The following is a 197442-nucleotide window of genomic DNA, read 5'->3' on the forward strand; positions in this document are numbered from 1 at the left end:
AATGATGAACCTTGATTTCGCTTTGGGCGAGACAGCAAACATGATCCGAGAAACATGTCGACGCTTTGCTGATGACAAAATATCCCCGATCGCTGCAGAAATAGATGCGTCAAATAAATTCCCGCGACACCTATGGCCTCTTATGGGAGATCTTGGGCTTCATGGAATTACTGTTTCTGAAGAAGACGGCGGTTTGGGGCTTGGCTATCTTGAACACGTTGTGGCGATGGAAGAAATTTCTCGGGCATCAGCTTCTGTTGGTCTTTCATACGGTGCGCACTCCAATTTATGCGTCAATCAAATCCGGCGTTGGGGTACAGATCAACAAAAAAAGAAGTATCTTCCTAAACTCATTTCTGGGGAACATGTCGGATCACTTGCCATGTCAGAAGCTGGTGCCGGGTCTGATGTATTAGGCATGGTCACAAAAGCTGAAAAAGTTGATGGTGGCTATCTTCTCAACGGAACAAAGTTCTGGATAACAAACGCCCCCGAAGCCGACACGCTCGTCGTCTACGCCCGCACAGACCCAAACAATAAAAATCAGGGTGTAACAACTTTTCTTATAGAGAAAGAATTTGAAGGTTTCTCAGTATCAAAAAAGCTGGACAAACTGGGAATGCGCGGATCTGACACCGCCGAGTTAGTATTTGAGGACTGCTTCGTACCCGAGAGCAATATAATGGGCGAAGTTCATGGCGGCGCAAAAGTCTTAATGAGCGGGTTGGACTATGAGCGGGTAGTCCTTTCTGCGGGCCCTTTAGGCATAATCCAAGCCTGTCTGGATGTGTGCATTCCTTACGTGAAAGACCGAAAACAATTTGGCAAACCCATTGGTAGCTTCCAGCTCGTACAAGCAAAAATAGCAGACATGTATGTCGCTCTAAATTCAGCACGGGCCTACACTTATGCTGTTGCACGTGCCTGTGATGCCGGACAAACAACACGTTTTGACGCAGCAGGTGCTATTCTTCTCGCCAGTGAAAACGCCGTTAAATCTTCTCTAGAGGCCATTCAGACTTTGGGCGGTGCAGGATATCTAAAAGAATGGCCCGTTGAACGCTTTTTAAGAGATGCAAAACTTTATGACATTGGTGCTGGAACGAACGAAATTCGGCGCTACCTCATAGCTCGGGAGTTGCTGGCTTAATGAGTGCTCCAACGCTTGAAACCAAACTAGACACCAGTTCGGAAACTTTCCGACAAAGACATGCATCAAATAAAGCTCTCAATGAAGAATTGAGAGAACGCATTGCTGAAATTGGGCTTGGTGGCCCAAAAAAATCCAGAGACAAACATGTTGCACGCGGAAAGCTCTTACCTCGAGAAAGGCTAAAGGTTTTATTAGACCCCGGCTCACCCTTTTTAGAAGTCAGTCAGCTTGCCGCCTATAATCTTTACGACAATGAAGTGCCTGGCGGCGGCATTATTTGCGGTATAGGCCGTGTGAGTGGTCGACAAGTCATGATCGTTATCAATGATGCTACCGTAAAAGGTGGCACATATTACCCCTTAACTGCAAAAAAACACCTTCGTGCTCAAGAAATAGCGGAAGAAAACCACTTGCCTTGTGTCTATCTGGTAGATTCTGGCGGCGCTAACTTGCCTCACCAAAGTGAAGTATTTCCAGACCGAGACCATTTTGGACGTGTCTTCTTCAATCAAGCCAATATGTCAGCAAAAGGCATCCCGCAAATAGCGTGTGTCATGGGAAGTTGCACAGCTGGTGGTGCATATGTGCCTGCTATGTGTGATGAATCTATCATTGTCCGCGATCAGGGCACCATCTTTTTAGCCGGTCCGCCGCTGGTCAAAGCTGCAACTGGCGAAGAAATCTCCGCTGAAGAATTGGGCGGTGCCGATACTCACGGACGCCAATCAGGACTTGTTGACCATATCGCTGATGATGATGAACACGCACTCACAATCGTACGTGACATTATCTCAACCCTTCCCCCACAAAAGCTTCCCGAGCTAAACATAATAGAACCGGAATCTCCACTATATGATGCAGATGAACTCTATGGTGTCATTCCACAAGATCTTAAAACGCCCTATGACGTCCGAGAAATAATAGCCCGCATCGTTGATGGAAGTAAGTTTAACGAATTTAAAGCCAACTTTGGGGAAACGCTTGTCACAGGCTTTGCCCACATATGGGGGATGCCAGTTGCTATCCTAGCAAATAATGGCGTGCTATTTTCAGAAAGTGCTCAAAAAGGTGCGCACTTCATTGAGTTAGCCTGTCAGCGTAAAATCCCTCTTCTTTTCTTACAAAACATTTCTGGCTTTATGGTAGGCGGAAAGTATGAAGCTGAAGGCATCGCAAAACACGGCGCAAAAATGGTAACCGCTGTTGCAACTGCCCAAGTCCCCAAGATTACAGTGCTAATCGGCGGAAGCTTTGGTGCAGGCAATTACGGCATGTGTGGCCGCGCCTATTCCCCCCGTTATCTTTTCACTTGGCCCAATAGCCGCATCAGCGTGATGGCAGGTGAACAAGCTGCAAGTGTCCTCGCAACTGTAAACCGTGACGCAACAAACTGGACACCTGAACAAACAGAAGCTTTTAAGCAGCCTATTCGAGACAAATATGAAGAAGAAGGAAACCCATTCTTTGCCACGGCGCGGTTATGGGATGATGGAATTATAGATCCAGCTCAGACACGTGATGTACTCGGTCTAGCCTTCGCATCAACTCTAAATGCGCCAATAGCCGATCATGCCCGCTTTGGCATGTTCAGGATGTGATGTCATGATCAAAAAGATACTGATAGCCAATCGCGGTGAAATTGCATGCCGGATTATGCGCACAGCTAAAGAAATGAATATTGCAACAGTTGCAGTATATTCTGATGCAGATGCAAAAGCGCTTCACACACAAATGGCGGATGAAGCTATTCACATTGGTCCTTCACCAGCAATTGAAAGCTATCTTGTTGGCGAAAAGATTATTGCAGCAGCAAAAAAAACTGGCGCTGATGCCATCCATCCAGGCTACGGCTTCTTGTCAGAGAATGCAGCTTTTGCTGATGCCGTCATAGATGCTGGTTTAATATGGATTGGCCCAAAATCATCTTCCATACAGGCTATGGGACTAAAGGATGCAGCCAAAACACTCATGGAGAAAGCCGGTGTTCCTTGTACGCCCGGTTACCTTGGCAAAGATCAATCTATAAAACGGCTTGAAAAAGAAGCTAAAACTATTGGTTACCCTGTCCTTATTAAAGCTGTCGCTGGCGGCGGTGGTAAGGGTATGCGTAAAGTAGACAATGCTAAGGACTTTGCTGAATCTCTCAAATCATGCCAACGCGAAGCAGCCTCTTCTTTTGGTGACGATCGCGTACTTTTAGAAAAATGGATCACTGCACCGCGTCACATTGAAGTACAAGTGTTTGGCGACAAACATGGGAATATTGTCCATTTGTTCGAGAGAGATTGCACGCTTCAACGCCGCCATCAAAAGGTAATTGAAGAAGCACCTGCTTTTGGCATGAACGAAGAAACGCGTGCACGGATATGTGAAACTGCAATTCTAGCGGCCAAAGCTGTAGACTATGAAGGTGCAGGCACAATTGAATTCATTGCAGATGCTTCTGGTGAACTAAACGCAGATAGCATCTGGTTTATGGAGATGAATACGCGGTTGCAGGTTGAGCACCCTGTTACAGAAGCCATTACAGGTATTGATCTGGTCGAATGGCAAATACGTGTCGCTTCAGGTGAACCAATCCCCGTTAAACAGGAAGATATCAGTATTAATGGTTGGGCTATGGAGGCGAGACTTTATTCCGAGAACCCCACGAACGGATTCTTACCATCCATAGGTAAAATAAACCTGCTAAACATGCCGTATGGTGTGCGTGTCGATACTGGGATTCAAGATGGAGTTGAAATCACTCCTTTTTATGATCCAATGGTCGCCAAGCTGATTGTACATGAAGAAAACCGCAAATTAGCTATGCATAGCCTAGCTGAAGCATGTGAAAACGTTTCGACCTACCCTGTGATCAACAATGCTGGATTTCTTTGTAATCTATTGAACCACAAAGCATTTGAAGCGGGCAGCTATACCACCGGATTCATTGATTCAAATTTAGAACCTCTTACAGCAAAGCCTCCCTTAAAGGTTGATAAACTAAAGGCCATATCATTTCTTCTAAGTGACGAAGATAAAGCCGGCCCATGGAATGGATTATTTGGTTTCAGAAATGGATCACAAGCTGATCTTTCAATGCGTATAAGCATTGATGGCGAGACCCATACTATAAGTGTAGACCCATATTGTGATGACTGCCCTTATTGGGAGCAAGTCTCAGGTGGTCTACTTTGTATTGATCAAGGGTGGCCCTACCTTGTGTCTTTGCCGCGCGGTAAAGCTAAATCCGGTGCTGGTGATTTATCAGATGGCCAGATTACATCTCCCATGCCTGGGAAAATACTTTCACTTTCAATAGCACTAGGTGATGAGGTCACGAAAGGCCAACCCCTTATCACGCTTGAAGCAATGAAAATGGAGCACAGCATGACCGCGCCATTTGATGGAAAAGTTATTTCTGTAAATGTGGAAGCTGACCAAAATGTTATGCAAGGCATGATATTGTTGGAAATCGTATCTCATCAAGATGAAGAGGTTTAATTCCTATGGCTGGCAAATATTTTGATGAGTGGACTATTGGTGACATTATCAAGCATGATTTACGTCGTACTGTAACTGACACTGACAACATCATGATGACTACGCTGACACACAATCCTCAGCCATTGCATTTAGACAAAGAATACGCAGAGAGCACAGAATTTGGCCAAATCGTCGTAAATGGCATTTTCACATTTGGCCTAATGGTTGGTATTTCTGTAGGTGACACAACTCTTGGAACACTCATCGCCAATCTAGGTTATGATAAAGTCGTTATGCCAAATCCTGTTTTTATCGGTGATACTTTGCGCGCAGAAACAGAAATCACGGAGATGAGAGTTAGCAAATCACGCCCCAATGCTGGTATCGTTACATTCACCCACCGTATGTATAATCAGCGAGATGAATTGGTTTGTCAGTGCTTACGAACGGCTCTATTGAAAAAGAGAGAAGCATGAAACTACGATCCCTTTTGTTTGTACCGGCAGACCGCCCTGACCGCTTTGAAAAAGCGATAAATTCATCTGCAGATGCCATTATCTTAGATATGGAAGATTCCGTTGTTCCATCTCACAAGCAAGAGGCACGCATTGCTGTTTCAGAATTTTTAAAGACACCGAAACCTAAGCCTATATTCGTCCGTATTAATCCCTTAACGACGCAATGGGCGGCACAGGATGTGTCTTGTCTACTTCCCTTCCCGCCTGCTGGAATAATTCTGCCCAAGGCTGAGGGAGCGCAATCTATTCTTACCCTAATCAAGCTTCTAAATGGAGTTATTATTCCTATCATTCCGATTACGACAGAGACCCCAACTGCCGTCTTTGAATTAGGCACCTATCGTGAAGTGTCGGAATATTTACTAGGCTTAACATGGGGAGCGGAAGACTTGCCAGCCTCCATTGGTGCATCAACCTCTAGACATGAAGACGGCAGCTATACTCCCCCCTATGAAATGCTTCGCAGTATGTCACTATTTTCTGCGCATGCTGCAGATGTTGCAGCAATAGATACAGTATATGTTGATATTAAAAACCAAGACGGCTTGGCAGCATATGCAGCGCGAAGTCGACGTGATGGCTTTTCAGGCATGATGGCAATTCACCCATCTCAAACTGACATTATCAATCAAGCATTTACGCCAACCGATATAGAAATTGCACAAGCACAATCTATTGTGGACGCTTTCAAAAGTGACCCCGACGCCGGAGCACTTCAGATCAATGGCAAAATGGTAGATGCACCGCATCTGGTTCAGGCTAAAAAAGTACTTGCGCGCCTAAAAAACTAAAAAAAATACCTTCTGGTTCTTCTCAGTTTTGACACTAAAGAACCAGAAGGCATAAATTTACTAATGGAAAATATCTAAGCTTCAGAAGCTCTTTTTACATCTGACCGATAAAAAATACCGGAGAACAGAAAGCAGATAATGCTCGCCGCGTTAAAAATGAGAATCCACCGCAGAGCTAATGTAAGTGGTGCCTCCACTCCCTGCGCAGCAAAATAATCACTTAAACTTCCTGCGATAAGTGGTCCGCCCCCAATGCCAATCAACGTAAGACAAAACAGAGTGAAAGCAGATGCAAATGATCGCATTTGCAAAGGCACAAGTTCTTGAGATGATGTATACGCGATGCTCGCATAAATTAGTCCGACGAAACACGGCACGATATTCCACATATAAGCGTGATTTACGGTTTCTGCACCGAGGAACATCCAAGCAAACGGCAGAGCAACCAACGAACATATTCCAATCATCCATGGACGCCAGCGAAGATCCTTAGCTGACAAGCGATCACACACATTTCCTAGAACAATAGCACCGAAACTCCCCACTACCCCGATAAGAAGTCCTAAAGGAAGTGCCACATCCATCACAGTCAAGTTATAGGAACGCTGCAAATGGCTTGAAATAAATGCCACATACGCATTCGCAGAAATACAAATCATCAAACATCCAAGCAACAACCAGATAAGTGATTTTTGCGTACCTATAAAGGCTAATGTTTCCTTCAAACTTGGCGCTTGCTCATGTTGCTCGCGCGCTTCCGAAAAGCCACGCTTTGGTTCTTTCATTGTAAAACGAACCAATAAAGCCAGTAACAATCCCGGCACACCCGCCACAAAGAAAGCTATTCGCCACCCGAAATGCGCGTAGACTTCAGCGGCCAGCACATACCCGATCATGATACCAAGTCCGATACCTGAAGTGTAAATACCCAAAGCCATTGCGCGCTGTTTAGGTGGGTACAGATCAGCGATAATACTTGTTGCCGGAGGTGTACCACCGGCCTCACCAACACCAACCCCCATGCGGGCAATGAGTAAATGCATAAAGTTCTGCGCAAACCCTGATACTGCAGTCATCGCGGACCAGACGGTTAGAGCTAATGCTATGATATTTCGGCGATTTCCTCTATCAGCCCACATAGCCACGGGAATTCCTAATGTCGCGTAAAAAGCAGCAAACGCAAGACCAGTCAGCAAACCAAGCTGACTGTCTTTCAGGTGGAGCTCTTGTTTGATCGGCTCAAGAAGCGTTACCAAAATCTGACGATCGACATGGTTGAAGGTGTAAACCAGCGTGAGAAGCCCTAAAACATAGGCACGCCCCTTAAAATTGGTTTGAGTTTCAGTACTTGGTTTGTTTAAGGAATCATTCATTGACCTAACTCCAGCTTTTTAAGAAAACTCTCAATTGTTTTCACACAGATAGGCTCATCCAATATTGGGGCGTGACCAACGTTTGAGACAGAGATTACATTCGCTCGACCGTGACGGTGAACCATTTTTACAGCCGTATCACTTGAGAAAAGATCAGAAATTTCGCCACGTACAACCAATAAAGGTCGTTTAAATGTAGAAGCGAACAAAGCCCAAGTTTGCATCTCTACTGAAATGTCAGCTTCTATATTTTTCAGGCTTTCTGCAATTGCCGGATCATAATCCAAAACAATTTTACCATCTTGATTTTCTTTGTGAGTTCGCTTGGCAAACTTCATCCAATCATCATGCCTGAAATTTGGAAAAGCTGAATGTTGAGATTTTTCAACTGCTAACGCAGCATCTTCCCATGAATCATGCTCAATGAAATTGCCCACATACCCTGCAATTCTCTCAAGTCCAGCTTGCTCAAGTTTTGGGCCCACATCGTTTAAAACGACTCCCAACAACTCTTGTGAAAGCATTTGGCTTAAAAGGAGCGACATCAATCCTCCCATCGAAGTCCCGATTAAGACCAACTTAGAAGGTTTTACGATCGCAAGCAGATCCAAGACATCTTGCACATAGACATCTAAACGATATTTCGAGGGATCTTGATCTCTATCAGATCGGCCACGTCCTCTCACGTCTATCGCGATATAGCGTCTATGATTCCCCAAACTTTGAATCATAGGTTCAAAATCTTTATGGTTCCGTGTTAACCCGTGAAGACATAGAACAGTTAAATCTGCATCTTCAGGTCCATAGCTTTTAGCAAAAAGATTTAGCCCATCTCGCGATTGGTAGATGATTTCACCATTCTTCATTGTTTCCTCGCCGTCTTTTTATATTTCAACAGATGTTGAACATGAAATGACTTAGGACACAATAGTTAGATCAAACATATGAAAATCTGGACATTTATAATCCGCGCCCTATTCTTGTCGGATGGTAAGCACGACTCAATCAAATACTACTACCGACGGCGATGGAATTAGCCGCCGTACTCGTATCCTCAACGCTGGTGAAATCCTTTTCTCTCAAAATGGGTTTGACGCCGTTACATTGCGAGAAATCGCTAAATTAGCAGAAGTAGATCTTGCTTTACCTAATTATTACTTTGGTCGTAAAACCAAAGTATTTGAAGCCGTTTTCAAACGTAGAGCGAAACTTCTCAATGATTGGCGCTTAGATGCGCTTCACAAAGCAGTTGCAGAAGCAGCGCCCAACCCGCCCTCTATCCGCTCAATCATGGAAGCTTATCTCAAGCCTGTCCTCACTGGTTCCCATATTAAAAAACCTGGCTGGAGAGAATATTACGCGCTTGTCGCATACGTGAATAACTCTTCTGAATGGGGTGGTAAGCTCATGTCAGAATTTTTTGACCCAATGGTTGGGACATTCCTAGAGCAACTAAGAGCGGCTTACCCTGAAGCATCTGAAGCAGATATGCTTTGGAGTTACCACTGTCTTTCCGGCGCGCTAACTTTAGCTTTCGCTCAAACTGGACGCTTGGATACTCTTTCAAACAACAAACTTCGTTCTACCGACCTGCAACAAGGCTATGAAACCATTTTAGAATTTTGCATAGCCGGTTTTGAAGCAAGTTGCGGAAGAAAATAAACGTCACAATTAGTATATTGTTACATAAAAAACGGCGACTGATTTCTCCGTCGCCGCTCTTTTAGTTTAATGATTTTAGAATATTAGAACTTATATCCTACCGACATAGTAAACGTCCGAGGGTTTCCATAAAATGCAGTTAAAGTCCCCTCTAATCCCAATGTTGGCGTGAAAGATCCGTCTGGCCCAATTGAAACAAAATTGTATCCAGCCACTTTGTATTCCTCATCAGTTAAGTTCTTACCATGCAGCCCTAAAGTCCATTGATCATTAGGTGCAGTCCACACAAGACTCAAATCATACAAAGTAAATGCTTCCTGATCCAAGAAAGGATTTGGTGCTTCGAACTGACTTGAATCCCCTTTGTATGAAATGGTGGTCGCAACATTCAAATCACCACCCCCAAGAGGCGTATTATATGTAAACACACCACTCGCAGACCAGTCGGGAGTATTCTGGAATACACGCTGATCAGACACATCAACTTCATTGAGGATATATTCGTCATATTGCGCGTCTATATACCCGGCGGTAACAGATGCATTTAAGAAGTCACCTGTCGTAAAGATATCATCAGCAACATGCGCCAAAGCTTCAAATTCTATCCCTGAAACAGTAGCAGCACCCGCATTCGTCGTCACACCTGTGAAAGTATCATTAATTCCATCATCATCAGTATCGACACCGATTGAACCAGGAATTTGAATATCAGTATAATCCATAAGGAATGCGGCAATATTTGTTGTTACCCTACCGTTTCCAAATGACGATTTCAGCCCCACTTCAAAACTATTTACAGATTCAGGGTCGAATGACATGAATTCATAAATTTCTTCAGCTGACACAACTGAATCTTGGTTTAAATCAGGCGCTGTTGATGTCTGACCACGTGGATCAAAACCTCCACCTTTAAAGCCCTTGGATGCAGACGCGTAGATATTGTGATCAGGTGTAGGCTTATAGCTAAGCGCTATACGCGGCGTAAATTCATCCCATTCATTTGAACCATTAAAGTCGGAAGATGTGGCGATGACGATACCATCACCATTGAAGAATTCAGAAAAACCACCAATATATGTTCGTCTCAAAACGGTAGAAGTACGTTCATCATGTGTAAAACGTCCTCCTACAGTTAAAGACAATTGTTCGGTGAAATCATAACTAAAGTCTGCGTATGCAGCCCATGTTTTTGTTTCAACTTCTCCAAATGTCTGAGCATTTAATCCCGGCAACGAAATCAACGCACCAGTATTTGCTAGCAACACATCAAACACAGTTGATGCATTTGCATCGAGATAATAAATCCCTGCAATTCCGTTTAATTTGTCACCAGTATAAGACAACTGCAACTCATTTGAAAGTTGATCATTTGCATAAATAGCTGGCACATCAAGATCAGCAGATTGCAGACTATCAAAATCAATTGGAGATGTCGTTTCATCTTCTCTATAAGCTAAAATGTTCTTGATAGTGATACTGTCGTTCAGATCCAATGTCGTAACAAAAGACCCACCATAAGCTTCCACTTCTTGCTGAACAACATTCAATCCAGCGCGTGTATCAAACACATCACCCAAAACTGGAGCACCCGATAACTGGCCAGGAATAAGTCTATGTCCTTGGCGTGCAACAGAATCATCTTTCGTATAATCACCTGACAGCTTGAAAGACAAACTTTCCGTTGCATCTAATTCCATCGACAAACGACCAGAAAGTACATCTTTGTTATAATTTTCAGCGCCAGTGATGACATTTTTCCCAAAACCGTCACGGTTTAATTTTGTGACAGCTGCACCGACGCGGAAAGAATCAGATATCGGAACCGAACCTTTAACTAACGCTTCAGCTTGTCCATACGTACCGTAAGCGCCACTCACTTCTAATTCTGGTTCATCTGAAAGGTCTTTTGTCACATATTTGACGGCACCACCGATCGTATTGCGACCATATAGGGTTCCTTGAGGTCCACGAAGCACCTCAATACGCTCAACGTCAAACACATCTAAAACAGCTCCCTGAGGTCTGTTCAGATATACATCATCCAAATATACCCCTACGCCGCTTTCAAAACCAGAAACAGGATCTTGCTGCCCCACACCGCGGATAAATGCCGTTAAAGTTGAGTTCGTACCACGTGATACTTCTAATGTGACATTTGGAGAAAGTTTCGAAACTTCCGTCATGTCTGCAACACCGAGATTTGCCAACGCATCCCCACTGATCGCTGTGACGGATACAGGAACATCTTGTAAGTTTTGTTCACGTCTCTGAGCTGTGACGACTATAGTATCATAAGTTTTTGCACTCTCTGTTACTTCATTATCAGTCTGAGCTAACGCAACGCCAGACAAAGCAGTTGTGCTTGCACCCAATAACATTGCTAACGCGAATGATTTTTTTGATCTGTTCATACCTATTCCTCCCAATGCGAGCCATTTTGACTTCTTCTAAACCAACAATTTTTCAACAAATGTTGATTTCAACACGCGTTGAAAGTATAGATAGGTTTATGACCTGTCAATTGGGTTCAGTATAATCTAACGAACCGCCAGATGTTCGGGTTTAAAAGCACAACAAGGGGAAGAAGAATGGCTAATAAAATTTATTCAGATGCTAATTCAGCACTGGATGGCCTCCTACAGGATAATATGACCATTGTATCGGGAGGTTTTGGGCTTTGTGGAATTCCCGAACTACTGATCAATGCGATCCAAAAGAATGGATCTAAAAACCTCACGGTCATTTCAAATAATGCTGGTGTCGATGGTTTTGGATTAGGGCTTCTCCTAGAAAACCGTCAAATCAAGAAAATGATTTCTTCTTATGTCGGTGAAAATAAAGAATTTGAACGCCAATATTTAAATGGTGAACTGGAATTGGAATTTAATCCACAAGGCACCCTAGCTGAGAGATGCAGAGCTGGTGGAGCTGGAATTGCAGGATTTTATACCAAAACGGGTGTGGGAACAGTTATTGCTGAGGGGAAAGAACACCGAGATTTTAATGGTCAGACCTACATTTTAGAAACAGGGCTAACGGGCGATATAGCCATTGTAAAAGCTTGGAAAGGCGATGCTCAGGGAAACCTTATCTACCGAAAAACTGCTATGAATTTCAATCCAGATATGGCTATGGCGAGTAAAATGACCATCGCAGAAGTAGAAGAAATTGTACCCGTCGGCTCCCTTGATCCTGCCCACATTCATACTCCGGGCGTATTCGTTCAACGCGTGATCCAAGGACATCATGAAAAACGAATCGAAAAAGTAACCACACGCACCAGAGAGGAGTCATAATTATGCCTTGGGACCGCAACCAGATGGCTGCCCGTGCAGCTCAAGAACTTGAAGACGGCTTTTATGTAAACCTTGGTATTGGTATTCCAACACTTGTTTCAAACTACATTCCAGAAGGCGTGGATGTTACGCTTCAATCGGAAAATGGCATGCTTGGAATGGGACCATTTCCTTTTGAAGGAGAAGAAGACGCCGACCTGATAAACGCTGGCAAGCAAACCATTACAGAACTCGATCGCACTAGCTTTTTTTCCTCTTCTACTTCATTTGCCATGATTAGAGGCGGACATATAAATCTTGCAATTCTCGGTGCTATGGAGGTTGCTGAAAATGGAGATCTCGCCAACTGGATGATTCCAGGCAAGCTTGTCAAAGGAATGGGTGGCGCAATGGATCTGGTTGCAGGCGTGCAGCGCATTATAGTCGTCATGGATCACACAAATAAGCGAGGAGAATCAAAACTTCTCCCTTCCTGTACCCTCCCTCTAACTGGAAAAGGCGTTGTTGATAGAATCATTACAGATTTAGGGGTATTTGACGTTGTTCCACATGGGCTAAAAATCGTGGAGTTGGCAACTAACGTTACGCTCGACGAAATCAAATCAAAAACTTTAGCTAATTTGGTGGAATGAACATGTCAAAACACCCACTTAGCGACTTTTTGGACCTTACAGGGAGAAATGTACTCGTTACCGGATCGACAAGTGGTATCGGTAAAGGGATTGCCATCGGTTTAGCCAATGCAGGGTGTAATGTAATGATCAATGGACTTGGGCTTCCCGAAGAAATTGAAACATTTAGGTTAGAACTGGAAAACACGTCAGGCAGAAAAATCATTTACTCAGACGCTGATCTTACAAATCCGTCAGAGATTGATAATATGTTTGACGTTTTTAAAGAAGCTTTCGGTGATATCCACGGCGTTATCAACAATGCTGGAATACAACACATTGCGCCAATAGAAGACTTTCCAACTGAAAAATGGGACCAGATACTTTCTCTCAATCTGAGTTCCATTTTTCATACTACTCGATTAGCTTTTTCAGAGATGAAAGCGCGTAATTGGGGCCGCATAATAAACATTTCTTCAGCGCATGGCTTGACTGCCTCTCCTTTTAAATCGGCATATGTAACTGCCAAACACGGAGTCATGGGCTTTACAAAGACAGCAGCATTGGAAGGTGCTGAATTTGGTATCCGAGTAAATGCTATCTGCCCAGGTTATGTCCACACCCCGTTAGTCGACAACCAAATTCAAGCGACAGCTAAAGCTAGAAATCTTGAAATCGATGAAGTGATTAAAACAGTGATGCTTGACCGACAACCAACCAAAGAATTTACAACTATCGAAGAAATAGCCCGAATGACGTGTTTCCTTATGTCCGATGCTGCAAATAGCATCACTGGTGCTGATATAAAAATGGAAGGCGGCTGGACGGCTCTGTAGTGCACTATACAATTACCATTTTGAATTAGATATTGAGCATCCAAAATGGACAACCGCCACTCTATTCCTAACGGATTTGTTCCAATTGTAGACCGGGGGCCTTTAGTTGATCTACTAGCCCCCTTTTATCGTTATCAGTCGAAAGATAATACATCCCCAAAAAAATTTGGCTTCATGCCGGAAAATCGACATACCAACAATTTGGGTTTTATGCACGGCGGTATGATCTCAACTCTACTAGACGTCTTTATGGCCCAAGCGTTATCCGAAATTTATGACCAAAAACTCGTAACCTTGACTCTAAAAATAGAATTTCATCACGTCATAATGATTGGCAAATGGGTGGAAGCAGAAGTTACACTAAATGAGGTTAGCGATAATCTGACAACAATCTCTGCTACTCTTAATTCTAGAAATCGCGTATGCGCCTCTGCAATAGGTAGTTTCAAACTGTTTAAACGTTGAAAAAGTCATCCCCAAAGTGCTTTTCTCAACATATTGATTGCAGTACAAATCAAAAGAATCCCAAAAATTTTTCTTAATCTCACGGCATCCAAACCATGAGCAATCCAAGCACCTATAGGCGCGAATGATGTTGTCATCAGCGCAATAAGTAGAAACCCCGGAAGGTTCAAATAACCGATAGATATTGGTGGGAGATTTTCAACATACCATCCATTGATGACATATCCAACAACAGCTGGAATACCAATTAAAGCTCCAAACCCTGCACTCGTACCAATTGCCTGATGTATAGAACGACCATAAAGAACCATTGTGGTCACACCAAATACACCTCCCCCAATTCCCATCAATGATGAACACAAACCAATAGTGATGGATATAAACCAAGCTATTGGTCCGCTAGGAATATCACTTGCTAGCTTCCAGCTCGGGCGCCCAAAGATAAGTTGTGCAGCAAGCAAAAAAGCAACAGCACCAAAAAATATAGTTAGCGCCCGACCAGAAAGGATTGCAGCTAAAAAACTACCTGCAAACGCTCCTAATATTATGAATGGACCCCACAATTTCAGAATATGCCAGTCAACAGCCCCTTTGGCATTGTGAGACAGCACAGATCTGATTGATGTTGCAATAATTGTAGCTAACGATGTTCCAACCGACACATGCATTGCTGTTTCAGCAAAACCTAGAGAGCTAAAGGTAAGATATAAAGCCGGCACTATAATAATGCCTCCACCTACTCCAAACATACCAGCAGCGATACCAGCGCCAGCACCTGCGAAAATCAAGGCAAATAGAAGAGGAATGTTCGTAAGGATCAATTCATCCATAATTACTTCTGACGTGTTGGAAATGGAGAGACAAAAAAACCGCTAATTACTTAGCGGTTTTTAGGGTTTTAAAGAAAAATCACATCAAGCAAACTGTTTTCTAAACTGTCGGAATGAAATCATACGTTCATTCTGTTCATCCCATAGTGCTAGTGGAACGCATTTGAAACTTTGCCATAATGTAAGGCGGTTTAAATCTTTTAAGTCCGGATGGTCTTTCAGAACTTTAGGTAATTTATAAAAAGGTATTTTGCTCGCCGCATGATGCACATGGTGAATACCTATATATCCAGTCAACCAACTTAAAGGCTGTGGCAAATCATAGTGAGAGCTACCTAATAAGGCCCCTTCAGTGTGATTCCACTTATTATTTCTAAACCAGAGAACATCTTCAAATTGGTGTTGAACATAAAACAACCAAACACCTAGAACTGCAGCAAAAAATACTGATGGTACAAACACAGCAAGCAATGGAGCCCACCCAAAATTGGATACAAGCAACCATGCAATCGCCGCAACCGCTATATTCGTTCCGATTGCACTCACCCACGGACGCCAGCCTTCTTTCATGATACCGGACGGTATTCTGTGCTCTAAAAAGAACATATAAACCGGACCGATAATGAATAATGTAATTGGATGACGATAAGCGCGGTATCCAAATTTCTGGAGAGAACTAAGCTCCTGATATTCTTCAACGGTTAGTGTATCAATCGCACCTAACCCACGTCGATCAAGGTTCCCAGAGGCTGCGTGATGAATCGCGTGCGTGCGCCTCCAAACATCATAAGGTGTTAATGTTAGAATACCGACACACCTACCAACCCAATTATTGATAGTTGGCGATTTAAAAAAAGCATGATGCCCACAATCGTGTTGGATCAGGAACATCCTAACAAGGAAAACACTTGCAGGAAGACACAAAAGGACAGCAAGCCAAATCATACCTGACACAGACGCCCAAAAAGCTCCTGCCCACAACAACGCAAGAGGAGTAATTGTAAGTAGAATCTCAAAAATAGAATGTGTCAGATCGGGTTTTTGGTAGGCTGAAAGTATCTTCCGCCATGCCGGCTGTTTTGTTTCAGTCGTCATACGGTCTCTATCTCTTACAGGCCGCGGCCATAACTCTAAACCATTCGCCAATAGTGTCGTTTTTGCCAACGCGCATGAAAACACTATCAGATGGTTCCCTCATGGAACCGTGAAGCCAATGTCTAATGTCCTCATTGCATCAGTCAAGTAGTGATCTTGTTTCCAGCAATATTTTAAACAGCAAGTATGAAAATATTACGTCTCACATCCTGCAAATTGTCGTTCTAATTTAACAAATTATTTGGACAAAAACACACCTTCAACCTGCATTTTCTCCGGCACGCAAACAAGCCAAATGTACAATATTGGCCAAACGCCCTCGACAATTGCCTTCGACAGGGTTGCGATAGCACGAATCATCAGGACTTAGATCCATTGCCACAGCGATATAAGCCAACAATTCTCCTGAATCCTTTCCGTATGGCACTAAATTCCCGTTCTGATCTCTATTGAAGTTTAATGAGACCCGGCGATTGATTTTAGTCATGGCATCATCGGCGGTGCATGCTGATGCAAACAAACTTCTTTCAATAGCTGCGTTCGTTACATTCTCTTGCTCTTGGGAACTGCGCAACAATACAGGCCATTTTGTATTCACATGATTGGCAAACGATTGCGTGACACTTCGGGTTGCTTCCCAGTTAATTGGTACGTTGCTCCCAGAATCAGCTATCCTCTTCAACTCAGCTGCTGAACGACGTGAAAACAGAGTTGCATCATGAAGCCCAGCAACAGAACACATTCTTCTATCACTCGTCGTCGTACATAGTGTTTTGACATCCTCAATTGCCTCTTGAGCAGAGGTATATGGATCACTCTGCCCTTCTTGTGGTGGCATTTCAATCAACAACACACGTGCTTCCATCTCAAGAAAACGACATCCAAGGGCATCTTCGGGGCGCGATGATGAAGATATATTTTCAGTCTTGGCAATCAGTTGATTGATGTCATCAATATTTTTTAGGACCGCTATACTTTGATCATCAAATTTGGAAATAGCGTCTTTGATATTTTCAAGAGAGACCAAATCTTTGCCATACTGACAGTGAGATTGCTTCACTGTGGCGTCTGTATAATTAGTATTTGAATTGCCTGATGTTTGAGTAGTTGCACACCCTGCACCCCACACAACCGATGCAGCAATAAACCCCTTCAAATAACTCAATGACATATGTGCCTCCCTGTTTTCTAAAATCGAAAATCTTTAGCTAGTTACTCCAACTATTCGTATCACCGGTTTCAGCCTTCAAAGCCTCGATGATATCGACAGCTTGAATTTCATCCACCGCTCCAACACCATTCTCAAGAATATGAGAGATAAAATACTTAAAAACAAAGAGCCACTCATCAGCGTTCATTGTTGTAGATGGATCGTCAGAAAGCGACATTGAGTTCAGCTTCTCAATAAACAACCCAACCTCTTGAATATGAGCCTTTTGGTCACCTGTCGTCTTTTTTTCAATAACACGCACAAGATTGGCATTAGCCGCTTTAATAGTAACTTTAAGAGCTTCTCTGAGTGTTTCACCAAAAAGAACACTGCCAGTGACACGACCTTCACTGTGCATCACATCTCCAGCTTTTCGTAAGACCTGCTGAATCAACTCTAATCCGACCTCATGCCCCATACTGTCTTCTGCATTCACAGAAAAAAGTACGCCAGGATTACGAGCGGCGGTCAATGTCATAACGGACACAACTGATCTCCAGTCATGTGCATTAAGCAATCCTAATTCGTCACTAGAAATAGCTTGAGCTGCAATACGTGCAATTTCCTTCACTTCGGAATTTGCAGACCGACCTGCCGCCATGTGCGGATGCGAAGCTATATGACCGGCCATAACTTTTACCAGATCAACAGCTTGCTCACGCGTAAACAATTGCTGAAGCACCTCACCGCGATTTCCTTTAGAGATACCAAGTTTCAAACCGCTCATTAGATCCGCAAACAAATGGCTATAAACATCCGCCCAAGCAGTATCCCAATCTTTGTTTCCGGCTTTACCTTGGATTCGCGTTGTTCCGTACTCGCCAACGACATCAAGCGCGGCACTCATTATTTCAGAACCAAAACCAGAATTAGCATCAAAAGGAGGCGGTGCCATGTCCTGCATGACAGTGACCATGTTTTGAAGAAGCTGTCTGGCCGAATTTGTTTCTAAAGAACGACCCCTCATAAACAGTTCTGGTCTTTTTGAAGCTGTTTTCAAAGTCGCCTCATATACCTTTAATGCACCGACCTCTGACAATGCATCCACTATATTAAATGCATCAGGGCGTATTGAAACAGCATCGCCTAGCACTGTGCGGGTAATTTCACCCATCAGTTTCTTGGTCCCAGCATCCCCTTTTAAAAAAGCGTCGGCATTATTGTTGATGGCCACTAGTGCACCATGAACCATTGGCCCTGACACAACTCGTGTTAGTTTTTCATGTGCAAGGAACTCTAATCCTTCGCTTGTTTCTACTTCAGCCTTAAGTGGCTCAATCATACCATGAATAACAGGTTGCCAACGCTCTTTGCTTGTCACTAATTCAGGATGTTGTGACACAGACACTAATGCGGAATGAACGAAGGTTTTAACAAGACGTTCGCCAAAACCTTGTTCGCCGCCGCCATCTAGTTTCACTCTATCAACTAAAACATCCAGACTTGGTATTAAGCCTTCCAATATGCCTTCCGCTTTTTTATCGAAACCAAGAACTTGCGGCTGACTCCCGATTACGTCCAATGCAACATCAGCCAGCTCCAACCCGAATCTAGCCCATCCGCTTGGTTTCGTACTTGTGAACCATTCTTTGTGTATATACTGAATGCGAGGGTCTAACGCGGTATTCCGAAGTATTTTACTATCAACAGCATCAGGTATTTCGTTTCTCAGAGCCTCGTATAAAAAATCCACACAAGACGCGACCTGAGACCTATGGCGCGCAGTTGGCTTTGCCAGCTCCATCGCATCACCTGATGCTAAGCTTTGCTCCGTAAACAACGAATCTAATTCACCGCCCAAACGGCAATGATGATGTAAATCTCGCCGGCGGTAGACATAATCAACCGCCATCCATTCTATTTCCTGACTGTCATGAACTGGAAACCTAGTCGTAAGAACAGAAAAATCTTGTGACAACAATTGATCTCTTCTGGCGTGTCTTGCTGCTTTACCAAGTTGAATCACACCAGAAACGGCCGTCATAAAAAGAGCTGGCGATAAAATCACAATATCACTCCTTACCCTCTATATTTTCGAAGACCATTATTCATTGTCACCGGCTTTGTTGGTCCTGGCCGAGTTGGCATCTCTCCAATAAATACGCCAGCTTTAGGCACTACGGGGGATGATTGGGGCAAAACTACAGGCTCAACATTTGCGGACTCAGTCGCGGTAGGTACGCCTACTTCTTTACCTGCTACTGTGAGAAATGCATCGGTAAGAAGATCAAGGTCTGGCTCACTACCTGGTGCAGCCAAAGAGCCTTTAACTTCTCGCGGTCGACGTACCTCACCTTCGGCCATTGGTGGCACTGGATCGGTTGCTCGCGCTCGTGAAGTACCACTAGCTGCTGACGCATTGCGAAGCGCAAAAGATGCCATCGCCCGAAACAGATTAAACCAGAAATTAGCACCAAGTCCGATCAAGCCTGCTGTAGCAATCATACCAAGCAACCACTGAGCGCCTTCTGGTGTCAAAATACGGGGTATTGCTTTACTATCGTATAGCCCAAACAAACTTACTGAATCAGCGAAACCTTTGACATCACAATTTGAGTTTTCAGGTACATCACAATAAGGAAAATAATTGCGCCCGACAGGAAAGCCTGCATTAGACAATATTCTAAAATCTGATGATATTGATGAAGCAAGCCCTGTCGAGGTGCCGTTTTGAGACTGAGCTAAAGTCGCTTGATTGATCTTTTGAGTGATAAAGCCATCCAACGCCTCTTCAGAATTAAACGTATTTAAAACACCGCTTAGTGCACCTTGGTTGGTCGCGAGATGAGAGTAGATTGCCAATGCATTCACATTCCCAAGAGACACAATCAACAAAGCGACGGCAGTTGTAAAAACTTTAGCACGAGAACCAAAAAATTCAGATTGCCCAGCACCATACCTATCAAACTCATACACTAATCTATTAAGTGACTGTTTTATCTGTGGACGACTCATGCCTGATAAGCGCTGTCCGTAGTCTGTCTGTGTAAGTTGTTCAACGAATTGCAGTTTTGAGAGGTTTTCAAATCGGCGCGTAAAAATGTTCAGAAATGGTATATTTGCGATCCACCACCAACGCCCTTTACCGCCGTACGCCGGGCTACGTGTCATTTGCTTAGCAAATTGATCCGCGCGCTTAGATGCACCACCTTGTAAACCTTGTGTTACATCAGGGTATTCAGGATCAAGCGGCATTACAACGCCATCATGCAAAGCCCGAAGCATTTCCTGCATTCCGCCACTTCGAAGAGCAAACACTTTGTGAATAGCTTCAACGACCACAGAAGCAATCGTGGACATAACTGCCATTATGCCAGCAAAGGCAAATAAAGCGAGAATCCAATTCATAATCTGTCCCCTCAGACGCACATTGAAAAGTCTTCAATTGACTAACTATAGACAAGCAACGCCTACTCACAAGAAGAATGTTCAGGCCCAAACGACTTATTCACCGAACTGAAAGGCAAATAACTCGCCCAATTGGTGTATCAATTTCCTAATAGGTGAAAAGAATTGCGATTTCAGCACAAATATGCGGCTAGTAAAGGGAATGTTTTACCTTTTTAAGCGCATAGCAGTGCGTATGATTGTATTTACTGTTTATCGCTTTTATTCGCAGTCATGCTCGGATTAAAATAAATACCACATCTCGTTCACTGCTTCTGAAAGATACCATGTCTATCCAAGCCAGCATCTATCACCTCACTCATTACAAATATGATCGTCCAGTAACACTTTCTCCTCAAGTGATCAGATTGAGACCCGCCCCACATTCTCGTACTCCAGTGATTTCACACTCACTGAAAGTGAGCCCCGGCGGGCATTTTGTGAACCATCAACAAGACCCATACGGGAACTGGCTTGCAAGATATGTATTTCCAGAACCTGTCCGTGAATTGAAAATTGAAGTCGATTTAGTCGCGGATATGAGCGTCTATAATCCTTTCGACTTTTTCGTCGATGAACTCGCTGAGACATGGCCTTTTAAGTACCCAGCTGAACTCAAGCATGACTTAAAAATATACACAAAAACAAAGAAACCCGGAAAACGATTACAATCATTCTTATTCAACTTCCTTGAAGAAGGTAAGAAGAAGGGTTTGCGGACAATCGACTTCATTGTCGAATTAAATTTAGCTGTAAACAAAGTTGTTGATTACGTTATTCGCATGGAACCTGGTGTTCAAACACCAGAAGAAACTTTAAAATTAGCCAGAGGGTCTTGTCGTGATTCATCTTGGCTATTGGTGCATGCGTTTAGAAACCTTGGATTTGCTGCAAGGTTTGTTTCTGGATATCTAATTCAGCTCAAACCTGACTTAAAGTCTCTCGATGGTCCTGCAGGAACTGACAAAGATTTTACTGATCTACATGCTTGGTGTGAAGTTTATTTGCCTGGTGCCGGCTGGGTAGGTCTTGACCCAACATCGGGTCTGCTAGCAGGTGAAAGCCACATTCCACTTGCTGCAACTCCTCACTATTCCAACGCTGCACCTATTGTCGGAATGGCCAGTGACGCAGAAGTCGAATTTGACTTCGATATGCAAGTTTCACGAACAGCAGAACACCCACGTATTACAAAACCATTTTCTGATGCATCATGGGATAAACTAGATGCATTAGGGCAACGCGTCGATGAGATTTTAAAGAGCGAAGATGTCCGCCTCACCATGGGGGGAGAACCAACTTTTGTATCTATAGATGATTTTGAATCAGATGAATGGAATACAGAAGCTGTAGGTCCAACAAAAAAAGTCTTAGCAGACCGTTTGATCCGCCGATTACGTGATCGTTTTGCACCCGGTGGATTCCTACACTATGGACAAGGCAAATGGTATCCAGGTGAAACCCTTCCGCGCTGGACATATTCCCTATATTGGCGCGGTGACGCAAAACCAATTTGGAAAAATGTAGACCTTATCGCAGCAGAAGATCAGGATACAGAAGCAACATCAAAAGATGCGGCAGACTTATTGGAAGTTATAGCTTCGAAGCTAGAGATCAGTCAGGATATGGTCGCACCGGCCTACGAAGATCCTGCAGAGTGGATCTTACGAGAAAACTCTCTCCCCGAAAACGTGACACCAGACAATTCAAAATTGGATGACGCTGAAGAGCGCGAACGAATTGCCCGCGTATTTGAGCGTGGTCTTACAAAACCTGCTGGATATGTTTTACCAGTGCAACGTTGGCAAGCAAAGAGTGCTGGTCGGAGATGGCGATCAGAAAAGTGGACGACGCGTCGAGGTAAAATATTTCTAACTCCGGGGGACAGCCCAGTCGGATACCGCCTACCTTTAAGTGCGTTACCTTACCTCAATAAAATAGAATACCCCTATACGTTCGAAGCTGATCCTACTGGTGTAAACGGCCCGCTTCCAGAATTTTCTGGACAAGCTCCTTATAACAATGAGTTAAATCCACGCCCTCAACCATTCCGTCAAAACACAGAAGAAATTAGGACCGAACAACAACAAGTCCAAGATGCGACCCTTATTCAGGCGACACACGTTAGAACTGCTCTGGCTGTGGAACCAAGAAATGGGCGTTTATGTGTATTCATGCCGCCAACTGAAACTGCGGCTGATTATCTTGAGCTAATCTCTATAACTGAACAAGCAGCCGAGGACTTGGAACTTCCAATTCACATAGAAGGGTATGCTCCTCCTTCAGACGCGCGATTAAACGTCATTCGAGTTGCGCCAGATCCAGGTGTCATAGAAGTCAACATCCACCCCGCTTCTAGTTGGGATGAATGCGTAGATATTACAACTGCAGTCTATGAAGAAGCACGGCAGACCCGTCTAGGCGCTGATAAGTTCATGACAGATGGGAAACACACCGGTACAGGTGGTGGAAACCACGTTGTTGTTGGAGGAGCAACACCTCTAGATAGCCCATTCCTACGTCGTCCTGACCTATTAAGAAGTCTTATTTTACACTGGCAACGTCACCCAAGCCTTTCTTATCTTTTTTCAGGCTTGTTTATTGGACCAACCAGCCAAGCCCCCCGTATTGACGAAGCTCGTCATGACAGCCTTTATGAACTTGAGATTGCCCTATCTCAAATCCCACATCCGGGCAAAGGAGAAGCGCCTCAGCCGTGGTTGGTGGACCGCCTCCTTCGGAATATTCTGATTGATGTAACAGGAAACACGCATCGTGCAGAGATCTGTATCGATAAACTTTATTCGCCGGACGGTCCAACCGGACGCTTAGGGTTAGTCGAATTCCGTGGTTTCGAGATGCCTCCAGAGCCTCGCATGAGTTTAGCTCAGCAACTTCTCATTAGAGCTCTAATTGCTCGTTTTTGGCGAAGCCCAATTGATGGCAATTTAAAACGTTGGGGTACAACACTCCACGATAAATTTATGCTTCCAGAAAATGTCTGGGCTGATTTCCTTGAGGTTCTAGAAGATCTTCGAATTCATGGGTTCGACATGGACCCCGAATGGTTCAAAGCGCAAGCTGAGTTCCGTTTCCCATTTTGTGGTGAAACTGAAGTCGAAGGTATGAAACTAGAAATTCGTCAGGCACTGGAACCGTGGCATGTTATGGGAGAAACAGGCGCAATCGGCGGAACTGTACGTTATACAGATAGCTCTGTAGAACGCGTTCAAGTAAAATTGACCGGAGCTGATCTTAGCAGATATCAAGTGACATGTAACAAACGCCAAGTACCTCTGAGCGTATCTCCGGATGGCAAATCAGCAATTGCCGGCGTACGTTTCAAAGCTTGGCAACCACCGCTTGCTTTACATCCAGTACGCCCCGTTGATGCACCACTTACATTTGACATTTATGACAAATGGTCTGGCCGTGCTATTGGTGGGTGCGTGTACCATGTCGCTCACCCTGGTGGTAGAAGCTATGACACCTTTCCAGTCAATGGCAATGAAGCTGAAGCACGGAGATTAGCACGTTTTCAGGAATTTGGTCATTCACCAAATAGCTATCACGTGTTAGGCGAGTCTCCTCACCCAGAGTTTCCTATGACTTTGGACCTCAGAAGGCCTGCTGGAATCTAAATTTGCCCAATAGCCAGACTAATCAAGATGTTTCATCTTGTGATTTGTTAAATTACTATACACCGCTTAGCGGTGTATTTGATGAAATGATGACAACGAATGGAGAGGTTCGCCCGATATGGCGTAACTTCATCAACCATTTGTGCTCTATTTCACCAGAAGAAATGAAACGAAAAACCCTACGCGGCAACCAATATCTGGATGATGCGGGGGTTTTTTATCGTCAATATGGTGAATCTGGTACGCAGGAACGCGACTGGCCGCTAAGCCATATTCCAGTTCTCGTTGCCGAAGGAGAATGGAAAAACATCTGTGAAGGCCTTTCTCAAAGAGCAGATCTATTAGAGGAGGTTCTAAATGATGTTTATGGAGACAACACTTTAGTTCGAGACGGTATTTTACCTCCCAATCTCATTGCATCTAACCCCGAATGGTTGCGTCCTATGGTTGGTTCAAAACCCCGCGGCGGACATCATCTCCATTTTTTAGCTTTTGAAATTGGGCGAGGCCCCGCTGGGAATTGGTGGGTGTTGGGTGATAGAGCTCAAGCGCCATCCGGAGCAGGCTTCGCACTTGAAAACCGCGTTGCTACTTCTCGTGTTTTCTCAGACTATTTTGAAACTGAAAATGTCGAACGACTTGCTGGTTTTTTCCGGGAATTTCGACAAGCTTTGATTAATCTTAGTGATAATTCTGATCACATTCTCGGTATTCTTACTCCCGGAAGAATGACTGATACATATTTTGAACACGCATATATTGCTCGGTATTTAGGTCTGACCCTATTAGAGGGAGAGGACATGACAGTTGAAAATGGCGAGGTCATGGTCCGTACCGTTCGTGGATTAAAACCAATTAGCGTGTTATGGCGTAGGCTCGATTCATTGTTTGCCGACCCGTTGGAATTAGACGAAAACTCACAACTGGGTACCGCAGGTTTAGCCGCTGCTGCTCGCAATGGAAAAGTAAGTCTGGTGAATGCGTTAGGCTCGGGAATTGTAGAAACCCGTGCACTACTTGCGTTTATGCCGAGAATATCGAAAAAATTACGCAATGAACCGTTAAAAATGCCCAATATCGCAACCTGGTGGTGCGGTCAGAAAGTCGAACGGCAGCACGTAAGCGCCAATGCAAAGAATATGCTTATCGGCTCAGCAATGACGACGAATTTGCCTTTTAGCCTCGACTTAAAAAAAGCTATTGGCGAATTAACAACAAACACATCTTCTTCAACACTTGAAAGTCTTCTAGAATCAGAAGGTGAACATTTAGTTGGGCAAGAAGCCGTAACATTATCCACAACTCCAGTTCTGCAAGACGGTAAATTGACCCCACGCCCAGTAACATTGCGTGTTTTTGCATGTCGGACAGTTGATGGTTGGCAATTTATGCCTGGGGGATACGCCCGCATAGGAAGAGACAACAACGCATCGGCCATCACCTTACAGCAAGGTGGATCCGTTTCAGACGTCTGGATCGTTACCGATCAAAAAGTTGAAAAAGAAAGCCTAATCGGAAATACGGGTTCTGCCAAACATCAAGAAAGAACTCGAAATCTACCTAGTCGGGCTGCTGACAATCTATTTTGGCTAGGCCGATATGCTGAACGTGCAGAAATTATGATGCGAATGCTACGCGCATATCATAGCCGTTTTGCAGAATATGCAGACCCAGAACGCCCTCTTCTAAAGCTTTTAGAAAACAACCTAACAACCGTTGGTGTGTCTGCACACTATGATCCTCTGACTAAAATAATAGAGGTAATCAATAGCGCGTTAAACTCTGCTGCTCAACTTAGGGACCGTTTTTCTGATGACGGTTGGTTGGCCCTAAAGAACCTTCTAAAAGAAACCAAGAGTATGCAAACGTCAGCACCTTCTAGTGGAGACGAGCTGGCACGATCAATGAATATTCTTATTCAAAAAATTACCGCTTTTTCTGGTTTGATCCATGAGAACATGTATCGTTTTACCGGATGGCGTTTTTTAAGCATTGGACGCTCTCTTGAAAGAGCATTGGAAACATCATCTCTTCTAATGAATTTTTCTCAGCCTGACATGCCAGCTGGCTCGCTTGATCTAGCGCTCGAGTTAGCTGATAGTTCAATGTCCCATCGCCACCTGTTCACGGTGGAAACTCAGCGAGACTCTGTCTTAAACCTTGTTGCATTGGATGAATTAAACCCGCGTTCCATCGCCTATCAGATGTTAGAGATAAAAAATCAAATCAGCTACCTTCCGAGTTCAGTTTTCGACTCCAAAGCTTCCAAACTTTCTAAAGTTGTAAAACAATCATATAGCGACGTTAAAGCGCTGAAACCTGAGACGATTGTGAACGAAGATTTTGCCGATTTAAAAACAAAAATAAGCTCAATATCTTCATTGCTAGCCCACGTTTATTTTAATTAGGCTGACTAAAATGCAGTATGAAATTTCGCTGAATATCGCATACAAATACGACTATCCAGCTGCGGGCGGACGTCACCTATTGCATATGGTTCCTAAATCCATCGAAGGCTGCCAGAACGTTGAATTTAACGAAATCATTATTGATCCAGTTCCAGATGAAATGGTTAAAAGCACAGATTTTTTCGGAAACCACACACTTCACATAGCATTTCAGGCACCACATAAATCACTTGTTTTCAAAGCAAAATCTCAAATTACGAGGGAGAGTATTGTTGTGCCCGCTGATACCAGCCCTCTCCTCAATCAAATGAAGGCAATACTTAAGGAAATAAGATCTCTATCTCCAGATTCGCCTCACCATTTTATTGGCCCCTCCCAACGAATAACATCGACCGAGTGTGTTCAAAATTACACTTTAGATCAAATTACTGCTGATATGAGTGTATTCACTATTGTGAAAACTATAAATCAGGCAATCAATCGAGATATGACTTTCGATTCCAGAGCAACGCAAGTTGACACGCCTTATGAACAATCCTTTGCCAATAGACACGGTGTCTGTCAGGATTTTTCTCATATCATGATAGCTTGCCTCCGAAGTCTGAATATTCCGGCAGCATACGTTTCGGGTTATCTACGAACTATTCCCCCAGAAGGAAAAGAACGTTTAGAAGGTGCAGATGCCATGCATGCATGGGTTCGCGCTTGGTTAGGCCCAGATATGGGCTGGCTTGAATTTGACCCAACAAACAATATCATCGTGAATGAAGACCATATTGTAATAGGATATGGGCGAGATTATTCCGATATCTCTCCAATCAAGGGCGTATTACGAGCTGAAGGATCACAAACAAGCTATCAAAGCGTAGACGTTAAGCCTTTATAGCCTATCTGCTTCCCTAAATTCCTGCATATAAAACAATAACGTCCTTTCCTGACGATTTGATTAGCACCAGGGATCAAACTCACAGTATTGAACAATGTCAGTGCTGCTTTACGCAAAAGATTGACTCTTATACAGTTATGCCTATGGTGCGCGACGATTGATACGGCTGCCAACGCAGCGCTTGCGGCATTCAAGCGCCGCTATGACAACCCAGCATGACTTCCTTCTTAGAAAACAATCCGGTTTTAAAATATGAAGCATGCGCAATTAAAAGGCCGATCGTAAAAAAACGATCGAACATGAAGACCATATGACATTTGATGATTTGGACTTAGATCCTCGCGTGCTTAGTGCTGTAAAGGAAACAGGCTACACTGAACCAACTCCTATTCAAGCACAAGCTATACCGGCCATTATCCAAGGTCGTGATGTAACTGGAATCGCGCAAACTGGAACAGGGAAAACCGCTGCATTTGTCCTACCGATGATCCATAAACTAGGACAAGGTCGAGCGAAAGCTAGAATGCCAAGAACCCTTATCCTAGAGCCCACTAGAGAACTTGCTGCGCAAGTTGCGGATAATTTTGAAAAATACGGCGTCAATCACAAGCTGAATATGGCCCTACTGATTGGCGGCGTATCCTTCGCGGATCAAGATAAAAAATTAACTGCTGGTGTTGATGTTCTGATAGCGACGCCAGGTCGCTTAATGGACCATTTCGAACGTGGCCGCTTGCTTATGACTGGTGTGCAAATGCTGGTTATTGATGAAGCAGACAGAATGCTCGATATGGGATTCATTCCAGACATTGAAAAAATATGTAAACTGCTACCTCCGCGTCGGCAAACTCTTTTGTTTTCAGCTACAATGCCTCCTGAAATAGCAAAGCTCACCAAACAATTTCAAAATGATCCAAAGCAGATTGAGGTCGCTCGCCCTGCTCAGACGGCTGAGCTTATTACACAACACGTTACAAAGTCCCCGAGCGACAAAGATGAAATCAAGCGCGGGATTTTACGGGCGATAATCGGCAGCTGCGAAGTTAAAAACGGCATTGTTTTTTGCAACAGGAAGAGAGAAGTCGACATCGTTGCAAAATCCTTGAATGCGCATGGTTTTGATGCAGCTCCAATCCATGGAGACCTATCTCAATCTTATCGGATGGAAACATTAGAAAAATTCAAAAATGGAGACCTAACGTTATTGGTCGCTTCTGATGTTGCTGCACGTGGTTTGGATATTCCTGATGTAGGGCATGTGTTTAACTATGCTCCTCCGCCAAACTCAGACGATTATGTACACAGAATTGGACGTACTGGGCGCGCAGGTCGCACAGGCGAAAGTTACACAATCGTATCACCACGTGATCAAAAGCTTTGGGATGCAGTTGTAAAACGGATCAGCAAGGACGTTGAAGAGTTCACTAATGACGCAATAAAAAAGTCTATTGAAGAAGTATCTTCAAGACCTGAGCGTAAACAGAACAATAAGAATGAAAACAAAAACTCGAAACGCCGCAATCGTCACACCAAAAAGCATGATGACACTCCGAATGTAGAAAAAGTTGAATCTACTTCTGTTGAACAGTCAGAAAATATGGCTTCTAAAAACGCAAATGATCGAGCTGACAAAAAGAAAAAAACGAACCGTCGCGGTCATGACGATTTAGGCCCTTCATTCAAAGGCATGGGAGATCACATTCCCGCTTTCTTGCTCCGTCCCGTGGATACAACATCGACTAGCTAGGTATAATTAATTCTGTCTGTACTTATTTAGCAAATTCATAGACAATTATTGTTCGGCGGTTAATCAATATTTACACTTATCAATCATTGTGGCTGGCAATAAGAGAAAAGCCTTGATTCTAGGGATCCGATCCAATGTATGAACAACTCACAGGACCCAATGGTGTAGAAACTGGTCATGCAGCCGTTGATAAAATCGGTGAATATAAACTGTGCGCAACGCCTCAAAACTACGAAATCTGGTTAAACTACATTCGAGGATGGGCTCCTGATTTAACTCGAGAGATTGATAAAAAACTCTCTAATGGACTCCCCATAACTGACATTGAATTAGAAAAACTACACAACCGTTTCTTTGGGGCCACCCAGCTTTCATCTCAAGTTATGGAGACAGGCACAAAAATTGCGAAAGAAATCGCAGATGCCGTTGAAGCTTTAAAGAGCGCAGGTAACACAACTGAAGAGTATGGCGTTACACTAGATAAAGCTGCCAAAACGCTTTCAAAATCAGATTTATCTACGGATGCACTTAACAGAATTGTTTCAGTGTTATCTGAATCAACGCTTGAAATGTCCGATATAAATCACAATTTGAACCGTCAACTCTTGAGATCGACTCGTGAAATAGAAATGCTGCGGACATCTCTTCAAGCAGCACGCGCAGAAGCACTAACAGACGGTCTCACAGGTGTTGCTAATCGCAAACAATTTGATGAAGTTCTACAAAGACGCATCAATGAAAGTTTGGAAAGCGGTTCAGATTTATGCCTCATCATATGCGATATCGATTTTTTTAAAAATTTCAATGACACGTGGGGCCATCAAACCGGTGACCAAGTTATTAGGTTTGTCGCGAATTCATTGGCGCAAAAAGCAGTAAACGAATCATTGGTGGCACGTTATGGTGGTGAAGAATTTGCTATCATTATGCCAAGAACAATTCTCGATACGGCTTTCGAGTTTGCTGAAAGTGTTCGCAAAACCATTGAATCTAAAAAATTAATTCGCAGATCCACGGGTGAACCTCTTGGCCAGGTAACAGTGTCTTTTGGCATCGCAAATTATCGCTCCGGTGAAGGCGCTTCAAACTTGATAGAACGGGCCGACCATTGCCTCTACCACTCAAAGCAAACTGGTAGAAACCGTATTACACTGGAAAGTGATCCTAGTTTATCCTAGGAGGGACTTGCTTACTCTCAGGGCGGATATGTCGCTACTTTCCTGATTAATCTAAAAAGTCCTCAAAAAAAAACCGACGTTTTGAAAACGCCGGTTCAGTAAAGAATAATTTGACCACGTCAGCTCTAGAGGGACTTAAAAGCCTTTTTGGTCGTGTTTCTATTTTATAATATTGGAATGAATTCTATTTGACTTCACAATTCACACTCTATTCATCAAACGATACAAAAAATAAAAATACTTATAAAACAACAGATTAAATCACTGCTTGTGTAAAATTTCCATCAAATTTTATTGAAATAAATCAACTTTGCCTAAACAACCCTAAAGGTAAATAAGTCATCTTACAGCTTCAGTACCTCTGAAGCGGGATGAATATCTATGGCTCGAAGTGAATTTTCAAATCAGCTCAAAATTTCAGTCATATGTGGTGACCACGACCGCTCACAAACCATTTGTAAAACCCTTGCAGATTTGCAGCTTGATGCACATTCTGGGGAATTTTCAAATATGGTCGATATTTTCCTTATCGACTTAACAACGTGCCGCCCTGCTCTCGTTGAAGAAGTTATTCAATACACGTGTGAAAGCCGCTTTTCCAGTAGTCTAATTGTAACTCTTGGCAAATTTCCTTGCGGTGCAGAAACACCTAAACGTGCAGATGTTCGATTGAGTTCAGACAACGCGTTAAAATTAGCCAGATCCCGCTTCCATTTTGCTCACCGTACTGCGGCTCGACGCGCAGAAATAGAGTTAAGACGCGAGAGTTACAAACGCTATGGTTGTAACTTTAATACCCAAGCGGAAGATAAGAATTATGACGTCCTCTACGTTGGTGAAGCTTCCACGCGTTTCATGTCCCTTAAAAATCACCTGGAAACACTTGGGGTCAACATCAAAGCAGCTTTCAGCGCATACACGGCTTTTGACTATCTACATGACCATAAATTTGCTGCTGTTTTGCTGGATGTAAGTGCTACATCAATTCGGCCTGATAATTTCTGTGCAATGGTCCAGCGCAGTTCTAACCTTGCAGAATTGCCGATACTCGCGCTTGGTAGGTCAGACTATATTCCTAGTGAGCACATCATTGAAAGTGCCGCAGATATTATTGATGACAACTCTTCGCTAGAGGCTATTTCAGACCAATTACTAGAATTAACTTCAAACCAAGCGCCGTCGGCAAAAGAATTCTTAGCACCTCAATCTAGCATTACTGATACGGAAACTGGCCTGTTCACCAGAAACTTCTTTGAAGATCATCTTGACCGTCAAATAGAGTGGTCACTTGACTTCAACCAACCACTTACTGTCCTAATTATAGATGTCTTAGGAGCAGATGATAAAGCTGATATCAGAGATTTAGCCTACACTGCCAGCGTTGTGCGCACATTATTGAGAGTGCAAGATGCACCAACTCGCTTAAATGACTCAACGCTCGCCATCTCTATGCCCGGCTCAACGAAACAAACTGCAAGTTATGCGGCACGGCGAATAGAAGGTGTTCTCGATGCAACTGCATTTGAAAGTGAACTCAACCAACCGGCCAGACAAGTTACCATTAGCTGGAAAGTAACAGAGTTAAATCCAGAGCAATCAGCCAACCAGCTATTATCCGATGCGCTATCAAATACGCAAAATGACAAAGGACACGCAGCTGCCTAAACGCTTCTCATTTTCTAATCTGAATCTTTCGCCGCACTGTCTAATTCTCTTAAAACACCTTTCACAGCCTTCAATCGATGTTCGGCATTTGGCCAAGTTCCGTTGATAACAAGCTTCATATCCGGCCGTAGCTTCATCATGCTTGGCCGTGTATGAACCCAAGCAATTAATTGTGCAGGATCTATCGGCGGTTTATCACGGAATGTAATGACTGCGCCTTTAGGGCCAGACGTGAGCTTGGAAATGCCAAGCTCTTTACACATATTTTTAACAGCAGTGACCTCAAGCAATTGCTTTGTTTCATCTGGAAGTTCACCAAATCGGTCAATCAATTCGGCTGCAAAGCTTTCACGCTCTTCCTCAGTTTCAAGATCAGACAAACGACGATACAACGATAAACGTTCAGTCAGATCAGCCACATAATAATCAGGGATAAGAACAGCAGCGCCAAGATCAATCATTGGTGACCAATCATCAGATGGTTCTACTTCACCTGTTTTAAGCGCATTTACAGCATCTTCCAGCATTTGTTGATACAGCTCAACACCCACCTCGCGCACATGTCCCGATTGTGCATCCCCCAGCAGGTTACCCCCGCCCCGCATATCTAGATCATGGCTAGCCAGCATGAAACCAGCGCCGAGACTATCAAGCGATTGTAACACTTTTAGGCGTTTTTCAGCTGTCTCTGAAAGCACCATGTCTTTTTTCGTCGTCATATAGGCATACGCACGAAGTTTAGAGCGCCCAACACGACCACGAAGTTGGTAAAGCTGAGCCAAACCAAATTTGTCAGCTCTATGGATAACGATAGTGTTGGCACGCGGAATATCTAAGCCAGATTCCACAATCGTTGTTGCAAGAAGAACATCGGCTTTACCATCATAAAAATCATTCATAATGTCTTCAAGTTGGCCCGATGCCATTTGTCCATGCGCAGACAAGAACGACACTTCTGGCACTTGCTCACGTAAGAAGCGCTCAAGAAATGGCAGATCAGACACACGCGGCGCAATAAAATATGATTGACCACCACGATAACGTTCTCTCAGTAAAGCTTCCCGCACAGTCACCGGATCAAACTCAACCGTATATGTACGCACTGATAATCGATCGATTGGCGGCGTGGCGATAATGGATAGATCACGAATACCTGTAAGCGCCAATTGCAACGTTCTAGGAATAGGCGTCGCAGAAAGAGTTAGCACATGAATGTCAGCCTTCATCTCCTTCATACGTTCTTTGTGCTTAACCCCAAAACGTTGTTCTTCGTCCACAACCAACAAGCCAAGACGCTTGAATTTCACCTGTTTTGAAATCACTGCATGTGTGCCTACAACAACATCCGCGTCGCCGCTTGCAAGCATTTCGCGTGTCGTGGTTTGCTCTTTTGCTGATACAAACCGCGAGAGTTGTCGCACTTTAATTGGCCAACCTTCAAACCTCTCTTTGAACGTTCTATAATGCTGGCGTGCTAATAGTGTTGTCGGCGCAATAATGGCCACCTGCATCCCGCTCATTGCCGCAACAAAAGCTGTACGGAGTGCGACTTCAGTTTTACCAAAACCTACATCCCCACAAACTAAGCGATCCATCGGCTTACCCGATGCTAAATCACTCAGACAATCTTCTATTGCATTGAGTTGATCATCCGTTTCTTCATATGGAAAACGTGCGCAAAATTCATCAAACAGACCATCTGCATCAGCAGTTTTCTCCGCTTTTCTCATTTCGCGTTCTGCGGCAATGCGAATAAGGTCGCCTGCCATTTCCATGATATTTTTCTTAGCTTTAGCTTTGCGAGACTGCCATCCCGCGCCGCCCAGCTTATCCATCGATCCTTCACCGGAATCTGCACCGTAACGGCTGATCAACTCTATGTTTTCAACAGGTAAAAGAATCTTATCGCCACCGGCATAAACTAGCTCTAAACAGTCATGCGGGGCTGATCCAACATCAACAGTCTGAAGACCCTCATACCGACCCACACCATGATCAATATGAACAATCATATCACCGGGAGACAAAGCGGCCGCTTCTGCAATATAACTCGCAGTTTTCCTCTTACGTTTGCGTGGTCTTGCCAGCTTATCACCCAGCATGTCTTGCTCGGCTATGACAGCTAAGTCAGAAAACGTAAAACCAGATTCCATGGACGTTTCAACGATGACAGGTGCATTTGCAGCTTTCGCTGCTGACCAATCTTCAGCGCTCCGCACCTCTGGCAATCCATGATCTGACAGAACAGTTTTCAAACGATCTGCTGATCCCGCTGACCAAGCTGCAAACACCACTTTTCGTTTATTGGCTAAATGTTCTTTTGCTAAACTCACTGCTGCATCAAAAACATTGGCTTCTGGATTGGACCGTTCAACCGCAAAATCTTTGCCTGCTCGAGCACCGACAAATAGAACATCCTTCTTTCCTGGATTTTCAGAAGGATGAAAACGAACCACCGCACCTGAAGATCGCGTTAATTCAAATTCGTCTTTGGAAAGATAAAGCTTGTCAGGAGCCAATACTTTCGCATCCATGACATCACCGCCAGCAGCATGAACGCGGGTTTCAAAATAATCTTTAGCTTGTGCAATCCTATCCAACCCTACTGTTTCAGCCTGATTATCAAACCCTAACAGCGCATCATTACCGGCATATTCTAAAAGCGTTTCCAGCTTTTCGTGAAAAAGAGGAAGCCACTGGTCTATACCCTGCCTGCGTATTTTAGCGCGTGCAGCTTCATAACTAGGGTCACCACCTGGTGGCCCAAAGCTCTCAAGATAATTTCGACGAAATAAAGTAAGCGCTTCATCTGTGAAGAAGATTTCACTGACTGGTGCGAAAGCTATTTCTTTAAGATCGTTTGTAGACCGTTGGCTTTCAGCATCAAAAGAGCGGATAGATTCAAGATTATCTCCAAAAAAATCCAACCTCACCGGCTCAATTCTATCCGGCGGATATATATCAACAATACCACCGCGAATGGCATATTCACCCGGCTCACGAACGATGTCGGTTCGCGTATAACCATTAATCGTCAAATAATCCTGTAGTGCTTGCTGATCAACATCAGCGCCTATCCCGGCTGCAAAACTAGCTTCTGCCATTTTGGTAACAGGTGCCACTCGCTGAACAAGCGCATGAGCGGTCGTGACGACAAGAATTTTCTCTTTAGGATCTCTGTGAGATAATCTTGCAAGCGCAGAACAGCGCATAGCCGAAATGTGCGCCGTTGGGCTAACGCGATCATAAGGCAGACAATCCCAAGCAGGAAAATTGATCATTGCCATATGTGGCTGGAAGAATTTTGCTATTGATAATACTTGCAGAGCTTGGCGTTCATCACGCGCAACATACACGCCAACGCCTTTGCGTTTATTGATAGCTTCAACAAACACACGCACGTCCGCTCCAAATGGAGATTCATACGCGTCGATGGGCGCTTTTAGCCCTGCAATCGTATCCCAAACTTTCATTATATTCGTGGTCTCTTTTTATGAACTGCTAAAGCAGTCCTTTCTCTTTCATATGAGTGGGTAAATCGAATGCTTTCAGCATATCCATGACTTTACCTTGCAGCATTTCAGGTTCCTGCTCGCGACCAATAATCCAGCCATAAACATCTTGGTCGTCAGTATCGAGAAGTCGCTCGAATTCATCCAGCGCTTTTTCATCCATTTCTTCGAGATGCTTACCTGCAAATTCACCCATCATCATGTCCATTTCTTTGAAACCACGATGGTTGGCTCTAAAGAGGAGTTTACGTCTGCGGGCGTCCATGTTCATCATCTCCTAAATTCGAATAAAGACACATAGGCATGTTTGAGTTAATTGTCAGGTCGTATGCGTCGCAATACCGTGAATTTATTTATGAGACCAGAAATCCTCTTTCCATTCTTTAAGGACCTCAAAAGCCTTCCTGGCATTGGTCCTAAAACTGCTCCACTCCTCCAAAGGCTGGTTGGCGGTGATACGGTCTTGAATCTATTGCTGCATTTGCCGCTTAACTGGATTGACAGAAGTGTCCGCGATTCATTCTTTGAAACAATTGTTGGTGAAATCGCAACAGTACGCGGTGTTGTTGATTCTGTCTTTGCTGGACAAGGTAATGCACCAACCCGTGTTCGCTTATTAGACGATACTGGTTTCTTGACGTTAGTTTTCTTTCGCGCGCAACCTGCTTGGTTGCAAAAACAGTTTCCAATGAATCAGGAAATGATCGTGTCTGGGCTGATCGAAGACTTTAACGGCCAGAGACAAATGGTACACCCTGATCATGTCTGCAATCCAGCAAAGGGAGAAGAACCACCCAAAGTAGAGCCGGTATATCGCCTGACTGCAGGTGTAACTTCCCGTCTGCTCCAAAAAGCTATTTCGGCGTCATTAGAAAACCTTCCTCAATTACCTGAGTGGATTGATCAAGCTTTCCTTGAACAAAAAAAATGGCCAAGTTTTATAGATGCGCTCAAGCAACTCCATCAACCTGAAACATTAGATCAACCAGCTCTAAATCTTGCACATGAACGGCTGGCATATGATGAAGCCCTTGCTCGTGAATTCGCACTGAATGAAATTCGCCTCAATCGCCAAAAAACACCAGCAACTCCCATCCCCCGACACACTCACGCAACAAATAACCTACTCGAAGCCCTCAAATTCTCACCAACGCGCGCACAATTGCGTGCATTTAATGACATCCAAACTGACCTCGCACGTGAGCTTCCAATGCGCCGTATGCTGCAAGGTGACGTTGGAACAGGGAAAACACTCGTGGCCGCGCTTGCCATTGCTCAGGCAGCTGCTTCAGGTCAATTTTCGGCTTTTATGTCACCCACTGAAGTCCTGGCCCGTCAACAAGCTACTGCCCTACAAAACTTTTTAAAACCAATCGGTTATCGCTGCGAAGCCCTTACTGGAAGAGATAGTAAAAAACGCCGAAAAGAACTATTAGATGCAGTTGCCGCTGGGGAAATACACTGTCTTTCAGGCACTCAAGCTTTATTCCAAACGGATGTTCAACTCCCAAATCTAGGCTTGGTAATCATCGATGAACAGCATCGTTTTGGCGTAGCAGACAGGCTAAAACTAACCGCCAAAGGCAATGCCCCTCACATGTTGATGATGAGTGCAACACCCATTCCCCGTTCCCTTGCCGCCGCAATCAATGGCGACCTAGACACTTGTATTTTGGATGAAAAACCTCAACAAAGGAAACCCATAACAACACGCGTTGCTTCTGAAGAACGCATTGAAGATGTCATGATTGCTGTTGCAAAAGCAGCAGACCGTGGCGAACGCGCTTTCTGGGTATGTCCTGCAATTGATTCTGAAACAGCAGAAGATGCGTCCGTGATTGCGCGTAAGGAGATACTTCAAAAATATGTAAAACACCCCGTTGCCCTTGTTCATGGCAAAATGCCACCAGCAGAAAAAGATGCAGCCTTAGATGCTTTTCGAACGGGCGAAGCAAGTGTCTTAGTCGCAACGACAGTGGTTGAAGTTGGTATCGACGTTCCTGAAGCAACCATCATGGTTATAGAGCATGCAGAAGGCTTTGGCCTTGCTCAACTCCATCAGCTTAGAGGCAGGGTTGGACGTGGAGATAAAAGCTCTTCTTGTTTACTTCTATACAAACCACCCTTATCTGAAAGCGGTCAAAAACGTTTGAACACTTTGCGAGAAACTGAAGATGGTTTTCTAATTGCTGAGGCTGATTTTCAACAACGAGGCCCCGGGGACCTTTTAGGGTTAAAACAATCAGGACTGCCAAACTTTAAAATTATAGACCTAACTCGTCACATTGAAATGTTCCAACTTGTTCGCAACGATGTGAAACAGCTACTTTCTGAAGGCCCAAATTCAAATCCTCCTCGGACACAAGCAATAAGTCTTTTAAATGAATTATTTAAAACCGATATCGCTATAAAGTACTGAAAATTAGTTCTTTTCAGACGGCACACCAACGTCTTCTGTGTTTATCTCATCTTCAGTCAACTTTAGCTTTTCATCACCTGCTATTGATGCCACTGGCGGTTTGTTTGCTTTTGAATTACCAACTTCTGGAACCACTAAACCTGCTGATATTATGAGCTTTGCACCCTCTTCAACAGACATGTCCAAAACAACAAGATCATCACGCCGGATGTAAATTAAGAATCCCGACGTCGGATTTGGCGTCGTTGGTACAAATACACCTACCATGCCCGGCATTTTTTTTGCCATATCGCCTCGAACAGATGCAGTTATGAAACCGACAGCCCATGCACCTTTTCGTGGGTATTCAAGCATCACCACTTCTTTGAAATTATCAGTCTGACTTGCTGCCAATGTTTCAAATATCTGTTTTATTGCAGTATAAATATTACGAACAAGCGGAACACGACCAATAAGCCCTTCACCTGCACCGACTAAGGAACGGCCAATCAAATTCGCCGCTATTATCCCGACAAACAACACACTAACAAAAACAACGATTACCCCCAGTCCAGGCAATGCAAACTGAGTGTAAGTTTCAGGGTTCCACTGATTGGGAATCAATGGTTTTACTTTGTCATCAATGAAAGTAATGACACCCCAAATTAGACCAACAGTAATCGCAATCGGGGCAGTTACGACAATTCCAGTAAAGAAGCGAGAGCGCAACCAAGCCAATGGACCAACTCGTTTTTTTGGATTTAGATGAAACAAATGTTCTTCTTGTTTTGTGGTGTTCTTTTTAGACTTATTGAACATTTTACGCGCTTTACCCTATCCATCTAAAAGAGGTGACTTAAACGAAAACCAAACTATGAACCTATATAAGAACTGCTTGTACAAGTTTCAAAAAGCGATCCCTATGCATTGGTTAAAACACCATAATTGCAGCCGAAATATAGCAATATTCAATTAAATGGACATTTCTTCGTATTTTTATATTTTTTTAATCTCAAATCACGTGCCGTCGATTGTGATAGCTACACAACTAGCATGGTTTAAATTACAATATATTGTATATATTTGAAGAATTAGAATATCCCACTTGAAGGATTGAGCTTTTGGTTAAAAATTTTACTGGTTTAAAATTCACAGCTCTCAAATCGTCAAATTCAAAATTTTTGATTATTCTAACACTGTTAGGCTTTCTTATTTTCTGTACGTTGCTCTATTTGATAATTTATATGAGTGGAGCCAATGCTCGCTTTTTAAAATCAATAGAGCCTATTTCGTCTTTCACTCTCCCCAAAAGCGCACGCCCTGATTATCTAGCTCCAAGATCATGGGCATTATATCCAGAAAAAAAGCCCGATGGAGCTTGGGAAACTCCTTGGGGCGTAGATGTTTTCTTTATTCACGGAACGACATCAGCCTCATCAGATGGATGGAATACCAATATTGACAATGTTGACTCAAAATTGCGTTTGCAATCTGAAATGCTTCCCAATTTTGCAGGGCCTTTTCAAAAATTTGCGCCAGTGTATGCCCCATTATATCGTCAGGTAACGCTTCACGGCGAGTACAATATCAATGAAAATTCTCAAAAAGCATTTAAACTGGCGTTTGATGACATCGACTCAGCTTTCCAAGTCTATATGGAGACAAGAAACCAAGGTAGAGCTATTATTCTTGTTGGTGTCGGGCAAGGTGGCCTATATGCAAGGCGATTATTAAAGAAGCATTTTCAAACAGATCAAATGCAAAACCGTTTAGTTGCAACCTATTTAATAGAATCGCCGACTTCTGAAAAATTGTACTCAAACAAAAATAGCCCTTTTGAAATATGCACTACTGATGAACAAACAGGATGCATCGCATCATGGAACACTATTAATGAAAATGATGTGGCGCGTACTAAGAATATACTTTCACGCGCGGTTTATTGGGATGAGGCAAATAATATCGTGCCAACAGGTGATGCAAAACTTATTTGTTTCAATCCAAGTATGGGAAATACAACGACTGAGTTAATTGGAGAAAAACTTCATAGAGGATCGGTAAATGCCAGCGAGCTTTTACAATTAGATGAAGCGGAAATAGTAGAAAATGCTATATCCAGCCAGTGTGTAAATGGTTTTCTAGTTGTAAGTCATACAAAAAATCAAAGTTTAAATAGGCCGTCAAATAGTTTGGCACGCATGTTGGCACCACCTTATAATTTATTCTATTCTGATCAGGCGCATGACGCTGCTAAACGCGCTCGAATAACCAGTGCTTGGCTGGATAAGTATGGAGCAAAACCCGCACCTCCTCTTCCGCCAATTGAACGCATTGAAATTGCACCTATTAATAAAATAGAGAAAATACTTGGCACAGAATAAGATAGCTTTTGTCGAATTCCGAAACTGTTAGGATACCTAACATCGTGCAGAATCCTAAACCATTGGAAATAGAATATGAATAAGCTCCCTCTTTCAGTCTTTATTATTGCAAGAGATGAAGCCGACCGTATTCTTCCTGTCATAAGATCTGTTATTGATTGGGTTGAAGAGGTTTTCGTCATAGACAGTGGTAGCACAGATGACACTGTAGAAGTGTCCCGTAATGCAGGTGCTGACGTCGTTTTTAATGAATGGGCGGGGTATGGTCCTCAAAAAGTTTTTGGGGAAACACTATGCTCTCAAAAGTGGCTATTAAATATTGATGCTGACGAAGAAGTTAGTGATAGCCTTCGCAGGGAAATCACTTCAATGTTTGAAGGTGGACAAGAACCACCTCTGGCTGCCTATCAAATTCCTATATTAATATGCTTTCCATTTGATAAGGGGCCGCGCCCATTTGCTCCTTCAAACGATCCGATTCGTCTCTACAATCGAGAAAAAGCAGGCTTTAAATCTGAATTAGTGCATGATTCAGTTGTTCTAAAACCAAATGAAGTCAGCGGAAAATTGAAACATCATATTAATCACCGTTGTTTCCGATCTCATCACCATGCAATTGAAAAAATCAATCGTTACAGTAGCATGCAGGCAGAAGACATGATTAAAAAAGGCCGAAAACCATCGGTTCTTAGACTTCTAACTGAACCTATGACAGCCTTCCTTAAATCAATGTTTCTTAGACGATATGTCCTTTTTGGGGTGAATGGCTTCACCGAAAGCGTAATCTATGCGTTTGCGCGATTCATTAGATTAGCAAAGGCACGTGAAGCATGGAAACAACATGAAGCCAATCAGTCGCCAAGAATGCACGATTAGCTTCTAAAAAGTAATGATAATGCTGCGGCATCTTTAGGAAAATTTCCCGCTTCCATACCAGACACCATAAGGCCTGAAACTGAAAGAACTAACCCCCAACACATAGTCGGAATCATGACAACAACAACAGCGACAACTGCTGATCTAATGAGCGTCGAACCAGCTCCACCCGGATCTTCTCCACCCGCGGCTTCCATGGCTCGAAGGATTTTCTCACCAAACACCATACACAAAACACCAATGGTCGGAAAAATTAACCCAAGCTCGTATTGTTTAAAATAAACCATTAAAGCAACAGAAAGAGCGCAACCTAAAACAATAAGTATAAATAATATCGCACCAGACCATAAAGCCCTAAACAACTGCTTCTCGAGCGTATGCATGTGCACTCTCCTTTGGTATCCAAAGAATATAGCACATGCTCGTAAATTTTCGTTTCAAATAATGTTAGGAAATTATGAGAGGCTGTTAAACATCAAAATCCAGTCCGATGGCTGAAAACCTCTCACGACTTTCAGCCCATTTTTCTGAAACTTTCACGCGTGTAAACAAATGGATCGGCGTTTCAAAGATTTCTTGAAGATCCTTCCGCGCTTGCTGACCAATGTCCTTTATCGCACGACCACCTTTCCCTAGTACAATCTTTCTGTGTCCTTCACGTGCAACATAGATAATCTGATCCACGCGAATGGAACCATCTTTGAAACGTTCCCAATTTTCTGTTTCAACGGTCATTTGATATGGTAATTCCTCATGCAAACGAAGCATAAGTTTTTCACGTGTTACTTCTGCAGCCAACAAACGGGAAGGCATATCTGCGGCCTGATCCTCCGGAAATAAAAAAGGACCGACGGGCATATTCCCTGCTATGTGATCCGCCAGTTGGCGGACGCCGCCGCCTCTTAGGCCGGAAATCATGAAGACATCTGAATACACACCTTCGTTGAATAATTCTTTTGAAATGGGTATGAGGTCTTCGCGATCAAATAGGTCTATTTTGTTCAGTGCAAGAATTGCTTTTCGTCCAGACGCCTTCAGATCATCAATGATACGCTGATCATCAATTATCGTTTTTTTGTCTGCACCCGTGACCTTATCGTCAATCTTATGAGAACGAGAACTTGCATCAACAAGGTGAATAATTTGATCTGCACCTTCAGCTCCATCCCAAGCAGATTTCACCATAGCACGATCTAAACGGTGCTTTGGCGCGAAAATTCCGGGGGTATCCACGAGGACAACTTGAGCATCACCGCGCATCATCACACCACGTACTTGAAACCGCGTTGTTTGCACTTTGTGCGTTACAATTGAAACCTTTGCCCCAACCAACCGGTTTACCAATGTGGACTTACCGGCATTAGGCGAACCGATAACGGCTACAAAGCCAGCTCTAGTTTCACGTGGTTTTTGAAGGCTAGCTTCAATATCTTCTTTTTCGTATTCTTCTGGCTTATCGCTCAAGAAGTTTCTCCAACATTATTTAACATTGCACTTGCAGCAGCTCTTTGAGCTTCCTGCTTAGAAGAGCCTTCACCTTTTGCAGGTCTGACACCTTCGACACGCACTTCAACAGTAAAAACAGGTGCATGATCAGGACCTGTACGATCAATATTCTCATAGTTAGGCGCCGGCCGCCCATCACCTTGCGCCCATTCTTGAAGGGCTGATTTAGGATCACGAGGTACATCCGTGAGCGTCTTAAAATACTCTTTCCAGTATTTTACAATAAAGCGTTCAGATGCTGCTAACCCAGCATCAAGATAGATAGCACCGATCAAAGCTTCAGTAACATTCGCAAGCAAAGACGGTTTTGCTGTACCACCAGCAGAACTCTCAGAGGCATCCAATATCAAATACTGCCCCAAATTAATTTCAGCAGCGATTTTCGCACATGTATCACGACTAACCAAAGCATTCAAACGCGGGGCTAATCCACCTTCCCGCTCTTTTTCAAAACGCGTAATAAGCTGACTAGCTGCCACGAGACCAAGCACTCGGTCCCCTAAAAACTCAAGCCGCTCATTACTCCAGTCCGCAGCCTCGCCCGGCACAGCACTCGTATGCGTAAAAGCGCGATCTAAAAGACTTACATCTTTGAACTTGATACCGGCAATTTCCTGTATCGTCGCTCTAGCATCATTGTTCAATCTAGGCGGCGTTGACCGACGTACTCGATCTCTATTTCGACGACGTTTGCCAGTATGGCTTGAATTCGGTCTCGGCATTTACGCCCCTTGCACAGCAATAGCTTCGATAATCACCATGGCTTGAGCGTAGGGATAATCGTCTGTTATTGTCAGATGAATATTCGCCTTCATACCGTCTGGTGTCAGCTTTTCAAGGTATAGTTTTGCACCGCCAGAAAGTTCGAGGGTCGGTGCACCATTTTCCTGACGGGTGACACCCATATCCTGCCACCCAACGCCATTGCGCCAAATACCACTACCAAGTGCCTTAGCGCACGCCTCTTTAGCAGCAAAACGTTTTGCATAAGTATCTGCACGCCGTTTGCGACCATCAGCTAATTCTCTCTCTTGTTTCGTGAACACACGCTGCGTAAAGCGATCACCAAACTTAGACAGCGATTTTTCAATTCGCCGTATGTCAGTCATATCCTGCCCAATGCCCAATATCATGCTCAGGCACGCGCCTCATCAATTAACTCGCGCATGTGGCGTACCGCTGTTTCAAGCCCAACAAATATCGCCTCTCCAATTAAGAAATGCCCAATATTAAATTCGGCAATCTCAGGAATTTTCGCGACGGGGCCAATAGTATCATAAGTTAGGCCATGCCCAGCGTGAACTTCAATACCCCGACGTTTACCTTCAGAAGCAGCAATTTTCAGGCGCTCAAGCTCAATTTCGGCTTCTTGTGTTTCACCCGCAAACACGTGTTCAACATATTTTCCGGTGTGCAACTCAATGACGGGCGCGCCAATTGCTTCGGACACCGCAACCTGAACTAGGTCTGGTTCTATAAAGAGAGATACTCGAGAACCATTATCATTGAGACGTCGCACAAAGGGTGCCACGGTGTTATGAAGCCGTGCAACATCCAAACCACCTTCAGTCGTGCGCTCTTCACGTTTTTCTGGTACCAAACAAACGGCATGAGGCTTGAAATCTAATGCAATTTTCAGCATCTCTTCAGTTGTGGCCATTTCGAGATTTATTGGAAGAGACATTGCGCCACTTACCGCTTCAAGATCACCATCGCGAATATGCCTGCGATCTTCTCTTAAATGTATAGTGATGCCATCTGCGCCCGCATCCCGAGCAGCTTTTGCAGCCCGAGCAGGATCAGGCCACGCCCCTCCACGCGCATTTCGGATGGTTGCAACATGGTCAATATTCACCCCCAAGCGCGCAAAAGGTAATGCCATCTATTTTAATCCTCGACTGCCTGGCTTTATTGCAGGAATTTTCATTAGCTCAGGTGGTAAATCATTTTCATCATAGTCTGGGAAATCTACCGCAGCTAAGGAAACGAGTGGCAAGCCAACATCGGCTTCCCCATTGGAGCGATCAACGACACATGCGCCCCCGATAACATCACCATCGAATAAATTTAGAGCGTCAAAGGTTTCACGCATTGAAAGGCCAGTTGTTACAATGTCTTCGACAACAACAACCCGTTCGCCTTTTTTAATATCGAAGCCACGACGCAATGTCATTTTACCATCTTGTCGTTCTGTAAAAATGGCACGACAACCAAGTGCGCGCGCTGTTTCATACCCCGGAATTAAGCCGCCAACGGCAGGACCACATACAACATCAATCTGGCCAAATTTTTCTGTCAGCTTTTTAGCTAATGCAGAGCACAGTGTTTCAGATGTTTTAGGATGAGAAAACACCAAAGCTTTTTGTAAGAACACAGGACTTCTGCGTCCTGAAGACAAAATAAAATGTCCTTCAAGTAACGCATCGACCTTGCGAAATTCATTTAATACTTCTTCTGTGTTCACTTGCTTTTTTCCTTGTCTGAATCATTTTTGACTTTGCTATCATGTTCCAGTGAGCCGCGAATACGATCAACGCTTTCAACAGCACTCAAAGCCCGAAGGGCTGCCAAAATTTGCGTCAATCTTCGCTTATCTTCAACTTCAACATCAAACTGAAAATCAAAGAAATCTTCATTCCGGTTTTTTATGGCGATATTGATTATATTACCATTTGCCTCTGAAATGGTCTTACAAACTGTTGCCAATGACCCACGCTGATTTGAAAGAGCAATAAGTATCCGGCTGACCGCAAAAAAATCTGTGGACGCTATCGGGCGCCAACTCAGATCCATCCAAACTTCTGGCTGACTATCAAAATCCATCAGTCTCTGACAATCAATCACATGAACATCGACACCCTTACCTGCTATTTGTACGCCAACAATACGATCTCCAGGCAAAGGTGAACAACATTCAGAAAGATGCAAAGCAACACCAGGTATCAATTTTTCACCTGATAACAATGACTCCGTTTCATCGTCGTCAATTGCATGACGCCCTTCAAGCATCTCACTTTCAATGTGTTCAGGAAAGGTTTTTGATAATATCTCTTTGAGGTCTATGAATCCACGTCCCAGCTCTTCAAGAAGTTCCTCTGTTGTTGCCATACCACTTTGGACAGCGATTTGCCTGAACTTAATGTCAATTGGATCAAGCCCAATACGGCGCAATCCTAAATTCAGCTTTTGCCGTCCAAGTTTTGTAAACTCTTCTTGCTCTTTATCTCGTGTCAAACGACGTATCGCAGAGCGAGCCCTTCCCGTTACAACAAGACTACGCCAATTCGCCGGTGGCTCGACTCGCGGGCCACGTATAATCTCGATTGTGTCGCCATTTTGAATCAATGTACGCAGCGGTCGCTCAATTCCATTGATGCGAACACCGACACATTCATCCCCAACGGCGGTATGCACCGTATAGGCAAAATCTAGGGGCATTGCGCCATCTGGCAACTTCACAAGACGCCCTCGCGGGGTAAACGCAAACACAGTATCTCGGAACATTTCCATTTTGGCATGCTCAAGAAATTCTTCTGGATCCGCACCATGCCCAAGCATATCAGCAAAGCTTAATAGACTATCTTCTGGATCTAGTCCTGCCTCACGAGCGCCATCCTTATCGAACCCGTAATTTTTGTTTTTATAGCGCCAATGAGCAGCGATTCCTCGCTCTGCGATTTCGTCCATTTGTTTTGTACGAATCTGCAACTCTACACGCCGATTTCCGGGTCCTTGAAAAGTTGTGTGTATGGATTGGTAGCCATTAGGCTTGGGAACGGAAATATAATCTTTAAATCGCCCAGATAGCGCAGCCCAATGCTGATGGGCAATACCCAAAGCGCGATAGCAATCTGCAACCGATGGCACAATTAATCGAAAAGCGAATATGTCACCTAAATCTTTGAATGAAATCGCTTTATTTTCAAGTTTACGCCAAATGCTATAGGGGCGCTTTAATCGTCCCCGAATATCGCCGCTTATCCCATTTACGCTCATTAGAACTTCAATGTCAGATTGGATGCGCTCAACATCTTCAACAGCATCCGCTGCCATTTCAGCCAATCGTCTTTCTATAGTTTCGCGTGCTTCTGGGTTTATGACCGCAAAGGCGATGTCTTCGAGCTCTCCAGCGAAAATAGATAACCCTGTTCGGCGTGCCAAAGGCGCATAAATATCTATCGTTTCTTGCGCAATGCGTATCCTGCTTTCAGGCTTTGGCATAAATTGAATCGTGCGCATATTGTGAAGTCTATCGGCGAGTTTGACGAGTAGAACACGTATATCTTTCGTCGTCGCTAATATGAATTTTTGAAAATTCTCTGCTTGTTTAGCAGCCCGGCTCGACGATTCTAATTGCGTGAGTTTCGTGACGCCATCTACTATTTCAGCGATGTCTTTGCTGAATAATTCTTCGATCTCTTCAAGCGTTACATCAGTATCTTCAACGGTATCATGGAGTAAGCCCGCGATAATGGTTGAATAATCTAGCTTAAGGTCGGTCAGAATTCCCGCGACAGACACAGGGTGAGCATAATACGGATCACCTGAGTGGCGTGTTTGCGCGCCGTGACGGACCATCGCAAATACATATGCACGATTGAGCGCGTCTTCATCCGCGTCTGGCTGGTATGCGAGAACGCGCTCTACTAATTCATACTGACGTAAAAAACGACGCCCTTTGCCTGTGGGTAGGCCAGGTTCGCGCAAGGCGGCATGGAGTTCTGACGTATCGTCAGCCATTTCGCCTCACTTTAGTATTTAGTAACGGTCTTCGCGTGCGTTCTCTAGCTCTGCTTGATACGCACGGATAACATCTTCTTCTGAACGCGTCGGCGCTGCTTGCAGAGCCAAACGATCTTCTTCTTTTTCAGCCTCTTCGTTAGGCCGAACTTCTTGAAGCTCAGAAACATAGCTTTCTTTGACTAGGTCAAGATCCACGCCGTCACCAGCAATCTCACGTAGAGACACAACAGGATCTTTATCGTCATCACGATCTACAGTCATTTCCGAACCAGCACGGATCATGCGAGCGCGGTGACCAGCCAACAAAACAAGCTGAAAGCGGTTAGGTACTTTTTCGATGCAATCTTCGACGGTGACGCGTGCCATATATATGTTCTCCTGCCAAACGAACTGGATAAGCCAGTTCTTAACCAGACTCAACCCATTAATCATCGGTATTTTCATATAAATGCGATCAATTCATGACTATTTCAATTATTTGATATCAAAACGGTCCGAATTTTCTGCACGGCCAATGTTTTTGAGCTTTATTGACCATATCTTCAATTGATACCTCTTTTAACGGATGATGCCAATCAGGTGCAATTTCCATCAACGGCGATAGGACAAATGATCGAGTATGCATACGTGGATGAGGCAAAATCAAATTACTCTCATCAGTTGAAATTTTGACCTGACGTCGAAAATCAATCAAATCTAAATCTAAAGTACGAGCACCATTTTTTTCTGTTCGAACCCTCCCATACTCATCCTCTATTTTAAGTAGCAAATGCATTAGTGCTTGCGCGTCATCGCAAATAAGGGCTAACTCGACCACAGCATTGAAAAATTCACCAAGATTAGGGTCTGGCCACGCGGGGGACACCCAAATACTAGATTTATGCAATGTTTTTATACCGGCACACTCAAGAGTGCGCAGGACAGATTGAAACAGGCCCGCACCTTCAAGCTGCTGTTCCTCATGATCAGTAAATGCGGAATTGCTTCCCAAGGCGACATATACGCCTCCCTGTCCGCGCCCATTTATAGTGTTGTCATTTGTACTAACCCGTGTTGTAGGGAGCAACATTTGTATGGCCTTTTATAAAGATGAGCGGATAGCCCTGTTTATTGACGGTGCAAACCTATACTCTGCCGCAAAAACACTAAACGTTGAACTAGATTACAGACGACTTTTGAGCGAATTTCGAAAAAAGGGCCGCCTACTACGAGCCTATTACTATACTGCTTTAATCGAAAATGAAGAATATTCGCCAATAAGGCCACTCGTCGACTGGCTACAATATAATGGCTATAATGTCGTCACCAAACCTGCCAAAGAATTTACTGACGCAGCCGGCCGTCGCCGCGTCAAAGGTGATATGGATGTTGAAATCGCAGTTGATATGCTCACATTGGCCGACAAACTTGATCATGCCATTTTGTTTTCTGGAGATGGCGATCTGACCGTTCTCGTAAAAGCTCTTCAAAACCGAGGACTACGCGTGTCTGTCGTCTCTTCCGTAAAAACACAGCCCCCCATGATCTCAGATGATTTAAGGCGCTCAGCAGACAATTTTATTGATCTAAGTGACTTAGTCAAAATAATTGGTCGTGAAAATGACGAATTGGAGGATGAGAAAGACTAGTTAACAATTTAGTCTAGACAATTCTTGTATACAAATCTGTTTGTAGGCCGCAATGAGACAACTAACAGAGGCTTCATGACTGAAAATTTTCCACCAGAAGCTCCTTCTGATTGTGACAGGTGTCCACGTCTCGTGGAGTATCTAGAAGAATACCGTGCAAAAGAACCTAACTGGTTTAACGCGCCTGTACCCTCTTTTGGACCATCAAACGCAAAATTGCTTATCGTCGGCTTAGCACCAGGTGTTACCGGAGCCAATCGGACAGCGCGTCCGTTCACGGGTGATTATGCTGGCGACTTGCTCTACGCAACAATTGAAAAATTCGGGTTTTCTAAAGGGAAATACGATTCTCGTTCAGATGATGGCCTAGAACTCGTAGACGCTATGATTACAAATGCGGTGCGCTGCGTCCCGCCTCAAAACAAACCTACCGGCCCAGAAATCAATAATTGCAGACCGTTTCTTGTTTCCAGAATGCAGCACCTACCACAACTGAAAGTCATATTGGCGCTTGGAAAAATCGCTCACGATTCAACAGTTAGAACGCTTGGTGGCAAATTATCGAATTACAAATTCGCCCATGCCGCTATCCATAAGCTTAACGGCCCCAATGGCGCACTAACAATGATAGATAGCTACCATTGCTCTCGCTATAATACGAATACGGGTCGCCTCACCACTGAAATGTTTGAAAACGTTTTTTCACTCATTCAATCCGAAATCCAAAAACAAAAAGCCGCACTTTGATTTTCAAAGTGCGGCTTTTATACCAAATTCAAACCAGACTTAACTTAGAAACTTTTCACGAGCGCATTGATCTGAATCAACTCACTCATCAGTTTTTCAAGTTCAGATAAAATAACCATATTTGGTCCATCTGAAGGTGCATTGTCCGGATCTTGGTGTGTTTCAAGGAAAACACCTGAAACACCAACAGCAACAGCAGCCTTAGCAATAACGGGAACATATTCACGTTGACCGCCAGTGGAACCACCTTTTCCACCCGGTTGTTGGACGGAGTGAGTGGCATCAATAACAACTGGTGCCATGGCTGCCATTTCAGGTAGGCCGCGCATATCAGTCACTAATGCATTATACCCAAAAGAGGAGCCACGTTCTGTAAGCAAGACATCCTTTGCCCCCATAGAGATCAGCTTGTTTACGACATTTTTCATGTCCCAAGGTGCGAGGAATTGGCCTTTTTTCACTTTTACAACAGCACCAGTCTCCGCTGCAGCTTGTAGCATATCTGTTTGACGGCAAAGAAATGCTGGTATCTGAAGAACATCAACAACCTTGGCCACTTTTTCACACTGATCCGGCAAGTGAACATCGGTCAGCATTGGCAATCCAGTTTTATCCTTAACTTCAGCAAAGATATCTAACGCTTCATCTAGCTCCATGCCGCGATAACCCGACATGCTCGTCCGGTTCGCTTTATCAAATGAAGTCTTATAAACGACTTGTGCGCCCAATTTGTCAGCTATTTCTAGAATTGCATTCGACATAAACAATGCATGTTCGCGGCTTTCTAAAGCACAAGGCCCAAGAAAAAATGTCAGAGGAGCATCCGGTCCAATTTTGATATTCCCACGCGGGCAAGCAATTTCGACGGTAGAATTTAGAGCTTTAACGCTCGATGTGTCGCTCACAGCAGACTCCTCAACTTATAAATTTCTAGGCGCTATGTATGCATTCTCACACCAAATGGAAAGCCAAACCATCATATTGATATCAGAAACGCCATAGTAAACGTTATTCATTTGCCTATCATAGGGTGTCATCCAGACTGTTTAAAAGGAATTCTTCTGTGAATATTTTCAGACTAGCAACGCCCGCCGATATTGACGGCTTAGCTGCTCTTACCAGCTCATTAGGGGCCGGCCTCACAACAGTTCCTCGTACGCCTGAAAAAATAGCTGCTTATATTGATGAAACTCAGCGCTTTCTATCTGGCGACGAATCCGCAAACCGGATTTTCTTCGTTGTCGAAATGGACGGAAAAGTCGTAGGAATGTCAGCGATATTGCCCAGGCTTGGTCGTGAACGCCCCTATTGTAGCTTTAAATTGAGCCGTCACACACGGCGCTCTACGACCCCGAGCTTAAAAACAGCACATGATAGCCTACAATTTTCAACAGAATTCGATGGTAACACAGCACTCGCTACTCTGTTCCTCTCAAAAGAAGTGCGTGGCGGCGGTGTTGGTAGATTGCTCTCATTAGGTAGGTTGGCATTCATAGATCAACACAGAGATTTTTTTTCCAAAACTTTGATGGCCGATATTCGAGGATGGCTTGACGAAAATGGTGAAGCGCCATTTTGGAATTTTATCGCATCAAAATTCATAGACCTTCCATTTAAAGAAGCAGATGAACTTAGCTCTGAAGATGGACGCTTTATAGCTGAATTGATTCCAAGTTTGCCGATTCTCTTAAACCTCCTGCCCCCTGAGACACAGGACTTCATTGGACGACCTCATCGTTTGTCGGGCAAAGCTATGGACTTGCTTATGAATGCAGGTTTCAAAAAAACAGACCTATGTGACGTGTTTGACGGTGGTCCTGCCATTGAATGCGAAATCTCAGACACATCTATCGCAAGAACAGCAGTTCGGACCCAAACTTTGGATGACGATGTAGAAGGCGATTATTCCATGCTGTTCTCTGGTCATAAAACCGACTTTAGAGCGACAATTGCAAAAGCAGACCTTCGAAACAATGTGGCTCCCCAAAGCGTTGCCAATGCTTTTGGACTATCTGAAACGGCAAAACTTTGGATCGCTGCAACACGCCATAGCGACCGACTTGCCGACCTTGCTAGTGCCAACAAATAAGGAATTGCCATGACTCATGAAATCAATATCGACGGACTTGTTGGCCCAACGCATAATTATGGCGGCATGTCAGTTGGAAATTTGGCTTCTAAATCCAACAAAGGCCAAATTTCAAACCCGCAAGGTGCAGCCCTACAAGGGCTAGGAAAGATGCGAAAGCTGATTGATTTGGGACTTACTCAAGCAGTTATGCCGCCGCAAGAACGCCCCTTCATGGCAGGTTTGCATAAGCTTGGTTTTAAAGGCTTTGATAATGACGTATTGCAGGCAGCTTATAAATCAAACCCAGTCCTAGTTAGTAATTACGCATCCGCTTCTTGTATGTGGACAGCCAATGCTGCGACCGTTTCGCCAAGTTGCGATACTGCGGATGGAAAGGTTCATTTCACACCCGCAAACCTTTCAGCAATGCCACATCGCAGTATTGAAGGACCGCAGGCTGAGAGCATTTTGCGCAAATTGTTTGCTGACGAAAGCGCGTTTTCGGTACATGAAGCATTACCCGCAAACACGCTCTTTGGTGATGAAGGTGCTGCCAATCATAACCGTCTATGTAAAACTCATGCCGATAAGGGCTTAGAAGTCTTTGTTTACGGACGCGAAGCGCTAAACAATAGCGAGAATGTCGCTAAATTCCCTGCCCGGCAAACATTGGAAGCGAGTCAGGCTGTTGCTCGTTTTCACGGGCTTAATGATGCAAACACGCTTTTTGTTCGTCAAAGCAATCGCGCCATTGATGCAGGCGCATTTCACAATGATGTAGTGTGTGTCGCTAATGGTCCGGTTTTACTGTTCCACGAGGCTGCTTTTGACGATTTAAGTGCTTTGCAGGACACTATTCGGCGCAAAGCGGAGCCTTTGGGTTTTGATCCGGTTTTTGTGACTGCAATGAACAAAGACTTTCCTATCGAAGATGCTATCCAATCTTATTTTTTCAATAGCCAATTAATTACCCTGCCAACTGGCAAAATGGCGCTGATTTTACCTGCTGATGCACAGGAGAATGCAGCATCGAAAAGCTTTGCCGATGCTTGTGTGGCGGGCGACATCCCGATTGAGCAGGCTATCTACATGGATTTACGCCAAAGCATGCGTAATGGCGGCGGTCCTGCATGTCTGCGTCTTCGGGTCCAGCTCACCGATGACGAGCTCGCTAAAATGCACCAGCCAGCCATTATGTCCCATTCAAAAATAGATCGCTTAGAGACCTGGGTAAAAACCCATTACCGCGATGCACTTGCGCCTGCTGATCTTGGCGACCCAAAACTGTTGAACGAAACGCGCGCTGCTTTGGATGAACTGACTCAGATCATGGATCTTGGGTCTATTTATGAATTCCAAAAGGCCGGAGCAAATTCATGACATTAACAAAAGAAGATATTTTCGCGTTGGCAAAGAAGACTTCTGAAGATGTCACGGCTTTAGATTTAATTCATTCACGACAAGACGCAATGATCGCAAAAACGGTTGAATGGGCTAAGATTAATACAGGCAGTTGGAACGCTGTTGGATTAGAAAGTTTCGCTCCCCTATTGGTGGAAGCTTTTGGCGAACTAGATGCCGTAGTAGAATCGCATAAAACGCCTGCCATCGAAAAGATAAACAACCAAGGCGACAAAACCTATTTCCAATCCGGGCCGGTTATCACAGTTACGTCTAGATCAGATGCACCTGTACAAGTGGTTATGACCGGACATTACGATACTGTTTTTCCTGAAGGCACATTTGAAGACATCAATGATATTGGTGATGGGAAGTTAAATGGTCCCGGCCTAGCCGATATGAAGGGTGGAATTGTTGTGATGCTTGAAGCGTTAAAGGCTTTTGAAGCAGGCCCACACAAGGACAAATTAGGCTATTCAATCACGCTTAGCCCTGATGAAGAGACTGGAAATTTTGCAAGTGCGCCCTTTATTGCGAAAGCAGCTAAGAATGCGCATATCGGCCTAACCTTTGAACCCGCTATGGAATCAGGCGCTATGTCTGGCGGCCGGAAAGGCTCTGCAATTTATGACATAGTCTTTAAAGGCCTTGCATCCCATGCTGGACGCGCACCAGAGGCTGGTCGCAGCGCTATACTTGCAGCCGCAGAATTTGCTTTAGGTGTTGAAAAACTTGATGCCGCAATGGATACGGTAACCTTCAATGTCGGCGCAATAGATGGCGGCAATGCCGTAAATATTGTGCCAGACAATGCGGTGCTAAGATTGGGAATACGCGCACCCGATCAAACACGTGCTGATCTAGCAGTACGCTCCCTTCAAACACTATTGAAGAAAGTTCTTAAACGCGACGGTATTTCAGCACAAATGATTGGCAGTTTCTATCGCCCACCTAAGCCACGAAATGCTGCGCAATCACGCCTTTTCGAAGTTGTAGATGCAACAGCAGGTGCACTTGGGCTGTCCCTCACATTTCAAGATACCGGCGGTGTCTGCGAAGGAAACAACGTCTTTCAAGCAGGCACACCCAATATTGATACACTTGGTGTTCGCGGCGGCAACATTCATTCGTCGGACGAATTTGTGGTTCTCGATAGCTTTGCTGAACGCGCAGGACTGACCACGCTCATCCTGAACCGGCTTGCAGATGGCCGAATAGACGCTGCACACATTAAATCGCTCATGGATTAAGGGCTAAGCCAATGACATTAGATACATATATAAATGGGGTCTGGAACCAAGGTAACGGATCTGCATTCGACAGCATATCACCATCAGATGGATCAGTTGTCGGCAAATACCATGCAGCGGATGCCGACCAAGTTAACAACGCTACAGCAGCGGCCCGCAAAGCATTCGATACTTGGTCATTAAAACCTCAAGCAGAGCGTGACACAGTCTTGAAAAATTACGCTATTGCACTAGGGAACCGCAAACAAGAAATAGCGGATGCAATTAGCCGTGATATGGGCAAACCTGCGTGGGAAGCCATCACGGAAGCTGGTGCAATGGTCGCCAAAATCGCAGGTTCAATTACTGCTCAAAATGATAGAGCTGGAAGTTGGACAAAAGAAGCTGATTTTGGAGCAATATCTCTGACACACCGCCCTTTTGGCGTTATGGCTGTCTTTGGTCCATTTAACTTCCCCGGTCACCTACCAAATGGTCACATCGTTCCGGCTCTCCTCGCTGGGAATACGATTGTTTTTAAACCTTCAGAACTTGCGCCCGGTGTTGCTAAAATCATGGTGGAAGCCTTTGAAGAAGCAGGATTACCAGCTGGATGTTTAAACGTTGTTCAAGGCGGACGAGACACAGGTCAGGCGCTTTTAAACGCAGACATTAATGGTTTGCTTTTCACGGGTTCACACCATACTGGAACGGCATTTCACAAGCATTTTGCAGGTCGACCAGATATTATGTTAGCGCTTGAAATGGGCGGCAATAACCCGCTTATCATTCACAAGACGGATGATATTGAAGCCGCCGCAGAAGTTGTCTTCCAGTCAGCATTCGTAACAACTGGCCAGCGCTGCACCTGTACACGACGCTTGATTCTGCCATCTGATAAGCAAGGTAATGAAATCCTTGCGGCGGTTATTGGTAAAATTGATGCAGTCAAAATTGGCCCATGGGATGGCAAAGATGTTTATCTTGGCCCTCTTGTATCTGCGCGCGCTGTTGAGCAAGCAATTGCTTTCCAGAATGAACGCGTTGAACTCGGCGGAAAACTCATCAAACCTCTTTCAGATATGGTTGAAGGCACAGGGATTGTGCGCCCCGGAATCATTGACATGACGAATGCTCAAACGCCGCCTGATGAGGAATTATTTGGTCCATTCCTGCAGGTTTATCGTGAAGATGATTTAGATGACGCGATCAAATTAGCAAATGCGACTCGCTTTGGATTATCAGCTGGCGTCGTGACGTCTGACGATAGTGTATGGGAATATGCTCAAGCGCGCCTGAGAGTGGGTATTTTAAACCGCAACCGTCCAACAACAGGTGCTTCCGGTGCTATGCCATTTGGTGGACCCGGCCTATCTGGCAACGCCCGTCCAAGTGCGTATTATGCAGCAGATTATTGTGCTTGGCCCCAAGCGCGCCAGATCGGTTAAATAGAACAAAAAGAAGGGCATCAACAACGCGTTGATGCCCTTTAAAAGGCACTCTATTGGAACCGTAAATTAATCTATGCAGCCAACAGGATTTAGCATTTTCAAGCATTTCTCTATCGAGTGATTTTGCTGCATTTCATACAGTGCAAAAGGGTCTTGCACTGTCGCGCCCAGATCTTCCTCAAACTGTGCTTGATTGGCATCCGACGCATAAAGTTTTTCGTCATTGGAAGACAGGTTTGATCTAAATATACCGGCTGCACTTACGGGAAGAAAGTCTTGATAGGTAATGGGTATAGCTTCAACCAGTCCGTCACTTATTAACGCCTCCAATGATTGACGCAGACCACCGCTATTTGCGTCGACTTTGCCTGCTTGCGTGAGTTGATAATAAAAATAAGCAAGTCCTTCTCTTCGCATGACGTCCCAATCATCTGGAAAGTCCTGAAACTCATCCTTTAGAATATCAAAATAGCTTTTGGATTCGGGTGTATCCGTCTGTGATGATTTGTTTTTTGCGTTTGCAAGGAGTTCATCATAAAGAGCACGGCCTTTGGCGGTAAGTGCTATACCGCGCTGTTCTATTTCTCCAAAGCGCGCAGTGTGTTGTCCGGTGATATCTTTATCATTTTCATCTACGAAACTAACTGCCTCGTTTAAAGCTTTGAATGCCGTTTGACGCAATAGAATTGGACACTTTCTTAAGGGCGGGCCTTCGATAGAATCTTTAGGGTTCAAACCTCTGAGTGGCATACGTCTTTGCGCTTCATCGATATCAAGAACACGCGGTGTCAGATGATTGATATGCGGGCCAGCAAAGCTCACAATATCAGCAATAAGCGGATGCTGATCTTTTAGTGATTTGTATGTTGAGACATCAACACATGCCTTTGAATGCCAACGGAAAGTTTCCAACAACTCAGAAACAAACTCCTCTGCTTGCGAGTGAGATAGGCCTGACTTTATTTCAGCCTGCTCAATAAGCTCGATAGCCCTATTCGTCACGATTTGACGTTTGGACAGAATATCACCAGCAATATTTCTTAGCTTCTCGTCTGCAATGTGGTCCAACCGCAATAGTGAGGTAAAAATACGAAACGGGTTTTTGGCGAGCGCTTCGGCTTTTATGGGACGAAATGCTGTTGAATGGACAGGTAGGCCCGCAACAGAGAGGTCATAATACCCCACTGGAAACATTCCCATCACCGCAAAAGCGCGGCGTAATATGTTTAATTCTTCTGGTTTTCCTACGCGGATAGCACCATGACGTTCAGCATTTAAGGTTGAGATACCGCCTTCTGCTTCTATTTTGTTTCTTACTTCAGAATTTTGAGCAATCGTTTCAGAATTGACGTCATCAACAATATCAACAAGGTCCGCATAGGCAGGGACTTCTTCGCGATACATTCTAGACATTGCAGCGGTAAAATTCTGACGGATATGATCTGAACTTACATGTGTTTGAACCATAGCTATTCATAAACCTTTTCGGTTTTGCTTATGCTGCCTCGCTCATCTCTTCGCAATCCGATATGCTTATGTTCATCTGGGCGTGTCCAGTATCGCACATTTGCACCGTCATTCTCTGTTAGGGCTGTTGCTGCTTGAACATTTAGTGAGACAGACGTTTCATCGCATTCAAACTCACCAATCACAGCCCTAAAGCTGGACAATTTGGTAGAGCTGACCATCATCAATTTTGGGTCAATTGGTATGCTCTTGATGTTCAATCTGACATTCCGACTTTCGCGGATGGTTGCAAGGTCTTCAAATGAGGCTGACATGATTGGTCCAGCGTCAAAAAGGTCGACAATTTCGGTTTGTGAGAAGCCTTCTTTCATCAAGAGATGATAAGCGCCCACACCGCTTTCATGTGGTTGACCTATAGCTTTATGCGCTTCAGGTGGAAGGTTTTCTATGACAATAGGAGCTGTCGGTATCACTGCTTTCATGCCTTCATCATCAGCATGGGTGATGAATTCATCTGCTTCTTCAAAAGTCTTTTGTAAACGCGCTTTATGGACGCTTGAATAAAATGGTGATTTTCCGCTCGCATCCTGATTACCGCGCAATTCGGCAATGATTGGACTGGAAAATACTTCCGGGGCTGTCCCTATCAACATATAACGTGATTTAGCCAAATATCTGCCCAATCCACCTTTACGGTGATCGGGATGCATGAAGAGAGACCCTACTTCCGTTGCACCGTCAAACGCGTGATCTGGGTCCAAATACAGAGCATTGCGAACATCTTTTGTCGGGTTTCCACGTCCATCTTTCATCACAAAATCGACAAATGGACGTTCAATACCGATTTTTGTTTTCACAGCGGCGCAACCAACAACTTTGCCCGTATTTACCTCTTCCATCACCAGTAGGAATTTCTGAGATTTCTTTACATCTGGGTTTGCGAAACTCTCCATGGAAGCGTCAATATAACGCTTTAAATATTCCATATTGGGCTGTAAACTTGTGAAACCGGGTCCAGAGATTTGAGCAAGCGCGAAAAAGCCTTCAAGATCTGATGGATCAATCGCCCGCACGACATATAATCCTGAGATAGATGACATGTTAAACCAACTCTTTCTCAGATTCCTGTGATTTCACGGATATCAGCGCTTTTCTCAATCGATTGATCGCTTCTTCGACATCTATTGATGATACATTCAGAGCGGGAGCGAGACGCACAACATTGTCACCGGCAACCCCGATTAAAAGCCCCAAATCACGCGTAGCATCGCGCACAGCAATGTTGGAAACTGCAAGTTTTGCTCCGATAAGAAGCCCCTTGCCGCGCACGTCTACAATTGAACCTGGAACCTCAGATTTAATAGCTTCAAAGCCATCACGGATCTGTTCGGAAACAGTTTCAACATGGCGAAGAAAATTGGGTTTGGAAATATGATCAAGAACGGCATGGCCGACAGCAACGGCTAAAGCATTGCCGCCATATGTTGTGCCATGTGTACCGGGCACCATATATTGCGCCACTTCTTCGGTTGAGAAAGTCATCCCTAGAGGAAAACCTCCCCCTACGCCTTTCGCGGTAGCCATCAAATCTGGTGTCGCATCTTGGGCCCATTCATGGGCAAATAGTTTACCTGTACGCCCAGCGCCGCATTGCACTTCATCATAGATTAATAATGCTCCAGCTTCCGTACAAAGTTTTCGCATCAATGTGAGGTCAGCAAGTGGAACAGGACGCAAGCCCCCCTCACCTTGAACAGGTTCAATTATAACAGCAGCTGTTTTGTCACTTAAGGCATTTTGAAATGCATTCATGTCTCCAAATGGTAATTTGGTATATCCCGGCAAAGCAGGACCAAAGCCTTTTAGATAATTTGGATTACCAGCAGCGTTTATCGTCGCATATGTGCGCCCATGAAAAGCACCATCAAAACCGATAATTTCGATTCGGTCCGGCTCACCTTTTTCAAAATGATAGCGTCTTGCCGCCTTCAATGCACATTCAACTGCCTCTGCACCCGAGTTTGCAAAGAAGATTCGGTCTGCAAAAGTAAGTGCACAATAACGGTCAGCAAGCTCAGATTGACCAGGTACATCGAACATATTAGACAAATGCCATAGTTTTTGTGCCTGATTTTCGAGCGATTTTATCAAATCGGGGTGAGCATGTCCCAAAGTGTTGACCGAAATACCAGAAATAAAGTCTAAATACTCCCGTCCTTCTGTATCCCAGAGACGGACACCCTCCCCACGTTCAAATTGAATTGCTGGCGGTGCATAAGTTGGAAATATGTGACTACGACGTTGCATAAACTTCTCCCGTTTGGACTAAGCAGAGCAAATTACAGCACCAAAAAACAGTATTCTTTTGTGCATATTGGGGTGGATTTTTATACTATTTAATGCTTTTAACATTCGCATTGCGAAATACGAGGATTCGAATGTCAATTACTGAAAAAGACGACCAGCTTATAAATGTCTTGCGAGAAAATGCACGAATGAGTGTTACAGATATAGCCTCCACCCTAGGTGTATCGAGATCTACTGCACAGAAACGATTAGAAAAAATTGAAGAAGCAGGCGTAATATCTTCTTATACAGTCGTGCTATCTGAAGCCTACCAAAAAGCACGTGTTCGCGCGCATATATCCGTCACGCTTGACGCTAAGAAAACTCACAGCGTCATTGCAAAGATCAAAGACAATACGTCTGTTGAAGAAATTCATTCAGTAAGTGGAGACTATGATCTCATCGTTATTGTGTCTTCTACAACCGTCGAAATGCTCGACAAAGCCATTGACGGCCTTATCGAGATTGATGGAGTCGAACGCACAAGTACAGCTGTCATCCTATCTACTAAGCTAAAACGCTAAAATGATAGCTTAATCTAGATTAAGAGCGTCTATTGCTTTTCGGGCGGCATCAGCAAGCTCGGGGCGGCAGATCAATAAATCAGGAAGATAAGTATCATCGCAATTATATTTGAATTCTGATCCATCCATGCGGCAGGTGTGCAATCCTGCTGCATTGGCAACAGCGATTGGCGCACAATTATCCCATTCATATTGCCCGCCAGAATGCAGATAAATGTCTGCTTCACCGCGCACAACAGCCATAGCTTTAGCACCAGCTGAGCCCATTGGAAGTAATTCAGCTCCCATTGCTTCGGCAACAGCTGTCGCTTCTTTACCGGGGCGAGAACGAGACACTAACATTTTGGGCGGGTTATTCATCGGTTTTAGCGGTGGTGGCTGATCAGAACGCAGAACTAAATCCATACCCGGCAAAGCAACAGCTCCGATTGACGGTTTCCCATCAATAGATAGTGCGACGTGCACCGCCCAATCAGTACGCCCTTCGCCATATTCGCGCGTGCCATCAACAGGGTCGATAATCCACACGCGCGACTTTTCAAGGCGTGATTTATCATCCTTACTTTCTTCAGACAGAACCGCATCATCTGGGCGCTGGTGCGCCAGAGCCTGCATCAAGAAAGCATTTGAGGTTTCATCCCCTGTTTTTCCCAATGCTTTTCCGTCAACTAGCCCAGACGCGCGAACTTCTAAAAGTATCTTTCCCGCAGCATCAGCAAGTTCTGCTGCTAATTGCGCATCGCTTAGTTCATTCATAATGCCATCAACTTTTCGACAATCAGATCAGCGGCTTCATCCGCAGACATTTCAACGGTGTTTACCCGAATTTCTGCGTTTGCAGGGGCCTCATAAGGACTATCAATACCCGTGAAGTTTTTCAGGTTTCCAGCGCGCGCCTTTTTATAAAGACCTTTCACATCACGCTGCTCCGCCACTTCAAGCGGTGTATCAACAAACACTTCGATAAATTCACCTTCAGTGAAAAGGTCACGCACCATTTGTCGTTCGGCTTGGAATGGCGAGATGAAAGCCGTCATGACGATCAAACCAGCATCCGTCATAAGTTTTGCGACCTCACCCACGCGGCGGATGTTTTCAACGCGGTCAGCATCAGTAAAGCCAAGGTCTCTATTTAGCCCATGGCGCACATTATCACCATCAAGCAAGAATGTGTGCTTACCAGCAGCAAACAGTTTTTTCTCGACAAGGTTTGCAATTGTTGATTTTCCAGAACCAGACAAACCTGTGAACCACAATAATCGCGCGGTTTGGTTTTTCTGGGCTGCATGAGCTTCACGATCAACATCTACAGCTTGCCAATGGATGTTCTGTGACCGACGCAACGCAAAATGGATCATACCTGCCGCAACAGTTGCATTCGTCATGCGATCAATAAGGATGAACCCACCCATATCAGGATTGTCGCTATAACTTTCAAACGTCACAGGTTTAGACGTTGATATGTTACACACACCGATAGAATTTAACTTTAGAGTTTTAGACGGCAACTGACCTGCGGTATTCACATTCACTTCGTATTTGGGTTCAGTGATTGTGGCAGATACGGTGTTTGAACCTATCTTTAAAAGATACGGACGTCCTGACAGCATTTCTTCTTCTGCCATCCAAACAATTGTTGCTTCAAATTGATCAGCAACTTCCGGCGGTGCATCAGAGGCAGCAATGATATCTCCCCTAGAACAATCAATCTCGTCTTGGAAGGTCAAAGTCACAGATTGACCGACACTTGCTACTTCAAGATCACCATCCATTGTTACAATGGACTTAATGGTAGATGTTTTACCCGATGGGAGTACCCGAATAGCATCACCCGGACGTACTGTTCCAGATGTTATCAACCCTGAAAAACCACGAAAATCCAAGTTTGGACGGTTTACCCATTGCACAGACATGCGGAAGTCGCGTTCTGCCATCAATGTATCATTGAGCGGTGCTTCTTCGAGGTGTGAGATAAGTGTCGGACCAGTATACCAAGGTGTTGCTACGCTTTTGTCGACAATGTTGTCACCAGCAAGGCCCGATATCGGGATCGCGGTAAAAGCAGACATACCAATTGAGTCAGCAAATATTTTGTAGTCCGCAACAATTTCGTTGAATCGCTCTTCCTTATAATCAACAAGGTCCATCTTATTGACGGCAAGTACGACATTTTTAATGCCCAATAAGTTCACAAGGTAGGAATGGCGTTTTGTTTGTGTGAGAACACCCTGACGCGCATCAATCAAAATAACAGCAAGATCAGCTGTTGACGCACCTGTCACCATATTGCGGGTGTATTGTTCATGTCCTGGTGTGTCAGCAACGATAAATTTGCGTTTTTCTGTTGCAAAAAAGCGGTAGGCCACATCAATAGTGATACCTTGCTCGCGCTCTGCTGCTAATCCATCAACAAGCAGTGCAAAATCTATTTCTTGTCCTTGTGTACCAACAGATTTTGAATCGTTTTCTAGGCTTGCCAACTGATCTTCAAAGATCATTTTTGAATCGTAAAGCAGACGACCGATAAGTGTAGATTTTCCATCATCCACTGATCCACATGTGATGAAGCGCAACATGGATTTATGCTGGTGCTTTAGAAGGTAGGCATCAATATCCTGCCCAATAAGGGCTTCGGCTTCATAAGCTTTATCGGCATGAGTATTTGTTGTTTCAGTGGTCATTTTAGAAATACCCTTCCTGCTTTTTCTTCTCCATAGACGCTGATTGATCATGGTCAATCGCGCGACCTTGTCTCTCAGAAGTCGTTGTCAGGAGCATTTCTTGAATGATTTCTGGAAGGGTTGCCGCTTCAGACTCGACCGCACCTGTAAGCGGGTAACAACCAAGCGTTCTAAATCGAATAGACTTCATCTCAGGCACTTCACCGTCTTTAAGCGGGAAACGTTCATCATCAACCATGAGAAGCATGCCATCGCGTTCGACGGTTGGACGCATAGCGGCTTTATAAAGGGGAACAATGTCGATGTTTTCTAGGTGGATGTACTGCCAGATATCTAATTCAGTCCAGTTGGATATTGGGAAAACACGAATGCTTTCATCTTTAGCTTTGCGCATATTATACTGTTTCCAAAGCTCTGGACGTTGGTTTTTCGGGTCCCATCTGTGATTAGCTGTTCTAAACGAAAAGATACGCTCTTTTGCGCGAGACTTTTCTTCATCACGACGTGCGCCACCAAAGGCTGCATCAAAACCGTATTTTGTGAGCGCCTGTTTTAGCCCTTCTGTCTTCCACATATCTGTGTGAAGTGAGCCATGGTCAAATGGATTAATCCCTTTTTCTTTGGCTTCGGGATTTTGGTAGACTATCAACTCCATCCCAGCGTCTTTTGCTGCTTTCTCTCGCAACTCATACATGGCTTTAAATTTCCATGTTGTATCTACATGCATCAATGGAAATGGTGGCGGAGAAGGATAAAATGCCTTTTTTGCAAGGTGCAGCATCACAGCGGAATCTTTACCCACTGAGTACAGCATCACCGGCTTTTCAGCCTCCGCTGCAACTTCACGCATGATGTGAATGCTTTCAGCTTCCAAACGCTGAAGGTGCGTTAGACGATCCTTGGAAATTTCGTTCTTCGACATTTATTCATCAATCTTCTTCGATTGCCACGCCTATCAATAAACAGGAGCAACTTTAATCTAGCTATTTGATGAAGAGATAATCAGTCGTCCAAAGTGACACAACTAGAATTACTTCTATTCCACTTATGTGTTATATTAGCGAAACTCAACTGATGTTCACCCCACCCAAAACTCAACTAATCTCTAATTGCAATATACAATTCCGTCAAAGTATTGGCCTTTGTTTCGATTGTTTTATTTTAAATAAAACAGAGACCAGAATAATAAATATCCTGATCAGAGAGTTTTAGTATAGAAATTCAGTTTTGAAGGGATTGTTATGCCTCTTCGCGCGTCATTGAAACAAAGACATCTTCTAGATCAGCCTCTTCTGTGGCGAGATCTTTAATACGTATTCCAGATTCTCGCATACGGTTTAATAGATCCATGACACGAGTCTCGTTTGCTCGATATGAAACAATCAGTGCTCCGTCTGGACGCATAGCAATATCCAAGTCTTTTAATGTTTCCGGTATTTCATCAATTGCCGTTTCTGGATGAACAATTAATTTTTTTCGATCCATGCGAGACAACAAAGTATCCGTACTCTCACACGCAATAACTTCTCCATGATTGATGATCGCAATCTGGTCACACATCTCTTGGGCTTCTTCAAGATAATGCGTGGTCAGGACAATTGTTGTCCCTTTTGCGTGTAATTCTTTTACATATTCCCATAATTGACGACGCAGTTCTACATCTACCCCAGCTGTAGGTTCATCAAGAATTAGTATTGGCGGCGTGTGCACCATTGCTTTTGCAACCATCAAACGACGCTTCATTCCGCCAGAAAGTTGACGTACATATGCATCTTTTTTGTCGCCAAGCCCTAGCGCCTCAAGAATTTCATCTGATCTACGCTCTTTTTCTGGCACACCGTAAAAACCAGCCATAAGCTCCATACTTTCACGGGGTGTAAAAAATGGGTCCATGTTGACTTCTTGGGGGACGACACCCAATGCAGACGCGACTTCACGAGGGTTCGTATCCAGATCATAATCCCATACTTTAACTTGCCCTTCGGATTTATTGACAAGTCCTGACATGATATTGATCAATGTTGATTTTCCAGCGCCGTTTGGCCCCAACAATCCAAAAATAGAGCCGCGCGGAATTTTAAGATCAATCCCCTTGAGCGCACGCTTTGCTTCCATCTTCCCTTTGGCTTCATATGTTTTTTGAAGCCCTGTCAATTCTATAGCGAAGTCTGGAAAAGTGTTTTGAGAATTCATGTTTGGCTCCACTAACTTAGGGCGCAGCTGTAAATAATACCTGCTATTGTTTGTCATACACGTAGGTGAGAAGATGCTTCGTTAAAAGGGGGACGGTTATGATAAGATTCATTCACACGAAATATGTAGCTAAAACTTGCCGAATAATCATGCTCAAATAGTTTTATTAAAAGAATTCAGAGCCGTTATGCCTTTTCCAACTACAAATAGCTTGCTAATTGCATCGTAGTGGAAAGACAGAATCTTTCAGATCGACCCAAGCGACGAGGAATCAACCATAAATGTCACGCAAGTATTTTGGAACTGATGGAATTCGTGGGCCTGCCAATAAAGGCACTATGACACCTGAAGTCGTGATGCGGCTGGGAATGGCGTCAGCAAGCTATTTTAAACAAGATAATGAGCGTCGCCACACCGTTGTTATAGGAAAAGATACTCGCTTATCAGGTTATATGATCGAACCAGCACTTACCGCTGGATTTACAGCCGCTGGAATGGACGTGGTGTTATTTGGACCATTGCCAACTCCTGGTGTTGCAATGCTTACACGATCTTTACGTGCAGATCTGGGCGTTATGATTTCAGCTTCTCACAACGCTTATCAAGACAATGGAATAAAACTATTTGGACCTGACGGTTTTAAGCTATCGGATGAAGCCGAACTTGAAATCGAATCGCTTATGGAACGCCCAATGGATGCAGACTTGGCTGCGTCTGCCAAACTGGGTAAAGCGAGCCGAATAGATGATGCACAATCTAGATATGTGGAAATCGTAAAAGCCACCTTCCCGCGCCGTCAGCGCTTGAACAAATTGCGCATTGTCGTCGATTGCGCACATGGGGCAGCTTATAAAGTCGCGCCTAAAGTTTTATACGAACTAGGCGCAGAAGTCGTTTCTTTGGGTGTTTCACCAAATGGATTTAACATCAATGAAGAATGCGGCTCAACTGATACGCGCGCGCTTTCTGAGGCAGTCTTAAAATACCGGGCTGACATAGGTATTGCACTTGATGGTGATGCTGATCGCGTCGTTTTATGCGATGAAAAAGGGATCATCATAGATGGTGATCAAGTTCTTGGTTTGATTGCTCAAAGCTGGAAAGAAGAAGGCAAGCTGTCCAAACCTGCGATATCAGCAACTGTCATGTCTAATCTTGGACTAGAAAACTTCCTAAAATCAATCGGCATTGAACTTCGTCGTACAAAAGTGGGAGACCGCTATGTTGTTCAGGATATGCGTGAAAACGGGGTAAACCTTGGAGGTGAGCAATCTGGTCACGTGGTGATGAGTGATTACGCAACAACTGGTGACGGTCTCGTCGCAGCTTTGCAAGTTCTTGCAGTTGTTTGCAAAACAGGAAAGCCAGTATCTGAAGTTGCTCATGTTTTCGATAAAGCACCACAACGCCTCGATAATATTCGCTATTCAGGCAAAGATCCGCTTACAACTAAAGCTGTTAAACAAGTGATGAAAGATGTTGAAGAAGAATTAGGCTCTAAAGGTCGTCTTGTTGTTCGCAAATCAGGAACGGAACCTCTCATTCGGGTCATGGCTGAAGCCGAAGAAGAATCCATGATGAATAAGGCGGTTGAAGATGTCGTTGCAGCGGTCAAACAAGCAATTGGATAACTGACAGAGTGAGTTTAGCATTGACGCAAAGCACAAACGCACTCTACCAAGAAGAAAAGTCAGCAACCCAAAAATCAGTTTTATCATGACACAAACACAAGACACAGATATTCAACACGAAATCATTGTTATCGATGGCCACAAGACCTCTTGTGATGGTGGTGGCGGAGCACTTGGTCATCCATTGGTCTGGTATGACATGGTCGAGGACGACATCGTCGAATGCAAATATTGCGACAGACGTTTTGTTCTTAAAGGTAGCGAGCAAGATCCAACTAAATAATAGTTGAAGACATATACGCAAAAAGGACGTTGATAAAATCAACGTCCTTTTTGTTATGCGGCTTTATTGAAGGCGCGTGACGTCAAATCCACCATCTTTTAACATTTGAACCACTGATTTGTCGCCAACAAGGTGAGCTGCTCCCACCGCTACGAAAAAGACGCCTTCTTCTTTTTCAACAACTCTATTCAACTCCACGACCCAATTTTGATTCCGTTTTTCAAGCATGACTTCCATCATTTCATCTGAAGCCATTGAAGGATCAGACATTACGATGTCATGAAGCCCAGCAACATCTCCAACGACCCACGCATTGTCCATTGCGATAATTGTTTTGCCTATATCGTCGATTTGGCGAACCGTCTCCATCAACATATTCACTTGAACACTTTGATCCAAGTTTGCCATGAAAGAGAGCTGCTCTTCTGCGGTTTCAAAATACCGCAACTCTTTTCCTGCAGCTTTTGCTTCTGGGTGCAAAACCTGTTCGACACCAGATTCAGGGTCCTGCCCCATTGATTCGATTGTTTGTAATGTGATCGCCATTGCAGCAAACCATGGGCGCATTTTAGCAATAGCTGCGCTTGGCAAATTTAGGGTTTTAATCGCTTCCACGATTTCATCACGTTCTGAGGATGACAAAATAGAAAATAGATCTTCACCGATGGGCATAAAACCCAATTTTGATATTGCTCTTACTAAGGCAGGGTCTTGCCCAGAGACATCCGCTTCAAAATACACAATATCGGCTTGGTCGAAAATTTCGTTGAATTTGGTATTACGCCAAACCAGACTTGGCGGCAAAACATGCACTGTTCCAAAAAGATAGACAGTCGTGTCTTCATCTCCAGTGCGCCAAATCGCTGGGCCTTGAGCTTCAGTCGCACCATCATTTAGCTCAACTTTTTCTGCTGAACATCCTGTGGGAAGAATAAACAATGCCAACGAAGCCAAGATACCTATTAGATTTTTATTCATTACCCAGTCTCCAACTTCTATTATCGAACGCGATGCGTAGCGCGCTTTTGGCAATGTCCACCACTAAATGGTTTTCCTACCTTGATGAATTTCCGACAAACAGCCTACTAGATAGGCATTTACCTAACTAATAACCAACTATTTCTTTTTGAATTTGACCGATTCAGCTTATAGGGTCAAAACTATTCCCGTATAAAGGGATAAGACGCACACTAGAACTTGCAAAAATGCTTAGTAATCGAGCCTATACAAATTAAAAACTTCATCTATAAGGTAAAAATGATAGCGCGATCATTTTGGTCTGTTTAGATAGAATTCTACCCGAATTAGTATTCTGATTGCGCCAAAATACCTTTGTCGAAACATGACATAGACTGATTTGAAGAGCGAGAAACCTGATGGCTGAATTCATTCCTGTAGATCCGTTTGATATAGTAATCTTCGGTGGAACCGGCGATCTATCCAAACGAAAACTAATTCCTGCACTATTTCATCGTTTCAAAGACAATCAAATTCCCGATGTTTGTAATATCGTGGGAACCGCTCGTAGTGAATGGACGCAAGATGAGTTTATTGCGTTTGCCCGTGAAGCTTGCCTCGAAGCCCAACAAGGCGAGTTAAACGACGAAAAATTCAACAATTTTGCAAAATTGCTTCACTACGTCCAAATCGACGCGACGGATCCTAAGTCAAACTGGGCAGACCTGAAAAAATGTGTTGCAAAAGATGATCGCCCTCGTGTTTTCTATCTAGCGATGGCTCCCCGTCTCTACACACCATTATGTAAAAACCTCGGCGATAAAGGTCTAGTGACCCCAACATCACGTGTGGTGCTGGAGAAACCCATTGGCCGCAATTTAGAAACAGCGCAAGAAATTAATGCTGGTGTTGGAAGCGTCTTTGAGGAAGACCAAATCTTCCGTATTGACCATTATCTCGGCAAAGAAACAGTTCAAAACCTTTTGGTGTTACGTTTTGCGAACATGCTGTTTGAACCGTTATGGAATAGAAACACAGTCGATAATGTTCAAATCACTGTTGCCGAATCTGTTGGGTTAGAAAGCCGTGCGGATTACTATGACAACTCCGGTGCGCTAAGAGACATGGTCCAAAACCATCTCTTGCAACTATTGTGTTTAACAGCAATGGAACCACCTAACTCACTTGACGCTGATGACGTGCGAACTGAAAAAATCAAAGTGTTGCGCGCGTTAAAATCATTTGATGCAGCTTCCGCGCGAGAATGCACTGTTCGCGCACAATACCGCGCGGGCACGATAAACGGCGCAACTGTTAAAGGGTATAAGGACGAACTTCCCGAAGAAAAGAAAAGCAGCCGGACCGAAACTTATGTCGCCCTAAAGACTGAGATTCAAAATTGGCGCTGGCAAGGCGTGCCTTTCTATCTGCGTACGGGAAAACGCTTACAATCTCGTCAGTCGGAAATCGTGATAAGATTTAAACCGGCTCCACATTCAATTTTCGGAATGCAAAGCGGTGCATCACCAAATAAACTAATTATCAGATTGCAGCCTGATGAAGGTGTTCACCTATTCTTGCAGATCAAGGAACCTGGTCCGGGTGGATTGCGCGTAAAATCTCTACCTCTCAACCTATCTTGGGCTGACAATTTCATGATACGCTATCCGGACGCTTATGAACGTCTATTGATGGATGTCGTGCGTGGAAATCTTGCGCTATTTATGCGGCGTGAAGAAGTTGAACAAGCTTGGGTGTGGGCAGATTCCCTACTCGCAGCTTGGGCTGACGATGATAGACCTATGGAAACTTACCCTGCGGGTAGTGATGGTCCCTCCACTGCAGACGTGTTGCTTGCAAAAGACAATCGATATTGGAAGCGCTTAGACTCCGCTGAATAGACATTCAACATAAAATCTAGGCCACAGATTTGGAGACAGTCCCATGGCAGTTTCACCGATAAATAAAACAATAGCCGACGTAACAGACCGGATTATCAAACGCTCTGAAAAATCGCGAGCATCCTATCTATCATTAATGGACAGTCAGCGACCGACAGCCTCGGCGAGATCTCGTTTAACCGACGGAAACCTCGCTCACGCATCTGCTGCTTGTCCCATACATGATAAAAACGCGATGTTGGGCGCTGAATGGCCCAATATTGGTATTGTGACAGCCTATAATGATATGCTCTCCGCTCACCAGCCTTATGAAAAATATCCAGATATTATTCGGGCAGCAGCCAGAAAAGTTGGTGCGACGGCGCAAGTTGCTGGTGGGGTGCCAGCAATGTGTGATGGTGTCACTCAGGGGCAAGACGGCATGGAATTGTCGCTTTTTTCACGTGACACCATAGCATTGAGCACTGCGGTGGCATTGAGCCACTCCACTTTCGATGCCGCATTATATCTTGGAATATGTGATAAAATTGTGCCGGGTCTGCTTATTGCAGCTGTACGATTTGGCTGGCTACCCGGTATATTCGTGCCTGCAGGGCCTATGCCTTCTGGTCTGCCCAATCCCGAGAAACAACGTATTCGTCAGCTATATGCAGCGGGCGAAGTCGGGCGAGACGCACTTTTAAAGGCGGAAAGCGAAAGTTATCACACTGCCGGAACATGTACATTCTACGGAACTGCAAATTCCAATCAAATGATGATGGAAATGATGGGCTTGCATATTCCTGGTGCTGCCTTTGTGCCTCCTGGTACAAATCTCCGTACTGCCCTGACGGAAGCAGCGACTCAACAAGCTGCAGCTATATCTCATATGAAAGGTGAAGCGGCATACACACCAATTAGCAAAGTCATCGACGAACGGTCAATTGTGAACGCGGTCGTTGGCTTGATGGCTACAGGTGGCTCTACCAATAATGCTTTGCACATTCCAGCTATCGCTCGGGCAGCAGGTATCCTGATAAATTGGTCTGACTTCCAAGATATAGCTGATGTCACACCACTTTTATGTAAAATATATCCCAATGGCCCTTCTGATGTGAACCATTTCCATGCTGCAGGCGGAATGGGTTTTGTTGTTCGTGAGCTTCTTGCTTCTGGCCTCGTTCATAATGATGTAACAACAGTTGCAGGTGATGGCGGCTTAGAGCGCTATTGTGAAGAACCAACTATGAATGGTGAAACGCTCACATGGAAAGCTGCACCTGAAGAAAGTTTAAACGAGGACGTTCTTCGTACAAAAGACAACCCTATGGCGAAAGATGGTGGTTTAAAACTCATAGATTGCCCTATCGGCCGCGGTATTATTAAAATTTCAGCAGTAAAAGAAGAAAATCGGAAAGTTTCAGCTCCAGCAGCTGTGTTCGATTCACAGCACGCCGTTAAAAATGCTTTTGAAAAAGGTGAACTACACCGTGATGTCGTCATTGTGGTGCGTTTTCAGGGACCGCAAGCGAATGGTATGCCTGAATTACACGGCCTCTCACCTATTCTGGGGCTTCTTCAAGATAAAGGCTTTAAAGTTGCCCTTATTACAGACGGTCGCATGTCTGGAGCTTCTGGGAAATTCCCAGCAATAATCCACATGGGACCTGAAGCTCTTGCAGGGGGACCAATAGCAAGCATCCAAGATGGTGATCTCATTTCGCTTGATGCAAATGCTGGGACATTAACAGTTCAACCCGACGACTTTCTCTCTCGTCCACGGACCACTAGAGAAAAAGATCCAGGTATTGGCCTTGGTAGAGAAATGTTTGCAGTTTTCCGCAACGTTGCTGAAGAAGCGGAAAAAGGTGGCGGCATTTTTGGTATAATGGACGCTTAAACAAGATGGGAAAAGTCGTGTCTGAGTATGTAGTTGTCGGCGATGTAGGTGGCACAAATGTGCGTTTTGCTGTTTCAAAAGACCCTCGTCGCTACGGAGGCCCAACAAAGATCGAGCACTTTTGGAAATCTCCCAATGTAAAATATGAGACTTTTTCAGACGCATTAGAAGCTTTTCTTGCAACAATAGACATCAAGCCCAAAAGAGCTGTTTTTGCGCTGGCCGGCCCTATTCGCAACAACACTGTGACTTTGACCAACCATTCTAGTTGGCAAGTTTGCGGAGAAGAACTTGCGAAGCAATTTGGAATGGATCAAGTAGACCTTCTCAATGATTTTGCTGCAATGGCTCGCTCCATCCCTGAATTAGGTTTAAATTCTGATGGACAAGGATTGAAAACAATCTGCGAAGGCATTTCGGCACCCGGAAGACCCATTATCGTCGCTGGGCCCGGAACAGGGTTTGGGTTTGCGACACTTATTCCAAATGAAAATAAAACATGGCAAGTTCTACGTGGTGAGGGAGGCCATCAAGCTTTCTCACCGACGACAGCGCTAGAAGCAGATGTCTATAAGAGGCTTTTAGAAAAGGCGTCCTATGTTTCTATCGAATCAGTGAGTGCCGGTGTCGGGTTTAATCAACTTTTAGAGACCATGTTCGAAGTTTTTGGACAGACTCCTGAGAAACTTTCCCCTGCGACAGCACATGAACGTGCGAAATTAGGTGATAAAGTATGTGATGCCGTTTGCAGGATGAGAGCAAACACCGTAATGACGGCATACGGAAATGCCGTTTTGGCTAATGGTGCAAAAGGTGGTGTTGTTGCTGCGGGCGGTGTAACGACTGCTCTGATCGACTACATCAGCGCGCCAGAAGCCTTATCGCGCTTTTTCGATCGTGGGCCTATGTCATCTTATATGACTGATGTTCCAATATATTTAATCACCAGCGCCGAAGCGCCATTGTTGGGCGCAGCAGCATACTAAACGGATTTTGATATGACATGTGATATTAAACCAGTCTTGGAAGCTCTTACCTCCGCCCCTGTTGTTCCAGTGTTAACAGTGTCAGATGTCAGACATGCTGCTCCTCTTGCTCAAGCACTTTATAAAGGTGGTGTAAAATTTGTTGAGGTCACTTTAAGAACAGAAGCGGCGCTTGAAGTCATTTCTGAAATGAAAGCTGCACAGCCTGAACTTATCGTTGGTGCTGGAACTATTTTAACGCCTGCCGATCTTGATGCCACATTAAAAGCTGGTTCTGAGTTTTCTGTTTCACCAGGTTGTACGCCTAAACTCGCAGCTGCACTTATTGAATCAGGCGTCCCTGCTTTCCCAGGTATAGCAACTGCGAGTGAAGCTCTTCAGAGAATGGAAGAAGGCTTTGAAGTCGTAAAATTCTTCCCAGCAGAAAAAATTGGTGGAGCGAGTGCACTAAAAGCATTGGTTGCCCCCCTTCAAAACTTGAAAGTCATGCCAACAGGCGGCGTTAGCCCAAGCAATATGATGACGTATCTTGCAATACCAAATGTAGTTGCCGTCGGCGGTGGCTGGTTGGTAAGTGATGCTGCTTTAGCAAACAATGATTGGGATGGAATTGAAGCCACTGCCCAAGAAGCCATGAAAATAGCCAACAACTAAACTTTTCCTAGGACATCCCAATGAGCCGTTTTGCCTCCCCGACAAGCCGCCGTGCAAAAATAGTCGCGACACTAGGTCCTGGAAGCTCCGCACCCGACACAATCCGCCTATTGGCTGAAACTGGTGTAGATATTTTCAGATTGAATTTTTCACACGGCGACCATGAAGGACATAAACGTAATTATGATTATGTTCGTCTGGCTCAGGAAAAAGTTGGCCGTCCTTTAGGCGTACTTGCAGATATGCAAGGTCCCAAAATTCGTGTTGGGAGCTTTCCTGAAGGATATATCCGTCTCAGCATGGATGAAGAAATCAAACTTGTTCCAGGCAAAAAGTCTGATGAAGAGAATGTGATCCCAGTTCCTCACCCTGAAATCCTCAAAGTGATGGAAGTGGGAGACCAAGTTCTAGTTGATGATGGGAAAATTGTTCTAACCGTCACGAAAGCTGGTGATACTCCATGGGTAAAATCTGACATACCTTGTAAAATTGGTGATAAAAAAGGGTTTACATTGTTAGGCAAAGCTCTGCCTGTTCCCGCACTGACCCCTAAAGATAAAGAAGACCTTGAGTTCGCTTGTAGTTTGGGTGCTGACTTCATCGCGCTTTCTTTTGTTCAAACCCGTTCAGACCTTGAAGAAGCTCGTGCTTTAATGAAGGGACGCGGTCGTTTGGTTGCAAAAGTTGAGAAACCTGCAGCTATTGAAAACCTTCATGACATTGTTGATGGTTCAGATGGTATTATGGTCGCCCGTGGGGATTTGGGAGTAGAATATCCGCCTGAAATGGTCCCTATTCTTCAACGTCGTATTGTTCGTGCATCTCGCGCAGCTGGAAAACCAGTTATCGTCGCCACGCACATGCTGGAATCTATGGTGGAATCAGCTTCACCAACGCGTGCAGAGGCCTCTGATGTTGCCACTGCTATCTACCAAGGTACTGATGCGATTATGTTATCATCTGAAACTGCGGTAGGTCGCCACCCTGCAACAGCCGTTGCGATTATGGACCGCATTGTAAAAACAGTCGAGAATGACCGTGAATACGAAAAATCGTCAAGTAGTTTTGCCCCAAGCAGTGACAGTGACTCTATGGATGCTGACTTTGTGGCGAATGCTGTTGAAGATATGGCTACTCATAATAATTGTGAAGCCGTTTTCATTTCTACAGCTCACTTCTCTATCATCTCAAGGTTCTCACGCGCACGCTTGAAAAAACGCCTAATTGCGCACACGCAAGACAAAACCAAACTTGGACACATGTCCCTGTTCTGGGGGGTAGAGCCGCTTTCTAGTGCCGGTACGATGAGTGATATTGATTTGATCACAACGGTAAAAGAGCAATTAGGACCGGATGTATCCGGCAAAATAGCATGTGCATTCCAAACCAAAGGGCTTGATGATAATCTTGCTTGGCGCCTTGAGGTCGTGAACGTTTAATTCAACAGAAAGCCATTTCGCCACATTGACCAATACACAAACGATTGATGCAAACACATCAAATTCCACACCTTTTCAGGAGTAGAGTGTTTGAAAGTATTGGTTATAGGTGGCGGAATAGCCGGATTGACGACAGCATTATGCTGCGCTGAACGCGGTATGCATGTTGTCATATTCGAACAGGCTTCAGAATTTAAAGAAGTTGGAGCGGGCCTTCAGCTAAGCCCTAACGGCACCCGCGTCCTATATAAGCTGGGGCTTCAAACACAGTTAGAAGATTTAGCATTTAGACCTAAATCGCTTGATATGAAGCTGGGCCATTCAGGTAAAAACGTTTTTTCAATTCCTCTAACTGACACTGAGACAAAGTACGGCTCACCCTATCTTCATATCCATAGAGCTGACCTTCTTTCAATCTTAGAAAAAGAAGTCAAAAATTCTTCCAAATGCGAAATTTATACTGACCACAAAGTCGTAGAGCTTGTCGAAAATGGGGAAAGCGCTTCAATCACCTGTTCCAACGGGGCCGTGTATAATGGAGATGTTGTAGTTGGTGCTGACGGTATTCATTCTATCGTTCGCGAACACATTGTAGGAAAAAACACCGCTCGTTTCACAGGTAATCTCGCTTGGAGGGCCGTCATTCCAACCAAAGATTTGCCCAAGGACTTAATTCCTCCGTCGGCTACCGTTTGGACTGGTGATAAACGACATGCTGTGACTTACTACCTAAGATCAGGTGAGCTTGTAAATTTTGTCGGAGTTGTTGAACAAGAAAGTTGGCAAAAAGAGAGCTGGACAGAACGCGGCAATCCGCAAGATTTAATTCAAGATTTCTCGAGCTTTGCTCCAGAAATACGAACACTCACCCAATCTATTGATTCATGTTTTAAATGGGCATTGCACGATCGAATGCCATTAAAAACTTGGACAAACGGTCGATTGGTCGTGTTAGGAGACGCTGCACACCCTATGCTTCCGTTCTTGGCGCAAGGCGCAGTTATGGGCATTGAAGATGCGGAAATTCTTGCCGCATGTTTAGAAAATTATTCTTGGTCTGAAGCCCTTAAAACTTTTGAGAAAATAAGAAAGCCGCGAACCAGCCGCGTCCAAGCGGGAGCCCGTGCGAATATGAACTTATTCCATCACGGCCAACCAATATCCCGATTAATTCATTACAAACCAATACAGATTGCTGCCCGATTATTCCCTAATTTTATAAACAACCGCCAAGACTGGCTATACAAATACAAAGCAGAAAACCCCAATTAGGAGATTAGAACTGTGTTAATTCTCGGCTAAAACACGAAAGCGATTGAACATCCGCTTTAGCAGTTGTACCGTGCCGATTAATGGGTTTTTAATAATTGTTGCAAATGGGACATCACCAACATGGTAATGACAATTCTGGTATTAGTTTGCGCAGTACTTTTGTTAGTATTGATCGGTCTCCTGATTTACCGAGCCTCCCGCACATTTGATGCAAACCCAAACCACACCTATGTGGTCCAATCTCAGGGCGAGATAGTCGGCGCGCTCAGGGAACCAGCGACACTGTGGGACCCGAAAATGTCAGTTTTACGAGACAAAGATGCTCCTGATATCACTTACCCTTCGCGCAAATCACAGACTGGTGAGTTTTTCACAAAATCTCTTGTAAATCGGCGTACGGGTCGAATTTCATTGACTGTAAACACGTGTACACCCAAGCCATTTAGAAGTTTAACGCTCGACCGTCACCAATTGGAAATAACAGCCAATGTTGTCTTTCGTCTGGACATTGAACGTATCCATATTTCCAGCCAATTAGATAATTTTGGTGCTACTTTTGCCAACCGCATTGAAAATCTATTTGATAACGAAATTACACGATGCAATGACGAAGATATTCGCGCGCAACAAACTCGTATTGAACAAGCTGTCACACAGTCCTTACGGGAAATCGAAGAAGAATCCAAAGATGGAAACATGCTAAACGGGATGCCGCTTGGTATAAAAATATACGAAGCCAATTTCTCTTTTGTTGAAGTTGATACAATGGCTGAGGCGCAAGCTGCGCAATCTGGGCCTGATGGTCGCCCTATTGGTCCGATTTGGATTGACCAACAACACATAGATAAACTTGCAGACACACTTGCGAATAGAGACCCAGAAGTCCGCAAAGCAGTCATGCGTATGATTGAACTTCAAACACGCCAAAATGTTGTTGAAATGCTGTGCAAATCTGGTGGTCTTGTGGCCTTCACAGCCAAAGAGCTAGGGCTGAACGATGTTCTAAGCGATGCCAAAGAAGAACGTGGTGGTGCAAATCGTATGACGGCACCTAACAAGACCAATGGTACGACTGCTCCAACACCTGATTTAGGCACTGATGCAGAAACAATTTCAACGGATGAATCAAGTGCATCACGGGAAGTCGTTGAACGTGATTATTACGGGCGTCCCATCCCCAAACAGTAAAAATTATGCGTTTCAGTGGAATATTGAAATTTGTTTTCATCATATTAATCGCGCACAACATATTGATGGAAAACGATTTTGCAGACCTCTACTGCAATTAATCATTAAAATTTAAAATTGATTCCGTCTTATTAAGATTACGAAAACTACCTGAGTTCATTCTGACCCCTAAATAGTTTTGGCTAAATCCAATCATATGGGGGATTGAAATGAAATCATACGAGGTCTTAGCACGGCGATACTGTGCTTTTCTGGGTGAAAACCCTGATGAAGAAATAGAAGGTCTTCCAGTATGGCGCATAGCGCTTGCAGACCTAGAAGCAGCTATCAATGCTCTGGAGACCTTCGGTGTCTCAGCCAGATCACCGATGAATGATCACGAAATTCTGATTCCAAATGATGGCTCAGGAAACAAACCGGCGCCTCGACCAAATGGTCCGAAACTACGTCGAGTAGCTTAGTATTTATGGATTTCACTCTATTTCATCATAGATGATTACATTTTAAACTGAACGAATGATGCTTGCTATTTGACGAACCATAGCACGATCTTGTTCCTTCGTACTTTCATCTAACTGATCATACTCGACAAGACAGTTATGCAGTCTTGCTTGATTGTTTCGAACTGGGTCATATTTCCAACCATTCAACAACCGATCAAACATCCACCGTTTGTGCTGCAATTGCGCTAGTTTTTCAATTTCATATACATTGTCCAAATCGAGAAAATTGGCAGCAGCTTCGGGCAAATCTGTGCATTTATAGGAATGCCCTCCCTCGCTCCCTTTTTCCAACCAAGCATTGAGATCAAACCCAGCTGCATCCAACGTTGCTCTAATGTGGCCAGCTACTCTCCGATTTGCAACGCGAAATTCTTCTTCTAATAAATCCCAGTCATTTGAAAGAACTTTGGCTTTATTGGTTTTGTTGAGCGTCTCTATATAGGTCTCATGAAATTTACGAGGTATCTCATCATAATCTGGCGTTAAAAGCTCAGTGCCATCCATCCCGTTTTCCCATGATCCAAAAGGAATGAGCGATAACTCGCTTAAAATATTGTGAGAATTGCCTGTGTCAGAGACATTCGCTTCCTGACCAAATTGGCCAGCACCCTGCCGCACTTTTTTCAATCCAGAACCTTCAGCTGAATTCACAAAAATCGGCGCATCAAACCATCCTTCTCGTTCTGCTCTGTCTTTAATTGCAACAGCGCTGACCAATGGGTGCTCTTCTTCCTCAAGTGCGATATAAACCGCACATGCAGGCATGTCTTTACATCTTTGGTTCAGATGCGCCTCTATCGTCGGAGACTTCAATGTGAGTTCACCTGCCATGAAAGCAAAGTCGACATAATCACTTAACCCTGGATGACGAGCCTTAAATGCCGCTGATTGTTTTTTGGCGTCTGGATCGATAATCGTTACAGCCATTCTGGCGGGCGCGTTGGATATCGACGTTATCAAAAACTCTCTCACCAATGCTTGCCCAAGGTACCCAAAGCCAACAATAATAATATGCTGCACATCGGATTGTTTTCGACGCGCTAAAAGATATGGTGGATGAGCAAGCATAACCTCTCGCGCCGCACCAGAGACAAAAGAGAATGGCTTTAGATGCGTTGCAGGATCAGCTTTGCCTATACGTTCCAAAAGCCATGGGTCTGTAATGTGCGCAAGAATTTCCGTGTTAGGATAGATGTGAGCAATCTTTTGCGCTTCTGACCAAGTTTCGACATCGCTGGACATCGCTACAATAACACGCCTTGCTCTACTGACTCCCGCTTTGACAAGATCAACTTCTAACCGGCCATCTGGCTTAAGCGTGTTGTGCCCAACATTACTATTTGTAATATGTGTGACTTTAACTTCTGCAAGAGTTGCATATTTTTCAGCGAGTTCATGATCTCCTAAAACGACATCATGATTTTTTCTCGCCCACATAAACAATCTTGATGCTTTGCCGCCGAGCGCAAAAATAAAAATTCTTCCAAACATCAATACAAAAGCAAATGAACCAAACAAGCGCGCTATTTGAAGCTTAGGAGGCATATCTTGAAGAGAAGTAGAAATATAAATATCTGACGCAAAAATAGACTTTACGCTCAATTGCACAGCTTCGATTATCGTTTGCCAGCTTCTGTCTTCATGGCTTCGCGGCACAAAGCCTCCACTACTCGGATCAAGCTGCCAATTCATCCACCCCAAATAACCACACACAATGGAAACTGAAGATACAATTACTAACAAAATCCAGTAAAGAAATGCAGACCGGTGAAGTCCAAGACTTTCAAATCGACGCAGAATAAATCTAACAAAAAGCATCACTATCCCAACGCGGATTTAAGATCGACTAAAATAAAACGAATTTATTCAGTATATCATACATATAGTCAGCACTCGTCTCTTCATCTTCAGAGTTTAGCTGAATCAATATATCGTCAAGACGAAAATATTCTCAAGGAGCTTTTATGGTCCAAGATTCCGAAGCTGAAATATTAGTCATTGCTCGTGTTATGCATGAAGCGGTGAGAGCTTTCCAAGCTGCGCACAACCAAGAAGCAATCCCTCATTGGAAAAAAGCTCCCAACTGGATGAAAATAGCTTCTGTTGAAGGGGCCCGATTTAGAATTGATAACCCAGATGCATCAGAATCCGCCCAGCATGATCAATGGATGCAAGAAAAAAAAGACAATGGATGGGTTTATGGGCCGATAAAGGACCAAACAGCCAAAACACATCCTTTATTGATACCTTATAAAGAACTTCCCCTAATAGAACGACAAAAAGACGCCCTAGTTGCAGGAATTATAACTGCTCTTACAAAAGCACTTTGAAGGGCTTTATCTATTTCGATTGGGAAGGATTTTGACTGCATGCTCTTTTAGCAAACTTATACTTGCCCAACTGACTAATCCTGCAGAAACTGGATAAGCGTAAGCCAAGAATGCTTCACCCCAGTGATGCCCCAAAACATTGCCAATAATTGTACCCATTGGTGTGCTGAGAGCTGCTGCGAAAATTGCAAGGGTCAAAGCTGGCAAGAGGCGTTTCAATAATGAAAAGCACAAGATAAATGTAATCAGTCCTTCTGGCAGTTCATGCAGCACCAATCCAATGCCAGCAAATATCCCGCCTTCATGACTATGCCCAAACGACACAACGTAAATCATTCCATCTAAAAAGGAATGAAGAGCAATCGCAATTATTGGTGTTAATGTCACATGCCCAATGTGCTGAGTGTCAACATGACCGACCTTATCCAAATACAAGCCCAACAAAAATCCTAGGCATATAAATAAAGAAGCCAAAATTCCAAATGAAAGAGACTCAGGCAAAAGATGAGTTATAGCAATTAGACCTAACAAAAAACCTGCTAATATTGCCCCTATATGACTAAAACGTTCAGCAATAGTTCTGTTGAATGCTGCCAGCATGATACCGAGAAAACAGATTATTCCAGCTAATATTGAAAATGATAAAGCTATGGGAATGTCGAATTTGTTCTCCAAGATATGCACGAGATTTTCCACGTATTGAACTGAGCCCTTTTTCTTTTACTGAACTGAATTGCGTCGTTTTGTGCCACCATAGATTTATGGCCTTAACACATTTAATCGTTATATAGTAACACTATACAAAATGAGCAATCCACAAATACCTCGCACCGTAATATTACGTTGAAAAGTTGTTATATTCCAAAGGCTATTTGCATGACGACATTAGATGAGGCGATCCGAATCACCGACTTAAAATTTGGCTGGAAAAACGATCAAACTACTCTCGCTATTCCTAGTCTAGTTATTGAAAAAGGAAGTCGTACATTCCTTAAGGGCGATAGCGGTAGTGGAAAATCAACTTTACTCGGGATTATTGCGGGCATTTTAATACCGCAATCTGGCTCAATTGAAGTTTTCCAAGAGAATATCGTGGATTATTCCTCCTCCAAACGAGATAAGTTTAGAGCAGAACAGATGGGAATAATTTTTCAAATGTTCAATTTACTTCCTTATCTTTCGATATGTGAAAATATCTGCCTCCCCTGTCGTTTTTCTAAATCCCGTGCCCGCACTGCTAAAATAGCGAATGGCACGATTGAAGAATCTGGCAAGGCCCTCCTCAATCAACTTGGGTTAGATCCTAATATATATTGGAGCCGGCCAGTCTCAGAACTCTCCGTCGGTCAACAACAAAGGGTTGCAGCTGCCCGTGCGCTTATTGGTGGGCCCAATCTGGTTATCGCGGACGAGCCAACTTCAGCACTTGATACAAAGAACCGAGATAGCTTTATAAATCTGTTATCGGAAATAACCACAACTCATAATTCAACATTGTTATTTGTGAGCCATGATGAAAGCTTAGCTAATCAGTTTGAACACATTATCGACCTCTCTCAAATCAATCAATTCTCGGGAGAGTTGATACAATGAACCGCACAACCATTCTAAATCTCGCTTGGAAAAGCATTCTAGCCCGAAAAACAACGGCATTACTCACAATCATAGCGGTCTCATTGAGCGTTGCACTTTTTGTAGGGGTCGAAAAATCAAGACATTCAGCTCGTGCTAGTTTTGAAAACACAATATCTGGAGTCGACGCTATAGTTGGCGGCAGAACAGGGCCAATCAATCTCTTGCTGTTTTCTGTTTTCAGAATTGGTGATGCCACAAGTCCAATGTCTTGGGATTCATATGAAGCTATTGCCCATAGGCCTGATGTCGCATGGGCAATTCCCATATCTCTTGGCGATAGTCACCGCGGCTACCGTGTGCTGGGCACATCTTTAGATTATTTTGAACACTACAAATATGGCAACAGCCAGAATCTCGCACTCAAAACTGGTGAAATTTTCAACCCACACAAACTTGATGTTGTCATAGGGGCAGATATTGCACGTCGTCTGGATTATGGTCTGGGTAAAAAAATCATTCTTTCGCATGGCATAGGTGATGTTTCATTCCATAATCATGATGAACACACCTTCACGGTCGTAGGGATTTTAGTGCCCACAGGAACACCGGTAGATAAAACAATTCATGTGAGCCTTGAAGCAATAGAGACGATGCACTCAGCGCCTGCTTCAGCTGACGCTACCCATGATGATAACGTAGAAAGCCGCGATGAGCACCACACTGAGCATGAGCATGAGCATGAGCATGAGCATGAGCATGAGCATGAGCATGAGCATGAGCATGAGCATGAGCATGAGCATGAGCATGAAGTGGAACACATACATGTTGAACCAGATACAATAAATGCAGCATTTATCGGGTTAAAATCGCGTGCTGCTGTCCTCAGGTTCAATCGCGAAGTCAATACATACCCAAATGAAGCACTTCTCTCCATTATTCCAGGAATGACACTCTCCTCTCTTTGGAGCATTGTCGGTTCAGCAGAAAAAGCGCTAAGCGCAATATCATTTTTCGTTGTCATTGTAGGGCTAGCGACTATCTTGATTACAATATTTACAAGCCTAAAAGAACGCCGCAGAGAAATGGCAATTCTGCGCGCTCTTGGTGCTGGTCCAGTCCATATATTTGCATTGATAATAACTGAAGCAATGCTCTTGGCTATTTGTGGAGCTGTTTTAGGCGTAGCCCTCATTCATTCTATTTTATTCTTTGTGGCCCCAATAATCGGTGCTCAATTTGGATTGACGTTAATTGGTATGCAGATCGGTGTGTTGGAATTTGCAACCATCATAATTGTAACATTACTATCGGCAGTTATGTCTTTATGGCCGGCAGCACGTGCCACACAGAACACTCTTGCAGACGGACTTACAATCAAGGTCTGAATCATGACATATTTAACAGCTACGTAATCAGCATTAATTGTAGAAAGTACACAAATGCGTTTTAATCATTTATTCGTTGCTGCACTTGCTTCTTGTTTATCAATTGGCGGTCAAGCTTTTGCACAATCGGCCTCAAATTCAGAACCCAGTGCAGAGCAAACTGAAATAGACCCGCTTGCTTACGTTTTACCAAAAGACAAAGACGAAACGTTTGAAATCGGCTGGGATGATCTTTTACCTCCCGGAGAAGCCGAGCGCACTGCTGCACAAATCCAAAATCAAATGCAATCGTTGTTTAATGTGACTGAAGGCGGCGAAAACGACGTTGCAATGCAATTTGGTACTCACAATACAGTGAAAATTTTGGACGGTCACAAAATCCGCATTCCCGGTTATACAGTTCCGTTTGAATTTGGAAAGAATGCCAAGATCAAGGAATTTCTACTTGTCCCTTATTATGGTGCTTGTTTGCACGCACCACCGCCTCCGCCTAATCAGACAATATACGTCAAAACAGACAAGCCGATAAAACTAAAAGACCTGCAACAAGCCGTCTGGATTGAAGGCTATGTCCATATTGATAGCACCTACACCGATTTGGCAGAAGCTGCATACACCGTTTCCCTCACGGATTTAGAAGTCTATGACAATTAACAGAACACGCGTATTTCAAAAAAAACTATAATCCCACCAAAATTGTTGGAATTCCTACTTGCTCTCCCCTAGCAAAACCCGCTAGGAGAGTATTCTTGATCGAGGAGAGGTGGCCGAGCGGCTGAAGGCGCTCCCCTGCTAAGGGAGTATGCGAGAGATCGTATCGAGGGTTCGAATCCCTTCCTCTCCTCCAGGTCATACACCAAAGATATGACAAGTTCGATCTCTCTCAATAAAATCCTCAAGACATAGTCAGATTAAACCACTCATTTTCGACTTTACCAGTTTTGGTAAGTTGGAACATGAAAACCTACATCTATAGATGCTTTGGAACCTCGCCAAAAATCATTATACTCGTGAACATATTGTACGTCTGATTTCCACTCTGATTAAGAAATGTGAAAAACTAATTAGATGAACGTAGCGTTGATATTACGCTTGAAACAATATCCCATCACACCTGTCTGATTTTGATTACTATACAATGTCGGATTGAAAAAAATTGCGGCAGCTGTTTTAACATTAATTGATGCAAAATTTTCACAACCACTACTTTATATCAGCTGCTAACATCTCAGTAACATTATATCTTCAATGAGATTGAAATGGCATTGCCAAGCACATTATATGATAAACTAATCGATATTCACACTGTATGTAAGCCAGTAGCGTCAGATCAGGAAATTTTACTGTATGTTGATCGTACGGTCCTGAACGAATACACAAGCCCGCAGGCCTTCACTGGAATAAGAAACGCGAGCCGAAGTGTTTATCGACCTAAAGCAGCACTCGCCGTTATCGATCATGTTAACTCCACCAACCCTAAAAGAACGACGACATCCTCTTTACAATCAGAGAATATTCAAATGTCTTATTTTGAAAAAAATTGCTCTGACTTCAATATTGAGTTATTTGATATTTATCATAAAAATCAGGGCATTGAACATGTAGTCATGCCAGAACTTGGTTTAGTTTTACCCGGTCTAATTATTGCTGCAGGCGATAGCCACACGACAACATATGGAGCCTTCGGTTCCATTGGGTTTGGTATAGGTACGTCTGATATTGAGCACTTATTGGCAACTCAAACTCTGCCGTACCAAAAACTTTTGAACATGAAAATAAACATAAGTGGGGAGTCACCAGCAGGAATATCCGCCAAAGATATTATCATGTCTATAGTCCGCAATATAGGAGCGGACGGAGCGCGGGGTTATGCTGTCGAATTCACAGGCCCTGCTATCACGAAAATGTCCATAGAAGGCCGTATGACCGTCTGCAACATGGCAGTTGAGTGCGGAGCAAGAGTCGCATTAATAGCACCAGATCATAAAGTATATGAATACCTAAAAGGTAAAACTCGCGCGCCACAAAACGAGCAAATGGATGAGGCAATACTTTATTGGCAAACTCTTCAAAGTTCACCTGATGCGATATTCGAAAAAACTATAGATATAAACATTAGAAACATCGAACCAATGGTTACTTGGGGAACTAGCCCAGATCAGGCTGTCCCCATTACGGGTTTCATCCCTAACCCGCAAAAAAGTAAAGATCCGGCAAACCAAAAAGCTATGGAACGCGCCTTAAAATATATGGGGCTTAAGCCAGGCACGAAGTTGACTGATATTACTATTGATTTTGCTTTTATCGGGTCCTGTACGAATGCACGAATTGAAGACCTTCGTGCTGCTGCCAATGTTCTAAAAGGCAGGAAAATTGCCCCACAAATACGCGCTATGGTCGTGCCTGGGTCCAGCCAAGTTCGACAAATTGCCGAACAAGAAGGCATAGATAAAATCTTTATTGATGCTGGATTTGAATGGCGACAATCTGGCTGCTCAATGTGTCTAGCAATGAATGACGACATCATTGCCCCCGGGAAACGGTGTGCCTCCAGTACAAATAGAAATTTTGAAGGAAGACAAGGTGTAGATAGCCGAACACATTTAATGAGTCCTGAAATGGTCGCCGCCGCCGCCATCTCAGGTCACCTATGTGATGTAAGAAATATGCAGCCTACACATGCCTTTTGAATCATTCCTCCAGCATACAGGCATAGTGGCTCCTATGCCTGCCCAAAATATTGATACAGATACCATTATGCCTAAAACCTTTCTCAAAGGAATAGACAGAGAAGGTTTAGCTGAAGGTGTTTTCTATAACTTGCGCCATGACAAATTCGGGAAAATTAATCCAGATTTTATATTGAACCAAAAGCAATGGATAAATTCAAAATTCTTGGTGACAGGTACAAATTTCGGCTGCGGCTCGAGTCGTGAACACGCCGTATGGGGGCTTCAACAATTTGGTATAAAGGCCATTTTCGCCTCATCATTTGCTGGCATATTCTTCGACAATTGCGCTAGAAATGGTTTGCTTGCTATCGAAATAAGCGAAGCCAATGTGAAAACATTGATGCATTGCGCAAACTCAGGTCGGCAACTCACAATAGACTTGAAAAGTCAGACAATCGAAACACCAGATACGACGATCAAGTTCGATATCAGCAACAAACGCAAACACATGCTTTTGAATGGATTTGACGCCATAGATATGACGCTTGAGCGAAAACATGAAATTGATGCTTTTCAAGCAAAATACCTTACTAAATTTAGCTGGCTGACCTGAAACACTCGAAGGAATTTAATATGAACACCCCCCCAAAAAAGGTCGTCATCACGCAAAAGTTTTTCGACAAAGCAGCAATAGAATATCTGCAGACACACAAGATAGAGGTAGTTTTGCCGAAGCTACCAATGGGTAAAACAGAAGCACAACTTGATAAAATAGATGTGCACAGTTTACTTGAAGGTGCCGGAGGTTGGATTGTTGGTCACGTTCACATTACGAGAGACGTGCTCGAGGGCCTCCCTGATTTAGCTATTATATCGCGACGCGGTGTAGGTTATGAAAAAGTGGATACTATAGCTGCAAAAGAATTGGGAAAAGTAGTCACCATTGCAGCAGGTGGAAATGATGCCTCTGTCGCCGACCAAGTCATCGGCATGATGATTTCTGTTGGACGTAGATTTCAGGAAGCGCAAAAATCAATGATCAAAGGTGAATGGGGCATACTTGTAGGAACGGAGCTTTTCCAAAAAAAAGTGGGGATTATTGGTTTTGGACGAACAGGTCGCAGTCTTGCCCAAAGGCTCAAAGGTTTTGAGGCACAAATATTAGTATCTTCACCAAGGCTAACGACACAAGACATCGAGGATTACAATTTATTGCAATCTGATCTTGATACCATCTTACGCGAGTCTGATTACATATCGATTCATGCCCCATTAACACGCGAAACTCATCATTTGATTGATGCAGAAGCATTGGGAAAAATGAAATCATCAGCAATATTAATAAATACTGGTCGAGGTGGATTGGTTGATGATAGTGCATTGCTTCACGCGTTAGAAAATAATCAAATCAGAGGTGCTGGTTTGGACGTGTACGAAAGTGAAAATGACCCATCCAAAAAAGCTATAACAAACTCCCTTTTATCGCTTCACAATGTTATCGCAGCACCACATGCTGGTGCGTCGACGGAAGAAGCCCTTCAACGCACCAATATGATCGCAGCTAAATGCGCAGTTGATGTCATATTAAATCGCAAACCTCCCAAACAATGTGTGATTGTTGATGGACGGAAACTGTAAGGATTTATCAGTTTCAAAATAGAAACTGAATATAGTCTCTACTATTGCAAAGATTTTAAAACCTTGCTCCATAGCCTTTCGGCCGCTGGCGATTGCCTAGCTGCAGCTCTCCACAATCGTATTTCGACAGGTATTTGTTGGTCAGATGCGCGAACCAACGAACCAGTTTCAAGATCATCAGCCACAATACTTAGGACAGTCCAAGCAATTCCTCGCCCCTGTCTGGCCATTGATGTCAACACACTCGCCAAATGAGATGTAAAAACAGGCTGTTTGCTAGGTATGTCGATATTATCATCAAGGACGCACGAAAGTATTTTTCCCAATCCAGATTCAGGAGAAAAGCTCAACAGCGGCAAATTCCGGGGTTCTACAGTTTCTTTCAATTTCAAAGAAACGACAGGCAATAAAATGTCCTCACCTAATTTTACTGATTTAAACCCTTGCCCCAATTGAAGGTTAGAATTTCCCTGATGATGGCAGAGTAAAAATTGAGACCTACCTTCTTGCATAAGTTTTTCACACGCTAACATATGGTCTGCAGTAAGTTTCAAAGTAGTCGAAGCTGGCTCATCCTTTTCTAACTTCCGCAACCAAGTTGGAAAAAACGTCAAAGATAGAGCATGCGTTGCGGCAAAGTGAACCGTTTCAATTGAAGCACGTTCAATTGCACATGCTTCATTGCGACCTGCTTCAAGAGACCTAATCACCTGCTCAGCTACAATTGTGAAACTCTCGCCAGAAGGCGTCAATTTCATGGTATGAGTATCGCGATTTACAAGAGAAGTACCGACCCATTCTTCAAGTGATCGAATACGCCTACTGAAGGCTGATTGTGTAATAAACCTGCGCTGTGCCGCTCGAGAAAAGCTACCTGCATCAGTAAGCTCCAGAAAATCCAACAACCATTCTGAATTCATTCAACCTCCTTGGCATGCTAGGGCTAAAGACATGATGCTCTATAAAGATCTATAACTAGTTGCGATTTAGTCAGAGGAAATGCAGCCAATCATACTAGATGCACTTCCGATTATCCGAACACTTCCTACCTAAAACGAGTACCAACTCGTAAAACTGTTCTAAAGTAGAATACTAAAAAGATATCCGGCCAAAAATAGAACTATCCCGCCTCCAATGCGTGATGAAATTTGCGCAAATGGATACAAGGCCATTCTTTTAGATGCACCCAACACTTCTAGATCTCCACTCCCACCTCTGTTAGCCATACATAGCCCTGCAGCGATCGCGGCTTCGATGGGGAAGAACTTAAATAATCTTGCACTTAGCCCTGCGCCAAGGCTGGCACCTATAACTATTGCTGCTGAAATAACGACATTTTGAATATTAAAGGCAGTAATAAGATCATTTAGGTCTGTCATCAAACCAACTGCAACCAATACCAAGACAATGAATGTTCTCATCCCCCATTCATTCACTAGCGCCAACGCGGAAACCAGGGACTTAGGCAGTAAATCCGAGACATTCAAGAAAACAAAAATCAAAACTGCCCAAGCAAAAAGGTGAACTTGTGGAAACAAAGAATATAACAACATCGCAAGTAACAACATTGCCACTGTAAAAAACAATGCACTGAGTGTACTCATTTCTTTGGTTGGTTCGGAGTTTTCTGTTGCGGGAGCTAACTCTTGAAAATTTTCATCGTCACTTAATTTGCCGTTTCCTGTCCAAGCTGGAAATGCTTGTCCGATTTTGTTCAGTACAGATGCCATCAATATAGCGACCATGTTTGCAATGGTTAAAACAGAAATTGCAAAACCATAATATTTTGCACCATTTTCTCCAGTAGCGTCAGCGTAAATTTCTGACATTGGTATCGCCCCTGCTCCATTACCTCCCCCCATAATTGGAAGCACATAATGGGTCACTATTCGTGCTGGCTCTACTTGAAAAAACCATCCGATAAGAACGCCAAGTACAACCGCACCAGAAATTGCAAAAAATATTACAGGCACCAATCCGACAACAGAGCGCATCAAAGATTTGCGATCAACTGAAAGTATCGTTCCCGCAACCAACCCAACTAGCAGGAAATACAAAAAGCGGTTGTCGATAACCGATGCTGTCAGAAACTCGCTTTCTTCTTTCGGTATAACACCAAAATGTACCAACACAGCACTCCCAAGGAATGCCATAATGAGTCCACCTCCCGCATACTCTTTCCAGATCGGTAATTTTTCACCAATCGAATATAGAACAAATCCGACAGACCACATAAGGGCAAACGCCCCAGGCAGACCTGCTTCCTGAATATGTCCAGAGATTAGAAAAATAGCGCTTAAGATAGCCATTATTCCAAAAGGAACGATAGCTATTCCAGCTAATTCAAACTCTACAATTTTCTTTATACTAGCGGTCAAAGTGTTATTCCCAAATTTCAAAAATCTATAGGCCATGGCCACAAGACGCAGTTGTAGCGAGAATGTATCTGGCAATTCATTTCTTTAACTGCGCTGCGCTATTCAATCGATTGAACATCGCCCAGCGCAATTAAATTAAATCACATTTTCATTCACGAAATTCAGACATACCAATCAGTATGTATAGCTGGCTGTGAGACCTATTTGCCGAGGTGCGCCATATTGAGCAAACAGGAATGGACCAAGGCCCACTTGATGAACTCGATATGTTTCATCGGTTAGGTTTCGTCCCCAAACCTGAATGGAGAAACTGGTATTTGGCTCATATGTAAAAAATGCATCTAAAAGAGTTCGAGCTTTACGTACTTCCAAGTCATTATTGCTATTATCATCGAAAATTTTGCTCTGATAATTTGCATCCAAACCGATTTTGAAAGCCCCCCAACTAAACTGGTCTGAGTTATAAGCGGCAGAAAATGAAGTTGCATGCTCCGGCGTACGACTAAGTCTATTGCCTGCTAAATCGTCGAAGACTTCAGTGCCATCAGCAAGAAATTCACTCGTTTCAATAAACTGATCAAACGTAGCATCCAGATAAGTATACAATAAGCTGAGTTCAATATTATCTGTCGCTAAAAGCCGGAACTCAGTCTCAATACCTTGAATCGTTGCATTTCCAGAATCTACAACAACGCGTGCACCACCTGAATTAGGAGTTGCATCATCAACAGATTGAATGGTTTGCAAGTCAGAGTAGTCTGAATAAAACATCGATACATTTGCACGCGCACGCCCATCAAAAAAATCTGATTTTACACCCAATTCATAATTCAAGACTTCCTCAGGAGCGACAGCATTTCGAGCAGTCGCAGCGTCAGGTTCTTCCTGAAAAGCACCAGACTTGAACCCAGTTGACACATGCCCGAACAAAAACAAATTATCACTTAATTGGTAATCGGACCCGATTTTCCATGTCCATTTTTGCTCGTCCGATATTCCAGGGTCGCCAAAAGTTGTATAATTATCACCCGGGGAAATAGCTTGGAAACGCTCTATCTCGTATTCTTTCGTTTCATCAGTGAACCTCAATCCCGCAGAAACATTCCATCGATCATTAATTGCAAAAGTGCCTTGACCGAAGATAGCCAGACTGTCTGTTTCATTCTTTGCTCTATATGTCTCGAGCGCGACAGGGATTAAAACGTCTGTTCCACGTAACCGATCAATTTCATCCTTCAGCACAAATACACCACCTACCCAGCTAAATGGTCCATCAATATTAGACGCCAATCGAAACTCAGCCGATAAAGAAGACGCGTCCTCCTGTTTTATGAGGCCAACTCCAGGAACGCCTAAAGCACCAGAAAATCCTGTTGCGGCATTACCAGCGACGTCGGTCCCATCTAAATCTTCTTCCGTGGTATTATCCAATGTCAAATATGAAACATACGTTGTAAGGTCAGCCCAGCCTAAAGCACCCGTATTTAACTCAAGCTTGCTACCCCAAGTTTCTCGCTTCAAAAAATTGTTGGAATCCGGATTTGCGTTCGTATCACTATCAACATCTTCATAATTAAATGGAAGCAAATTAAATCTAGCTGCTCCTTCAGAATCATCTTTCGTACCGGCTATGGAAAACAACAAGTCAGACGTTTCGCCTATATCAAACAAAGCATGGAAACGACCACTGAGACGATCTTCATCTTCAAGGGGCGCACCCGTATCAAAGTTTTTTCTGAACCCATTATTCTTCTTGGAACTTAAAGAAAGACGTGTCGCGACATGATTCCCTACAGGGGTATTTACAACAAAGTCAAAATCACGCTGACCAAACTCAGCAATGGTCGCTCTGGCTTTCAACTCGAACTCATCTTTAGGCTTGGCAGTAATAAAATGAATTGCTCCACCAACAACATTCTTCCCCCAGAGCGTGCCTTGCGGCCCTTTAAGCACTTCCAATCGTTCAAGATCAAACGCATCTACAGAAAGCATCGCCCCCCGGCCGATATAGACCCCATCAACAAACACAACAGAAGATGGGTCAGAGCCGGCTGACTGGTTCGAACTACCAATCCCCCTGATAAATGGCCGAGGTGTTGTTTTAGGAAATGCATCAATAGTCAACCCTGGCGTAGAATCAGACAATGCCTGAATATTATCTAAGCCTTTTTGATCAATCATTTCCCCCGAATAAGCAGTCACAGTTACAGGCACAGATTGCAATGTTTCTTCGCGCTTCTGAGACGTAACAGTCACTGTTGGTAGTGTTCGGATTTGTTGCTTTTGTGAAGCTTCTATTTCCTGAGCATTCCCAGGCAAAACTCCACCTAAAAACAGACTACTAAATGATATTCCTGCGAGTAATTTTGCCTTTGTGTTGGACATAATGTTTCCTCCCGATATTTTTTATTTGTTTTTTTCCACGCTATCAGAGAGCAAATGAGTTCTGGTGTATGAAATTTTACAAAATCTCAGAAAAATAAAAGGGAGGTACAGACGCTCATTGCAGCTTCGAATACATTAACCTATGCTTGGTCAATCAAAGAATTGAAATTCTATTCTACAATTTGTATTTATGTTTTTAGAATGATCTTTTGAAAACACTATTTCTATTAAATTTACATCGAATAGAAAAACAGATGCTTTGCACCAAACCACTCAATTTTGATGAGGTTTTCAAATCTAACGATTCAAACAAAAGCGCGAATTAAAATGCACATATCTACAAGACATAATTGGTTTGAAGAACTCTCTCCACCTGCAAAAGCCGAATTAACGAAACATATGAAACTCATTTCATTTGCAGCGGGAGCACGTATCTTTGATACGGGCGCTACGGCACCAAACATATATCAAGTTCAGACTGGGTATGTTAAATTATTCGCTGAACTTGAAGATGGTACAAATACTCTTTTAGCAATATATGTCCCAGGAAATATTTTTGGAGAGACACCTGTTATTTGTGGGCGTCCACTCAATCATACGACCATTGCCGCAACTGACGTTACGCTAAACCATATTCCCAAAGTTGATTTTGAAAGCTGTTTTAACCAATATGGTGAAGTTTCGAGAATTCTTTGCAAAAAACTAGCGTACATATTGTCCTACGCCATACATTTTAAAAAAGCAAAAGCTCTCTACCCTATTTCCACCCAAGTACCATTAGTCCTCAAAAATTTGGTTGAATGCAGCGGCACAAAACGAATAGGCAACTCCCAAGAGATAGATATTCCTATAACTATCGAAGAAATATCAAACTTTCTAGGCGTTACCCGGCAAACGGTTCAAAAAGAAATTACAACCTTAAAATCAGAAGGCATAATATCAAAAAATCTAGGTTTCTGGAAAATAGTAGATTTTCCAAAGCTTGCTGCTAAAGCTATAAAAACAGATGAGCCTAATTTGCAAATATTCTAGTTTATATTTCAAATTCAAGCCACTACATAGATCTTTGTTGAGTACTTAAACCTCAAATATGCTCCTCGACCATATCATGCAAATGAACTTCAGATTCTAATAAATCAAAATGTATATTTCGCATTTTGTATGATTTCATTCTTTAACAAAGCCACCTTCAAAAGCATAATCAGCGTCCATCTACAGCTTCAAAATGGATTTGCTGCCCAATGACATACAATTGCTCCAGAAGTGAAGAATTTGCTATAAAAGTAAAGTTCTCCACCATTGCAAACGTCTTTCCTCAAACAACACTTAGCAAGTCATTTTGCGAAGACATCGACCAACCCAATTTAAACTCTATTCAAAATTGGCGTTGAAAATAATGACAGCAAAAATTTGAAACTTGTAGCTTCTATCCCCGCGCAACTTTCAGATTTCACAAACCAATAATTGATGAATTGTGCCCTTATAACTGCGAAAGATTGTCCATAATTATGAGTATTTCCTCCACAAAGCCAATAAAAATCATTGTTCCATGCGGCTCTCTAGGTGCTGGTGTTCGCGAAGAAGAGATAGAATATGGACTAGCTAGAGGTGCACAAGCAATCGCTTCAGATGCTGGCTCGACTGACAGTGGTGCTGCTTATCTTGCTACAGGCAAATCAAAAAATAGCCGCGGAGCGGTAAAAAGAGATCTTACCATCTTGATGCGTGCGCATGCCAGAGCAGGAATTCCAGTCATTATTGGAACCTCAGGACAAGCAGGAGGAGATCTAAATGTCGATTGGACTCGAGACATATTACTTGAAATCGTAGAAGAACTAAAAATTTCTCCTAAAATCGCGCTCTTATATAGTGAACAATCTAAATTAGATATCAAAGCCTACAATTCTGACGGACGCATCAAGCCCCTCTCTCCTCTCGGGGAATTACAAAATAAAACAATTGATTCATGTGACCACATCGTCGCTCTGATGGGAGTTGAACCCTATATTGCTGCGCTGGAAGCAGGTGCTGATGTCATATTGGGAGGACGTTCAACTGATCCTGCCGTCCTTGCAAGTTTCCCTATTTGGAAAGGTGCAGGATGGGCACCCTCATGGCATGCAGGAAAAATTGGCGAATGTGGTGCACAATGCACTGAAAAAAGAGATGCTGCTGGCGTTCTACTAACAATAGGTCACGACAGCTTTGAAGTTGAGCCACTTTCAGTCGATAATTATTGCACACCTCAAAGTGTTGCCGCTCACATGTTATATGAAAATACAAACCCTTTTTTACTAACTGAGCCTGGCGGGGAACTTGATGTCAGTGATGCCAAATATGAAAAGATTCCTGACGGAAATGGTGTAAAAGTAACAGGAGCAAATTGGCACAAACGCCCCTATACAATGAAGCTTGAAGGGGCCGGAGGCGGAATGTTTCAAACAATAATGTTTGTGGGTATTCAGGATCCGGATGTTCTAATTGATGTTTCTGGGTTCCATGAAAGATTTGAAGAAGCACTCAATGCCAGAGCAAAACAATCTATTCCCAAGGAAGAGATCGATAATTTTCATATTTCCGTTCGAATGTATGGTTGGAATGCAATCGACGGTGCCCCTGTTCCGAAAGGTACTCCTCCTCCCCGGGAAATAGGTGCTATGTTCGTCTCCACAGCGAGGACACAAGAGTTAGCCAACTCTATTGCACATGCCTGTAACCCATATTTTTTCCATTTTCCTGCTGATATGAATAAAGAATTGCCCAGCTATGGTTTTGCATTTTCTCCAGCTGATATCCCTCGCGGTCAAATTTTTGAATTTAAGCTCAATCACGTTATTGAAGTAGAAGACCCATTACAACTTGTGAGAACAATTTGGACTAAAGAACTTATTTCAGCAAACACGATATAAAAATACAGGAACAATAGTATGACCCTTTTACGCGACGTTTGCGAACACATCCGATCAAAGCAAGCTGGCCCATTTTGGGTAACAATCGACATATGGTTTAACAGTCGTGAAAACTTTGAGCGCTTTAAAGACAGTTTGGGAATTGCCCCAGATGTGTTCGAAAAACTCTATAATACAGATAGAGAATCAGTAAAAAAAATTGAGGTCGCAGATTTCAATCTTGTTAAAATTTCATACCCTCGTGCAACCCCACAAGGCGGAATGATAGAAAGAGATTTGCATTCTGGACAACAATGTATGCGCCTCTTGAATCAAAAACTCGACTAACGAAATTTTCCTCAACTCGACAATGCACTGCAATGTTTGCTTTTATCAGCAACCAGCAGTGCATTTTTTCTAATACTAGGAAACTTTAAATTTCACGAAACATCAATCGGAATGAACCAGAAGCATTCGCAACTTCTGAATCAAAATCAGCGGACGAAAGTTGAACCGAGATCTATTGATCAGTCCAGTCCATATAAAACACATTCGCGTTGGCAGTTAAGCGACCATCCAGCCATTCACTTCTAAATGCAAGCTCATAATTCATCGCGAATTCTTGATCAAACGAGAAAGATCTAGCACGCACTAGGTTTGCCCCCTCCAGAACGATAAGCACGTTGCACGATGAAACTCGTCGAAATGTCCGAGTTCCAGTTCCATGTGACACCAGCTTTAGGCAAGAACGCTTCAAACTCTTGAGATGCGAAAGGCGGGTTACCAGAAGCTGCGTCTACCAAACTGAACAGATAGGCGGTTAATTGAGACACCACAAACCCCAGAGTTGGGTCGACGGTTGAATAAAAAGCGGCATCTGTAAGGTTTTCAGCACTTTCAACAGTAATGGTACTAGCAAAATCATTTGATATCTTTTCAACATTATAACGGACACCAAAGTGAACGGTTAGCTGATCTGACACACCATGGCGACCATCAGCAAAAAGTGCGGAACTCGTCGCAGCACGAGGGTCAGTCGTATCCGTTCCCAGCAAAATAGGGTCTGCAGGTCCGTATATTGAAAATACAGTGTCTGCGAAAGCAGCTGGCAACCCAAAACTACCATTCTCGGTTGGCGCTGTTAAAAGGTGAAAAAACCATTGACGTTGATCGATACGTCACATTGGATGAATGATATCGAAATTTGTGTATAAAAAATGTAACGAGTTTATACCCGAAATCCCCAGTCTGCAGCCCGCTGACCCTCACCCCATCATCATTCAGCCCAAAAGATCCGCCCCGTGCGGGATAAACACAGGGCGGATACTCTCAATTATAAAGCTTTAGAAGTTAACCCAAAGCTTCAAGTTGAATCGACGTGGTTGCCCAGGAAACAATGATAGGAAGTTTGCAGTGATAGTTTCCTGCTCGGTTAGGTTTGTACCGCGTAATTCCATACCCCACTCCCCTGTTTCATGGACATAACCGATCGAGAGATCGACATAATCCTCTGTTGGAGCACGGGATGTGTTCAATGTGGAGACGTAATATGGCTCATTGTGGCGATACGCCAATGTAGACCGAACATTACCACCCAAGGCCGGAACAGCTTGATCGTATGTTATTCCACCAGCAAGCTGGAAGTCAGGCGTACGAACAGGCTCGGTATCTAAGGTTACCTGTGAACTATCTGGCACACCCGGTGTTGTAAGAACAGAACTGTACTTCGCATCCATAATTGCGCCATTTAAGAAACCTGAAAAGTTATCGTTGAAGACATATGCTGTCTCAAATTCAAGTCCTTGCGCTTCAAGTGTTCCAGCATTACGCGCCAAGCTAACAATTGCACTCTCTCCAGGAAGAATCACACCAGATGTAATTTGAAGATCTTCTGTTTCAATAGAATATAAGTTTGCATTCACACGAAGTCGGCTATCAAAAAATTCACCCTTCGTACCTAGCTCATATGACCAAGTGATTTCTGGATCAAATGGCAACACACGGTTAGGAGATGGTGCATTTCCATTCCAACCACCTGATTTGAATCCATTCGTCGCAGAAGCATAGAACATAAGATCTTCTGTCGCTGTATAAGTCAACGCGATACGAGGAGTTACACGGTTCTCTTCAAGTTCTAAAGGAATTCCCTCAGCAACTAGATCCGCACTTGTGAACCCCATTCCATCAAACCGCGCTGAACCATGGAAATCGAGGTTCTTGCGTTCATATGTATAACGAGCTCCCAATGTGAGAGTAAGCTGATCCACAATGTCATAGTCACCTTGCAAATACACCGCCGATGTCTCCACATCGTGTGTAAATGTATTGGAGGACAGAGTCACATATCCTGTAGGATCTACGCTAGCGTTAGCAGAAAACCCGTTGGTATCATAATCTGTGGACTCATTTAGATAGTAGAAACCTGCAACATAGCGAAAGCGTCCACCAAACAGAGAATCATCCCATTTAATTTCAAGTGATTCTTGTTCGTTTTGTGTATCGTCCGCAAGAATATAGCCTGCGTATGGATTCATAGAACTTCCGCTGTAATTATTGATGTAAGCGGAATCAAAAGAACGACGCCCAAAGATTATATCGAGCGAACCTGTATCGGTTGCAGCGTATGAAACTTTACCACTCAAACCGATTGTTTCAGTCAACGCACAGTTGCCGGCCTCTTCGATTAGAAGGATATCCACAACATCCCCATCACAATCAGTTTGCGGTAAACCATTGTAAGTATCGTAAAAAACTGGAGTTGTCGTAGTTTGATATGTGGATGATGCTTCAGGCAAACCTACAACACCAAGATATGTTCCGGTATCAGAAAAATATTCCACCGCTAGATCGACAGTCAATTTGTCTGTAGGCAAAAGACGTACATCACCGCGCAAACCGAAATTCTCTGCACCATTTAACGTATCTCCGGTGGCTTTGTTGTCTAAAAAACCATCGTCAGTTAAGTAATATCCAGAAACTTTAGTTAGGACTGTGTCGGAGACCGGTGCATCTATTGTACCTTTCACCAAATAACGATCATATGAGCCTGCGGAAACTTCAAAATTTCCTCCAAACTCTTCGCCTGGTTTAGCCATTATTACGTTAACAGCACCACCTGTTGTATTGCGACCAAACAATGTTCCTTGAGGTCCACGCAAAACCTCCACACGCTCTGTATCTAGAAACGCATAATTATTTGCATTCTGACGAGCGATATAAATATCATCAACATAAGATCCCACTGGTGGATCGAACGTTGCAACTGATTGTGTATTACCCAAGCCTCGAATCCAATATGAATTAGCAGATGCAAGGCCAGCATTGTGAGATGCAATCATGGATGGAACATATTGTGCCAACTCCATAGTGTCATTCAAATTTAAATCCGCAATCAACGTTTCATCAAACGCTGTTACTGGAATAGGCACATCTTGAATACTCTCAGTTCTACGTTGTGATGTCACAACAATAGTACCTAGTCGAGCTTTCCCGTCCTCGACAACTTCCGTTTCGTCCACGTCTTGCGCTGACGCAACCCCGCCCGCAGCTAGTATTGTAATACTAGCAACAGTGCTCATAGCTATATTTTTGACGCTCAGTTTCATTCCCGCTACCTTCTTTGCTTAATTGCTCTTAGGCAAGCAAATCTCCCGCCCACCGACTTTAAATATTGATATAACATTATAACAATTTAAATGTCATAGAAATATAACAAATGACCAATATGAATCTGTCAAGTCGTTGTTGCATATATTTTGCTAAGAAACTTATGCTGACTAATTTTGCACCACTCCAATTTTCTAGAGTTAAACCTTCACACTATTTCATCAGCATGAGCTGCTTTTAATTTTGGATATTTACCAAGAAGCAAAAGCAAAGCACCACCTGAAACGACGGCCATTGCGCCTCCAACAAGTGAGAATGAGTAAGTTCCAATTGTATCGTAGAAATGACCATATACGACCGGTCCCAACCCGCCACCGAGCGCTATAATTGCGTAAAAGCTACCATAAATCAGACCATACTGACGCTGACCAAAATACCTATTAATTAAATAGGCAAGTAGATCAAACTCGAAACCAGCGCCAAAACCTATTCCAGCCACAGCTAAAGTTGCCATCATTGGGCTGACCTCAGAAAGAGACAGCACCCAACAACTTGCTGCAGGAATAAGTAGAATTAAAAAGGCACAGAGCGGAGCCCACACTCTATCAAGCATCCACCCCCCCATTAGCCGCCCAGCAATAACCGCTAAACCAAAACTTGCAGTTATCGCCCCTATCTGAGTCAACGCAAACCCATGAGTTCGCAGTATATTTTCTAAATTTGGGGTTGGCGCCGTGAGTGAGAATGCAATGAGTAGAAACGCACCTGCAAGCAACCAGAAATTCCGCTGCATTAACGCCTGCTTTAAAGTATATCCTTCGATATTTTCACGCTTCCCATTTTTGTCAAAATCCACCGACTGTATCTCATCTGGTTTCTTAAAGGACCTACGTTCTTTTAGAAAAAGAAGCACAACCGGCACACCAATCACTATCGGCAACAATCCAATTACAACAAATGCTGTCCGCCAACCAAAGCCTTCAATTAACCAAGCAGCAAATGGCTTAATAAGAAAACCTGTAATCCCTGTGCCAGCACTCGCCAGCCCAAGAGCTAACCCTTTGTGCTTATCAAACCAGCCATTCACAACATATGTCCAAGTCGCTGAGAGCGTACCCGCCCCTAGCACCGCCATCACAGCCCATTGAATATAGAAGATAGTCAAAGAACCCTTGTTTAGCGAAAGGCTCATAAAGCACAGACCGAAGCACAATAATGAAACTGAAGCCACCTTACGAGCGCCAAACAAATCGACAGCATATCCAGCAAATGGACTAACAATCATCACAACAATTGATTGAACAGCAATACTGCCCATCAATGAGGAAAAGCTCCAACCGAATTCAGATGAGAGCTCCGGAGCAAACATACCGATCGTGTAAAAAGGAATAGGACTAAGCCCGACCGAAACGCCGATCATTGCAGCAACTACAACGAGCCATGCTCGCATTTGATTTGAACCATCCGCAGAGGTTTGGGAAACTTTTTCAAAAATAATATCACCGTTGAGACTAGACGTACGACCTCATTTATCGCACCAATAGTTATATTCTTATACCATTTGGTCATCATGCAAAGCTTTTTTTGTTGACTTTATGAAATAGAGAGCACTCAAACATGAATGATCAATCCCCTAACACAAACGCACAAACGCTAGGCATTCAGCGTGCCTACGTCCGTTCAGGGACACAAAATGTGCATTACCGAACAACGGGATCAGGGCCAGCCGTCGTGATGCTGCACGATTCACCAAGGTCATCTCGACTACATACGCAAACTATGCGCGCATTAGCTAATCACTTCACTGTCTACGCATTAGATACACCCGGGTATGGTAATTCTGATCCACTACCCAAAAAGCAGCTTGCAATCTCAGACTTCGCGATAGCTCTTCATGATACCATACAGTCTTTGGGACTAGATGGTGCTCCAATTTACGCCACACACACTAGCGCAAAAATTGCTCTAGAATATGCTGCCAATCTAGCAAGCCATACTCATTTAATACTAGATGGCCTGTCGATTCCTAAAAGCCCAACGTCATCCGCATTTATAGACGCTTATATGCGCCCCTTTCAAAAGGATGACGCTGGTGGTTTTATTGCAAATGAATGGACGCACATTCGTGATATGCTTCGCTGGTTCCCCTGGTTTTCACCCTCCACACAAAACCGAATGCAGCTGGAAGTTAACGCAAACTGGATACAAGAATATACAATAGACCTATTTTCCGCAGGGCCACACTATTCCGACGCTTACGCTGCAGCGATGCGATACAACCCACTAGAAGCGCTAAGAAAAATTGAATCCCCAACAACGATAGGCGCACGCATCGATGATGTACTATTTGAAAGTTTGCAGCGCATTCCGAGAGAAGAAAACACCAACCTCGAAGTTGCCAAATTACCTGCTGATACTTCAGTCTGGCTAGATTGGATAATCAGCGAATTAAAAAAAGGCACCGTTACACCAAAAAAACAGCCAAGCAGCGTAAAAAAGACAGTCGGCAAAAGTGTCTATATCAACTCAGTAGCCGGTCAAATGCATATACATCAACTTGGAGAACATCCAACTGATACCATTCTTATACTAGACACGCCGACTTTAGTGCTTGGGCAGAGTTGGGCCGAGCAGTTGAAGGAAGACTTCCATATTCTTTTGCCTGAATTACCCGGTTTTGGAGAATCTGACCCTTTTACTTCTCCATCAGCAAACGCTTTCATAGATTCTCTTACTGACACTCTTGATGTGCTTGCAAAGGATAATGTTACAATCTTGGCGACTGGTTTATCTGCTCCACTTGCCATGAAGCTTGCAGAATGTTCTTCAGATAAAGTTTCTTCAGTTATAGTCGACGGCGGCATTTCCGTAGCAGCATTTCCTGAGCCAATTCATGCTACAGATTTTACACCTCATTTCGATTTCAACTACTCAGGGTCTCACTTGCATGAGATTTGGCACATGCTTAGAGACAGCCAGACAAATTGGCCTTGGAACAATCGCCAAAATACCAGCATAAGAAAACTTACCCCCCTAATTAAACACGAAAATCTGTATGATAGTTTCATGGGGATACTCAAACAACCAAAACACTATGCTGATGCGATCAATACTTGTAGAGAATTGGCGTATTCGCTGCCAAAGCTCCCCCATTCCAAGATGCTGTTTTTACATCTCGATAATGATCCAGCCTATATCGAAGTCGAAAAAATTGCGAGCACAATGCACAACGCAATTCTTCGAAAGCGTCCTCCATGCACGAAGGATGCAGCACTTATCGTGACTAATTTCCTTGAAAAATAAAAAATCTATATTGCCCTAAATGGAGCCTAAATTTATGTCCCAATCGGATGATCACATTTCTGAAACCGCCCCTCCTCCAAAGTTAAGGGCTGGTGCCTCGGATATTTCGTGGCCAAACCGCAGATATGCTTGGTATGTGGTTGCACTCCTTACATTAGCTTATGCTCTTGCTATTTTGGACAGGGTTTCAATTGCACTTTTGATTGAACCACTGGAAGCTTCATTACACATAACAGATACTCAATTTGGCTTGTTGCAAGGGTTAGCCTTTAGTTTGTTTTACAGCGTTCTAGGTTTACCTATTGGATTGCTCTGCGACAGAACAAAACGTACTCCCATTCTTACTGCAGCCCTTGCACTTTGGAGCCTCGCTACTATGGGGTGCTCGCTTGCAACAACCTTCGAAGAACTATTCTTCGCCCGTATTCTTGTGGGTGTCGGAGAAGCTGCCCTTGTACCTGCCGCGGCCTCTCTTATCGCAGATCTGTTTCCACCTTCAACCCGTCCTAAAGCATATGGTGTTTTCGTAACAGGGAGCTCTCTTGGTACAGCCGCAGCTTTTCTTTTCAGTGGATTATTTCTTCATCTATCACATGGATTAATCAATGACATACCTCACCTAGCAAGCAATTTTCAAAGCTGGCAACTTGTCTTCATAATGTGTGGTATGCCGGGGGTAGTTCTATCTCTTATCATGCTACTCACCATGCGCGAACCTAAACGCCAAGGTGTAGAAACGACTAAAACTGAATTTAGTTTTAAGCCAATTTTCAAACTCTTTTCAAAACAACCAGTTGCATTTGCCACTTTAATAGGCGGTACAGTGCTAAACCTTGTTTGTGTATATGCTATTATTGGCTGGCTTCCGGCAATGTTCATAAGAGTTCACAATTGGGAAGCCTCAACCGCTGGCCAAATACTTGGATTGGTCGGATTACCAATCAGCTTATTTGCAGCAGCTAACAGCGGCTGGGTAATTTCATGGTTAAATAGCAAAGGTCGAACAGACGCCCCAATGCTTGCTGCCGCCGCATGCGGGATTTCCATGCTGATTTTCGGTACAGCAACCAGTTTGGCTCCGACAGGCCTACTTGCTATCATCGCATATGCCTTGAACGCATTATTCGTAAATTGGAATATCTCTGCCGTCTATTCCGGCGTCTCTCAAATATCTCCTAATCAGCTTCGTGGACAGGTTATGGCTCTGCATACAATTGCATCAAGCCTAATCGCCATGACAGCAGGAAACTTCTTTGTCGGTTTCCTGACAGATACGTTTTTTACTTCACCTGAAGGTATTTCATACGCCCTTGCAATCGTCTTTTTTACGTGTGGAACTGGCTCCGCTATTCTACTCACATTGGGACGTCATGCTTTCGCAAAAGCTGTAGCTGCAAACGAAGAAAAAGTAACATCCAATGACTAATATCAAAACAGAAACTATCCAGCAAACACACCTTAGCGAAACAATAATGCAAGACTTAATTGCAGTGCTTGGCGAAAACGGATTACTAACAGATGATGCTAGTTGCACACTAAACTCATCTGATTTGCTAAACCAATCTGGACAATGCTCTGCCGTCATAAGACCTGCAAATAAAGAAGAGTTGTCTAATGCCGTCAGCATACTCTCAAAAGCCAATATAGCTATGGCCCCCCGAGGCGGTGGACTGACGTATGTTAATGGTTATACGATGCCTAAAAACGGCTTTGTTTCAGTGGATCTTGCGAGAATGGATCGCATCCTCGAAATAAACGAACGCGACCTCTACATAACCGTTGAACCTGGAGCAACTTGGAGACAAATCTACCTCGCATTAAAGCCGAAAGGATTGCGTTTGCCATTCTTTGGAACTTTTTCAGGACGGGGCGCTACAGTCGGTGGCGGATTATCTAATGGTGCTCTTTTTTTAGGCACCGCACGATATGGCTCAGCAGCAGAGATCGTACTCGGTATGCAAGTTGTGACGAGCGATGGCTGCCTACTTCGAACTGGACAACTAGCTGTCAAAAATGCAAAATCGCCTTTCTTCAGAACATTCGGGCCAGATATGACTGGAGTTTTTGTACATGATGCAGGTGCACTCGGAATAAAAGCGCAAGCCACCCTTCGTATGATACGAGAACCAGCCGTAACTGAATATCTTTCCTTTGGGTTTAAAGATAGAGCAGCAGCTGTAGAAGCTTTATCTGAAATTGGACGTAGTGAAGTTGCAGAAGAAGCTTATGTAATGGATCCCGACAAGACCAAAGCAGCTCTTTCAGCCGATACCGACCTTGTTCGTGATGCAAAAATGCTGGCAAAAGTTGTGCAACAAGAGAAGAACATTTTCCGTGGCATAAAAGCAGGTACGAAACTCGCAATATCTGGACGAAACATCGTTGAAGATGGATGTTTTTCCATGCACTTAGTACTGTCAGGTCGCAGTCGCCACGCAGTTGTACAAGATATGGAAATAGCGAGAAAAATCGCAGCGACCCTAAACGGTGAAGAATTGCCAGATTCTGTACCTCGTGCTGGTCGAGCCGACCTGTTTCCACCTTTGGACTCTGTTTTGGGACCAAATGCTGATCGTTGGATAGCGTTAAATGCAAAAATAGCTCACAGCGAAGCGCCAAGCCTCGTTGATGCTGTAGAAGCTTGCATTGATAAGAATATGAACGCCTTCAACCAACACGGTGTTGTTGTGTCAAGATTATTAACAGTGATAAGCAATCACGCTTTTAGTTACGAACCTGTCTTCAATTGGCAAGATTCATGGCTACCAATGCACCATGAAAAACTTAGCCCTGATGCCAAAAAGAAACTGACAGAGCCCAAACCAAACCCCAAAGCTAGAGAATTAGTCATGAATGTTCGTCAAGAAATAATTGATATATTCAGAGACTTTGGAGCTGCATCAAATCAAATTGGACGAACTTACCCCTATGCGGAAGTCCTTCATCCAGAACCCCTCAAATTACTACTCGATATTAAAGGGTCGGTTGATCCCCAAAATATTATGAACCCCGGTGCCTTAGGCATAAAGTAGAGAGTAGAAAATGAGTAGACCCCATATTGAATTTATTCAAACTCAAAATGTCGATTGGCAGTTAACAGTCGATGGAACATCTATTAAACTTCTAAATGCTGCACCGGGTAGTACTGATTCTACGTTATTGGTCAGGTATCCTCCCGGATACAACACTCCCTCTAGTATCAAAGATATGCCAGCTGAAGAGTATTTTGTACTCGAAGGAAGCCTTTTTATAGGGAATAGATTTTGTGAGCTTCATGCGTATGGTTTTCTACCCCAAAATGATCGTTCTCCAGCACGTTCTTCAGAAAAGGGCGCTACAGTCTTAATTTTCCGTCACGCTGAAAATGATCCTAATTGCCTATCAGATATTGCAGATCAGATCGAAATAGACACCCCCAAAATGCAATGGGATGTCTCAACATATGATCCGAAACTAAGCCACCTTCGCTTAGCACGAAAAGTGTTGCGCCTTGGTCCCAATGACAGCTGTCGTACTTTCTTGCTAGCGGGTATGCCCCATGGTGTACCAGATGATACAGAACTTCCAAGTGAGACACACGACCATTGTGAGGAAATGTTTATGATAGACGGCGGGATGTGGACGCCAGAAGGCTTAATGCATCCAGGTGCATACTTTTTCAGGCCTCCTCACATTGTCCACGGACCACATGTATCGGAGTTTGGATTTTTTCAAATTATGCGCTCACCTGGAGCAAATAAAATTGTAACCCATTGGTCAAAGGACAAACGGCCTCTGCCTATAGGGACCCCATACGCTCCCACTTTACCTGTTGGTTCTCCAAAAAATTGGGGACGACCATATAGTATGGGCTCCAAATTTTAAAGCCAGAGCATTCATTCTAAACCTTTTTTAAAGGGCCACCGACACGTGGCCCTTTATAATTTATTTCAAAGTATAACTTATGATCTCGTAAGTTCCACAAGTTCATACCATGTCATCATGTACCCATCGACTCCACCCTTTAGAAAAATAGCATCCTCATCTGCAGTAACCCAACAGTGATAATCTGGATGCGCCTCACCACTCAACGAAATCATACCACCACTTTCATCAGTAAAGCGGTAATGATAGGCATCAAAAGTTCCAGCTTTCACAGTTACTTCTTCTTGTCCCTCAAAGACCAGCTCCATATTCGCTTCAGCAATTAACGGCGGTGATGCACCACGATGATCTGATGAAGGAAGGAATGTTCTCAATTTATGTGTATGCGGGCCTTTAGATCTATCTACTTTCTTGGTAATATAAGCGTCACCGGCAATAGGGTGGGTTCCAAAGCCATCATAATACCCATTTGTTGGAACTTTCTGAGAAACACGACCGATAGATGGTCCGAAGCTTTCACACTCGATATGGTCGTCGAGCATTCGGAATAAACCTGCTCCCATAAATTCATCTCCAATCGTCAGACGCACAAAGCAGTCCATCGGATTGTCGTTTTCATCGACACTATATGTAATATCTCTCAAAACTGTTGGATCGGGATCTTCCAATTCACAACGAGCGCGTAGTGTTCTTTTTCCATCCTCATGCACAGTGAATGTAAAAAACTCTCTTCCCCGCTCTTCACCTTCTCTTCCCGGTTTGCGAGACGTATAGAGGATTTTTCCGTCTATTGTTCTGTGTTTCATAGAACACTCCTTTCATGTTAAAATTCAATTGTTACAAAGGTGTCGCGAGACCAAGATAGCTGGCCACTAAAACAAGTCCCCAAATCACCAACACCGCTGGTTGCGTCTGAGAAATAACATTTGCAATAGCTTGGTCGGAGTCGGGAGATGGACCGTCCATTTTCATTTCAGCAATAGCTGGACCTAAAGGCTTCAACATTCGCCGAACTATTAGCCCCATTAGAACACAGAGCGACAAGGCAATCATTTTGAAACCAATGAATATCGGAACATCTATAAATTTGATGAGACATGCCCCACCCGCAAGCAATAAGCCAATAAAAATCAAGTATCTGACTGCTAGATCAAGCTTGCGAAGAGATTCGCTCGGCCCTCCGTGACGTACGTGAAGCAACCAAGCTAGACCTAACCAAGCAAAAGCAAGAATCCACATCAACAGCATAAGTATCGGAGAAATAAATAACCAGGATTTTACTACTGCAAGAGTTAATCCTGTAGGGAGAGCAAGAATCAGTGCTGTCCGAGGGGCCATATCAATATCATTTAATATTTTTAGAGCCAACATTCTTTCAGAAACAGAACGTTTTGGATCAACAAGGAAACGCGAACCATAAAATGCCCCCAAGTCACCACCTAACCAATATACAGGTATCAAAATATGCAAAAGTGTAAGGAGCGCGATTTGCATTATACTTGCTCCTTTACAAGCTGAGGCAATTCACAACTAAAAAAATCCGTCATGACTTTTTTCCGTGTAGTCCCAAATTCATCCGCATCAAATCGAGGCAAAGCTTCAAAGCGTCCACCCTTTAATGCCTTTGCAACCTTCTGAGATGTCTCAAAAAGTGGATCATTTTCTCCCGCCAAAATAAGAGAAGGAACTGAGATAAGCGGTAGCCGTTCCCCAGCACCCCAACGAAAAGCAGCCCTGTAATTAAGGTGATAAGTTTCGCTAGCTTTTAGGACTTCAAGGACCCATGCCCTAATATCCTCAGCGCTCCCAAGCCCATTATCACGCCGTCCTACACGAGTTCGTTTATACCAAGGAAAAAAGAGATATTGATCACGACAGAACTGAAATATTTTGGATAAGTATGCTCCTTCAAGGTCAGCAGGAAAAGGAAACGCGTAATTTTCCATCAGATCGTCTAACTCTTCTGAAGTTAGCACCATCACCCCATCGATTATTAGGCGGTTGATTTTTTGAGGTGCAAGGATAGCAAGTTCAGCAGCTATAGTTCCGCCAGTGTGTGATCCGTAAAGGTCGACTTTTTCAAAGCCCATCACCTCACAGAAATTTAAAATGGAATGTGCCAAGTCAATTATCGTCGGCTCATCAAGCGGCAATGCATCACTATCACCATTACCAGGTGTATCTGGCGCTATGACCAACCGTGAATCGGAAAAATCTGAAATCAATTTTTCCAGCTGACGCGAACTTCCAGGAGACGCATGCAATAAGAGCAATGGTTTTCCTTCTCCAGCAGTACGATAATGTATCTGTCCATGCTCTACATCCACGAAGTGTCGCCGAATTTTATCTTTATACGTCAAGCCTACTCTCCTAAATTACATTGAACTTTCAAAATCATTGGGCACGTTCGATAACTTCCAACAAAGCCCCATCAGGTGACTTCATGACCCCAGTCATTCTGCCTTCATACAAGGCTCCATGACGTCTGACTGGTGAACAATCCCAATGTCCTTCCAACCGGCTAAAATCTGGATGTTCAATAGTTGTAATTGCTACTCCCGGAGGCAGTTCCCCTTGATGCTTTTCTCTCTCAGTCACTTCGCTTGGATATTGATCCAACTCAAGAAACACCTCTCCCCGCCATTTCACGGTTACAAGCTCAACTTTTTCATCTTCATGCAGGTCGAATGCGAGTGAAATCATTGAATAATGGATAGCAACAGGATCAATCATTTCGAAACCGAACACGCGCTCAATCCAAGCAATAGATTCTCGCAAATCGCGACATGCCAACACCATTATAAAAGGTCGATCGACAAGGGATTGTGGAACAGGAAGGCCCGTAGAGGGACCATCAGCTTTTATTTCCGTGAGATATATAACTTCATTATCTGGACCTCGCACTTGCATAGGTTTTACGGTTGGAAATCCATCTAAAGGCTTGGGTGCACCAATAATTTCAAAGGGTGATTCCACCATTCGTTTATTGACTTCTTCAACATCCTGTACACAAATTTCTGTCGCCGCCCAACCAAGCGTTCGGATTGGAGCGTAAGACTCGACTGTATCGCCTTGAATCAGTCTTAAAAAAACCTTCTGCCCAGAAGCAGGTTGCATAATTACGTACGGTTTTCCCGCACTGTTAGGTGCTCCCCAACTCGCAGCTAGACCAGCATTAATATTGCCGGTTTCAACAATTGAATACCCAAACCAAACTTCATATCGTTTGGCTGTATCTTTGACATTTTGAGCGATTAAGGTAGCGCATTTCAATAAGGTCATTTTTATTGTCCACAATTTGTGCCAGCAATAGGCAGCTGTTATCTATTCTTCATCACCACAATGATGAGCGTTCAGGTCAACTCAAAGGTAGAGCCAAGGTCGATTGCGCCTGTGTTCTCGACGAAAGGCTTCAATCTCAGGCATATTTTTTCGAGTAAGTTCGATTAAATCTAGCGCTTCTAAAAGCATGGTTTGAGCACTACATTCTAAGCTAAATTCATACTCTTGCTCATCGACTGACAAACGCATGGTTCGCATATCTAACAAGAAATCTTTTCCAGCTATGGCTTGAATAGCTAACTCATCGATCGTTTCCTGATTGAGTACCACAGGAGCAATTCCATTTTGAATGCAATTTGCTCTAAAAATCGGTGCGAATGATGGGGCGATAACCGCTCGGAAACCATATTCAACAAGTGCCCACACAGCATGCTCTCGGCTTGAACCGCACCCAAAGTTATTGCCAGAAATTAAAAATTTCGCAGAAGAATACTGCTTCTGATTTAATACGAATTCTGGATTTGGTATTCTCGTGTCCTGTTCGAGATAACGCCAGCCAGCAAATAACCCTTCAGCCAAGCCAGACTTTGAAACCGACCGCATCTCTCTGGAAGGAATGATAGCATCTGTATCTATATTCTCACGCACCAAAGGAACTGCATGTGATACAAGCTTAATTAGAGGTTTCATAAAATTCCTCCAAATCTTCTAAGCTTACAATACGACCCGCAATAGCTGACGCCGCGACTATTTCAGGAGACGCAATATGTGTTCTTGTATTAAGTCCTTGTCGACTCTCAAAATTCCTATTGGTCGAGCTAATTACCCTTTCCCGAGGACCAAAACTTTCTCCACCAGCAAAAAAACACATTGAGCAACCGGATTCACGCCATTCGAACCCAGACTCTCTAAAAATTTCATCCAATCCTTCAGCTTCGGCTTCTCGTTTAACTTGAGTAGATCCCGGTACACATATTGCGCGTACATTGGTTGCTATTGTCTGCCCTTTTAGGACCGCAGCAGCCCTACGCAGATCAGAAATACGACTATTCGTACACGAACCAATAAAAGCACCATCAATCGAAAGCTCTTTGAGTTTTTTTATACCCGTTAATCCCATATATTGAATGGCACGATCATACGTTTCACGACCATCACCTAATTTAAGATTCTCAAATTCTGGAATTTCTTCACTAATGGAAATGGCGTGTTGAGGACTATTCCCCCAAGTAACCATAGGACCTATTTGAGATGCATCGAACTGAAATGAAGCATCAAATTCGGCCTCTGCATCACTTTTTAGAGAAAGCCAATATTCGCTGGCCCTATCCCAATCTTCACCTTTTGGAGAAAACGGTCGGTCTTTTAAATAGGTCAGACTTTTATCATCTGGGGAAACAATTGCAGTAAAAGCAGACAGTTCCGTTGCCATATTGCAGAGCGTCATGCGGGCTTCCATATTCAGCCCAGAAACAGCTTCTCCAGCAAACTCGATAATGTGTCCCTTCGCACCAGCTGATCCAAGCTTACTTACTATATATAAAGCCAAGTCTTTAGCCGTAACGCCTTTGGACAAAGTCCCAGTTATATTAATCCTCATGTCCTTAGGACGTTTCATCCGAAGAGTTGCAGTTGCCAACACATGCTCAGCTTCAGTCGACCCGATTCCCCAAGCTAATGCTCCAAAAGCTCCCTGGGTACAGGTGTGACTGTCAGGACAAACCAATGTACAGCCAGGCAAAACAATTCCTTGCTCAGGTGAAATGACATGAACAATTCCTTGGCGCGAATCATCCATATCAAACAATGTTATCCCGCCGATTTCAGTTTCTTCGCGAAGAGCTTGTAGAAACTCTTTGCCCGTCGGCATCATCGTATCATCAGTCCTGTTAGGAAACGTATCGACGATATGGTCCATCGTTGCGAAGACGGTCGAAGGAGCAAGCACATCCCGCTCCTTTTCACGAAGCCCTTTTAGAGCCACACCACCAGTTCTTTCGTGCAGCAAAAGGCGATCGATTGCGAGAAGTTCGACATCACTATCGAGCGATGTCACAACGTGTTCATCCCAAATTTTTTGAGCAAGGGTTCGGGGTATTGATGGATTGTTCTGCGGGTTCATATAATTAACAATTCAAATTCCTAGTAAACGCATAAAAACAAAACTGATCACTCAATCATCTGTCTTCATTTTCGTTTCTTTCTAGCTGAACGATTTTTTGAGCACCCAACTCATGAATGCGTTCTTGCGTAATCCCAATTTCCTCTAGGATATCTGCAGTATCCTCCCCGGGCTTACGTAAGTTCAATCGAACGCCTGGTAACTTGCCATCCATTTCCACAGGAACTGCAGGCAACCTTATTTCGTTTCCATTTGGTAAAACTAGATCCAATAAAGAACCGTTTGCATTAAGGTGCTCATCTTCTAGCAAATCTTCAGGTCGGGCTATTGGAGCAAACGCAACAGCCGCCTCATTCAATTTCGCTAACAGGGCGTCTCGAGAGAAACTTAGAAACAACTCTCGGATTTGTGGAAGCAACTCTTCCCTCGCGCGGACTCTGTCATTATTTGTTTTGTATGCAGAGTTACTGGCAAGATGCATCAACTTAAATGTCGATGTAAAAGCTTCCCATTGAGAATCACTGACGACACCAACAAACACTTGTTCACCAGGAGAAGATGTCTCAAATACATCATAAATAGCCCACGCAGACGAACGCTCAGGCATAGGATTCGGTGCCACACCTGTTACTGCCATCTGAGCAATGTGCTGACCAACCATAAAAGAAGTGGTTTCAAATAAAGATGAGCATACATTTCCACCAACACCTGATTTAACTCGACGTTGTAATGCTGCCAAAATACCTATAACGCCAAACATTCCACCAGTTATATCAATAACTGATGCGCCTGCTCGCAGTGGTCGCCCAGGAGGCCCGGTCATATAAGCAAGCCCCCCCATCATCTGCGCCACCTCATCCAAGGCAGCCCGTTTCTGATAAGGGCCATTGAGAAAACCTTTAGCCGAGTAATACACAAGTCCAGGATTGCTTGTTGAAAAAACCTCTGGCCCAAGACCTAATTTGACCAGAGCACCCGGTCTGAAGTTTTCAATAAGTACATCTGACCTATTCACCAATTCCTTTGCAATTTCGATCCCTTCCTTGGATTTGAGATCGATTGAAATACTTCGTTTATTACGATTAAACATCGAGAAATAGCCCGACCCTGAACCAAGTAGTTGTCGTGTTCTATCGCCACCAATTGGCTCTACCTTTATAACCTCAGCACCAAGATCTGCTAAGATTACACCTGTTGATGGTCCCATGACCATATGACTGAATTCGACGACCCGAACACCTGAGAGTGGAAGTTCATCGTGATCATTATCAAGCTGCATTTTAAAATTCTCTCTCGACTCTATTCATTTAATTGTTATAGTTTAATACCAAATGGATCAACCGGAAAATGCAAATGAATATTTTGATCAGTGAGGTCGGCCCTAGAGACGGACTTCAAAATGTATCGTCAATTATGCCTACAACAGCCAAAAAAGCCTGGATTGACGCAGCTTTCGCCGCTGGCATTCGGGAGATAGAGGTCGGGAGCTTTGTTCCCGCCAAGCTGCTTCCACAATTAGCTGATACAAATGAAATTGTATCCTATGCAAGGCAAATTGAAGGATTAACAGTAGCTGCCCTAGTTCCGAACAGTCATGGAGCGCGCAATGCTATTAATGCAGGCACACATAAAATAACTTTGCCTCTTTCTTGCAGTGAATCACATAGCATTGCCAATCTTCGCCGCACACACGAGCAGGTGTTGGCAGAAGCGCGCAGTATTGCAAATATGATAGCGGAGCTACCAGCAAAATCTCGACCACATTTCGAGGGAAGTTTATCAACGGCCTTTGGGTGTACAATTGAAGGCAATGTTCCAGAAGACAAAGTCATAGAACTCGCTGAAGCACTCATGGAAGCAGGTTGCGACGAAGTTGGTCTCGCGGACACAACCGGTTATGCCAACCCAACGTCGGTGAAAGAACTTATCAAGAAAATATGGGGCGCTGTGGGGCAGGAAGCACTCACTGGAATACATCTTCATAACACTCGGGGGCTAGGTTTAGCAAATGCTTATGCAGCCTTAGAAGTTGGTCTAACAACTTTCGATAGTTCATTAGGTGGACTAGGAGGCTGTCCCTTTGCGCCGGGTGCAAGCGGTAACCTTGTCACTGAGGATTTAGTCTATATGTTTGAAGCTATGGGAATTTCTACGGGTATAGACTTAGAAAGTCTTTTTTCAGTACGTCGCCTTGTACAAGAAAGCCTACCAAGCGAAGAATTCTATGGTTTCGCACCAGAAGCCGGGCTTCCATTAGGCTTCTCTCCTACCACACCTTCTCTCCCTAATAATCAATTAGCAGGATCACGTTCATGAGTATAATTGGCACTAAGATGGTTTCAGATGGTCGTACCGCGAAGCAAATTTTTGAAGAAGTCATAAGCAATCCCTCGCGTGCCAAATTTGGTTTTGGTGATAAGCTTGCTATTGTTAATGTCGATATTCAAAATGCCTACACTCGGATAAATGAATTCAGTACAGCTTACGAAACTGACCCTCGGCAAATCGAATATGTGAACACTATTTCGAATTTAGCGCGGCAAAAAGAAATGCCTGTTATCTGGACGCATGTTGCATTTGCAGACAATGCATCCGACGCAGGCATTTGGGGTACAAGAACAGATACCCCCGACTCCCTTCAAAATATCAAATATGACAGTCGTCGACATCAATTCGATGACAGATGCGATATCCATAAAGATGATACTATTTATACAAAACGTATGCCATCGGCATTTTTTGAAACACCTCTACAAAGCCTGTTAGTTTGGTTAAAAGTAGATACTTTAGTTATCACCGGAGGCAGTACTTCAGGCTGTGTTCGCGCAACAGCTGTTGATGCATTATCACGTGGTTATCGCGCGATCGTTCCTATCGAAACGTGTGCAGATAAACATGAGAGTTTTCACTTTGCGAATTTAACTGACCTAGCGCTGAAATATGCAGATGTTGAGCCTGTAGAAACAGTCGTGAATTGGCTTGAGGCTCAAAAATGAATAATGGACAACCCGACCCTGGTCTCTATGAGTACAATGCTTACAGGAACCGTCCTAAAATAGAATGGCCTGATGGTAAAACTGTCGCTGTATGGGTATCTCCCAACCTTGAATACTATGAGTTAGATCCACCGGAAAATCCTATCCGTAAAAGCTGGAAAACTCCAGCTCCTGACGTAACTGGCTATTCTCATCGTGACTATGCCAATCGTGTAGGACATTGGCGTATGGCCGAGGTGATGGAGCAATATGGCTTTAAAGGGTCAGTTTCACTTTCAGTTGCCCTGTGCCAGCACATTCCAGAAGTCGTAGAACACGCCAACGAGCTAGGTTGGGAATTTTTTAGCCACGGTATATATAACACACGATATTCATATGGCATGAGTGAAGAACAAGAACGCACTATAATTGAGGACTCGATCAAAACAGTTAAAAACGCCACGGGACAAGACATCAAAGGTTGGTTAGCACCAGCATTAACGCATACACCAAGAACACTTGATCTCATTGCAGAATATGGTCTTACATACACATGCGATCTATATCATGATGATCAGCCTATGCCTGTATCTGTCAAATCCGGTAAACTAATATCCATGCCCTATAGCTTGGAAGTAAATGATCATTATGGCTTCTTCATCTATAATATGAGCCCTCGAGAATATGCAGATACTCTTATCCGTCAGTATGAACGTTTAGCGGCTGAAGGCGAAAATTCCGGCACAGTAATGTGCATTCCCTTACACAGTTATCTTATAGGTCAACCACACCGAATTGGACCATTCGCCGAAGTACTTCGCTACATCAAAGAGGATGGACGAGCTTGGATAACTCAAAGCGGTGACATAGCAGACCATTATCTTGCTAATTATTCCCATTTGGCGGGAGCTAAAAATGACTATTGATAACTCCTATATGATATACCGAAATCGTCGACGCGGTATGGATCACGACCTTTACAAATGGTCGAACATATTTTCTCGCCCTCCTTTAAAATGGCCAAATAACAAAAACGTACTTACTTGGATTGTCATTAATTTAGAATGGTTTCCAATTACGCCAAATGACACCCCATTCAAAGCGCCGGGACATATGCAAACAGCCTATCCTGATTTTAGGCATTACACATCTAGAGACTACGGTAATCGCGTAGGAATTTACCGCTTACTAGATGCACTAAAAAAAATTGACGCGAAGGTTTCTGTTGCCGTCAACAGCGCGATTGCTGAACGTTACCCTCAACTAGTAGCGGATATTTCCGCTGACGGACATGAAATCATTGCACATTCAACCGACATGAATGCAACCATTGCATCTGGCGTTGCGATAGAGCAGGAAGAAGCGCACATAATTAGATCTCTAGCCGTTATTGAAAAAGCCACAGGCAAACGCCCCATTGGTTGGCTTTCCATCGCGCGCTCTCAATCTTTCAACACCCCAGAATTACTAGCTAATGCAGGCTTGTCATACATGTGTGATTGGGTAAACGATGAACTGCCCTATCTGATGAAAACCAAAGCTGGCGAAATTTTCAATTTCCCTCTGAATCATGAATTATCAGATCGACAAATCCTGAATGTCCAACAACATTCTGTAGATTCCTATGTGCAACAAATCAAAGATGCTTGGACATGGCTCAACTCTGAATCGAAGCAATACGGCGGGCGCATTTTACCACTAAACATAACACCATATATAATGGGGCTTCCCTATAGAATGGAAGCATTTGAACAACTTTTGTCTTGGCTAAAGACTCAGGAGCAAAATGACTTTGCGACGGGTACAGAAATACTCGAGACCATTAGTGTAAACTAAAGCATCACCGAATAGAAAGCATGTTTCAATGAGCAAGACTCTATATGAGAAGCTGTGGGATTCGCACGTGGTTTGCGACATCAGCACAGATGCTACACTTTTATATATTGACCGGCACTATCTTCATGAAGTGAGCACCCCGCAATCTTTTGAGGCACTTAAAACAGACGAATTGAACGTCAGGCGTCCAAAAACAAATATTGCAGTCGCAGATCACTCTGTTCCGACCCTTCGTAACGGTCGCCCTATTGCAGACCCACAAGCTGCTGCTCAAATTGCCCTACTCGAAAGCAATTGCAAACATTTTTCAATCCCGTATATTCCTCTAGATAGTGATGAACAAGGAATTGTTCATGTAATAGGACCCGAACTAGGTCTCTCTTTGCCTGGAATGACTATAGTTTGCGGTGATAGCCACACATCAACGCACGGTGCTTTTGGAGCGCTTGCCTTTGGGATTGGTGCCAGCGAATGCGGAACTGTAATGGCAACACAATGCCTATTACAGAAAAAATCAAAGACAATGCGGGTGCACTTCACCGGTCAATTGCAGAACGGAGTTTCAGCAAAAGACCTTGCTTTAACCCTAATAAAAAAAATAGGAACTGCTGGTGCTGTAGGATACGCAATAGAGTTCACCGGACAACCAATAACAAATCTTTCAATGGAAGGCAGAATGACGCTGTGCAACATGGCTATAGAAGCCGGATCACGTACAGGTCTAGTAGCACCAGACGACGTCACATTTGAATACATAAAGGGCAGACAAAATGCCCCGAAAGAAATAGACTGGAAACATGCACTCAAGCTTTGGAAATCTCTTAAAACAGACACTGAAGCACACTATGACAAAGAAATACAATTGTCCGTGGATGAAATAATTCCTCAAGTAACCTACGGCACGCGACCTGATCAAGGCCTTCCAGATGATGGCCGCCTACCTTCTGGAAATACCAATGAAATCAGAGATGCATTGTCTTACATGGGGTTAGAACCAAACGCTGCTTTTTCAGATTTCAAAATTGATTATGCTTTTATTGGAAGTTGTACCAACGGCAGAATAGAAGACCTTCGAGCAGCCGCGTCTCAAATTCAAAATCGACACGTAGCAGAGGGTGTAATAGCACTGGTTGTTCCTGGCTCTGGCTTAGTTAAAAAACAGGCCGAAAAAGAAGGGTTAGACAAGGTATTTATTGATGCCGGATTTGAATGGCGCTCTCCAGGTTGTTCGCTTTGTGTCGCCATGAATAATGATCGCCTTCCACCAGGTAGTCGGTGCGCATCGACTTCCAATCGCAATTTTGAGGGCCGTCAAGGCGCTATGTCTCGTACGCATTTACTAAGCCCAATAATGGCGGCAGAGGCCGCCATTGCCGGTCACATTGTCCAAATAAAGAACCCCAATTGATGCAACCTCTTACCGTTATAAATAGCACTGCTATATCACTACCGGAACCTAACATAGATACGGATATTATATACCCAGCTCGCTTTCTAACTGACACTCGAAAAATTGGGCTTGGTGAGTATGCCTTTTACGATCGTTGTGCAAATGATCCTAATTTTCCAATTCATCGAAGAATAAAACAAGAGATTTTAATCACTGGCGAAAATTTTGGCTCAGGCTCCAGTCGAGAGCAGGCACCCTGGTCTTTAGCTGACCTTGGTTTGAGAGTACTTATCGCACCAAGCTTTGGAGACATTTTCTACGGAAATTGTTTTAGAAACGGTCTTCTTCCAATCCGCCTACCATCATCCGTTATTAACGAGCTTCATCAGTTTGCAAAAAAACAGGTTGTATTTGAAATAAATCTTATTGACTGCGAGATTAAACTCAATGTGGAAAACCGATCTGTTCAATTTGAAGTGCCATCAGATGGCCGAGAATCATTGCTCAATGGCTGGAATGAAACCACACGCATTCTTGAAAATTATACCAATGACATAATCGCCTTCGAGCAAAAGCAACGCTCGGACCAACCCTGGCTCTGGAAATAGAGAACCCTATGACTGACACAAGACTTAAAGATAAACTCCAGAAAGAAGACTTTTTTGTCGTTCCTGGAATTCACGACATGATTACCGCTGTCATAGCGGACCGTGTTGGCTTTGATATCGTTTACGGCACAGGGTATTGGTTAACCGCCTCCAGTTTAGGCTTGCCAGACGCTGGAATCGCTACCTACACGCAAATGTTGGATCGCATGTCGACACTAAAAAAGACTAGTAATGCAGCTTTGATTGCGGATGCTGATACTGGATTTGGCGGCCTGCTAAATGTTGCTCATACTGTGAAGGGATACGAAGCAGCTGGAGTATCTGCCATACAAATAGAAGATCAAGAATTTCCCAAAAAGTGTGGGCATACTCCATTCAAACGCCTCATACCCATTGAAGATATGGTTCGTAAGATTCAGGTAGCTTCAGATACAAGTGAAAATATGCTTGTTATTGCTCGAACAGATGCACGCCAATCTGAAGGCTTAGACGGAACACTTAGAAGACTGGAAGCGTACGCTCAAGCAGGTGCTGATATTCTCTTCCCAGAAGCGTTGACCAATGAAGAAGAAATGCGCAAAGCATGTAAAACATTTGATAAGCCAGTCATGGCCAACATGGCAAATGGGGGGCTGACACCTGTTCTCAACGGAAACACCTTAAAAGACATCGGCTATGCATTTGCTATTTACCCTTCTTTGACAAGTTTGATCTCAGCAGCAGCTGTCGAACAATCACTCATAAAATTACGTGACAATTTGGATGGTGAACCGGCTGACATGAAAATGTTTGATTTCAAAACTTTCTGCGAAATGATCGGCTTTAAAGAAGTCTGGGAATTTGAAAAAAAATGGGCTGATTAATTCGGTACCTATGTAAAATAAAAGCCCAGCCAGAATTTTCTGGCTGGGCTTTTATTTTATAACTTTTAATTCCAGAATGCTTCCTATTCCGCCGCTACATCAACTGAAGATTTCCATTGTGGTCGTTTCGGAGCTGGAAGCCCAGTCTCTGATTCACAATTCATTCGCAGTGTCTCAATATCTGGTCCATAGTTAAAGACACCTAACGCAGGACGTTCAGCCTTTATCTTCGCTCTTAGCATCTCTGTTCCATCAGGATCTACATTCCCTTCAGAATCAACAACAACACCATATTTTTTAGCGCCTTCAACTGTCACAAGACCTTGTATGACTTCTTGACCCACTAATGCCGACTCACGGTCCAAGGGGTCACCCCAACCTCCTCCTCCCCAAGTGATAAAGTGCAGCACATCGTTTGCTTCTACAGCTAAGTCTTCGATCTTATTAGATATAATCGTCTGCGTTCCGTCTGATTTTTCTAATATTTTACGCGCACGCGCCCCTGGCTCACCGCCGTTCACACCCCAAGGAGGCACAAACCAGCGGTCGTCATGTATTGCAATTTGTCCTGGCTCAAGAAAACGGTATGACATTTTAATACCATTGCCGCCTCTATGCAGTCCAGCACCCCCACTATCAGCCACGGTCTCATAGTTTTCTATTACCATCGGAAAATACCGTTCTAGAAACTCATTCGGTATATTGGTAAAACCTGGCCATAAAGAGTGACCGTCAGGACCATCCCCTAATGGTCGACCAGGTATGCCTCCAAAGCCTATCTGGAAAAGTTGGAAGTATTCACCTTGCTTGTCATAACCTGAATAAAATAGGTGTGGTGAAGACGAAAACCCCGCAGCATTCAAGAATTCCGGTGTCTTCTGTCCAAGTAAAGCCCCTAGAACATCAAAAATTCGTCCTAACGCATGTGTGCGTCCGGAGAGGGCTGCAGGGAATTTTGGCTTAAGCAACGAGCCTTCAGGAATTCTTACATCTATCAGATCATAAAACCCATCGTTAAACAAAATTTGTGGGTCAAAAACCATAATCATATATATGCCGAAAAACATTCTCAGCATATTTTCATTTAATAAGAAATTTATGGATGCTGGACTCTGAGGGTCAGTACCATCAAAGTCAAGGACAACTTTCTCGCCTTCTCTCCACATTGTACATTTGATTTTGTATGGTCCGAACCCCATACCATCATCACAAATGTAATCTTCGAAAGATACAGGCTCTTTTCCAATAGATGAAGCTATAAGCGACTTCATTGCTTTATAATTTCTCTCGAGAAGTTCTTCACAAGCCGATACTAATACATCATCGCCGAACCGATCAGCCATTTCAATCACTCGATTGCGAGCCACTTTACATGATGCAATCAAGGCATTTAGATCCGCAGAACACCAATCGGGTGTACGGACCTGATGCATAATTAGTTTAAATACATCTTCGTTATATTGACCTTGTTTGTATAACTTGACTGGAGGTATACGCACTCCCTCCTGAAAAATACTTGTGGCGTCAATTGGCATAGAGCCCGGTACCTTCCCCCCAATATCTGATTGATGACCAAACATAGAAGTGTAAGCAATAAGACGACCATCTTTGAAAACAGGTAATAGAACTAGCCAATCATTTGAGTGACTAATTGCGCCACTTACTGAATATGGATCAGACAACATAATCAAGTCACCGTCTTCAACAGTTCCGTCATATCCGTCAAGGAAAGCACCTATATAACTCCCAAATTGACCGACAATCATTCTACCTTTGTGGTCAGCAATAAGTGGAAATGCATCCCCCTGCTCTCTAATACCCGGTGACATAGCTGTGCGAACCAACGTTGCATCCATTTCCACACGGGCGTTACGCAAAGCATTTTCGATAATGTCGAGAGTAACGGGATCAATATCAACCTGATCAAAGGGCGCTTCATTACTTTGAATAATTTGTGCCATCTGAGTTACTCCTTCAATGTAATTAAAATATTTCCAACTGAATCGACTGTCGCTTTACAATCGTCTTCAACGAGGGTTGTAGAGTCCATTTCCACAACAATAGCCGGACCTAGAATTTGATCTCCAGCACAAAGGCGCGAGCGCTCGTAGATTGCTGCAGACACCATTCCGCCATTTATCCAAAGCTCATGATCACGTATCTTGGCTGCAGACGGGTCTCCTGTACCTTCAGGTAATTTTGCTGCTTCAAGATCTGGAATAGGTCCGAGAGCAACTGCACGCAGGTTAACAATCTCATGCTCACTATCCATATTAAAGGTGAAAAGGCGATTGTGCTCCTCGTCGAAACGACCCGTTAGCCAAGACACTCCTTTTTCTCTTAAGTCTTCAGCACACAAATCCATCGGCACTTCGAATGCCTGCCCAGAATATCGCACATCAACTTCAAAAGTAACTGTAATATCGTCAGCATCGACACCTTCTTGTAACAACTCAGCTTTCGTTGAACCGGCCATTTCCTGCAAAATAGCTATAATCTCTGTTTGAGAGGTATTCGACACAAGTTTAGAGAAAGATCTGGCAGCCTCGGTACGCATTCGAGTGGTTGCATCCCCCAGAGCACACAAAACGCCAGGAGATACAGGAGATATTGCGGGCCAACTCCCCATTAGTTTGGCCACAGCATTAACGTGCAAAGGACCAGCTCCCCCAAATCCCATTACTGCGAAATCTCGTGGGTCATATCCTTGTTGAACAGATACCATACGAAGAGCGCCAAACATATTCTCATTAACGATATCTATTATGCCGCGAGCTGCTTCATATAAATCTATTTTCAGAGCATCAGCGATTGTTTGAACTGCGGCTTTCGCACCTTCACGATCAAGCTCAAATGAACCACCCAACAAAGATTCAGGCAAATAGCCTAAGACAACATTTGCATCTGTCACGGTGGGTTGCACACCACCTTTACCATACGCGACAGGTCCTGGTACTGCTCCTGCGGACTCAGGTCCGACACGAAGCGCTCCTGTCAATTCTGGGACATAGGCAATCGAACCACCACCAGCACCAACTGTTTTAACATCAAGTGCAGACGCCCGCACAGACAAGTGTCCCACCTCAGTCGTCCTAACGCGTCTTGCCTCTAGGTTCTCAATCAATGCGACATCTGTAGAAGTTCCGCCAACATCTAAGGTAAGAATATTTCGAACTCCTGCATTTTTTCCTACCCAAATGGCTCCTGTGACGCCACCAGCCGGTCCAGACATGAGAAGATTCACCGGATGCTCTTCAGACTTTTGTGATGACATTAAACCGCCATCAGATCTCAACAAAGATAGGCGAGCATTCATGCCGGACTGAACAAGACTTTCCCTCAAATTTCTTACATAACGTCCCACAACGGGTCGAACTGCTGCATTAGCAACGGTCGTCAAAGTACGTTCATATTCCTGCATTTCAGGCAAAACCTGATGACTAAGAGAAAACGGGATGTCTGGAAGTATTTCTTGGATAAGCGCCCCAACCTGCTGCTCATGCTCGCCATTGAGATAAGCATTCATCAAGGAAACCGTTACTGCTTCAACGTCACGATTTTTCAACAATTCAAGTTGAGCTCGAATATCAGCCTCATCGACTGGCCGGAATTCTTCACCCTTGGCATTCATACGGCCTTTTATTTCGAATGTGTCATCCAGTGCAGCCATAGGTTCAGGTTTTGGCCATACAATCCAACCAGCAAGCCCACCTGGAACAAAACTGCGGGCGATCTGCATCATTTGCCGATAGCCCTCCGTCACGATTAATCCAACTCGGGCTCCCTTTCCTTCCAGAACAGCATTGGTTGCAACCGTTGTTCCATGCAACAGAACATCAACATCCGACGGCTTAATACCAGCTTGATCGCAGATCGCATTTACGCCAGTTAATATACCAACAGAACTGTCCGCAGGGGTTGAAGGGGTTTTATGACGCCAAAATTTTCCATCTTTCTCACTAAACAGAAGGAGATCCGTAAACGTTCCTCCAACATCAACACCTAGACGATAGGCCATTTGCAATCCTTTTTTTTCTGACGAAACTCTATCGTGATACTCAATCACGCCAATTTTCACTTTGCAGGGTATCTCTTGCTGTCAGCTGAGATCTACGACGACTTTCCCCATTGATCGCCCTGACAAGAGCCGATCAACAGCGTCATACACACCATTCAACCCCTTAAATTGCGGCTCATCAAAAGTAACTTTGATGTCTCCTGCAGCAAACCTTTCAAACAACCAGGTACGCGCATCCGGCCAGTGATCAGTTAGTAATCCATTCATAAAACCACGTACTGATGCGCCTTTATAATAAAGTTTATTGGCTATCCGTGGGGCCGTAACAATTTCAGGTTCTCCTTCAAGGTCCTGAGCAGCTCCCCCAACAACTAACCGCCCATGAACAGCGATATTATCTAGAAAAGCATCGAATATGCTTCCGCTAACTGTATCTACGGCGACATCAAGGCCATCTTTGAATTCCGTACCGAGCACGTCTGCTACCGACTCGGTCTTGTAATCAATTACACGATCTGCTCCCAACCCTCGAACAAACTCTCCTTTAGTTTGCCCACCACAGACTCCGACTATTCTGCAATCATGCAGCTTTGCAATTTGAACAAGTAAATGTCCTAGCCCACCTGCGGCGGCGGATATTGCTACTGTTTCTCCATTCGCTAAAGCACCTGTCTGCTTAAGAGCTACATAAGCAGAAACCCCAGTTGAAGCTAAGACGAGCCATTCTGGACGAGTGTCTGGCACTTTCACAAAATATGATGCAGGTGCTGTATTCCATTGTCTGTATCCTGAGGGAAATCGAGTTGTAACAACTGCATCACCTTCAGATAAGCCGACAACACCTTCACCGCATGCTTCAACGACTCCTAGCGCTTCAACACCTGTCAAAGTAGGTAATTGCACAGAAACATAATCAACAGCGTTACGAGCAATCTGAGTGTCAAAAATTCCATTGATGCCGCAATAAAGGTTACGAACTTTAACCTCACCTAAATCAGGATCACGTAATTCTTGGCTTACTATTTTACTTGCTTCTCTAAAGGTACTGGCAAATTTCTGTAATTGAATTGCTGTGTAATTCGTATTCATGACAAGTCTCCGCGTGCTGGAAGTCCAAGAACTCCGGGATTAAGAGTTCCATTTGGATCCATCACTCGTTTGACCGCATTCAGTATCTCAATAGAAGTCTCATCGCGTGAATTCACGTAGGGATAGGTCCGGCCAATTTGAAAATGTCCGCAACCATATTTTTGAAAAATATCCAGAAGCTCTGAACGCAACAGTTTAACCAAATCAGTTGCAGCAGGGTTTTCCTGACGTTTGGTAAGCTTCTGGATATGTGAAGCCTCCATCCCGTCTTCATGTATCTCCCGCCATCCTTGTGGCCAGAAATAAACTGGTTCTATTATCAAAGCATTGGTCGACATAGATGTGAACAAAAAGCCAGTTTGCACACTCAAAGCTTTCATTTCTTCAGCATGAGCATCATATGCAGCTTGTACTTCATCAAAAATAGCCGGTGCATTCTTAAGAGAAGCTACACAATGAATAGGAACCCACGCTTCACCTGTTGGGCCAACCATACTATTTAATGCAGGAAATGGCATTGAACGAATTATTTTAGCAATTGAATTTTCGATCTTCTTTCCATTGAATTTCTGAACAATTCGTTCTGCCTCGCTCATGTCCCATTCAACGCCCGCACTTGAGCGGCCTTCACAAATGACATGAAGAGGATATTCATCAACTCCAACAATGTTTCGTCCACTTACAGCGATCTTAGAAGCGGACATAAGTCCTTTGAGTAAAGATTTTTCTTTGCCAACAACTGCCCCAAGTGTTTTCACATCAGCCGTTAAGCTGGCGCGCGTTAATCTAACTTTTGTCAAACCTGGATCAAACGCACAAAGTTCACAGGCAACTCCGGCCCGACTGAGTTCAGCCATAGCAAGCAAAAGATCTTCACCTGTCATAAAAGAAAATGACGATTGCAGGTCATGATTTGGCATTGTCATTAGACGAAGTGTAATTTCTGCCTTAACCCCCAAAGCACCACAATCACCACAGAACAATCCTGCTAAATCTGGACCAAAGTGACGATAAAACGGCTCATCACCACCAACTCCGCGCGCACCAGTTCGGATAACAGAACCGTCAGCCGCCACTACAGTCATTGCAACAACACTCTCACTAGATGTACCGTGATGAGCAGCTCCGAACATCGCATTTAATTGTGAAATACCGCCACCAATAGTCGACTTCAACCCAGACATGGGCCCCCAAAATGGCGTCCTCAAACCCAGTGGATTTAAAGCATCATTCAATTGCTTCCACGTCACTCCAGATTCCACAGTGACGGTCATATCATCACGACTAATAGATAAAATCCGGTTCATACGGCTCATATCTAAGGATACTGTTCGAGGACCGGCTGGCACATAACCACCCGTATAGCTCATTCCGCTGCCTCGCGGCGCGATAAATGCACCAGCTTTATGGCTTAACGATAAAACCTCTTGTAGCTCCTCCAGGGAACCTGGAGACACAACCATATCGACAGTATGCTCAATTGGCAGCCATATGTCTTGACTATACAAATTTCGCGTTTCTGCATCAGTTTTAACATTCTCCTCTCCTATTAGAGAGGCAATGTCCAAGGCAAGCTTGGAACCATGTATCAACGGCGCGGTGTCAGACATCTCAAAATCAACCAATTCTACAATCAAATCTCATTTGTACTAATGTTATGACATATTAATATTACGCGCAAGCACGAAAATGAGATGAATCTATTTCAGGCTAATTTTCGTGCAATCTTGGCTGCATTTTTTCCAGCAATGCCACCCAATACAACAGCAGTGGTCAATCCCATTGCAGGCAGATACCCCCAAGAAGACGGGCCAGATACAGATCTTGCTGCACCACCACCGGCGAAAAGGTTAGAAAACGAACGGCCGTCACGGCGTACAACCCTAGCCTCACTATCTATCTGTAAACCGCCCTGAGTGTGATATAGTGCACCAGTCACACGTATATAGTGAAAACTTTCAGAGAATGCTGCTACTGAGTTTGACCAATTACGTCCCAAAGAATCCTCTCCACCGTTTTCTACAGCATTACGAATTGACAGAAATGTATCTCTCAGACTCTGTTCAGATACACCCATTCGATCAGCCATGATTTCGATACTAGAAGCAGTTTGAATAACACCCAGCTTTTTTAATTCCTGCATTTCAGGAATATGCTCACATTCCCCACAAATACGGGCGTCAAAAACAACCCATCCGGTCCCGCCAGGTTGTTCCGATAAAGGCAAAACCATGCCAGCAATATCATCCGACTCGTCAGTAAAACGCCTTCCAAGGGAATTTACAATTACCCCCCCTTCTATAAGAACATTTGGAGGTACAGAGATTCCAACAGGATCCGCCAACATTGCATATCCTTGATAACTACCCATGTCTCCAACAGCCGCACCAAGACGCTCACCGATTAATACAGCGTCGCCTTCGCTACCCTCATGTCCATTAAATCGGAATGCTTTGGTTTCCGGCATGAATTTGTGCGTCATACTTTGATTTGCGCCAAACCCACCACTTGCAAGAATAAGCGCATCACATCCAATAGTTTGCGATTCACCATCTCCACCTTTAATGACAGCCCCAATAATTTCGCCATCATCACCAATGATTATATCTACCAGTTTCGTATTAAGCAGAACATCAACCTCGACATCACTTAATCGGCGATGAAACCACTGCACCATATCTTTACCAGAATGCCCCGCCCAGCCGTGTATACGAGCGCGTGAATTGCCGTAAGAAGGCTTAAATCGCAGATCAAGCGTCCATGGAAAGTTGTGACGCTGGACCAACCACTCTAAAGTTTTTGCAGATCCTTCAGATATTAACCGACTTATGACCGGATCCGCCATTCCCTTAGTCTTTTTTTGAATATCTTGAAAAAAGATTTCGGGACTATCTTCTATTCCCGCTTCTCGTTGAAAATGCGTTCCTGCAGCGCAAAAAAGTCCCTGTGACATACCTGTCGAACCAGTAGGATTGTCATCTTGCTCTATAAGCAACGGCTCTAATCCAGCATCCCTAGCTGCCAAAGCTGCCGCAGCACCGCACGCCCCGCCCCCCACAATAAGGACAGGAACTGAAAATTCAAATGTTTGCTTCATTATCGAGCTAGCTCATCGCCAAGGTCTTCAGAGGCAACATCAGTATTAGTTGCTGATGCTTCACCGCGCTGCTGAAGAACACGAAGTACACGCGATATGTATTCTTGAACCCATAAAGCTCGCTCGTCAGCAGCCTGCTTATCTGGAGTGTAATTCTCCACTTCTGCTCTCGTCAGTATTCCCTTGCTCTCAAGCAGTCGTTCAAGTGTATCTATTCGTTGCCGTGCAACTGTGAGCTCTTGCGAAACAGAAAGCGTTATAGCCAATACTGTTTCAACTTCCTCATCCAAAAACCAAGGGCGCTTACCTGCTGGTTTTGCGCCAGCTTCACGAAGTGCAGCTTCAATGCTCATTACACTTTTCCTCCGATAACATGCCAAGCAGCTTTACGTCCAAAATCTTCGCTTTCATCTTCCGCTGCATCTGGAAACAATTCTTTATCCACCACGCCTGTCACTCCGCCGTGAATAATATTTTTAGCGTCAAACCCTGCATCGACCATCTGTTGAGTTAAGTCGATTTCATGCATACGACTCCAAAAAGGCTCATTGTTATAAAATGCATCCCAATCACGCATTGTTTGCTCAAAGATCGGCATGTTTGAAGTATATTGAGGTTGTTCTACATGAAGAACAATTCCACCAGGCTTGAGAAGGCGGCGCGTTTCATTGAATATATTTCGTAGAGCACTAGAAGAAAGCTCATGTAAAAACATAGTTGTTTGAATCCAATCAAAACTTGCATCTGGAAAACGCGAAAGATCCTCACCACTTGCTTGAACGAAACGAATATTTTCAACATTAAGAGACTTAGCTCTAGCAAGCGCGTATCTAAGTACCGGTGCTCCAACATCCACCACAGTCATTTGAGCATCAGGATATGCTTCTGCAATCGGCAAAGAACTATGGCCGACTGTCCCACCGATCTCTAATATATTTTTGGGGTGAAAATCCGGTAAATTCTGCTTTACCCAATTAACTACAGCCTTCCCACCGCCATCAGAATACTTCCCGAGCAATCCTGCTGTCGTCACAAACCCAGCATGATCGTAATTAGCACCATTTGTAACATCTCCGGCAAAATACTCACTGTGGTAACTTCCAGGCATACAATGGTGATCAACGCCCGAAACATATCTTGGAATAACAATCTCGGAATCTAACTCTAACCTATCATCATCGTTTGTAAGCTCTTTAGCAATTTCAGCTAATCGTTCACGCTGGCGTATCGCAGTCCATCTACCAGCCTGTTGACGCTGCTCCATAGTTGCTCGTCGTACCGCTGACCAGAAGCAAAAAATCGAATTTTCGAGCAAAGCTTTTCTTGCCTCATGACGGTTTGAGATGCCGTGCCCATGTTTTTTTTGAAACTTTGGTTGAACTTCTGTTTCATACGCCGCCCTCACGCCAGGAACGATGCTGGTAGATAAAAAGCGATTCATTTGAGCTAAGTAATTTATTCTTTCAACTTCATCATGGCTTGTCTCAGGAAAAACCGCATGACGACCAACAACACGATAATCTGGCGGCCCCTCATATACATGTGGCGAAGATTGAGAATTTTGTTCCACGACAGGTTTCCTTTTTGGTATAATAATATAACAATATGTGCCAGACAAAACTCAATATGACAAGAGGGAGCACACTCATGAGAATTATCGTTCTATTGAATCTCAAACCTGGAAAAGATGAAGCTGACTATTTAAAGTGGGCAAAGGAAACAGATCTTCCAACTGTAAACAGCCTAGCTTCCGTCGAAAACTTCCAGATATTGAAAGCAATTTCACTCCTTGGAAATGATGGCCAGCCACCTTACCAATATATTGAGATCCTAGACATAGCAAACATGCCACTCTTCACAGAGGAAACACGCACAAATGTGATGACTAAAGTTGCAGCTGAGTTCAATGAATGGGCAACTCCAACCTTTATTATTACCGAAGACTTGAGTGATGCATCATGAGTAAACGTTTTCTAGGTAAAACAGCCGTTATTACAGGATCAGGCAGAAAAAATGGGCTTGGTGAAGCTATTGCTATAAGGCTAGCATCCGAAGGCGCAAACATAGTCTTATCCGATATCGGTAGTTCTCGAGATATGGCTACCCCAAAGAATATGATTGGTGAACAGTCTGAAATGGAGCAAATCACTGAAACACTTCAAAATCTTGGCGCGAAAGTCACTTCAAAAGTGTGCGATGTCCGAAGCCGAGATGAGGTCTTCGCACTTGCTGATCACGCAGCCAGCAGCCATGGGAGCCTAGATATTTGGGTCAACAACGCTGGTATAGGTTATATTATGAAACCGCTGTTAGAAGTCACATCTGAAGACTGGCGCGCAGTTATTGACGTAAATTTGACAGGTGCATTTTTTGGCACCCAAGCAGCTGCGACACAAATGATTCAGCAAGGCAAAGGTGGCCGCATCATCAACATAGCCAGTCAAGCAGCTAAAAGCGGCTTCCATAGCGCACAAGCCTACACCTCATCTAAGCATGGTTTAGTCGGTCTTGCCCGTTCTGCAGCTATCGAGCTTGGTGAACATGCTATAACTGTAAACAATGTCTGCCCCAACCATGTTACAACAGGACTGGGCGCTTGGCAAAATGAGTATTTTGCTGAAAAACAAGGCAAGACACTAGAACAATATATGAAAGACATGGCTTCCAGAATACCTCTAGGTCGTCCGGGCCTCCCAAACGATACGGCCAATGCAGTAGCATTTTTATGTAGTAATGAAGCAGAATATATTACTGCAGAATCCATGAATGTTTCAGGCGGTGAAGAACCACACTAGAACCACAAATAGGCGGCGGTTTTTCACCGCTGCCTATAAAAAATTTCAATTTTCTAAAACAGAAACAAGCTCTTGATGAACATCGCTGATGAGTTCGATTTTTTCTATAAAGTGAGTAAGCTTTAAGTCCGCTTCATCTATACCACCATATGACAAACATGACCTCACCTTTTCGAGGTGCTGCTCCCTAGAGAGAGGCCACTCAGGAGCCCCAAATTGTTTGTCAACTCGAACCTCAATCCTCCGACCGTTCGTAAGTTTCGCAATTCCAACCGCCGGAGCAAATGCAGACCAATCTGTGGTTCCGTCACTTTCAACAAATATCTTCTCGGATAAATTCAAAAGCTTTGGATCGTCCAAGTTAGAGCGGGTAAAGTCGGATAACGATACCCCCCCCTTATGCAAAACATTTGCACCGAGCCAAGCAAAACAAAGTCGAGCATAGCTTACACTCATACCGGAAAAGGGTCGCCTACCCACCAAACGTTCAATTAAAGGCGGCGCTCTATAAACAAACCGATCCAGTGACTCTGTTGTTAAATTTTCGCTTTCAACCAAGTTTTGGAGCGCTACTATTGCTCCATGCGCAGCCCTTCCTGTCGGAAACGGCTTCCAACTCACTTCTTGAATTCGATGATACCCTTCTTGAATCTTTAACGTAGCATCTAAATCCGCATCATTCTCAAATAACGAAAAATAGCCAAACGGTCCTTCTAACGAATTGGATGGAGCTGGAAACCCAGCAACTGCCAAATCTACAGCTTCTATTGCTGAGCGAGCTGCTCCAGCAACCTGCAAGGCAAGAGTTGGTTTTCCTTCAACATGAGCCTGCATGGTACCACTACAAAAGGACAAGGCATGCCCGAATGCTTGCCGAACAACATTATACTTCAATTGCCGCATGTGAGAAACCGCAATGACCGCACCGAAAATCCCTGCAGTAGCGGGGCGAAAGAATTTCAAACTGCCATTTACTGCAACACCTAAAGACGCAACGACTTCTACCCCCGCAATGAGAGCCGCTAAAAATTGTCGACCATCAACAGGGGCTTCACCCGCTTCAGCTAACAAAACGGAAGCAACAGAAGCCATAGGATGCGCTACGGCTGGTTCATGAACACAATCAAATTCCTGACAATGAATCTGGTAAGCATTTACAAACGCAGCATAAGGTGCGGCCAACCGCACCCCCGACCGACCTAAAAGAAAAGAAGAACCATCTCCGCAACTCCATTTTTGCGCTTGCGCACTCACAATGTCGGCTAAAGGTTCATTACGTCCCGCCACACCAACCGCCAATGTATCATGAAGAAATGTCTTCGCAGCAACACGGCTGGCATTTGATATAGCCTCCCAATGGATAGCAAGAGCGCCCTCAATCAATCTTTGGGTTGCATTTTCGCTCATAATTCAACAAGCACTTTTCCCATATGCCCGCCAGCTTCAAGGTAAGAATACGCTTCAGGCGTTTGCTCAAAAGGAAAAACTCGATCGATAACAGGCTCAATCTGATTTTCCGCTGCGGCGTTTACCAAAGCACAAAGCATCTCACGACTTCCAGCAGCTACTCCATATAGGCCTAAGTTTTTACCTATAATTGAGCCATAGTTTGCTAACCCCGTCGTCGCGGCACCCGCTAAAGCACCAATAATAGCAATACGGCCAAGTGGAGCTGCTGCATTGATTGATTGAGCTAAAGTCGCCTGTCCCGCTGTATCGACCACAATGTCTGCCCCACCGTTCAAAGCATCAAAAACAGCAGCTCCCCACTCAGGGGTTTCGCGATAATTCACAGTTACATCTGCACCCAGATTCTTCACAGCATCCAGTTTTTCATCACTAGAGGATGTAACGCACACTTTTGCTCCGTGCATCTTGGCGATTTGCATGGCAGCAATAGAAACTCCACCAGTTCCAAGCGTTACAACTTTGTCACCAGCTTTAATTTTACCAATTTCTACCAATGCATTCCAGGCTGTCAGTCCAGCAGCAGATAAAGGTACCACTTGTTGATCGCTAAGGGAATCAGGAACCTTAACCAAAGCGCTTGCAGGTATTGATACAAACTCAGCTAACCAACCATCTTCGGTAACACCTACATCACGCGCAAAAACAGCTTGAAAAAAAGGACCTCGGCTCCAAGACACAAAGTGAGGTGCGATAACGCGATCACCTTTAACAAATCCAGTTACATCCGAACCAACTTCTTCGACGCAACCAACACCTTCAGAGTTAGGAATTCGGTCTGCAGGACGTTTAGGTCCATATTCACCACAAATAATCCTAACATCGCGATGATTTAAACAAACCATCTTCACTCGGACAATTACGTTGCCTGGTGTCACTTTTGGCTCAGGCACTTCAACTGCAGTTAAAGACGAAATCCCAGCCTGCGCTCCAATGTGATATGCTTTCACGACGTTCCTCAATTCTAGACTAATATCAATTTTTGCGGCTTCTGGCTAAATTCGCCAGAATTAGCATCATTTGTATTATAAGTATACCAATTGAAGCTTTGTGTCACTAGTGGTGTGAATTTAATCGAGACATCTTTGAAAGTATTATTTTGTAAATTAACTTCAATCGTCTAAAGCCGATCCATGCAACTCAATTCGGATGTTAAATTTATCAGCTCTATAATTGGCGACAGTAACGAGAAAAGGTTGCTCATCCTTATCATAAACTGTTCGACCTATTCGCAACAATGCATCGCGAGGCTCAAGTTCTAAAGCATCTGACAGGCGTGCATCAGCTAAAATAGCGCCAATAGTCTGCTCTGCCCGTTCAGCTTTATAGCCAGCAAAATCGAGGACTTTAAGAATCGGCATTTTGGACAAATTAATCGCGGTGATATGCTCAGCTAGACGAGCAGGAACATAACTCACGACATGCCCAAGCGGCTGCCCATCCATGCACCGAATACGAATAGCACGTACGACAGGCTCGCCTTTTTTTAACTGTAAAGCGCTTGCAATGGTAAGACTAGGAATCTCCTTGACAACCTCAACAACATTAACAGTGGTGCCTGCTCCCAGAGCCATAAGCGAGTCGAGCGCCTGATTTATATCACCTTCTATAGGTTTAGCAGGTGATCTAAAGATAACCCTAGTTCCAAGCCTTCTACGACGTTCCACAAAATTGTTCTGAGCCAATTCATTAAGAACCCGACGCGCTGTTATCCGCGAGACGCTGAATAATTCTGTCATTTCTTGCTCAGTAGGAAGGACACTACCATATGGTCTCTGGCCACTCAGTATTTCGTCACGAATCTGCAAATATATCTGATGATAGAGCGGCATCGGTGCATCTCGATCTACGACGGTTTTGCGTTCACCTAGATCTTTAGGTCTCTCATCCCTAACCACGAATTCCCACTCCTTATATCAATATTTCGTCCCCCATTATATTAATTAAGGAATCGAACCACTTCCATCAATCATTCATTCTAAATATCGATTGAGATGTCATTCATATATTACATATAATATAGATAAATAAACAACAATGTTACCCAGAAGATTGGTCCATCCAGATTGTAAGGCCACAGAAAAAGCTTGAAATAATCCAGTTACTCGAAATTCAAGTGTTTCTACTTTTACCAGATATTGCAGCAAAAACTGAATACGCAGCATCTAGTACATTCGTTCCAGGACCAAAGATATCTGTAACACCAGCCTCTTTTAAAAAACTGTAATCTTGTTCTGGAATTACTCCTCCAACAAATATTTTTATATCTTCTCGACTTAACTTCTTAAGAACATCTATTAATTCTGGAACCAACGTCTTGTGCCCGGCGGCTAACGAAGAAATACCAATAGCATCAACTTCACTGATAATTGCAAGCTCAGCGACTTCATCTGGTGTTGAGAATAGATCTGTCATGTTCACCCCAAATCCCAAATCAGCAAAAGCGGTCGCAATAATTTTTGCGCCACGGTCATGTCCATCTTGCCCCATTTTTGCGATCAAAATTCGTGGTGCTATGCCCTTTTCATGCTCATATTTTTGTATATTAGCTTGAATATTTATATAAATGGGATCTTCTTTAAATGCATCTGAATACACGCCCTTTATCACACGTGTAATAGGTTGGTGCCGCCCAAACACGTCTTCCAAAGCGTTAGAAATTTCACCCAATGTAGCCCTCGCTCTCGCGCACTCAACGGCCGCTCTTAAAATGTTTCCATTCCCGTTTTCAGCGATATATTTCAACTTTTCTAACGTTGAGTTACATGCTTGTGAATCTCGAACAACCTTTACTTTATTTATACGACTAATTTGGCTTTTACGAACAGCTGCATTATCTATTTCAAGAATATTAATCGGATCTTCTTCTTCCAACCGATATTTATTCACCCCGATAACAACATCTTCCCCTTTGTCGACACGGGCTTGTCTCTTCGCAGCGGCCTCTTCAATCTTCAGTTTCGGCAAACCTTTTTCAATAGCTTTCGTCATGCCACCTTCAGCTTCAATCTCATTGATCATATCCCATGCCTGATCAACTAAGCCTTGTGTAAGTGCCTCAACATAAAATGACCCTCCCAACGGATCTACCACGTCAGTCACACCTGTTTCATGTTGTAAAATCAATTGAGTATTGCGAGCAATCCTAGCTGATGTTTCAGTTGGCAACGCAATAGCTTCATCGAAACTATTTGTATGCAATGATTGAGTGCCACCTAAAACTGCTGCCATTGCTTCGTAAGCGGTTCGCACAACATTATTGTATGGATCTTGTTCCGTCAAAGAAACCCCAGAGGTTTGACAATGCGTCCTAAGCATTTTTGATCTTTCAGATTTTGCTCCTAGATTTGTCATAATCTTTGACCATATCTGACGTGCAGCCCTTAATTTGGCTGCCTCCATGAACACATTCATGCCTATACAGAAGAAAAAAGATAAACGCCCAGCAAACGCATCAATATCCAAACCTTTCTTCTTAGCTTCCCTTACATACTCCATTCCATCTGCAAGTGTAAAAGCCAACTCTTGCGCCAATGTAGCCCCTGCTTCCTGCATATGATACCCAGAAATGGAAATGGAATTATATTTGGGCATGTCTTGAGAAGTGTATTCGATGATGTCCCCAATAATCCGCATGCTAAACTCAGGCGGGTAAATAAACGTATTCCTCACCATAAACTCTTTAAGAATGTCATTCTGGATCGTTCCCGAGAGCCTAGAGCGATCAACACCTTGCTCTTCCCCTGCAACAATAAACATTGCTAACACAGGTATAACTGCACCATTCATAGTCATTGAGACAGACATTTCATCCAACGGAATACCGTCAAACAATATTTTCATGTCTTCTACAGTATCAATTGCAACGCCGGCTTTCCCTACATCACCTGCAACTCGAGGATGATCAGAATCATATCCTCGATGAGTTGCTAGATCGAATGCAACTGATAATCCTTTTTGACCAGCTTTTAGATTTTTTCTATAAAACGCATTACTCTCTTCAGCGGTAGAAAATCCAGCATACTGGCGGATCGTCCATGGTTGATTCGCATACATAGTGGCGCGTACACCACGCGTATAAGGTTCAAATCCCGGCAGTTCTTTTTCAATGGAATCTGGAACATCTCGTTTCGTATAAACTGGTTTTATCTTAATCCCTTCAGGAGTTGTTTTATTCAAGTCATCAATTTCGCGTCCCCGCAACTCTTTAGCACCCAGCTCATACCAATCTTCTAATGTTGGGACGTTCATTTCACGAACTCCATAATAACATCATCCACCGCTAAATTCTCACCAGATTTGACGCTTATTTTGGATATGACGCCTTTCCTCTCCGCACGCAGAGTATTTTCCATTTTCATCGCTTCAACAACCGCAAGTGCCTGACCATCTTGTACTTCTTGCCCCTCATCGACGAGAATAGACACAACAACTCCCGGCATTGGACATAATAGCAAGTCCGAAGTATCCAGCGGCATTTTTATAGGCATTAATTTTGCCAATTCACCGCCACGTTCCGTTCTTACTTTGACATCATATTCACATCCACGATGCCATATAAAAAAACCTTCAGGGCGAGGTTTAACATGGAAGCTGAAGCTCTCCCCATCGACGACAGCTTGCATCAGAGGCTGACCAGGTGACCAGTCTGTTGATATCTGATGATATTGAGAGTTTTCAACACCTTCATCTGTTATTTGGGAAACATATCGACCATCTTTACGATCAATATCTATATTTAAGGCCTGATCACCAACCTCCACTTTCCAACATTGAGAAACTTGTCGATGGTGATTAGCTATGCTCCCAGATATTTGAGCTGCTCTCTGTTCTTTGAGCATCTGCATCAATGTGCAAATCGCGCCAATTTTTCTCTCACTATCTTTAGTAGACACCCCTCCTTCAAAACCATCGGGGTATTCTTCGGCGATAAAAGCTGTCGTTATATTTCCACTTTCAAAGCGAGGGTGGTCATACACAGCCTGCAAGAAGGGAATATTGTGACCAATTCCTTCAAGTTCAAATATATCAAGTGCAGACCTCATTGCCCTTATACTTTCTGCTCTTCCTTTTCCCCACGAACATAGCTTTGCGATCATTGGATCATAGAACATCGAAATTTCACCGCCTTCATATACGCCGGTATCATTTCGAATAATCGTACCATCCATATACAAACCTTCTTGAGGCGGCCTGTATCTTTTTAAACGACCAATAGATGGTAAAAAATTACGGTATGGATCTTCAGCATAAATGCGGCTTTCCATCGCCCAACCATTTAATTTCACATCACTTTGTTTAATGTTCAATTCATCGCCATTAGCTGAGCGGATCATTTGTTCCACAAGGTCCACTCCAGTAATCAACTCTGTCACCGGGTGTTCAACTTGAAGCCTTGTATTCATTTCTAAAAAATAGAAATTTTTGTCACCATCAACAATAAACTCAACAGTACCTGCACTGTCGTAATTAACTGCACGCGCTAGAGAAACAGCTTCTTCACCCATAGCTTTACGTGTAGCTTCGTCCAAAAATGGAGATGGCGCTTCTTCAATTACTTTTTGGTTGCGGCGCTGGATAGAACATTCACGTTCACCTAAATAGATGATGTTTCCATGCTTATCACCCAATACTTGAATCTCTATGTGTCGAGGCTGAGTTACAAATTTTTCGATAAAAATCCGGTCATCGCCAAAGCTGCTCTTGGCTTCGTTTTTAGAAGACTGAAAACCCTCTCTCGCTTCTTCATCATTCCAAGCAATGCGCATTCCCTTACCACCGCCACCGGCGGAGGCTTTAATCATTACCGGATATCCAATTTTATTAGATATTTTAACAGCGGCATCTGAGTTCTCGATCAAGCCCATATGTCCCGGCACCGTTGAAACGCCAGCTTGTTGAGCCAATTTTTTTGATGTTATTTTATCCCCCATAGCTTCGATAGCTTTGGGGTTTGGCCCAATAAAAGCGACCTTCAATTTGGCAAGCTTTTTCGAGAACTCAGAATTTTCAGAGAGGAAACCATATCCAGGGTGCACAGCATCTGCACCCGATTGTTTAATCGCCTCTATAATCTTATCAATCACAATATATGATTGATTAGCCGGTGGTGGGCCAATATGAATAGCTTCATCGGCCATTTCAACATGTAGTGCATTTTTGTCTGCGTCAGAATAAACAGCAACGGTTTTAATTCCCATTTTTTTAGCTGTTTTGATGACCCGACAAGCAATTTCACCTCTATTTGCAATGAGTATTTTCTTAATCATAGAGGTAAATTTCCGTGTTTTTTCCATGGGTTACTGATTTTCTTATCTTTCAGTAATGCAAATGCCCGACTAATCCGCCGTCTCGTGTTATGTGGTTGAATGACGTCATCAATGTAACCACGCTCAGCTGCCCTAAATGGAGACAAAAACGTCTCTTCAAAGTCAGCAATATGCTGGGCTGTTTTGTCTTCATTTTTTAGATCCTGACGATGCAAAACTTCAACAGCCCCTTTAGCGCCCATAACTGCGATTTGAGCAGTCGGCCAAGCATAGTTGATATCCCCACGCAAATGCTTGGATGCCATTACGCAATAAGCACCCCCAAACGCTTTACGCGTAATCACTGTCACCTTAGGAACAGTCGCTTCACCATATGCATATAGGAGTTTGGCACCATGTTTGATGACGCCGCCATACTCTTGAGAAAGCCCAGGTAAAAATCCAGGCACGTCTACGAATGTTAAAACTGGAATTTCAAAACAATCACAAAAACGAACAAACCTTGCAGCTTTACGTGACGCATCACTATCAAGGCATCCTGCCAATACTGTTGGCTGATTAGCAACGACTCCAATTGTCTGCCCCTCAATGCGAACAAACCCACAGAGTATGTTTTTCGCAAAGTCTGCCTGAATTTCAAAAAAGTCGCTTTCGTCAGCCACTTTCTCTATCAGTTCACGCATATCGTAAGGAAGGTTAGGATTTTCGGGTACAAGCGTATCTAGACTGTCTTCAATCCGGTCAGAACAATCAAAGAAAGGTCGACTTGGCGTGCCCTCTCTATTGTTGAGAGGTAGAAAGTCAAACAATCGCCGAATCTCGGCGATAGCCTCCATATCATTGTCATAGGCTCCATCTGCAACTGACGATTTGGACGTATGCGTTTTTGCGCCCCCCAATTCCTCAGCTGTTACGACTTCATTGGTGACAGTCTTGAGAACATCAGGCCCGGTTAAGAACATATATGAACTATCACGAACCATAAAAATGAAATCCGTTAACGCAGGCGAGTAGACCGCTCCTCCAGCTGATGGCCCCATAATTACACTTATTTGCGGGATAACGCCCGAAGCAAGTATATTGTTCTGGAAGACATCGCTATATCCAGCGAGTGCTGCTACCCCTTCTTGAATCCTCGCTCCACCGGAATCGCTAAGACCAATAATAGGTGCGTTATTTTTAAGAGCCATTTCTTGAATTTTGCAGATTTTTTTTGCGTGCGTTTCAGATAAAGAACCTCCATAAACGGTAAAATCTTGCGCATACACAAACACTTTTCGCCCGTTGATCGTTCCCCATCCCGTAACAACGCCATCACCGGGGATATGGCTTTTATCCATACCAAAATCTGTTGAACGATGTTTGATGAACATATCAAACTCTTCAAAGCTATCGACATCAAGCAATAGCTCAAGGCGTTCGCGTGCTGTCAATTTCCCTCTGGAGTGCTGGCTGTCTATCCGCGTTTTGCCTCCACCAAGACGAGCCTCTTCGCGACGCACCGATAATTGCTCAAGTATAGATTGCATACAAATCTCCAGATCCAACTATCCGAGACGTTAATGCGCACAAGGTTAAAGGAAGAGCTTTTTCTTGCGTAATTGCATTTTTGTTGATTTAACTCAATTAACAAAAGTTGATGTACGCGAGTATTATGAAAAAACCTAAATTATTCATTGGTCACAAAATCCGAGAAGCTCGGTTAAAAAACCAGATGACGCAAAAAGCATTCGCGGAAGCTTTGAATGTCTCAACAAGTTATCTAAACCAACTTGAAAACAACCAAAGGCACGTTACCGCAGGGATATTGCTCGCACTTGCTCAAACGTTTGGACTAGACCTTAAAACTTTGGGAGGGCGTGAAAGCGACATCCTCTTCAATGAACTTAAGGAAGCTTCAAAGGATGAACTCTCTCATTTGTCGGAAATAACGGAGAGAGAGTTAGCACTCGCCGTTAAACATGCCCCCCAATTTGCGGCGGCTTATTCTCAACTTTACAAAACAGCAAACCAACTAAAACACTCATTGATAGAATTTGACCAAGCAAAAGCTGATTTGGGGTTATTCCCCACACCATATGAAGAAGTCAGAGATTATTATCACTCAATAGACAATTACATTGATGAGATTGACAAAGAGGGTGAGAAACTTTCTCAGATAACACATGATCCAACACTGCCAATATTTGATAGATTACAAAAATATCTACAAGACACCCATCAAATAAAGGTCATCTTTGGTGGCAGTGCTGATTACCCAAATTCTATTCGTTATTTCGACACATCGACAAAAACACTCCACTTAAACCCTTCCCTCCCTCGCTCTAGTCAAACCTTTCAAATCGCGTTCACCATTGCCCTGATTGAGCAAGACCAACTGCTAGACCAAATATTATCAAAACTAGAATTCAAGCATGAAGAATCCTATCAAATCTGCCGAATTGGACTGGCAAACTACTTTGCGGGAAGCGTTCTTCTTCCCTATGAAAGCTTTCTCGAAAGAGCCAGGCTCGAACGATATGATATAGACCTACTTCGTCATCACTTTGGTGCCAGTAGAGAACAAGTTTGTCACCGACTATCAACATTACAAAGACCTGGAAATTTGGGAATTCCATTCTTCTTTGCTAGAATCGATCAAGCCGGAAATATAACAAAACGCCATAGCGCAACCAAATTGCAATTTGCCCGATTTGGCTCTGCTTGCCCTCTGTGGAATGCTCACCAAGCCTTTAGCTCAGGCTCTGAAATAATTCGACAACTCGCCCAAACAAGTGACGGAGAACAATATCTCAGTTTCGCATTTGAAGTACAATCAAGGTCTGGTGGCTTCAAGGACCCCGTAAGGCGTCACGCGCTCACATTAGGCTGTGAGGTAAGTTATCTTAATCAAATCGTCTATGGCGATGGCCTAGATGCAAAAAATGAAGACAATTTCGATCCAATCGGTATTTCATGTAGGACTTGCGAACGCAAAAAATGCCACCAAAGATCCATTCCTCCATCAAGACATCAATTCAACGTCAATATTAATCAGAGAAACCTATTGCCATACGAATTATAGGGCGTTGCCTGACAGGAACGTATGAACAGAATATTTTTAAATGAAGATTTCTAAAAACTGATACGATGAAAACATACACCGTCTATTTTAAACTACCACTAAGACTAGAAAAGTTTGACTTTGATAATAACAAATACCGACAATTGAAAGGTAGAAAAAACATTTACCAAGCCGCCGCGCAATTTTGTCTCAGTATCCTTCAATTGATTGATTTTTCACTCCATATACGCTTTCTATGTCCTAAAAAGGATGAGTTTTTTACAAATACACAAGAAGGCTCATTTATAAAATAACAAATAAAAACAATCGGGACGATAAATTATGGGCTTCACATTCAAAACAACACCTCAGATTCGATTTGAACGAAATGGTGCCGCAAATATAGGTGCACTTGTGAAAAGCCGAATGTCACGCCCTCTTTTTGTGACAGATAAAGACATTCTAAAATTTGGTTTGGCTGAAACAGCCTTCAACAGCCTCAAGGAAGCTGGGGTTGAATTTGAGGTTTTTGATGGCGTGGTCGCTGATCCACCTGAAGCTGTGATAAAAGAGGCAGTCGAATTTGCCAAAACACACAACACGGACGGCGTGATTGGTTTAGGAGGTGGCTCATCATTGGATACAGCCAAACTCATCGCTGTACTTTTGAAAGGCAAACAATCCCTTCACGATATTTTTGGTGTTGATCAAGTTGAAGGCGACCGATTACCCTTAATTCTTCTTCCGACAACAGCAGGAACGGGCAGTGAAGTGACTGCTATTTCAATTGTGACAACAGAAGATGACCGTAAAGTCGGCATTGTGTCAGATCAACTCTATGCTGATGTGGCTATCGTGGACCCAGTGCTGACAATGACAGCTCCACGTAAGGTCACAGCAGCCACAGGTATAGATGCGATGGTACATGCCATCGAAGCGCATACATCTGTTAGATTGCGTAACCCTTTATCATCGACATTGGCCAAACAAGCCTTACAATTGATGTCAGCCAATTTAATCAAAGCATGTGACACTCCAGATGATATCGAAGCCAGAGAGGCTATGTGTATTGGAGCAACTTTAGCTGGGCAGGCATTTGCAAATGCACCGGTCGGCGCAGTCCACGCAATGGCATACCCGCTGGGTGCTTTATTTCATGTGCCGCATGGCGTTTCCAACGCGCTCATGCTCTCTCCTGTTCTAAAATTCAACTGTGAGAAAGCAGCCGAACAATATGCAGAATTAGGCCCTTATGTCGGTGTAAAAGCAGATGCGGATGCGTTTGTTGAAAAGATGATTGATCTTTGCAAACAAAGCGGTGTGCCACTCAAATTGCGAGATGTAGGCGTCAATCACAATGACTTACCGCGTATGGCGGAAGATGTGATTGCAAATACACGCCTCATGCAAAACAACCCCAGAGAAATGAGCTATGAGCAAGCATTGTCTCTGTACCAAGAGGTGCTTTGAGAGAATGGCTGGCCTATATAAAGGCCAGCCAATTACTATTATCTATTTGAAATAAATACGATTATAAAATCCTAAATGAGCTCACCATATCAAATTGATAAAGTGATCTGAGCTGTTTTCTAAAACTTCTGAACATGCTCAGGTAGTGCGCCAATTTGAGGAATTTCAATTTCTCGGACCATTCCTTTATGACGTTCTATCGCCCAAATTTTACGGGTATTTTTATCGGGAGAGAATGAGAAAGCCTGCGCCTCAGATTTCAGCTGAATTGTCGCCACATGTATCATGGTTGGCCCCATAGTCGGCATAGCCAATACATACATTTCCGGTTTATCATGCCCAAGAATATATAATAATCCGTCCGGTCCTAGAGCACCACCAGAAGCCGCATAAGGTGCCATTAAATCAGAGGCGTTTTTTGGGAACATCCAACCACCGGTGCGTCTCCATTTTTTATCAAAGGTTACAACGCTGGAATATTCATACCCCTTATGAGCAAGCCCGCCATTTTTAGAATAGTGAGCAAAACCAGCAATATAGCCATCTTCAATTTCGTCAAACCATGTCAACGACCCCTCATCCCGCATTCCCAAAGAATGTGTTTGGATGTGCTTTAAGGTTGTCGCATCAAAAATTTCAATTGATGATCCCATAGGGGTTTGAGAGTAATTTGAGTTCGCACACCAGATTTTTTCATAGCGTACATAACAAGAATTCATATGCCGGATCAGCCCTTTATGAGGTGCAGTAAATCGTGCAACGATTTGCCCAGTATCACGGCGGTATTTTCCAATCACAGTGTTATCTATCGGATAGAAAAAATCAGCATCCACTGCGACCCCTTGATCAGCTTCCGGAGCAACATATTCTCTCAAAGTTGTAGCGACAAATTGTTGAACTGGTGGTGGAGAATAGGTGGTGATGTCTTCAAGTTCTGTGATTGTGGTATCAAATGTTTGTTGAATTGGTGTCGAGGTTGTGCAGGCAGCAACCCCAAACGCAGCTATCAAGACAATTAAACGATGCATTGCAAATTCCTAAAAAAGTAACCCACCCCGATTCCGGGGTGGGATGATATTTTAATCGTTCGATTTAGAAGCCGTAGCTCAATCCAACATACACAGTACGACCCACATATTCAGCTTCAGTATTGCGAAGTTCAGATCTGCCTTGGAATTCAGTTGTCGGTTCGTCATTCAGGTTCACACCTTCAACAAAGACTTTGAAATTTTCCATGACTTCATATGATGCTTTTGCATCCCAACGACCAAACTCACCTTGATCCAAATTAAAGTCTGAATCTGATAAATTAATATCAGTTGCAAAGCTATCATTGTAAGCATAGCTCACTGAAGCATCGATACCGTGGTTTTGATAAAAAGCAGAGAATGCGTAGGAACGTTCCGCCTGATTTAGCAATGGCAAAGTTTCACCATTCACTTCCGTTTCACCATCAAGGAATGTTGCAGAAACAGATGCACCAAAACCGGCTAGCGATGCAGGCAAGAAATCATCAAATTGAGTTTGAGCAATAAGCTCAAGACCTTTCAATTCACTTGAACCTGCATTTTGAGTTGTAGACACATTCAGCTCTTCAAGCCCAAGACCATCTACATCAATAGCACCGTTCAACCCACGAGCTGCAAGCGCTGCATTGATTTCAGAAACACCATTATATTTTTCGGAAAGACCAACAATGTCATTGGAGATATCCTTTATAAATACAGAAGCTGAAAGCAAAGTAAGTTCGTTTGGATACCACTCAATAGATGCATCATAATTCCAAGAAACACGTGCCTCTAGGTCTGGATTACCAATATTAAGAGACCCTTGCCCTGCTTCATCTGAGAAGGAAGAACGCGGTGCAATTTGATCAAATTCAGGACGCCCCAGCGCACGTGTCACAGAACCGCGAACTTTCAGGCTATCGGTAACATCCCAATTGGCTAACAATGCTGGAAGTATGTTGATGTAATCACCACCATCCTCAACTTCTTGAGCGTTGCCATCAACAAAGAGATATCCTGAGCTATCAATGTCTGTGGCTTCTACGCGAACACCACCGATTAACTCAACACCGCCAAAATCATGACTTCCCATCACATAACCAGCTAATACGTTTTCAGTTATGCCATAATCAGATGCAAATTCAGATGAGAAATTATTGCCTTCGTTTAGTTCAAAAAATTCTGCATTATTTGGGTCTGCAATAAATGCATTCATTGCATCGATATCCATAAGGATATTAGGACGACAACCACTTTCAATACAGTTTGTGAATGCACCATTTGTGAAACTATCTGATGATCCCAGATTCAGATCGGATGCGCCGCCATCATAACGTGTGAGACTGTAATCCCATTCACGTTCAGTGCTTCGATACTTCATACCCGTTTTAAATTGGGTTTGATCATTCATGTCCCAAGTGACATTAAATTGCGCAGCAAGCGTGTCTTCTTCCATAGAACTATTTTGAAAGCGCGCACGGTCAAAATTGATAAAGCTTGGATCTTGGCGGTCCGGTGTACCAGCATCAGGTGTGATGGTGACGAGACCATCGCCATTGATTGTGAAAGTGTTTGGACCAAAATCCTCACCAGTTTCCCATTCCCAATAGGAATAAGGCTCTTCTAAGCTATTGGAACCAGAGTTTACTTCATAATCTATAGTCAAAGCATCTACGATATTCTCACCACCAATAGCAAAAGTGAAAACTTCTTTTTCAGGTTTTTCTAGGCGAATATTGGCTTGGATAGCGTTTTCACCAGACGTTCCTGATTCAGCACTTGTGAACACAATATCATTGTCAAAAACTTCGGCATAACGATTGCGGTGCTGAAACTCTTCCCAAGTTGCATAAAACCCACGTGCGAAATATTTTGAGTTATCTGTCGGACGAAACTCAAGAACCCCATTTAGGTTTAAACGCTTACGTCCAATAACATAGTAATTGTTCTTAACAGCTTCAGGCGCATATCCACCTACAGAATTTGCCGCTGCATCAGCATCATATTTTGCCCAATCATCCTGATAAAAACCAGGCGCAATATATTCACGGTCTGAAAGAGAGCCAGCAATCAACCATCCAAATTTTTTATCATCAGTCTTACCAGCAAGAGTGGCATCCAAACCATACGGGTTTGTTCCACCATATGCGTTATCTTGTGGTTCAATTTCTTCAAACCCGTAACGAACATTTGCATAACCATAGAAGTTTTCTTCACGGTCAAACGGAGATTTTGTCTCGACATTAACCGTACCACCAATACCTTGTGCATCCATGTCAGGTGTTGGGGCTTTGATCACCTGAACAGCGCCCAGCACACCGCCGGCAATGATATCTAGAGGCGCTTGACGCCCACCGCCTTCGACTTCTGGGGACCCAAGGTTTGCACCATTAATTGTGACATTATTAAGCGATGGGTTGATACCGCGAATTTGAACATAACGCCCCTCACCTTTTTCAACGAGCATGGATACACCCGCAAGCCTGTTTAGGCTTTCACCCACATTCTTATCTGGCAATTGACCAAGTTCATCCGCACTTAAAGCCTCAATGATTTGAGATGCGTCGCGCTTGTCCATGATGCCCTGCTTACGTGAAAGAAGAGAACCTTCAATCACAATCGTGTCCATCATTGATGTTTCGTCTTCTGTGGACTGAACGTTCTCTTGCGCGAAAGCGGGCAAGGTAAAAGCTGTAGAAAGCGCTAAAATAGATGTTTTAATCAGAGCCGTCTTCAAGACTAGGTTTTTCTTAGACATGGTATCCCCTCAGGTATAAATCAGAGCGGATCAATCGCGCTCCAACCTTTAAGACGGAAGGAATTTCGCGATCTGTTTGACAGTTTTATGAAATGAAGTTTCGACCTCACGGATCAGAAAAATTCTAAAACCCGTAGCTCAACCCAAGATAAACAGTGCGTCCTACATATTCATGCTCAGTGTTCCAGCTTTCTCGACTGCCCTGAAACTCTGTTGTGGGTTCATTGTTGAGATTAACGCCTTCAAGAAATAATTTGACCCCATCGTTAAACGTGTATGAGAGCTTAGCATCCCAACGCCCAAATTCGCCTTGGCTTAAATTATCGTTTGGATTGTCATGATCAAAACGCGTCAGATAACTGTCATTATAGGCATAGGAAATGGAGGCATCTGTCTTTTTATTTTGGTATAAGAAAGACAATGCATATGTGTGATCAGCTTGATTTAGCAATGGAAATGATTGCCCATCAATTATTGTTTCGCCATCTAAAATGGTTGCATTTGCCGCTATGCTAAAACCACGAAAGAGGGATGGAAGGACAGAATCCAACCTTGTATTTAGCCCTAATTCTATGCCGGTCAAACGGCTACTTCCAGCATTGATAAATGATTGTATTTGTAGATTATCTAATCCACTTATCTGGGCATCGCTAATAATGTCTAATCCGCGCACATTCAATTCTGAACGAATATTATCTTCGCCGGCAATTGTTTGTGAAATCTCTACAATGTCGTCAGAAATATCTTTGTGAAACACATTCACATACAGCAATGACAAATCATTTGGATACCATTCAAAAGATGCATCATAATTCCATGATACACGCGCACTGAGATCAGGATTTCCTATCTGTAAGACTTCTCCTGCCTCATTCTCATACAAGTAAGAACGAGGTGCGATATCTGTATAATCTGGACGCCCTATTGCGCGAGATACGCTGGTGCGGACAAGCAGATTATCGTGCAAATTCCAAGTCGCGATAAGACTTGGCAACCAATTTGTATAATTGTCATTCTGTTTGATTAGTTTAGCTTCACCATCTGAAAGCAAATAGCCGGATGTTTCTACTTGCGTTGATTCAACGCGTAGCCCTGCAATTATATCAACAAATGAAATCGCCTTTTTACCCATAAGATATAGCGCAAAAACATCTTCCTCTACCATGTAATCAGATGAAAACTCAGCCTGAAACTCCCCTTCTTCATCAAGCTGAAAATAGATAGAATTTGCGGCGTCAGCATAGAATGCTTCTAAGGCGTTGATGTCCAATAATATGTTGGGGGCGCAAAGGCTCTTATTGCAGTTTTCAAACGCGCTATGTGTGAAATTTGAGGAAGTTGCCAGATTCAATTGCGATATTCCAGAGAGGTAAACCGGCTCTGAGAAATCTCGTTCACGGTGCGTTGAGCGATATTTAATGCCCGTTTTCAATGATGTATCAGCGCTGGAGAACCATTCTAAATCTCCACGAAAAGATGAAGATGTCTCCTTCATCTCACTTTCCAAACGATCAAGCGTCTCTAATTTAAAATAAGTCGGTGATTGTCGGTCCAACGCTTCTTCTTGCGGCGTCAGATGCACAATCCCTTTTGCATCTATGATGAAACTTTCTGGACCAAGAATAGGATCTGTTGCAAACTTCCAAAATACATTTGGTTCGGATATCTGATTCTGGTTTGAGTTCAATTTATAACTCAAAACGAGGTTATCAAGATGATGTTCACCACCGCCAGCAATGGAAAATATCGTCTTTTTTGGTTCTTCAAGCCTCAGGTTTAGATTTGCGGCTACATTCTCCACTTCGCCAGTAGTAGGCGTAGTGAAGCTAAGCTCTTGTCCCAAAACTTCTTCATAGCGATTGCGATGCTGAAACTCCTCCCAGCGCGCCCAAAATGTTGTGGCATAAAATCTGTTTGTGTCATTTGGCCGATATTCTAAAACGCTGTTCAAATTGCGTCTTTTGCGGCCAATCACATAATAATTATTTTTGATCAGATTCGGAATTGTCCCAGTCTTATCTCCTGTTTCAGACCTGATCTGAGACCAATCATCTTGGTAAATACCTGAAGCAACATATTCTCTTTCAGACATGGCTCCCGAAAATAACATCCCCCACTTTTGATCGCTGGATTTTGTCGACAATGTCGTTTCCAAAGCAAACGGATCAGACCCTCCATACGAATTCTCTAATGCTGAAATCTCTTCAAACCCATATTTAGCAGATACTTGCCCATCAAAATGACTGCTGCGGTCAAAAGGTGATTTTGTTTCGACATCCAACGTTCCACCGATACCCTGCCCATCCATATCGGGTGTTCGGACTTTTCGGATAACAACGCCGTCAACCACACCACTGGCAATCATATCCAATGGTGCCTGACGACCGCCGCTCTCTGTCTCTGGCGAGCCAATATTGGTTCCGTTTAGGGTTATATTATTAAGTGTTGGGTTGATGCCGCGAATTTGGAAATAACGTCCCTCTCCCTTTTCAACCAACATAGATACGCCAGGAAGCCGATTTATACTTTCACCGATATTGTTGGAGGGAATCTGTCCCAATTCATCGCTAAAGACACTTTCAGTAATTGTATCACTTATGCGTTTGTTTTTCAGTGATCGAATATTTGACAGCATACTCCCCTTAAGGAGAACTGTATCCAGCACAAGTGGATCTAACCCTGTAAGAGCGATTGCTGAGCTCTGATCATTACCCTTATTGGCTAAAATTTCTGAGGGAAGCTGTGGGGCACTATTCTCTTCAGAATCTATTGTAATAGCTTCAATTATGTAAGAGCCAAGCTTATCTTGGTGAAATCGTAATTGAGAGCCAGACAGGGCAGCTTCTAAAGCTTCTTGCGTCGTGAACTGCCCCACAACATAACCATTTGTTTTGTGGGCGGTGTCCTTATTCCTAAAAACCACATCAACATCATAGATCTTGGCAATTTCAAGGAGTTGGTCTGACAATAAGTCAGGCTTTAAATCTAACCAAACTGTATCTTCTGCATGAGCAGGCAAAACAACATTGATACAAACGACACTCGCCGCCAGAAATAAATTCCGAAACATGCAAAGCCCCTCTTACATGCCTCTTATTATTCCAGAACTGTGTCAGTTATTTATCAGTCGCTTCGGTTCTTGAAATTTCGACCTCTCCTAGTGTGTTTTTATGCACGTCGAGGCTGAAAAGCTCAGCTAAAGTATCAGAGAAAGCGTCTGGACCAGTAATTTCATACACGCCGGATACTTTCTCTGCTCCTAAATCAGGGTCATTCAGGATAATTCCGGCCTCAAAATAGCGATTAAATTCATCCACGACTTCAGAAAGCGACACATTGTCGAAATAGAGTTTATTTTCTCGCCACAGCGCGATTTTGCTTTCATCGATTGGGGCCAACTCCAAACGTCTGTCTTTCAAATCAAATGAAGCAATATTCCCCCTGCCAACCGCTGTGACCACATCATCATAATGTATCTCAACCGAACCAGTTTCAACGCTTAGGTCTACTTTGTTCTCCTGTTTATCAATTTCAAAAGACGTCCCTTTAACGACGAACTGCACGTCACCGGAATCAATGATGAATGGTTTGGATTTATCATGAGCGACATCCAAAAACACGCGACCACTCTTTAACGCCATCAAACGAGAGGATGATGACTGTTCAAAAATAGCTTCGGACTTACTGTCCAACCAGATACGGCTCGTATCCGCCAGTTCGTAATTATCAACTCTGCTTTGGGTTGCCTCCAGATGTATTGGAGCCTGTTGGTCATCGTTTCTGCCAATTTGAGGCACGAGAATGATAGCTATCGCTAATCCAGCAGCGATCAAAGCGCCCCATTTTGTATATGGTGTGGACCGTTTAGGCTTGCGATTAAAGGCAATGACCTGACCTGTATTTTCGGCTTTTTGTTCAGCGAGAGATAAAAGCGCATAATATTGAGCAAGCGCTTCTGTTGCCATTTCATCTTTTGCCAACCATGCCTCAAACTGAATTTGTTGACTGTCGTCTAAACCGACTTCTAACAGGTTCGCCCAATCAACAGCTTCAGCCAGAATTTGTTCTGAAATCACTTTATTCTTATTTATTGTCATGATTTTGCCCAGACATAATTCATTAGTTTTGTATGCGACCTGTTGATGAGTTTCCTCACCCGCGCAATCGAAACATCTAGCTCCTCAGCTACTTGAGGCAATGTTCTTGATTGAACACGATGTAATTCAAAAGCATCACGTTCATCTTGCGGCAATTTTTGCAACCCTTCCTCAAAGCGACGATAGGATTCTTTGCCAGCAAGCTTATCATCAAGAGAGGTATCATCATTTGTCAGCGCTAAATCATAGATGGGAACATGCATTCCCGACTTCCGAGTGTGCGACGCCCTAAACCAATCAGACACTAAATTTGAAGCCATTGCGAACAAATACCCTTGGACGTTTCTACGTTCGCCTTCGATAGAAGAGGTAGTCAGAATTCTAGCTGCTAAATCATTTAAGCAATCTTCAGCATCTTGGTCAGAGGGCAATCTGGACCTTAAAAACCTTTTTAAAGCAGGTCGCAAGCTCAAATAAGATCGCATAAGATCGCTTTGAGTTTCCATCCTGTGTACTTTCTCTACTAACTGGACCATCCAACCCGCTTCGTCTGAACTCGCTTTTTAACAATTTGCAACTGTTTCAGATGGCAAATGACCAGCTAAATCTACAATTCACAAAACCTTCACACAAGGAGACAGTTTTCATCCGTCTTACATTCTTGAGGTGATATAATTTTGCTTTGATGATTTTTGATCTTCTAAATATCCATTTAGTTTGACGCGATTTCATACTGCCAAATTCAACCGCGCTTTAACCAATCCTATTTCCGAATCTAGAAGGGCAGTACCAAAACTTACCTTCCACTGAAAATAGTAAAGTCGATCAGCCTCTCGTTTTTAGGTCGTTAAAATTTTAAATATCTAGCTTTTTCCGCATATTTGAGAATAATTCGCAGTTGCATATGCGCTACGAAAAGAGTAGACCCTCCTCACGGCCACATGAGAATGATTATTAATTGCCTTTTGGGCAAGAGGGATAAAATGATAAAGAAACTGGTATTTCAAAGCGCAACCGCTATGGCCGTAGCATTGGCAGCACATCAAGTTGCATCGGCACAAGAGATTGAAAACACATCAGCGCAAGTATCCGATGGGGAATTTCTAGGGACACTTACTTTGGGGGAAAGTAAGCGTGACGTCCAAACAGATACCGCGACGCCCATCACAACAATTGATCAAGAGGAAATCGAAGACCGCCAAGCAGGCACAATTGCTGAATTAATTGACTCTGTGCCCGGTGTTTCACTTGTGAACGGCTCGACCCCGTCTGGATCAGGTATCAATATTCGTGGTTTCGGTGCAAACGGCACCTACGGTACGGATCAAAAAGTAGCCATTCAAATTGATGGTGCCAGCGTCGGTTCTGAAGAATTATATCGCATTGGAACGCAGCTTTATACTGATCCAGCTTTATTCAAGAGTGTAGATGTCATTCGCGGAACGGTAGGTAGTTTCGAATACGGATCAGGTATTGTCGGTGGTGTCGTCAAACTATCAACAATTGATGCCTCTGACATGATTAAAGACGGCAATAGCTTCGGATTCCGCCAAACACTCGGTTACGCCTCCAATGGCAATGGTTTCAATTCTTCAAGTACTCTCGCACTTCAACCCACAGAAGGCTTTGAACTACTCGGAAACTTCTCTTGGAAAGAGCAAGAGATTCAAACAGACGGTAGCGGCAATGATATTACCAATACAGAATTTGAACTACCTTCATATTTGTTGAAAGCTAAATACAGCGCCGGATCACACAGTCTCGCTGCTAGCTATACACAATCTAATTCAACTGACCGTGATGTGCCATATGACTCATTTGGTCTATCAGGCGGCGGATTTGGTAATGTTGATAGAGATATCTCAACACAATCAGCGTCTTTGACATACAACTATGCGCCTGAAGAAAATGATCTAATTGATCTAGATGTTATACTTACTTATGCAAACCAAGAGATTGATCAGGAAAGTGTGAACCCTGGCGGATTTGCAGTTATCAATGCAGATCACCAATATGAAACAACAAAACTGACGGTCAAAAACACCTTTAATCTAGGTACTGAATCAATTGATCATGATCTAAGAATTGGTGCAGAAATAATCCAGAAAGATCGGCTTGATGCATCTTCTGCACCCGGCGGAACGGATGATCGAGTCGCACTATTCCTTGTTGATACAATCGACTTGCTAAATGGATGGAGCTTCTCTCCGGCTGTTCGCTATGAAACATCCACTATTGATGGCACACTCAATGATGATAGCGAGATTTCATACGAAAATGATGCATTAATGGGCGGCGCATCATTACGATATGAATTCTCTTCCGGATTTGCACTATTTGGGAGCTATGCACACACTGAAAACCTCCCAATTCTTGATGACCTAGAAAACGCTGTATACATGGAGCAGCCAGAGGTTGCTGACACATATGAAATCGGTACATCTTATGATCGAAGCAACCTTTTCACTGAAAATGACAATCTGTCATTTAAGCTAAACTATTTCGATACAACGCTTGAAGATGTGACCTCATACTCAGGTGTCACAGAAGTTGGTCTAACAGGATTTGAACTTGAAACATCTTATGCTCTTTCGAGCGGTTTCTACTCTGATTTGAACGCAACCATTTTTGATGCAGATGAAACGACAAGCTCTGGCAATCAAGTTGATTGGCGAAATTCTATCGCAGACAATGTACGCTTCACCCTCGGGAAACGCTTTGGCAGACTCATAGATGTAAGTGGTGAGATCGTCGCCGTTGATGAACTCGATACAAATGGCACAATCGATACTGGATATGTAACTGCGAATTTGCGCACCACCATTACGCCCCAAAACGGCTTCTTGGAAGGCTCTTCATTGCGGATTGGACTAGAGAACGCTCTAGACCAAAAATACACTCCAGCAATAGCGACACGTCCTGCGATCGGTCGCAATTTGAAAGTGACCATCTCAAAAGCGTTCTAATTTAGAAACGAAAACAGGAGCGACCAACACAGGGTCTGCTCCTGTTTTCAACATTCATATCTTAGAGCAATTCTTATGCATCCAATCGGAAATTCGCAAAATGACTTCAGGTAGTTCTTACTTTAGCTCTTTTGGTAAAATTTATGAAATGGGCGGGCCTGTGCTCGTTATTCTGGCTCTAACCTCAGTCCTTACATTCACGCTGATCCTTTATAAACTTTGGCAATTTTATACCAATGAGATTGGTCGACACAAATTACTAAAGCAAGCCTTATTTCAATGGGATAATGGGCTGAAAGATCCAGCAAAAAGTGCGCTTGAGCCGAGCAAGCATTGTCTAATGCCCATGATACAATTGGGTATGTCGCTTCATGGCCGTGAGAACATCAGCAAACGATTAGAATCTGAGGCTGAACAAGCTTTTCAACCATTTGAACGAGGGTTTCGAACGTTGGATATGGTTGCACAACTCGCGCCCCTACTCGGCCTTTTTGGAACCGTTCTTGGGATGATCGAAGCTTTCAGAGCATTGCAAGGCGCAGGCTCCCAAGTTGACCCAGCCATTCTTGCGGGTGGTATTTGGGTTGCTCTCATGACGACTGCTGCGGGATTAGCCGTCGCAATGCCGACATCAATTGCACTCTCTTGGTTTGAGGCACAAATGGACAATGAACGTCGCTTTGCTGAGCACGCCATATCCACACTAGACACCCCTCAAGCTGCAGAACCTCAAATCAATACAGCAGAGGTTTCGCAATATGGCGCTTAAACGTGCGTATGTCCGCAAGCGAACATCAATTACATCACTCATAGATGTAATTTTTCTTCTGCTGCTTTTTTTCATGCTGGCATCCACATTCACAAAGTTCTCAGAAATCGAAATCAGCAGCGGTTCTCAATCGACATCATCTGTTCAAAATGAAGACATAATACGGCTCAATATCGGCGCTCAAAAAGTAACGTTAAACACGAGCGAGCAGTCTGATGATTTAGCTTACAGACATATTCGAGCTTTAAAGGCGAAGGGCCGAACTTTAATTGCAATATCGGTAAACGAAGATGTTTCAACCCAGAGACTGACAACGGTATTAACTCAGCTAAATGGCATTGATGGACTTCAGATAAATGTAATGGAGCCGCAATGAGAAAAGTTCAACGCGCCTCCAAACGTGAACCGATCATATCATTGATCAATATCGTTTTTCTGATCTTGATTTTTTTCATGGTCGCCGGCTCGCTTTCTGGTCCCAAACATGACTCTTTGGAATTCACTCAAACATCAGATCTAGAATGCTGTGTTCCTCCTGATGCGCTCATAATATTGCAAGACAATTCGCTATCTCATGAAGGGCAGGACAATGTTAGCTTGCATCAATACCTACAGAGCCAGCCACCTGAAACCTCGGTGATAAAAATCCTTCCCGACAAAAACCTACCAGCGCGTGACCTATTAAGTCGGATCAAAGAAATTAAGACTCAGGGCGCTTTCCAGATAGTTATAATGACGGAGAATATTTCCCAATGACCCGTTCTAAAATTTTAAAAGCGAGCGTTTGTTTTACATTTGCCTGCTCTGCACATGCTAGTCTGCTCATAATTACCCCGCAAGCAGAACCAGAAACGGCGTTAGTCGCTGGTAGTTCGATGAGTGTAAATTGGAATAGTTCTTTCAACATCCCTCACTCAGTTGAAGCAACCCCATCTACGAAAGCAGACGACACAGAGGAGCCTACCCAAAAAAGCCCACCTCCACCTCGCAAACAGATCAAGGACACAAAAACATCAATCAAACCTCCGGCAGCCAAATCAAAGCCGCCTGAGCCTGTAGAATTAAAGCCAGAAATTCCACAGGATAAGATTGCAATTCCCAAGCTTCCTGCAACGCCTCTACCGAAAACCAAAGCTGCAGTTAAAGAGAGCGTGGAGACACCCCCAACATCCAAACAAACATCTCAAACCGACACGACAAAAACGAACGACCCCGAAAATGCAAAAGATGCAGGTAAAACCTCATCATCCGCAGCAACACATAAAAAACATCCCAATGATGAAACCAAATTGGCAGCATCAAAAGCACAAAACTTCTCTAGTGCAGCCACACAATCAGCACACCGCAAACACAATAACACAGCAGTCGGCAACGCGGCAGAAAGCAATTATAAAGGTCTGGTATTGCAGCACTTAGCACGGCGCAAAAAACCGCGTGCAACCAGCCCTGGCTCAGCATTCGTTGCATTCACCATTACACAAGACGGTCAGATTGAAGCAATTTCGATTTCAAAAAGTTCGGGATCAAACCGGTTTGATAGAGAAGCTTTGAAATTAATACGCAGGGCAAGTCCATTTCCCCTTCCTCCCAACAAAGCAAAAACTAGCTTTACGGTGGAAATAAAAGGCAAATAGAGGTCTTAGCACCTCTCATATGTATCCAACTTATTCTATGCCTCAAAACAAAGGGTTCTAATCACGGCCACAGTGACTAGAACCCTCATTTTGTCGCTGCAATTATATGAAAACATTCATGATAATCGCAGCCACAATTTCAAACTGATTTACAACCGCAAATTTTTAATAAGCGTCTTTTTCGTCAACTTCATTGACGACACCATCAGCATTTGAATCTAAACGACTAAACATACGAACACCTGAAGCTTGGAATTCTTCTCGGGTGAGAATGCCATCTTTATCCGCATCCAGAATACCAAAACGCACATATGCTTGCTTTAACTGCCTGTCACGTTGCTCAGCTAAGTCCTGAGCTAAACGGGCTTCATATTCAGCAACATACTCATCAACGAGAACCTGCTCGTCACTATTCGGGTCACGTGCATCAAAACCAGCGTCACGTACTTTTTTATACTCTTCCTGACTGACATTTCCGTCTCCATCTGCATCATATGCATTGTAGAAATCAGCCTTTGAATGCCCACCACCTTTGGACACACGTTTTGGTTTTGCATTTTCTTTAGCTTTTGATTTTGTTTCACTTTTTGCACCAGTTACAGTTTCGGCGACTTCAACAGCTTCAGGAGCAGAAGCTGCAAGATCTGTTGTCGCACATGCTGCTAAAGCAAAAACAGGTACTGCCCCTAAAAGGACGGATTTTAGAATATTCATAGGATTACCCCGATAATTAAGAATGATTTGATTAGCGTGTGACTTCGAAGGTCAGAGAGGTTGAATAGCTTCGAATATCTGTTTCCGAACCTGCAGGTGCCTCAGCACGATGACGTGTGTACAGCAGATATACGCCAGGTTGCTCAAGGCTAAGATCTAGAATCCCATCTGAGTTTGTTGTGACTTGTTTCTTACCTTTATCATCGGAATAATGACCACCTTCACGCAGTAATTCCATGTCCTGATCAGCCATTGGCTGGCCATCAAAAGTCACTTTTAATTGAAAGCTTTCACCGACATACAATTCATTGGGGTGGCTCAGTGGATGAAATACCAAGCGGCCAATAGTTTCATTCACAGCACTATCTGTTGGTGCCCCTTTAGAAACATAAACATTGGCAACAGTCGCGGTTTGTGAGGTTACAAATGTCTCACCTTCGGCTAGCTCAACCTCAGCACCATTTTCACCGCGAGCAGCTTTAAGCTCTCCCGTTGCAGTTTGAATCATCTTACCTTTCCGGCCAAGACGCTCTCCCGTTGAAAATTTATAAGTTCCTGATTGGCTTATGGTATTTTCAAGAATTGTCGTTTGTTTCAATTCTACAACATTGTCATATGAATAGCGCACACCATTGGGCGCGATATAATGCCAATCACCTGATTTCACACCGACTTCAGGGTTTGAAAAATCTTCAGTGAATGAAGACTCAATTGTGATATTCTTACCTTGAGTAAAATCAAATGCATTAGGCCTCATAAAAGACGTATGTGCATATGCAGATGTGCTGCCCAAACACCAAATCCCGACACTAATCAAAGCCATTTTTTTAAACATAGAATTCTCTCCAATTTCTCCTAAACGTTCTTGTCAGACATATTTTGAGAATGCAAGTCATTATCATTATTTACATAGGCAAAATCATTGAATTTTTCTATTTCACGATACAAAAAAGGTGAGTATCCCGATAAAGAAAATAACACTTCCCCCGACCAGCTTCATGCTTGTTACCAAACGAAAACGCATCGTGAAGAATAGGAAAAAGCCAATAAGTGAAAGCGTCATGATAAAGACAGCAATTACATCAATCACAAACCGCCAAACTTTCCCGGCCTCTTTGCCGCGATGTAGGTCACGTATAAATCCACTTACGTTTGAACGCTTTGTTTCAAGGCGAGCCAAACCTGAATTTAGATCGATATGAGCGGTCGTATCCCCTTTTACGCCTTTAAAACGCAACATGGCTTCATCTTCAAATATTTCTGCATTTGCAAATTCCCCAGAGAAATTTGAAGCTTTCCTCAAAGCACTCTCCAAAAATTCTTCTGGATTGTCTTGCGCCAAAACATGCTCAATACTCTCCATAGGTAGAGAGACTTCCTGACTTATGGGTGTCGCTTTTGTTTTCAGCCATTCCGGATGATTGAGTAGCAAGCCAGTAACAGAAAAAAACATGAGCGCCATAAATGCAAAAGCAGATAGATAGTTATGAGCCGCTCTAGCAAATTTATAGATGACCGCTTTCTTTAATTTAGGTATCCTGAACCTATGAACCAGCGTTAGCGCATTATCAGTCATGAGCTTTTAGTCTTTGAAAAATCTATAGATATTTTACCAAGCTCAGACCCTGGGTCCACCGTCCAAACATCTGCTGTATTTGAGAGATTCACTGGCAATTTTACATATTGATGTCCGCCATGCTCTCTTGAGGCTTCAATATGTAGTATGTATTCACCCTGCTCTACTGGACGCCCGTGATCATCAACACCATCCCATTCAATATCATATACTCCCGGCGGTTTGGTTGGACGGGCTACATGATCAATCACCGCTGGCTGTTTTCTGCCAACACGGCGCCAATGAACATAATTTTCTTCAATCCATCGGGGACTATCACCCAACATAAGCAAATGCTTGACCGGCTTGTTTTCAGCATCTGTCACCCAAGCAACGATATATGGATATTCATAATCACTGATATCGATTTCAGGCACGCTGTATTTTACACGCATTTTCCAATCAGGACCCCATGGATTTTCAACACCTGCCTCAGCCGCTGTAATTACCTCAACTGGTACTCTTAATCCTTCCCACCCTTTACTTTTGAAAAGCGTTCCTCCTTTAGAAAAAATAAAGGTTTCAATACCTTCGTGAGTATTTGCATAAAGGAGGCTCTGCGAAATACCCATCACAGAAAAAGCTGTCGCTAAGGCATCGGCTTCCTCAGCAGATGGTGCAATCACTGAAACATAATCAACAATTTCCTGAGGGCGACCATTAAAAGGCGACACAATATGCGAATATGTCTGCCCAGATATGTTAAAGTCTCGTCGTCCCGCACCGCTTGTCGCTATCGCAGCATTTGCAACCCGCACCAAATCGTCAGGTATTGAATTATCAGCACTATTTCCGGATGACACACCTACTTTTACAGCGCTCTCAGATAACTTTCCTATAGTGCGGATATCACCTCCGATGTTTAGGACGACACCCTGTACTCCATCTATTGCAAGTGCCGCTTGCGATGCTTTATCTATTATCTTCCCTTTAGCCACCGCTTCAACATTTAGCTCAACACCTTCGCTCAATTGTACAAAACTGTTGGATTTAATGTCGATGAAGTTATTCAAAGCAACTGCATCAAGGAGAGGTTTGATTTCAGAATCACTTGGAAGAACCCCTGATTTTTCTGAATTTTTCCAAACCTTTACAAGCTTGCCCATTCCGCAATGCAAAGCACCATTGGTTTTCTCATGCCATGCTTTGCAAGCTGTAAGCAGCTCACTTAGCTCGGATGATACTTCTAGTGATTTTCGATCGTTCAAGACAGCCAGTTCTGCATGACTATCTCTAGAGCTAAATATCTTTTCCAATCTGGATATTTCTGATCGCGCTTGCTCCCAAGCAAACTGCGCGACTTCTTGAGAGCTCGCCTCAACTGTCATTTTCACTTCAGTTCCCAAAACATGGTCAGCTTGGAAACTGTACTCATTCGCCAAGGCTGGCTGAACAATAGATGCCACCATAGCGGCTGCAATCACGCGTGAATAATTTGGAAAATACCGAGACGCCATTTTTTCTTCTTTTGAATTTAAAACATTTGACTTCGCAATGCTCACACAGGAGATTTCCCGATCGAAACACCGCCTATTTGATAACAATTCTCATTCTCATGAAGATTAGTCAACTATTGCAATTGATTATTATTCTTAATAAAGGCGTTAGTCGTATCCAAACCAAATTTGTCAGCATTTACTTTTATTGCTGCATTACAAAATCAAACACTTTACATGACGATTTTTTGCGCTATATGGAAATTTACCAAAGATCGACCCAGAGACGATGAGTAAGCAAGGAGATCAGCGGTTCGTAAAGTTACGAGTTTCTCGTTTTTTGTGGATTTAGCTAGTGCTTACAATTTTCATCTTCGCATCACTTGATGCTCTCTCTGCGGAGGTCGCTTATGCCCGTTCCCCAGACCGTTAGCAAACCAAGTGACACGCCTGATAAGTCATTTATTGACGCAAAAACTGTGTCTAAACAAACTGGTACTAACCCTGCCCTAGGTCTTGGAACTATCCAGACATCGACAAGTCGCGCATTGCAAAACTTCATTGCTGCTTATGATGGACCGACACCTCATCTTGTTGTTGAGCTGGACGTGGTTGAACGCAATTATAAAGCGCTTAAAACTGCATTGCCGCGGGCTAATCATCATTATGCGATCAAAGCGAATCCTCACCCTGATCTGCTTAAACGTTTGAACAAATTAGGATGTTATTTTGAATGTGCTAGCATTCAAGAAATCGACATGTGTCTTGCCGCTGGCGCGCAAGCAAAAGATATTCTTTACGGAAATCCGCTAAAAAAAGCGAGCGAAATCAAAGCTGCATATGAACGCGGCATTGAGCAATACGTTTTTGATGCAGCATTAGAATTAGACAAAATCATCACGCATGCACCGGGTTCAAAAGTGATTTGCCGGATCACGACCGATGGATCAGGTGCAGTTTCTCCTTTGTCTATCAAGTTTGGATGCCCTCCTGAAAAGGCCGTTGATTGGCTTTTAAAAGGTAATTCTAGTGGTTTGATTGCGCACGGAATTTCATTTCACACAGGCTCTCAACAGCTAAACCCTGCTTCTTGGAATGCGCCAATACGCGCGGCTGCTGAAGTGTTTGAGGCATTACGCAAGCAAGGCGTAGACACAATGAAAGTGCTCGATGTTGGTGGCGGTTTCCCGACAAACTATCGTAAAACTGTGCCGCCAATCACGACTTTCTGTGATGCTATTGCGCATTATGTCGCTAAGTATTTCAAAGCGAATGCGCCGCTTATTTACACTGAGCCAGGTCGCTATTTGCCAGCTGATGCAGGCTTCATTTTGGCAGAAGTGGTTTTGGTCGCCCCTAGCCATACCAATCCTGATATTCGTTGGGTCTATCTTGATATTGGCCGCTATGGCGGATTGGTAGAAACGCAAATTGATTACCCTGTCTATACACACCATGAAGGCGAAGTGGGTCCTGTGATTCTGGCAGGTCAGACATGTGATTCTAATGATGTGATCTACGCTGAAGAATTTCGCTATCATTTGCCCAAAGCACTTACCCCCGGGGACCGCGTGATCCTCGCCCATACCGGTGTTTACACCACCACTTACTCAACCACGCTCAATGGTTTTCCAAACCTGACTTCCCAATGCATATAATTGCTCAATGCATCCTATTTGAAGGATTAAACTCGATGCATACAATATATCCTGAGACTTTTATCAAAGCGCACTGCCCAACTCATTTGGACAAAAGCAAACTTCCTACTCCAAAAGACATCGTGAAGAAAACCACACAGGAATTTGGTGTTGGTATATTTGCTGTTCGCGCTTTCAAACGCGGTGAAGTGATTGGAAGCTTTGTGGCTGAAGAAACAGATCAATTGCTACAACACTCATTGCAACGTGCACCCAATGACAATTTGCACGACCCCTATTTTATAGGAATGTTGCTTCACAGCTGTGATCCAAATGTTGTGCTAGATATGCATGATCAGAAAGTATTCTGTGTGCGTGATATTGAAGTCGGTGAGCCATTATTCATGGATTACGCCTCCACAGAAGATGTATTGTTTAATCAGTTTGCCTGTATGTGTGGATCTTCAAACTGTCGTCATTGGGTTACTGGTCGCGCCGAACTTGTCAGTGCTGATGGGCTTGCCCACATACACAATATGACTCATTCAAATGTGATAGCCATAGAAACACATGAGGACTTTGTCCATGCCGATGAACTTGAGGAAGTAGCGGTATATGGGCCGGCTCAACTTAAACAAAACGTCTTCGATGCCAGACATATTTAGATTTCAATAGTCAAGTTTGAAAGCCGAAATCACCAAGGCATTCAACTAACAATTAAGAAGCTTTTCCACGCGACAGAGCCGAATGGTTTCTGTCGCGTTTGGGCTTTTACGCAATATTTGGTTTACGGGCATTGAATTTGCACTATTGAACAGGAAACGAAAATTCACACTCGATAAAAGTTACTTGTTCAATGTCTGCTGTCTCTTCAAAAAACAATCAAAAATTTGCAGTTCCAAGTTTAACAAAAGAGACATCGCAATCTATAAAAATAGCCCGCGTTTTATGCATATTTTTCATGATATATGTGCACGTAAACCCTGGCGTAGCTGCGTTCGCTTCATCTACAGAAGCCGTTCGTTTTTTTGATGAATTCAGATTTTTTCTCGTAAATTCAGTTGGCAGAGCTTCGGTTGCACTTCTTTCAATCATTTCGGGGTTTCTGGTTGTTTTCAGCCTCAGGAAAGCTGAGATACTTAAATTTGTCTCGCAGAAATTTTCTTCCCTGATAATTCCACTCATTTTTTGGAATGCCTGCTTTCTCTTCATCGTTTTTGTAATCGATAAATACCTGCAAGCTGGTTATTTGGAGCAATCACTCGGAGAGACTTTTAGCCTTTTAAAGCTAGGCGAGTATCTCATGGGAATAACGCAAGCACCTGTAAATATTTCACTTTCATTCCTGAGAGATATTTTTGTATGTGCGCTCTTCGCCCCAATACTTGTCATCCTCTACCAGAAATTCGTACCCGCATTCATCGGTGTTGTTGCCGTATTATACGTTTTAGGTAGCTTCACTACTCTTTTGATCACACCCAATATTTTATTGTTTTATGCGATAGGCATGTTCTTGTGTTTACGTGGCCAAATTCCTAAAATTCCACTTTATCTAGAGGTTTTATCTGGGGCGTTATTGGCCGGCATAAGTCTATTTATACTTGGAGATTCTCTAGATGTAGCGCGCGAAATTTCTGAAAGAACAATAGACTTAGAAAAGAGAATTGAACTTGCTTTCCTATTGATCAGGTTTCCAGCCGCTATCGCTTTTTGGGGGCTTTCGATCCGCATATCCAAACTAAAGATTTCTCATTATATCTTAAAACTGGAACAATTTATCTTTATCATCTTTTGTTCCCACGTTTTAATCCTGACAATATGCTGGGGTGCGTGGCAAAAGTTGCTGGGAGGGTATTACGATCCCGCCTATCCTGTGTTTTTCCTACTTGGTCCAATATTAGTTGCAATAATTGTTGTGCCTATTGCAATCGTTCTCAACAAATTGCTACCGCCAGTTTTTGCACTGATAAATGGTGGTCGCACCTTACCACCAACACGCCAAAGTAGATTTTAATCCTGTAAAATGCAGTGATTTAAAAAGGAAACGAAAGTTGGTTGTTCACAGTATCAGAACCACTCTCAATCAATCCTGTCAGCGTTAAACCTAACAGTCTGATCGGTTTGATCGGCCTTGGAAGGTGCCCCAACAGTAATTGGGCTGACACCTCCAAATGTTCGATTTCGGTGATGGAATGCTCTAAAGTATGAGATCGTGTAATCTGTTTGAAATCAGAAAATTTCACCTTCAACACAATTGTATGTCCAACTGCATTGGCACGCTCAATACGTTCCCATAACAGGGTGATCAGTTTTTCTGTTTCAGTGAGAATTTCTTCTTTTTCAAAGAGGTCTTTTGAATAAGTGCGCTCAACACCCACTGATTTTCGTATTCTATTGGGCTGAACAATTCTATCATCCTTCCCACGTGCCGCAGCATAATAGTAATCCGCGCTATTCCCAAAATTCTGCCTTAGCCATGATAAATCTGCTTTTTTTAAATCAGCACCTGTAAGAATCCCAAGACGTTCCATTTTCTTTGCCGTGACTGGACCCACACCGTAAAAACGACGAATGGGTAAACCAGCCACAAATTGCTCTCCGCTCTTTGGGGGTATCACACATTGTCCATTGGGTTTGTTTTCATCGGATGCAAGTTTGGCAATAAACTTATTGTATGAAACCCCAGCTGAGGCTGTCAGCCCTGTCTCTTTTAATATATCGGCACGTATTTCCATCGCTATTTGCGTGGCCGACTCAATGCCCTTTAAATTATCCGTCACATCCAAATAAGCTTCATCTAAAGATAGAGGCTCGATCAAGTGCGTGTATTGAGCAAAAATATTTCGTATTTGGTTGGATACAGATTTGTAGACATCAAATCTTGGTGGCACAAAAATCAGATCAGGACATCGTTTTTTAGCAGCAACAGAGGCCATCGCAGACCGCACGCCATATTCACGCGCTTCATAACTCGCCGCAGCCACCACACCGCGCGCTTCGCCACCACCGACAGCGACTGGCTTTCCTCGCAGTGTCGGGTCATCCCTTTGTTCAACGGATGCAAAGAATGCATCCATGTCAATATGTATGATTTTGCGCGAATATTGCTCAGACACGTTTTAATCTCGTGACATCAAAACAAAATATTATTTGAATAATATCAGACATTTATCTTCACTTTTTCTTCGCGCTATAGCTGCCATTACCAACAGCTTATTCTGGGCTATCCATAGCAAGAATAAGCTGGCTAAAGCCTTCAATCATCAAGTTGAAATTTTTTATAGACAATCTTTCATTAGTTCCATGTATGCCATCAATGTCATGCACAGAATAATCAACGGGCGTGAAGCGATACACATTATTTGAGATTTGGCTGGCAAAGGCTGCGTCTGTACCGGCTAGGACCAGTGCAGGCACAGGACGTGCGTTATCGCCCGTTTTATTTGCCAATGCCGCTAATAATGCAAACGGCCGATTATCCGTGGGCGAAATAGGTGAAGGTTCGCGGAAAATCCCTTTATTTCTTGCTTGAATACTCACCCCTTCAATTCCACCAATAACATTCTCGACATGCTCTATAACATCACCCGAAGAATCTTCAGGGTGAATTCTAAAATTGACTGTTGCAGTGGATTTTTGCGGCAGCACATTCTCTTTAACCGAACCAGTAAGCATGGTGGGAGCAGTCGTTGTTCTGATCATTGCATTCATGGATGCTGTTTCACCAAATTGTGCATTCACTAATCCGCCTGTGATCCACGTATTGGCTAAAACAAACCGCTTCATGAAGGACATTTCAGGGGCTACAGCTTGGAAAAAATCAGACACTTGCTTAGAATTTAAGTGTGATGGCATTTGCGTTTTTTCTAGTGCTAATAACGCTTTAGCCAGCTGGATATTAGCAGAGTTTTTGGGTGGCAAGGACGAGTGGCCGCCAGCTGATTCAGACGCCAGATCTATCGTCATATAGCCTTTCTCTGCTATCCCGATCAGGCCTAGCGGAGCATCAAATCCAGCCATATCATTAAGAACAAAAAAGCCTTCATCAACCACCATTTCAGGACTGATTCCGCGCTCGCTCAATAAGCCAACACCGGCCTCGGCACCCGTTCCTGCGACTTCTTCATCATGTCCAAATAATAAAATCAGTGTTCGATTAGGCTGAAAATTAGACTTTATCAGCGCTTCAACTGTTTCCATAATTCCAATAATGGATGCTTTATCGTCTTGTGTGCCTCGCCCGTATATATACCCATCTGCGACATCACCAGAAAAAGGTGGACGATCCCAGTCGCTTAAAGTGGCGTCGTCAACAGGAACGACATCCTGATGTGCCATTAACATAAGCGGATCAAGAGATTCATCTCGGCCTTGCCATGTGTACAATAGGCTATAATCAGCCACGTATTCACGCTGTAGGTTTTGGTGCACTAACGGATATTCAGTTTCCAGAAAGGTGTGAAATTCCAACCATGGCTGAGCCGCTTCTAGCGTTGCCGGATCACCTCGATTGATCGTTATGGTTTGAAAACGCACAGATTCTTGTAAACGCCTGATTGCTTCGGGCTCGTTATAGGACACTGGCGCAGGAAGTTCTACGAGAGCCATCTCTTCACTAGTTCCGTAGGAGAAGGTTCGGATCAGCATTATCGCAATAATCAAAACAAGCGTGATGATAAATCCATAAATCACTTTGAAAAGCATGCGTCATTCCTCCTGTAAGGCCGTTGTTTTAAATAAGTTTCATTCGAATAAAACGGACATTCATTACACACAAAAGCACCCCATAAAGAATGTCACCTTCTTCAAAAAAATGGCAACCACCCCGCAAAGGATGATTGCCACCAATTTTACGACTAATCGTTCAAACCATTACCAACGTTTGCGAAGTGTAATCCCGTATGTTGCTGGCGCATTTGGATATCCATTTACTGAACCAGCTTGCGCTGTTGTCGGGAAAGCAGATTGAGAGAATTCATGGTTGGTGATGTTACGTCCCCAGAAACTCGCTTCAAATCCATTATCCATACTGAATCCCAGTGATGCATTTAGCAATTTCACTTCTCGGCTCATAAGGTCAGCCGATACATTGTCCACAATTTGGATTTCATCTTCATATTGATAGTCTGCGCGGATGAAACCCATTATGCCTTGTGAAATCTCCTCTTCAAACAATGCTGAGAATGAAAGAGACGTTGTGTGGATACCAGCTGGCTGTTCACCAGACAGATCTGTCGGACCACCAATTCCCGGAGCATTCTGGAAGTCTACATATTCTGGATTTTGCACTAATCCAGAAAATCCAAGCGTCAATTGATCAATCGGCATGTAAGTCGCGTCAATTTCAATACCTTGTGTGGTTTGCTCACCCGCATTTGCCAACACGAACCCAGTTCCTTGGAAGATTGTAGATTGGAAACCTTCAATCGTCTGGTCAAAGAGTGCGATGTTCACCGTACCTCGGTCAAAGACTGCTTTTGCGCCGATTTCAAAAATTTCAACTTCTTCAGGAGACGCAAACCGTGTACCCGCACCGCGATTGTTCGGAATTAGGCCAGCATTGCCTAGAGCAGCTGCATTCGCAGCTGTATATGAGCTATCACGAGTTAAGTTCCATGATGTCGCTTTAAACCCTGTTCCATAGCTTGCATACACATTGATATTGTCCGTCGCATCATAAGCTGCACGCACAGTGTAGGAAAGCTTGCTATCGCTAGAGGTACCATCTTCAAATGCGTTTGGAAGTGCAACAAATCCCGGTAGGAATTGAAGCGGTGCCAGACCGCCCGCAATAGATGGTGCGAGTGATGTTCTTAAATTCGCTGCAACGCCCTGCTCAGTTGCAGGTGTATTTGCCTGTATAGCTGCAAATTGAGCCGCCGCGACAGGATCACCTCCCACTAACGCAGCTTGCCATGCACCTATATTTGCCGGTGTCGCATCTTGCCCAACCACTGCTCCAAACAAGGTTCCAAACACAAGATCATCAAATTGGGCAGGGACTAAGCCGCCTGTTAATTCAGGAAGATCTAGTGCACGGAAAACATCCGGCGTAACGACTGCAGGGTTTGTGAATAAAGCATTGAAATCAATTGATGAGAATAGGTCGTTATTGACAGCAGAAGCAGTTACTTCTTTCTCATCATTCACATAACCCAGCCCTGCCGTCAAAGTCAGTTTATTGGTTGCATACCAGTCAACTTGACCAAAAATGTTATAACTCTGGTTTTCTTGTGTGAAGGTTTCAAAAGTTCCCGTTCCGGGCTCATGAAATTGAGCACCGCCAAGCAATGGTTCAATGGAAGAAATCAATCCACCTGCAAGAGCATCAGCATAAGCAGCAAATCCGGGCCCGTAAGTTACATTGCTATTTTTATCGAGCGACTCGTCATAGTAAAAACCACCAACAAGCCAATCTAATTTTTCAGATCCACCAGCAAGACGCAGCTCTTGCGTAAATGTGTCTATTTCCCATTCATTTATATTGCTACCGATGAGAGGCGCACTGGTAAAGTCGACATCACCATCACTTGCTGATTCTTGATTACGTACAGAGGAAATAGACGTTAGAGTTGCCCATCCTAAATCCCAATCAGCTTGAGCTGAGACGCCTGAGTTCTCAACCTTACTCCGAGGCGTAATGTCCACAAACGTCTCATAACCATATGGGTTTGTTGGGATTTCACCGCCTAAAGCTTCTATAACTGCGCTAGTGGGACCGTTTACATAATTTGGTGTGTAACAACAAATTTCGTCGATCTTGTCGTAATCTGCGATCAAACGAATCGACAAATCATCATTTGGTTCAAACAATAACTGCCCTCGCACCATATTGCGGTCGCGGTTGTTTAAGTCTTCTCCAGTGGCAAGATTATTCACATAGCCATCGCGCGTGTTTACAGATCCTGCAAGCGAAAACGCCAGACTTTCACTTATAGGGCCTGATACATAAGCTTTAGCGATTGCTTGGTTATAATTTCCGTAAGTCCCTTCAATTTTACCTTCCCAATCAAAGGCAGGTTTTTTAGTCACAAGGCTAACAACACCTGCGGAAGCATTTTTACCAAAAAGTGTTGATTGAGGTCCACGTAATACTTCAACACGTTCTACATCTGGAAAGTCACCAAGACTGCCTGCAGACCTTGTGCGGAAAACACCATCAATAAAGACAGCAACTGACGGCTCAATTCCAACATTGTTACCGCCGTTTCCAAATCCACGGATACTAAATGTTGTGTTTGCTGCACGCTCCAGCTGACCAACGCGTAAAGAAGGAACGATAGACTGAAGATCCATAACATCGACAATCTGCGCCTTTAGCATTTCTTCACTATCAACAACAGATACAGCAATAGGTACATCTTGCAATGTCTGTTCACGCTTTGTTGCCGTTACGACAACTGTACCCAAAACATTCTTACTTTCCTGTACATTTTCTTCAGGGGCACTTGTTGTTTCTTGCGCGATTGCCGCCTGTGAAGACAATGCCATCGCCATAACTGAAGCAGACGCAATTATTGATTTACGCATTTTTATTTCCTCCATTATTCGAAACACGTGCCTTGGCCGGTCTCGTAATTATTTTTATGAATCAAGCATAAACGTGGAAAATATTACCAGTCTTATCATTGTAAGGCGAATTATTTATCACCTCTTGCAATTACCCGTAGTTGTGACAGTTTTATCACTATACACAGGCCAGTTTTTAGATTGGGTTGGACAGCAAAATAATGTTTCATACACCTGATACGACTTCTAAAAATCCCGCAGATTTGTTTCAAACCCTGACGAAACAGGGAATCGGAACAAATTGGGGTAATTTCAATGAAACGGTAAGCCGTTCTCTTGGCGACATTGGAGCGACACGGGAGTTTCATTGCGATTATATGCATGGAAATTCTAAGGTTTTTCAACCAATGCAAGGTGTAACCATCACCATGCAAACAATCGTCGTCACAGACCCCAAAGAGACAATAAAGCTGACTTTATATCCGTCTGACAAACTCTATATAAATGTCGTTCTTGAAGGTGAATTCAACCTGCTCACAGATAAAACCGCTGCGACGATTAAAAAAGGATCTTACCTACTTTATCGCCAAACAAGAGAATCACACTGCGACATCCAGATAGATCCAGCTAGGCCTCTGTCTTTAGTTTATCTCGCTTTTTCTCCTGAGTGTTTAGAATCGATTGCTCAAGTATTAAAAACACCTGTCCCGAAAGTTATCAGAGCATCGGAAATGCTAAAATTATGGGGCAAAGAGACGCCAATAGTCGGCACAAACACAGCCCTCCTGAGGTTTGCAAAATCTTTGGCTGAGACATCGGATTATGATAAATTGTGGCCTGTTTTTCTAAAGAGTAAGATTTCCGAACTTTTTTGTATCCTAACGGCATTTGATTCTCTCATCAGCGAAACACTGGTAGCACCGTCCCAAATCTCCAGTTTGAATAGAATTAGCAAAGTGTTGAATCTATTTTTAGAAGATCACCTTCAAATCCCTTCATCCTCGGCAATTGTAAAATCGCTAGGGTTGGAGAAACAGATATTAGACAAGGATTTTGAAGATGTTTATGGATTAAACTTCCCAGATTATTGCAATGTCATCAAATTCCAGATGGTATATAGGCGCCTGTTAAGGTCAAACATCTCAATAACAGCATTAGCTTATTGGGCAGGTTACAGCCACACAGCAAATTTCTCACGTGCATTTCAAAAACACTTTGGTGTTAGCCCTCGCACGGCAAGACTTTCCGCTAAAGATACTCGACATGTTTTCGATAAAGAAGACTAAATGTTTGCTAAGGACTGAGACACTCGCATAAAGATGCCCATCTTCGAGATTGGCATTGGCGATGCATTAAAGCCGATAGTTCAGAACAATAAGCGATTAAAAGTCAGAATTATTATTTTGATTTTTTAGGATGTTATTTGCGATAATCATTCTCCTCTCCAAGTCCGCAAACTTAGAGAGGAGAATGGCGCGAGAGACGGGGTTCGAACCCGCGACCTCCGCCGTGACAGGGCGGCACTCTAACCAGCTGAGCTACTCCCGCGCATCGCCCAAACTTTGAAATATCATTGTTTGGAGCGCTGTGTTTAGTCTTTAACGCCCCTAACCGTCAAGCACTTATTTTTCTGAAAAGTGCTTTTTTTCAAATTATTTTATTGCCCCTCACAAGAAGTCGCTCCACCAACAGGAATTACCATTTTCCAACCATCTGTGCTGTTTAAACGAATTGATGCTTTTGTAATTTGTGAACCTCCTTCACTAGGAGATGCTTCGTTAATCGTCACTTTCATCTCGACATTGTTAAGCGGCGACTGAAAAACTTGTTCAGTATAGTGAAGATCCACCACATCACCTTCTGTTTTAGTTCTGATCAAAATAGTTTCTTCGCCATTTAAAATCACTTTCGCAGTCCCCTTGGCCGCTTCAGCGAAAAACACAAACCTTGGTTCCGGTCTGGAAGCAAAAAGGAACAAACCACAATCACCGATATCCAAAGTTTGCCTTGGCAATTCCCCTAATTCGTAGAACTCATCAAAATCATTTTCGACTTGGGTTTGAGCAGCTGGTTCTATTTTTTTTGAAGCCGTGGAAGCACACCCCCCAACCAACACCAAGAAACTCATCAATCCTATTTTGGCTATTGATTTACGCATATTGAAATTCCTTCCCAAACAGGTGGTATTTATGGTGTTTGTGATTCAACAGAAGACAAAGAATAGTAAAATTCATCCGGAGCAGCCTGCCCTTTAAACCCATAGCTAATCAGAGCATTTGAAAGTCTCGGATTTTGGGTTTTGACGCTAGCTTCAACATCATATGTGTTGTCGCTTCGCAAAACGGCTTTCGCTGAAATTTCATCTAGTCCAGTTTGATTTTGCAGAGTAAGTTCATAATCATCTCCGACACAAACAATACGGCCATCCATCGCCGGTCCATCCCATGCCCAAGAGCGCCCAACGACGGTTAAAAGATCAGTTTTCAAACCGCCTGCAGCTTCTATGCAATTTCCTGCAGCACCAATTTTCAAATTAGAGATGGATAGGTTCAAAGTCGACGGTGATCGTCTCAACTGCGCATCGAGATGTTTAAATGTATTGAGTTGAATTCTCGCAAACGCGTCTTTTATTTCTAATTCTCGGTTCAGCCCTGTAACAATCAGGCCTTTTCCATTACCAGCGGCACCGACAAACTCAAAAGACGCTGCCGGTTTCAACTGCAGCAAGCTTATTGCGTTCAGGTTTAAATTGACTTGCCCTATTGCCTCACCGCCAACATGGACATCCGACAGGCTACCACGCCAAATTGTTCCGACAGCCCGATCAAATTGAATCCCGTTAGATTGTAATCCAATCGCCTGTGTCACAACACGCAAAGGCAGATAAGCCAGCAAAGCGATGACTAAGGCTACCACAAAAAAAGAAAAACCAGAAAGCAAGCGCATGCCTGTTAATTCCCCCGACTAACGAATACATTAGCATTCACTGTCACTGTATCCTTATTCATTCGGATGGATGCTTTATTGACGGAAATGCCATGATTGATTTCAAGGTCAGTCAGCCAAGCATAAAGTGACTGAGGATCAATTTCTTCAATCCATAATGTCAGATCACCATTTGATGTTGGTTCAATTCGGCTGATATCAATACCAAATACAGCAGAACTATCGGATACGACCCCTTGCACAGGTCCAGCTGACACCGCGTTTACCTGCCGAGGACTATTTTCATACACACGTAATGTTTGAACCACTTCTGAATGCGAAGAAGCTTGTGATAAATACCGTTTTGAAGCACGGTCGCGAAATTCAACCGAAGGCCCAAAAATAAATTGAAACAATACGATAGTCAGGGTCAAAACAAGACAAATGCTTAGTAATAATCTTTCCCTCGGCTCTCTCGCAGCCCACCAGTTCTTTATCATTACAATGTCACCGTAATTTCTCCGGCGCGCCGGTTTCCTATTTGCCTAGAACCACCTTCACGGAACGTGCCACCCAAATTCTCAATTATTTCTCTAAATTGCGTGAGCTGTTCATAATCTTCATAGACAATACTTGCCTGAATTTCTCTGCGCCGCGCATCATATCTCAATGCATCTAAGCTAATACCATCGACATCATTAATGCCCGTAGAGATCAGCCCTGATAATTGCAAAAAGGCTGATGCTTCACCATTGCCAGAGGTCAGCGTCTTTAACTGTGCCTTCGGGTTTACGATTCGCTTCACATCAGGAAAAACACGTTTGACATCTGCTTCTATGGTCGCTTGCAGGGCTTTTGCTTCCCGATTAAATGCAATACCTTCAACGAAATTAAACGCTGCCATCGCAAGTATCGCAGCGGCGGCCAAACCAACCGGCAAACGCCACTCTTTTAAATCGAGTTTCCCACCCGAATTGCGCGCTTCAAACTGTCCTTGCTGAAGTGAGAATTTTTCTTTGACAGCCTGCACTGCCAAAACATCGAACGGGTCTACGCCGCCTTCTGAAAAATCACGATAGGATAATTGATCAAATTCCGCGATATTATCATTCTGACTAACGCCCGAAGCGATTATTTTATCCAACAAATTTGAGTCAAAACCAGCATCAAAACAGGCACCCCAGTGCCCGTATCGAAAAACGCTTCTATCCCCCAGATTCGCGCAACTTATTCTCACGTCTTCAATTGGTAGACAAAAATAATCAGGAATAATTTTCGTAGCAACAAGCCCTGCCCGCTTCACGGTATCAGACCAATACACCATTTTCTCATTGGTAATCACACTTAATGTGTAGCGTTTCGTACCCGCATCCCCATATGCAATACTAACATGCTGATCCTCTATTTCTGCGCTCACATTATCTTCGATAGCAAAGGGAGCAATAGAGCGTAATTGCGCGTTACTTTTAGCGGAGAGTACCGTCCTAAATGACGCAATTTCCTGTCCCTTTAAGACAAGGATAAATTTATCATGTTTGACACTAGATAAATCCTCAAACGCAGATTCTCCACGCGTATGTATTGTTCCTGTTTCAGACACAACACGCCAATCACAGCTCTGACCAGGGTCTTTTTTTGCAAATGCGACAAGACAATTACCCATCAGAAACTTCCATATCTACGTGAAATGACCGTGATGTCCCCGCCCTGGGATATTTGCAAGATAGAATGCAAACTAATCATGGTTTGATAATAGCTAATTTGCGCATTCAATTCAAAAAAATCAGAAGCAAGCGCATAATACTGTCTTTGTTCTATTGGCATGGCATCTTCTCCAAATACAGACAAAGAAAAAAATTCATCTAAACTGGAAAAACCACTGACAGGCCTTTCAGCGAGAATGTTATTAAACGCCACCTCATCAAACTGTTTTCCCAAATAACCAAGAACAAGTGGCAAATCTTGAGTTGTCAGTGTGTTCACATTCAACTTGGTCAAATTCAAGCTAGGTCGCACACACAACCATGGCCGTAATTTTTCAACCATATCGGGCTCAAACCCTTTAATCACCTTCAGTTCGCTAACATCTGCCAATAAGGTTGAACCCGTTCTATAAGGAATTGCAGATATCGCATAATCAGCATCTTCAGCGCCCCCATATCTGGGCGTGGAGTCAGTATCTATCCAATCGACCACACTGTTTGCCAAAGCAATAGCTTCTGCATTTGATATGCCTGTGTATTCAAGAAGATTGGCGAATTTCTCAATTGATACCTCATCAGCAATCAAGGTCTCATTGTCTTCAGTCTTCACAAGCGCATTCAAATTGAAGCAATTTGCTCCGTCTTTGACCTGACCTTTTATTGTTCCCCCATCAATTGGGAAAAACAACGGTTTTTGTGTCCATCCGTCCAGTTCTGGATAGCGAGCATTATCTTGTCCTGAATTTGCTTTTCGGGCAGCTTCAATTGTGGACATGGCCAGCTGTTCTGCTCCCAGCGCATACAGTCTAGCTTGCTCTCTCTGGCTGAGGTTACTCGTAAGTTTCATTGAAAAACGTAGGTTTTCTATGACGGCAAGCGCTGTGATAGACATAACCGATACAATGAGAAGAGCCGTTATTAATGCAGCCCCACTCTGATCTAAATGCACGTCCTTGATCGTGTTCTGAATACTCTTCTTAAGCATGTTAATACCCCGCCGGAGTATAAAACAGCATACGGACAGGACCGTATCGGGCTGAATGCAAGGTCAAGCCGACAGCAGCGGGAGCCGGTATTGCATTGGATGCAGACATTTGCCCAATCCATTTATCTGTCCACAATAAGCCATCATAAAACTCAATCTGCGCAGAAGCGAGATTGGTCAATAATTCTCTTTCTAAAATCGGCGTATCGGTTGCAGCATCCACTCTAGACCTTGTTCTTCTGCTAAGAACGCCATTTTCAAAGCGATATTCAACATGCTGCAATGATGAGGAAACGGCGGTCAAACCAGGCATTTCATTTCCGTTTCGCACAAAACTCATCAGCGAGACATTATCAAGGTCTGCTCCACCGACAAAAACACTTTCAGCTTTAAAGCCAAATTCGTCTCTTGCAGTTCTTGAAACGATTTGCGCAAGGTCATTTTTGATAATTGCTCTTGCTTGCTCAATATCTTGAACTTCTTCAAGAACATATTCGAGCGTTTCTTTTGATGAAAGCGTATCATCAAGCATAACAAGCCCCATCACAGATAAAACACCCATGATAAAGGTCGCTACCATCACCTCAATAAGTGTAAAACCTGCCTCATCCGTCATCACAAAGACTTCCGTTTAAAGGCAAATAAGACAGTCTCTATATTTTCGGAATCAAGCTCATCTGGCTCATACACTCTTGTTTCGATTTTTATCTGCTGCAGCAAAGGATTGGGCGTTGTCGATATTGTTTTGCGCCAAGTCCATTCGCGCCCGCCAAGTGCTATTCGTCCGCTGGACTCTCCATTTTCCAAAGGCTCTCTTTGAATCAAGGTCATAGTCATTTCATTGTCAGCCACGATTGATGCCAGCATACGGCGCTCAATAGCTGCAGCACCGCGACTATTTTCTGAAGACACGTGAATTAAACCAATAGCAGCAATCGCAAAAATGCTTAGAGCGGCCAACACTTCAATTAAAGTGAAACCATCATCGTTTTGCTTGTTCAGCAAACCTTGTTTAGAAAGCGATACAGGCAACGTCATCTAATCACCCGTTCTGCCACAGGTATAAAGATCAATTGCCCGCTTGCATTCAACTTGTGCACTGAATCAAAATCAGCGGCGGATATTTCTATTTCAGCAGGTGTAGCTTCCCCAGTCGGAAAAAACACTAAAGGCGGTTGAGCTTGAACATCTTGATCTTCAGTGAATTTTCTCTCGGTCTCCATACCTAATAGAGTTACGCGCACGGTCAGATCTTTGGTCTCTTTGCTCTTTTCCAAAGCGCGTGATGTACCATTCAAAGCAACCCAATCGCCGCCATGATAGCGTTCAAATAAATTCATGCCCTCAACATGGGTCCAGCTTACAGCTTCCCCGCTTGCTATCGCTTCACGCGACAATGAAGCAATTGCCAAGGTCAACTGCTCAGCCTCAACACGGCTATCGGTCTGGCGCTCAGGCATAGACATAACAACAACACCGGACATCAGCCCGATGATAAAAATAACGACAAGCAATTCGACAAGCGTAAAACCAAACTCACCTTCGTTTTTGTGAAGAGGATTTAGTTGGTCCAATTTCCAATATCCGCATCAAGTTCTTCACCGCCCAGTTGCCCATCAGCTCCTAGTGAATAGATGTCGATTTCGCCATGTTCGCCGGGGTAAACATACTGATACGCATTATTCCAAGGATCCAATGGTAGACGTTTGATAAAACCACCTTTGGGATATAGCGCCGGATTGGATAAATCATCCGGTGCAGTAACCAACGCCTCAAGCCCCTGCTCTGTCGTTGGATAATCGATTAATTGCAGCCGGTAGCGGTCTAAACTGCTTTCAAGAGCGGCTATATCTACTTGAGCCTTTTTAACGCGAGATGTATCTACATTGCCCATCACGTTTACAAGCACGACTGTTGCAAGCAATCCCATGATGAAAACAACAACCATCAACTCAACAAGTGTGAACCCTTCCTCACCTGTCTCTACTGGAGACTTGTAATCCTCATCGATACGCTTGTTTGCATCTTGTTTTATCATCACTATCACCTTCTCCATGCCAGCTATATCAATGCGCCGGAATTCAATTGTAATATCGGCAGCATAATCGCCAATATTATTAACATCACCAAACCACCCATCACGACGGTAATCAGTGGCTCTAATAGTCCCAGCGCAACACCGGATGTTTTTTCAAAATCCCGCTCAAGATATTCGGCGCCCTTATCAAACATAGCACCAAGATCACCACTTGCTTCACCACCAGCCGCCATATGCGTCACAAGCGGTGGGAAAGCACCAGTACGGGCCATTGACTGGCTCAGCGAACCACCTTCACGAACATCTTCAATAACTTTCTCGACTGCATCGCGCAAAATCAGATTAGGCGTGGTTTCTCGAGACGCTCTAAGACAATCAAGAACAGGTGCCCCCGATGATGCAAGTGTCGCAAAAGTTCTAGCAAACCTTGCTGCGGCAACACTTCTGACAACTTCGCCAATAATCGGAAGCCCAAGCACGAGACTATCCAAGCGCCGTTTAACAGCATCAACTTTACTCATATGACCCAGAACAAACACACCAATTGCTAAGGCACCAAACAGAACCAACCCATAAGCTTGCAAAAATTCTGAAATATTCACCATGATTTGCGTCAAAAGCGGAAGCTTTTGGCCCATAGTATCAAATTGCTCAACAACACGAGGAACCACAAAAACAAGAAGCGCAACCACAACCATCAATGCGACGACCGCAACAACCATCGGATAAATGAGCGCAGACACGACTTTACCGCGCATCTCCTCGCTTTTTTCCTGATAATCAGCCAACCTTGCCATAACAGCGTCTAATGCACCCGCACTTTCACCTGCCGCGACTATCGAGGTATATAGCGGCGGAAAGGCGCTGCTTTGACTCGACATAGCATCAGATAAAGGCTGACCTTCAACCACATTGGACCTGACATCCGCTAAAACTGAACGCACCGCATTTTTTCTGGATGTATCACCCACAGCCGCCAACGCTTCTTCAACTGGCGTGCCCGACGAAATCAACATAGCTAATTGTCTTGTTAGTAATACATTGTCTTTAATAGATAATTTTTGGCCGCGCGTTTCTTTTTTGGCTTTAGCTTTGCTCGTTTCCACATTAACAGGCGTTAAACCTTGCCTGCGCAACTCTCTTCGAGCTGATTTCAATGTATCTGCTGAAATAACGCCTTTTTGCTTTTTTCCGTGAGCGTCAAGCGCCTGATATTCAAACGCCGCCATCAGAGTCTCTCGCTTGTCTTACCACACGCAGGACTTCTTCAGATGAAGTCAGGCCATTACGAACATGCTCAACTCCGCATGCTTGCAAAGTTGTGGAATTTGAAAAAGCATAATTTTCAATATCTTGTTCACGCGCATTGTCGTGGACCATGCTCCTCAACTTGGCGTCCATCTCGATTATTTCATAAATTCCTAGGCGCCCTTCATACCCCTGATCATTACAATGCTCACAGCCTTTGGGGTGATACAAAACATCAACTTGATTGCGCGACAAACCAAGCAATTCTAGTTCAGCATCTTCTGGCTTGTATGGAACACGGCAATGAGAACAGAGCCGTCGCACCAAACGCTGAGCGACAACGGCAGTTAGGGTTGAAGACAGCAAAAATGGTTCAACCCCCATATCCCGCAATCGTGTCACGGCAGCGGCAGCAGAATTAGTGTGCACAGTGGACAACACCAAATGCCCCGTCAAACTTGCTTGAACCGCGATTTGGGCTGTCTCACCATCGCGGATCTCACCAATCATCACAATGTCTGGGTCTTGTCGAAGTATCGCACGCAAACCGGCAGCAAACGTCATCCCGACCTTTGTGTTGACTTGCGTCTGACCAACACCGTCCAACCCGTATTCAATCGGGTCTTCAACCGTCAAAATATTGCGGGACTGATCATTTAACAGCGTTAAAGCTGCATACAATGTGGTCGTTTTACCCGATCCCGTTGGACCGGTAACCAGCACAATTCCATTTGGCTGTTTTAGAGCTTTCTTTAAAGTATTGAGCATTGCCTCAGGCATGCCCAAGTCTTCCACATCCAGACGCGCAGACTCTTTATCTAGCAACCGCATAACCACGCGTTCGCCATATCTTGCAGGCAATGTAGAAACCCGAACATCGATGGGACGTCCGCCCAAAGACAGAGAAACGCGCCCGTCCTGAGGAACTCTTTTTTCTGCAATATCAAGACGCGCCATAACTTTGATACGAGACACCAGCAGAGGCGCAACGCGGCGTGATGGTGTGAGAACTTCTCTCATCACCCCATCGACGCGCAAACGCACAGACAATCGATCTTCAAAGGGCTCAATATGTATATCAGACGCTTTGGTACGTACCGCTTCGGCGATTAGTCCATTGATGAGCCTGATAACAGGGGCGTCATCAGAAGTGTCCAGCAAATCGGCGTTTTCAATCAAACCAGCGGCAAGACTATCTAAATCACCTCTTTCATCCAATGCATCATCTATGTCGGATGAATTAATACCATCACTTGAGTAGATTTCAGATAAATAGCGATCAAATTTTCTACGGTCTAATTCTACGATTGTGAGAGGCTGATCAGCGATGCGGCGGGCTTCAAGAATCGCTAAGGGGTCAGCATCTTTACGCATGCCCATGCACGCAGTTTCACCATCAAGATAAAGGACTAATCCTTTTTCTTTTGCAAAACTATAATTCAACCGCTTTTCGGCGAAAACACTCACACGCTAACCTCTACTCAACAAAACACTATTCTTCGGTATCGACCCCTAATACCTCTTTCATAAACACATCTAAACCTGCGCGTTCACTGCGAGACGCTGACATTTGTTCTTGGCGAATATATCTATATTTTTGATCCGTGGCGCGCCGCATGGTTTCAGCATCACGTACAATAGTTGGTTTCAAAAACACCATCAAATTTGTACGTTTTTTTGTCGTTCCTTCCGAAGAAAACAGCCGCCCAACCCCTGGAATGTCCCCCAACAAAGGTACTTTGGAAATGTTTAGTGTTTCTTCTTCTTGGATCAAACCACCAAGCACGACAATCTCACCATCATCAGCCAAAATCGTGGTGTTAATCTCGCGATTATTGGTAATGAAATCTGTGCCGTCTATTGAGTCAAATATAGATGAAACTTCTTGGCGTAAGTTCAGTTTAATACTGTCGCCTTCACCAATTTGAGGTTCAACCTCCAACGTCACCCCAAGCGGTTTACGTTCAACCGTCCTGAATGGATTGGAATTGTTCGTTCCCAAGGCTTCACCCGTCGTGATCGGGACTTCCTGACCAACTGTGATTGAAGCTTTTTCATTATCCATCGTCAAAAGGTGAGGCGTAGAAAGAACATTAGATGTAATGTCAGAGTCGACCGCATTTATAATCGCTCCAAATATTGTTCCATCTGATGATTGCCCACCAATTCCAAGCAAACCACCTGCACTGCCTAATAATGAGCTGATAGCAGCGCTACGAAGTGATGAAACCGTTTCCTCACCAACAGTGTCTGAATCCAGAGCAAGTGCCCCAGCCAGAGACAAAACATTCGTTGTTGATCTTGTGAAATTCGTTGCCGCAAATGGAGTTGCGGAGCTACCTGAACCTGACAGTACAAACTCAAGCCCTAATTCACGCGCTGCATTGTCAGATAACTCAACAATAATCGCCTCAACAAGTACTTGTGAGCGGCGTTGATCAAGCTCTTCAACCACTCTCTCCAATTGGCGCAGCACCATAGGGGACGCACTCACAACCAGAGAATTTGTGGGTTCATAAATGGCAATTTTTGGAACGCTCGACGCGTTGGCACCAGGTCTGGCTTGTTCAGCTAATCTCTGCCCCATCACTTCAAGAATAGGTGCTATATCTTTTGCTTCGGAATGCTTCAAAGATAGAACTTTTAAAGATGCATCATCTTCCCTATTGGCGACATCAAGGTTTCGCACAATCTCATGGACTTCAGCGACGTCTTTTATATCACCTTTAACGATCAAAGAGTTATTGCTCTCTACCGCAGTTGCCGTGACCTTAAAGCCAGCTGAACCACGTCCCGTACTCTTCATACTATTGACAGTATTTGCCATTTCTGTGGCCGACATATTTGTCAGCGCTATCGTCAAGGTTTCAGATTGATCTTCATCTATCTGCGCAACGACTTTGCGAACCCTTGAGATATTGGCTGCATAATCGACGACAATCAGCGTATTTGACTCACCACTTGCAGTCAGTTGCCCCTGCGGGTTAGTGATGGGTTTAATCATTTTAGCTGCTTCAGTCGCGTCAAAATTACGCAAACGAATAACTGCCGTTTCAAATTGATCACCACCTACAGATGGACGCGCTAAACCAGCCTCCGCAGACGCTGATTGTTCGGGCACAATTTTATAAACACCGCCACGTGAGGGAATGGCTGTAAATCCATGTACTCTCAAAGTAGAGAGAAAAACCTGAAACACTTCTCTATTCGTCAATGGTGTCTGAGAGGAAACACTTACGCGCCCTCTCACACTTGGATGCACAACAAATGTATGACCAGTGATCGCTGATACATCATCTATCAATACAGATATATCGACATCTTTGAGATTCATGACGTGAACGCTGGTTCCATCCGCGCGCACGCTGGTTTCACCTAATTCATCGGCGATCGCTTGCTGACCCATTGGCGCAATAAATCCCCCAAGCATGGCCAAAGCTGCGCCATGTAGAACCTTATTTCTTTTTGAAACCATAATCCCTACTCACCCGCTTCAACGTTAATCTAGCACGTTGATTGTCAGCCTCACTGGTTGCCCATTTCGAATAATATGTATGACCACTTGAGAAGACTTCCCTAAGGAATCCAATAAAGCCTCATAATCGGTCGTTTCGTCCAAACTGAAATCATCTATTGCTTTAACAATATCTCTCGCCTGTAAGCCAGATTGAGAAAAAATCTGACTATTCAAAGGAGAAACAGATACACCATTCACACCATCAAACACGACCGGCTCAAACCGAGCCCAGTTCATAAGATTTTCTATATCTGATCGCGCCATACTGGCGTCTATGAACTGAGTATCAACGACAATTGGTAAAGACGTTTCAGTCTGTTCGTCTGAGTTCGTTTTTAAAATCTCTGCTCGATCAGGTGTAGACCTCACAACGCTTTTATTTTCCACAGCCAGAGATTTTATGCCGATATTCTCATCATGAAAGTTTGATAAGCGCTCTACGCGGCCGGCACGCGATAGCAAAACGCCATCCAGATATATGCTTTTGACTGTTACGTCCTGAAGACCCGATACCGCATCACCTACGAAATAGCGTTTCTGAATATCTTTTCCGGTAGAAATAAACGCGACGCCGCTACCCTGCCCATCTGCGCGCACACCGTTAAGCGTTATATCTAACTCAGTTTCAGGCGCATCTGGGTGATCTTCCAATATCAAGTCTATATTTTCTTCACCTTGCACAGTTTTAAAGGGAGTCACACGCGACAACATGCTCACATCAATAGCACTTATATTATTGCGACCAAGTTGCGCAGGTGAGAGGCTTGGCATTGCTACCCCTCCATGAATACCCGCCAAAATGAGCCAGAAAAAACGCGCACATACAAAGGCTATTGCGATGATCGAAAAAGCAACCAACAAAAAGCGAACCACACGCAGAATCAGCGGAGACACCATTTCGAGATTGGAAACGCTAAATGACATACACTGTAACCTTTTGACCTCTGCTATGTCTAAAGCAAAGACCGAACTTGAATATTGGACAATCAATTCTCCAATAAATGAAATCTATTCGTGAAGAAACACTCTTCTACTTAATAGTCTATCTAAAAAAGTAGCTACAAGACACTAATATCCTGTAGCTACTCAAAGTTAAGTCTCTAATAAACTTAGAATACCACTAGAACTTAGCAGTTACGCTTGCGGAAATACTTGTTCCACGATCGTAAGTGTAGAAATCAGTTTCACCTACATCACCTTCACTGACTTGAAACTCTTTGTGTTCCTCATCAAGAAGATTTCTAGCGCTCAAGCTGAATGTAAAGTCACGTCCCACGATTTCTACATCATGTTTGTAAACAAGATCCAACTGAATGCCCGGGTCTTCAACGATATCAGGAACTGTGTTTCCTGCGTTGCTTAGACCACGTTGCAGAATACGTTCGTCTACCCAACCAGCAAGCAAAGTAAGTTGGTCATTTGGACCTTCCCAACCAAATTGCAAGTTCAAGATGTGCTCTGGTGTACCCTGTAGTTTGGCACCATCCAAAGCAAAGTTTGAAGCTGAAACAACTGTACGAGAAATCGGGTCATACAATGTTTCGCCAGCTTCAGCCTGAACCTCTGATTGTGTGTATGTATAGTTCGATGAGAACATCCAATTGCGATCAGCAAACCACTGACCAGGAATTGGCATGTCAAACTGCGTGCGATATTCTAATTCACCACCCAATAACTCAGCCTTTGGTGAGTTAATAAATGTTGTTTCAAACACAAATGTCGATGTTGAAAATTGAACTTCTTCAATAGGGTTTAGGATCTCTTTATAGAAACCAGCAATCGACACAAATTGGTTGCGACCGAAATAATATTCCAATCTCGCATCATAGTTGGTCAACTCACTGTCGATCAAACCATCACTACCACGATATACGCGATCTGTATCTGGATCAGTATAACTTGCACGTGCCAATTCACGGAATTGAGGACGCGCAATTGTTTGAGAGTATCCCAAACGTAGCTGCAAATCATCCGCGAAGTTCCAGTTGATCAATGCACTTGGAAGCAAGTATTCATTTTCCAAGTTCACATCACCCGTACCCGGGTTGCCGAAACGGTCGAATGTACCAACAGTTTGCTCGGCTTCTTCGTAACGTACACCCAGTGTTGTTTGGATGAAGTTAGTCAAATCAACTTCAGCTTCAACATAAGCAGCCGAAACATCTAAAGAAGCTTTGTATGAGTCAGTTGTTGATGGAAGTTCTTGCAGAACAAAGCGTGCGTTATTGATATTGTCAGGTGAGAACAAATAGTCAGTTCTTGCTTCTTCAACATCGTCTGGCAAAGAGTTACCACCGGCAAAGCGGAAACCGTAAAATTCATAATCACGTTCAGTGGAAGAGTAATCAAAACCACCAGACAATTGCATTTGACGATCGCCGTCAAAATCAACAGTGTAAATTAGGTCACTTCCAAAGCTTCCAAGTTCATCTTGAAGGTATGAAAAATTAATGGAATTTGCATTTGCCAATGAATATCTTGGCACACCATCATCACCATAAAGACGACGAACTGATCTTTCATATGGTGCATCACGAGATGATTCAGAAAGAGCCCCTCTCCAATTGAATTGGAAATTGTCTATTTCGTGCTCACCACGCAATTGGAAGAAAGTAAGCTCGCGCTCATACCAACCCGTAGATTCATCAAAAACAATACCAGTACCCGGCGCGTTAAAGTCACTTCCAGTATCTATTTGCGCTTCTTTAGTTGTCGAGTGAACATAGAACAAAGTTGCGGCAACTTGGCTCATATCCCAATCAAACGTCAAAGATCCAAGTGCATTTGTCGTGACATCCATGGCTGTTTCAAGCGTGTTGATCTCTGAACCTAGCACACCACCTTGCACGAATTGGCGCGTAATATCTTTCGTTGTCCATTCCTGATCATAGCCAGCAACACCAACGAAACCAATACCTACTGAACCTAACTCATAATTACGCCCAAGAGAGATTGAACCTTCATAATTTGGTCCAAGCTTTCCGTTTTGAATAACGCTTAAAGGAGAGTTTACAAGGCTCTCACCAACCGTTTCTATTTCAGCATCGCTAAATTCTTCAAGACGCTGATCAGAGCTCAATACTGTCTGAAGAGCAGAAGGGATTTCGCGCAATCCATCATCATATCCGGTCCAATCAGAGTCACTACCACTTACGAAATACCCTTTTTCAGCAGTCGTAACAGTATCACCACTCACACCAAATTTTAGTGTGGTGAAGTTTTCAGAAGGACGAGAAATTGTCTTTAGATTGATTAGACCACCACCAAATTCACCCGGCGCAGAAACAGAGAATGTCTTCTCTACAGAAGCACCTTCAAGAATGTTTGATGGAAACAAGTCCAAAGGAACAGTTCTTCTCAAAGGCTCAGGACTTGGCAATTGAGAACCGTTCAACATCGAAGCAGAGTACCGGTCACCAAGACCACGAACAAAAGCAAACTTATCAGAAACAATACTCAAACCACTCAAGCGTGTAAGAGCTAGAGCCGCGTTTGAATCACCAGTCCGAGCAAGATCATCGGCAGAAAGAAAAGTTGCAACTTGAGATGTTTCACGCTGTGGATCAGGTATAAATTCACCACGGATTACAATCGTATCCTGACGCGCGGTATCTACGTCATTTGCTTCTTGGGCTGAAACAGCTGGAACAGCTAGCACAGCCAAGGAAGTCGTCAATAAAAGTCGACATGTATATTTTGATAACATTGGAGGTGAAACCTTTTAAAATTTCGAGCCCGATCCGATTATTCGCAGTATGAGCGACAGTCGCAGGCTAATTTAAGAAACGAAAAATTCCGGAGAAAGAAAAACGCCTCTCTCCGGAACAGTTTTCAATTAGGCTACTAACAAGGGTCGCTAGCTTCCAAACCGCATGACCAGCCTTTCCACCAGTTATCATCAGCGTCTTTAACAGCACCAATGTAAGTTGTGGCTTCTAGGTCAGCATCAACAGTCGATGGGTCCATCGCAGTTACTGCATTCTCAGCAGCACCATTCACAAAGATGTTGGACAATGTTGTAGATGCTTCTGAGTTGTTTGCATCAGCTGCAACAGCAGCAGCTGCAATACCAGTTTCAGAGTTTGCGGTGTCTAGTGAAGCCGTACAGTTAAACAATACTGATTGGAAACTTGGGTCAGCACTTGCTGAGTAAGATCCGTTGCCGTCACCAGCACTTGCTTCAAAGCGGAAACACTCTTCATTGTGGTTTACCACACCATTCATGTATTTACCGATTGTTCCAGTGTTCAAACGGAAAGCGTTTCCATTGTCACCAGTTGAACCAGATACGAATGTGAAGTTAGCAATTTTAGCATCAGAGAATGGTGCAACATATCCACCAGCACTTGAAGCTTCCACGATGTTATCACCACCATCATCACGCTGCACAACGATAGCGTACTGAATTGTACCGTTATAACCATTGTCAGTGTCGATTGAGTCGTCATCGTTACCAGTTAGAACAAGATGCTTAACGTTTACTTCACCACCGAAGAACTCAACACCATCATCTGAGTTGTTGTGAACTTGGATGTAATCAACAACAGTACCTGAACCAACACCACCGAATGTAATACCGTTCAACTCGTTACCAGAGGATATCTCGTTACCCGCGTGCTTTACAACAGTGTACATAATAGAACCACTACTATCTGTTGAAAGCGCTCCACCATAAATACCGTCTGGAGCTGTCACACCCTCTACAGCATTCACACAACTTGCTGTTCCTGGTGTTGTTACACCTGGACAATTGTTGATTGGCGCACGTCCAAGAATAACCAATCCACCCCATTCACCGATTGCATTTTCAGCATCGATTTGAGTGTCTCTTAGGTCTGCTTCTGATGTGAATATAACTGGGTTTGCTTGAGTTCCGTTTGAGTTCAATTTTGAACCACGGTTTACGACTAAATAATCTGCACCAGAGTTACCGAAAATTGTCACTCCAGATTCAATTGTCAGAACAACAGCATCACCATCAGTTGCAGTGCCATCAGCACCAACATCGACACCGACATCAACACGTCCATCCAACTCATAGATGTTACCACGTGTAAGGCGTGTGTCTTCATTCACAGTACCAGAAACACGACAGATATTCTTGCCATCAAAATCTTGGCCACTGTCTGTTGTACCTGTCGGACAAGACACATCACCAAATAGTCCAAACGTCCAACCAGTTGCCCAGTTGTCAGTCGCTGATTCAGTCGCACTAAATGCACCAACATAATCTGTTGTGATAAGGTTAGAGTTCACAGCGTTAGGATCAGCAGCTGTTACACCAGCCTCTGCTGTTCCTGGGAAGAAAACAGATGAAAGCGTGCTTGTTGTGATCGTGTTGTTTGCATCAGCTGCTACCGCTGCAGCGGCAGTGCCAGATTCTGAATTGGCTGTATCAAGTGAAGCAGCACAATCAAAAAGAACTGATTGAAAGCTTGGGTCATTTGCAACGGAGTATGCAGAAGTTGCGTCTTGACCAGCACTTGCTTCAAAGCGGAAACACTCTTCGTTGTGGTCAACAACACCGTTAATGTATGTACCAATTGTTCCAGTGTTCAAACGGAAAGCGTTTCCATTATCACCAGTCGAACCAGATACAAATGTAAAGTTAGCAATGGTAGCATCAGAGAATGGTGAAACATATCCACCAGCACTTGAAGCTTCTACGATGTTGTCACCACCCTCATCACGTTGAACAACCGCCGCAAACTGAATTGAACCAGCATAACCATTATCTGTATCGATGGAGTCATCATCGTTACCTGTCAGCACAAGGTGAGTAACATTCACATTACCACCGAAGAACTCAACACCATCATCAGAGTTGTTGTGAACTTGAATGTAGTCAACAGTTGTACCTGAACCCACACCGGCAAAAGTAATACCGTTCAACTCGTTGCCTGAAGCAAGCTCATTACCAGCAAAACGCACTTGAACGTATTTTAGAGTACCTGAGCTATCAGTTGTGTCGTTACCACCGTAAATCGCGTCAGGCGCAGTCACACCTTCAACAGCGTTTACACAACCAGCTGTCCCTGGAGCCACACTACCAGTACAGTTATTGATAGGTGCATCACCTAAAATAACCACACCACCCCACTCACCAGTGGCATTTACAGTATCGGTTTGCGAACCTTCAAGGTCAGCCTCTGAAGTAAACACGATTGGTTGAGTTTCTGAACCGATTGCTTCGATCTCAGATCCACGGTTTACAACCAGATAGTCTGCACCAGAAGCACCAAAAACAGTTACACCCGGCTCAATGATTAAGCGACCATAGTTTGCTGTTGGTGTCGCACCAGTTGTCACACCAGCATCTGTTCCAACGTTAACACGACCGTTCAACCGATACGCAATACCGTCAACTGCCGCCAAAGTAAGTGTACCATTGATTGTACCAGAAACTTCACAAACAGTCGTAGAATCAATTGGGTCTAGCGTGTTAAAGCCTGTTGGACAGGAAGCAGTTGCACCGTCACCTCCACCGCTTCCACCATCAGACCCACCACCTGTCGCAGGTGTTCCAGCGTCAGTCGCTCCTGGCGAAGTAATATTTGAACCTTGTGTACAAGCGAAAACTGCAAGACTAGCAGCACCGATTAGCAATGCGTGGCGAAAATTCTTAACCGAAGTCATATGGGTAAACCCCCTAACAGAGTGGCGTGAAGCAAAACTTTTGCTTTAAAGTGACAAACCGCCCCTACGGCTTAAACGTCACTAAAAAGGCTTCTGCGATATCGCACACCTATATGACAGTCATGTTACAGCTCTGCGTTTCTGGGCCGACTGCACCCAGACTAAACCACTAAATCTTCTAATTTCTTCTCCTCACCTATAATTGCTCTTAGAAAGCCATTTTACAGAAAACGGCATATACAATATAGTAACTCATTGATTTTTAATTTAATTTTATATCATCATGTAAAAATGCCTGATAATCACATTTTTATTGAAGGACCCAAAAGCCACACTACCCAGAAACCAAATGCCAAATGCGGACCGAATGCGATTCGAACATCACCGCGAATTTGCCTTTGCTTCAAACTTTTCAATCCCACCAAAACTAATCCTGAAACAGCCGCTATTAATAAGATATATGGCAATGCGACCCAGCCTGACCATGCACCTGCTGCGGCAAGCAATTTGGCGTCACCCATCCCCATTCCGGCCACGCCTTTACGCACTTTATGCAAATAGGACACGCCAACAATAAGACCATATCCAACCGCGCACCCAATGACATGGTGATGCAAATCCTCCAATTTAAAGACGCTTGCCCAAACCAGCCCCGCAATCAAAAGTGTGTATGTCAATAAATTGGGTAAGATATGGCGTTCGATATCTACAAAAGACATCCAAGACAGAAAGATAGCGATAAATATACTTGGATAAAAAAACTCAAGCGGCAGACAAACCAGCGCTGTCAGCATCGCAAACAATGCCACGCTAGCACACAATATATATCGAATATTAGATTTTAACTTCAGCCGCTCATCCATAAAGATATCCTTTAACGGACAAGTTTTAAGATTTGCTATTCAGCCACATCTTCAAATGGTGCGATAGTTACACTTTCACCACACCCACATGCATCGGTCTGGTTTGGGTTTCTAAAGACAAATTTGGAATGAAGTGGCGACACTTCATAATCAATCTGCGAGCCCAGCAAAAACAACACAGCTTTTGCATCCACAACGATCTCAACATCATTGTCAGCAACCCGCTCATCAAGAGGCTCAGGCGCTTGTGCATAATCCATGACATATTCCATGCCAGCACATCCGCCATTTTTGACGCCAACGCGCAAAAATCCTGCACCACGTTCTGACATAATCTCTTTGATGCGCTTTGCAGCAGCGTCTGAGAGTGTCACTATTTTGGGTCTGGGTCTTCTAGCCATGATACTTATATGTGCTTTGTGATTATCAATTACAACATGTTCAATTGAAGGCGTGCTTCATCTGACATGCGCGATGCATCCCATGGCGGATCAAACACAAGACTAACCTTACAAGTGTGAACACCATCAACCTTAAGAACAGCCTCTTCAACCCAGCCAGGCATCTCTCCAGCCACAGGGCATCCAGGCGCAGTCAATGTCATTTCCACGTCAGCATGACGATCATCATTCAAATCCACTTTGTAGATAAGCCCAAGCTCATACACATCAACAGGGATTTCAGGGTCATACACTTCTTTAATGCGCGCAATAATGCCATCAGTGATACGGTTTAATTCATCCTGAGGAATAGGTCCCTTAGATGCTGGCACTTCTGGCGCATCTGGTTCAATTACGTCGCGTTTTACATCGTCTGCCATATTCATCTCTATCTATGCCAACAACATGGCTCGCGCTTTATCCAGCGCTTCCACAAACATATCAGCTTCTTCTAGTGTATTATAGACCCCAACGCTTGCACGCGCCGTTGCACTTACCTTTAAATGGGACATTAAAGGCTGAGCGCAATGGTGACCGGCACGAATTGCCACACCATACCGGTCCAAAATCTGTGCCAAATCGTGCGGATGTGTTCCCTCAATTGAGAAAGTCAGCACCGGCCCTTTATCTTTGGACATCCCATATATCGTCAGACCATTTATACCGCGCACGCCTTCAGCCAAGCGTTCGTAAACAGCTTTTTTATAAGCTCTAGCTTCAGGCGTTACAAACTTTTGCATCCAAGCAACAGCCGCCCCAAACCCAACAGCTTCTAAAATAGCAGGTGTCCCAGCTTCAAAGCGATGAGGAGGTGTATTGTAGGTCACACTTTCGCGCGTGACCAAATCAATCATCTCGCCGCCGCCTTGATAAGGCTGCATATTGGCTAATATGTCCAACTTACCGTAAAGCGCACCAATACCCGTCGGGCCATACATTTTGTGCGCAGAACACACATAGAAATCAACATCCATTTCCTGAACATCAACATCCAAATGCACCGCCGCCTGACAGCCATCCAACAAGACTAATGCACCAGCTGAGTGCGCTTCCTTGATAATTGTTTTGACGTCAGGTACCGTACCCAGCACATTCGACATATGGGTCACAGCAACAAGGCGCGTTTTTTCCGATAATTGAGACCGAAAGCTCTCCATATCCAGAGAACCATCTTCTTCAATTTCAATCCATTTGATGACTGCACCAAAGCGTTCCCGCAAGAAATGCCAAGGCACGATGTTGGAATGATGCTCCATCACAGAGACGAGAATTTCATCGCCCGCTTTGATCGTCGCACCGATTCCAGAAGCAACAAGATTAATCGCTTCAGTGGCACCTTTGGTAAAGATGATCTCATCGACAGATTTTGCATTCAAATGTGAACGCACAAGCTCACGTGATTTTTCAAATGCATCCGTCGTTTCATTCGCAAGTGTGTGCAAACCACGATGAACATTTGAATAGGCCGTGCGTGCTTGATTAAACATTGCATCAAGCACGTAATCAGATTTCTGAGCTGAAGCTGCACTATCAAGATAAACTAGCGGCTTATTTCCTATCTTGCGTTCAAGAATAGGAAATTGCTCTCGAATGTTTTGAATATCAAATTCTGATTTTAAAGAGACTTCATCAGCCATTGGCGCGCCTCCTCTTCCAAAGTATCACGCAAACCATCATCGTTTATGTCTGCAAATGCTTCCGCGATGAAACTTTGCGTCAACATGGCTTTTGCTGTGATTAATGGAATACCGCGCTGACGCATATAGAAGAGGGCCTCTGCATCCAACGCGCCTGCAGTGTTACCATGCGCACACTGCACATCATCTGCATAAATCTCTAATTCAGGTTTGGCATTCACTTCCGCGCCATCTTCCAGCAGCAAGGTGTTGTGCGCCATTGATGCGTCAGTTTTCTGTGCATCGCGTGCAACGTAAAATTTGCCTTGATAAGCACCCTTGCCGCCTTTTTTAACTGCACCTTTCGTCACCTGACTTGTCACACAATGACCCGCCGAATGTCGCACAAAACTTGTAAAATCAGCGTGACGTTTATCATCAAGCAAATAAGCTGCATTCAAAATTGCTTCAGCATCAGGCTCACGATGAATGAGGCGCGTCTCTATCCGGCAAAGTTTGCTACCTGTTGCATAAGCTGTCTGATTGAATTTCGTACCTTCATACAAATGCACATTCGCCGAAACGATTTGAACAGCATCGACGCCAGCTGATTGATAGACAACACGATCTACTTTGGCACCTTTTTCAAGATTGTATTCCAAAACAACAGAAGAAAAACCGCCTTGGTTTAAATGCGTTTCAACAATGGTAGCAGAAGCACCCTCACGCAACAAAACCTCGACATGCGCGTAACAATCTTTTGCATCAGCCTCGACAATTATTCGCAACGGACTAGACAATTTTGCGCCGATTTCGATCGTCAAAACACTCGGACCACTGGCTAAAGCGGATGCAAGCGCTCCCATTGGCAATTCTTCAGCGGCCGCAAATGCAGGTGCATCAATATTCTCAGTCCAACGCACACCAGCGGGCCGTTTTGCAGGCGCTTCCAACCCATTACGAGTAAATCTAAATACAGGCGCATCTACATCCGCAAATACATCTTTGATCGACAGATCAACCGCCGCCTCAACTGGCTTTAGTGCAGCCCGCAGATCAGACCAGCGCCAACCTTCTACACGCCGATGCGGAAGACCTTTTTCAGCAAATGCCTCAAAAGCTCTTGTGCGACGTGCATCAGACTTTAACCCTTGAAAAGTTTCAATAAATCGACTTTCAGCTGGGCTTGGATTTTCAATCAATGTGGAAACAGCTTGCTCGCTCACGCACTCGCCTCCGCTAGTACGCCATCATAGCCTTCATCTTCAAGACGAAGCGCCAATTCAGGACCGCCTGTTTTGATGATCTTCCCATCTGCAAGAACATGTACTTTATCTGGTTTGATGTGATCAAGGAGGCGCTGATAGTGCGTAATCACAAGCATACCACGATCTGGCGCACGCAATGCGTTTACACCTTCAGACACAACACGCAGCGCATCAATGTCCAAACCAGAATCTGTTTCATCTAGAATCAAGAATTTAGGCTCAAGCATCATTGCTTGGAAAATTTCCAAACGCTTTTTCTCACCACCAGAAAAACCAACATTGAGCGGGCGCTTGAGCATATCAGCATCAATCTTCAATACTTTGGCGATCTCGCGGGCTTTGCGTAGAAAATCAGGCGCTGAGATTTTCTCTTCGCCGCGCATTTTACGTTGTGCATTCATAGCCGTACGCACAAATGTCATCACTGGCACACCTGGAATTTCAAGCGGGTATTGGAAAGACAGATATAAGCCTTTAGCTGCGCGCTCCTCCGGGTCCATCTCCAAAAGGTTTTCGCCGTTCAGCTCAGCTGTTCCAGACGTTGCTTCATAACCATCACGGCCAGTCAGCACATAAGACAGAGTCGATTTTCCCGCACCATTGGGCCCCATAATGGCGTGTACTTCACCTGCAGGCACATTAAGGCTTAGGCCTTTGATAATTTCCTTGCCTTCGCCGTCTTCTTTTTCAACGCGAGCGACGAGTTCATTTAGGGCTAGCACGAGATGTTACTCCAACAGTCTTTTAGTGTTCCATTTAGATGGGAACTGGTTTCTATTTCACAATACCCGACAGGGTTAGTATGTTATTTCGTCACAGGGTCAACTGGAAACAGCCTCAAGGTTTAACCAACGCTACCTTCGAGGCTGACTTCGAGAAGCTTCTGCGCTTCAACAGCAAATTCCATTGGCAATTTTTGAATCACGTCACGCACGAACCCATTGACGAGAAGCGCCACAGCTTCTTCTTCACCCAAGCCACGCTGACGACAGTAGAACAATTGATCTTCAGATAGGCGCGTTGTTGTGGCTTCATGCTCTAATTGAGCATCTGCACGTTTGTTTTCGATATAAGGCACGGTGTGCGCACCACATGTCTGACCGATCAGCAAACTATCACATTGCGTAAAGTTGCGAGACCCTTTTGCCTTACCGCCTACAGACACCAAACCACGATAAGTCGAGTTTGATTTACCAGCTGATACACCTTTGGAAATAATGCGCGACTTGGTGCGCTCACCAAGGTGGATCATCTTCGTCCCTGTATCGGCTTGTTGATGACCATTCGTGACAGCGATAGAATAAAACTCACCAACACTATCATCACCGCGCAAAATACAGCTTGGATATTTCCAAGTCACCGCAGAACCAGTTTCAACTTGTGTCCAAGAGATCTTAGATCGTTTTCCGCGACAATCACCGCGCTTGGTCACAAAGTTATAAACGCCGCCCTTGCCATCAGCATCACCAGGCCACCAGTTTTGAACGGTTGAGTATTTAATTTCAGCATCATCAAGCGCAACAAGTTCAACAACAGCCGCATGAAGCTGGTTCTCATCACGCATAGGTGCCGTACAGCCCTCTAGGTAGGATACATAAGCACCTTCATCTGCAATGATCAAAGTCCGCTCAAACTGCCCAGTTCCTTGTGCGTTCATACGGAAATAGGTCGATAATTCCATCGGGCAACGTACACCCTTAGGAATGTAAACAAATGTCCCATCAGAAAAGACCGCACAGTTTAGCGTCGCGAAAAAATTGTCAGACTGAGGCACAACCGTCCCAAGGTATTTTTTCACCAATTCAGGATATTCAACAATCGCTTCAGAAATCGACATGAAGATCACGCCAGCTTTTTTCAGCTCTTTTTGAAATGTCGTCACCACCGACACAGAATCAAACACAGCATCCACAGCAATACGTGGTTTCTCGCGTGCTTCAGCCGCAGATTCAGCAGCACCTTCCACACCCAGCAAAACTTCTGCTTCACGTAATGGAATACCTAGTTTTTTATACGTTTCTAAAATCTCTTCAGGCACATCATCAATAGATTCGTATTTTGCCTGCCCTTTAGGCGCTGCGTAATAATAGGCATCCTGATAATCAATCTTTGGATAATTCACCATTGCCCAGTCAGGCTCTTCCATGGTGAGCCAGCGCTCATATGCTTGCAAGCGCCATTCAAGCATCCATTCAGGTTCATTCTTCTTCGCAGAAATGAAGCGGACAGTTTCTTCACTTAGACCTTTAGGTGCAAATTCTTGTTCAATATCAGTGGTAAAACCAGCATTGTAATTATCTGATTCCAACGCACGCGCTGCATCAACTGTCGCCTGATCAACGCCATCTTTTACGATATCTTGTGCACGTGTGTCGTCAGCCATCAGGCAGTCTCCTTATTCGGGATATTCAAGTTTATCCCTTTTCGCTGCGCCGCTTGTAACCATGCGTCGCCAGCTTTATCAAAATCTGTATCTTGTGAGGCCCAACCAAAGCTGAGCCTGATTGCACCTTGTGAGAGTTCCTGCGCAACTCCCATTGATGCTAAAACATGTGATTGCTTCACCTTGCCAGATGAACATGCCGAACCCGATGACACAGCAACGCCAGCAAGGTCCATAGCCATCACTTGGGTCTCAGCTCGCAAACCTTCAACACTGAGGCAAGATGTATTTGCCAATCGTGGAACATTTTCAGCAAATACCGTCACATTTGCCACAGTTTTCAAGCGTTTTTCCAGTGTATCACGTTTTTCGGCTAATTCCTGAAATTTCTCTAAGTCTTGAAGTGAAACGTCTACCGCCGCCGCAAACCCTGCCGCACCGATAAGATTCTGCGTTCCTGAACGACGCCCTAATTCCTGACCGCCACCAAGTAATGTCGCTTTAAACGGTGCACCTGCACGCACATAAAAAGCGCCTATACCCGATGGTCCGCCAACCTTATGCCCCGACAAGGTCATATAATCTATTTCACCATCCAGCACAGAAACAGGCATTTTGCCGACACCTTGAACCGCATCGCAATGGATTAAACCATCAGCATCGTGAATTAGATTTGCAGCAGCTTCCACGGGCTGAATCGCGCCTGTTTCGTTATTTGCTAGCATCAAAGAAAGCAAAGGCTGTCGCCCTTCATGGGGCCAATTTTCTAGTAATTCTTTTAGCCACTCAAGATCTATCAATCCATCTGGCGTCACTTGCGCTTTTATTGCGTCTGGCAATTGTGCCAACACAGCATCATGCTCAAACCCGCAAACAATCGGCATTAATAACGGTTCTTGAAGACGAATACCATTGAGTATCGCGCCATTGGCTTCCGTGCCGCCACTCGTAAAGGTCAGGTCTTCGCGGCAAGCCCCAATAGCACCGGCGACCACTTCCCGTGCATTCTCAAGACATGCACGTGCAGCACGGCCTTGGCCATGCACGGATGAAGGATTTGCCCCTATGTCCATAGCTGCAATCATCGCGTCTTTAGCCTGCGGCCTTAAAGGTGCGGTTGCGTTATAATCGCAATATATGGCGTCAAACTTCGCCAAAACTTGAATTCCTATAATCTTTCCAAAACGCCGGACATGCCTTTAACATTACCCGACAAAACATCACTGATAGACACACCAGACAGAAATTGAATTATGTGAAGGCGAAGCTCACGCCAAAGGTCATGTGTGGCACATCTTTCCAACCGCCCGGTACATGGTTTCCCTCCCATTTCACCGCAACGTGTCGTTTGAATGGGTTCATCAACGGCGACGATAATCTGACTTACCATGGTTTTTGAGGCGTCATTTAACAACAAATAACCACCGCCCGGCCCACGTACACTTTTCACGATGTTTGCTTTTCTCAGTTTGGCAAACAATTGTTCCAGATATGAGAGTGAAATCTTCTGTCGTTCAGCGATATCGGAAAGAGAAACCGGACCGTCCATATCGTTTGACGCAAGATCCACCAACGCCATAACAGCGTACCGACCTCTAGAACCCAATTTCATTAAACTCTCCTGCAGACTATTTCAGGCTTAAATATATACCCGATGAAATTAGTCAAGTAATAGACCAATTTCAAACTAGAGTCAGAAAAACTTGTAATTTACCCACAGAATAGGGTATCGCCTGTTTTCTACATTTTATTGGTTTTAGAAGGATTCCGTTTATGCCAGAAGTCATTATCCCTGGTCCTGCCGGTCGCATTGAAGCCCGTTACGAAGAATCCGAGATCCCCGGCGCTCCTATTGCCCTTATCTTGCACCCTCACCCAAAAGCGGGAGGAACTATGCAAGACCCTGTAGTTATTACGCTTTATGAAATGTTCGCTAAGCGTGGATTTTCTACATTACGCTTCAATTTTCGCGGTGTTGGTCGCTCTCAGGGGTCTTTTGATGCTGGTCCAGCAGAGCTGTCTGATGCGGCATACATTCTTGACTACCTCGAATCAATAAATGACAGCGCCCGCGCTTGTTGGGTTTCGGGTTATTCATTTGGTGCGTATATTTGTTTACAACTTTTGATGCGCCGCCCTGAAATCGATGGTTTCATTGCGGTGTCACCACCAGCAAACCATTATGATCTCGCATTCCTTGCACCATGTCCTGCATCAGGAATAATCATAGCTGGCGATAAAGACGGTGTCGCAGCTCCTTCCGATATTGAGCGCTCACTCACAAAAGTGCGTGTTCAAAAAGGTGAAGAGATTGAACGCGCCATTGTTCCCGGCGCAAACCATTTTTATCAAGACAAACTTGAAGAGCTTGAAGCAACGGCAGCTGAATACCTCGACCGCCGTCTCGCCGCTGCAAACCCAAGTACACTCCCATCAATCGAAGAACTCGAAGACGAGATCGACGATTTTGATGAAGAAGAATAAAGCACAACTTTAAATTATAGACTTATCTCTTGCGGGTGGTTGCTATATGGCGGCCACCCGTAATTGGTTCTGGAGCACCTGTCGTTTCAGGAAAACTTATTGGCAGCCCCAACGCCGAGCGTGCCGCCAGAAAAGCGAATGCTTCTGCTTCTATCGCATCTCCTCGCCAGCCAATACTTGATGCATCAATTAGGGCATCGCCTAATTCATCTCGAAGATATTGCATAATGAGAGGATTGTGACGCCCACCTCCGGTTGCCACCACCATTTCCGGCTTTTTCGGCATACTCGACAAAGCCTGTAATACAGTCCGCGCGGAAAAGGCTGTGAGTGTCGCTGCACCATCCTCGAAGGACATATCAGATACCAATTTTTCAGCAGAAAAATCATATCTGTCGAGTGATTTGGGTGGCTTCGTCGAAAAATAGGGATGCTTTAGCCAGTCTTTAATTTTCTCTTCATGCACTTTTCCAGCTAAAGCAAATTTAGCATCAGCATCGAATGCGCCTTTTCCATGTTTTTCAATCCATTCATCAATTGGGCCATTTCCAGGCCCTGTATCAAAGGCAATGGGCGGCTGATCATGTGTTTGCCACGTAAAATTGGCGACTCCGCCAAGATTTAGCACAACACCTGTAAATTCATTTTGATTGCGTTTAGCAGCTTCCATATCCAAAAGCGCGGTGTGATAGATTGGCGCCAATGGCGCACCATGCCCTCCAGCCTCCATATCAGCTGTACGAAAATCATACACAACAGGAATGCCAAGCTCTTTAGCC

The 197442-nt window shown here is 43.8% G+C and carries 166 protein-coding genes and 2 tRNA genes; 72 read left to right on the top strand and 96 right to left on the bottom strand.

Annotated features, from left to right (window positions below):
* Position 1 precedes the first annotated feature (1 nt).
* Genes AC5EF3_RS07545 through AC5EF3_RS07565 form a run of 5 tightly spaced genes read left to right on the top strand, consistent with a single transcriptional unit; the run spans position 2 to position 5930 of the window.
* A complete protein-coding gene (locus AC5EF3_RS07545) occupies positions 2–1150 on the top strand; it encodes an isovaleryl-CoA dehydrogenase (RefSeq protein WP_493547587.1) in 1149 nt (382 codons plus the stop codon).
* Entirely contained in the window at positions 1150–2751 is a 1602-nt protein-coding gene (locus AC5EF3_RS07550) for a carboxyl transferase domain-containing protein (protein ID WP_493547588.1), read from the top strand. The genes AC5EF3_RS07545 and AC5EF3_RS07550 overlap by 1 nt, the downstream gene beginning before the upstream one ends.
* A gap of 4 nt (positions 2752–2755) precedes the next feature.
* The gene (locus AC5EF3_RS07555) at positions 2756–4639 is read left to right on the top strand and encodes an acetyl/propionyl/methylcrotonyl-CoA carboxylase subunit alpha (RefSeq protein WP_493547589.1); all 1884 of its coding nucleotides are present in this window, start codon (positions 2756–2758) and stop codon (positions 4637–4639) included.
* 5 nt (positions 4640–4644) lie between these two features.
* Positions 4645–5097: a MaoC family dehydratase gene (locus AC5EF3_RS07560; protein ID WP_493547590.1), complete on the top strand. Its 453-nt coding sequence runs from the start codon at positions 4645–4647 to the stop codon at positions 5095–5097.
* Positions 5094–5930: an HpcH/HpaI aldolase/citrate lyase family protein gene (locus tag AC5EF3_RS07565; protein ID WP_493547591.1), complete on the top strand. Its 837-nt coding sequence runs from the start codon at positions 5094–5096 to the stop codon at positions 5928–5930. The genes AC5EF3_RS07560 and AC5EF3_RS07565 overlap by 4 nt, the downstream gene beginning before the upstream one ends.
* Positions 5931–6004: 74 nt before the next feature.
* Here AC5EF3_RS07565 and AC5EF3_RS07570 read toward each other — a convergent pair whose 3' ends face one another.
* Together AC5EF3_RS07570 and AC5EF3_RS07575 are read right to left on the bottom strand one after the other, a co-directional pair.
* A complete protein-coding gene (locus AC5EF3_RS07570; RefSeq protein WP_493547592.1) occupies positions 6005–7303 on the bottom strand; it encodes a spinster family MFS transporter in 1299 nt (432 codons plus the stop codon).
* Positions 7300–8169 (bottom strand): alpha/beta fold hydrolase, encoded by an 870-nt coding sequence (locus AC5EF3_RS07575; protein WP_493547593.1) that lies wholly within the window; start codon positions 8167–8169, stop codon positions 7300–7302. The genes AC5EF3_RS07570 and AC5EF3_RS07575 overlap by 4 nt, the downstream gene beginning before the upstream one ends.
* 121 nt (positions 8170–8290) lie before the next feature.
* Between AC5EF3_RS07575 and AC5EF3_RS07580 the strand changes: the two genes are divergently transcribed.
* A complete protein-coding gene (locus AC5EF3_RS07580) occupies positions 8291–8965 on the top strand; it encodes a TetR/AcrR family transcriptional regulator (RefSeq protein ID WP_015827435.1) in 675 nt (224 codons plus the stop codon).
* A gap of 83 nt (positions 8966–9048) precedes the next feature.
* Here AC5EF3_RS07580 and AC5EF3_RS07585 read toward each other — a convergent pair whose 3' ends face one another.
* On the bottom strand, positions 9049–11376 hold the full coding sequence (locus AC5EF3_RS07585; RefSeq protein ID WP_015827434.1) for a TonB-dependent receptor: 2328 nt from the start codon (positions 11374–11376) through the stop codon (positions 9049–9051).
* A 177-nt stretch (positions 11377–11553) separates the two neighbouring features.
* Between AC5EF3_RS07585 and AC5EF3_RS07590 the strand changes: the two genes are divergently transcribed.
* From AC5EF3_RS07590 to AC5EF3_RS07605, 4 genes are read left to right on the top strand one after another with little or no spacing between them, the layout of a single operon-like run.
* Positions 11554–12261 carry a CoA transferase subunit A gene (locus AC5EF3_RS07590; RefSeq protein WP_493547594.1) on the top strand — a complete coding sequence of 236 codons (708 nt, stop codon included), beginning with the start codon at positions 11554–11556 and terminating at the stop codon, positions 12259–12261.
* Between the two features lie 2 nt (positions 12262–12263).
* A complete protein-coding gene (locus AC5EF3_RS07595) occupies positions 12264–12893 on the top strand; it encodes a 3-oxoacid CoA-transferase subunit B (protein WP_493547595.1) in 630 nt (209 codons plus the stop codon).
* A gap of 2 nt (positions 12894–12895) precedes the next feature.
* The gene (locus AC5EF3_RS07600; protein WP_493547596.1) at positions 12896–13708 is read left to right on the top strand and encodes a 3-hydroxybutyrate dehydrogenase; all 813 of its coding nucleotides are present in this window, start codon (positions 12896–12898) and stop codon (positions 13706–13708) included.
* 45 nt (positions 13709–13753) lie between these two features.
* Positions 13754–14173 (top strand): PaaI family thioesterase, encoded by a 420-nt coding sequence (locus AC5EF3_RS07605; RefSeq protein WP_493547597.1) that lies wholly within the window; start codon positions 13754–13756, stop codon positions 14171–14173.
* A 5-nt stretch (positions 14174–14178) separates the two neighbouring features.
* On the opposite strand, the gene AC5EF3_RS07610 is transcribed toward AC5EF3_RS07605, so the two are convergent.
* The 5 genes from AC5EF3_RS07610 to AC5EF3_RS07630 all read right to left on the bottom strand — a co-directional run bounded on the left by AC5EF3_RS07610 (position 14179) and on the right by AC5EF3_RS07630 (position 20656).
* The gene (locus AC5EF3_RS07610; RefSeq protein WP_493547598.1) at positions 14179–15003 is read right to left on the bottom strand and encodes a sulfite exporter TauE/SafE family protein; all 825 of its coding nucleotides are present in this window, start codon (positions 15001–15003) and stop codon (positions 14179–14181) included.
* 84 nt (positions 15004–15087) lie between these two features.
* Positions 15088–16098, bottom strand: a complete 1011-nt coding sequence (locus AC5EF3_RS07615) for a fatty acid desaturase (RefSeq protein WP_015827428.1) — start codon at positions 16096–16098, stop codon at positions 15088–15090.
* Between the two features lie 259 nt (positions 16099–16357).
* Complete coding sequence (locus AC5EF3_RS07620; protein ID WP_015827427.1) at positions 16358–17269, bottom strand: hypothetical protein; 912 nt, start codon at positions 17267–17269, stop codon at positions 16358–16360.
* Between the two features lie 37 nt (positions 17270–17306).
* On the bottom strand, positions 17307–19316 hold the full coding sequence (locus AC5EF3_RS07625; RefSeq protein ID WP_493547599.1) for a hypothetical protein: 2010 nt from the start codon (positions 19314–19316) through the stop codon (positions 17307–17309).
* Positions 19317–19327: 11 nt separating this feature from the next.
* Positions 19328–20656 (bottom strand): hypothetical protein, encoded by a 1329-nt coding sequence (locus AC5EF3_RS07630; protein WP_493547600.1) that lies wholly within the window; start codon positions 20654–20656, stop codon positions 19328–19330.
* 326 nt (positions 20657–20982) lie between these two features.
* Between AC5EF3_RS07630 and AC5EF3_RS07635 the strand changes: the two genes are divergently transcribed.
* The 6 genes from AC5EF3_RS07635 (at position 20983) to AC5EF3_RS07660 (ending at position 32220) form a co-directional block, all read left to right on the top strand.
* A complete protein-coding gene (locus AC5EF3_RS07635) occupies positions 20983–24336 on the top strand; it encodes a transglutaminase family protein (RefSeq protein ID WP_493547601.1) in 3354 nt (1117 codons plus the stop codon).
* A gap of 2 nt (positions 24337–24338) precedes the next feature.
* Positions 24339–26744, top strand: a complete 2406-nt coding sequence (locus tag AC5EF3_RS07640) for a circularly permuted type 2 ATP-grasp protein (protein WP_493547602.1) — start codon at positions 24339–24341, stop codon at positions 26742–26744.
* A gap of 10 nt (positions 26745–26754) precedes the next feature.
* Positions 26755–27630: a transglutaminase family protein gene (locus AC5EF3_RS07645; protein WP_015827422.1), complete on the top strand. Its 876-nt coding sequence runs from the start codon at positions 26755–26757 to the stop codon at positions 27628–27630.
* Positions 27631–27940: 310 nt separating this feature from the next.
* The gene (locus tag AC5EF3_RS07650; protein ID WP_493547603.1) at positions 27941–29377 is read left to right on the top strand and encodes a DEAD/DEAH box helicase; all 1437 of its coding nucleotides are present in this window, start codon (positions 27941–27943) and stop codon (positions 29375–29377) included.
* A gap of 134 nt (positions 29378–29511) precedes the next feature.
* Positions 29512–30555 (top strand): GGDEF domain-containing protein, encoded by a 1044-nt coding sequence (locus AC5EF3_RS07655; protein WP_015827420.1) that lies wholly within the window; start codon positions 29512–29514, stop codon positions 30553–30555.
* Positions 30556–30936: 381 nt separating this feature from the next.
* Complete coding sequence (locus AC5EF3_RS07660) at positions 30937–32220, top strand: GGDEF domain-containing protein (RefSeq protein ID WP_493547604.1); 1284 nt, start codon at positions 30937–30939, stop codon at positions 32218–32220.
* A gap of 14 nt (positions 32221–32234) precedes the next feature.
* On the opposite strand, the gene mfd is transcribed toward AC5EF3_RS07660, so the two are convergent.
* Together mfd and AC5EF3_RS07670 are read right to left on the bottom strand one after the other, a co-directional pair.
* Complete coding sequence (gene mfd, locus AC5EF3_RS07665) at positions 32235–35693, bottom strand: transcription-repair coupling factor (protein ID WP_015827418.1); 3459 nt, start codon at positions 35691–35693, stop codon at positions 32235–32237.
* A gap of 28 nt (positions 35694–35721) precedes the next feature.
* The gene (locus AC5EF3_RS07670) at positions 35722–35997 is read right to left on the bottom strand and encodes a succinate dehydrogenase assembly factor 2 (RefSeq protein WP_493547605.1); all 276 of its coding nucleotides are present in this window, start codon (positions 35995–35997) and stop codon (positions 35722–35724) included.
* A 90-nt stretch (positions 35998–36087) separates the two neighbouring features.
* Between AC5EF3_RS07670 and recG the strand changes: the two genes are divergently transcribed.
* The gene (gene recG / locus AC5EF3_RS07675) at positions 36088–38151 is read left to right on the top strand and encodes an ATP-dependent DNA helicase RecG (RefSeq protein WP_493547606.1); all 2064 of its coding nucleotides are present in this window, start codon (positions 36088–36090) and stop codon (positions 38149–38151) included.
* A gap of 3 nt (positions 38152–38154) precedes the next feature.
* Here recG and AC5EF3_RS07680 read toward each other — a convergent pair whose 3' ends face one another.
* On the bottom strand, positions 38155–38949 hold the full coding sequence (locus AC5EF3_RS07680; protein WP_493547607.1) for a DUF502 domain-containing protein: 795 nt from the start codon (positions 38947–38949) through the stop codon (positions 38155–38157).
* 302 nt (positions 38950–39251) lie between these two features.
* Here AC5EF3_RS07680 and AC5EF3_RS07685 point away from each other — a divergent pair, with 302 nt between their 5' ends.
* Together AC5EF3_RS07685 and AC5EF3_RS07690 are read left to right on the top strand one after the other, a co-directional pair.
* Entirely contained in the window at positions 39252–40511 is a 1260-nt protein-coding gene (locus tag AC5EF3_RS07685; protein WP_493547608.1) for a DUF3089 domain-containing protein, read from the top strand.
* Positions 40512–40586: 75 nt separating this feature from the next.
* Positions 40587–41387 (top strand): glycosyltransferase family 2 protein, encoded by an 801-nt coding sequence (locus AC5EF3_RS07690; protein ID WP_015827413.1) that lies wholly within the window; start codon positions 40587–40589, stop codon positions 41385–41387.
* On the opposite strand, the gene AC5EF3_RS07695 is transcribed toward AC5EF3_RS07690, so the two are convergent.
* From AC5EF3_RS07695 to folK, 9 genes are all read right to left on the bottom strand, one after another.
* On the bottom strand, positions 41384–41770 hold the full coding sequence (locus AC5EF3_RS07695; protein ID WP_493547609.1) for a hypothetical protein: 387 nt from the start codon (positions 41768–41770) through the stop codon (positions 41384–41386). The two genes, AC5EF3_RS07690 and AC5EF3_RS07695, sit on opposite strands and share 4 nt — an antisense overlap.
* A gap of 85 nt (positions 41771–41855) precedes the next feature.
* The gene (gene era / locus AC5EF3_RS07700) at positions 41856–42851 is read right to left on the bottom strand and encodes a GTPase Era (RefSeq protein WP_493547610.1); all 996 of its coding nucleotides are present in this window, start codon (positions 42849–42851) and stop codon (positions 41856–41858) included.
* On the bottom strand, positions 42848–43615 hold the full coding sequence (rnc, locus tag AC5EF3_RS07705; RefSeq protein ID WP_493547611.1) for a ribonuclease III: 768 nt from the start codon (positions 43613–43615) through the stop codon (positions 42848–42850). The genes era and rnc overlap by 4 nt, the downstream gene beginning before the upstream one ends.
* Positions 43616–44026 (bottom strand): holo-ACP synthase, encoded by a 411-nt coding sequence (acpS, locus tag AC5EF3_RS07710; RefSeq protein WP_493547612.1) that lies wholly within the window; start codon positions 44024–44026, stop codon positions 43616–43618. It abuts the gene before it with no gap.
* Between the two features lie 2 nt (positions 44027–44028).
* Positions 44029–44775: a pyridoxine 5'-phosphate synthase gene (locus tag AC5EF3_RS07715; RefSeq protein ID WP_015827408.1), complete on the bottom strand. Its 747-nt coding sequence runs from the start codon at positions 44773–44775 to the stop codon at positions 44029–44031.
* Positions 44776–45357 carry an orotate phosphoribosyltransferase gene (gene pyrE / locus AC5EF3_RS07720; protein WP_493547613.1) on the bottom strand — a complete coding sequence of 194 codons (582 nt, stop codon included), beginning with the start codon at positions 45355–45357 and terminating at the stop codon, positions 44776–44778. It abuts the gene before it with no gap.
* Positions 45354–47633 carry a RelA/SpoT family protein gene (locus AC5EF3_RS07725; protein WP_015827406.1) on the bottom strand — a complete coding sequence of 760 codons (2280 nt, stop codon included), beginning with the start codon at positions 47631–47633 and terminating at the stop codon, positions 45354–45356. Before AC5EF3_RS07725 ends, pyrE begins: the two co-directional genes overlap by 4 nt.
* Before the next feature lie 18 nt (positions 47634–47651).
* Positions 47652–48002, bottom strand: a complete 351-nt coding sequence (rpoZ, locus tag AC5EF3_RS07730) for a DNA-directed RNA polymerase subunit omega (RefSeq protein ID WP_015827405.1) — start codon at positions 48000–48002, stop codon at positions 47652–47654.
* A 118-nt stretch (positions 48003–48120) separates the two neighbouring features.
* Positions 48121–48705, bottom strand: coding sequence for a 2-amino-4-hydroxy-6-hydroxymethyldihydropteridine diphosphokinase (gene folK, locus AC5EF3_RS07735; RefSeq protein ID WP_493547614.1), 585 nt, complete (start codon positions 48703–48705; stop codon positions 48121–48123).
* A 4-nt stretch (positions 48706–48709) separates the two neighbouring features.
* Between folK and AC5EF3_RS07740 the strand changes: the two genes are divergently transcribed.
* Both AC5EF3_RS07740 and AC5EF3_RS07745 read left to right on the top strand, forming a co-directional pair.
* Positions 48710–49264 (top strand): LabA-like NYN domain-containing protein, encoded by a 555-nt coding sequence (locus AC5EF3_RS07740; protein ID WP_493547615.1) that lies wholly within the window; start codon positions 48710–48712, stop codon positions 49262–49264.
* 75 nt (positions 49265–49339) lie between these two features.
* Positions 49340–50011: a uracil-DNA glycosylase gene (locus AC5EF3_RS07745; RefSeq protein ID WP_493547616.1), complete on the top strand. Its 672-nt coding sequence runs from the start codon at positions 49340–49342 to the stop codon at positions 50009–50011.
* Between the two features lie 44 nt (positions 50012–50055).
* Here the strand turns inward: AC5EF3_RS07745 and kdsA are convergent, their stop codons facing one another.
* Complete coding sequence (gene kdsA, locus AC5EF3_RS07750; RefSeq protein ID WP_493547617.1) at positions 50056–50916, bottom strand: 3-deoxy-8-phosphooctulonate synthase; 861 nt, start codon at positions 50914–50916, stop codon at positions 50056–50058.
* 158 nt (positions 50917–51074) lie between these two features.
* On the opposite strand from kdsA, the gene AC5EF3_RS07755 reads away from it, so the two are divergent.
* The 4 genes from AC5EF3_RS07755 to astD are packed head-to-tail and all read left to right on the top strand — an operon-like array spanning position 51075 to position 56160.
* Positions 51075–52100, top strand: coding sequence for an arginine N-succinyltransferase (locus tag AC5EF3_RS07755; RefSeq protein WP_493547618.1), 1026 nt, complete (start codon positions 51075–51077; stop codon positions 52098–52100).
* A 9-nt stretch (positions 52101–52109) separates the two neighbouring features.
* Positions 52110–53462: an N-succinylarginine dihydrolase gene (gene astB / locus AC5EF3_RS07760; RefSeq protein ID WP_493547619.1), complete on the top strand. Its 1353-nt coding sequence runs from the start codon at positions 52110–52112 to the stop codon at positions 53460–53462.
* Positions 53459–54733, top strand: coding sequence for a hydrolase (locus AC5EF3_RS07765; RefSeq protein WP_493547620.1), 1275 nt, complete (start codon positions 53459–53461; stop codon positions 54731–54733). Before astB ends, AC5EF3_RS07765 begins: the two co-directional genes overlap by 4 nt.
* An 11-nt stretch (positions 54734–54744) precedes the next feature.
* Positions 54745–56160 (top strand): succinylglutamate-semialdehyde dehydrogenase, encoded by a 1416-nt coding sequence (gene astD / locus AC5EF3_RS07770; RefSeq protein WP_493547621.1) that lies wholly within the window; start codon positions 54745–54747, stop codon positions 56158–56160.
* A 69-nt stretch (positions 56161–56229) separates the two neighbouring features.
* Here the strand turns inward: astD and hglS are convergent, their stop codons facing one another.
* Genes hglS through AC5EF3_RS07785 form a run of 3 tightly spaced genes read right to left on the bottom strand, consistent with a single transcriptional unit; the run spans position 56230 to position 59937 of the window.
* A complete protein-coding gene (gene hglS, locus AC5EF3_RS07775) occupies positions 56230–57630 on the bottom strand; it encodes a 2-oxoadipate dioxygenase/decarboxylase HglS (protein WP_493547622.1) in 1401 nt (466 codons plus the stop codon).
* A gap of 2 nt (positions 57631–57632) precedes the next feature.
* Positions 57633–58730, bottom strand: coding sequence for an arginine N-succinyltransferase (locus AC5EF3_RS07780; RefSeq protein ID WP_493547623.1), 1098 nt, complete (start codon positions 58728–58730; stop codon positions 57633–57635).
* A 1-nt stretch (position 58731) separates the two neighbouring features.
* Positions 58732–59937 (bottom strand): aspartate aminotransferase family protein, encoded by a 1206-nt coding sequence (locus tag AC5EF3_RS07785; protein ID WP_493547624.1) that lies wholly within the window; start codon positions 59935–59937, stop codon positions 58732–58734.
* A gap of 131 nt (positions 59938–60068) precedes the next feature.
* Between AC5EF3_RS07785 and AC5EF3_RS07790 the strand changes: the two genes are divergently transcribed.
* Positions 60069–60500 (top strand): Lrp/AsnC family transcriptional regulator, encoded by a 432-nt coding sequence (locus AC5EF3_RS07790; RefSeq protein WP_015827393.1) that lies wholly within the window; start codon positions 60069–60071, stop codon positions 60498–60500.
* A gap of 9 nt (positions 60501–60509) precedes the next feature.
* Here the strand turns inward: AC5EF3_RS07790 and AC5EF3_RS07795 are convergent, their stop codons facing one another.
* The 4 genes from AC5EF3_RS07795 to AC5EF3_RS07810 form a co-directional block, all read right to left on the bottom strand.
* The gene (locus tag AC5EF3_RS07795; RefSeq protein ID WP_493547625.1) at positions 60510–61256 is read right to left on the bottom strand and encodes a 3'(2'),5'-bisphosphate nucleotidase CysQ; all 747 of its coding nucleotides are present in this window, start codon (positions 61254–61256) and stop codon (positions 60510–60512) included.
* Positions 61253–63181 carry a sulfate adenylyltransferase subunit CysN gene (gene cysN, locus AC5EF3_RS07800; RefSeq protein WP_493547626.1) on the bottom strand — a complete coding sequence of 643 codons (1929 nt, stop codon included), beginning with the start codon at positions 63179–63181 and terminating at the stop codon, positions 61253–61255. Before cysN ends, AC5EF3_RS07795 begins: the two co-directional genes overlap by 4 nt.
* 1 nt (position 63182) lies before the next feature.
* The gene (cysD, locus tag AC5EF3_RS07805) at positions 63183–64103 is read right to left on the bottom strand and encodes a sulfate adenylyltransferase subunit CysD (protein ID WP_015827390.1); all 921 of its coding nucleotides are present in this window, start codon (positions 64101–64103) and stop codon (positions 63183–63185) included.
* Between the two features lie 317 nt (positions 64104–64420).
* Positions 64421–65374: an ABC transporter ATP-binding protein gene (locus tag AC5EF3_RS07810; protein WP_493547627.1), complete on the bottom strand. Its 954-nt coding sequence runs from the start codon at positions 65372–65374 to the stop codon at positions 64421–64423.
* A 281-nt stretch (positions 65375–65655) separates the two neighbouring features.
* Here AC5EF3_RS07810 and glmM point away from each other — a divergent pair, with 281 nt between their 5' ends.
* Positions 65656–67005: a phosphoglucosamine mutase gene (gene glmM / locus AC5EF3_RS07815; protein ID WP_015827388.1), complete on the top strand. Its 1350-nt coding sequence runs from the start codon at positions 65656–65658 to the stop codon at positions 67003–67005.
* An 85-nt stretch (positions 67006–67090) separates the two neighbouring features.
* Positions 67091–67288, top strand: coding sequence for a zinc-finger domain-containing protein (locus AC5EF3_RS07820; RefSeq protein ID WP_015827387.1), 198 nt, complete (start codon positions 67091–67093; stop codon positions 67286–67288).
* Positions 67289–67351: 63 nt separating this feature from the next.
* Here the strand turns inward: AC5EF3_RS07820 and AC5EF3_RS07825 are convergent, their stop codons facing one another.
* Positions 67352–68266, bottom strand: a complete 915-nt coding sequence (locus AC5EF3_RS07825) for a TraB/GumN family protein (protein WP_493547628.1) — start codon at positions 68264–68266, stop codon at positions 67352–67354.
* Positions 68267–68664: 398 nt separating this feature from the next.
* Between AC5EF3_RS07825 and zwf the strand changes: the two genes are divergently transcribed.
* The 8 genes from zwf (at position 68665) to AC5EF3_RS07865 (ending at position 78025) form a co-directional block, all read left to right on the top strand.
* The gene (zwf, locus tag AC5EF3_RS07830; protein ID WP_015827385.1) at positions 68665–70146 is read left to right on the top strand and encodes a glucose-6-phosphate dehydrogenase; all 1482 of its coding nucleotides are present in this window, start codon (positions 68665–68667) and stop codon (positions 70144–70146) included.
* A gap of 43 nt (positions 70147–70189) precedes the next feature.
* Positions 70190–72025, top strand: a complete 1836-nt coding sequence (gene edd, locus AC5EF3_RS07835; protein ID WP_493547629.1) for a phosphogluconate dehydratase — start codon at positions 70190–70192, stop codon at positions 72023–72025.
* Positions 72026–72042: 17 nt separating this feature from the next.
* Positions 72043–73011, top strand: a complete 969-nt coding sequence (locus AC5EF3_RS07840; RefSeq protein WP_493547630.1) for a glucokinase — start codon at positions 72043–72045, stop codon at positions 73009–73011.
* Positions 73012–73023: 12 nt separating this feature from the next.
* Positions 73024–73665: a bifunctional 4-hydroxy-2-oxoglutarate aldolase/2-dehydro-3-deoxy-phosphogluconate aldolase gene (eda, locus tag AC5EF3_RS07845; RefSeq protein WP_493547631.1), complete on the top strand. Its 642-nt coding sequence runs from the start codon at positions 73024–73026 to the stop codon at positions 73663–73665.
* 20 nt (positions 73666–73685) lie between these two features.
* Positions 73686–75104 (top strand): pyruvate kinase, encoded by a 1419-nt coding sequence (gene pyk / locus AC5EF3_RS07850; protein ID WP_493547632.1) that lies wholly within the window; start codon positions 73686–73688, stop codon positions 75102–75104.
* Positions 75105–75194: 90 nt separating this feature from the next.
* On the top strand, positions 75195–76376 hold the full coding sequence (locus AC5EF3_RS07855; RefSeq protein ID WP_493547633.1) for an FAD-dependent oxidoreductase: 1182 nt from the start codon (positions 75195–75197) through the stop codon (positions 76374–76376).
* Between the two features lie 120 nt (positions 76377–76496).
* Entirely contained in the window at positions 76497–77564 is a 1068-nt protein-coding gene (locus AC5EF3_RS07860) for a hypothetical protein (RefSeq protein ID WP_493547634.1), read from the top strand.
* Between the two features lie 209 nt (positions 77565–77773).
* Positions 77774–78025, top strand: coding sequence for a hypothetical protein (locus AC5EF3_RS07865; RefSeq protein WP_493547635.1), 252 nt, complete (start codon positions 77774–77776; stop codon positions 78023–78025).
* A gap of 42 nt (positions 78026–78067) precedes the next feature.
* Here the strand turns inward: AC5EF3_RS07865 and AC5EF3_RS07870 are convergent, their stop codons facing one another.
* Entirely contained in the window at positions 78068–79885 is a 1818-nt protein-coding gene (locus AC5EF3_RS07870) for a RyR domain-containing protein (RefSeq protein ID WP_493547636.1), read from the bottom strand.
* A 146-nt stretch (positions 79886–80031) separates the two neighbouring features.
* Between AC5EF3_RS07870 and AC5EF3_RS07875 the strand changes: the two genes are divergently transcribed.
* Complete coding sequence (locus AC5EF3_RS07875; protein ID WP_493547637.1) at positions 80032–80397, top strand: RyR domain-containing protein; 366 nt, start codon at positions 80032–80034, stop codon at positions 80395–80397.
* Positions 80398–80403: 6 nt separating this feature from the next.
* Here AC5EF3_RS07875 and AC5EF3_RS07880 read toward each other — a convergent pair whose 3' ends face one another.
* A complete protein-coding gene (locus tag AC5EF3_RS07880; RefSeq protein ID WP_493547638.1) occupies positions 80404–81081 on the bottom strand; it encodes a ZIP family metal transporter in 678 nt (225 codons plus the stop codon).
* A 192-nt stretch (positions 81082–81273) separates the two neighbouring features.
* Between AC5EF3_RS07880 and AC5EF3_RS07885 the strand changes: the two genes are divergently transcribed.
* The 7 genes from AC5EF3_RS07885 (at position 81274) to AC5EF3_RS07915 (ending at position 87667) form a co-directional block, all read left to right on the top strand.
* On the top strand, positions 81274–81990 hold the full coding sequence (locus AC5EF3_RS07885) for an ABC transporter ATP-binding protein (protein WP_493547639.1): 717 nt from the start codon (positions 81274–81276) through the stop codon (positions 81988–81990).
* Complete coding sequence (locus tag AC5EF3_RS07890; RefSeq protein WP_493547640.1) at positions 81987–83357, top strand: ABC transporter permease; 1371 nt, start codon at positions 81987–81989, stop codon at positions 83355–83357. Before AC5EF3_RS07885 ends, AC5EF3_RS07890 begins: the two co-directional genes overlap by 4 nt.
* A gap of 54 nt (positions 83358–83411) precedes the next feature.
* Entirely contained in the window at positions 83412–84011 is a 600-nt protein-coding gene (locus AC5EF3_RS07895; protein WP_015827372.1) for a DUF3299 domain-containing protein, read from the top strand.
* A 103-nt stretch (positions 84012–84114) separates the two neighbouring features.
* A tRNA-Ser gene (locus tag AC5EF3_RS07900) sits at positions 84115–84204 on the top strand.
* Between the two features lie 412 nt (positions 84205–84616).
* Positions 84617–86047: a 3-isopropylmalate dehydratase large subunit gene (gene leuC / locus AC5EF3_RS07905; protein ID WP_493547641.1), complete on the top strand. Its 1431-nt coding sequence runs from the start codon at positions 84617–84619 to the stop codon at positions 86045–86047.
* Positions 86037–86642 carry a 3-isopropylmalate dehydratase small subunit gene (gene leuD, locus AC5EF3_RS07910; protein ID WP_493547642.1) on the top strand — a complete coding sequence of 202 codons (606 nt, stop codon included), beginning with the start codon at positions 86037–86039 and terminating at the stop codon, positions 86640–86642. Before leuC (AC5EF3_RS07905) ends, leuD (AC5EF3_RS07910) begins: the two co-directional genes overlap by 11 nt.
* 20 nt (positions 86643–86662) lie before the next feature.
* Positions 86663–87667: a phosphoglycerate dehydrogenase gene (locus AC5EF3_RS07915; protein WP_493547643.1), complete on the top strand. Its 1005-nt coding sequence runs from the start codon at positions 86663–86665 to the stop codon at positions 87665–87667.
* Positions 87668–87708: 41 nt separating this feature from the next.
* On the opposite strand, the gene AC5EF3_RS07920 is transcribed toward AC5EF3_RS07915, so the two are convergent.
* The 3 genes from AC5EF3_RS07920 to AC5EF3_RS07930 form a co-directional block, all read right to left on the bottom strand.
* Positions 87709–88587: a LysR family transcriptional regulator gene (locus AC5EF3_RS07920; protein ID WP_493547644.1), complete on the bottom strand. Its 879-nt coding sequence runs from the start codon at positions 88585–88587 to the stop codon at positions 87709–87711.
* A 159-nt stretch (positions 88588–88746) separates the two neighbouring features.
* Positions 88747–90045 (bottom strand): 2-hydroxycarboxylate transporter family protein, encoded by a 1299-nt coding sequence (locus tag AC5EF3_RS07925; RefSeq protein ID WP_493547645.1) that lies wholly within the window; start codon positions 90043–90045, stop codon positions 88747–88749.
* A 174-nt stretch (positions 90046–90219) separates the two neighbouring features.
* Complete coding sequence (locus AC5EF3_RS07930) at positions 90220–92430, bottom strand: TonB-dependent receptor (RefSeq protein WP_493547646.1); 2211 nt, start codon at positions 92428–92430, stop codon at positions 90220–90222.
* 327 nt (positions 92431–92757) lie between these two features.
* On the opposite strand from AC5EF3_RS07930, the gene AC5EF3_RS07935 reads away from it, so the two are divergent.
* The 3 genes from AC5EF3_RS07935 (at position 92758) to AC5EF3_RS07945 (ending at position 95666) form a co-directional block, all read left to right on the top strand.
* Positions 92758–93462 (top strand): Crp/Fnr family transcriptional regulator, encoded by a 705-nt coding sequence (locus tag AC5EF3_RS07935; protein WP_493547647.1) that lies wholly within the window; start codon positions 92758–92760, stop codon positions 93460–93462.
* A gap of 476 nt (positions 93463–93938) precedes the next feature.
* Positions 93939–95339 carry an acyclic terpene utilization AtuA family protein gene (locus AC5EF3_RS07940; protein ID WP_493547648.1) on the top strand — a complete coding sequence of 467 codons (1401 nt, stop codon included), beginning with the start codon at positions 93939–93941 and terminating at the stop codon, positions 95337–95339.
* A gap of 18 nt (positions 95340–95357) precedes the next feature.
* Positions 95358–95666, top strand: a complete 309-nt coding sequence (locus tag AC5EF3_RS07945; protein ID WP_015827362.1) for a DUF4387 domain-containing protein — start codon at positions 95358–95360, stop codon at positions 95664–95666.
* 172 nt (positions 95667–95838) lie between these two features.
* Here AC5EF3_RS07945 and AC5EF3_RS07950 read toward each other — a convergent pair whose 3' ends face one another.
* The 4 genes from AC5EF3_RS07950 to AC5EF3_RS07965 form a co-directional block, all read right to left on the bottom strand.
* The gene (locus tag AC5EF3_RS07950; protein WP_493547649.1) at positions 95839–95970 is read right to left on the bottom strand and encodes a hypothetical protein; all 132 of its coding nucleotides are present in this window, start codon (positions 95968–95970) and stop codon (positions 95839–95841) included.
* Entirely contained in the window at positions 95960–96430 is a 471-nt protein-coding gene (locus AC5EF3_RS07955) for a TonB-dependent receptor domain-containing protein (protein WP_493547650.1), read from the bottom strand. Before AC5EF3_RS07955 ends, AC5EF3_RS07950 begins: the two co-directional genes overlap by 11 nt.
* Before the next feature lie 231 nt (positions 96431–96661).
* On the bottom strand, positions 96662–98923 hold the full coding sequence (locus tag AC5EF3_RS07960; protein ID WP_015827361.1) for a TonB-dependent receptor: 2262 nt from the start codon (positions 98921–98923) through the stop codon (positions 96662–96664).
* A gap of 209 nt (positions 98924–99132) precedes the next feature.
* Positions 99133–100374: an MFS transporter gene (locus tag AC5EF3_RS07965; RefSeq protein WP_493547651.1), complete on the bottom strand. Its 1242-nt coding sequence runs from the start codon at positions 100372–100374 to the stop codon at positions 99133–99135.
* A 167-nt stretch (positions 100375–100541) separates the two neighbouring features.
* Here AC5EF3_RS07965 and AC5EF3_RS07970 point away from each other — a divergent pair, with 167 nt between their 5' ends.
* From AC5EF3_RS07970 to AC5EF3_RS07985, 4 genes are read left to right on the top strand one after another with little or no spacing between them, the layout of a single operon-like run.
* Positions 100542–102227: an alpha/beta fold hydrolase gene (locus tag AC5EF3_RS07970; protein WP_493547652.1), complete on the top strand. Its 1686-nt coding sequence runs from the start codon at positions 100542–100544 to the stop codon at positions 102225–102227.
* Positions 102228–102261: 34 nt separating this feature from the next.
* Positions 102262–103653, top strand: a complete 1392-nt coding sequence (locus AC5EF3_RS07975; RefSeq protein WP_493547653.1) for an MFS transporter — start codon at positions 102262–102264, stop codon at positions 103651–103653.
* Positions 103646–105259, top strand: coding sequence for an FAD-binding oxidoreductase (locus AC5EF3_RS07980; RefSeq protein ID WP_493547654.1), 1614 nt, complete (start codon positions 103646–103648; stop codon positions 105257–105259). Before AC5EF3_RS07975 ends, AC5EF3_RS07980 begins: the two co-directional genes overlap by 8 nt.
* Positions 105260–105269: 10 nt before the next feature.
* Positions 105270–106091, top strand: a complete 822-nt coding sequence (locus AC5EF3_RS07985; protein ID WP_493547655.1) for a cupin domain-containing protein — start codon at positions 105270–105272, stop codon at positions 106089–106091.
* A gap of 77 nt (positions 106092–106168) precedes the next feature.
* Here the strand turns inward: AC5EF3_RS07985 and AC5EF3_RS07990 are convergent, their stop codons facing one another.
* From AC5EF3_RS07990 to AC5EF3_RS08020, 7 genes are all read right to left on the bottom strand, one after another.
* Positions 106169–106897 carry a DUF3108 domain-containing protein gene (locus AC5EF3_RS07990; RefSeq protein WP_015827355.1) on the bottom strand — a complete coding sequence of 243 codons (729 nt, stop codon included), beginning with the start codon at positions 106895–106897 and terminating at the stop codon, positions 106169–106171.
* A 31-nt stretch (positions 106898–106928) separates the two neighbouring features.
* On the bottom strand, positions 106929–107585 hold the full coding sequence (locus AC5EF3_RS07995; RefSeq protein ID WP_015827354.1) for a hypothetical protein: 657 nt from the start codon (positions 107583–107585) through the stop codon (positions 106929–106931).
* Complete coding sequence (locus AC5EF3_RS08000; RefSeq protein WP_493547656.1) at positions 107585–108451, bottom strand: alpha/beta fold hydrolase; 867 nt, start codon at positions 108449–108451, stop codon at positions 107585–107587. Before AC5EF3_RS08000 ends, AC5EF3_RS07995 begins: the two co-directional genes overlap by 1 nt.
* A 34-nt stretch (positions 108452–108485) precedes the next feature.
* Entirely contained in the window at positions 108486–109373 is an 888-nt protein-coding gene (locus tag AC5EF3_RS08005) for a VOC family protein (protein WP_015827352.1), read from the bottom strand.
* 81 nt (positions 109374–109454) lie between these two features.
* Complete coding sequence (gene leuD, locus AC5EF3_RS08010) at positions 109455–110063, bottom strand: 3-isopropylmalate dehydratase small subunit (protein WP_493547657.1); 609 nt, start codon at positions 110061–110063, stop codon at positions 109455–109457.
* Positions 110047–111495 (bottom strand): 3-isopropylmalate dehydratase large subunit, encoded by a 1449-nt coding sequence (gene leuC / locus AC5EF3_RS08015; protein ID WP_493547658.1) that lies wholly within the window; start codon positions 111493–111495, stop codon positions 110047–110049. The genes leuD (AC5EF3_RS08010) and leuC (AC5EF3_RS08015) overlap by 17 nt, the downstream gene beginning before the upstream one ends.
* 55 nt (positions 111496–111550) lie before the next feature.
* A complete protein-coding gene (locus AC5EF3_RS08020; RefSeq protein ID WP_493547659.1) occupies positions 111551–112774 on the bottom strand; it encodes a CaiB/BaiF CoA transferase family protein in 1224 nt (407 codons plus the stop codon).
* Between the two features lie 74 nt (positions 112775–112848).
* Here AC5EF3_RS08020 and AC5EF3_RS08025 point away from each other — a divergent pair, with 74 nt between their 5' ends.
* The 7 genes from AC5EF3_RS08025 to AC5EF3_RS08055 are packed head-to-tail and all read left to right on the top strand — an operon-like array spanning position 112849 to position 119167.
* Positions 112849–113811, top strand: a complete 963-nt coding sequence (locus AC5EF3_RS08025) for a hydroxymethylglutaryl-CoA lyase (protein ID WP_015827348.1) — start codon at positions 112849–112851, stop codon at positions 113809–113811.
* Positions 113808–114491: an isochorismatase family protein gene (locus tag AC5EF3_RS08030; protein ID WP_015827347.1), complete on the top strand. Its 684-nt coding sequence runs from the start codon at positions 113808–113810 to the stop codon at positions 114489–114491. The genes AC5EF3_RS08025 and AC5EF3_RS08030 overlap by 4 nt, the downstream gene beginning before the upstream one ends.
* Complete coding sequence (locus AC5EF3_RS08035; RefSeq protein WP_015827346.1) at positions 114488–115396, top strand: polysaccharide deacetylase family protein; 909 nt, start codon at positions 114488–114490, stop codon at positions 115394–115396. The genes AC5EF3_RS08030 and AC5EF3_RS08035 overlap by 4 nt, the downstream gene beginning before the upstream one ends.
* Positions 115386–116306: a polysaccharide deacetylase family protein gene (locus tag AC5EF3_RS08040; protein WP_015827345.1), complete on the top strand. Its 921-nt coding sequence runs from the start codon at positions 115386–115388 to the stop codon at positions 116304–116306. The genes AC5EF3_RS08035 and AC5EF3_RS08040 overlap by 11 nt, the downstream gene beginning before the upstream one ends.
* Before the next feature lie 28 nt (positions 116307–116334).
* On the top strand, positions 116335–117714 hold the full coding sequence (gene leuC / locus AC5EF3_RS08045; RefSeq protein ID WP_493547660.1) for a 3-isopropylmalate dehydratase large subunit: 1380 nt from the start codon (positions 116335–116337) through the stop codon (positions 117712–117714).
* Positions 117714–118304, top strand: coding sequence for a 3-isopropylmalate dehydratase small subunit (gene leuD, locus AC5EF3_RS08050; RefSeq protein WP_015827343.1), 591 nt, complete (start codon positions 117714–117716; stop codon positions 118302–118304). Before leuC (AC5EF3_RS08045) ends, leuD (AC5EF3_RS08050) begins: the two co-directional genes overlap by 1 nt.
* 8 nt (positions 118305–118312) lie before the next feature.
* On the top strand, positions 118313–119167 hold the full coding sequence (locus AC5EF3_RS08055) for an isocitrate lyase/PEP mutase family protein (RefSeq protein WP_015827342.1): 855 nt from the start codon (positions 118313–118315) through the stop codon (positions 119165–119167).
* Positions 119168–119250: 83 nt separating this feature from the next.
* Here AC5EF3_RS08055 and AC5EF3_RS08060 read toward each other — a convergent pair whose 3' ends face one another.
* The 7 genes from AC5EF3_RS08060 to AC5EF3_RS08090 form a co-directional block, all read right to left on the bottom strand.
* Positions 119251–121128 (bottom strand): hydantoinase B/oxoprolinase family protein, encoded by a 1878-nt coding sequence (locus AC5EF3_RS08060; RefSeq protein WP_015827341.1) that lies wholly within the window; start codon positions 121126–121128, stop codon positions 119251–119253.
* Between the two features lie 5 nt (positions 121129–121133).
* A complete protein-coding gene (locus AC5EF3_RS08065) occupies positions 121134–123185 on the bottom strand; it encodes a hydantoinase/oxoprolinase family protein (RefSeq protein WP_493547661.1) in 2052 nt (683 codons plus the stop codon).
* Between the two features lie 81 nt (positions 123186–123266).
* Entirely contained in the window at positions 123267–124274 is a 1008-nt protein-coding gene (locus AC5EF3_RS08070) for a zinc-binding dehydrogenase (protein ID WP_015827339.1), read from the bottom strand.
* Positions 124271–125884 (bottom strand): FAD-binding oxidoreductase, encoded by a 1614-nt coding sequence (locus AC5EF3_RS08075; protein WP_493547662.1) that lies wholly within the window; start codon positions 125882–125884, stop codon positions 124271–124273. The genes AC5EF3_RS08070 and AC5EF3_RS08075 overlap by 4 nt, the downstream gene beginning before the upstream one ends.
* A gap of 95 nt (positions 125885–125979) precedes the next feature.
* On the bottom strand, positions 125980–127371 hold the full coding sequence (locus tag AC5EF3_RS08080; RefSeq protein WP_493547663.1) for an FAD-dependent oxidoreductase: 1392 nt from the start codon (positions 127369–127371) through the stop codon (positions 125980–125982).
* Complete coding sequence (locus tag AC5EF3_RS08085) at positions 127371–127724, bottom strand: hypothetical protein (protein ID WP_493547664.1); 354 nt, start codon at positions 127722–127724, stop codon at positions 127371–127373. The genes AC5EF3_RS08080 and AC5EF3_RS08085 overlap by 1 nt, the downstream gene beginning before the upstream one ends.
* Positions 127724–128941, bottom strand: a complete 1218-nt coding sequence (locus AC5EF3_RS08090) for a class I SAM-dependent methyltransferase (RefSeq protein ID WP_493547712.1) — start codon at positions 128939–128941, stop codon at positions 127724–127726. The genes AC5EF3_RS08085 and AC5EF3_RS08090 overlap by 1 nt, the downstream gene beginning before the upstream one ends.
* A 77-nt stretch (positions 128942–129018) precedes the next feature.
* Between AC5EF3_RS08090 and AC5EF3_RS08095 the strand changes: the two genes are divergently transcribed.
* On the top strand, positions 129019–129333 hold the full coding sequence (locus AC5EF3_RS08095; protein ID WP_493547665.1) for an REDY-like protein HapK: 315 nt from the start codon (positions 129019–129021) through the stop codon (positions 129331–129333).
* The gene (locus tag AC5EF3_RS08100; protein WP_493547666.1) at positions 129330–130166 is read left to right on the top strand and encodes an SDR family NAD(P)-dependent oxidoreductase; all 837 of its coding nucleotides are present in this window, start codon (positions 129330–129332) and stop codon (positions 130164–130166) included. The genes AC5EF3_RS08095 and AC5EF3_RS08100 overlap by 4 nt, the downstream gene beginning before the upstream one ends.
* Positions 130167–130211: 45 nt before the next feature.
* Here the strand turns inward: AC5EF3_RS08100 and AC5EF3_RS08105 are convergent, their stop codons facing one another.
* From AC5EF3_RS08105 to AC5EF3_RS08130, 6 genes are all read right to left on the bottom strand, one after another.
* On the bottom strand, positions 130212–131573 hold the full coding sequence (locus tag AC5EF3_RS08105) for an MmgE/PrpD family protein (RefSeq protein ID WP_493547667.1): 1362 nt from the start codon (positions 131571–131573) through the stop codon (positions 130212–130214).
* Positions 131570–132583, bottom strand: coding sequence for a zinc-dependent alcohol dehydrogenase family protein (locus AC5EF3_RS08110; RefSeq protein ID WP_493547668.1), 1014 nt, complete (start codon positions 132581–132583; stop codon positions 131570–131572). Before AC5EF3_RS08110 ends, AC5EF3_RS08105 begins: the two co-directional genes overlap by 4 nt.
* 162 nt (positions 132584–132745) lie before the next feature.
* The gene (locus AC5EF3_RS08115) at positions 132746–133531 is read right to left on the bottom strand and encodes a GntR family transcriptional regulator (protein WP_493547669.1); all 786 of its coding nucleotides are present in this window, start codon (positions 133529–133531) and stop codon (positions 132746–132748) included.
* 214 nt (positions 133532–133745) lie between these two features.
* Positions 133746–135884, bottom strand: a complete 2139-nt coding sequence (scpA, locus tag AC5EF3_RS08120) for a methylmalonyl-CoA mutase (RefSeq protein ID WP_493547670.1) — start codon at positions 135882–135884, stop codon at positions 133746–133748.
* The gene (locus AC5EF3_RS08125; RefSeq protein WP_493547671.1) at positions 135881–137902 is read right to left on the bottom strand and encodes an acetyl-CoA carboxylase biotin carboxylase subunit; all 2022 of its coding nucleotides are present in this window, start codon (positions 137900–137902) and stop codon (positions 135881–135883) included. Before AC5EF3_RS08125 ends, scpA begins: the two co-directional genes overlap by 4 nt.
* Positions 137899–139431 (bottom strand): acyl-CoA carboxylase subunit beta, encoded by a 1533-nt coding sequence (locus tag AC5EF3_RS08130; protein ID WP_493547672.1) that lies wholly within the window; start codon positions 139429–139431, stop codon positions 137899–137901. Before AC5EF3_RS08130 ends, AC5EF3_RS08125 begins: the two co-directional genes overlap by 4 nt.
* A 125-nt stretch (positions 139432–139556) precedes the next feature.
* On the opposite strand from AC5EF3_RS08130, the gene AC5EF3_RS08135 reads away from it, so the two are divergent.
* Entirely contained in the window at positions 139557–140966 is a 1410-nt protein-coding gene (locus AC5EF3_RS08135; RefSeq protein WP_493547673.1) for a helix-turn-helix domain-containing protein, read from the top strand.
* A gap of 318 nt (positions 140967–141284) precedes the next feature.
* Complete coding sequence (locus AC5EF3_RS08140; protein WP_493547713.1) at positions 141285–142415, top strand: iron-containing alcohol dehydrogenase; 1131 nt, start codon at positions 141285–141287, stop codon at positions 142413–142415.
* A gap of 119 nt (positions 142416–142534) precedes the next feature.
* Here AC5EF3_RS08140 and AC5EF3_RS08145 read toward each other — a convergent pair whose 3' ends face one another.
* From AC5EF3_RS08145 to AC5EF3_RS08165, 5 genes are all read right to left on the bottom strand, one after another.
* On the bottom strand, positions 142535–143443 hold the full coding sequence (locus AC5EF3_RS08145; protein WP_493547674.1) for a hypothetical protein: 909 nt from the start codon (positions 143441–143443) through the stop codon (positions 142535–142537).
* Positions 143444–143507: 64 nt separating this feature from the next.
* Positions 143508–146180: a TonB-dependent receptor gene (locus tag AC5EF3_RS08150; protein ID WP_493547675.1), complete on the bottom strand. Its 2673-nt coding sequence runs from the start codon at positions 146178–146180 to the stop codon at positions 143508–143510.
* A 124-nt stretch (positions 146181–146304) separates the two neighbouring features.
* Positions 146305–149250 (bottom strand): TonB-dependent receptor, encoded by a 2946-nt coding sequence (locus tag AC5EF3_RS08155; protein WP_493547676.1) that lies wholly within the window; start codon positions 149248–149250, stop codon positions 146305–146307.
* Between the two features lie 46 nt (positions 149251–149296).
* Positions 149297–150277 carry a FecR family protein gene (locus AC5EF3_RS08160; RefSeq protein WP_493547677.1) on the bottom strand — a complete coding sequence of 327 codons (981 nt, stop codon included), beginning with the start codon at positions 150275–150277 and terminating at the stop codon, positions 149297–149299.
* Positions 150274–150813, bottom strand: a complete 540-nt coding sequence (locus AC5EF3_RS08165; RefSeq protein ID WP_083773117.1) for an RNA polymerase sigma factor — start codon at positions 150811–150813, stop codon at positions 150274–150276. Before AC5EF3_RS08165 ends, AC5EF3_RS08160 begins: the two co-directional genes overlap by 4 nt.
* A 447-nt stretch (positions 150814–151260) precedes the next feature.
* Between AC5EF3_RS08165 and AC5EF3_RS08170 the strand changes: the two genes are divergently transcribed.
* From AC5EF3_RS08170 to AC5EF3_RS08190, 5 genes are all read left to right on the top strand, one after another.
* The gene (locus tag AC5EF3_RS08170; protein ID WP_493547678.1) at positions 151261–153243 is read left to right on the top strand and encodes a TonB-dependent receptor domain-containing protein; all 1983 of its coding nucleotides are present in this window, start codon (positions 151261–151263) and stop codon (positions 153241–153243) included.
* 100 nt (positions 153244–153343) lie between these two features.
* Positions 153344–154012: a MotA/TolQ/ExbB proton channel family protein gene (locus tag AC5EF3_RS08175; protein ID WP_493547679.1), complete on the top strand. Its 669-nt coding sequence runs from the start codon at positions 153344–153346 to the stop codon at positions 154010–154012.
* A complete protein-coding gene (locus AC5EF3_RS08180) occupies positions 154002–154388 on the top strand; it encodes a biopolymer transporter ExbD (RefSeq protein WP_493547680.1) in 387 nt (128 codons plus the stop codon). Before AC5EF3_RS08175 ends, AC5EF3_RS08180 begins: the two co-directional genes overlap by 11 nt.
* On the top strand, positions 154385–154768 hold the full coding sequence (locus AC5EF3_RS08185; RefSeq protein ID WP_493547681.1) for an ExbD/TolR family protein: 384 nt from the start codon (positions 154385–154387) through the stop codon (positions 154766–154768). The genes AC5EF3_RS08180 and AC5EF3_RS08185 overlap by 4 nt, the downstream gene beginning before the upstream one ends.
* Positions 154765–155646, top strand: a complete 882-nt coding sequence (locus AC5EF3_RS08190; RefSeq protein WP_493547682.1) for a TonB family protein — start codon at positions 154765–154767, stop codon at positions 155644–155646. The genes AC5EF3_RS08185 and AC5EF3_RS08190 overlap by 4 nt, the downstream gene beginning before the upstream one ends.
* A gap of 165 nt (positions 155647–155811) precedes the next feature.
* On the opposite strand, the gene AC5EF3_RS08195 is transcribed toward AC5EF3_RS08190, so the two are convergent.
* The 4 genes from AC5EF3_RS08195 to AC5EF3_RS08210 all read right to left on the bottom strand — a co-directional run bounded on the left by AC5EF3_RS08195 (position 155812) and on the right by AC5EF3_RS08210 (position 159477).
* A complete protein-coding gene (locus AC5EF3_RS08195) occupies positions 155812–156360 on the bottom strand; it encodes an EF-hand domain-containing protein (RefSeq protein ID WP_493547683.1) in 549 nt (182 codons plus the stop codon).
* 31 nt (positions 156361–156391) lie between these two features.
* The gene (locus AC5EF3_RS08200; protein WP_015827313.1) at positions 156392–157195 is read right to left on the bottom strand and encodes a DUF4198 domain-containing protein; all 804 of its coding nucleotides are present in this window, start codon (positions 157193–157195) and stop codon (positions 156392–156394) included.
* Between the two features lie 102 nt (positions 157196–157297).
* Positions 157298–157936, bottom strand: coding sequence for a PepSY-associated TM helix domain-containing protein (locus tag AC5EF3_RS08205; RefSeq protein WP_493547684.1), 639 nt, complete (start codon positions 157934–157936; stop codon positions 157298–157300).
* Positions 157933–159477: a DUF2271 domain-containing protein gene (locus AC5EF3_RS08210; protein WP_493547685.1), complete on the bottom strand. Its 1545-nt coding sequence runs from the start codon at positions 159475–159477 to the stop codon at positions 157933–157935. Before AC5EF3_RS08210 ends, AC5EF3_RS08205 begins: the two co-directional genes overlap by 4 nt.
* A 344-nt stretch (positions 159478–159821) precedes the next feature.
* Between AC5EF3_RS08210 and AC5EF3_RS08215 the strand changes: the two genes are divergently transcribed.
* From AC5EF3_RS08215 to AC5EF3_RS08225, 3 genes are all read left to right on the top strand, one after another.
* The gene (locus tag AC5EF3_RS08215; RefSeq protein WP_493547686.1) at positions 159822–161069 is read left to right on the top strand and encodes a type III PLP-dependent enzyme; all 1248 of its coding nucleotides are present in this window, start codon (positions 159822–159824) and stop codon (positions 161067–161069) included.
* Positions 161070–161104: 35 nt separating this feature from the next.
* Entirely contained in the window at positions 161105–161713 is a 609-nt protein-coding gene (locus tag AC5EF3_RS08220; protein ID WP_493547687.1) for an SET domain-containing protein-lysine N-methyltransferase, read from the top strand.
* A 296-nt stretch (positions 161714–162009) separates the two neighbouring features.
* Positions 162010–163062, top strand: coding sequence for an acyltransferase family protein (locus tag AC5EF3_RS08225; protein WP_493547688.1), 1053 nt, complete (start codon positions 162010–162012; stop codon positions 163060–163062).
* A 19-nt stretch (positions 163063–163081) separates the two neighbouring features.
* Here the strand turns inward: AC5EF3_RS08225 and dinB are convergent, their stop codons facing one another.
* The 3 genes from dinB to AC5EF3_RS08240 all read right to left on the bottom strand — a co-directional run bounded on the left by dinB (position 163082) and on the right by AC5EF3_RS08240 (position 168578).
* Positions 163082–164164: a DNA polymerase IV gene (gene dinB / locus AC5EF3_RS08230; protein WP_493547689.1), complete on the bottom strand. Its 1083-nt coding sequence runs from the start codon at positions 164162–164164 to the stop codon at positions 163082–163084.
* Positions 164165–164261: 97 nt separating this feature from the next.
* A complete protein-coding gene (locus AC5EF3_RS08235) occupies positions 164262–165752 on the bottom strand; it encodes a M20 family peptidase (protein WP_493547690.1) in 1491 nt (496 codons plus the stop codon).
* Between the two features lie 168 nt (positions 165753–165920).
* A complete protein-coding gene (locus AC5EF3_RS08240; protein WP_493547691.1) occupies positions 165921–168578 on the bottom strand; it encodes a TonB-dependent receptor in 2658 nt (885 codons plus the stop codon).
* Positions 168579–168778: 200 nt separating this feature from the next.
* Between AC5EF3_RS08240 and AC5EF3_RS08245 the strand changes: the two genes are divergently transcribed.
* Positions 168779–169843, top strand: a complete 1065-nt coding sequence (locus tag AC5EF3_RS08245) for a helix-turn-helix domain-containing protein (protein WP_015827304.1) — start codon at positions 168779–168781, stop codon at positions 169841–169843.
* Between the two features lie 185 nt (positions 169844–170028).
* On the opposite strand, the gene AC5EF3_RS08250 is transcribed toward AC5EF3_RS08245, so the two are convergent.
* The 25 genes from AC5EF3_RS08250 to AC5EF3_RS08370 all read right to left on the bottom strand — a co-directional run bounded on the left by AC5EF3_RS08250 (position 170029) and on the right by AC5EF3_RS08370 (position 195791).
* Positions 170029–170105: transfer RNA gene (locus AC5EF3_RS08250), tRNA-Asp, on the bottom strand.
* Positions 170106–170214: 109 nt separating this feature from the next.
* Positions 170215–170715, bottom strand: a complete 501-nt coding sequence (locus tag AC5EF3_RS08255; protein ID WP_493547692.1) for a hypothetical protein — start codon at positions 170713–170715, stop codon at positions 170215–170217.
* A 29-nt stretch (positions 170716–170744) separates the two neighbouring features.
* On the bottom strand, positions 170745–171503 hold the full coding sequence (gene gspN / locus AC5EF3_RS08260) for a type II secretion system protein N (RefSeq protein WP_493547693.1): 759 nt from the start codon (positions 171501–171503) through the stop codon (positions 170745–170747).
* 5 nt (positions 171504–171508) lie between these two features.
* Positions 171509–171982: a type II secretion system protein M gene (locus AC5EF3_RS08265; protein WP_493547694.1), complete on the bottom strand. Its 474-nt coding sequence runs from the start codon at positions 171980–171982 to the stop codon at positions 171509–171511.
* Complete coding sequence (gene gspL, locus AC5EF3_RS08270; RefSeq protein ID WP_493547695.1) at positions 171982–173145, bottom strand: type II secretion system protein GspL; 1164 nt, start codon at positions 173143–173145, stop codon at positions 171982–171984. Before gspL ends, AC5EF3_RS08265 begins: the two co-directional genes overlap by 1 nt.
* Positions 173145–174170 (bottom strand): type II secretion system minor pseudopilin GspK, encoded by a 1026-nt coding sequence (gspK, locus tag AC5EF3_RS08275; RefSeq protein WP_493547696.1) that lies wholly within the window; start codon positions 174168–174170, stop codon positions 173145–173147. The genes gspL and gspK overlap by 1 nt, the downstream gene beginning before the upstream one ends.
* A gap of 1 nt (position 174171) precedes the next feature.
* On the bottom strand, positions 174172–174786 hold the full coding sequence (gene gspJ / locus AC5EF3_RS08280) for a type II secretion system minor pseudopilin GspJ (protein WP_493547714.1): 615 nt from the start codon (positions 174784–174786) through the stop codon (positions 174172–174174).
* Entirely contained in the window at positions 174786–175208 is a 423-nt protein-coding gene (gene gspI / locus AC5EF3_RS08285; RefSeq protein ID WP_493547697.1) for a type II secretion system minor pseudopilin GspI, read from the bottom strand. Before gspI ends, gspJ begins: the two co-directional genes overlap by 1 nt.
* Complete coding sequence (locus AC5EF3_RS08290; RefSeq protein WP_493547698.1) at positions 175205–175744, bottom strand: GspH/FimT family pseudopilin; 540 nt, start codon at positions 175742–175744, stop codon at positions 175205–175207. Before AC5EF3_RS08290 ends, gspI begins: the two co-directional genes overlap by 4 nt.
* The gene (gene gspG, locus AC5EF3_RS08295) at positions 175732–176208 is read right to left on the bottom strand and encodes a type II secretion system major pseudopilin GspG (protein ID WP_159098049.1); all 477 of its coding nucleotides are present in this window, start codon (positions 176206–176208) and stop codon (positions 175732–175734) included. Before gspG ends, AC5EF3_RS08290 begins: the two co-directional genes overlap by 13 nt.
* A 23-nt stretch (positions 176209–176231) precedes the next feature.
* Positions 176232–177437, bottom strand: coding sequence for a type II secretion system inner membrane protein GspF (gene gspF, locus AC5EF3_RS08300; protein WP_493547699.1), 1206 nt, complete (start codon positions 177435–177437; stop codon positions 176232–176234).
* Positions 177424–178923 (bottom strand): type II secretion system ATPase GspE, encoded by a 1500-nt coding sequence (gene gspE, locus AC5EF3_RS08305; RefSeq protein ID WP_493547700.1) that lies wholly within the window; start codon positions 178921–178923, stop codon positions 177424–177426. Before gspE ends, gspF begins: the two co-directional genes overlap by 14 nt.
* 25 nt (positions 178924–178948) lie before the next feature.
* Positions 178949–180931, bottom strand: a complete 1983-nt coding sequence (gene gspD, locus AC5EF3_RS08310; RefSeq protein ID WP_493547701.1) for a type II secretion system secretin GspD — start codon at positions 180929–180931, stop codon at positions 178949–178951.
* Positions 180932–180955: 24 nt separating this feature from the next.
* A complete protein-coding gene (locus tag AC5EF3_RS08315; protein WP_493547702.1) occupies positions 180956–181897 on the bottom strand; it encodes a type II secretion system protein N in 942 nt (313 codons plus the stop codon).
* A 196-nt stretch (positions 181898–182093) separates the two neighbouring features.
* On the bottom strand, positions 182094–184679 hold the full coding sequence (locus tag AC5EF3_RS08320) for a TonB-dependent receptor domain-containing protein (RefSeq protein ID WP_493547703.1): 2586 nt from the start codon (positions 184677–184679) through the stop codon (positions 182094–182096).
* Positions 184680–184816: 137 nt separating this feature from the next.
* A complete protein-coding gene (locus AC5EF3_RS08325) occupies positions 184817–187609 on the bottom strand; it encodes a beta-helix domain-containing protein (RefSeq protein WP_493547704.1) in 2793 nt (930 codons plus the stop codon).
* A gap of 302 nt (positions 187610–187911) precedes the next feature.
* A complete protein-coding gene (locus tag AC5EF3_RS08330) occupies positions 187912–188472 on the bottom strand; it encodes a prepilin peptidase (protein ID WP_049763130.1) in 561 nt (186 codons plus the stop codon).
* Between the two features lie 35 nt (positions 188473–188507).
* The gene (locus AC5EF3_RS08335; RefSeq protein WP_493547705.1) at positions 188508–188873 is read right to left on the bottom strand and encodes a HesB/IscA family protein; all 366 of its coding nucleotides are present in this window, start codon (positions 188871–188873) and stop codon (positions 188508–188510) included.
* 29 nt (positions 188874–188902) lie between these two features.
* Positions 188903–189292: an SUF system Fe-S cluster assembly protein gene (locus tag AC5EF3_RS08340; RefSeq protein WP_015827287.1), complete on the bottom strand. Its 390-nt coding sequence runs from the start codon at positions 189290–189292 to the stop codon at positions 188903–188905.
* A gap of 12 nt (positions 189293–189304) precedes the next feature.
* Positions 189305–190549, bottom strand: a complete 1245-nt coding sequence (locus tag AC5EF3_RS08345) for an aminotransferase class V-fold PLP-dependent enzyme (protein WP_493547706.1) — start codon at positions 190547–190549, stop codon at positions 189305–189307.
* The gene (gene sufD / locus AC5EF3_RS08350; protein ID WP_493547707.1) at positions 190528–191754 is read right to left on the bottom strand and encodes a Fe-S cluster assembly protein SufD; all 1227 of its coding nucleotides are present in this window, start codon (positions 191752–191754) and stop codon (positions 190528–190530) included. Before sufD ends, AC5EF3_RS08345 begins: the two co-directional genes overlap by 22 nt.
* Entirely contained in the window at positions 191751–192518 is a 768-nt protein-coding gene (gene sufC, locus AC5EF3_RS08355) for a Fe-S cluster assembly ATPase SufC (protein ID WP_493547708.1), read from the bottom strand. Before sufC ends, sufD begins: the two co-directional genes overlap by 4 nt.
* Positions 192519–192640: 122 nt before the next feature.
* Positions 192641–194179 carry a Fe-S cluster assembly protein SufB gene (gene sufB, locus AC5EF3_RS08360; RefSeq protein ID WP_493547709.1) on the bottom strand — a complete coding sequence of 513 codons (1539 nt, stop codon included), beginning with the start codon at positions 194177–194179 and terminating at the stop codon, positions 192641–192643.
* Complete coding sequence (locus AC5EF3_RS08365) at positions 194179–195336, bottom strand: cysteine desulfurase family protein (RefSeq protein WP_493547710.1); 1158 nt, start codon at positions 195334–195336, stop codon at positions 194179–194181. The genes sufB and AC5EF3_RS08365 overlap by 1 nt, the downstream gene beginning before the upstream one ends.
* Before the next feature lie 11 nt (positions 195337–195347).
* Positions 195348–195791, bottom strand: a complete 444-nt coding sequence (locus AC5EF3_RS08370) for an Rrf2 family transcriptional regulator (protein ID WP_015827281.1) — start codon at positions 195789–195791, stop codon at positions 195348–195350.
* Between the two features lie 161 nt (positions 195792–195952).
* Between AC5EF3_RS08370 and AC5EF3_RS08375 the strand changes: the two genes are divergently transcribed.
* Positions 195953–196663 carry an alpha/beta hydrolase gene (locus AC5EF3_RS08375; protein ID WP_015827280.1) on the top strand — a complete coding sequence of 237 codons (711 nt, stop codon included), beginning with the start codon at positions 195953–195955 and terminating at the stop codon, positions 196661–196663.
* Positions 196664–196685: 22 nt separating this feature from the next.
* Here the strand turns inward: AC5EF3_RS08375 and AC5EF3_RS08380 are convergent.
* On the bottom strand, positions 196686–197442 hold a 757-nt coding region (locus AC5EF3_RS08380; RefSeq protein WP_493547711.1), incomplete at its 5' end, for an anhydro-N-acetylmuramic acid kinase.

The organism is Hirschia sp. (assembly GCF_058892565.1).

Coding starts and splice junctions, on each gene's coding strand:
- gspG (WP_159098049.1), bottom strand. CDS start 176,208: ATGATAAAACAAGATGCAAACAAGCGTATCGATGAGGATTACAAGTCT.
- AC5EF3_RS08150 (WP_493547675.1), bottom strand. CDS start 146,180: ATGTCTAAGAAAAACCTAGTCTTGAAGACGGCTCTGATTAAAACATCT.
- cysD (WP_015827390.1), bottom strand. CDS start 64,103: ATGTCGAAGAACGAAATTTCCAAGGATCGTCTAACGCACCTTCAGCGT.
- AC5EF3_RS08320 (WP_493547703.1), bottom strand. CDS start 184,679: ATGTTATCAAAATATACATGTCGACTTTTATTGACGACTTCCTTGGCT.
- AC5EF3_RS08125 (WP_493547671.1), bottom strand. CDS start 137,902: ATGATTAAGAAAATACTCATTGCAAATAGAGGTGAAATTGCTTGTCGG.
- AC5EF3_RS07785 (WP_493547624.1), bottom strand. CDS start 59,937: ATGCAACGTCGTAGTCACATATTTCCAACTTATGCACCGCCAGCAATT.
- AC5EF3_RS08130 (WP_493547672.1), bottom strand. CDS start 139,431: ATGCAATCTATACTTGAGCAATTATCGGTGCGTCGCGAAGAGGCTCGT.
- AC5EF3_RS08035 (WP_015827346.1), top strand. CDS start 114,488: ATGAATAATGGACAACCCGACCCTGGTCTCTATGAGTACAATGCTTAC.
- gspF (WP_493547699.1), bottom strand. CDS start 177,437: ATGGCGGCGTTTGAATATCAGGCGCTTGACGCTCACGGAAAAAAGCAA.
- cysN (WP_493547626.1), bottom strand. CDS start 63,181: ATGACCACTGAAACAACAAATACTCATGCCGATAAAGCTTATGAAGCC.
- AC5EF3_RS08330 (WP_049763130.1), bottom strand. CDS start 188,472: ATGGATGAGCGGCTGAAGTTAAAATCTAATATTCGATATATATTGTGT.
- AC5EF3_RS08370 (WP_015827281.1), bottom strand. CDS start 195,791: ATGAAATTGGGTTCTAGAGGTCGGTACGCTGTTATGGCGTTGGTGGAT.
- AC5EF3_RS07600 (WP_493547596.1), top strand. CDS start 12,896: ATGTCAAAACACCCACTTAGCGACTTTTTGGACCTTACAGGGAGAAAT.
- gspI (WP_493547697.1), bottom strand. CDS start 175,208: ATGACGTTGCCTGTATCGCTTTCTAAACAAGGTTTGCTGAACAAGCAA.
- AC5EF3_RS07725 (WP_015827406.1), bottom strand. CDS start 47,633: ATGGCTGACGATACGTCAGAACTCCATGCCGCCTTGCGCGAACCTGGC.
- edd (WP_493547629.1), top strand. CDS start 70,190: ATGGCAGTTTCACCGATAAATAAAACAATAGCCGACGTAACAGACCGG.
- AC5EF3_RS08055 (WP_015827342.1), top strand. CDS start 118,313: ATGACTGACACAAGACTTAAAGATAAACTCCAGAAAGAAGACTTTTTT.
- AC5EF3_RS08220 (WP_493547687.1), top strand. CDS start 161,105: ATGCATACAATATATCCTGAGACTTTTATCAAAGCGCACTGCCCAACT.
- AC5EF3_RS07870 (WP_493547636.1), bottom strand. CDS start 79,885: ATGCTTTTTGTTAGATTTATTCTGCGTCGATTTGAAAGTCTTGGACTT.
- leuC (WP_493547641.1), top strand. CDS start 84,617: ATGGCATTGCCAAGCACATTATATGATAAACTAATCGATATTCACACT.
- AC5EF3_RS07635 (WP_493547601.1), top strand. CDS start 20,983: ATGTCTATCCAAGCCAGCATCTATCACCTCACTCATTACAAATATGAT.
- glmM (WP_015827388.1), top strand. CDS start 65,656: ATGTCACGCAAGTATTTTGGAACTGATGGAATTCGTGGGCCTGCCAAT.
- AC5EF3_RS08065 (WP_493547661.1), bottom strand. CDS start 123,185: ATGGCCTATCGTCTAGGTGTTGATGTTGGAGGAACGTTTACGGATCTC.
- AC5EF3_RS08255 (WP_493547692.1), bottom strand. CDS start 170,715: ATGCGTAAATCAATAGCCAAAATAGGATTGATGAGTTTCTTGGTGTTG.
- AC5EF3_RS07690 (WP_015827413.1), top strand. CDS start 40,587: ATGAATAAGCTCCCTCTTTCAGTCTTTATTATTGCAAGAGATGAAGCC.
- AC5EF3_RS07630 (WP_493547600.1), bottom strand. CDS start 20,656: ATGAATTGGATTCTCGCTTTATTTGCCTTTGCTGGCATAATGGCAGTT.
- AC5EF3_RS07895 (WP_015827372.1), top strand. CDS start 83,412: ATGCGTTTTAATCATTTATTCGTTGCTGCACTTGCTTCTTGTTTATCA.
- AC5EF3_RS07645 (WP_015827422.1), top strand. CDS start 26,755: ATGCAGTATGAAATTTCGCTGAATATCGCATACAAATACGACTATCCA.
- AC5EF3_RS07945 (WP_015827362.1), top strand. CDS start 95,358: ATGACCCTTTTACGCGACGTTTGCGAACACATCCGATCAAAGCAAGCT.
- AC5EF3_RS07795 (WP_493547625.1), bottom strand. CDS start 61,256: ATGAATGAACTAAGCGATGCGCAATTAGCAGCAGAACTTGCTGATGCT.
- AC5EF3_RS07570 (WP_493547592.1), bottom strand. CDS start 7,303: ATGAATGATTCCTTAAACAAACCAAGTACTGAAACTCAAACCAATTTT.
- AC5EF3_RS07765 (WP_493547620.1), top strand. CDS start 53,459: ATGACATTAACAAAAGAAGATATTTTCGCGTTGGCAAAGAAGACTTCT.
- AC5EF3_RS08340 (WP_015827287.1), bottom strand. CDS start 189,292: ATGGCAGACGATGTAAAACGCGACGTAATTGAACCAGATGCGCCAGAA.
- AC5EF3_RS07740 (WP_493547615.1), top strand. CDS start 48,710: ATGGCCTTTTATAAAGATGAGCGGATAGCCCTGTTTATTGACGGTGCA.
- AC5EF3_RS08040 (WP_015827345.1), top strand. CDS start 115,386: ATGACTATTGATAACTCCTATATGATATACCGAAATCGTCGACGCGGT.
- AC5EF3_RS08245 (WP_015827304.1), top strand. CDS start 168,779: ATGTTTCATACACCTGATACGACTTCTAAAAATCCCGCAGATTTGTTT.
- AC5EF3_RS07585 (WP_015827434.1), bottom strand. CDS start 11,376: ATGAACAGATCAAAAAAATCATTCGCGTTAGCAATGTTATTGGGTGCA.
- AC5EF3_RS08005 (WP_015827352.1), bottom strand. CDS start 109,373: ATGACCTTATTGAAATGCGCTACCTTAATCGCTCAAAATGTCAAAGAT.
- AC5EF3_RS08265 (WP_493547694.1), bottom strand. CDS start 171,982: ATGATAAAGAACTGGTGGGCTGCGAGAGAGCCGAGGGAAAGATTATTA.
- zwf (WP_015827385.1), top strand. CDS start 68,665: ATGGCTGAATTCATTCCTGTAGATCCGTTTGATATAGTAATCTTCGGT.
- AC5EF3_RS08225 (WP_493547688.1), top strand. CDS start 162,010: ATGATATATGTGCACGTAAACCCTGGCGTAGCTGCGTTCGCTTCATCT.
- AC5EF3_RS08185 (WP_493547681.1), top strand. CDS start 154,385: ATGAGAAAAGTTCAACGCGCCTCCAAACGTGAACCGATCATATCATTG.
- AC5EF3_RS07575 (WP_493547593.1), bottom strand. CDS start 8,169: ATGAAGAATGGTGAAATCATCTACCAATCGCGAGATGGGCTAAATCTT.
- mfd (WP_015827418.1), bottom strand. CDS start 35,693: ATGAAAGTTTGGGATACGATTGCAGGGCTAAAAGCGCCCATCGACGCG.
- AC5EF3_RS07670 (WP_493547605.1), bottom strand. CDS start 35,997: ATGGACGCCCGCAGACGTAAACTCCTCTTTAGAGCCAACCATCGTGGT.
- AC5EF3_RS08200 (WP_015827313.1), bottom strand. CDS start 157,195: ATGTTTAAAAAAATGGCTTTGATTAGTGTCGGGATTTGGTGTTTGGGC.
- AC5EF3_RS08145 (WP_493547674.1), bottom strand. CDS start 143,443: ATGCATCGTTTAATTGTCTTGATAGCTGCGTTTGGGGTTGCTGCCTGC.
- AC5EF3_RS08070 (WP_015827339.1), bottom strand. CDS start 124,274: ATGAATACGAATTACACAGCAATTCAATTACAGAAATTTGCCAGTACC.
- gspJ (WP_493547714.1), bottom strand. CDS start 174,786: ATGACGGATGAGGCAGGTTTTACACTTATTGAGGTGATGGTAGCGACC.
- recG (WP_493547606.1), top strand. CDS start 36,088: ATGAGACCAGAAATCCTCTTTCCATTCTTTAAGGACCTCAAAAGCCTT.
- AC5EF3_RS08020 (WP_493547659.1), bottom strand. CDS start 112,774: ATGCAGCTTGATAATGATCACGATGAACTTCCACTCTCAGGTGTTCGG.
- AC5EF3_RS07555 (WP_493547589.1), top strand. CDS start 2,756: ATGATCAAAAAGATACTGATAGCCAATCGCGGTGAAATTGCATGCCGG.
- AC5EF3_RS08030 (WP_015827347.1), top strand. CDS start 113,808: ATGAGTATAATTGGCACTAAGATGGTTTCAGATGGTCGTACCGCGAAG.
- AC5EF3_RS08175 (WP_493547679.1), top strand. CDS start 153,344: ATGACTTCAGGTAGTTCTTACTTTAGCTCTTTTGGTAAAATTTATGAA.
- AC5EF3_RS08240 (WP_493547691.1), bottom strand. CDS start 168,578: ATGCGTAAATCAATAATTGCGTCTGCTTCAGTTATGGCGATGGCATTG.
- AC5EF3_RS07990 (WP_015827355.1), bottom strand. CDS start 106,897: ATGAAACACAGAACAATAGACGGAAAAATCCTCTATACGTCTCGCAAA.
- AC5EF3_RS08075 (WP_493547662.1), bottom strand. CDS start 125,884: ATGTCTGACACCGCGCCGTTGATACATGGTTCCAAGCTTGCCTTGGAC.
- gspK (WP_493547696.1), bottom strand. CDS start 174,170: ATGCTTAAGAAGAGTATTCAGAACACGATCAAGGACGTGCATTTAGAT.
- AC5EF3_RS08325 (WP_493547704.1), bottom strand. CDS start 187,609: ATGACTTCGGTTAAGAATTTTCGCCACGCATTGCTAATCGGTGCTGCT.
- AC5EF3_RS07745 (WP_493547616.1), top strand. CDS start 49,340: ATGACTGAAAATTTTCCACCAGAAGCTCCTTCTGATTGTGACAGGTGT.
- AC5EF3_RS07780 (WP_493547623.1), bottom strand. CDS start 58,730: ATGTCATCTATCTCAGGATTATATGTCGTGCGGGCGATTGATCCATCA.
- AC5EF3_RS07595 (WP_493547595.1), top strand. CDS start 12,264: ATGCCTTGGGACCGCAACCAGATGGCTGCCCGTGCAGCTCAAGAACTT.
- AC5EF3_RS08085 (WP_493547664.1), bottom strand. CDS start 127,724: ATGAGCATTGAAGCTGCACTTCGTGAAGCTGGCGCAAAACCAGCAGGT.
- AC5EF3_RS08135 (WP_493547673.1), top strand. CDS start 139,557: ATGAAAAAACCTAAATTATTCATTGGTCACAAAATCCGAGAAGCTCGG.
- AC5EF3_RS07930 (WP_493547646.1), bottom strand. CDS start 92,430: ATGTCCAACACAAAGGCAAAATTACTCGCAGGAATATCATTTAGTAGT.
- AC5EF3_RS07915 (WP_493547643.1), top strand. CDS start 86,663: ATGAACACCCCCCCAAAAAAGGTCGTCATCACGCAAAAGTTTTTCGAC.
- AC5EF3_RS07965 (WP_493547651.1), bottom strand. CDS start 100,374: ATGCGAGCATGGCTCGTTGTAGTTGCTGCAATGATCGGCGTTTCGGTC.
- AC5EF3_RS07995 (WP_015827354.1), bottom strand. CDS start 107,585: ATGCAAATCGCGCTCCTTACACTTTTGCATATTTTGATACCTGTATAT.
- AC5EF3_RS07890 (WP_493547640.1), top strand. CDS start 81,987: ATGAACCGCACAACCATTCTAAATCTCGCTTGGAAAAGCATTCTAGCC.
- AC5EF3_RS07980 (WP_493547654.1), top strand. CDS start 103,646: ATGACTAATATCAAAACAGAAACTATCCAGCAAACACACCTTAGCGAA.
- AC5EF3_RS07580 (WP_015827435.1), top strand. CDS start 8,291: ATGGTAAGCACGACTCAATCAAATACTACTACCGACGGCGATGGAATT.
- AC5EF3_RS07970 (WP_493547652.1), top strand. CDS start 100,542: ATGAATGATCAATCCCCTAACACAAACGCACAAACGCTAGGCATTCAG.
- AC5EF3_RS08155 (WP_493547676.1), bottom strand. CDS start 149,250: ATGTTTCGGAATTTATTTCTGGCGGCGAGTGTCGTTTGTATCAATGTT.
- AC5EF3_RS07590 (WP_493547594.1), top strand. CDS start 11,554: ATGGCTAATAAAATTTATTCAGATGCTAATTCAGCACTGGATGGCCTC.
- AC5EF3_RS07545 (WP_493547587.1), top strand. CDS start 2: ATGATGAACCTTGATTTCGCTTTGGGCGAGACAGCAAACATGATCCGA.
- gspD (WP_493547701.1), bottom strand. CDS start 180,931: ATGGTTTCAAAAAGAAATAAGGTTCTACATGGCGCAGCTTTGGCCATG.
- AC5EF3_RS08335 (WP_493547705.1), bottom strand. CDS start 188,873: ATGGCTAGAAGACCCAGACCCAAAATAGTGACACTCTCAGACGCTGCT.
- AC5EF3_RS08095 (WP_493547665.1), top strand. CDS start 129,019: ATGAGAATTATCGTTCTATTGAATCTCAAACCTGGAAAAGATGAAGCT.
- AC5EF3_RS07550 (WP_493547588.1), top strand. CDS start 1,150: ATGAGTGCTCCAACGCTTGAAACCAAACTAGACACCAGTTCGGAAACT.
- leuD (WP_493547657.1), bottom strand. CDS start 110,063: ATGAAACCTCTAATTAAGCTTGTATCACATGCAGTTCCTTTGGTGCGT.
- AC5EF3_RS07975 (WP_493547653.1), top strand. CDS start 102,262: ATGTCCCAATCGGATGATCACATTTCTGAAACCGCCCCTCCTCCAAAG.
- pyk (WP_493547632.1), top strand. CDS start 73,686: ATGAGCCGTTTTGCCTCCCCGACAAGCCGCCGTGCAAAAATAGTCGCG.
- AC5EF3_RS08215 (WP_493547686.1), top strand. CDS start 159,822: ATGCCCGTTCCCCAGACCGTTAGCAAACCAAGTGACACGCCTGATAAG.
- AC5EF3_RS07865 (WP_493547635.1), top strand. CDS start 77,774: ATGAAATCATACGAGGTCTTAGCACGGCGATACTGTGCTTTTCTGGGT.
- AC5EF3_RS08315 (WP_493547702.1), bottom strand. CDS start 181,897: ATGTCATTTAGCGTTTCCAATCTCGAAATGGTGTCTCCGCTGATTCTG.
- astD (WP_493547621.1), top strand. CDS start 54,745: ATGACATTAGATACATATATAAATGGGGTCTGGAACCAAGGTAACGGA.
- AC5EF3_RS08180 (WP_493547680.1), top strand. CDS start 154,002: ATGGCGCTTAAACGTGCGTATGTCCGCAAGCGAACATCAATTACATCA.
- AC5EF3_RS07920 (WP_493547644.1), bottom strand. CDS start 88,587: ATGAATTCAGAATGGTTGTTGGATTTTCTGGAGCTTACTGATGCAGGT.
- AC5EF3_RS08190 (WP_493547682.1), top strand. CDS start 154,765: ATGACCCGTTCTAAAATTTTAAAAGCGAGCGTTTGTTTTACATTTGCC.
- leuC (WP_493547658.1), bottom strand. CDS start 111,495: ATGAACCCGCAGAACAATCCATCAATACCCCGAACCCTTGCTCAAAAA.
- AC5EF3_RS08165 (WP_083773117.1), bottom strand. CDS start 150,813: ATGGTCCAGTTAGTAGAGAAAGTACACAGGATGGAAACTCAAAGCGAT.
- astB (WP_493547619.1), top strand. CDS start 52,110: ATGACTCATGAAATCAATATCGACGGACTTGTTGGCCCAACGCATAAT.
- leuC (WP_493547660.1), top strand. CDS start 116,335: ATGAGCAAGACTCTATATGAGAAGCTGTGGGATTCGCACGTGGTTTGC.
- AC5EF3_RS07660 (WP_493547604.1), top strand. CDS start 30,937: ATGGCTCGAAGTGAATTTTCAAATCAGCTCAAAATTTCAGTCATATGT.
- AC5EF3_RS07825 (WP_493547628.1), bottom strand. CDS start 68,266: ATGAATAAAAATCTAATAGGTATCTTGGCTTCGTTGGCATTGTTTATT.
- AC5EF3_RS07960 (WP_015827361.1), bottom strand. CDS start 98,923: ATGAAACTGAGCGTCAAAAATATAGCTATGAGCACTGTTGCTAGTATT.
- AC5EF3_RS07875 (WP_493547637.1), top strand. CDS start 80,032: ATGGTCCAAGATTCCGAAGCTGAAATATTAGTCATTGCTCGTGTTATG.
- gspL (WP_493547695.1), bottom strand. CDS start 173,145: ATGGGTAATTGTCTTGTCGCATTTGCAAAAAAAGACCCTGGTCAGAGC.
- AC5EF3_RS07620 (WP_015827427.1), bottom strand. CDS start 17,269: ATGTCATTGAGTTATTTGAAGGGGTTTATTGCTGCATCGGTTGTGTGG.
- AC5EF3_RS07615 (WP_015827428.1), bottom strand. CDS start 16,098: ATGACGACTGAAACAAAACAGCCGGCATGGCGGAAGATACTTTCAGCC.
- AC5EF3_RS07560 (WP_493547590.1), top strand. CDS start 4,645: ATGGCTGGCAAATATTTTGATGAGTGGACTATTGGTGACATTATCAAG.
- AC5EF3_RS07885 (WP_493547639.1), top strand. CDS start 81,274: ATGACGACATTAGATGAGGCGATCCGAATCACCGACTTAAAATTTGGC.
- AC5EF3_RS08080 (WP_493547663.1), bottom strand. CDS start 127,371: ATGAAGCAAACATTTGAATTTTCAGTTCCTGTCCTTATTGTGGGGGGC.
- AC5EF3_RS08105 (WP_493547667.1), bottom strand. CDS start 131,573: ATGAGCGAAAATGCAACCCAAAGATTGATTGAGGGCGCTCTTGCTATC.
- AC5EF3_RS07610 (WP_493547598.1), bottom strand. CDS start 15,003: ATGGATGAATTGATCCTTACGAACATTCCTCTTCTATTTGCCTTGATT.
- rnc (WP_493547611.1), bottom strand. CDS start 43,615: ATGCCGAGACCGAATTCAAGCCATACTGGCAAACGTCGTCGAAATAGA.
- scpA (WP_493547670.1), bottom strand. CDS start 135,884: ATGAACGTCCCAACATTAGAAGATTGGTATGAGCTGGGTGCTAAAGAG.
- AC5EF3_RS07605 (WP_493547597.1), top strand. CDS start 13,754: ATGGACAACCGCCACTCTATTCCTAACGGATTTGTTCCAATTGTAGAC.
- AC5EF3_RS08375 (WP_015827280.1), top strand. CDS start 195,953: ATGCCAGAAGTCATTATCCCTGGTCCTGCCGGTCGCATTGAAGCCCGT.
- AC5EF3_RS07650 (WP_493547603.1), top strand. CDS start 27,941: ATGACATTTGATGATTTGGACTTAGATCCTCGCGTGCTTAGTGCTGTA.
- AC5EF3_RS08060 (WP_015827341.1), bottom strand. CDS start 121,128: ATGGCACAAATTATTCAAAGTAATGAAGCGCCCTTTGATCAGGTTGAT.
- AC5EF3_RS07680 (WP_493547607.1), bottom strand. CDS start 38,949: ATGTTCAATAAGTCTAAAAAGAACACCACAAAACAAGAAGAACATTTG.
- AC5EF3_RS08160 (WP_493547677.1), bottom strand. CDS start 150,277: ATGACAATAAATAAGAATAAAGTGATTTCAGAACAAATTCTGGCTGAA.
- hglS (WP_493547622.1), bottom strand. CDS start 57,630: ATGGTTCAAACACATGTAAGTTCAGATCATATCCGTCAGAATTTTACC.
- AC5EF3_RS07790 (WP_015827393.1), top strand. CDS start 60,069: ATGTCAATTACTGAAAAAGACGACCAGCTTATAAATGTCTTGCGAGAA.
- AC5EF3_RS08345 (WP_493547706.1), bottom strand. CDS start 190,549: ATGGCTGATGAAGTCTCTTTAAAATCAGAATTTGATATTCAAAACATT.
- AC5EF3_RS07810 (WP_493547627.1), bottom strand. CDS start 65,374: ATGAATTCTCAAAACACTTTTCCAGACTTCGCTATAGAATTGACAGGG.
- AC5EF3_RS07820 (WP_015827387.1), top strand. CDS start 67,091: ATGACACAAACACAAGACACAGATATTCAACACGAAATCATTGTTATC.
- AC5EF3_RS07655 (WP_015827420.1), top strand. CDS start 29,512: ATGTATGAACAACTCACAGGACCCAATGGTGTAGAAACTGGTCATGCA.
- AC5EF3_RS07715 (WP_015827408.1), bottom strand. CDS start 44,775: ATGGCATTACCTTTTGCGCGCTTGGGGGTGAATATTGACCATGTTGCA.
- leuD (WP_015827343.1), top strand. CDS start 117,714: ATGCAACCTCTTACCGTTATAAATAGCACTGCTATATCACTACCGGAA.
- AC5EF3_RS07940 (WP_493547648.1), top strand. CDS start 93,939: ATGAGTATTTCCTCCACAAAGCCAATAAAAATCATTGTTCCATGCGGC.
- acpS (WP_493547612.1), bottom strand. CDS start 44,026: ATGATATTGGGCATTGGGCAGGATATGACTGACATACGGCGAATTGAA.
- AC5EF3_RS07565 (WP_493547591.1), top strand. CDS start 5,094: ATGAAACTACGATCCCTTTTGTTTGTACCGGCAGACCGCCCTGACCGC.
- AC5EF3_RS07985 (WP_493547655.1), top strand. CDS start 105,270: ATGAGTAGACCCCATATTGAATTTATTCAAACTCAAAATGTCGATTGG.
- AC5EF3_RS08100 (WP_493547666.1), top strand. CDS start 129,330: ATGAGTAAACGTTTTCTAGGTAAAACAGCCGTTATTACAGGATCAGGC.
- AC5EF3_RS08025 (WP_015827348.1), top strand. CDS start 112,849: ATGAATATTTTGATCAGTGAGGTCGGCCCTAGAGACGGACTTCAAAAT.
- leuD (WP_493547642.1), top strand. CDS start 86,037: ATGCCTTTTGAATCATTCCTCCAGCATACAGGCATAGTGGCTCCTATG.
- AC5EF3_RS07695 (WP_493547609.1), bottom strand. CDS start 41,770: ATGCATACGCTCGAGAAGCAGTTGTTTAGGGCTTTATGGTCTGGTGCG.
- eda (WP_493547631.1), top strand. CDS start 73,024: ATGACATGTGATATTAAACCAGTCTTGGAAGCTCTTACCTCCGCCCCT.
- AC5EF3_RS08205 (WP_493547684.1), bottom strand. CDS start 157,936: ATGACTGATAATGCGCTAACGCTGGTTCATAGGTTCAGGATACCTAAA.
- AC5EF3_RS08235 (WP_493547690.1), bottom strand. CDS start 165,752: ATGCTTTTCAAAGTGATTTATGGATTTATCATCACGCTTGTTTTGATT.
- rpoZ (WP_015827405.1), bottom strand. CDS start 48,002: ATGGCACGCGTCACCGTCGAAGATTGCATCGAAAAAGTACCTAACCGC.
- AC5EF3_RS08195 (WP_493547683.1), bottom strand. CDS start 156,360: ATGAATATTCTAAAATCCGTCCTTTTAGGGGCAGTACCTGTTTTTGCT.
- folK (WP_493547614.1), bottom strand. CDS start 48,705: ATGTTGCTCCCTACAACACGGGTTAGTACAAATGACAACACTATAAAT.
- AC5EF3_RS08170 (WP_493547678.1), top strand. CDS start 151,261: ATGATAAAGAAACTGGTATTTCAAAGCGCAACCGCTATGGCCGTAGCA.
- sufB (WP_493547709.1), bottom strand. CDS start 194,179: ATGGCTGACGACACACGTGCACAAGATATCGTAAAAGATGGCGTTGAT.
- AC5EF3_RS07935 (WP_493547647.1), top strand. CDS start 92,758: ATGCACATATCTACAAGACATAATTGGTTTGAAGAACTCTCTCCACCT.
- AC5EF3_RS07860 (WP_493547634.1), top strand. CDS start 76,497: ATGGTAATGACAATTCTGGTATTAGTTTGCGCAGTACTTTTGTTAGTA.
- gspN (WP_493547693.1), bottom strand. CDS start 171,503: ATGCGCTTGCTTTCTGGTTTTTCTTTTTTTGTGGTAGCCTTAGTCATC.